216 protein-coding genes, 1 tRNA gene and 1 pseudogene (2 of these 218 only partly in view) are annotated in these 225,725 nt (G+C 62.8%); 103 read left to right on the top strand and 115 right to left on the bottom strand.

The genetic code is table 11. The features are described from left to right. Both NKJ80_RS11960 and NKJ80_RS11955 read left to right on the top strand, forming a co-directional pair. Positions 1-813: the 3' portion of a M16 family metallopeptidase gene (locus NKJ80_RS11960; protein WP_352497616.1), read on the top strand. 2,094 nt of this gene lie to the left of the window's left edge; only the last 813 of its 2,907 coding nucleotides appear in the window; the start codon falls outside the window, past its left edge; the stop codon is at positions 811-813. Between the two features lie 60 nt (positions 814-873). Then, positions 874-2,067: a TMEM43 family protein gene (locus NKJ80_RS11955; RefSeq protein ID WP_023825398.1), complete on the top strand. Its 1,194-nt coding sequence runs from the start codon at positions 874-876 to the stop codon at positions 2,065-2,067. A gap of 87 nt (positions 2,068-2,154) precedes the next feature. Here the strand turns inward: NKJ80_RS11955 and NKJ80_RS11950 are convergent, their stop codons facing one another. Next, the gene (locus tag NKJ80_RS11950) at positions 2,155-3,186 is read right to left on the bottom strand and encodes a histone deacetylase family protein (protein WP_352497615.1); all 1,032 of its coding nucleotides are present in this window, start codon (positions 3,184-3,186) and stop codon (positions 2,155-2,157) included. Between the two features lie 24 nt (positions 3,187-3,210). Continuing rightward, positions 3,211-3,864, bottom strand: a complete 654-nt coding sequence (locus NKJ80_RS11945) for a TetR/AcrR family transcriptional regulator (protein WP_023686329.1) — start codon at positions 3,862-3,864, stop codon at positions 3,211-3,213. 277 nt (positions 3,865-4,141) lie between these two features. On the opposite strand from NKJ80_RS11945, the gene NKJ80_RS11940 reads away from it, so the two are divergent. The 9 genes from NKJ80_RS11940 (at position 4,142) to NKJ80_RS11900 (ending at position 15,009) form a co-directional block, all read left to right on the top strand. After that, positions 4,142-5,821, top strand: coding sequence for an amidohydrolase (locus NKJ80_RS11940; protein ID WP_352497614.1), 1,680 nt, complete (start codon positions 4,142-4,144; stop codon positions 5,819-5,821). 156 nt (positions 5,822-5,977) lie between these two features. Beyond that, positions 5,978-7,078 carry an ABC transporter ATP-binding protein gene (locus tag NKJ80_RS11935; RefSeq protein WP_023820686.1) on the top strand — a complete coding sequence of 367 codons (1,101 nt, stop codon included), beginning with the start codon at positions 5,978-5,980 and terminating at the stop codon, positions 7,076-7,078. Between the two features lie 2 nt (positions 7,079-7,080). Further along, the gene (locus NKJ80_RS11930; protein WP_023714006.1) at positions 7,081-8,001 is read left to right on the top strand and encodes an ABC transporter permease; all 921 of its coding nucleotides are present in this window, start codon (positions 7,081-7,083) and stop codon (positions 7,999-8,001) included. Further along, complete coding sequence (locus NKJ80_RS11925) at positions 7,994-8,794, top strand: ABC transporter permease (RefSeq protein WP_023820688.1); 801 nt, start codon at positions 7,994-7,996, stop codon at positions 8,792-8,794. The genes NKJ80_RS11930 and NKJ80_RS11925 overlap by 8 nt, the downstream gene beginning before the upstream one ends. A 23-nt stretch (positions 8,795-8,817) precedes the next feature. Next, the gene (locus NKJ80_RS11920) at positions 8,818-9,852 is read left to right on the top strand and encodes an ABC transporter substrate-binding protein (protein WP_023683465.1); all 1,035 of its coding nucleotides are present in this window, start codon (positions 8,818-8,820) and stop codon (positions 9,850-9,852) included. Positions 9,853-9,914: 62 nt separating this feature from the next. Then, on the top strand, positions 9,915-11,111 hold the full coding sequence (locus NKJ80_RS11915; RefSeq protein ID WP_023831527.1) for a serine hydrolase domain-containing protein: 1,197 nt from the start codon (positions 9,915-9,917) through the stop codon (positions 11,109-11,111). A 32-nt stretch (positions 11,112-11,143) separates the two neighbouring features. Continuing rightward, positions 11,144-12,325 carry a serine hydrolase domain-containing protein gene (locus tag NKJ80_RS11910; RefSeq protein ID WP_023744237.1) on the top strand — a complete coding sequence of 394 codons (1,182 nt, stop codon included), beginning with the start codon at positions 11,144-11,146 and terminating at the stop codon, positions 12,323-12,325. Between the two features lie 114 nt (positions 12,326-12,439). After that, on the top strand, positions 12,440-14,761 hold the full coding sequence (locus tag NKJ80_RS11905; protein WP_023744238.1) for a Tex family protein: 2,322 nt from the start codon (positions 12,440-12,442) through the stop codon (positions 14,759-14,761). A gap of 65 nt (positions 14,762-14,826) precedes the next feature. Next, on the top strand, positions 14,827-15,009 hold the full coding sequence (locus NKJ80_RS11900; RefSeq protein WP_023820690.1) for a hypothetical protein: 183 nt from the start codon (positions 14,827-14,829) through the stop codon (positions 15,007-15,009). Between the two features lie 11 nt (positions 15,010-15,020). Here NKJ80_RS11900 and NKJ80_RS11895 read toward each other — a convergent pair whose 3' ends face one another. Next, the gene (locus tag NKJ80_RS11895; RefSeq protein WP_023686321.1) at positions 15,021-15,932 is read right to left on the bottom strand and encodes a LysR family transcriptional regulator; all 912 of its coding nucleotides are present in this window, start codon (positions 15,930-15,932) and stop codon (positions 15,021-15,023) included. A 105-nt stretch (positions 15,933-16,037) separates the two neighbouring features. Between NKJ80_RS11895 and NKJ80_RS11890 the strand changes: the two genes are divergently transcribed. The 11 genes from NKJ80_RS11890 (at position 16,038) to amaB (ending at position 31,394) form a co-directional block, all read left to right on the top strand. Further along, entirely contained in the window at positions 16,038-17,234 is a 1,197-nt protein-coding gene (locus NKJ80_RS11890) for an acyl-CoA dehydrogenase (protein WP_023699743.1), read from the top strand. Positions 17,235-17,482: 248 nt separating this feature from the next. Further along, the gene (locus NKJ80_RS11885; protein WP_352497613.1) at positions 17,483-20,842 is read left to right on the top strand and encodes a transglutaminase family protein; all 3,360 of its coding nucleotides are present in this window, start codon (positions 17,483-17,485) and stop codon (positions 20,840-20,842) included. A 6-nt stretch (positions 20,843-20,848) separates the two neighbouring features. Further along, complete coding sequence (locus NKJ80_RS11880) at positions 20,849-23,260, top strand: circularly permuted type 2 ATP-grasp protein (RefSeq protein WP_352497612.1); 2,412 nt, start codon at positions 20,849-20,851, stop codon at positions 23,258-23,260. Position 23,261: 1 nt separating this feature from the next. Beyond that, positions 23,262-24,146 (top strand): transglutaminase family protein, encoded by an 885-nt coding sequence (locus NKJ80_RS11875; protein WP_023683456.1) that lies wholly within the window; start codon positions 23,262-23,264, stop codon positions 24,144-24,146. Between the two features lie 101 nt (positions 24,147-24,247). Next, positions 24,248-25,183, top strand: a complete 936-nt coding sequence (locus NKJ80_RS11870) for a glycosyltransferase family 2 protein (RefSeq protein ID WP_023686317.1) — start codon at positions 24,248-24,250, stop codon at positions 25,181-25,183. Then, on the top strand, positions 25,176-26,054 hold the full coding sequence (locus tag NKJ80_RS11865; RefSeq protein ID WP_352497611.1) for a glycosyltransferase family 2 protein: 879 nt from the start codon (positions 25,176-25,178) through the stop codon (positions 26,052-26,054). The genes NKJ80_RS11870 and NKJ80_RS11865 overlap by 8 nt, the downstream gene beginning before the upstream one ends. After that, a complete protein-coding gene (locus tag NKJ80_RS11860) occupies positions 26,051-26,812 on the top strand; it encodes a hypothetical protein (protein ID WP_023671779.1) in 762 nt (253 codons plus the stop codon). Before NKJ80_RS11865 ends, NKJ80_RS11860 begins: the two co-directional genes overlap by 4 nt. A gap of 63 nt (positions 26,813-26,875) precedes the next feature. Further along, on the top strand, positions 26,876-27,976 hold the full coding sequence (locus tag NKJ80_RS11855) for a DNA topoisomerase IB (protein ID WP_023699740.1): 1,101 nt from the start codon (positions 26,876-26,878) through the stop codon (positions 27,974-27,976). Between the two features lie 82 nt (positions 27,977-28,058). Further along, positions 28,059-28,433 carry a YciI family protein gene (locus NKJ80_RS11850; protein ID WP_023671781.1) on the top strand — a complete coding sequence of 125 codons (375 nt, stop codon included), beginning with the start codon at positions 28,059-28,061 and terminating at the stop codon, positions 28,431-28,433. Further along, a complete protein-coding gene (locus NKJ80_RS11845; protein ID WP_023707663.1) occupies positions 28,430-29,704 on the top strand; it encodes an RNA polymerase sigma factor in 1,275 nt (424 codons plus the stop codon). The genes NKJ80_RS11850 and NKJ80_RS11845 overlap by 4 nt, the downstream gene beginning before the upstream one ends. Positions 29,705-29,879: 175 nt before the next feature. Then, positions 29,880-31,394, top strand: coding sequence for an L-piperidine-6-carboxylate dehydrogenase (amaB, locus tag NKJ80_RS11840; protein ID WP_352497610.1), 1,515 nt, complete (start codon positions 29,880-29,882; stop codon positions 31,392-31,394). A gap of 205 nt (positions 31,395-31,599) precedes the next feature. On the opposite strand, the gene NKJ80_RS11835 is transcribed toward amaB, so the two are convergent. Beyond that, on the bottom strand, positions 31,600-32,469 hold the full coding sequence (locus NKJ80_RS11835) for a hypothetical protein (RefSeq protein WP_023671785.1): 870 nt from the start codon (positions 32,467-32,469) through the stop codon (positions 31,600-31,602). 298 nt (positions 32,470-32,767) lie between these two features. Between NKJ80_RS11835 and asnB (NKJ80_RS11830) the strand changes: the two genes are divergently transcribed. From asnB (NKJ80_RS11830) to nadE, 4 genes are read left to right on the top strand one after another with little or no spacing between them, the layout of a single operon-like run. Beyond that, positions 32,768-34,705 (top strand): asparagine synthase (glutamine-hydrolyzing), encoded by a 1,938-nt coding sequence (gene asnB / locus NKJ80_RS11830; RefSeq protein WP_352497609.1) that lies wholly within the window; start codon positions 32,768-32,770, stop codon positions 34,703-34,705. Positions 34,706-34,730: 25 nt separating this feature from the next. Next, positions 34,731-34,991 carry an acyl carrier protein gene (locus NKJ80_RS11825; RefSeq protein WP_023686311.1) on the top strand — a complete coding sequence of 87 codons (261 nt, stop codon included), beginning with the start codon at positions 34,731-34,733 and terminating at the stop codon, positions 34,989-34,991. A 23-nt stretch (positions 34,992-35,014) separates the two neighbouring features. Continuing rightward, positions 35,015-36,562 carry a class I adenylate-forming enzyme family protein gene (locus NKJ80_RS11820; RefSeq protein WP_023686310.1) on the top strand — a complete coding sequence of 516 codons (1,548 nt, stop codon included), beginning with the start codon at positions 35,015-35,017 and terminating at the stop codon, positions 36,560-36,562. Further along, positions 36,559-37,563: an NAD(+) synthase gene (nadE, locus tag NKJ80_RS11815; protein WP_023696871.1), complete on the top strand. Its 1,005-nt coding sequence runs from the start codon at positions 36,559-36,561 to the stop codon at positions 37,561-37,563. The genes NKJ80_RS11820 and nadE overlap by 4 nt, the downstream gene beginning before the upstream one ends. 134 nt (positions 37,564-37,697) lie before the next feature. On the opposite strand, the gene NKJ80_RS11810 is transcribed toward nadE, so the two are convergent. The 5 genes from NKJ80_RS11810 to NKJ80_RS11790 all read right to left on the bottom strand — a co-directional run bounded on the left by NKJ80_RS11810 (position 37,698) and on the right by NKJ80_RS11790 (position 43,892). Further along, the gene (locus NKJ80_RS11810) at positions 37,698-38,813 is read right to left on the bottom strand and encodes a hypothetical protein (RefSeq protein ID WP_023696870.1); all 1,116 of its coding nucleotides are present in this window, start codon (positions 38,811-38,813) and stop codon (positions 37,698-37,700) included. Continuing rightward, the gene (locus NKJ80_RS11805) at positions 38,810-39,538 is read right to left on the bottom strand and encodes a N5-glutamine methyltransferase family protein (RefSeq protein WP_023671791.1); all 729 of its coding nucleotides are present in this window, start codon (positions 39,536-39,538) and stop codon (positions 38,810-38,812) included. The genes NKJ80_RS11810 and NKJ80_RS11805 overlap by 4 nt, the downstream gene beginning before the upstream one ends. Positions 39,539-39,707: 169 nt before the next feature. Next, entirely contained in the window at positions 39,708-40,814 is a 1,107-nt protein-coding gene (locus NKJ80_RS11800; RefSeq protein WP_023671792.1) for a glycosyltransferase, read from the bottom strand. 1 nt (position 40,815) lies between these two features. Further along, positions 40,816-42,417, bottom strand: coding sequence for a GumC family protein (locus NKJ80_RS11795; RefSeq protein WP_352497608.1), 1,602 nt, complete (start codon positions 42,415-42,417; stop codon positions 40,816-40,818). Between the two features lie 215 nt (positions 42,418-42,632). Further along, positions 42,633-43,892 carry a VpsF family polysaccharide biosynthesis protein gene (locus NKJ80_RS11790; RefSeq protein ID WP_352497607.1) on the bottom strand — a complete coding sequence of 420 codons (1,260 nt, stop codon included), beginning with the start codon at positions 43,890-43,892 and terminating at the stop codon, positions 42,633-42,635. 256 nt (positions 43,893-44,148) lie between these two features. Here NKJ80_RS11790 and NKJ80_RS11785 point away from each other — a divergent pair, with 256 nt between their 5' ends. Further along, complete coding sequence (locus NKJ80_RS11785; RefSeq protein ID WP_352497606.1) at positions 44,149-45,252, top strand: acyltransferase family protein; 1,104 nt, start codon at positions 44,149-44,151, stop codon at positions 45,250-45,252. Positions 45,253-45,294: 42 nt separating this feature from the next. Here NKJ80_RS11785 and NKJ80_RS11780 read toward each other — a convergent pair whose 3' ends face one another. Then, complete coding sequence (locus NKJ80_RS11780) at positions 45,295-46,209, bottom strand: glucosamine inositolphosphorylceramide transferase family protein (protein ID WP_245261280.1); 915 nt, start codon at positions 46,207-46,209, stop codon at positions 45,295-45,297. 735 nt (positions 46,210-46,944) lie between these two features. Here NKJ80_RS11780 and wecB point away from each other — a divergent pair. The 3 genes from wecB to NKJ80_RS11765 are packed head-to-tail and all read left to right on the top strand — an operon-like array spanning position 46,945 to position 50,229. Next, on the top strand, positions 46,945-48,099 hold the full coding sequence (gene wecB / locus NKJ80_RS11775; RefSeq protein WP_352497605.1) for a non-hydrolyzing UDP-N-acetylglucosamine 2-epimerase: 1,155 nt from the start codon (positions 46,945-46,947) through the stop codon (positions 48,097-48,099). Then, positions 48,092-49,429 (top strand): UDP-N-acetyl-D-mannosamine dehydrogenase, encoded by a 1,338-nt coding sequence (wecC, locus tag NKJ80_RS11770; RefSeq protein ID WP_352497604.1) that lies wholly within the window; start codon positions 48,092-48,094, stop codon positions 49,427-49,429. The genes wecB and wecC overlap by 8 nt, the downstream gene beginning before the upstream one ends. Beyond that, positions 49,426-50,229, top strand: a complete 804-nt coding sequence (locus tag NKJ80_RS11765; RefSeq protein WP_023833544.1) for a WecB/TagA/CpsF family glycosyltransferase — start codon at positions 49,426-49,428, stop codon at positions 50,227-50,229. The genes wecC and NKJ80_RS11765 overlap by 4 nt, the downstream gene beginning before the upstream one ends. Positions 50,230-50,269: 40 nt before the next feature. On the opposite strand, the gene NKJ80_RS11760 is transcribed toward NKJ80_RS11765, so the two are convergent. Further along, on the bottom strand, positions 50,270-51,709 hold the full coding sequence (locus NKJ80_RS11760) for a lipopolysaccharide biosynthesis protein (protein WP_352497603.1): 1,440 nt from the start codon (positions 51,707-51,709) through the stop codon (positions 50,270-50,272). A 168-nt stretch (positions 51,710-51,877) separates the two neighbouring features. Here NKJ80_RS11760 and NKJ80_RS11755 point away from each other — a divergent pair, with 168 nt between their 5' ends. After that, on the top strand, positions 51,878-52,996 hold the full coding sequence (locus NKJ80_RS11755; RefSeq protein ID WP_023671802.1) for a glycosyltransferase family 4 protein: 1,119 nt from the start codon (positions 51,878-51,880) through the stop codon (positions 52,994-52,996). A gap of 18 nt (positions 52,997-53,014) precedes the next feature. Here NKJ80_RS11755 and asnB (NKJ80_RS11750) read toward each other — a convergent pair whose 3' ends face one another. Both asnB (NKJ80_RS11750) and NKJ80_RS11745 read right to left on the bottom strand, forming a co-directional pair. Further along, positions 53,015-54,904 carry an asparagine synthase (glutamine-hydrolyzing) gene (gene asnB / locus NKJ80_RS11750; protein ID WP_352497602.1) on the bottom strand — a complete coding sequence of 630 codons (1,890 nt, stop codon included), beginning with the start codon at positions 54,902-54,904 and terminating at the stop codon, positions 53,015-53,017. Between the two features lie 222 nt (positions 54,905-55,126). Next, positions 55,127-56,368, bottom strand: a complete 1,242-nt coding sequence (locus NKJ80_RS11745; RefSeq protein WP_031192949.1) for a glycoside hydrolase family 5 protein — start codon at positions 56,366-56,368, stop codon at positions 55,127-55,129. Positions 56,369-56,384: 16 nt separating this feature from the next. Here NKJ80_RS11745 and NKJ80_RS11740 point away from each other — a divergent pair, with 16 nt between their 5' ends. The 3 genes from NKJ80_RS11740 to NKJ80_RS11730 all read left to right on the top strand — a co-directional run bounded on the left by NKJ80_RS11740 (position 56,385) and on the right by NKJ80_RS11730 (position 60,737). Further along, on the top strand, positions 56,385-58,391 hold the full coding sequence (locus NKJ80_RS11740) for a heparinase II/III family protein (protein WP_352497601.1): 2,007 nt from the start codon (positions 56,385-56,387) through the stop codon (positions 58,389-58,391). Positions 58,392-58,593: 202 nt separating this feature from the next. Further along, positions 58,594-59,586: a sterol desaturase family protein gene (locus NKJ80_RS11735; protein WP_023691685.1), complete on the top strand. Its 993-nt coding sequence runs from the start codon at positions 58,594-58,596 to the stop codon at positions 59,584-59,586. Further along, positions 59,583-60,737 carry a GNAT family N-acetyltransferase gene (locus tag NKJ80_RS11730; protein WP_352497600.1) on the top strand — a complete coding sequence of 385 codons (1,155 nt, stop codon included), beginning with the start codon at positions 59,583-59,585 and terminating at the stop codon, positions 60,735-60,737. The genes NKJ80_RS11735 and NKJ80_RS11730 overlap by 4 nt, the downstream gene beginning before the upstream one ends. 310 nt (positions 60,738-61,047) lie before the next feature. On the opposite strand, the gene NKJ80_RS11725 is transcribed toward NKJ80_RS11730, so the two are convergent. Beyond that, a tRNA-Met gene (locus NKJ80_RS11725) sits at positions 61,048-61,124 on the bottom strand. Positions 61,125-61,360: 236 nt separating this feature from the next. Here NKJ80_RS11725 and NKJ80_RS11720 point away from each other — a divergent pair. Next, entirely contained in the window at positions 61,361-62,320 is a 960-nt protein-coding gene (locus tag NKJ80_RS11720; RefSeq protein ID WP_352497623.1) for a Gfo/Idh/MocA family protein, read from the top strand. 64 nt (positions 62,321-62,384) lie between these two features. Here the strand turns inward: NKJ80_RS11720 and mnmA are convergent, their stop codons facing one another. Beyond that, positions 62,385-63,575 carry a tRNA 2-thiouridine(34) synthase MnmA gene (mnmA, locus tag NKJ80_RS11715; RefSeq protein ID WP_023669942.1) on the bottom strand — a complete coding sequence of 397 codons (1,191 nt, stop codon included), beginning with the start codon at positions 63,573-63,575 and terminating at the stop codon, positions 62,385-62,387. A 257-nt stretch (positions 63,576-63,832) separates the two neighbouring features. On the opposite strand from mnmA, the gene sciP reads away from it, so the two are divergent. Then, the gene (sciP, locus tag NKJ80_RS11710) at positions 63,833-64,108 is read left to right on the top strand and encodes a CtrA inhibitor SciP (protein ID WP_013529904.1); all 276 of its coding nucleotides are present in this window, start codon (positions 63,833-63,835) and stop codon (positions 64,106-64,108) included. Positions 64,109-64,172: 64 nt separating this feature from the next. On the opposite strand, the gene NKJ80_RS11705 is transcribed toward sciP, so the two are convergent. Next, on the bottom strand, positions 64,173-65,102 hold the full coding sequence (locus NKJ80_RS11705) for an NADP-dependent oxidoreductase (protein ID WP_352497599.1): 930 nt from the start codon (positions 65,100-65,102) through the stop codon (positions 64,173-64,175). Between the two features lie 91 nt (positions 65,103-65,193). On the opposite strand from NKJ80_RS11705, the gene NKJ80_RS11700 reads away from it, so the two are divergent. After that, positions 65,194-65,595, top strand: coding sequence for a winged helix-turn-helix transcriptional regulator (locus NKJ80_RS11700; RefSeq protein WP_023669944.1), 402 nt, complete (start codon positions 65,194-65,196; stop codon positions 65,593-65,595). Positions 65,596-65,703: 108 nt separating this feature from the next. Here the strand turns inward: NKJ80_RS11700 and NKJ80_RS11695 are convergent, their stop codons facing one another. After that, positions 65,704-66,081: a flagellar export protein FliJ gene (locus NKJ80_RS11695; protein ID WP_023669945.1), complete on the bottom strand. Its 378-nt coding sequence runs from the start codon at positions 66,079-66,081 to the stop codon at positions 65,704-65,706. 449 nt (positions 66,082-66,530) lie between these two features. Between NKJ80_RS11695 and ctrA the strand changes: the two genes are divergently transcribed. Next, positions 66,531-67,226, top strand: a complete 696-nt coding sequence (ctrA, locus tag NKJ80_RS11690) for a response regulator transcription factor CtrA (RefSeq protein WP_006203583.1) — start codon at positions 66,531-66,533, stop codon at positions 67,224-67,226. Between the two features lie 85 nt (positions 67,227-67,311). On the opposite strand, the gene NKJ80_RS11685 is transcribed toward ctrA, so the two are convergent. Further along, positions 67,312-67,680 carry a response regulator transcription factor gene (locus tag NKJ80_RS11685; protein ID WP_023669946.1) on the bottom strand — a complete coding sequence of 123 codons (369 nt, stop codon included), beginning with the start codon at positions 67,678-67,680 and terminating at the stop codon, positions 67,312-67,314. Positions 67,681-67,924: 244 nt separating this feature from the next. Further along, on the bottom strand, positions 67,925-68,554 hold the full coding sequence (gene chpT / locus NKJ80_RS11680; RefSeq protein ID WP_023669947.1) for a histidine phosphotransferase ChpT: 630 nt from the start codon (positions 68,552-68,554) through the stop codon (positions 67,925-67,927). A 391-nt stretch (positions 68,555-68,945) separates the two neighbouring features. On the opposite strand from chpT, the gene NKJ80_RS11675 reads away from it, so the two are divergent. Next, positions 68,946-69,482: a DUF1134 domain-containing protein gene (locus tag NKJ80_RS11675; protein WP_245259859.1), complete on the top strand. Its 537-nt coding sequence runs from the start codon at positions 68,946-68,948 to the stop codon at positions 69,480-69,482. A 154-nt stretch (positions 69,483-69,636) separates the two neighbouring features. After that, positions 69,637-70,797: a coiled-coil domain-containing protein gene (locus NKJ80_RS11670; protein ID WP_352497598.1), complete on the top strand. Its 1,161-nt coding sequence runs from the start codon at positions 69,637-69,639 to the stop codon at positions 70,795-70,797. A 38-nt stretch (positions 70,798-70,835) separates the two neighbouring features. Here the strand turns inward: NKJ80_RS11670 and NKJ80_RS11665 are convergent, their stop codons facing one another. The 6 genes from NKJ80_RS11665 to NKJ80_RS11640 all read right to left on the bottom strand — a co-directional run bounded on the left by NKJ80_RS11665 (position 70,836) and on the right by NKJ80_RS11640 (position 75,590). After that, entirely contained in the window at positions 70,836-71,630 is a 795-nt protein-coding gene (locus NKJ80_RS11665; RefSeq protein WP_352497597.1) for a TrmH family RNA methyltransferase, read from the bottom strand. Positions 71,631-71,701: 71 nt separating this feature from the next. Further along, positions 71,702-72,040 (bottom strand): ArsR/SmtB family transcription factor, encoded by a 339-nt coding sequence (locus tag NKJ80_RS11660; protein WP_023669951.1) that lies wholly within the window; start codon positions 72,038-72,040, stop codon positions 71,702-71,704. Between the two features lie 153 nt (positions 72,041-72,193). Next, on the bottom strand, positions 72,194-72,964 hold the full coding sequence (locus NKJ80_RS11655) for a HugZ family pyridoxamine 5'-phosphate oxidase (protein ID WP_352443535.1): 771 nt from the start codon (positions 72,962-72,964) through the stop codon (positions 72,194-72,196). 35 nt (positions 72,965-72,999) lie between these two features. After that, positions 73,000-74,166, bottom strand: coding sequence for a CaiB/BaiF CoA transferase family protein (locus tag NKJ80_RS11650; RefSeq protein ID WP_352497596.1), 1,167 nt, complete (start codon positions 74,164-74,166; stop codon positions 73,000-73,002). 6 nt (positions 74,167-74,172) lie between these two features. After that, the gene (locus tag NKJ80_RS11645) at positions 74,173-74,934 is read right to left on the bottom strand and encodes a 3-hydroxyacyl-CoA dehydrogenase (RefSeq protein WP_027049868.1); all 762 of its coding nucleotides are present in this window, start codon (positions 74,932-74,934) and stop codon (positions 74,173-74,175) included. A gap of 119 nt (positions 74,935-75,053) precedes the next feature. Beyond that, positions 75,054-75,590 carry a GNAT family N-acetyltransferase gene (locus NKJ80_RS11640; protein ID WP_352459823.1) on the bottom strand — a complete coding sequence of 179 codons (537 nt, stop codon included), beginning with the start codon at positions 75,588-75,590 and terminating at the stop codon, positions 75,054-75,056. A gap of 271 nt (positions 75,591-75,861) precedes the next feature. Here NKJ80_RS11640 and NKJ80_RS11635 point away from each other — a divergent pair, with 271 nt between their 5' ends. Continuing rightward, positions 75,862-76,848 (top strand): glutathione S-transferase family protein, encoded by a 987-nt coding sequence (locus NKJ80_RS11635; RefSeq protein ID WP_352459824.1) that lies wholly within the window; start codon positions 75,862-75,864, stop codon positions 76,846-76,848. A 16-nt stretch (positions 76,849-76,864) separates the two neighbouring features. Here NKJ80_RS11635 and NKJ80_RS11630 read toward each other — a convergent pair whose 3' ends face one another. Next, entirely contained in the window at positions 76,865-77,365 is a 501-nt protein-coding gene (locus tag NKJ80_RS11630) for an NUDIX domain-containing protein (protein WP_031195394.1), read from the bottom strand. Positions 77,366-77,436: 71 nt separating this feature from the next. Between NKJ80_RS11630 and NKJ80_RS11625 the strand changes: the two genes are divergently transcribed. Next, positions 77,437-78,363: a metallophosphoesterase family protein gene (locus NKJ80_RS11625; protein ID WP_023683636.1), complete on the top strand. Its 927-nt coding sequence runs from the start codon at positions 77,437-77,439 to the stop codon at positions 78,361-78,363. On the opposite strand, the gene NKJ80_RS11620 is transcribed toward NKJ80_RS11625, so the two are convergent. The 4 genes from NKJ80_RS11620 to leuA form a co-directional block, all read right to left on the bottom strand. Next, positions 78,364-78,981: a hypothetical protein gene (locus NKJ80_RS11620; RefSeq protein WP_023683637.1), complete on the bottom strand. Its 618-nt coding sequence runs from the start codon at positions 78,979-78,981 to the stop codon at positions 78,364-78,366. It lies immediately after the preceding gene. A gap of 84 nt (positions 78,982-79,065) precedes the next feature. After that, entirely contained in the window at positions 79,066-79,869 is an 804-nt protein-coding gene (locus NKJ80_RS11615; RefSeq protein ID WP_352497595.1) for an alpha/beta fold hydrolase, read from the bottom strand. Between the two features lie 103 nt (positions 79,870-79,972). Next, positions 79,973-81,742, bottom strand: coding sequence for a tetratricopeptide repeat protein (locus NKJ80_RS11610; RefSeq protein WP_352497594.1), 1,770 nt, complete (start codon positions 81,740-81,742; stop codon positions 79,973-79,975). Positions 81,743-81,934: 192 nt separating this feature from the next. Continuing rightward, positions 81,935-83,611: a 2-isopropylmalate synthase gene (leuA, locus tag NKJ80_RS11605; RefSeq protein ID WP_502902198.1), complete on the bottom strand. Its 1,677-nt coding sequence runs from the start codon at positions 83,609-83,611 to the stop codon at positions 81,935-81,937. Positions 83,612-84,093: 482 nt separating this feature from the next. Here leuA and NKJ80_RS11600 point away from each other — a divergent pair, with 482 nt between their 5' ends. From NKJ80_RS11600 to NKJ80_RS11590, 3 genes are read left to right on the top strand one after another with little or no spacing between them, the layout of a single operon-like run. Then, a complete protein-coding gene (locus tag NKJ80_RS11600) occupies positions 84,094-85,260 on the top strand; it encodes an ATP-grasp domain-containing protein (protein ID WP_023711108.1) in 1,167 nt (388 codons plus the stop codon). Positions 85,261-85,265: 5 nt separating this feature from the next. After that, positions 85,266-86,042: an esterase family protein gene (locus NKJ80_RS11595; protein ID WP_023695838.1), complete on the top strand. Its 777-nt coding sequence runs from the start codon at positions 85,266-85,268 to the stop codon at positions 86,040-86,042. Further along, positions 86,042-86,356, top strand: coding sequence for a nuclear transport factor 2 family protein (locus tag NKJ80_RS11590; RefSeq protein ID WP_031192978.1), 315 nt, complete (start codon positions 86,042-86,044; stop codon positions 86,354-86,356). The genes NKJ80_RS11595 and NKJ80_RS11590 overlap by 1 nt, the downstream gene beginning before the upstream one ends. Positions 86,357-86,366: 10 nt before the next feature. On the opposite strand, the gene NKJ80_RS11585 is transcribed toward NKJ80_RS11590, so the two are convergent. After that, entirely contained in the window at positions 86,367-87,902 is a 1,536-nt protein-coding gene (locus NKJ80_RS11585; protein ID WP_023695837.1) for an MFS transporter, read from the bottom strand. A 146-nt stretch (positions 87,903-88,048) separates the two neighbouring features. Between NKJ80_RS11585 and NKJ80_RS11580 the strand changes: the two genes are divergently transcribed. Beyond that, complete coding sequence (locus NKJ80_RS11580) at positions 88,049-88,945, top strand: LysR family transcriptional regulator (protein WP_023695836.1); 897 nt, start codon at positions 88,049-88,051, stop codon at positions 88,943-88,945. Positions 88,946-89,001: 56 nt separating this feature from the next. Here the strand turns inward: NKJ80_RS11580 and NKJ80_RS11575 are convergent, their stop codons facing one another. From NKJ80_RS11575 to NKJ80_RS11555, 5 genes are all read right to left on the bottom strand, one after another. After that, a complete protein-coding gene (locus tag NKJ80_RS11575) occupies positions 89,002-89,754 on the bottom strand; it encodes an SDR family NAD(P)-dependent oxidoreductase (RefSeq protein ID WP_023669968.1) in 753 nt (250 codons plus the stop codon). Positions 89,755-89,799: 45 nt separating this feature from the next. Next, a complete protein-coding gene (locus NKJ80_RS11570; protein WP_023683645.1) occupies positions 89,800-90,888 on the bottom strand; it encodes an AbrB family transcriptional regulator in 1,089 nt (362 codons plus the stop codon). Between the two features lie 80 nt (positions 90,889-90,968). Beyond that, positions 90,969-91,277 carry a putative quinol monooxygenase gene (locus NKJ80_RS11565; protein WP_023691624.1) on the bottom strand — a complete coding sequence of 103 codons (309 nt, stop codon included), beginning with the start codon at positions 91,275-91,277 and terminating at the stop codon, positions 90,969-90,971. A 73-nt stretch (positions 91,278-91,350) separates the two neighbouring features. Continuing rightward, positions 91,351-92,130, bottom strand: coding sequence for an SDR family NAD(P)-dependent oxidoreductase (locus tag NKJ80_RS11560; RefSeq protein WP_023683647.1), 780 nt, complete (start codon positions 92,128-92,130; stop codon positions 91,351-91,353). A gap of 73 nt (positions 92,131-92,203) precedes the next feature. Beyond that, a complete protein-coding gene (locus tag NKJ80_RS11555) occupies positions 92,204-92,632 on the bottom strand; it encodes a DsrE family protein (protein WP_023683648.1) in 429 nt (142 codons plus the stop codon). Between the two features lie 99 nt (positions 92,633-92,731). On the opposite strand from NKJ80_RS11555, the gene NKJ80_RS11550 reads away from it, so the two are divergent. The 3 genes from NKJ80_RS11550 (at position 92,732) to NKJ80_RS11540 (ending at position 94,514) form a co-directional block, all read left to right on the top strand. After that, positions 92,732-93,820 (top strand): hypothetical protein, encoded by a 1,089-nt coding sequence (locus tag NKJ80_RS11550; RefSeq protein WP_352497592.1) that lies wholly within the window; start codon positions 92,732-92,734, stop codon positions 93,818-93,820. A 65-nt stretch (positions 93,821-93,885) separates the two neighbouring features. Next, complete coding sequence (locus NKJ80_RS11545) at positions 93,886-94,131, top strand: antitoxin (RefSeq protein WP_023711113.1); 246 nt, start codon at positions 93,886-93,888, stop codon at positions 94,129-94,131. Beyond that, the gene (locus NKJ80_RS11540; RefSeq protein WP_023711114.1) at positions 94,128-94,514 is read left to right on the top strand and encodes a type II toxin-antitoxin system VapC family toxin; all 387 of its coding nucleotides are present in this window, start codon (positions 94,128-94,130) and stop codon (positions 94,512-94,514) included. The genes NKJ80_RS11545 and NKJ80_RS11540 overlap by 4 nt, the downstream gene beginning before the upstream one ends. A 6-nt stretch (positions 94,515-94,520) precedes the next feature. Here NKJ80_RS11540 and NKJ80_RS11535 read toward each other — a convergent pair whose 3' ends face one another. Both NKJ80_RS11535 and NKJ80_RS11530 read right to left on the bottom strand, forming a co-directional pair. Beyond that, positions 94,521-95,450, bottom strand: a complete 930-nt coding sequence (locus NKJ80_RS11535; RefSeq protein WP_196813813.1) for a cation diffusion facilitator family transporter — start codon at positions 95,448-95,450, stop codon at positions 94,521-94,523. Positions 95,451-95,473: 23 nt separating this feature from the next. Then, positions 95,474-97,663 (bottom strand): anthranilate synthase, encoded by a 2,190-nt coding sequence (locus NKJ80_RS11530; protein ID WP_352497591.1) that lies wholly within the window; start codon positions 97,661-97,663, stop codon positions 95,474-95,476. 321 nt (positions 97,664-97,984) lie between these two features. Between NKJ80_RS11530 and NKJ80_RS11525 the strand changes: the two genes are divergently transcribed. After that, positions 97,985-98,755 (top strand): isocitrate lyase/PEP mutase family protein, encoded by a 771-nt coding sequence (locus NKJ80_RS11525; protein ID WP_352497590.1) that lies wholly within the window; start codon positions 97,985-97,987, stop codon positions 98,753-98,755. A 1-nt stretch (position 98,756) separates the two neighbouring features. Here the strand turns inward: NKJ80_RS11525 and NKJ80_RS11520 are convergent, their stop codons facing one another. From NKJ80_RS11520 to NKJ80_RS11505, 4 genes are all read right to left on the bottom strand, one after another. Further along, positions 98,757-99,812 (bottom strand): succinylglutamate desuccinylase/aspartoacylase family protein, encoded by a 1,056-nt coding sequence (locus NKJ80_RS11520; RefSeq protein WP_023741044.1) that lies wholly within the window; start codon positions 99,810-99,812, stop codon positions 98,757-98,759. 91 nt (positions 99,813-99,903) lie between these two features. Further along, the gene (locus NKJ80_RS11515; RefSeq protein ID WP_352497589.1) at positions 99,904-101,082 is read right to left on the bottom strand and encodes an MFS transporter; all 1,179 of its coding nucleotides are present in this window, start codon (positions 101,080-101,082) and stop codon (positions 99,904-99,906) included. 115 nt (positions 101,083-101,197) lie between these two features. Beyond that, positions 101,198-102,589, bottom strand: coding sequence for an FAD-containing oxidoreductase (locus tag NKJ80_RS11510; RefSeq protein ID WP_352497588.1), 1,392 nt, complete (start codon positions 102,587-102,589; stop codon positions 101,198-101,200). Continuing rightward, entirely contained in the window at positions 102,586-103,047 is a 462-nt protein-coding gene (locus tag NKJ80_RS11505) for a DUF4126 domain-containing protein (RefSeq protein WP_352497587.1), read from the bottom strand. Before NKJ80_RS11505 ends, NKJ80_RS11510 begins: the two co-directional genes overlap by 4 nt. 154 nt (positions 103,048-103,201) lie before the next feature. Here NKJ80_RS11505 and NKJ80_RS11500 point away from each other — a divergent pair, with 154 nt between their 5' ends. After that, a complete protein-coding gene (locus NKJ80_RS11500; RefSeq protein WP_352497586.1) occupies positions 103,202-103,759 on the top strand; it encodes a sugar O-acetyltransferase in 558 nt (185 codons plus the stop codon). A gap of 15 nt (positions 103,760-103,774) precedes the next feature. On the opposite strand, the gene NKJ80_RS11495 is transcribed toward NKJ80_RS11500, so the two are convergent. Then, positions 103,775-104,770, bottom strand: a complete 996-nt coding sequence (locus NKJ80_RS11495) for a GlxA family transcriptional regulator (protein WP_023669983.1) — start codon at positions 104,768-104,770, stop codon at positions 103,775-103,777. A gap of 127 nt (positions 104,771-104,897) precedes the next feature. On the opposite strand from NKJ80_RS11495, the gene NKJ80_RS11490 reads away from it, so the two are divergent. Together NKJ80_RS11490 and NKJ80_RS11485 are read left to right on the top strand one after the other, a co-directional pair. Further along, positions 104,898-105,536 (top strand): cysteine hydrolase family protein, encoded by a 639-nt coding sequence (locus NKJ80_RS11490; RefSeq protein ID WP_352497585.1) that lies wholly within the window; start codon positions 104,898-104,900, stop codon positions 105,534-105,536. A gap of 521 nt (positions 105,537-106,057) precedes the next feature. Continuing rightward, entirely contained in the window at positions 106,058-107,374 is a 1,317-nt protein-coding gene (locus NKJ80_RS11485) for a hypothetical protein (RefSeq protein WP_352497584.1), read from the top strand. A 61-nt stretch (positions 107,375-107,435) separates the two neighbouring features. Here NKJ80_RS11485 and NKJ80_RS11480 read toward each other — a convergent pair whose 3' ends face one another. The 3 genes from NKJ80_RS11480 to NKJ80_RS11470 all read right to left on the bottom strand — a co-directional run bounded on the left by NKJ80_RS11480 (position 107,436) and on the right by NKJ80_RS11470 (position 111,873). Further along, the gene (locus tag NKJ80_RS11480; protein ID WP_023683662.1) at positions 107,436-109,115 is read right to left on the bottom strand and encodes a formate--tetrahydrofolate ligase; all 1,680 of its coding nucleotides are present in this window, start codon (positions 109,113-109,115) and stop codon (positions 107,436-107,438) included. Positions 109,116-109,427: 312 nt separating this feature from the next. Further along, positions 109,428-110,552: a DUF2333 family protein gene (locus NKJ80_RS11475; RefSeq protein WP_023686165.1), complete on the bottom strand. Its 1,125-nt coding sequence runs from the start codon at positions 110,550-110,552 to the stop codon at positions 109,428-109,430. Between the two features lie 16 nt (positions 110,553-110,568). Continuing rightward, positions 110,569-111,873 carry a DUF6638 family protein gene (locus tag NKJ80_RS11470; RefSeq protein ID WP_023744273.1) on the bottom strand — a complete coding sequence of 435 codons (1,305 nt, stop codon included), beginning with the start codon at positions 111,871-111,873 and terminating at the stop codon, positions 110,569-110,571. A 127-nt stretch (positions 111,874-112,000) separates the two neighbouring features. Between NKJ80_RS11470 and NKJ80_RS11465 the strand changes: the two genes are divergently transcribed. After that, on the top strand, positions 112,001-112,138 hold the full coding sequence (locus NKJ80_RS11465) for a hypothetical protein (RefSeq protein ID WP_023686163.1): 138 nt from the start codon (positions 112,001-112,003) through the stop codon (positions 112,136-112,138). 68 nt (positions 112,139-112,206) lie between these two features. Here the strand turns inward: NKJ80_RS11465 and NKJ80_RS11460 are convergent, their stop codons facing one another. The 7 genes from NKJ80_RS11460 to NKJ80_RS11430 all read right to left on the bottom strand — a co-directional run bounded on the left by NKJ80_RS11460 (position 112,207) and on the right by NKJ80_RS11430 (position 119,920). Then, on the bottom strand, positions 112,207-114,117 hold the full coding sequence (locus NKJ80_RS11460; protein ID WP_352497583.1) for an ATP-binding protein: 1,911 nt from the start codon (positions 114,115-114,117) through the stop codon (positions 112,207-112,209). A 21-nt stretch (positions 114,118-114,138) separates the two neighbouring features. Further along, the gene (locus tag NKJ80_RS11455; RefSeq protein WP_352497582.1) at positions 114,139-115,005 is read right to left on the bottom strand and encodes a hypothetical protein; all 867 of its coding nucleotides are present in this window, start codon (positions 115,003-115,005) and stop codon (positions 114,139-114,141) included. A 59-nt stretch (positions 115,006-115,064) separates the two neighbouring features. Beyond that, entirely contained in the window at positions 115,065-116,210 is a 1,146-nt protein-coding gene (locus NKJ80_RS11450) for a hypothetical protein (RefSeq protein WP_023683666.1), read from the bottom strand. A 27-nt stretch (positions 116,211-116,237) separates the two neighbouring features. Beyond that, the gene (locus NKJ80_RS11445) at positions 116,238-117,326 is read right to left on the bottom strand and encodes a hypothetical protein (protein ID WP_023669990.1); all 1,089 of its coding nucleotides are present in this window, start codon (positions 117,324-117,326) and stop codon (positions 116,238-116,240) included. Between the two features lie 321 nt (positions 117,327-117,647). Then, positions 117,648-118,031 carry a c-type cytochrome gene (locus NKJ80_RS11440; protein ID WP_023669991.1) on the bottom strand — a complete coding sequence of 128 codons (384 nt, stop codon included), beginning with the start codon at positions 118,029-118,031 and terminating at the stop codon, positions 117,648-117,650. An 84-nt stretch (positions 118,032-118,115) separates the two neighbouring features. After that, positions 118,116-119,294: a glycosyltransferase gene (locus NKJ80_RS11435; RefSeq protein WP_023695820.1), complete on the bottom strand. Its 1,179-nt coding sequence runs from the start codon at positions 119,292-119,294 to the stop codon at positions 118,116-118,118. Positions 119,295-119,308: 14 nt separating this feature from the next. Beyond that, on the bottom strand, positions 119,309-119,920 hold the full coding sequence (locus NKJ80_RS11430; protein ID WP_352497581.1) for a thymidine kinase: 612 nt from the start codon (positions 119,918-119,920) through the stop codon (positions 119,309-119,311). A 237-nt stretch (positions 119,921-120,157) separates the two neighbouring features. On the opposite strand from NKJ80_RS11430, the gene NKJ80_RS11425 reads away from it, so the two are divergent. The 3 genes from NKJ80_RS11425 to choV all read left to right on the top strand — a co-directional run bounded on the left by NKJ80_RS11425 (position 120,158) and on the right by choV (position 123,262). Further along, complete coding sequence (locus tag NKJ80_RS11425) at positions 120,158-121,093, top strand: choline ABC transporter substrate-binding protein (protein ID WP_023686157.1); 936 nt, start codon at positions 120,158-120,160, stop codon at positions 121,091-121,093. A 136-nt stretch (positions 121,094-121,229) separates the two neighbouring features. Continuing rightward, a complete protein-coding gene (gene choW / locus NKJ80_RS11420; RefSeq protein WP_023669995.1) occupies positions 121,230-122,084 on the top strand; it encodes a choline ABC transporter permease subunit in 855 nt (284 codons plus the stop codon). Then, positions 122,081-123,262 (top strand): choline ABC transporter ATP-binding protein, encoded by a 1,182-nt coding sequence (gene choV, locus NKJ80_RS11415; RefSeq protein WP_023669996.1) that lies wholly within the window; start codon positions 122,081-122,083, stop codon positions 123,260-123,262. Before choW ends, choV begins: the two co-directional genes overlap by 4 nt. Before the next feature lie 97 nt (positions 123,263-123,359). Here choV and NKJ80_RS11410 read toward each other — a convergent pair. After that, a pseudogene (locus NKJ80_RS11410) lies at positions 123,360-125,385 on the bottom strand (transcriptional regulator). Positions 125,386-125,587: 202 nt separating this feature from the next. Here NKJ80_RS11410 and NKJ80_RS11405 point away from each other — a divergent pair. Both NKJ80_RS11405 and NKJ80_RS11400 read left to right on the top strand, forming a co-directional pair. Then, positions 125,588-126,673, top strand: coding sequence for a PLP-dependent cysteine synthase family protein (locus NKJ80_RS11405; protein ID WP_023686154.1), 1,086 nt, complete (start codon positions 125,588-125,590; stop codon positions 126,671-126,673). A 19-nt stretch (positions 126,674-126,692) separates the two neighbouring features. Continuing rightward, complete coding sequence (locus NKJ80_RS11400; protein ID WP_023686153.1) at positions 126,693-128,168, top strand: pyridoxal phosphate-dependent decarboxylase family protein; 1,476 nt, start codon at positions 126,693-126,695, stop codon at positions 128,166-128,168. A gap of 27 nt (positions 128,169-128,195) precedes the next feature. On the opposite strand, the gene NKJ80_RS11395 is transcribed toward NKJ80_RS11400, so the two are convergent. The 3 genes from NKJ80_RS11395 to NKJ80_RS11385 all read right to left on the bottom strand — a co-directional run bounded on the left by NKJ80_RS11395 (position 128,196) and on the right by NKJ80_RS11385 (position 130,816). After that, a complete protein-coding gene (locus NKJ80_RS11395) occupies positions 128,196-128,600 on the bottom strand; it encodes a YciI family protein (protein ID WP_023686152.1) in 405 nt (134 codons plus the stop codon). Between the two features lie 93 nt (positions 128,601-128,693). Then, on the bottom strand, positions 128,694-130,103 hold the full coding sequence (locus tag NKJ80_RS11390) for an ATP-binding protein (protein ID WP_023686151.1): 1,410 nt from the start codon (positions 130,101-130,103) through the stop codon (positions 128,694-128,696). Continuing rightward, positions 130,100-130,816, bottom strand: coding sequence for a response regulator (locus NKJ80_RS11385; protein WP_023670002.1), 717 nt, complete (start codon positions 130,814-130,816; stop codon positions 130,100-130,102). The genes NKJ80_RS11390 and NKJ80_RS11385 overlap by 4 nt, the downstream gene beginning before the upstream one ends. A 258-nt stretch (positions 130,817-131,074) precedes the next feature. Here NKJ80_RS11385 and NKJ80_RS11380 point away from each other — a divergent pair, with 258 nt between their 5' ends. The 4 genes from NKJ80_RS11380 (at position 131,075) to clpS (ending at position 132,587) form a co-directional block, all read left to right on the top strand. After that, positions 131,075-131,377 (top strand): hypothetical protein, encoded by a 303-nt coding sequence (locus NKJ80_RS11380; RefSeq protein ID WP_023683677.1) that lies wholly within the window; start codon positions 131,075-131,077, stop codon positions 131,375-131,377. A 39-nt stretch (positions 131,378-131,416) separates the two neighbouring features. Further along, a complete protein-coding gene (locus tag NKJ80_RS11375; protein ID WP_023670004.1) occupies positions 131,417-131,647 on the top strand; it encodes a hypothetical protein in 231 nt (76 codons plus the stop codon). A 153-nt stretch (positions 131,648-131,800) separates the two neighbouring features. Next, the gene (locus NKJ80_RS11370) at positions 131,801-132,148 is read left to right on the top strand and encodes a hypothetical protein (protein WP_352497580.1); all 348 of its coding nucleotides are present in this window, start codon (positions 131,801-131,803) and stop codon (positions 132,146-132,148) included. A gap of 133 nt (positions 132,149-132,281) precedes the next feature. After that, the gene (gene clpS, locus NKJ80_RS11365) at positions 132,282-132,587 is read left to right on the top strand and encodes an ATP-dependent Clp protease adapter ClpS (protein ID WP_023670006.1); all 306 of its coding nucleotides are present in this window, start codon (positions 132,282-132,284) and stop codon (positions 132,585-132,587) included. Between the two features lie 44 nt (positions 132,588-132,631). Here the strand turns inward: clpS and NKJ80_RS11360 are convergent, their stop codons facing one another. The 4 genes from NKJ80_RS11360 to NKJ80_RS11345 are packed head-to-tail and all read right to left on the bottom strand — an operon-like array spanning position 132,632 to position 139,461. Next, positions 132,632-134,716, bottom strand: a complete 2,085-nt coding sequence (locus NKJ80_RS11360) for a membrane protein (RefSeq protein ID WP_023741056.1) — start codon at positions 134,714-134,716, stop codon at positions 132,632-132,634. Between the two features lie 4 nt (positions 134,717-134,720). Then, positions 134,721-137,546: a DUF4159 domain-containing protein gene (locus NKJ80_RS11355; protein ID WP_352497579.1), complete on the bottom strand. Its 2,826-nt coding sequence runs from the start codon at positions 137,544-137,546 to the stop codon at positions 134,721-134,723. Next, the gene (locus NKJ80_RS11350) at positions 137,543-138,457 is read right to left on the bottom strand and encodes a DUF58 domain-containing protein (RefSeq protein WP_023683683.1); all 915 of its coding nucleotides are present in this window, start codon (positions 138,455-138,457) and stop codon (positions 137,543-137,545) included. Before NKJ80_RS11350 ends, NKJ80_RS11355 begins: the two co-directional genes overlap by 4 nt. Continuing rightward, on the bottom strand, positions 138,457-139,461 hold the full coding sequence (locus tag NKJ80_RS11345) for an AAA family ATPase (protein WP_023705921.1): 1,005 nt from the start codon (positions 139,459-139,461) through the stop codon (positions 138,457-138,459). The genes NKJ80_RS11350 and NKJ80_RS11345 overlap by 1 nt, the downstream gene beginning before the upstream one ends. 144 nt (positions 139,462-139,605) lie before the next feature. Here NKJ80_RS11345 and NKJ80_RS11340 point away from each other — a divergent pair, with 144 nt between their 5' ends. The 3 genes from NKJ80_RS11340 to NKJ80_RS11330 are packed head-to-tail and all read left to right on the top strand — an operon-like array spanning position 139,606 to position 142,135. Further along, the gene (locus tag NKJ80_RS11340) at positions 139,606-140,235 is read left to right on the top strand and encodes a DUF1285 domain-containing protein (RefSeq protein WP_023686147.1); all 630 of its coding nucleotides are present in this window, start codon (positions 139,606-139,608) and stop codon (positions 140,233-140,235) included. Then, positions 140,235-140,867 (top strand): CoA pyrophosphatase, encoded by a 633-nt coding sequence (locus NKJ80_RS11335; protein WP_023686146.1) that lies wholly within the window; start codon positions 140,235-140,237, stop codon positions 140,865-140,867. The genes NKJ80_RS11340 and NKJ80_RS11335 overlap by 1 nt, the downstream gene beginning before the upstream one ends. Continuing rightward, positions 140,864-142,135: a CCA tRNA nucleotidyltransferase gene (locus tag NKJ80_RS11330; protein WP_023686145.1), complete on the top strand. Its 1,272-nt coding sequence runs from the start codon at positions 140,864-140,866 to the stop codon at positions 142,133-142,135. Before NKJ80_RS11335 ends, NKJ80_RS11330 begins: the two co-directional genes overlap by 4 nt. Before the next feature lie 6 nt (positions 142,136-142,141). On the opposite strand, the gene NKJ80_RS11325 is transcribed toward NKJ80_RS11330, so the two are convergent. The 3 genes from NKJ80_RS11325 to hemF all read right to left on the bottom strand — a co-directional run bounded on the left by NKJ80_RS11325 (position 142,142) and on the right by hemF (position 143,973). Then, positions 142,142-142,327, bottom strand: coding sequence for a DUF1059 domain-containing protein (locus NKJ80_RS11325; RefSeq protein ID WP_023670013.1), 186 nt, complete (start codon positions 142,325-142,327; stop codon positions 142,142-142,144). Between the two features lie 232 nt (positions 142,328-142,559). Further along, on the bottom strand, positions 142,560-142,820 hold the full coding sequence (locus NKJ80_RS11320) for a DUF1344 domain-containing protein (protein WP_023686144.1): 261 nt from the start codon (positions 142,818-142,820) through the stop codon (positions 142,560-142,562). A 238-nt stretch (positions 142,821-143,058) separates the two neighbouring features. Next, entirely contained in the window at positions 143,059-143,973 is a 915-nt protein-coding gene (hemF, locus tag NKJ80_RS11315) for an oxygen-dependent coproporphyrinogen oxidase (RefSeq protein ID WP_352497578.1), read from the bottom strand. A gap of 275 nt (positions 143,974-144,248) precedes the next feature. Between hemF and NKJ80_RS11310 the strand changes: the two genes are divergently transcribed. Beyond that, a complete protein-coding gene (locus NKJ80_RS11310; RefSeq protein WP_023683688.1) occupies positions 144,249-144,506 on the top strand; it encodes a hypothetical protein in 258 nt (85 codons plus the stop codon). On the opposite strand, the gene soxR is transcribed toward NKJ80_RS11310, so the two are convergent. Together soxR and NKJ80_RS11300 are read right to left on the bottom strand one after the other, a co-directional pair. Further along, on the bottom strand, positions 144,503-144,949 hold the full coding sequence (soxR, locus tag NKJ80_RS11305; RefSeq protein WP_023691595.1) for a redox-sensitive transcriptional activator SoxR: 447 nt from the start codon (positions 144,947-144,949) through the stop codon (positions 144,503-144,505). The genes NKJ80_RS11310 and soxR overlap by 4 nt on opposite strands. 146 nt (positions 144,950-145,095) lie before the next feature. After that, positions 145,096-145,554 carry a tRNA (cytidine(34)-2'-O)-methyltransferase gene (locus NKJ80_RS11300; protein ID WP_023670018.1) on the bottom strand — a complete coding sequence of 153 codons (459 nt, stop codon included), beginning with the start codon at positions 145,552-145,554 and terminating at the stop codon, positions 145,096-145,098. A gap of 445 nt (positions 145,555-145,999) precedes the next feature. On the opposite strand from NKJ80_RS11300, the gene NKJ80_RS11295 reads away from it, so the two are divergent. From NKJ80_RS11295 to NKJ80_RS11275, 5 genes are read left to right on the top strand one after another with little or no spacing between them, the layout of a single operon-like run. Continuing rightward, a complete protein-coding gene (locus NKJ80_RS11295; RefSeq protein ID WP_352497577.1) occupies positions 146,000-146,407 on the top strand; it encodes a hypothetical protein in 408 nt (135 codons plus the stop codon). A 27-nt stretch (positions 146,408-146,434) separates the two neighbouring features. Then, positions 146,435-148,330 (top strand): ABC transporter ATP-binding protein, encoded by a 1,896-nt coding sequence (locus NKJ80_RS11290; protein WP_352497576.1) that lies wholly within the window; start codon positions 146,435-146,437, stop codon positions 148,328-148,330. A gap of 10 nt (positions 148,331-148,340) precedes the next feature. Continuing rightward, the gene (locus NKJ80_RS11285; protein ID WP_352497575.1) at positions 148,341-150,224 is read left to right on the top strand and encodes an ABC transporter ATP-binding protein; all 1,884 of its coding nucleotides are present in this window, start codon (positions 148,341-148,343) and stop codon (positions 150,222-150,224) included. Between the two features lie 3 nt (positions 150,225-150,227). Continuing rightward, positions 150,228-150,704 carry a GNAT family N-acetyltransferase gene (locus tag NKJ80_RS11280; protein ID WP_023691590.1) on the top strand — a complete coding sequence of 159 codons (477 nt, stop codon included), beginning with the start codon at positions 150,228-150,230 and terminating at the stop codon, positions 150,702-150,704. A gap of 1 nt (position 150,705) precedes the next feature. Next, a complete protein-coding gene (locus NKJ80_RS11275; protein WP_023683695.1) occupies positions 150,706-151,014 on the top strand; it encodes a DUF6665 family protein in 309 nt (102 codons plus the stop codon). Positions 151,015-151,034: 20 nt separating this feature from the next. Here NKJ80_RS11275 and NKJ80_RS11270 read toward each other — a convergent pair whose 3' ends face one another. Then, a complete protein-coding gene (locus tag NKJ80_RS11270) occupies positions 151,035-151,379 on the bottom strand; it encodes a cupin domain-containing protein (protein ID WP_023683696.1) in 345 nt (114 codons plus the stop codon). A 314-nt stretch (positions 151,380-151,693) separates the two neighbouring features. Between NKJ80_RS11270 and petA the strand changes: the two genes are divergently transcribed. The 5 genes from petA (at position 151,694) to NKJ80_RS11245 (ending at position 156,396) form a co-directional block, all read left to right on the top strand. Beyond that, the gene (petA, locus tag NKJ80_RS11265) at positions 151,694-152,254 is read left to right on the top strand and encodes a ubiquinol-cytochrome c reductase iron-sulfur subunit (RefSeq protein WP_023670027.1); all 561 of its coding nucleotides are present in this window, start codon (positions 151,694-151,696) and stop codon (positions 152,252-152,254) included. A gap of 16 nt (positions 152,255-152,270) precedes the next feature. Then, positions 152,271-153,614: a cytochrome b gene (locus NKJ80_RS11260; protein ID WP_023670028.1), complete on the top strand. Its 1,344-nt coding sequence runs from the start codon at positions 152,271-152,273 to the stop codon at positions 153,612-153,614. Positions 153,615-153,637: 23 nt separating this feature from the next. Then, positions 153,638-154,510: a cytochrome c1 gene (locus NKJ80_RS11255; protein ID WP_352497574.1), complete on the top strand. Its 873-nt coding sequence runs from the start codon at positions 153,638-153,640 to the stop codon at positions 154,508-154,510. Between the two features lie 185 nt (positions 154,511-154,695). Continuing rightward, a complete protein-coding gene (locus tag NKJ80_RS11250) occupies positions 154,696-155,841 on the top strand; it encodes an alpha-hydroxy acid oxidase (RefSeq protein ID WP_023670030.1) in 1,146 nt (381 codons plus the stop codon). Positions 155,842-155,850: 9 nt separating this feature from the next. Next, entirely contained in the window at positions 155,851-156,396 is a 546-nt protein-coding gene (locus tag NKJ80_RS11245) for an adenine phosphoribosyltransferase (RefSeq protein ID WP_013529989.1), read from the top strand. 94 nt (positions 156,397-156,490) lie between these two features. Here NKJ80_RS11245 and NKJ80_RS11240 read toward each other — a convergent pair whose 3' ends face one another. The 7 genes from NKJ80_RS11240 to NKJ80_RS11210 form a co-directional block, all read right to left on the bottom strand. Further along, a complete protein-coding gene (locus tag NKJ80_RS11240; RefSeq protein ID WP_023695809.1) occupies positions 156,491-156,955 on the bottom strand; it encodes a MaoC family dehydratase in 465 nt (154 codons plus the stop codon). Then, on the bottom strand, positions 156,952-157,413 hold the full coding sequence (locus NKJ80_RS11235) for a MaoC family dehydratase (protein WP_023670033.1): 462 nt from the start codon (positions 157,411-157,413) through the stop codon (positions 156,952-156,954). Before NKJ80_RS11235 ends, NKJ80_RS11240 begins: the two co-directional genes overlap by 4 nt. Before the next feature lie 78 nt (positions 157,414-157,491). Next, the gene (gene corA / locus NKJ80_RS11230) at positions 157,492-158,466 is read right to left on the bottom strand and encodes a magnesium/cobalt transporter CorA (RefSeq protein WP_023695808.1); all 975 of its coding nucleotides are present in this window, start codon (positions 158,464-158,466) and stop codon (positions 157,492-157,494) included. 212 nt (positions 158,467-158,678) lie between these two features. Continuing rightward, positions 158,679-159,782: a redox-regulated ATPase YchF gene (gene ychF / locus NKJ80_RS11225; protein ID WP_023695807.1), complete on the bottom strand. Its 1,104-nt coding sequence runs from the start codon at positions 159,780-159,782 to the stop codon at positions 158,679-158,681. A 97-nt stretch (positions 159,783-159,879) separates the two neighbouring features. Then, the gene (pth, locus tag NKJ80_RS11220; protein ID WP_352497573.1) at positions 159,880-160,620 is read right to left on the bottom strand and encodes an aminoacyl-tRNA hydrolase; all 741 of its coding nucleotides are present in this window, start codon (positions 160,618-160,620) and stop codon (positions 159,880-159,882) included. A gap of 21 nt (positions 160,621-160,641) precedes the next feature. After that, complete coding sequence (locus NKJ80_RS11215; RefSeq protein WP_023686131.1) at positions 160,642-161,286, bottom strand: 50S ribosomal protein L25/general stress protein Ctc; 645 nt, start codon at positions 161,284-161,286, stop codon at positions 160,642-160,644. A gap of 265 nt (positions 161,287-161,551) precedes the next feature. Next, a complete protein-coding gene (locus NKJ80_RS11210; protein WP_023701572.1) occupies positions 161,552-162,784 on the bottom strand; it encodes an ROK family transcriptional regulator in 1,233 nt (410 codons plus the stop codon). A 242-nt stretch (positions 162,785-163,026) separates the two neighbouring features. Between NKJ80_RS11210 and NKJ80_RS11205 the strand changes: the two genes are divergently transcribed. The 4 genes from NKJ80_RS11205 to NKJ80_RS11190 all read left to right on the top strand — a co-directional run bounded on the left by NKJ80_RS11205 (position 163,027) and on the right by NKJ80_RS11190 (position 168,563). Next, on the top strand, positions 163,027-165,588 hold the full coding sequence (locus NKJ80_RS11205) for an ATP-binding cassette domain-containing protein (RefSeq protein ID WP_023814994.1): 2,562 nt from the start codon (positions 163,027-163,029) through the stop codon (positions 165,586-165,588). Beyond that, the gene (locus NKJ80_RS11200) at positions 165,585-166,574 is read left to right on the top strand and encodes an ABC transporter permease (protein WP_023814995.1); all 990 of its coding nucleotides are present in this window, start codon (positions 165,585-165,587) and stop codon (positions 166,572-166,574) included. The genes NKJ80_RS11205 and NKJ80_RS11200 overlap by 4 nt, the downstream gene beginning before the upstream one ends. A gap of 46 nt (positions 166,575-166,620) precedes the next feature. After that, the gene (locus NKJ80_RS11195) at positions 166,621-167,622 is read left to right on the top strand and encodes a rhamnose ABC transporter substrate-binding protein (RefSeq protein ID WP_023701576.1); all 1,002 of its coding nucleotides are present in this window, start codon (positions 166,621-166,623) and stop codon (positions 167,620-167,622) included. Between the two features lie 179 nt (positions 167,623-167,801). Further along, positions 167,802-168,563 carry a glutamine amidotransferase gene (locus NKJ80_RS11190; RefSeq protein WP_023670042.1) on the top strand — a complete coding sequence of 254 codons (762 nt, stop codon included), beginning with the start codon at positions 167,802-167,804 and terminating at the stop codon, positions 168,561-168,563. A gap of 22 nt (positions 168,564-168,585) precedes the next feature. On the opposite strand, the gene NKJ80_RS11185 is transcribed toward NKJ80_RS11190, so the two are convergent. Continuing rightward, positions 168,586-169,017, bottom strand: a complete 432-nt coding sequence (locus NKJ80_RS11185; RefSeq protein ID WP_352497572.1) for a MarR family winged helix-turn-helix transcriptional regulator — start codon at positions 169,015-169,017, stop codon at positions 168,586-168,588. 149 nt (positions 169,018-169,166) lie between these two features. On the opposite strand from NKJ80_RS11185, the gene NKJ80_RS11180 reads away from it, so the two are divergent. After that, the gene (locus NKJ80_RS11180; RefSeq protein WP_155923731.1) at positions 169,167-170,009 is read left to right on the top strand and encodes an alpha/beta fold hydrolase; all 843 of its coding nucleotides are present in this window, start codon (positions 169,167-169,169) and stop codon (positions 170,007-170,009) included. A 98-nt stretch (positions 170,010-170,107) separates the two neighbouring features. On the opposite strand, the gene NKJ80_RS11175 is transcribed toward NKJ80_RS11180, so the two are convergent. Continuing rightward, positions 170,108-171,022, bottom strand: coding sequence for an alpha/beta fold hydrolase (locus NKJ80_RS11175; RefSeq protein WP_352497571.1), 915 nt, complete (start codon positions 171,020-171,022; stop codon positions 170,108-170,110). Positions 171,023-171,163: 141 nt separating this feature from the next. Beyond that, positions 171,164-172,408: an MFS transporter gene (locus NKJ80_RS11170; protein ID WP_352497570.1), complete on the bottom strand. Its 1,245-nt coding sequence runs from the start codon at positions 172,406-172,408 to the stop codon at positions 171,164-171,166. A 203-nt stretch (positions 172,409-172,611) separates the two neighbouring features. On the opposite strand from NKJ80_RS11170, the gene NKJ80_RS11165 reads away from it, so the two are divergent. Continuing rightward, complete coding sequence (locus tag NKJ80_RS11165; RefSeq protein ID WP_023711149.1) at positions 172,612-173,484, top strand: AraC family transcriptional regulator; 873 nt, start codon at positions 172,612-172,614, stop codon at positions 173,482-173,484. Between the two features lie 36 nt (positions 173,485-173,520). On the opposite strand, the gene NKJ80_RS11160 is transcribed toward NKJ80_RS11165, so the two are convergent. The 9 genes from NKJ80_RS11160 to NKJ80_RS11120 form a co-directional block, all read right to left on the bottom strand. Beyond that, the gene (locus NKJ80_RS11160) at positions 173,521-174,492 is read right to left on the bottom strand and encodes a Bug family tripartite tricarboxylate transporter substrate binding protein (protein ID WP_023691573.1); all 972 of its coding nucleotides are present in this window, start codon (positions 174,490-174,492) and stop codon (positions 173,521-173,523) included. A gap of 146 nt (positions 174,493-174,638) precedes the next feature. Beyond that, entirely contained in the window at positions 174,639-175,154 is a 516-nt protein-coding gene (locus NKJ80_RS11155) for a hypothetical protein (protein ID WP_352497569.1), read from the bottom strand. 93 nt (positions 175,155-175,247) lie between these two features. Further along, a complete protein-coding gene (locus NKJ80_RS11150) occupies positions 175,248-176,183 on the bottom strand; it encodes a ribose-phosphate pyrophosphokinase (protein WP_023686119.1) in 936 nt (311 codons plus the stop codon). Positions 176,184-176,324: 141 nt separating this feature from the next. Beyond that, positions 176,325-176,912: a hypothetical protein gene (locus NKJ80_RS11145; protein WP_023737819.1), complete on the bottom strand. Its 588-nt coding sequence runs from the start codon at positions 176,910-176,912 to the stop codon at positions 176,325-176,327. Between the two features lie 55 nt (positions 176,913-176,967). Further along, positions 176,968-178,119 carry a M24 family metallopeptidase gene (locus tag NKJ80_RS11140; RefSeq protein WP_023833514.1) on the bottom strand — a complete coding sequence of 384 codons (1,152 nt, stop codon included), beginning with the start codon at positions 178,117-178,119 and terminating at the stop codon, positions 176,968-176,970. After that, a complete protein-coding gene (gene pgeF / locus NKJ80_RS11135) occupies positions 178,119-178,913 on the bottom strand; it encodes a peptidoglycan editing factor PgeF (RefSeq protein ID WP_023711150.1) in 795 nt (264 codons plus the stop codon). Before pgeF ends, NKJ80_RS11140 begins: the two co-directional genes overlap by 1 nt. A gap of 151 nt (positions 178,914-179,064) precedes the next feature. Continuing rightward, positions 179,065-180,129 (bottom strand): class I SAM-dependent methyltransferase, encoded by a 1,065-nt coding sequence (locus NKJ80_RS11130; protein WP_352497568.1) that lies wholly within the window; start codon positions 180,127-180,129, stop codon positions 179,065-179,067. Next, on the bottom strand, positions 180,126-181,010 hold the full coding sequence (gene lgt, locus NKJ80_RS11125; RefSeq protein WP_352497567.1) for a prolipoprotein diacylglyceryl transferase: 885 nt from the start codon (positions 181,008-181,010) through the stop codon (positions 180,126-180,128). The genes NKJ80_RS11130 and lgt overlap by 4 nt, the downstream gene beginning before the upstream one ends. Positions 181,011-181,113: 103 nt before the next feature. Further along, positions 181,114-181,353 (bottom strand): BrnA antitoxin family protein, encoded by a 240-nt coding sequence (locus NKJ80_RS11120; RefSeq protein WP_023683720.1) that lies wholly within the window; start codon positions 181,351-181,353, stop codon positions 181,114-181,116. 400 nt (positions 181,354-181,753) lie between these two features. Here NKJ80_RS11120 and NKJ80_RS11115 point away from each other — a divergent pair, with 400 nt between their 5' ends. The 3 genes from NKJ80_RS11115 (at position 181,754) to NKJ80_RS11105 (ending at position 183,237) form a co-directional block, all read left to right on the top strand. After that, entirely contained in the window at positions 181,754-182,056 is a 303-nt protein-coding gene (locus tag NKJ80_RS11115; RefSeq protein WP_023672029.1) for an accessory factor UbiK family protein, read from the top strand. A gap of 314 nt (positions 182,057-182,370) precedes the next feature. Beyond that, on the top strand, positions 182,371-182,871 hold the full coding sequence (locus NKJ80_RS11110) for a type III secretion system chaperone family protein (RefSeq protein WP_006202532.1): 501 nt from the start codon (positions 182,371-182,373) through the stop codon (positions 182,869-182,871). Between the two features lie 6 nt (positions 182,872-182,877). After that, complete coding sequence (locus NKJ80_RS11105; protein WP_023672028.1) at positions 182,878-183,237, top strand: tRNA-binding protein; 360 nt, start codon at positions 182,878-182,880, stop codon at positions 183,235-183,237. A 10-nt stretch (positions 183,238-183,247) separates the two neighbouring features. Here NKJ80_RS11105 and NKJ80_RS11100 read toward each other — a convergent pair whose 3' ends face one another. From NKJ80_RS11100 to NKJ80_RS11085, 4 genes are all read right to left on the bottom strand, one after another. Further along, positions 183,248-184,270 (bottom strand): glycosyltransferase family 4 protein, encoded by a 1,023-nt coding sequence (locus NKJ80_RS11100; protein ID WP_023737822.1) that lies wholly within the window; start codon positions 184,268-184,270, stop codon positions 183,248-183,250. A gap of 222 nt (positions 184,271-184,492) precedes the next feature. Continuing rightward, a complete protein-coding gene (locus NKJ80_RS11095; RefSeq protein ID WP_023672026.1) occupies positions 184,493-185,908 on the bottom strand; it encodes an ATP-binding protein in 1,416 nt (471 codons plus the stop codon). An 89-nt stretch (positions 185,909-185,997) separates the two neighbouring features. Next, positions 185,998-186,717, bottom strand: a complete 720-nt coding sequence (locus NKJ80_RS11090; RefSeq protein WP_023672025.1) for a response regulator — start codon at positions 186,715-186,717, stop codon at positions 185,998-186,000. Next, positions 186,704-187,237, bottom strand: coding sequence for a MarR family winged helix-turn-helix transcriptional regulator (locus NKJ80_RS11085; RefSeq protein ID WP_023683723.1), 534 nt, complete (start codon positions 187,235-187,237; stop codon positions 186,704-186,706). The genes NKJ80_RS11090 and NKJ80_RS11085 overlap by 14 nt, the downstream gene beginning before the upstream one ends. A 244-nt stretch (positions 187,238-187,481) precedes the next feature. On the opposite strand from NKJ80_RS11085, the gene NKJ80_RS11080 reads away from it, so the two are divergent. The 3 genes from NKJ80_RS11080 (at position 187,482) to NKJ80_RS11070 (ending at position 189,704) form a co-directional block, all read left to right on the top strand. After that, positions 187,482-188,375 carry a branched-chain amino acid aminotransferase gene (locus NKJ80_RS11080; protein WP_023672023.1) on the top strand — a complete coding sequence of 298 codons (894 nt, stop codon included), beginning with the start codon at positions 187,482-187,484 and terminating at the stop codon, positions 188,373-188,375. Positions 188,376-188,520: 145 nt separating this feature from the next. After that, positions 188,521-188,835 carry a hypothetical protein gene (locus tag NKJ80_RS11075; protein WP_023672022.1) on the top strand — a complete coding sequence of 105 codons (315 nt, stop codon included), beginning with the start codon at positions 188,521-188,523 and terminating at the stop codon, positions 188,833-188,835. A 230-nt stretch (positions 188,836-189,065) separates the two neighbouring features. Further along, on the top strand, positions 189,066-189,704 hold the full coding sequence (locus tag NKJ80_RS11070) for an MBL fold metallo-hydrolase (RefSeq protein WP_023695789.1): 639 nt from the start codon (positions 189,066-189,068) through the stop codon (positions 189,702-189,704). Positions 189,705-189,770: 66 nt separating this feature from the next. Here NKJ80_RS11070 and NKJ80_RS11065 read toward each other — a convergent pair whose 3' ends face one another. The 3 genes from NKJ80_RS11065 to NKJ80_RS11055 form a co-directional block, all read right to left on the bottom strand. Beyond that, positions 189,771-190,196, bottom strand: a complete 426-nt coding sequence (locus NKJ80_RS11065; protein WP_023737823.1) for a BA14K family protein — start codon at positions 190,194-190,196, stop codon at positions 189,771-189,773. Between the two features lie 192 nt (positions 190,197-190,388). Next, on the bottom strand, positions 190,389-190,601 hold the full coding sequence (locus tag NKJ80_RS11060) for a cold-shock protein (protein ID WP_023672019.1): 213 nt from the start codon (positions 190,599-190,601) through the stop codon (positions 190,389-190,391). 351 nt (positions 190,602-190,952) lie between these two features. Next, a complete protein-coding gene (locus NKJ80_RS11055; RefSeq protein ID WP_006202520.1) occupies positions 190,953-191,165 on the bottom strand; it encodes a cold-shock protein in 213 nt (70 codons plus the stop codon). Between the two features lie 484 nt (positions 191,166-191,649). Between NKJ80_RS11055 and NKJ80_RS11050 the strand changes: the two genes are divergently transcribed. Then, positions 191,650-192,063: a Kazal-type serine protease inhibitor domain-containing protein gene (locus NKJ80_RS11050; RefSeq protein WP_352497566.1), complete on the top strand. Its 414-nt coding sequence runs from the start codon at positions 191,650-191,652 to the stop codon at positions 192,061-192,063. 555 nt (positions 192,064-192,618) lie between these two features. Here NKJ80_RS11050 and NKJ80_RS11045 read toward each other — a convergent pair. The 3 genes from NKJ80_RS11045 to NKJ80_RS11035 are packed head-to-tail and all read right to left on the bottom strand — an operon-like array spanning position 192,619 to position 193,326. Next, positions 192,619-192,756 (bottom strand): hypothetical protein, encoded by a 138-nt coding sequence (locus NKJ80_RS11045; protein WP_023683725.1) that lies wholly within the window; start codon positions 192,754-192,756, stop codon positions 192,619-192,621. Positions 192,757-192,793: 37 nt separating this feature from the next. After that, positions 192,794-193,060, bottom strand: a complete 267-nt coding sequence (locus NKJ80_RS11040) for a hypothetical protein (RefSeq protein ID WP_023672015.1) — start codon at positions 193,058-193,060, stop codon at positions 192,794-192,796. Continuing rightward, positions 193,057-193,326: a hypothetical protein gene (locus NKJ80_RS11035; protein WP_023672014.1), complete on the bottom strand. Its 270-nt coding sequence runs from the start codon at positions 193,324-193,326 to the stop codon at positions 193,057-193,059. Before NKJ80_RS11035 ends, NKJ80_RS11040 begins: the two co-directional genes overlap by 4 nt. A gap of 322 nt (positions 193,327-193,648) precedes the next feature. Between NKJ80_RS11035 and NKJ80_RS11030 the strand changes: the two genes are divergently transcribed. Together NKJ80_RS11030 and NKJ80_RS11025 are read left to right on the top strand one after the other, a co-directional pair. Next, on the top strand, positions 193,649-193,831 hold the full coding sequence (locus NKJ80_RS11030) for a hypothetical protein (RefSeq protein ID WP_023683727.1): 183 nt from the start codon (positions 193,649-193,651) through the stop codon (positions 193,829-193,831). Between the two features lie 203 nt (positions 193,832-194,034). Beyond that, positions 194,035-195,669, top strand: a complete 1,635-nt coding sequence (locus NKJ80_RS11025) for a tetratricopeptide repeat-containing sulfotransferase family protein (protein ID WP_352497565.1) — start codon at positions 194,035-194,037, stop codon at positions 195,667-195,669. Between the two features lie 7 nt (positions 195,670-195,676). On the opposite strand, the gene NKJ80_RS11020 is transcribed toward NKJ80_RS11025, so the two are convergent. Together NKJ80_RS11020 and NKJ80_RS11015 are read right to left on the bottom strand one after the other, a co-directional pair. After that, positions 195,677-196,030, bottom strand: a complete 354-nt coding sequence (locus NKJ80_RS11020) for a DUF1428 domain-containing protein (RefSeq protein ID WP_023733342.1) — start codon at positions 196,028-196,030, stop codon at positions 195,677-195,679. 71 nt (positions 196,031-196,101) lie between these two features. Further along, a complete protein-coding gene (locus NKJ80_RS11015) occupies positions 196,102-196,530 on the bottom strand; it encodes a VOC family protein (protein WP_023691563.1) in 429 nt (142 codons plus the stop codon). Positions 196,531-196,730: 200 nt separating this feature from the next. Between NKJ80_RS11015 and NKJ80_RS11010 the strand changes: the two genes are divergently transcribed. Next, on the top strand, positions 196,731-197,345 hold the full coding sequence (locus NKJ80_RS11010; protein WP_023672010.1) for a glutathione S-transferase family protein: 615 nt from the start codon (positions 196,731-196,733) through the stop codon (positions 197,343-197,345). A gap of 49 nt (positions 197,346-197,394) precedes the next feature. On the opposite strand, the gene NKJ80_RS11005 is transcribed toward NKJ80_RS11010, so the two are convergent. From NKJ80_RS11005 to NKJ80_RS10990, 4 genes are all read right to left on the bottom strand, one after another. Next, positions 197,395-197,568 (bottom strand): hypothetical protein, encoded by a 174-nt coding sequence (locus NKJ80_RS11005; RefSeq protein WP_023672009.1) that lies wholly within the window; start codon positions 197,566-197,568, stop codon positions 197,395-197,397. A 147-nt stretch (positions 197,569-197,715) separates the two neighbouring features. Further along, positions 197,716-199,242, bottom strand: coding sequence for an ABC-F family ATP-binding cassette domain-containing protein (locus tag NKJ80_RS11000; RefSeq protein WP_352497564.1), 1,527 nt, complete (start codon positions 199,240-199,242; stop codon positions 197,716-197,718). 339 nt (positions 199,243-199,581) lie between these two features. Next, positions 199,582-202,758: an excinuclease ABC subunit UvrB gene (gene uvrB, locus NKJ80_RS10995; RefSeq protein WP_023701598.1), complete on the bottom strand. Its 3,177-nt coding sequence runs from the start codon at positions 202,756-202,758 to the stop codon at positions 199,582-199,584. A gap of 122 nt (positions 202,759-202,880) precedes the next feature. After that, positions 202,881-204,146: a hypothetical protein gene (locus tag NKJ80_RS10990; RefSeq protein WP_023751232.1), complete on the bottom strand. Its 1,266-nt coding sequence runs from the start codon at positions 204,144-204,146 to the stop codon at positions 202,881-202,883. A 146-nt stretch (positions 204,147-204,292) separates the two neighbouring features. On the opposite strand from NKJ80_RS10990, the gene NKJ80_RS10985 reads away from it, so the two are divergent. Together NKJ80_RS10985 and NKJ80_RS10980 are read left to right on the top strand one after the other, a co-directional pair. After that, on the top strand, positions 204,293-205,339 hold the full coding sequence (locus NKJ80_RS10985) for a CapA family protein (RefSeq protein ID WP_352497563.1): 1,047 nt from the start codon (positions 204,293-204,295) through the stop codon (positions 205,337-205,339). Between the two features lie 46 nt (positions 205,340-205,385). Beyond that, complete coding sequence (locus NKJ80_RS10980; RefSeq protein ID WP_023672004.1) at positions 205,386-206,354, top strand: DUF3137 domain-containing protein; 969 nt, start codon at positions 205,386-205,388, stop codon at positions 206,352-206,354. Between the two features lie 116 nt (positions 206,355-206,470). On the opposite strand, the gene NKJ80_RS10975 is transcribed toward NKJ80_RS10980, so the two are convergent. After that, positions 206,471-207,004, bottom strand: coding sequence for a YegJ family protein (locus NKJ80_RS10975; protein ID WP_023672003.1), 534 nt, complete (start codon positions 207,002-207,004; stop codon positions 206,471-206,473). A gap of 62 nt (positions 207,005-207,066) precedes the next feature. Further along, entirely contained in the window at positions 207,067-207,582 is a 516-nt protein-coding gene (locus NKJ80_RS10970) for a hypothetical protein (RefSeq protein WP_023672002.1), read from the bottom strand. Positions 207,583-207,868: 286 nt separating this feature from the next. Here NKJ80_RS10970 and NKJ80_RS10965 point away from each other — a divergent pair, with 286 nt between their 5' ends. Next, positions 207,869-208,501: a hypothetical protein gene (locus tag NKJ80_RS10965; protein WP_352497562.1), complete on the top strand. Its 633-nt coding sequence runs from the start codon at positions 207,869-207,871 to the stop codon at positions 208,499-208,501. A gap of 37 nt (positions 208,502-208,538) precedes the next feature. Here the strand turns inward: NKJ80_RS10965 and NKJ80_RS10960 are convergent, their stop codons facing one another. Beyond that, a complete protein-coding gene (locus tag NKJ80_RS10960) occupies positions 208,539-208,733 on the bottom strand; it encodes a hypothetical protein (RefSeq protein ID WP_352497561.1) in 195 nt (64 codons plus the stop codon). Between the two features lie 780 nt (positions 208,734-209,513). Between NKJ80_RS10960 and NKJ80_RS10955 the strand changes: the two genes are divergently transcribed. Then, entirely contained in the window at positions 209,514-210,452 is a 939-nt protein-coding gene (locus NKJ80_RS10955; RefSeq protein ID WP_023683740.1) for a diacylglycerol/lipid kinase family protein, read from the top strand. Positions 210,453-210,544: 92 nt separating this feature from the next. On the opposite strand, the gene NKJ80_RS10950 is transcribed toward NKJ80_RS10955, so the two are convergent. The 3 genes from NKJ80_RS10950 to NKJ80_RS10940 are packed head-to-tail and all read right to left on the bottom strand — an operon-like array spanning position 210,545 to position 214,286. Beyond that, positions 210,545-211,462, bottom strand: a complete 918-nt coding sequence (locus NKJ80_RS10950) for an NAD(P)-dependent oxidoreductase (RefSeq protein WP_023683741.1) — start codon at positions 211,460-211,462, stop codon at positions 210,545-210,547. Beyond that, positions 211,459-212,673 (bottom strand): mandelate racemase/muconate lactonizing enzyme family protein, encoded by a 1,215-nt coding sequence (locus tag NKJ80_RS10945; RefSeq protein WP_023671997.1) that lies wholly within the window; start codon positions 212,671-212,673, stop codon positions 211,459-211,461. The genes NKJ80_RS10950 and NKJ80_RS10945 overlap by 4 nt, the downstream gene beginning before the upstream one ends. Then, the gene (locus tag NKJ80_RS10940) at positions 212,670-214,286 is read right to left on the bottom strand and encodes a GMC family oxidoreductase (RefSeq protein WP_023701603.1); all 1,617 of its coding nucleotides are present in this window, start codon (positions 214,284-214,286) and stop codon (positions 212,670-212,672) included. The genes NKJ80_RS10945 and NKJ80_RS10940 overlap by 4 nt, the downstream gene beginning before the upstream one ends. Before the next feature lie 223 nt (positions 214,287-214,509). Between NKJ80_RS10940 and NKJ80_RS10935 the strand changes: the two genes are divergently transcribed. Continuing rightward, positions 214,510-214,905 carry an acyl-CoA thioesterase gene (locus NKJ80_RS10935; protein ID WP_023671995.1) on the top strand — a complete coding sequence of 132 codons (396 nt, stop codon included), beginning with the start codon at positions 214,510-214,512 and terminating at the stop codon, positions 214,903-214,905. A gap of 500 nt (positions 214,906-215,405) precedes the next feature. Here NKJ80_RS10935 and NKJ80_RS10930 read toward each other — a convergent pair whose 3' ends face one another. After that, on the bottom strand, positions 215,406-215,774 hold the full coding sequence (locus NKJ80_RS10930; RefSeq protein ID WP_023683744.1) for a winged helix-turn-helix transcriptional regulator: 369 nt from the start codon (positions 215,772-215,774) through the stop codon (positions 215,406-215,408). Between the two features lie 90 nt (positions 215,775-215,864). Between NKJ80_RS10930 and NKJ80_RS10925 the strand changes: the two genes are divergently transcribed. Then, the gene (locus NKJ80_RS10925) at positions 215,865-216,470 is read left to right on the top strand and encodes an NADPH-dependent FMN reductase (RefSeq protein WP_023671992.1); all 606 of its coding nucleotides are present in this window, start codon (positions 215,865-215,867) and stop codon (positions 216,468-216,470) included. Between the two features lie 165 nt (positions 216,471-216,635). On the opposite strand, the gene NKJ80_RS10920 is transcribed toward NKJ80_RS10925, so the two are convergent. After that, positions 216,636-217,931: a glucoamylase family protein gene (locus NKJ80_RS10920; RefSeq protein ID WP_023733329.1), complete on the bottom strand. Its 1,296-nt coding sequence runs from the start codon at positions 217,929-217,931 to the stop codon at positions 216,636-216,638. Between the two features lie 258 nt (positions 217,932-218,189). On the opposite strand from NKJ80_RS10920, the gene NKJ80_RS10915 reads away from it, so the two are divergent. After that, the gene (locus NKJ80_RS10915; protein ID WP_050588054.1) at positions 218,190-219,068 is read left to right on the top strand and encodes a DMT family transporter; all 879 of its coding nucleotides are present in this window, start codon (positions 218,190-218,192) and stop codon (positions 219,066-219,068) included. A 28-nt stretch (positions 219,069-219,096) separates the two neighbouring features. Here the strand turns inward: NKJ80_RS10915 and NKJ80_RS10910 are convergent, their stop codons facing one another. Together NKJ80_RS10910 and NKJ80_RS10905 are read right to left on the bottom strand one after the other, a co-directional pair. Next, on the bottom strand, positions 219,097-220,407 hold the full coding sequence (locus NKJ80_RS10910) for a hemolysin family protein (RefSeq protein ID WP_023683747.1): 1,311 nt from the start codon (positions 220,405-220,407) through the stop codon (positions 219,097-219,099). 70 nt (positions 220,408-220,477) lie between these two features. Next, positions 220,478-221,185, bottom strand: coding sequence for an LssY C-terminal domain-containing protein (locus tag NKJ80_RS10905; RefSeq protein WP_023711169.1), 708 nt, complete (start codon positions 221,183-221,185; stop codon positions 220,478-220,480). Positions 221,186-221,297: 112 nt separating this feature from the next. Between NKJ80_RS10905 and NKJ80_RS10900 the strand changes: the two genes are divergently transcribed. Further along, on the top strand, positions 221,298-222,017 hold the full coding sequence (locus NKJ80_RS10900; protein WP_023705875.1) for a gamma-glutamylcyclotransferase: 720 nt from the start codon (positions 221,298-221,300) through the stop codon (positions 222,015-222,017). Between the two features lie 20 nt (positions 222,018-222,037). On the opposite strand, the gene NKJ80_RS10895 is transcribed toward NKJ80_RS10900, so the two are convergent. The 3 genes from NKJ80_RS10895 to NKJ80_RS10885 form a co-directional block, all read right to left on the bottom strand. Continuing rightward, a complete protein-coding gene (locus NKJ80_RS10895) occupies positions 222,038-222,829 on the bottom strand; it encodes an extensin-like domain-containing protein (protein ID WP_023701608.1) in 792 nt (263 codons plus the stop codon). A gap of 132 nt (positions 222,830-222,961) precedes the next feature. After that, entirely contained in the window at positions 222,962-224,023 is a 1,062-nt protein-coding gene (locus tag NKJ80_RS10890) for an extensin-like domain-containing protein (RefSeq protein WP_023711170.1), read from the bottom strand. Positions 224,024-224,221: 198 nt separating this feature from the next. Next, a complete protein-coding gene (locus tag NKJ80_RS10885) occupies positions 224,222-224,647 on the bottom strand; it encodes a DUF3775 domain-containing protein (RefSeq protein ID WP_023683751.1) in 426 nt (141 codons plus the stop codon). A gap of 229 nt (positions 224,648-224,876) precedes the next feature. On the opposite strand from NKJ80_RS10885, the gene NKJ80_RS10880 reads away from it, so the two are divergent. Next, positions 224,877-225,413, top strand: a complete 537-nt coding sequence (locus NKJ80_RS10880) for a tetratricopeptide repeat protein (protein ID WP_023695764.1) — start codon at positions 224,877-224,879, stop codon at positions 225,411-225,413. 288 nt (positions 225,414-225,701) lie between these two features. Beyond that, positions 225,702-225,725: the beginning of a transcription elongation factor GreA gene (gene greA, locus NKJ80_RS10875; RefSeq protein ID WP_023683753.1), read on the top strand. 450 nt of this gene lie beyond the right edge of the window; 24 of the gene's 474 nt are visible here — the first part of the coding sequence; it begins with the start codon at positions 225,702-225,704; the stop codon falls past the right edge of the window.

Here is a 225,725-nt window from a genome sequence, read left to right as displayed (position 1 = left end):
CCGTCGCCGGCGGCGCATTTCAACGGGGGACAGAAAGTGCTGCTGGTGCCCGAACCCGGCGCCAGCCAGTCGGCGCTGTTCGTGGCGCGGCCGGCGCCCGGCACCGACGAGAGCGAGCGCGCTGAATCGACCGCGGTCTCCAACCTGCTTGGCGCCGATTTCTCCAGCCGGCTGAATTCGGTGATCCGCGAGGAGAAGGGCTACTCCTATGGCGTGTCGAGCTATCTGATGAGCCCGATGAAGGCCGGCTCGGGATTGGTCGTGGCAACCACCGTCGAGCGCGCCAACACCGGGCCGGCGATTACCGAAATCCTGAAAGGATTTGCCGGCCTGACAACCTTGCCGGTAGCGCAGGACGAGGTCGACCGCACGGTGACCGTCTATCGCCGGGCGCTGGCTGGATCGGCCGAGACGTCGGCTGGTCTGTTCTCCTCGCTGATTGGCGCGGTCGGCAGCGGATCGACGCTGGAGGACCAGCAAACCCGCATGGCGGCGCGCACAAAGCTGACGCTCGATGCGGTTCAGAAACAGGCGCTGGCCCTGGCGTCGCTCGATCCGTCGCTGATCGTGGTGGCGGGCGACCCCGATGTGGTGATGCCGCAGCTTGCCGCGATCGGCCTCAAGGACGTCGAGATCGTCAAGCGTGACGAGGCTGGCGAAGACACGGCGATGCGGGCGCTCGATCTTCTCGGGGGCAATCGCCAGGCGCCGCTGTCTGCCTCGCCGTGGCGGGTTGGCGATGGCGGCACGACACGCGCGGTGCACGCCTGCGCCGGCGACAGGGATTGCGGCGCGCAGATCCACGCCGACTGATCGATACGAGGCGGCCGCCGGCCGCGTTTAAATCTTGGGCAACTTTGTTTCGGGGAAACGATGAGCGATTCATTTCGGGAAGTCACATCCGTCTCGTGGTTCGGGCGGATCAAGCGCGCGGTCGGCGGGGTCATCTTCGGCCTTATCCTGATCGTGCTGATGGTGATCGGGCTGTTCTGGAACGAAGGCCGCGCCGTGCAGACGGCGCGCTCGCTGGCCGAAGGTTCTGGAGCGGTGGTTTCGGTCGGCGCCGACAGCGTCGATACCGCCAATGACGGCAAGCTGGTTCATGTCAGCGGACTGGTGACGGCGGACAGCGGCCTGGCGGATCCGGATTTCGGCATTGCGGCGCAAGGGCTGCGGCTGTCGCGCAGCGTCGAGATGTATCAGTGGAAGGAAGAGTCCAAGTCGGAGACGACGAAGAAGCTCGGCGGTGGCGAAGAGACGGTGACCACCTACAGCTATTCCAAGGTGTGGGACGACAGCCAGATCGACTCCTCCGATTTCAAGAAGCCGGACGGCCACCAGACTCCGCCGATGGAAATCCACGGCCGGACCTTCCAGATTCCTGAGGGCAAGCTTGTCGCCTTCGATCTCGATACGCCGGTGCTGGACCGCATCGAGGGTGACAAGGACTATTCCCTGTCAGCCGACCAGTCGGCGGCGATAAAGGCTGCCTATACCGGAACGAAACCGCTCAGCATCGTCGATGGCAAGATTTTTCTCGGCAATGACAACACGACGCCCGCTTTGGGCGACTATCGCATCGGCTACGAACTGGCGCCGCTGGGCGTGATCAGCATCATCGCGCGCCAGGCCGGCAGCCGCTTCGAGCCCTACCAGACGCAAGCCGGCGATGCGCTGCTGATGGTCGATACCGGCAACGTCCCGGCCGAAAAGATGTTCGCCGACGCGGTCAGCGCCAACACGCTGATCACCTGGCTGCTGCGCGGCGCCGGCTTGCTGTTGCTGACCATAGGCTTTGCGCTGTTCCTCAGCCCGATCGGGGTGATCCTCGACGTCATACCCTTCCTCGGCAGCATGGCGCGGATGGGCACCGGCATCATCGCCTTCGTTCTGGCGATCCTGGTCGGCACGGTGACGATTGCGATTGCCTGGTTCTGGTACCGGCCGTTGCTGGCGCTCGCCATCCTGGCGGCAGGCGTGATTGCGGCGGTGATTGTCTACCGCATCGGCCGGTCGCGAAGGCCAGCCGTTCCGGTGGTTGCACCCAACCCGGCTGCGGCCGCCTAGATGGTCGGGGCGGCCGGAGCCGCCCCATATCTCCTTGGCGCAATTCCGGCCGGAAAACCGCCTCACACTTATCCTGGAATTGCTTTCCTACTTGTCCTCGAAGCCGGTCAGCACGCCGACGGCGTTGATGCCGATCTCCTCGACGGCATAGCCACCTTCCATCACGAACAGCGTCGGCAGGCCGAGCTTTGCGATGCGCCGGCCGATCTTCGGATAGTCCGGGCTTTTCAGCTTGAACTGGCTGATCGGATCCTTCTCGAAGGTGTCGACGCCGAGCGAGACGATGACGATATCGGGGGCGTAGGCGGCGAGCTTGACGCAGGCATCCTCCAGCGAGGCGTTCCAGGCGTCCCAATTGGTGCCGAAGGGCATGGGATAATTGACGTTGAAACCTTCGCCGGCGCCAGCGCCGCGTTCGCCGGCATGGCCGAGGAAGAACGGATACTCCACCATGGGATCGCCATGCAGGTTGAGAACCTGCACGTCGGCCCGTTCATAGAAGATCTCCTGCGTGCCATTGCCGTGGTGATAGTCGACGTCAAGGATCGAGACGCGTTTTGCGCCCTGATCGAGGAACCATTGCGCGGCGACCGCAGCATTGTTGATGTAGCAGTAGCCGCCCATGAACCCGGCACCGGCGTGATGGCCGGGCGGGCGGCAAAGCGCGAAGGCCGACCGCTCACCACCCTTGACCAAGGCCGCCGCCGTCAGCGCCACGTCATAGGACGATTTGATCGCGGTCCATGTGCCTTCGACGAAGGTGGCGCCGGCGTCGAAGGAATAGTAGCCGAGCAAGGCGTCGACGCGCTTGGGTGGCACGTCGCCGCGCAGGCCGCGCGTCGGCCAGGTGAAGGGCATCGCCGTGCCATCGAGGCCGGCGGCCTTCCACGCCGGCCAGACGGTTGGCAGGAAGTCGATATAGTCGGCCTTGTGGATGCGCTTGGCGGCTGTGAGATCGTGCTCGACCGGTCCGATGATCGGCCCCAGCTTCTCGCTCTCGACCCGCGCCTTGATGAACTCGGCCCGCGACGGCTTTTCGAAACCCGGCACGATTGCCGACGTGACCAGTTCCATCTGGCCGGCATGGTCGGCATGAAGCGGCGAATAGACAGTCTTCATGAATTTCCTCTCGAAATAGCGAAATCAGTCAAGGTTGAGATAGGGGGTGACCAGAGCGAGCCACATTCTTTCCACATCGTCCTCGATGAGGTCGTATGTCTTGCGATCCCGCTTCAACCCCACAAGCCGGCAGGCGTGCCCGACATCCATCATCAGCACGCCGAGTCGGCTGGCGATCTTGTCCTCAAGGGCCGGGTTCACATGCTGCAGCCACGCGGCGTAAAGCGCGATGATCTGCTCGTCATATTCGTCCTGGATCGGCCTGAGGTCGGCATTGCCGGATATCGCCTCGATCACCGGCATCAGGGTGGCGTTTTCGAGATATATTCTGGAGGTATCGATGAAGAGCTTGCGCACCTCCTGCCGAAACTCGTCGCGGTTGGTGGGTGGGGTGACCTCGATGCGCCTGGCGATCACCTCGGGAAACGACGACAGCCAGCGCCGGGCGAGGTCGAGGAGAATGGCTTCCTTGTTGGGAAAGTACTGGTAGACCGAACCGACCGACAGGCCCGCGCGCCGGGCAATGGCGAGCGTCGTCGGCGTCTTGGTTCCCTGCTCCCGCGTCAGGATCAAAGCCGCGTCGAGTATCCGGTCGACCACCTTGCTCGACCGTTCCTGCCGCGGCTGCTTGCGCGGTTCGAGCGCCATCCTGGTTTCGCGGCTGAGACTGCGCTTCACGGATTGATGCCTTCGTTCCCTGCCGGTTTCAACACAGGTCCCGGTCTCAACATTGGCGTGGTGTGTTGTCCACAATACATTCGAAATTCGGCACGTTGACAAACGCGAATAATTAGTCGCATTCTTTTATCCACGCTGTTTTGAGAGATCACAAGGGGAATTTCGAAAGAGCGCACTGGCATCAGTTTTCGTCCGATAACGCCGCTCCAGCGGAGTGGCAGCTTGTCGGACAAGAGGGTTGTCGGTCTCAGCCAGTCGTCAAAACCGCGGAGTCGCGATGTCTGTCACGGGTGCGGGTCAAAATGCTGATCTGATCGTCATCAATGGTCGCGTGCGGACCATGGACGATGACAATCCCGCCGCCGAGGCGATTGCCGTCAAGGACGGCGCCATCATCGCCATCGGCAACCACGCCGCCATCGAAAAACTCAAGGGAACGACCACAGAGGTGATCGACGCCAAGGGCGGTTCGGTCCTGCCCGGTTTCATCGAAGCCCACATGCATCTGTTCTCGGGAGGGGCCGAACTCGCGCATCTTCAACTCGGCGGTATCCATGGCTTCGAGGCGCTTCAAAGCGCCATCCGCGACTACGCAACGACGCGGCCCGAGGCGAAAATGCTTGTGGGACAGGGCGTCGACTACACCGTGCTCGGCGACGAGCGGGTGACACGCCATCATCTCGACGCCATCCTGCCCGACCGCCCCTTCTGCATGGCGGCGCCCGACCACCATACGATGTGGGCCAACACCAAGGCGTTGGAGATGGCCGGCATCCTGAAGGGACGCACGCTCGGTCCGGGCAACGAGATCGTGATGGGTGACGACGGCCTGGCCGCGGGCGAATTGCGCGAGGGCGAGGCCTTCGGTCCGGTGCTCGACCTTGCCGGCGAAAGCCGGGTGCGGTTGGGGCTGTCGACCGGCGGCGAGCCGGACCCAATGCCGTCGGCCGCCGAGCGGGCCGCTGACCGTGACATAATGCGGCGCGGACTTGCCTGGTGCGCGCGCCACGGCATCACCTCGATCCAGAACATGGACGGCAATCTCTACCAGCTCGAATTGCTTTCCGAGATCGAGGCCGAGGAAGGCCTGCCCTGCCGCGTCAAGATCCCGTTCCACTACAAGAATTTCATGACGCTCGACATGCTCGAGAAGGCGTCCGTCATGGCCGAGCGCTACGACAGCGAGTGGCTGTCATCGGGCATGGTCAAGGTGTTCTATGACGGCGTGCTCGATTCCTGGACCGCTGTTATGGTCGAACCTTATGCCGACCGTCCCGACTGGGTCGGCGAGCCGCTTTTCACGCCGCAGCAATTTATCGATCTCGCCGTGGCTATCGACAAACGCGGGCTGCAGATCGCCGTGCACTCGATCGGCGACGGCGCGGTGCGCGCGGTGCTCGACGGTTACGAGGCGGCGCAGAAGGTCAATGGCAAGCGCGACAGCCGGCACAGGGTTGAGCACATCGAGGTCACCACAGCAGCCGACGTGCCGCGTTTTGCCGAACTCGGCGTCATCGCCTCGATGCAGCCGTCGCATCCGCCCGGCGCCATGGATTTTCCGCTGGAGCCGACGGTGTCACGCATCGGGCCGGCCCGCTGGCCGCTGAGCTATGCCTGGCGCACCCTGAAAAGCGCCGGCGCCCATGTCGTGTTCGCCTCGGACTGGCCGGTGGCGGCGATCGACCCGATCCTGAGCATTCAGGCGGCAGTGCAGCGCAAACCATGGGCAGAAGGCGATCCTGACCAGAGTTTCTCGCTGCAGGAAGCGATTGCCGCCTACACGGTCGAGGGCGCCTATGCCGAATTCGCCGAGCATCGCAAAGGCGTTCTGAAACCCGGCTACATGGCGGACCTGGTGGTTTTGTCGGCCGATATCGAGAAGACGGCGCCGGCCGATCTGCACAAGCTGCGGCCGGTGACGACGGTCTGCGGTGGCAAGGTCACCTACCAGGCCTGACAATGGCATGCGGCTTGCACAGCTTGCCGCTTGCAAGACGAAATGACCGACTGAACTGTGATTCAATGCCGGACTTGCCAACCTACCGGCCGTGTGGTCACATCGAACAGGGGAAAAACTCCGCCAGCAAGAGCGGGGTCAACAGTGAGGCGTATCGTGCCGGAAAAACCGGATCGGAATGCAATTGAAGTCGTAAACGTCAGTAAAATTTTCGGGTCGGGTGAGGGGCAGGTCGCTGCCCTCGATACGGTCTCGGTATCCATCCGCGAGAATGAGTTTTTTACCCTGCTGGGACCATCCGGCTGCGGCAAGACCACGTTGCTGCGGCTGATTGCCGGCTTCGACTTTCCAACCGCCGGCGAAATCCTCCTCTACGGCCAGGACATCGCGCCGTTGCCGCCCTTCAAGCGACCGGTCAACACCGTCTTCCAATCCTACGCCCTGTTCCCGCATATGACGGTCGCCGACAATATCGGCTTTGGCCTGGAAATGCTGGGCAAGCCGAAGGCCGAGATCAAGGCGCGCGTCGCCGAGATGCTGAAACTGGTGAAGATGGAGGTGCTGGCGGGCCGCCGCACCAGCCAGATCTCCGGCGGCCAGCAGCAGCGCGTGGCGCTCGCCCGGGCGCTGGCGCCGCAGCCCAAGGTGCTCCTGCTCGACGAACCGCTCTCGGCCCTGGACTACAAGCTGCGCAAGGAAATGCAGATCGAATTGAAGCGGCTGCAGCACGAGACGGGCATCACCTTCATCTTCGTCACCCACGACCAGGAGGAAGCGCTGACCATGTCGGATCGCATCGCGGTGATGTCGTCGGGCAAGATCCTGCAGGTCGGCTCGCCGCGCGACATCTACGACCGGCCGGCCGAGCGTTTCGTCGCCGACTTCATCGGCGAGTCGAACTTCCTCAAGGCGGATGTGGTTAGCGCCACTGGTGGCCGGGCGACGGTGAAGCTGCCGTCTGGTGTGGAAATCCCAGCCTCGCTGCCGGAAGGCTTCAGCCCCAGCGGCAAGGTCACCATCGTCGTGCGTCCAGAGCATGCGCAGTTGGGCACGGCCAGCCCGAGCGCTTCGCTGTCCGGCACCGTCGAAAACATCGTCTATCTCGGCACCGACACGCACTTCCATCTGCGCCTTGCCGGTGGGGAGCCGTTCATCGTGCGGCGTCAGAACAGCCGCGGCGCCGGTGACGGCTTCGTGCAGGGCGGCCAGATCGGCATCACGATCGGCAACGACGCCGCGCAAGTGCTGAAGGACTGATCATGGCGACCGCGGAACAAGTCGCCAAGGCAGCGGAGCGACGCGATGTGCGCGACCGGTGGCTGCTGTCAGCGCCAGCCTTGCTGGTGATCTTCCTCGCCGCGACCGGCCCCTTGCTGATCGTGCTGATCTACTCGTTCCTGACGCCTGGCCCCTATGGCGATGTGAAGTGGCAGTTTTCGCCCGATGCCTGGCTGTCGGTGTTCATGGAACGCGACATTTTCGACGATACGCTTTCGCTTGCGGCAGCGCATGTCACCATCTTCTGGCGCTCGATCAAGCTGGCGGTGATAACGACGATCGCCACTTTGGCATTGGGGTTTCCAACCGCCTATTTCATGGCGACGCGGAGCGAGAAAACCAGGGATCTCTGGCTGTTCCTGATCACCATTCCGTTCTGGACCAACCTTCTGATCCGCACCTTCGCCGTGCTGCAGATCATCCGCAACGAAGGCATCATCAACACCATCCTTATCAAGCTTGGTATCGTCTCAGCGCCGGTGCAGATCCTCTTCACCGACACGGCGATTCTGATCGGCATGGCCTATGTCTATCTGCCGCTGATGGTGCTGCCGATCTATGCCAGCATGGAGAAGCTTGATTTTCGCCTCGTCGAGGCGGGCTACGACCTCTACGCGACCCGATTCAAGGTATTGCGGAAGATCATTTTCCCGCTGGTCAAACCCGGCGTCATTGCCGGCTCCATCCTGGTCTTCATTCCAGCCCTTGGCGCCTATGTGACGCCGAGCGTGCTTGGCGGCGGCAAGAATATGATGCTGTCCAACCTGATCGAATTGCAGTTCGGCCAAGGCCGCAACTGGCCGCTCGGCTCGGCGCTGTCGATCACGGTGATGATCATCGTCATGGTGGCGCTGCTTGCCTATGTGCGCAATGCCGGCAAGTCGGGGGCGCGGCATGACTAAGAACTTTTCCATCAAGCACCAGACCGGCTTCACGGTGATCGCTGCGACCTGTTTTATCGTGCTCTATCTGCCGATCATCGTGCTGGTCGCCTATGCCTTCAACGCGGCGAACTCGACGTCCGAATGGGGCGGCTTTTCGATGCGCTGGTTCCAGTCGGCTTGGCAGAACGTGCAAGTTATCGACGCGACGCTACGCTCGTTCCAGATCGGCGCCGTCGCTGCGGTGCTGTCGACAATCTTTGCCACCATGGCCGCGCTCGCCACCACGCGCACCGCGTCCTATCCGGGCCTCACCTTCAAATATGCGGCGATCAACCAGCCGCTGATGGTGCCCGAGATCGTCACCGGCGTGGCGCTGCTGATCTTCTTCTCGCGCATCAAGATCTTCACCGGCTATTCCGGCATTGGATATCTGATCGCCGCGCACACGGCGTTCTGCATCCCGTTCGCCTATCTGCCGATCCGGGCGCGGCTGGAAAACATGGACCTGACGCTGGAGCGCGCGGCCGCCGATCTGTACGCGACGCCTTGGAAGACCTTCCGCCGCATCACGCTGCCGCTTTTGTGGCCCGGCATACTGGCCGGACTGATGCTGGCATTCGTCATCTCGCTCGATGACGTCGTCATCACCGAGTTTGTCAAATCGGGCGGCCAGGATACGCTGCCCACCTACATGCTCGGCCAGATCCGCCGCGGCATCACGCCTGAGATCAACGCGATATCGACCGCCTTCCTGCTGCTTTCGGTCGCGATCGTCACGTTGTTTTTCTTCGTCAGCAGGAAAAGAGACTGAACCGACAAATGGGAGCTAAAACCATGAACTGGAAAACAACGACAGCCGCCATGGGGTTGGCGCTGCTCGCAACGACGAGCCTGGCCAGCGCCGATGGCGAGCTGAACATCTACAATTGGGGCAACTATACCAGCCCCGACGTGATCAAAAAGTTCGAAGCCAAATACAACGTCAAGGTGACCATCACCGATTACGATTCCAACGATACGGCGCTCGCCAAGGTACGCCAGGGCGGCACCGGCTTCGACATCGCCGTTCCGTCGCAAACCTACGTGCCGATCTGGATCAAGGAGGGCCTCGTGCAGGAGACCGATCCGGGCAAGATGGAGAACTTCAAGAACGTGGCGCCGGAATGGGCCAATCCAGACTTCGACCCCGGCCGCAAATATTCCGTGCCGTGGGCGCTGGGCACCGTCGGCGTCGTCGTCAACACCGATGCCTACAAGGGACCAGCCGACAGCTGGGGCATCATCTTCAACACGCCGGACGAGCTGAAGGGCAAGACCAATGTCGTTCCCGAGATGAATGACGTTATCTTCGCGGCGATCAAATATGTCGGCGGCCAGCAGTGCACCGACGACAAGACGGTGCTGAAGAAGGTGCGCGACACGCTTGTCGCGGCCAAGCCGAACTGGATCGCCATGGAATACAACACCATCGAAAAGATGGGCGCCGGCGACTTCAAGGCGACCAGCGACTGGAACGGTTCGGCGCTGCGTCAGCGGCTGGCCAATCCGGCCATCCATTACAATTATCCGAAGGAAGGCTACGGCCTGTGGAGCGATAACGTCGTCGTTCTCAAGGAAGCCAAAAATGTCGAGAACGCCAAGCTGTTCCAGAACTTCATCATGGATCCGGAAAACGCGGCCGGCCTCTCGGCCTTCCATCGCTACGCAAACGCCATTACCGGCTCGGACAAGTACATGCCGGCCGATATGAAGGATGCCCCGGAAGTCGTCATTCCGGAGGCTGCGAAGGCACAAGGCGAATTCCAGAAGATGTGCGCGCCTGAGATCCAGGACATCTACACCAAGATCTGGACCGAACTGCAGAAATAACCGCAGTCTGACAGACCCGGCGGCATGCGCCGCCGGGTCTTTTCTTTTCCGGAATGGCTTTCATGGACTCCTATCGCAACAGCGATCCGCGGCCGTCGATCATGCAGGGCTCGCCGCCTCAAATGGTGCTGCCGAAGCTCGACTGGGACCGGCCGCCATGGAATCGCTGGGCCTTCCAACACATCCGCGAATTCCTGCCGACCATCGAGGTCTGGCGCGGCAATGGCCATCGCCATCGTCTTGAGCGCGCAGAGACCGATCTCGACGCGCTGCCGGTGGAAGACAGCAAGGGCCGTCCGACGACGCTCGTTGGCCTGCTCGACGAGACCTACACGGACGGCTTCCTGGTGCTCAAAGACGGCAAGGTCGCCTATGAGCGCTATTTCAACGGCATGGCCGAGCGCACGCTGCATCTGTCGCAGTCGATGGCGAAGTCGGTAACAGGCACCGTGTTCGGTATTCTGGTTGGGCGCGGCTTGATCGACCCGGCCAAACCGGTGACCGCCTATCTGCCGGAGCTCGGCGCGACCGGCTGGGACGGCGCCAGCGTGCAGCATGTGCTGGATATGACCACCGGCGTGCGGTTTTCCGAGGAATACACCGACCGTTACTCCGACATCGGCCAGGTTGATGTCGCCACGGGCTGGAAGCCGGTGCCGCCGGACAGCGATCCGGATTTCCAATGGCCGCCGCATCTGTTCGAGTTGATCCAGCAGCTGAAGGACAAGGTGCGGCCGCATGGCGTCGCGTTCGAGTACCGCTCGATCGAGACCGACGTGCTTGCCTTCATCATGGAGCGGGTCACCGGTAAACGGCTGGCGCAGCTGGTGTCCGAGGAGCTGTGGCAAAAGCTCGGCGCCGACGAAAGCGCTTGCTTCACGGTCGACAGCGCCGGCTATGCGCTGGCCGATGGCGGCTTCAACGCGACGCTGCGCGATTACGCCCGCTTCGGCCAGCTGATCCTCGACAAGGGCCGCGGCATCGTGCCGGCCGACTGGATCGAGGCGACGCGCAACGGCAGGCATGGGCCGGACTTCAATCCGAGCCTGCCCGAAGGCAGCTATCGCAACCAGTTCTGGATCGAAAACCCGCGCTCACGCGCGCTGATGTGCCGGGGCGTGTTCGGGCAGATGATCCATATCGACTGGGACACCGGCATGGTCGTGGTCAAGCTTTCGACCTATCCGGATTTCAGCAATGTCGCCTATTCGGTGGCAACGCTGAAGGCGGTGCACACCATCGCCATGGCGCTTGGTTGACCCACAACAAATCACCCTCTGAGGAAACGTTCATGACCGGCAAGACCGCGTTCGAGACCCGCTACGGCTTCGCCCGCAATGAGGTGCTGCTCTCCAACTGGCGCGAAAGCCCGTTCAACCGCTGGTCGTTCCAGAACCTTGGCGAGCTGGTGCCTACCGCCCCCGTGGCGGCGACGCCGGGAAGCGTCGAGGCACCGGTGCGGGACCTGAGCGGCCTGCTCGGCGAAAACGTCCCCGTCGCCGGCGCGCCGGAGACGGTGGCCGAATTCCTCACACGTTCGAGCAGCGACGCGCTGACGGTGATGAAGGCTGGCAAGGTCATCGGCGACTGGTTCGCGCCCAATATGGATTTCGGTGCCCGTCACATCATCTTTTCGATCAGCAAATCGGTCACCGCGATCATCGCCGGAATACTGGAAGGCGAGGGCGTGTTCGACCCGGAAGCGCCGGTGACCCAGTACATTCCGGAAGCCGCCGGCTCGGCCTATGCCGATGCAAGCTGCCGGCATGTGCTCGATATGAGCGTCAGCCTCGATTTCGAGGAGGCCTATCTCGATCCCGAAAGCGCCTTTGCCCGTTACCGCCGCGCGACGCTGTGGAATCCGGGCGGCGGCACTGAAAGCTTGCGCGAATTCATTCTGACCTTGCAGCGGCTCGAAGAACCGCACGGCAAAACCTTCCGCTACCGTTCGCCCAATTCCGATCTGCTCGGCCTGCTGCTCGAACGAGCTTCCGGCCAGCGCTTCCCGGACCTGATGCGCGAGAAACTGTGGCTACCGCTGGGTGCAGTCAGCGAGGCTTCGATCGGCGTCGACATGGAAGGTACGGCGCGCACCGCCGGCGGCATTTCGGTGACGCCGCGCGACCTGGCGCGTATCGGCGAGATGATGCGGCAGGGCGGCACGGCCAATGGCCGCGGCATCGTGCCGGAAGGCTGGGTGCGCGATACGACCGTTGCCGGCGGCAGCGCGGAGGCCTGGCAGCGCGGCACAATGGTGCATCTGTTCCCGAAGGGCCGTTACCGTAACAAATGGTACCAGACGGGGGCGGCAAACGGCGCCTTCTGCGGCATCGGCATCCACGGCCAATGGCTCTACGTCAACCCGAAGACGGAAGTGGTGATTGCAAAAATGGGGTCGCAGCCGGTGCCTGAAGATTATCCGCTCGAACGCGAGATCGTTGCCTTTTTCGAGGCGCTGAGCGGGATGGTCTGAGGACGAGCCAAAGCAAGGCGCTTTCCTGTGGACCTCTTTGACGCTTGAGAACACTGCGGTTGGCGTGACGGACATCAGCGCCTATGGTCGCCGCTCTTTGCGACAGGGACCAGCATGGCAGCAGACAGCAAACGCATCGCATCCATCATCGCGGCAGAGATCGGGGCGCGGCCGGAGCAGGCATCAGCAGCTATAGGGCTGCTCGATGAGGGCGCGACGGTGCCGTTCGTGGCGCGCTACCGCAAGGAGGTCACCGGCGGGCTCGACGACACCCAATTGCGCGACCTTGCCGAGCGATTGGCCTATCTGCGCGAACTCGATGCGCGCCGCGATACCATTCTCAGTTCGATCCGCGAGCAGGGCAAGCTGACCGAAGAACTTGAGGCCAAAATTGTGGCTGCCGCCACCAAGGCTGAACTGGAAGACATCTACCTGCCCTACAAGCCCAAGCGGCGCACCAAGGCCGAGATCGCCCGGGAGCGCGGGCTGGCGCCATTGGCGGAGGCTATTTTGGCCAACCGGTCGTTGGTGCCCGCCGAGGCGGCGCTGGCTTATGTGACCGAGGATGTGACCGACGCCAAGGCCGCACTGGAAGGCGCACGCGACATCCTGTCGGAACAGTTCGCGGAAAATGCCGATCTGGTCGGCAAGCTTCGCACCTACATGAAGGAGCGCGCTTTCATGCGTGCCCGTGTCGTCGACGGTAAGCAGGAGGCCGGGGCGAAATTCTCCGACTATTTCGAGCATGTCGAGCGTTGGGCAAATGTTCCGAGCCACCGCGCGCTGGCCATGCTGCGCGGCCGCAACGAAGAGGTGTTGTCGCTAGACATCGAGGTCGATGCCGACGATGCCTCGCCGGTGAAGCCGGTCGAGCGGATGATCGCCAATGCCTACGCCATCGGCGGCAGCCTGCCGGGCGACCGCTGGCTGATGGAAGTCGCCGGCTGGACCTGGCGGATCAAGCTTTCGCTGCACCTGACGCTCGATTTGATGCGCGACCTGCGCGAGCGGGCGGAGGAAGAGGCGATCCATGTCTTTGCACGCAACCTCAAGGATTTGCTTCTGGCGGCACCCGCCGGCTCGCGGCCGACCATGGGGCTCGATCCCGGCATCCGCACCGGCGTCAAGGTCGCGGTGGTAGATGGCACCGGCAAGGTGCTGACGACGACGACCGTCTATCCATTTCCGCCGCGGAACGATGTGCGCGGCACACAGGCCCAGCTCGCAGCACTCATCCGCCAGCATAAGGTCGAGCTGATCTCGATCGGCAACGGCACCGGCAGCCGCGAGACTGAAAAGCTGGTCGCCGACATGCTGTCCGACATGCCTTCGGATGGTAGGCCAAAGCCGCTCAAGGTGATCGTCAGCGAGGCCGGCGCCTCGGTCTATTCGGCCTCGGCGACAGCGGCGGCTGAGTTTCCCGGGCTCGACGTGTCGCTGCGCGGTGCGGTGTCCATAGCCAGGCGGCTGCAGGATCCGCTCGCCGAACTGGTCAAGATCGAACCGAAATCGATCGGCGTCGGCCAGTACCAGCATGACGTCGACCAGTATCGGCTCGGCCGTTCGCTGGAAGCGGTGGTGGAGGACGCGGTCAATGCCGTCGGTGTCGATCTCAACACCGCCTCGGCGCCGCTCTTGGCCCGCGTGTCAGGCCTAGGCGCTTCGCTTGCCGACGCCATTGTCGCGCATCGCGATGCGACCGGGCCGTTCGCCAGCCGCAAGGAGCTGCTCAAGGTAGCGCGGCTCGGACCGCGCGCGTTCGAACAGTCCGCAGGCTTCCTGCGCATTGCCAATGGCAGCGAGCCGCTCGACGCCTCGTCGGTCCATCCGGAAGCCTATGGCGTGGCCAAGAAGATCGTCGCCGCCTGCGGTCGCGATGTGCGCTCGCTGATGGGAGACAGTGCCGCGCTCAAGGCGCTCGATCCGCGCGTCTTCGTCGACGAACGGTTCGGCCTGCCGACGGTGCGCGACATCATTGCCGAGCTGGAAAAGCCCGGCCGCGACCCGCGCCCCGGCTTCAAGACCGCAACCTTTGCCGATGGCATCGACGACATCAAGGATCTGAAGCCCGGCATGCTTCTGGAAGGCACCGTCACCAATGTCGCTGCCTTCGGCGCCTTCGTCGATATCGGCGTGCACCAGGACGGGCTGGTGCATGTCTCGCAACTGGCCGATCGTTTCATCAAGGACGCGCATGAGGTGGTGAAGGCCGGCGACGTGGTGAAGGTGCGGGTCGTCGATGTCGACATCAAGCGCAAGCGCATCGCGCTGTCCATGCGCAAGGACGGCGGCGAGGGCGGGACGCCGAAGGGGCCGCGCGACAATGGCGGCGGCAAGCCGGCGCAACCTTCGCCGATGCCGCAGCGTCAGCCGGAACGACCGGCACAGCAAGGCGCGTTTGGCGCAGCACTGGCCGATGCCTTGAAGCGGAAGTAGCCTCGAATGGTTCCTTGCAATCGCTAGAGCGTTATCTACCATCCTTGTGTGGAGATACGCGCGATATGGCAAGTTTCGAGAAAGTGAGTGTCCAAGAGTTGGGGCGTCTTTGGGACGAGGGCATGGCGAGTGGCAGTTCGGTCGATGGAGACCAGGCTTTCGCCCGGATCAAAAGCAAGCTCGATGCGAAAGTTGCCGAACGCAAGTCGCAAAAACGCTGCGCTTCCAGCCGGAAACCGTGCCGATGAAGCGGAAGTAGCTACCAGGCCAGAACGGCCGGTTCCTTCTCAACCTGGCCCAGCAGCCAGTCGCGAAAGCTGACGACGGGCGGGTGGCCGCGCTTGTCGTTCGGGACGACGAGGTAGTAGGCGCTGCGGCTTTGCATCGGCTGTCCCGGCGCCGGCACGAGCTGACCGCGCTGCAATTCGCCGGCGATAAGAACTTGCGGCAGGAGCGCGACGCCAAGCCCCGCCATGCAGGCTTGGGCAACGGTGCCGAATTGCTCGAACTGCATGCCGGGTCCGATCGGTGCGCTCAAGCCCTGTTCCTCGAACCATTCGCCCCAGGCCCCGGGACGCGTCGCCATGTGCAGCAGCGGCAGGCGGCTGATGTCGGCCGCAGTGGTGATATCGCGGCTGGCAAGGAAGTCGGGCGAAACCACCGGCATCACGGTTTCGCGCATCAACAATGTGGAATCGGCGTCCGGCCAGTCGGGCTGGCCATGATGGATGGCGGCGTCGAGCCGCTCGCGGGCGAAGTCGAAGCGGCCGATGCGGGTGACAAAGTTGATGGTGATGTCAGGGTTTTCTGCGACGAAATCCGGGATCAGAGGCATCAGCCAGCGCGTGCCGAAGGTCGGCAGTATGGCGAGGTTCAGCATGCCGCTATGCCGATTGCTCATCAATCCGAGCGCGGCGTCGCGCAATTGCCCGAGTGCCGCCCGCACGGCTTCGGCATAGATTTCGCCCGCCGTGGACAGCCGAACATTGCGGCTGTCGCGCTCGAACAGCCGGCGGCCGAACTGTTCCTCCAGAAGGGCTATCTGGCGGCTGACGGCCCCTTGGGTCAAATCGAGTTCCTGGGCGGCAGCGGTGAAGGAGCCAAGGCGGGCCACGGCCTCGAAGGCGGCAAGGGCGCTGGTGCTGGGTAAAAGCCGGCGTTGGACGTTCATGATCCATTACTAAACCTCATTGATCTGTGATGCAATTTTGTTTGATTTTTCCGAAGCGGAGGTGGATAAGCCCGAGCACTTCAAGATTTGGGAGAGGGCGAAGCCATGGCCGCCGACAAGAACGCGTTCGTCTGGGAAGACCCCTTCCTGATCGAGAACCAGCTTTCCGAGGATGAGCGTATGGTGCGCGATGGCGCGGCCGCCTTTGCCGCCGACAAGCTCGCGCCGCGCATCGAGGAGGCCTATCTCGAGGAAAAGACCGACGCCGGCATTTTTCGCGAGATGGGCGAGGCCGGCCTGCTCGGCATCACCATTCCCGAGGAATATGGCGGGCTCGGCGCCAATTACGTCACCTACGGGTTGGTGGCGCGCGAGGTCGAGCGGGTCGATTCCGGCTACCGGTCGATGATGTCGGTGCAATCGTCGCTGGTGATGTACCCCATCCATGCCTATGGCTCGGAAGAACAGCGCAAGAGGTACCTGCCGAAGCTGGCTTCGGGCGAATGGATCGGCTGTTTCGGCCTGACCGAGCCGGATGCCGGTTCCGATCCGGGCGGCATGAAGACGCGGGCCGAGAAGACGGCGAACGGCTACAAGATTTCCGGCTCGAAAATGTGGATATCCAACGCGCCGATCGCCGACGTGTTCGTGGTCTGGGCGAAGCTGAAGGGCGACAACGGCAAGGACGAAATCCGCGGTTTCGTGCTGGAGAAGGGCATGAAGGGGCTGTCGGCGCCGAAGATCGGCGGCAAGCTCAGCCTTAGGGCCTCGATCACCGGCGAGGTGGTGATGGAAGGCGTCGAAGTCGGCGAAGACGCGCTGCTGCCCAACGCCAGGGGCCTCGGCGGCCCATTCGGCTGCCTCAACCGGGCCCGCTACGGCATTTCCTGGGGCGCGATGGGCGCCGCCGAGGATTGCTGGCACCGGGCCCGGCAGTATGGACTCGACCGCAAGCAGTTCGGCAAGCCGCTCGCCGGCACGCAGCTGTTCCAGAAAAAGCTCGCCGACATGCAGACCGAGATTGCGCTCGGCTTGCAGGGCTCGCTGCGCGTCGGGCGGCTGATGGATGAAGGCAAGATGGCCCCGGAAATGATCTCGATCGTCAAGCGCAACAATTGCGGCAAGGCGCTCGACATCGCGCGCCAGGCCCGCGACATGCATGGCGGCAACGGCATCCAGATCGGCTACCACGTCATGCGCCACGCGCAGAACCTGGAGACGGTCAACACCTATGAAGGCACGCATGACGTGCATGCGCTGATCCTTGGCAGGGCTCAGACGGGGATACAGGCGTTTTTCTAAGCTGTGCCGAATTCAAGTGAGGCCGGCCTGCAAATGGCCGATACCTGCGCTTCCGGTGCTCGCGTACCAAAAGTACGCTCTGCTCCGGTTCTCGGTATCAGCCATTTTCGACTCGGCCTGACCTGAATCTCGACACAGCGTAGCCGACTTCGGCTGCTTAATTTAGGTGCAGCGCAACATCTCTGCTTGGAGAATGGCCAATAGATGTGTCAGGGTTCGGCTGAAGAAACGCCGATCTCCGGGGCCCCATGGCAATACTGGCAGCCGTCTACCACCTGACCCATTACAAATACGACCGGCCGGTGGTTCTCGGGCCCCAGGTCATCAGGCTGCAGCCGGCACCGCATTCCCGCACCAAGGTGCTCAGCCATTCGCTGAAGGTCGGGCCGGCGAACCACTTCGTCAATCTGCAGCAGGACCCCTACGGCAATTTCCTCGCCCGCTTCGTCTTCCCGGAACCGGTGACGGAATTGAAGATCGAGGTCGACCTCGTCGCCGACATGACGGTCTACAATCCGTTCGATTTCTTCGTCGAACCATCGGCCGAGACCTTCCCGTTCGAGTACCCCGAAGACATCAGGGACGATCTCGCCATCTACCGCACGCCGGAGCCGGCGGGGCCGCTGCTGTCTGCTTTCCTCGCAACCATCGACCGTAGCGCCACCAACACCGTCAACTTCGTCGTCGACCTCAATGCGCGGCTGCAGCGGGAGATCGCCTATATCGTGCGGATGGAAACCGGCGTGTTCTCGCCGGAGGAAACGCTGGCCGCGAAAAAGGGATCGTGCCGGGATTCGAGCTGGCTGCTGGTGCAAATCCTCAGGAATCTCGGCCTCGCCGCGCGTTTCGTCTCAGGCTATCTGATCCAGCTGAAGCCCGATCTGGTCGCGCTCGATGGCCCAGCCGGAACCGCCGTCGATTTCACCGACCTGCACGCCTGGTGCGAGGTCTATCTGCCGGGCGCCGGCTGGATCGGCTTCGATCCGACGTCCGGCCTGCTCACCGGCGAAAGCCATGTGCCGCTGGCGGCCACGCCGCATTTCCGCAACGCCGCACCCATTTCCGGCATGGCGAGCTTCGCCAATGTCGAATTCGGCTTCGACATGCGTGTCGACCGCATCGCCGAACATCCGCGCATCACCAAGCCATTCTCGGACGAAAGCTGGCAGGCGCTGGATGGGCTGGGCAACAAGGTCGACGCCGCACTTCAAGCGGGCGACGTCAGGCTGACCATGGGCGGCGAACCGACCTTTGTCTCCATCGACGATTTCGAGTCCGCCGAGTGGAACACCGCCGCCGTCGGCCCGACCAAGCGCGAAAAGGCCGATGCGCTGATCCGTAAATTGCGCGAACGCTTCGCGCCGGGCGGCTTCCTCCACTACGGCCAGGGCAAATGGTATCCGGGCGAGAGCCTGCCGCGTTGGACCTTCTCGCTGTATTGGCGCACCGACGGCCAGCCGGTGTGGAGCGATCCGTCGCTGATCGCACACGAAAAGAGCGATGCGGAGGTCGGGCCGCAGCAAGCCGAAAGCTTGCTGACGGCAATCGCCGGCGAACTCGGCATCGACAAGGCGATGGTCAGCGAGGCCTATGAGGACCCGGCCGAATGGCTGCTGAAGGAAGGCAAGCTGCCCGACAATGTCGATCCGTCCAACTCCAAGCTGGAAGACCCGGAAGAGCGCAGCCGCATGGCGAAAGTGTTCGAGCGCGGGCTGACCAAGCCGTCCGGCTACGTGCTGCCGGTGCAGCGCTGGAACAGCCAGGCTTCGGACCCGCGCTGGCGCTCGGAGAAGTGGAAGACACGGCGCGGGCGGCTGTTCCTGGTGCCGGGCGATTCCCCTGTCGGTTACCGCCTGCCGCTGGGCACGCTGCCCTATGTGCCGCCGGCGCAGTTCCCCTATATCGTGCCGGTCGATCCGTCGCTGCCGCGTGGACCGCTGCCGGCGCGGGAAGCCATACTGCCAGAACCGGCTCCGGCCGAACTGGAAGGCGCCGACGAGATGGCGCGGCGCCAGCAGGCGGTATCGTTCACTGCGACGACCGGTCAGCAAGACCGGGTCGAGCAGGAGATCACCGAGATCGGCGGCGCGGTGCGTACAGCACTTTCGGTCGAGCCGCGCGACGGCAGGCTGTGCGTCTTCATGCCGCCGGTCGAGGCGCTGGAAGACTATCTGGAGCTCGTCGCAGCCGCAGAAAACGCGGCCAAGGCGATCGGCCTTCCCGTGCATATCGAAGGCTATGGACCGCCGCACGATCCGCGCCTCAACGTCATCAGGGTGGCACCCGATCCCGGCGTCATCGAGGTCAACATCCATCCGGCTGCCAACTGGCAGGACTGCGTGGCGACGACGACGGCGATCTACGAGGAAGCACGGCAGACGCGGCTTGGCGCCGACAAGTTCATGATCGACGGCCGCCACACCGGTACCGGCGGGGGCAACCATGTCGTCGTCGGCGGCGCGACGCCCAATGACAGCCCGTTCCTGCGCCGGCCCGATCTGTTGAAGAGCCTGGTGCTGCAATGGCAGCGGCGCCCGTCGCTGTCCTATCTATTCTCCGGCCTGTTCATCGGCCCGACCAGCCAGGCGCCGCGCTTCGACGAGGCGCGGCACGATTCGCTTTACGAACTCGAGATCGCGATGGCGCAGGTGCCGCATCCGGGCCAGGGCAACCCACCGCTGCCTTGGCTGGTCGACCGACTGTTCCGAAATCTGTTGACTGACGTCACCGGTAATACGCACCGCTCGGAAATCTGCATCGACAAGCTGTTTTCGCCCGATGGCCCGACTGGCCGGCTTGGGCTTGTTGAGTTCCGCGGTTTCGAGATGCCGCCCAATGCGCGCATGTCGCTGGCGCAGCAATTGCTGGTACGCGCCATCATCGCCCGTGCGTGGAACAACCCGCTTGATGGCCGCTTCGTGCGCTGGGGCACCTCGCTCCATGACCGTTTCATGCTGCCGCATTATGTCTGGGCGGATTTCCTCGACATGCTCGACGACCTCAAGCTCAACGGTTTCGAATTCCGGCCGGAATGGTTCGATGCCCAGCTGGAGTTCCGCTTTCCGTTCTGCGGCGAAGTCCAGCATGCCGGCATCAAGCTGGAACTGCGGCAGGCGCTGGAGCCGTGGCATGTCATGGGCGAGCAAGGCGCAATCGGCGGCACTGTGCGTTTCGTCGACTCCTCGGTCGAACGGCTGCAGGTCAGGACCGAAGGCCTCAACCCGGAACGTCATGCCATTGTCTGCAATGGCCGAATCGTGCCGATGAAGGTCACCGACAATCGCGAGGTCGCGGTGGCCGGTGTGCGCTTCAAGGCCTGGCAGCCTTCGTCGGGCCTGCATCCGGCGCTGCCGGTCAACACGCCTTTGGTCTTCGACATTTACGACCGTTGGTCGGGGCGGGCGGTGGGCGGCTGCGTCTACCATGTCGCGCATCCAGGTGGGCGCAGCTACGACACTTTCCCGGTCAACGTCAATGAGGCCGAGGCGAGGCGTCTCGCCCGCTTCGAGCCGCGCGGCCATACGCCGTCGGCCTATGTGCTGCGCAATGAAGAAGCCTCTGAAGACTTCCCCATGACCCTTGACCTCAGGCGGCCAGCAAGACTCTGATCAGCGATGGCAAAGGGGAATCAGAAAAAGGTCCGCGGCAAGCCGCTGAGGCACAGTCTGCTGGAGCACTACCAGCCGATTGACGGCGTCGTCGACGAGATGGTCGATGCTTCGGGCCATCCGCGTCCGGCCTGGGCGCCCTTCATCGAGGCGCTGGAGGAGCTGGGTCCCGAAAAGCTGGGCCAGCGCTTTGCCCGCGCCGACCAGTATCTGCGCGACGCCGGCGTTTATTATCGCGTCTACGACAAGGCCGGCGCCAACGAGCGCGAATGGCCACTGGCGCATATCCCGCTGCTGATCGAAGACAAGGAATGGGCCGGGATCAGCGCCGGTCTCGTCCAGCGCGCCGAGCTTTTCGAGGAGATAGTCGCTGATATCTATGGCCCGAACCGGCTGATCGAGAAGGGAATCCTGCCGGCAGGCCTGATTGCGGCGAGCCCCGAATTTTTGCGCCCCGTCGTCGGCACCATGCCGGCCAGCGGTCATTTCCTGCATTTTTGCGCCTTCGAGCTCGGTCGTGGGCCGGATGGAAGCTGGTGGGTGCTGGGCGACCGCACGCAGGCGCCGTCGGGCGCCGGCTTTGCGCTGGAAAACCGCGTCGCCACGACGCGGGCTTTGTCCGACGTCTATGGCGAGATGCATGTGCATCGCCTGGCCGGTTTCTTCCGCCGCTTTCGCGATGCGCTGATCGGCATGGCGAAGGAGAATGACGGCCGCGTCGCCATTCTGACGCCGGGGCCGCTCAACGAGACTTATTATGAGCACGCCTATATCGCCCGCTATCTCGGCATCATGCTGCTCGAGGGCGAGGATCTGACCGTGTCCGGCGGCAAGCTGATGGTGCGCACGGTTTCCGGGCTGATGCCGATCAGCGTGCTGTGGCGGCGGCTCGACGCCGCCTTTGCCGATCCGCTGGAACTGAGGTCGGACTCGCATATCGGCACGCCGGGGCTGGTCGAGGCGATCCGCCGCGGCACCGTGTCTACGGTCAATGCGCTGGGTTCGGGCTTGATGGAAACCCGGGCGCTGCTCGCCTTCCTGCCGAAGATTTCGCGCGCATTGCGCGGCGAAGAACTTCTGTTGCCAAGCGTCGCCACCTGGTGGTGCGGGCAAGCAACCGAACGGGCCCATGTGCTTGCCAATATCGATCGCATGGTGATCGGTCCGGCGCTGTCGACGCGGCTGGCCTTCGAGGATGACGGCCAGACCAGGCTCGGTTCGGCACTGACGCCGGAGGAACGCATCGCGCTGATCGCGCGCATCGAGAGCGATGGCAGCGGTTTCGTCGGCCAGGAAGCGGTGACGCTGTCGACGACGCCGGTCTATGTCGGCGGCTGGCTGGAACCGCGACCGGCAAGCCTGCGCGTTTATCTGGCGCGCACGCCCGATGGCTGGACGGTAATGCCGGGCGGTTTCGCCCGTGTCGGCCTTTCGCTCGACCCGACGGCCATCGCCATGCAGCGCGGCGGCCAGGCGGCCGACGTCTGGGTGGTCAGCGACCGGTCGGTCGAGCGCGAGACGCTGCTGCCGCAGGAGCATGACAGCTTCGTCCGCACCATGCCGGGCAGCCTGCCCAGCCGCGCGGCGGAAAACCTGACCTGGCTCGGCCGCTATATCGAGCGTTCGGAAGATACGGTGCGTATCCTGCGCGCCTATCATGTGCGGCTGGCCGAGACGTCCGATCCTGACATGCTGCTGCTCGCCGATATCAGGGACTATCTCGAACCCTTCGGCATCGATCTCGAAGCGGCCATTCCGCCCGGATTGATCGGCACGCTGGACAGCGCCGTCTACAGCGCCGGACAGATCCGCGACCGCTTTTCGCCCGATGGCTGGCTGGCGCTGAAGGACCTGTCGAAGACCATTCATCAGTTCGCCACCACGGTGGCGCCGGGTGACGACGCGACACGGGCGATGACGGTCATGCTGCGCAAGCTCGCCGGTTTCTCTGGCCTGTTGCACGAGAATATGTACCGTTTCACCGGCTGGCGTTTCCTCGAGATCGGCCGGCGGATCGAGCGCGGCATCCAGATCGCCCGTACGCTAGCCCGACTGACAAGGTCCGGTGCGCCGGACGGCTCGCTCGACATGATGCTGGAGATCGGCGACAGCGTCATGACCCACCGCCGGCAATATCCGGTGCGGGCCGGACGGCGCACGGTGATCGACCTCTTGGCGCTCGACCCACTCAACCCGCGCTCGATCCTGTTCCAGCTCGAACGGCTGAAGGCGGAGATCGGCCTGTTGCCATCGGTTGGGCCGGAGGGGCATATGTCGGTCGCGGCCAAGGAAATCCTGCAGCTCAACACGGCAATTGCCGTCATGGAGCCATCGGAGATGTCGGCGGAGGTGCTGGACGATCTCGCAACTGAGATCGGCAACCTCTATAGCAGCCTGGCTAAAGCGTATTTCGGTTAACATGCTGTACGATATCAGGCTTCATCTCAGCTACGATTATGACGCCGCGGCCGGTGGCAGCCGGCATCAGGTGCGTGTATTGCCGCCGACCATTGCCGGCGTGCAGCGCGTGATCGCGGCCTCGCTTTCGTTTGTGCCGACCCCATCGGAGCGCACGGATTTTGCCGATTTCTTCGGCAACAATGTCACCGCGATCGCCTTTCGCGACGTCCATGACGGGCTCGACATCAGAATGAGCGCGCGCGTGTCGGTGTCACGGCCGGAGCCTGGGCTCGACGTGTCGCCCGATCTGCAGCGCCTGCGGGAAGAACTCGGCGCCGTACGGTCACTGGCGCCGGATGCACCGCATCACTTTCTCGCCGCCAGCGATCATGCCGGCATCGATGCGGCGATCACCGCCTATGCCCGCGACAGCGCCGGCGGCTCGACGGTCGGCATGGCCATCGATCTGTGCAACCGCATCCACCGCGACTTCACCTATGACGGGGAAGCGACCACGGTGCGTACCGGGGCCAGCGATGCCTTCCGTTTGAAGCGGGGCGTGTGCCAGGACTTCTCCCACATCATGATCGCCGGCCTGCGCGGGCTAGGTATTCCTGCGGGTTATGTCAGCGGCTTCCTGCGCACCATTCCCCCGAAAGGGAAGCCGCGGCTCGAAGGCGCCGATGCCATGCATGCCTGGGTCAAGGTGTGGTGTGGGCGCGATGCCGGCTGGCAGGAATTCGACCCGACCAATGGCATGCGGGCCAGCAACGACCACATCACCGTTGGCTATGGCCGCGACTATTCCGACGTGGCTCCGATCGTCGGCGTGCTGAAAACCACCGGCGGCCAGGTCGGCGACCAGGCCGTCGACGTCATCCCGGTCGCGCTCGAGAAGGCCTGACAGCCTCGAAGCACAGCTTCTCAACAACGGCCATGCCCGTTATGCTCGGTCGAAACTTCGGGGAGGATCGGTCGGCAGGCATGCTGATGCGGAGTTCGGTATTGACGGCAATCAGTGTCATCATCCCGGCGCACAATGCGGCGGCAACCATTGCGGCCACGCTGGCCTCGCTTCGTTCCGAAGCCGAGGTTATCGGCGAGGTGCTGCTGGTCGACGATTCCTCCTCGGACGGGACGGCAGAAGCCGCGCTGAATGCCGCCACGCAATTCTCGTTGCCGTTGCGCGTGCTCAAGAGCAGCTGCCGGGACGCGGGCGGCTCCCGCAATGTGGCGCTGGCGCAGGCGCAATGCTCCTGGATCTACCTGATCGACGCCGACGACTTGCATCTGGAGGGCGGGCTGCGGTCGATGCTGGTCCGGGCGGGGGAGCAACCGGCCGCCGACATGGTGATCGGCGCCTACCGTCGGCGCACCGATGGCGAGAACCGGAACCTCAAGCTTCCAGCCGGCTACATAGAAGACGGTATAGCCAATGCCTCGGCCTATCTGGAAGGTCACATTCGCTCGATCGCCGTGGGCAGTGCCCTGGTTTCCCGGCGCGTCGTCGGCGACACGCGCTTCCCGACCGGGCTTGCCTATGACGAGGACACGCTGTTCTGGTCCAGGCTGATGGGCAGGGCGTCGCTTGCCCTGATCGTGCATCCCGTCATGATCTACCACGTTTCGGCAGTGCGTTCCGATGATCGCTTCATCACCAGGCCGGTGCGCCGCTTTCTCGACTGGCGGCTGGCGCTGCGCGAGCTGACTGACTGTGGCATCCCACTGTCGTCGCTAAAGACCAGGGAGGGGCTGGTCGCCCTCAAGATCGCCCGGGTTCACTATGCGCGCGGCGATCTGGAGACGGCGGCGCGGTTCCTGAGGATCGCGGCGGCGGCGCCGAAGGTGCGGTCGAACACCTGGCGTTGCAGGCGCTACCAGCTGAAGCTGGCGCTGCGGCGCTGGTTTTCCTCTCCGCGCGTCCAGTTGCAACGTGCCTGAATCAGCCCCGCCGCAGCTTGCCGTCATTGTCATCGGCTATCGCGCGCCGGCTCAAATAGTCGAGGCTGTGACATCCCTGCTGGATCAGAATGCGCCGCTCGAGATCATGGTGGTCAACTCGGGCGGAGGTGAGGTCCTGGCGCTGCTGACCGGCGCCGGGGTCAAGGTGCCAGTGATGGAGGTCGGTCGAAGGCTGTTTGTCGGCGCAGCCCGCAATCTCGGCATTGCGGCCACCAAAGCGCCTTTCGTTGCCTTTCTTGCCGATGATTGCCTCGCCTGTTCGGGCTGGGCCGAGGCACGGATGCAGCGGCATCTGGCTGGCGACCGCGCCGTGGCGAGCGCGATGGTGAATAGCCATCCGCGCAATCTGATCGCCTGTGCGGCTCATCTGATCATGTTCATGCGACGGCTTCCCGGTCTGCCGTCGGATCGTGCCCTGCGTTACGGCGTGTCGTTCGATCGGCGGCTGTTCGATGAATATGGCTTGTTCGATGAAACCATGCCTGCTGCCGAAGACACCGAATTTCTGGGGCGGCTGCCGCAGGAACTGCAGCCGGTCTGGGAGCCTAAGGTGCAAACCGTTCATCGCAACGAAACCCGGCTGTCCAGATTGCTTGCCGATCAGTACAGGCGCGGCTGTCGCCGCGGCGATTACCTCGCAGCGTCCGCCCTGAACACTCCGTTTCGGTGTTTTCGCGACACGTTTCGCGATCGGCGGAATGCCCGCAAGCTGGCGAAGATCGGGCTTTCCGATCGGGATCGAACTTTCGCGATGATGTCGATGCCAATTGTCTGGCTTGCCCTGCTGGTCAAATCCGTGGGTGTCTATATTGGCGTGCGAAATCGCGTGAAAGCGGCAACAAGAAAATGATAACGAGCCAAATCAAGCCTCGACGCTGGCGACGGAGCCGACTGTTCTGGACGCGCCAGAGAACGGTCGCAGTTTTCAGCTATCGTTATGACGCGCATCTGGTTGCCGATCTGATCACCAATATCGATCCGGTCGTTGACGGCTGGATTGCCTATGACGATCGCGGGGCGACCGGCGTGTTCAGCAGCGAGCCGCAGCGGCGGCGGATCTTGCTCGACGCAGCGCATGAAGCTGCCGCCGACTGGATCCTGGCTATTGATCCCGATGAGCGGCTGGAACGCGGTACCGCGGAGCGGATCGGACAGCTGACGGGGGATTACAGGCGCATGGCCTGGGGGTTCCGGCTCCGCGAATTGTATTCGCCGACCGAGTACCGGGTCGACGGGCTGTGGGCCGAAAAGTTCCAGTATCGTCTGTTCAGAGCCTACGATCCGGCGAAGTACCGACCAGAGGACTTGCACGGGCTCTGGTATCCTCCCGATCTTGGTTTCAAGGCCCGCAACAGCGGGCTCAACCTCTATCATTTAAAGATGATGGAGCCGAAGCGGCGGATCGCCCGCCGCAATCTCTACCACCACCTTGATCCAAAGGGGCTCCTGCAGGATGTGGGCTATGACTACCTTGCCGATGAGGCAGGGGCCGTGTTCGAACAGATTCCGCCCGGGCGCGACTACCATCCGCCTCACGTCGACGATGGCGGCCTCTGGATGGCCGTGCCGGCTGATGCCACCATTGGTGGACCCGACCACATTCCATAGCAACGCGGTGGAACCAGCAGTCGGCCTGGCGCTTATCTACGAGAAAAATCTCGTGGAGCGGGCATGCTTGACAAATCTGGGACGCCATCCGGCCGGTCGGCTGCCGGACAGGGGGACGATGGAGCGCCGAAGAACGGCGCGCAGACCGCTGCCGAACAGGCCTCGCTCACCTATATCAGCGACAGCGAGCCGGGGATCCGGCGCCTGAAGGCGGGCGAAGGCTTTTCCTACAAGGGCGCGAAAGGACAGGCCGTCGGCGCGGCAGCCATTGCCCGCATCAAGGCGCTGGCCATTCCGCCGGCATGGACGGATGTGTGGATCTCGCCCGATCCCGCCGGCCACATCCAGGCGACCGGCCGCGACCAACGCGGGCGCAAACAGTACCGCTACCATCCGCTGTGGGCCGCCGAGCGCGACGGCGCCAAATACTCCAGCCTTGTCGCCTTTGCCGAAAGCCTGCCGGAGCTGCGCCGCCGGATCGATGCCGATCTGCGCCGCCGTGGCCTGCCGGCCGAGCGCGTCGTGGCGGCAATTGTCTGGCTGCTCGACAACACGATGATCCGGGTCGGCAATGCCGCCTATGCCCGCGACAACAAGAGCTTTGGGCTGACGACGCTGCGCGACCGCCACGTCGACATCAAGGGATCCAGCCTGCGCTTTGCCTTCAAGGGCAAGTCCGGCAAGGAATGGAAATTGAAGCTGGTCGACCGCCGCATCGCCCGGGTCGTGCGCGGCGCGCAGGATATTCCGGGGCAGCAACTGTTCCAATATCTCGACGAGGACGGCGAGAGGCATGGGGTGCGTTCCGACGATGTCAACCGCTATATCCGCGACGCGATCGGCGCCAATTTCAGCTCCAAGCATTTCCGCACCTGGGGCGGTACCATCCATGCCGCGTCGCTGTTTGCGCGGACGGATCTTCCCGAAAGCCAGGCGCAGACCAAGCGTGTAATGAACGCCGTCATCGACAAGGTGGCCGAGCGGCTCGGCAACACACGCGCCGTCTGCCGCAAATGCTACATCCATCCACAGGTTTTCGAAGCCTGGGTGGAAGGGCGGCTGCTTAGCGAAATGACCGAGGCCAACAAGCGCAAGCGATCGATAGACGGTCTCGATGATGAAGAGGCTCTTGTGCTGAGATGGTTGAAGGCAAGCGAAGGCTGACAAAAATGGCGTAACTTTTTTGTCGACGCCATGTCGGCATAGGCCCTACTGTTTCGTCCTTTGAGACAGAAAAGGACGTCCCATGCTCTACGCTATCCTCTGCTATGCCTCCGAAGATGTCGTCTCCTCCTGGAGCAAGGCACAGGATGACGAGGTCATGGCAAAGCTCATGCATGTGCAGGAAAAATACGCTCAAGCCGGCCGGCTTGGGCCGGTGGCGCGGCTTTTGCCCACCACCGCCGCGACGACGCTGCGCAAGGTCAAGGGCGAATCGGTCGTCATCGACGGACCGTTTGCCGAGACCAAGGAACAGTTCCTCGGCTTCTACACGCTGGAATGCGCCGATCTCGACGAAGCCGTCGACTTCGCGCGCGAGCTTTCCGAGGTCAATCCCAGCGGCGGATCCTATGAGATCCGACCGGTTTCCGTCTTCAACCCAACCAGAGTAGCCACATGACAGACCTCGCCTGGATAAGCTCGGCGATCAGCGCTGCCCGCCCGCAGGCTATGGGTGCGCTGCTGCGCTATTTCCGCAATCTCGATACGGCGGAGGAAGCTTTCCAGGACGCGTGCCTGAGGGCACTCAAGAACTGGCCGCAGAACGGGCCGCCGCGCGATCCTGCGGCCTGGCTGATCTTTGTCGGCCGCAACACCGGCATCGACGCGGTGCGCAAGCGCGCCAAGCAGGCGCCGATGCCGGAAGAGGACCAGATCTCGGACTTGGAAGATGCCGAGAGCGATATCGCCGAACGGCTGGACGGCGCGCACTACCGCGATGACATATTGCGGCTCTTGTTCATCTGCTGCCATCCGGATCTGCCGCCTACGCAGCAGATCGCGGTGGCGCTGCGCATCGTCTCCGGTCTCACCGTCAAGCAGATCGCGCGTGCGTTCCTGGTCGGCGAAAGCGCCATGGAACAGCGCATCACGCGCGCCAAGGCGCGCATTGCCGATGCCGGCGTGCCGTTCGAGACGCCCGGCGCGGTCGAGCGCTCGGAGCGGCTCGCCGCCGTTGCCGCCATGGTCTATCTGATCTTCAACGAAGGTTATTCCACCAACAGCGGCGAGGCGCCGGCGCGTGCGCCGCTTTGCGAGGAGGCGATCCGGCTGGCGCGCCTGTTGCTGCGGCTGTTCCAGACCGAACCGGAGATCATGGGCCTGACGGCATTGCTTTTGCTGCAGCATGCGCGCGCGCCGGCCCGCTTCGACGAGAATGGCGAGATCGTGCTGCTCGACGACCAGGACCGCTCGCTGTGGAGCCGCAAGATGATCGACGAAGGCCTGGCGCTGGTCGACAAGGCCCTGCGCCACCAGAAGCCCGGACCCTACCAGGTGCAGGCGGCGATCGCCGCCCTTCATGCGCGGGCGGCAACCCCCGAGGAGACCGACTGGACAGAGATCGACCTGCTCTACAGCCTGCTGGAGGCGATGCAACCTTCGCCGGTGGTGACGCTGAACCGTGCCGTTGCGGTCGCCAAGGTGCGCGGGCCGGAAGCTGCCCTTGCCATGATCGAGCCGCTTGGCGAGAGGCTGTCCGGCTATTTCCACTTCTTCGGCCTCAAGGGCGGTCTGTTGATGCAGCTCGGCCGTGGCGAAGAGGCGCGTGTCGCCTTCGATCGCGCCATTGCGTTGGCCAACACGGCAGCGGAAGCCGCCCATATCCGCATGCATATCGACCGGCTGATGCGGGACGGAGCCGTGAAGGCGCCGGCGAAGACAGCGCACTAAGCCTGTTCCTCCTCTGGCTCAATCGTGCAATCCCGGCTTGGACCATGCCGGGGTGGCGATTTTCCCCTGAAACGAGTAATGGCACGCCATGACAGCGCCCGCGGCATGCGGGCGATAATGGCGCCAAGGCTCGACCGCCGCCCTATGATGGCGAGCGGATCTGAAAGGGATGAAAATGACGATAGCGAAGGAAACGGCCGAACTTCTGGCGAAACTGGGTGTGGCCAAGGACGCGCTGACCGGCGGCGACCTCGTCGTGCGCAGCCCGGTGACGGGTGAACAGATCGCGGCGCTGAAGACGATTTCGCCGGCCGATGCGGCCAAGACCATCGATGCCGCGCACACGGCGTTCCAGGCCTGGCGGATGGTGCCGGGTCCCCGGCGCGGCGAACTGGTGCGGCTGCTCGGCGAGGAGTTGCGCGCGCACAAAACCGAGCTTGGCCGGCTGGTGTCGATCGAGGTCGGCAAGATCCCGTCGGAAGGCCTCGGCGAAGTTCAGGAAATGATCGACATCTGCGATTTCGCCGTCGGCCTTTCCCGCCAACTCTACGGTCTAACCATCGCCACCGAGCGTCCGGGACATCGCATGATGGAGACCTGGCATCCGCTCGGCGTCGTCGGCGTCATTTCGGCCTTCAACTTCCCGGTCGCGGTGTGGTCGTGGAACGCGGCGCTCGCGCTGGTCTGCGGCGACGCCGTGGTGTGGAAGCCCTCGGAAAAGACGCCGCTGACGGCGCTCGCCTGCGAGGCGATTTTTGCCGGCGCGGTCAAGCGCTTCGGCTCGGATGCGCCGCAGGGCCTGGCACCGGTGCTGATTGGCGACCGCTCCGTCGGCGAGATCCTGGTCGACCACCCGAAGGTGGCGCTGGTTTCTGCCACCGGCTCGACCCGCATGGGCCGGGATGTCGGCCCGCGGCTGGCCAAGCGCTTTGCCCGCGCCGTGCTCGAGCTCGGCGGCAACAATGCCGGCATCGTCTGCCCGACCGCCGATCTCGACATGGCGCTGCGCGCCATCGCCTTTGGCGCCATGGGCACCGCGGGCCAGCGCTGCACGACGCTGCGGCGCCTGTTCGTGCATGACAGCGTCTATGACACGCTGCTGCCGCGGCTGAAGAAGGCCTATGAGAGCGTCTCGGTCGGCAACCCGCTGGAGACGTCTTCGCTCGTCGGGCCGCTGATCGACAAGGGGGCGTTCGACGCCATGCAGAAGGCGCTCAAGGAAGCCACCGCTCACGGCGGCAAGCTGACCGGCGGTTCGCGGGTCGAGAATGGCCATCCCGATGCCTATTACGTGCATCCGGCGCTGGTCGAAATGCCGAAGCAGGTGGCTCCTGTCACCGAAGAAACCTTCGCGCCGATCCTCTACGTGATGAAATATTCCGATTTCGATGCAGTGCTCGACGAGCACAATGCGGTCGGCGCCGGACTGTCGTCGTCGATCTTCACCCGCGACCTGCAGGAATCCGAGCGCTTCCTCGGCGTCGATGGTTCGGATTGCGGCATCGCCAACGTCAACATCGGCACGTCGGGCGCCGAGATCGGCGGCGCGTTCGGCGGCGAGAAGGAAACCGGCGGCGGCCGCGAGAGCGGCTCCGATGCCTGGAAGGCCTATATGCGCCGCGCCACCAACACGGTGAACTATTCCAAGGCGCTGCCGCTGGCGCAGGGCGTGTCATTCGACATCGATTGAGATGCTGCGCCCGGCTTTTGACCAGTTGATCCACCCGAACCCGTCGGGCGGATCGCTGCCGCTCGCGCGGATCGTTCCGCTTTCAGTTCGCCCCCGCTGTCCAGATGTCCGTATCCCGACGGCGGAAAGGCCACCTCGGCCATGCGCCCGGACGGGTCCTCGCGGTCGGCACGACCGGCTGCGCAACAGCGTCTGCGCCGAACGTTCAGCCAGCGTGCGGCGACGCCGGTCGGCAGGCCTCGAACGCGGCATCGATAACGGCAAGCTTGGCGGCCTGGACGGTCATGTATTCCTGGTAGAAGCTGTTCGAGACCCACATTACGGAATGCCCGCGCCGGCCCAGCCAGCCGACGCTGCCGAGCTTTTCGGCGTCGCGCAATTTGCGCGCAAGATGGGTGCGCGAGAGTTTTAGCCAACTGGCGAATTCGCCGATCGAAACCACGCTGGTCGGGATCCGGTCGAGGGCGGCATTGTCGGGATCGATGCCGGACATCAGCCAATCCATGACGATGCCGCCATTGTTGAGCCAGATGAACAGCGAAAACGTCTGCTTGGGCTCACGCACAGGGTTGGAGGAGAGCAGGCCTTCCGCCACCAGCGGCTGCAGCCTGGAAATCATGCCGTGCTGCTCGAGAAAGGCGGCGAGGCGGCTGCCGCTGTCGAGACCGTCGAGCGTGCGCAGATGCGCAACCACCCAGCCGTCGAATTCCTTCAGCGTCGCTGCCGTCACCTGAAACGGGTGGGCTCGTCCGTCACCGGTGTGCGGCAGGTATTCGATGATGTGATAGTGCAGCATCTCCTTGATGAAGGCTTCGGCCGTGTTGCGGCTAGCGACGGAATAGTGAAGCACGGCATCGATGAAGCGGGCCAGTGTCAGTTCCGTGCGGGGATCGCGCGGGTCGCGGGCGAAATGCAGGGCTAGGCCGGTGTGAGCCAGCAACCAGCGCTGTTGCGTGGCGAACACGGCGGCCAGGCGTGGGCTCGTTTCATAGATATGCAGCAGCGCCTTCGACTGCGCCTCGACATGACGGTGCAGCGCCGGATGGCCGGCAATATATTCGAAATTCAGCGCCATCCTCCTCGTCCTCCGGCCAGCCCCCCGGCAGCGAAGACGTGCAATCACATTTCCAGCCTTAGCCGCCCGTGTCCAGCCATGCCAACCCGGACAAAAGGCCTAGAGCGAGCCTGGGCTATCGTTCCAGCTATTACGGCCGCAACCGCGAGGTGATGGAGAGCCATCGCGTCCTAGCCACGAACACCACATCGTGGCAAACTTCTTGTTAACCACATGCTCGGTGAAAATATCGGATTAACCTCAGATGCCACTATCGAGGTTATGTTCCGTACCTTAGCGTTCAATATGAGTTCAAGGGATGTGTGGATTCGGGGGTTATTTCGGGTCAATCCGGGATGCGGAAGCTTTGCTCACGCACATGGTAGCCGCAATTGCCCATCGTGGGCCGGATGAGCAAGGGAAATTCGTAGCACCCGATGCCGGGCTCGGGCATGCGCGGCTGTCGGTGATCGGCATCGGCGATGGCCAGCAACCGATGTCCGACGAGGCCGGCAATTTGACGATTGCGTTCAACGGCGAGATTTTCAACTACATAGAACTGCGCGAAGGGCTGATCGCCAAGGGCCGGCACTTTCGGACGTCGAGCGACACAGAGGTCATCCTTCAGCTCTATGAGGAGATGGGCGAAGACTGCTTGTCTCTCCTGAACGGTGATTTCGCCTTGGCGATATGGGACAATCGGCAGCGACGAATGGTGCTTGCACGAGACCGGATGGGTGTCCGGCCGCTCTTCTACACAAGTAAGGACGGGGTGCTTTACTTTGCCTCGGAGATCAAAGCCCTGTTGAAGGTCCCGGGGGTCTCCGCTGAAATTGATCCGATTGCGCTGGATCAGATCTTTACGCTGTGGGCGCCGATCGCTCCGCGCACGGCGTTCCGCAATATCCAAGAGTTGGAACCGGCAAGTGTGATGATCGCGACGCAGGGGCAGGTCACGGTCAGACGATACTGGCACCTGGACTATCCGCATCGTGATGAGCCGTCGAAGATCACGAACGAGGACCACGCGGCAGAGGAGTTGCAAGCCCTTCTGACCGATGCGGTGAGGCTTCGCATGCGGGCCGACGTGCCGGTCGGTTCCTATCTTTCCGGAGGGCTCGATTCGTCGCTCGTTTCGGCGCTTGCCGCCGGCATGACTCCTCGGAGACTGGAGACATTTTCCGTAACCTTCGACAGCGCCGAGCATGACGAAAGCGCCTTTCAGACCGAAATGGCCTCGGCGCTCGGCACGCGCCACCACGCCATAGAATGCGGCGCCCGCGATATCGCCAGCGTCTTTCCTGAGGTCATCCGCTTTGCCGAGCGGCCGATCATCCGCACGGCGCCAGCGCCACTCTACAAATTGTCCGCCCTGGTTCGCCAGGCCGGCCTGAAGGTGGTGCTGACGGGTGAAGGCGCCGACGAGGTCTTCGCCGGTTACGACGTCTTCAAGGAGGCGCGTGTCCGCCGGTTCTGCGGGCGGCAGCCCACATCGCGCATGAGGCCGCAGCTGTTCCGCCGGCTTTACCCGTATCTGCCGGGCCTGCAACAGCAATCGGTGGAGTATCTGGCTGCCTTCTTCGGCACCAGCAACGCTGCCCTCGACGATCCGCTGTTCTCGCATCGGCCACGCTTCAAGACCACGGCGGCGGCGAAAATCTTCTTTTCCGGCGACCTGCGCGCGACGTTGAAGGGTTATGACGCAGCTGAAGAGCTGACCAGCCGCCTACCCGAGGCGTTTTCCCTATGGCATCCGCTGCATCAGGCGCAATATCTCGAAACCCGCTTCCTCCTGCCCGGCTACATCCTCTCCAGCCAAGGCGATCGGATGGCCATGGCGCACGGCATCGAAGGGCGGTTTCCTTTCCTGGATCATCGCGTGGTAGAGTTCGCGGCAAGACTTCCGCCGGAGATGAAACTGAAAGGCTTGATGGAGAAGCACATATTGCGCAAGGTGGCCAGGCACCACCTTCCGGCGGCGATCGGTAAACGCACCAAGCAACCTTACCGCGCCCCGGAGGCCCGCTCCTTCGTCGGGGCGGAGGAACTAGACTATGTTCGTGACTGCCTGGGCGAGGCGAGCATTACCGCCGGCGGCCTGTTCAACGCCAAGGCGGTGGCCAAGCTCCACGAGAAATGCCGCATGGAGACCGCGACCGGATTTCGCGACAACGCCGCCTTCGTCGGCATTCTGTCGACGCAGCTGTGGCAGAAGAATTTCGCCGGCCAAGCGGTCGGCGCGGCAAGAGCGGCCTGAGACGGCGAGGAAAAGGAAAGACACGATGACGGCAATCAAGGACAGGGTCAGAAGCTTTATCGTCGACAACTTCCTGTTCGGCGACACCTCCTACAAACTGTCGGATTCAGCCTCGCTGATCGAGAACGACATTATCGACTCGACTGCGGTGCTTGAGCTGGTGGCCTTCATCGAGGACAATTTCGGCATCGCGATGGTGGATGCCGACATCGTTCCGACCAACCTGGACTCGCTTGACCGCATCTCGTCCTTCATCGAGGCGAGAGCACAAACGCTGGCAGCGTAAGCGCCAACGGCGAGGAACGTCCCGTGCGGATCGAGCATTTTCTGGTGGCGAAGGCTGCTGCCCACCCGGCCAAGACGGCATTGGTCACCAGGGGCAAAAGGCTGAGCTACGAAGAACTCGACGACCTTTCGAGCCGGCTGGCCACCGCTCTCTTCATGAATGGGATCAGGCGCGACGACCGCGTTCTGATCTTCATGGACAATTGCTGGGAGGCCGCCGTATCGATCTTTGCCGCACTCAAGGCAGGTGCGACCTTCAGTCCGATCAACCCCTCCACAAAGGCCGACAAGCTCGGTTACGTCATCGCCGATTGCGACGCCAGGGCGGTCCTGACGCAGGCGAAGCTGGTGCCCGTGGTCACCGAAGCCTGCGCATCGCAAGGCAAGACCGGCATCTTCGTGGCTTCCACCCCTGGGGCCGATGGGCAATGCCCGGCAGGGGCCGCGTCCCTGACTGACTGCCTGACGTTCGATGGCGCGGAGGTGAACCATCGCGGCATCGACGTCGACCTTGCGATGCTGATCTACACGTCAGGTTCGACCGGCCGGCCCAAGGGTGTGATGATGACGCATCGCAATTGCGACGCTGCCGCGGGGTCGATCGCCACCTATCTGCGCAACGCGCCGGACGACATCATCCTGAACGTCCTCCCGCTTGCCTTCGACTATGGCCTCTATCAGTTGCTGATGGCAGTCAGGCTCGGGGCCACGCTGGTGCTCGAGAAGTCCTTCGCCTTCCCGCACGAGATCTTCGAACGCATCCGCAAAGAGGGCGTCACCGGCCTTCCGCTGGTGCCTACCATGGCGGCGATGATCCTGCAGATGCGTGATCTGGCGCCGGGTTTCCTGCCCAGCCTCCGGTATATTTCCAACACCGCGGCCGCCTTGCCGCCAGCCCACATAGAACGCCTGCGCTCGCTGCTGCCCGGCGTCCGGATCTATTCGATGTATGGGCTGACCGAATGCAAGCGCTGCACCTATTTGCCACCCGAGGAACTTGACCGCCGGCCAGGGTCGGTCGGCATAGCCATCCCCAACACGGAAGCCTTTGTCGTCGACGACCTTGGACAACGCGTGCCGGCGGGCGTGGCAGGTGAGCTCGTTATCCGCGGTCCGCACGTCATGCAGGGCTATTGGCGCAACCAGGCCGCGACGGAACGAGCGCTCCGGCCGGGGCCTAACCCTTGGGAAAAGGTGCTCTATACGGGCGACCTGTTCCAGACCGACGAGGACGGCTTTCTCTATTTTGTCGGGCGTAAGGACGATATCATCAAGACGCGTGGCGAGAAGGTCGCCCCCAAGGAAGTGGAGGCAGTGCTCCACGCCCATCCAGGTATCGCGGAAGCGGTGGTCGTCGGCGTGCCGGATCCGGTGCTGGGGCATGCGATTGGCGCGCTCGTCGTGCGGTCCGATCCGGCGCTTGGCGGAAAGGACATCATTCGTCACTGCGCGCGGCACCTGGAGGATTTCATGGTCCCCAAAATCATAGAGTTCCGCAGCGAATTACCGAAGACGGAGTCGGGCAAGGTCAGCCGCCGGCTCGCGGCTGAGATGATGGAGGCCGAGCAATGAACATCGGCTCAACCCAGGATGCGCCGGCCTTCACGCAAGCCCTGGTCATCGATCCCGCCGCCGAAACGGACAGGATCGTGGCGGCCCTGCGCGAGCAGTTGCGCGGCATTCGCAAGCGCGGCCTCGTGCTCGGTCTTTCGGGCGGTATAGATTCCAGCGTTTCGGCTGCATTGGCCGCGCGTGCCGTCGGCCACCAGAATGTGCTGTGCGTGCTCATGCCGGAAAGCGATTCCGACCCCGAAAGCCTGCGACTCGGCCATCTGGTCGCCGACACTTTCGGCGTCGAGGCCGTTGTGGAGGATATCGGGCCGACCCTGCGGGCAATGGGCTGCTATGAACGCCGCGACGCCTTCATCCGCGAAATGGTCCCGGACTATGGCAAGGGCTGGGCCTCAAAGATCGTGATCGCGAACGTGCTCGAAGGCGAGGGCTACAACATCTCCTCGCTGGTGGTGCAGGACCCGCAAGGCAAGCAGACGAAACTGCGGATGCCGGTGACGGTCTATCTCGGCATCGTTGCCGCCACCAACATGAAGCAGCGCACCCGCAAGCAGATCGAATATTATCATGCCGACCGGCTGAACTTCGCCGTGCTCGGCACACCGAACCGGCTGGAATACGATCAGGGGTTCTTCGTCAAGAACGGCGACGGCGCCGCCGACGTCAAGCCGATCGCGCATCTCTACAAGACGCAGGTCTATGCGCTAGCCGCCTATCTCGGCATTCCGGAAGAGGTCCGCAACCGGCCGCCGACCACCGACACCTACTCGCTGGCGCAGACGCAGGAAGAATTCTACTTCTCCCTGCCTTACGATCGGATGGATCTGTGTCTCTACGGCCTCAACAACGGCGTGTCCGCCGAGGTGGTAGGGCAAGCGGCGGGATTGACCGCCTCACAGATCGAACGCGTCTGGGCCGACATCGCCGCCAAGCGAAAGGCAACGCGCTATCTGCACCTGCGCCCGCAGCTCGTTGACGGCGTGGACGAAGTCGGCTCCTGACCTATGCATATCGAGCAAAAGTGATCCGGTCTTGCGATACGACATGCATGAAAGAAATACTAAGCTCTTGTCTTTACGCAATTCCGGACGGAAAGCCGCGCACCCTTTCCTGGAATTGCTGTAGGCGGAACGCTTCAGGTGAAGCGGCCGCCGATCAACTGGCTCCACTGCTCGCCCGCAAGCCCGTTCAGAAAGACCTGCGCGTTCTTCATGGCATCGAGAAGCTCGGGATCGCGTGAATGCACGACGGTCGAGGCGACCGGTATGAAGGCTATGCGTCTTACAAGCATGGCGTCCAGAAGCGCGGGCTGGACGCGGCCGCGCAAGCCGGAGACACCGCGCCGGGCGGCATGCTCGACCAGGCAATCGATCACCGGCCCGGCCTGGCCGGGAAGAGCGAGGACCTGCAGCACGCGGCCGATCCCGTCCGGTCGCGCGTAATAGGCGAAAGCGCCGACATTGGCGCCGTTCGGCGATGCCACCGACACGTAGACAAGCTCTCCGAAATCCGGCTTTTGCGCCGCATCGCCCAGAATATGGTTGAGCTGACCTTCCGCCCACTGCGGACGTAGCGGAAATTGGGCGCAAAGCGGCTCCAGCAGCCCCGCAAAGCTGCCGCTGTCGATCTCGGAGGTCCGAAATGCCCCCCGGCTCGATGCGTTGGCGACGACGCCGGTCCAGCGTCGTTGACTGCCCTTCATTTTGCGAAGGTAGAGCCGGTCGACGATCCGGGCGAGCGGGTTGAACATCCAGGCAAGCTTCATGTGATTGGCAAAAAGGCTGAGCATGAAGGTCGCCGGCCGCATCACGCGAACCCAGTCAAGGCTGTATTGCGGCAGCACAACGCCGCGAAGCCGCGTCCACAGTTTCACTGACGTATCATTGGCGGTTTCGCTGAAGGAGATGTCCTGCGGACCATCGAGGAAGGCCTTCAACAGGCGGGCACCGGCCATCGGATCGGTCTCGTGATCCTCGACCATCAGCGAACTGCAGATGGCAGCGTAGAGCTGCCGGCCGTTGAATTTCATCGGCAGCGCATGAACGCCGACGAACCCGGAAACCTGGCCGGCGTCATTGACATGGACAAGCGAACGGAGCCCGCTGCCCCAGTCGGGTGCGTCCAGATAAAACCGCCTCATGTAATCGACGAGGGAGGCCGGCGCTGGCCCCCGCTTCTTGCGCAGCATGCGTTGAAACATGCCCGCGACGGCCGCAAGGTCGGCCTGATCGAGGGCGCGGACGACGCTCACGCCGGGCTCCCGGTTCCGGGAACCCGGCCACCATGTTTGCGCGCCATGGCGACACGGGGCTGGCCGTCGGCCGTCACGGCAAAGGTTGGGGTTTCGTAGGATTTCGTTCTCGATAAAAGGGTTGCTATCTGCCGATCTTGACCTTCGCCGAACTCAAATAGCAGCCATCCGCCTGGCTTGAGGAAAGCTGCGGCATCCCGGACCAGCCTTTGGAGGATCGAAATACCGTAAGGGCCGCCGTCGAAAGCTTCCCGAGGTTCGTTCTCCAACAGATGCGCGCTTTCGCTATCGAGACGGGATGAGGAAATATAGGGCGGGTTGCACACAACCATGTCGGCAGCGCCGCGGAGGCCGTCACCCTCGATCGCGGCAAATAGGTCGCCTTGCCGGACCTTGATCCTGTCCTGCAGGGCGAGGCGCACAACATTGCGGCGGGCAAGCGAAACCGTGCTGTCGGTCAGGTCCGCCGCCCACGCCCGAGCCCGAGGACATTCGCTGACGATGCCCACGGCAAGATTGCCGCTGCCGCAGCACATGTCGATCAGGATCGTTTCGTGCGCCTGTTCGCCAAGAATGGCCGCGGCCGTCCGGCCAAGCAGTTCCGTTTCGGCTCGCGGCACCAGGACGTCAGGCGCGAGTTCCAGCTCAACCCGCATGAAGCGGTGCAATCGCGGCCAATTGCGATCGTTTGCACGGCCGGCAGGAAGGCTGTGATGCTGCGGCAAGGAAAATCCCTATCCTGAGGATAAAACGCGGGTTCCCTGTTGTTACCAACTCCGGGTAAATTGATGTTAAAGATCATGATTGGATTGGGAGTAACCGGCCTATGTTGGCGGCGTCCTGTCCCATCAATGGCGAATTCCTGTGCCGCCGCAAGCCGATCCATGCGCTAATTCAGAGCAACGCCTCGTACCGGTCTCCGATCTTTTCAATTTCGAAATCCGCCGCCCTGCTTTTCAGGATCGCGGCGGTTGTCGGCTGGTCGAGCATTCCGGCCATCGCCACTGCCAGGGCCGCGGCATCGCCGACCGGCACCAGGGCGCCGAAGCGGCCGTCATCAAGTATTTCGCGCGGGCCGTGCGGCGCGTCCGTGGAGACCACCGGAATCCCCGCTGCCATGGCCTCGACCAGAACATTGCCGAAGCCCTCGCTGGTCGATGATAGGACGAACAAGTCAGCTACGGCGTAGCAGGCCGCCGGATCATTGACATAGCCCGCAAACAGAACGTCTGCGCCGATACCGGATTCTTCGGCATAGGCGCGCAGCTCGTCGGCCAGCGGACCCTCGCCGAAGATGACAAGCCGGGCCCGGCGGCCGGCGCGCAGCACAGCGAAGGCCCGCAGCAACGTCCAATGATCCTTAACGGGCACCAGGCGTCCGGCGGTGATGATGATGGGGCCGTCGCCCATCGCCGCGAGCTCTGCCTGCCAGGCGTAGGAGCGTTGCTGGGATGCCGCAGCCGGCGGCAGCGGGTTGTTGATGACCACGACCTTGGATTTCGGGAAGCCTCGGGCCACAAGATCGCCGCCGACACCCTCAGAAACCGCGATGGCCCTGGTGGCGCGGGCCGCAACCAGGGCCGAAAGCCAGACCGCCATTTTCGCGCCAAGGCTGCCGGAAGGCAGTGAGGCGGCGGCGTGGAAACTCGGGAAGAACCGCGCCCTGCTTCGCGCGAGGGAAAGCGCCAGCGCCACGACCAGATTGGCGAATTCCGGGGCGCTGTAGATCGCGTCGGGAGAAAGGCGGCCAAGCAGGCCCGCGCTTCGCACGATGCCTTTCAATGTCGCCCACTTGCCATAACCCTCGCCGCGAATGGGGAGGCCGAAATCGACCAGATGCACGGCAGGCGAAAGCAGGGCGGCATTGGGCCCCTGCGCGTTCCAGGTAAAAAGCGTGACGTTGTGGCCGCGCGATGCCAGCTCGTTCGCTATCAGGACGAACACACGCTCGGCGCCGCCGCCCCTGAGGCTGGCAATGTGAAAGACAATCCGCTTCGCCATTTCAGGCGCGGCTGGCAATGACGTCCGGGCGGTTCGGCGGAAGACGCATGTCGCGCACGATACCCAGGGTAATGGCGAGCAACATGCCAAGGATCATGCCGCCAATGGCCCCCAGGCCGATCATCACGACCGTGCGCGGGGGCCATGAACGGCCCTTTGGCGGCACTGCGGTGGAAATCACCTGCACATTGGTGCTGTCGATCTGTTCGCGCTCGGTTATCTGGCGTGCCCGCGACAGGAAGCTTTCATAGATAGCCGTCTTCGACGCGGCGTCACGTTCAAGTTCACGCAAGGCGACCTCGGAATCGCTATCCGAGAACACGTTGCCCTTCAAGTCATTCATCTTGGCATTGAGGGAGACCGACGAGGTTTTGGCGGCATCGAGATTGACCTTCGCCAGGCGCAGGGTGCGCGCGTATTCGGCGCTGAGTTGCGCGCTGACCGTGTTGTACTCCGTCTTCAGCCTGACGATCGACGGATGACGGGGGCCAAAGGTCATCGACTGCGAATCGATCTGCTGGCGCAGGCCGTTGGCCGTTGCGCGCAGCGCCACAAGCGCCTCCGACGTGGCGGGACCGGAATTGGTGCCGTTTGCGCCGGCGGCAAGCAGGGCGTCGTAACTTGCCTGCGCGGCGATGACGCGCGATTGCGTCTCCACGATCTGGCCGTTGAGCTGGGTCATGGTTTGCGAGGAAACAAGCTGCCCATTGCTGGTGGCCAGATTGTGGCTGCGCCTATAGGCCTCGACCTTCTCTTCGGCCGCCTGCACATCGCTCTTGAGCTGGCCCAGCCGCCCGTCCAGCGCGGCCGCGGCACGGCTGGCGCCGGAAGCCTCGGCGCTGGCCAGCTCTTCCTGGAAAGTCTTGACGATATCCTGCGAAATCAGGATCGCCTTAGCGGGGGTTTCCGCCGATACCATCAAGGTCGTGACAAACGACTTTTCATCCGCGATGCTGCTAACCCGTTCCGCCAGGTTCTTCAGGGCGGTAAGCTTTGGGTCGGGTTTGGCGCCGTCCGTCCCTGTGCGGCTTCGGTCCGCGTCGAAGAACTCCGGGTCACTGGCCAGGTCAAGATCGTCTACAACACGTGAAAGCACGCTGCCCGAGGTCAAGATGCGCTCTTTGCTGCGCGCGCTGAGCAGCTGTCCATCGACCTGGGCCGATTGCGGGTAAAGATCATTCGGAACAACCTGAAGATTGGCGGGATTGATGAGGATGTCCGTGGTCACGGTGTAGCGCTGCTTGCTCAGCAGAGCGTAGGCACCGCCGATGATCCCGCCGGCGATTGCCAGCAGGCATACCAGAGCGAGGCCGGCGCGCAGCCAGACAAACAGACGCCCGAAATCGAGTTCGAGAAAGGTTCCGATCTTGTTGAGCGTCACCGTCGTGACGGGCTCGGCTACAGGCGGCGCCACGGGTGCAGGCGACACAGGGGCCGACGTTACAGGGGCCGACGTTACAGCGGGTGCCGCCGCATGTGCCATGATCGGCGCGGTTTGTTGCGGCTTTGGCCTGCTGGCGCGCCGCGCATTTTCGATCCGTTCATAGGGGCTAATGCCGGCGGCGGCCGCGGCTGGAGGAGGACCGGAAGCGGCGGACATCATGCTAACCCTTTAATATTCAATACGCACAGCCTGCTTTACGGAAACATCGTTAACATTTCATTTTCCAGGCGTGTCAGGCGCGTTCCGGAACAGCGATCTATCCACCCTTGGTCGGTATTCTGCCACGCCCGTCGTAGCCTGGCAAAGCGTGCAGGCGTTTCAAATGGAAATACAAGAGGTCGTCGCGAGGGCACCCGCAAGGAGCGGGCTTGGCGTCATGTCGCTGTTGATGCTGGTTGGCCTTGAAGGGGCGTGCCGAGGCGCCCATCCGGCTTTCGATAAGCGAGCAACAAGATGACGAGCAGCATGATATCCGGCGCCTTCGAAGAAAGGGCATTGTTTGACAATGCCGCGAGAATGGACGCGGCCGCTGCGATATGGGCGGCCCGAGGCGTATTGCGCAGGAGCTTGAAAAGGAACCGGAAGAAAGCAAACGCGAAGAGCAGGGCGATCGGCAGGCCGAACAAAAGCGTAAGAACGACCGGCGTGCTTTCGATGAAGGGGAGGTTGAGCTTTTCGTTGACGATCTTCAACAACTCGTTGGGATTCATGCCAAGCAGGATGTCCCTCCATTCAACGAACTTGAATACATCGTAGATCTTGACGCGCGCGTCGTAATTTTGATCAAAGAGCGTGTTGCTGAAGCGGTTCAGCAGCCCCGCCGAAAAGAGTATCGCAATCAGTATGGCGCCACCGGCCAGCGTCAGCATCAGCACCAGGAGTTTGGCCTGGCGTTGATGTCTGGGTGACAAGTCCGGCCAAGGCAGGAACACGAGCAGGAACAGGATCTCGCCGCAAGCGAGCAGCAGGGCGGTGCGCGCGCCCGAAGCGGCCGTGCCGATGAAGAGAATGAAGATGCAAAGCGCGCACACCCAGATACGCCACCGCGTCAATGCAACGAAACCTATGGCGGTGGTGCAAAGCGCGCCCAGCGCCAGCGGATGGGCCGACAGTCCGATCGGCCGAAAGTCCAGCTCAACGAGGGGATAGGGCAGGAATCGATGCTGGGTGACGGCCTCGATCGTTCCGATGATGGCGCTGAGGACGATCATGCCGACGATGACATTGCCAAGCGCCCTGCGCACATGGTCACCCAGGGCAAGCATGATCATCGCCGCGGCACAAGAGACCAGATAGGAATCGATTATGAAGCCGGCCGAGCCGGCACGGCCTATCACGAAGAGATAAGGCACCAGCCACAACAGCACCAGCGAATATAACAATGTCGCCTTGAACAGCCTGACTTCATCGCCTTCGAGCCGAATTGGCCGGGTCGTGGCGATGACGACAAGCAGCAGAAAGATGGCATAGGTCCCGATATGCAGCTTTTCGGGAAACGACCCCCCCTCCGTCGAATAGGACATCACCATATTCATCAATTGCGGAGAGATGGTCGAGCGGAGCAGGAAAGCGAAGGCCGCGAGGAGAAAGAACAGGAGTGTGAGGGCGTCTTGGCGGCTGGCCTGCGCGGTCACGAACTGTTGCTCTGTGGGGGTGACACTCACGATTATCTGACCAGCGTTGCGGCTTGCGATTGAGATGGCAGGGGACGAACGCACCCCCGGGTACATTTTCCTGCAAGAACGTAAAGGAATATGGATAACCCGATCTTAACAGTGGCGATGCCCGGCATGGGCTATTTCATGAAGTCGGTAACCCACACTTAATTGGCCGGTCGTATTGATGGCGATGCTTTGCACGGCGCCCGACGCGCTGCCTGTGGACGGCACAATGGCATCAGGCGCCGGCAAAGCGCAGGAGATCAAGGTGAAGAAGTTCTATTCGATTCAGTATCTTCGCGCCTGCGCCGCCTTGCTGGTTCTGTTCGCACACGCCTTTTCCTATCAGATTGGCGTGGACAATCTGATTATTGTGACGGCGGGCCGCCTGGGCGTCGTTCTGTTCTTTGTCATCAGCGGTTTCATAATGGTCCATATTACGGGAGATGGTCCGTTTTCCGCTGCCACCTTCCTGAAACGCCGAGCAATCCGGATCATCCCCCTTTACTGGCTTTTCACCAGCCTCGCCGCGGTTCTGGCGGCGCTCGCGCCAAGTCTCTTCCAGAAGACCGTCTTTACGTGGCCCCACTATCTTCAGTCGCTCCTCTTCATTGTTCACGAAGCGCCTGGACGGGATAGCGCCAGTCCAATCCTCTCACTCGGCTGGACGCTCAATTACGAGGTATTTTTCTATATCGCTTTTGCGGTGTTCGCATTCCTGTCCGTGACCTCGCGCGTATTTGTGCTGACGGTCTTTTTCATTGCGATGTGGATAGCCGGGCTGTGGCTGGCTCCCACCAACCCTGTTATCCAGTTCTATCTCAACCCTTCTCCGGTGGCATTCGTCATCGGCATGTGGATAGGGCGGCGCTATTTGGACGGTGATTTCACTTCCCACATACGCCATGCCTGGATATTCGGCGTAATGACCGCTGCAGGCGTGGTGCTTTCATTCGTCGATGACGGTACGCCGCTCTTGGGTCAGATCAGCTTCGCGGGACAAGCAATGTGGGCGGCGGGCCTGCTTCATCTCAGCCTCATTCTGGAGCCGAAACTCAAGCACTGGAGCCTTCTCGAGCAGTTGGGCGACGCTTCCTACGCGCTTTATCTGTCGCATATCTTCGTGATCGGCGCTGTGGCGTACCTGGCCAGACGCACCGTCGGATTCGAGCATCCGGCAACGGTATTGTTGGTGTCGGTGGTCAGCATCGTGGCAGCCTGCCTCGTCAGTCTGGTGATTTACGAGATGATCGAGAAACCGATTCTTCAGACCCTGAACGGCAGAAGGAAGACGAGAAACACACCGCTTCCTCATATTGCCACGGAGAACAAATAAGCAGGCCACGCAACGGGACGGTCACGGCTTTCAGCGCTTCAGTCAGCCCGCGCTGTCCACGACCTCGACATTGCCGGCGCGGTTAAGCGTATGAATGCCCGTGCGTGCCCATGCCGGACCCGCGCCGATCGGCCGGGGCGAGGCAAAACGGACATCGGACGCGTCGAGTCGCTCAAGCCGCATCAGCCCCAGACCACCGCCATAGGCCCTCGATCCGTTCTGCACCGGCAGCACCAGGGCATCGTCGTGGCGGATAAAGGCGCCGCCCGGCCGGGTGGCCGAATGATCGACGGCAATGGGATTGAGCGGATGGGCGACCCATGGCCCGCGCAGCGAGGGTGCGCAATAGACCGCCATCGTGTCCGACGCGCTGCCGTAGCCGAACCGCTCCGTTCCAACCAGCCAGAAGCGACCGTCGGATTCGAGCAGCGTCGCGTCGTTGAAATCCCTGTCCGCCATCAGCACCGTGTCGCGGACCCAGCGGTCGGGAAACTGCGCGGCGCGATAGAGCACAAGTTCGCGAGCCGAACCACTTTCGGGGATCATGAAAATCTCGCCATCGTGTGCGAACACCTGCGGATACGACAGGTGGTGCGCTTCCTCCAATACAACCCTTGGAACACCGAAAGTGCCATCGTCACCGAGCTCGGCGACGGAAATCACGCCGCGACTCGTCGCGTAGGGGAATTCCTCGACAAACAGATGATGGCGGCGGTCGGCCTCGAAGACGAACGGGTCGGCATAGAAGCGTTGGCCATCGTCCGGCAGGACTGTGAACGGTTTGCCGTCGAGTTGCCCGGTTTCGGCGATGCCTGGTCCGTCGATCACCCGATAGGCAACCTGCCAATAGAAGGGGCGTCGTCCCCGCCTGATTTTTTGCACGGCGCGATCGATCAAAGCCCTGCCAAAAAAGGGCACATAGTGTCGAACAAAACTGTCGTTCTTCAGGATCGGCACCGGGTTGTCGCTTACCGGCACAAGCTTGCCCGCAAAGAAGCGGGCGACGGTTTGCATGATCAGCGACATGGCGCCGGCGAGCAGGTCGTTGCAGCTTCGAGATAGCCAGAGCCTGTCTGCCAGCATCGGTCTAGCCTGGGCCACGACAACGCCATCGAGGCGAGCGCCAAGTTCAGGCAATTGTCCGCTCGCCAACATTGCGGCAACGCCGGCTGGAAAGCTGTTGCGACCGCAAAATTCGAGCCTCAGGACTGGCGCGTCTTGCCCCGTTGCGCTGGCAGTGAGATCTATGACGAGGTCCGGAGGGCCGCGATCGATGGGCGGCAACGGCTCGGACCGGCCCGCCAGCGAGGGACCGAAACGCCGGCTCTCGATCGCCAAGACAGTGTCCAGCCCCCGAGCGGTTGGCGCCGGCGCCGGCGCGTGGCAACTCGAGACCACATAACCTGCCGCACCCAACCGCATGAAAAGCTCATTTTCCCAGCGCCGGGATGCGACGGCGTGGCCGATGATTAAAATATTAGTCAACCCAAGTTATTCTCGTTAAAGCAAAAAATGGCTTTGCTCTGGTATCTTTCCCCACAGTTCCTGGCAAGGGTTGCCCAAGGGGGGCTGCGGACTCTAGCGTTAATCATACGTTAATTTTTTTGAATACGAAGGCGGTTCAGGGCGCTATTGTTAGGCTGAAAGCACATGTCAGCCGGGCGCCCACGCTTTCGGTGACCAGGGTCAACCATGAACGCCGTTTCACATCCGAACTTGCCCTCAAGGCGAAAACTGCTGATCGTGTTCGGCACGAGGCCGGAGGCGCTCAAATGTTTTCCGGTGGCGCGCGCCGCGCTCGCCCATCCAGGCTTTACCACGGAAATATGTGTGACGGGCCAGCATCGCGAGATGGTCGATCAGGTCATTGAACTGACGGGCCTGCCGGTGCACTACGATCTTAACATCATGCAACCAGGTCAGACTTTGTTCGACGTGACCTCGCGCGTGCTCCTCGGAATGGCGGGGGTGCTGGAGAAGGCGAAGCCGGACGTCGTCATCGTCCAGGGCGACACAACCACCGCAATGACCGCGGCTCTAGCTGCCTTCTACAAGCGCATTCCGGTTGCCCATATCGAGGCGGGATTGCGCAGCCACAACATCAACTCTCCCTTTCCGGAGGAACTGAACCGCAAGATTGCCGGCAACATCGCCACCTGGCATTTTGCGCCGACCACCGAGGCGCGCGACAATCTCATCGCCGAAGGAAAGGCTGCGAACACCATCTTCGTAACCGGCAATACCGTGATCGACACGCTGCTGCATTTCTCCAGCGAGATCGATGCCGACAAGTTGATGAACGCCAAGCTCGCCGCTCGTTTCCCCTTCATCGATCCGACCAAGAAAATGATACTCGTCACCGGTCATCGCCGTGAGAATTTCGATGGCGGCATCCAGAGAATCTGCACCGCGCTGAAGGCATTGTCGGCGCGCAGGGATGTGCAGATCATCTACCCGGTCCATCCCAACCCGAATGTGCGCTCCGTGGTCGAAGCCGAAATCGGGACGGTGCCGAACATCCACCTGATCGACCCGCAGGACTATTTGCCGTTCCTGTACCTGCAGAAACAGAGCTACCTGGTGTTGACCGACAGCGGCGGCGTGCAGGAAGAGGCGCCTTCACTCGGCAAGCCGGTGCTGGTGATGCGGGAAAACACGGAGCGACCCGAAGGGATCGCCGCTGGTACTGCCCGGCTGGTCGGCACCGATATCGAAAAAATTCTGGCCAATGCCAATAGCCTGCTCGATGATGAGAGCGTCTATCGCGGCATGGCGGAGAGGCACAATCCATACGGCAATGGCCAAGCTGCGACCCGGATCGTTGAGGAATTGCTGAATCATGGCTGAAATCAAAACCGTTTCCGTTATCGGCATGGGCTATATCGGCCTGCCGACCTGTGCCATTTTTGCCAGCCGCGGACTCGATGTCATCGGTGTCGATATCAACGAGGCGGTGGTCGCGAAGGTCAACCGCGGCGAAATTCACATCATCGAACCGGACCTGGATGGTTTGATCCAGAAAGTCGTCGCCAATGGCAAGCTCAAGGCATTCAGCACGCCTCAGCCGGCCGATGCCTATATTATCGCCGTTCCAACTCCGATCACCCCGGAACGCAAGCCGGATGTCAGCTACGTGCTTGCGGCAGCGCGAAGCATCGCTCCGGTGCTAAAACGGGACGACCTGGTGGTGCTGGAATCAACATCGCCGGTCGGCACGACGCGCGTCATGACAGCGCTGCTCGCTGAACTGCGGCCCGATCTCAAATTTCCCGTCGCGCATGGCGAGGAAGCTGACGTCCTGGTCGCCTACTCTCCCGAGCGCGTGCTGCCGGGAAAGGTGCTGACGGAACTGATCAACAATGATCGCTCGATCGGCGGACTGTCCCGAAAGTCTTCGGAGCGGACAGCGGCACTCTATTCAAGCTTCGTCGCCGGCGACCTGTTCATAACCCAGGCCGAAAGCGCGGAACTGGTTAAGCTGACCGAAAATGCGTTCCGCGATGTCAATATCGCCTTCGCCAATGAGCTTGCGGCGGTGTGCCAGGATCTGTCGCTCAACGTCTGGGAGGTAATCGATCTCGCCAACCGGCATCCTCGCGTGAACATCCTGCAGCCGAGCCCGGGCGTGGGCGGCCACTGCATTGCGATCGATCCGTATTTTATCATCGACGCCGCACCGAACAATACGCGGCTGATCAGTTCGGCACGGCGCATCAATTCCGAGCGACCCTTGTCGGTGGTCAGGGACATCGAGGCTTTGCTCGACCCGACCCGCAAGCAGACGATCGCCTGTCTTGGCCTCAGCTTCAAACCCAACATCGACGATATGCGCGAGAGCCCGGCGGTCGAGGTTGTTAAGCTTCTGTCCAAGATTCCCAATATCAAGATCGTCGCTGCCGAGCCCAATGCGCGTCAGTTGCCACACGAGCTCGAGGGCAGCGGCGTCATGTTCACCGATGCACTTTCCGCTATTGACCAATCCGATATCGTCGTCCTGCTGGTCGACCATCGACAATTCAATCTGATCGATCCCGAAGCGCTCAAGGACAAGAAGCTCGTCGACACACGGGGCCTGTGGACCTGGCGCAAGGCGCGCAAGCCCGACGCCCGCATTGAAGGCAAGAAATCCGAAATGGAACGCTCGCAGTCTCTCGCTCGCACCGGAGAAGCGGCATGAACTCGCATGACCCGGCATGGGCGCAACACTCTCTATTGGCATCGCGCCGCCGCGAGTTTCTCGGTGCGACCATCCATGCGCTGACCATGGCCGAGACGCTGGCCATCGCAGACGAGGCGATGGCGACGCGGCGGCCGCTTCATCATGTTGTCGTGAACGTCGCCAAGCTTGTGAACATGCGCAAGAATGCTGAACTGCGCGAGGATGTCGTCGGGGCGGATATGGTCAATGTCGATGGCAAAGGCGTGCTTTGGGGCGCGCGGCTCTGCGGCGTCGAGTTGCCCGAGCGTGTGACCGGCGTCGACGTCATGATCAACCTGCTGGCGCTGTGCGCCAAGCGTGGCTATCGCCCCTACCTTCTGGGCGCTGAACAGCACATTCTCGACGCAGTTGAAAGCCGACTTGCCAGAGATCATCCGAGCCTGGCCATTGCCGGCCGGCGCAATGGGTATTTCAAGGCGGAGGAAGAGGCCGCGATCGTCGAGGCCATCAACGCTTCAGGTGCCGACTGTCTGTTTGTGGCGATGCCGACGCCGAGCAAGGAGCGCTTTCTCAAGCGCTATCGCGACGTACTCGCTCCGAGTTTCGTCATGGGCGTGGGCGGCAGCTTCGACGTCTATGGTGGAAAGGTCGCCCGGGCACCGAGACTGGTTCAGGCGGCGGGCCTGGAGTGGCTGTTTCGCGTGGCGCAGGAGCCGCGACGATTGTGGCGCCGCTACTACGATACCAACACCGCCTATGCACTGCTGCTGTGGCGTGAGTTCTGGTCTCGCCGGGGACGCCGAAACGTCAATCCGTAGGCTCGCGACTTTCAGACAAGCATGCCTCATTGCGCGGGATTTATGCGATCCGGAGCCGTGCCCTTAGCTTGCCGATGAACTGCGTCACGGCCGCGGGGTGAAACAACCAGGTCAGTCCCAGGAAAGCCGCAGCGCCGGCGACACCGCCCGCCGCGAGCGGAAAGATCGCCGGCATATTGCCCAGCGCAGTGCTGGCAAGGCTGGCGGCCAATCCGGTGCAGATAGAAATTATGATTGAGACAGCGATGTCGCGCCAGGGCACCGGCACCGGCGTGAGCCTCTCGGCGATGACGATGCAGGCTGCAAGACCTGCCAGCGATCCGCCCGCCAACGCCAACGCCGCGCCAACCTCCGCCATGGTGGGAATCAACAGAAAAGACAGTGAAATCGTTGCCACCGAGCCGAAGGAATTGGCGATGATCAGCAACCACGGCCGCTTATGTGCGTGCACCACGACGCCATAAACGAAGCTTGTGAGATTGGCACAAAGAACGCTGAAGGCGATGATCGGGAACAGCAGGCCGAAGCGACCATGATATTCCGCGGGCAGCAGGAGTCGCGTGATGTCGCCGCTGAGCGCGATAAGCATTGCTGCGACCGGCAGGCAAAGGCGTATCATCAAGGCCATGAGTTGCGACAACAACCGCCCGGACGCCTCGGATCCCTCTTCGTCGAAGCGGCTGACCACTTCTGGAAATGCGCCCATGTTGATTGCGTTGGCGACCATATCGATCGGCTGCCGAGCCAATGCGTAGGCGGCTGCGAAGACGGCCACCGCGCCGGCATCGTAGTAGAGCTTGAGGAAGACGCGTTCAGCGCTGTTGAGACCGAAACCGACCAGCGCCATGATGACCAGGGGCACGCCGAGGGCAAAAAACTCCTTGTGGGTGAAGCGCGGCGGGCCGCCAATAACGCGCCCGGATGCCACCACGCACGCCACGATGCCGGCAATCAGCACGGCGAGGCTCGAGCCGAGCGATACCGTCAGAAACGAGCGTTGGAAGATAAGGATGGCGGCGATCGGCAAGGCGAGTTGCAGCAGGCCGCGCAGATATTCAAGCATCGAATAGAGGGAATGACGCTGCTGCATTTGCAGCACCGTCAACGCGAACCGGCTGATGGAGCCGGCAATCAGATAGCTGCAGACGGCGATTGCAAATTCGATCCAGCGCTCCGGCACGATCACCGCCGAGGCGATCACGGATATGATCAGGGCCAGCACCGTGGTGACAAGCAATACCTGTCCGGCAAGCATCAGGCTGCCACGGCTGACGTCGCCTTTTCCGCCAAGCCGCAACAAGGCAATGCGCAGCCAGTTGGTAACGGCAACATCCGTCATTTCGCCCACGGTGACCACCAGGGTCAGCAGGCCATACTCCGTCTGGTCGATCAGCCGCGTCATGACGACCAGCAGGAGCAGAGCGGAAACCCGCGTCAGCAGAATAGCTGGGCCATAGATGAGTGTGGAACGGAGCAGCAAAGGGTTGTTCCCGGAAAATTTGCCGTCGATTAATCGTTGACCGACGGGAATTCCAGCATGATGACGGCAAAGGGTGAACGGATACAGTTTGAACCAAAAGATTTGTCGTAAACCTTTTTTGGAACGTTTGCTTTAGGGTCACCCGGCATCCGCAATCCAAATGGTGTCATGTTGCAGCGTCTCGCCCACAATAGAAAAATACATGTCTTGGTCGCAACGCCCTCGGGCGTTTCGGGACAAGGCGGCATCGACCGGATCATGGGGGCGCTGAAGCAGGAGTTCGAACGGCAAGAGATCGCCGACATCGATCTGCGCTTTCTTTCCAGCCGTGGCCCGGGACATGTCGGGCTTTCGATCTTCTACATGCTTGGTTTTTGCGCGCGGATGCTTGCGGCCCGCCTCGACAGACGCGCCGACGTCATTCACATCAATATATCGGTCTCCGGCAGCACCTATCGCAAGATGATGATCGCCGCCTGCGCCAGGCTGTTGTCGATACCATATGTCCTTCATCTGCATGGGGCGCAGTATCAGACATTCTGGAAAGATGATCATAGTTTCATGAGCCGCCGTATCAGGGCTCTGTTCGAGCATGCCGGCCGGGTGATTGTCCTGGGGGGGCTTTGGCGCGATTTCGTCGCCAGCCGGGCACCGGCGAACGGCGGCAATATTGTCATCGTTCCCAACGCCACGGCAGTTCCTTCCCTGGCGCATGTCGGCGGAGGCGATCACGTGCACATCCTGTTCCTCGGCCGCATCGGCGAGCGAAAGGGCGTGCCGCAGTTGGGCGAGGCGCTGGAGCGGATGAAACATCTCAGGGGTTGGCGTGCCACGATCGCCGGTGATGGTGAGGTCGAGCCGGCACGAGCGAGGTCGGTCGCTCTAGGGATTGCCGACCGTATTGCTTTTCCGGGCTGGGTGGGACCTGACGAGGTCGCATCACTGATCGCTTCGGCCGATATTCTGGTGCTCCCCTCGTTCGCCGAAAATCTGCCAATGTCGGTGATCGAAGGCATGGCGGCCGGCCTGGCTGTCGTGGCCACCCCGGTTGGCGCGGTCGAGGACATCATCACCCACGAACAATCCGGTCTGTTGGTGCCGCCCGGCGATGTGGCGGCGTTGACCGAGGCGTTAACTCGGCTGGTCGAGGATACGGCGCTGCGCGCGCGGCTTGGCGCCGCCGCCATGGCGGTGCACCGGGAAAGGCTTGAGCTTGCACCGTTTGTCGACGCGATCTGCGATGTCTGGAGATCGGTCGCGTCCGAGGCGCGATCGGTCAAGCGCTGACGCTGTCCTTCATTGTCGTCACTGCGGCGGGCCAAGCGCGAATTCGCGGTGGAATATCTCCAGGTTCAAAAGCGCCCATATCAGTTTTTCGTGGTCCGCGGCGCGCTCGGCGTGCTCCCTGACAATCTGGTCCAGCTTCTTGGCGCTCAAATAGCTACGGATGACCGAATGGGACGAACACAGATGGTCCCGTACATAATCGCTCATCGGCCCGCGGAACCATTCGGCGACGGGCACCTTGAAGCCGATCTTTGGGCGGTTGAGGACCTCGTCGGGAACCATGCCGGCCATGCAGTCGCGCAGGATCTGTTTGCTGTGCAGGAAGCCCAGCCTGTAACGATCGGGCAGTTGGCTGACGAAGGAAACCAGATCGCGATCAAGGAATGGCATTCGCCCCTCGATTGAACCGGCCATCATCACTCGGTCGCCCCGTTCCAAGAGGTTGTCGGGCAACCACGATGTCTGATCAAAAAACAACACACGGCGCAGATGAGATTCCGTCACACTCGAAGAGAACGGGAAATCGTTGCAGTCATGGCCGCAAGTGGCCAACCCACCGAGGAGCGAATCGCGTTCCCGCGCCGTCATGGCTCCAAACCAGGAGATCATCCGGGTGGCAAAGTCCCGTTCACCCGCGCTTCGGGCAAATGTATCGAACTTGGCCGATGCGCCGGGCAATGCGCGCATCAAAGGGGCGAGGAGATTGTTGTGAAGCGACGCTGGAACAAGTGACCGGTAGACACCCGCCAGAGACTCTGCGCGATGTTTGGGGTAGCCGCCGAGAATCTCGTCCGCACCTTCGCCCGTAAGCACCATCTTGACGTCCTGCGAGGCTCGAACCGACATCAGGTAAATTGGAATGTCCGTACTTTGTGAAACAGGTGCCCCCCGATGGCGGACCATCTTGGGCAGATGATTCATCAGGTCATCCGCCTGGATGACGATTTCGCAATGATCGGTCTTGAAATGATCGGCGACGCGCCGGGCGAATGGAAGCTCGCTGTAAGCCTGTTCGCTGAAACCGACCGAAAACGTACGAATCGGGTTGTCGCTGTGCCTGGTCATCAGGGCAACGATTGCCGACGAGTCGAGCCCCCCGGACAGAAAGGCGCCAAACGGCGCATCACTGCGCATCCTGATCTCGACAGAACGGTCGAGCAATTCCAGAAATCGTCGCTCGGCGGTTCCTGGATCGATATCCGCTGTCAGATCGGTCTGATCCGGGGGCGCATAATAGCGCGTTTCCGTTACTTCCCCTTGCGACCACACAGCGTAGCTTCCCGGGTTGAGCTTGCGGATCTGTTTAAAAAGCGTCCGCGGTCCAGGCACGTAACGCCAGGTCAGATACTCGCGCACTCCATCCAGATCGAGCTGCTGGCCATCTGGCTGCGCAGACAACAACGCGCTGATCTCCGAGGCAAACGACAGCAAATTTCTGCCTTGCATGAGGTAAAGGGGTTTTTTTCCAAAGGGGTCGCGAGCGAGGATCAATTCGCGCCGTTGAGCGTCCCACAGCGCAAAAGCGAACATCCCGCTCAATCGGTCGAACATGGCCAGGCGCCACTGGTCATAAGCCCTGAGCAGCACTTCCGTGTCGGAGCGTGTGCGAAAACGGTGGCCGAGACCGATCAACTCCTCACGCAACTCGATGTAGTTGTATATTTCGCCGTTGAAAATAATCCGGAGCCGTCCGTCCTCGGTCTGCATCGGCTGATTTGAATCGGCGTTTAAGTCAATAATCGCCAGGCGGCGATGCACCAATGCCAACTGGTCCTCGCCTGTATTCAGGTCCAGGAGTTCGATGCCTTCGGCATCGGGACCACGATGCTGCAAGGCATTCGACATCCCGGCGACCCGATCTTGTGGCTTCTCGACCCTGCGCCCAATCCAGCCGGCAATTCCGCACATTCTTTCCCTTGGCCCTCTTTCCCTTGTTTGCGTATGATTGAGGACACCAATCTACAGCGAATATATTAAATAGCTGCTCGGTGGAGTGATTTTAAAACTGAGCCTGATTTGGTTCGATCAGGCTCTCTCGGCTGCAACTGGAGACGACAGTCCTTGGGTTTCACGCGATTGATCGCCAGCAACCAGGCAGACCGCTCGAACCGATCCTGACCCGATGACGAGTTATGGCAGGCCCAGTGCCCGCAACATCTCCCGGTCCGGGATCGCAGGCCCCTTGGGTTGGATAACACTCATTCCGTAAGGATTGGAGAATTCCCAGGCCGACCACGGCATCGCGAAGCGTTCCGCCTCTCTGCGCACTGCCATGAGATAGCGCAGGCGATCAGCATCGAAAGCTCCCATGCGGCCATCCGCAGACATCAGGATAACGCCGAATTCGCCCACGAACAGGCGTCTGCTCGCTATGCCATGGGCTTCAGCCCAGTCGACCGCCTGACGGAAACCCGCTTCGAGCTGGCTCTGCCCCCAATTCTGCTCAAAGTATCGGGCGATCGTTTCACGCGCCGAGGCCATGTTCATCACCTCTTCGATCTGGCTCAAGCCGGCGGCGTCCATCTGCGCCTTGAGGGTTTCGGCGACCACTTCGGGCGTGCTGGCGTCGGCAGGCCAGGGAAGGCCGGAGGAGAAAGCGTTCTTGTCATCGGCCCGCTGGTGCGTGAAGCTGTGCGGATCATACATGTGGAAGCTGTAATAGACGTTGGGGTCGTCGAAGTTGGGGTCCAGGTTGACCAGTCCCGCGATGCTCCCGCCGCAGGCGCCGGTCGCGACGATGGTGAGTTCGCTGCTGACGGCGCGAATATCGCGAACCGTGCCTGCCATGATCCGCTGCCAGTCATCGCTGCCGCTTGAATCGCAAGGGTAGTAGGCGGGCTCGTTATAGGGCTCGAGGGCGACCTTGTCGGCGCCAATTTTGATCAGCATGGCAGCCACCGCCACTACCATTTTGCGATAGCGGGCAACACCCTCGCTGTCGGCCCCGCCATGGATCATTTCCATGCTGTAGGCCGGAACCTGGCTGACGCCATGCAGATCGAAAACCACCTTGAGCCCGCTTGAAACCACCCGCTGCACCGCAGCGGCAAGCATGTCCAGCGCCTGTTGTCGTTTGGCGCCCTCGCTGGCAAGCAGAGGGCCAGGGTCGACACTCAGCCGGACAAAGTCGAAGCCCATGGATCGAATGCGACCAAACTGGTCGCCGTCCGGCCAATCGGTGAGCGGCCTGCCGCCCGCAAGCCATTCCTTCTCGCTGCGATAGGGCGGCCATTTGTAGGAACCATCTTTCTCCACCGGCGACCAGTTGAGCCATTCATGGACGCCAACGCCGCGCTCAAGCGGGATCGGCGCCGCCTCGGCTGACAAAGCCATGCCAAGCGCGCACGCTATGACGTAGACAACTTTTCTCATCGCAAAACTCCGCGTCATGGCCGAAGATATTAACCGCGGGAACGGAAAAGAGGATGCCGCCACACGCTTTTTCGACGGGATGGTGTATGAGGATCAAAATCTTGGCGGAGCGCGGATGAGGGTCGGGTGGTATTTCAACCGATTGCGCAGCATGGAGTTGGCCGAGATATTGCATCGGTTGGACGAGCAGCGCCGGAGGACCGTTTCGCGCCGCCGCGACAACGGCTGGCAGCGCTATGCGTCGCCGCAGTTGCACCCGGTGCTGCACGGATTGCGGAATGCTGTGCCGGCCGCTGCGACACCAGCCCAGCGGCAAGCTATCGAGGCGGCTGCGCAAAACACTCTTCGGGGCCAGTTTTCAGCACTTGGGCAGACCTGGCCACAGCGAGACCCCTATACTCTCTTTCCACCCGAGCTCTGGCGCCTTGATCCGGTGACCGGCCGGCTTTGGCCAGGCCCCAAGACCCATACTTTCGATATCGATTTTCGCCATGCCACCGGCCGTGGCGATGTAAAATATGTCTGGGAAATCAACCGGCTGCAGCAACTGCCGCCACTGGCTGCCCATCTGCTTCTCACCGGCGATGATCAATCCCGTGCGGCCATCGAGGCGGCGATCGAGAGCTGGCATTTCGCCAACCCACCATTTCGGGGCGTTGGCTGGGCCTCGGGCATCGAGGTCGCGCTACGAGCCATCAGCCTGATTGTCACGCTCGACCTCGTCGGCGACCGGCTTGGCGCGGCGACGCGAGAAAAAGTCGGTGAAATACTGGCGGCAAGCGCCTATTGGCTGCCGCGGTTTCCCTCCCGTTTTTCGTCCGCCAACAACCATCTCGTCGCGGAATTGGCTGGCGAATATTTGATCGGTCTGGCTTTCGGGGCCGAGGTGGCTCGCGAGTCGCTCCTGGCTGAGGTGCTCAAACAGATCCTGGCCGATGGCGCCGGGGCCGAGCAGACCCCGACCTACGCCGCCTTCAGTGCCGAGCTTTTCCTGCTGTGCGCTGCGGCGGCGCGCCAGGCCGGACTGCCTTTTCCCCAGCCCGTCGAAGCGCGTTTGGCCGCTTTCGCCAATTTCGCAGGCTGGCTCCCGCCGAAAGCCAGCGGCTTCGGCGACAATGATGAAGGCCGCGTGATCACGCTGGGGGGCGAAACCGATTATGTCGGATCGGTCGCGGCCGCCATCCATGGTTTTCTACGGATGCCGGGCAGGGCACCGGAGCCCGGCGATTTTCGCGCGCTTTTCTTCGGCGCGCCACCGCGGCCGGCGCCGGTGCCGGATGGATTGCATACGTTCACGCAAGGCGGGCTCTCCATCTGGCGCGGCGAGATGAATGGTCGCAACGTCCATCTGACATACGACCACGGCCCGCTGGGCTACCTTTCGATAGCGGCGCACGGTCATGCCGACGCGCTGTCGCTCACCCTGTGCATTGACGGCGATCCGGTGCTGGTCGACCCCGGCACATGGCTCTATGGTTCGGGGGGAGGCTGGCGCGACTGGTTCCGCTCGACGCCGGCGCACAACACGCTGAACCTAGAGGGTAAAAGCCAAAGCATCATCTCCGGGGCGTTCAACTGGTCGCACAAGGCGGTTGCGACATTGGTGGAGAGCGAGCCGGGGCCGCACTGGAGGCTGTGTGCCCGACATGACGGGTACAAAGGCCGCTTCGGCGTTGTGCATCAACGCGCCGTGACACGCGATGGCGACGGCATCCTCGTGACCGACCAACTGCTCGGCGGCAGCCGCGTCGCTGAGATCGTCTTCCAACTCGCCGCCGACCTCCACGCCAACAGGGATGGAAACATTGTCACGGTATTGCGCGGCGCTGAACCTTTGATGACTATCCACTTTCCAGACGCAGCGATCCACATCCGTTCCGGCGGCGACACACCGGGCCAGGGCGGCTGGGTTTCGCCGCGTTTTGGTGCAAGGCAGCCAGCCGAACGCCTCGCATGGCGTGGCCAAGTAGGCGAAAAGGGAGTAGTCATCCGGCTCGCGCCAAGTCCGCCGCAGACCCGATAACGGGCAGGTTGCAGGCGCAGCGTTCGACATTAATTACGTTCAGATATTTAGCGGTTTGACACCGTTGATCTGCTAATTTGGCCATGATTGTTTTGCCAGTCGCATCCCGATACACAGTTGCGGGCAGCATATGATGGGCCTGGCAATATGTGCTTCGCGACGAGCCGGATCGCCATTTCACCACCTAGGAGCCACTGCATCGATGTTTTCGGAATTCGCCAGAGTGATCGTGGAAAAACTCTCACACATCAATCTGCTGACACTCGGTCTCCTGTTGCTCACGGCGCTGGGGAGCGCGGTGGTCGCCTACTGGCGAACGGTCGAACAGAAATCCTTCCGGGACTTTTTCGACTTCGCCTTTCCCGCGGAAGTCATCATGCACCCATCGGCACGAGCGGACGCATTGTTCTGGATCACGAAAAGGCTGGTGATGCCCTTCCTGCTCATTCCCGCCGGTGTCACCTTCGTTGCCGCCACGGGATATGCAACAAACCAGGCAGTCGGCTGGCTCTTCAGCATCTCGCAACCGCTGATACCCGGCCCCGCCGGCCCAGTGACGATCATCCTCTTCACCGCAACCATGCTCGTTGCTTACGATATCTCCTACTACCTATATCACGTTGCCCAGCACCGTTTTCCGTTCCTGTGGGAATTGCACAAGGTGCATCATTCGGCCGAAGTGATGGTTGGGATCACCAAGGACCGGGTTCACCCCCTGGACGATCTGATGAACCGGATCTGGGACGGCGTCATACCGGGGATCAGTTTCGGCTTGTGGAGCCTGATTGCGCTTAATCCGGTCGAGATCGCCATATTTGGCATCAACGTCTATGTCATTCGCAACATTCTCATGATGGACTTTGTTCGCCACACGCATCTGAAGATTTCCTTCGGCCGGTTGAACGGCGTCATCTTGTGTCCGCACTGGCACCAGGTGCATCACAGCGTCGACCCTCGCCACTACGACAAGAATTTCGGGCTGCTTTTTTCATTCTGGGATCGCATATTCGGAACGCAGTTCATCCCGGATCCGGACGAAGACCTCAAGTTTGGACTGATAGATCGCGACGTACGCGACTATCAGTCGCTTTTTGGACTTTACGTGCTGCCGCTCAAGAAAATGGCAAACCATATCGTGCGACTGTTTCAAAAGCGCATCGATGTCGCGCGGCCGCAGGACCGTCTCCAACCATGAACAAAATGGCTTCGATTGACGCTGTTGGTGCGGAGCGACTGGAAATCGTCAGTTCGACGGATCGCCTGGCCGCCATCGAAGCCGAATGGGTAGACCTATGGCATCGTACCGATGCACTGATCTTTCAGAGCCATGCCTGGGTTTCGGCATGGTGGAGCACCGTGCGCGACCGCGCCCGGCGCTCGCTGCGGATCGGCCTGGTATGGAGCGATGACAGGCTGGTCGCTGTCATTCCCCTGGCGATCGGCAGACGAAAAGGACTTCGGCTCCTCGAATGGGCCGCCAATAGCTATACGGACTATGGTGATATTCTTGTCGCGCCGGAATGCTCCCTATCGGCCCTCCAGGACCTCTGGAACCGGATCTGTTCGGCGGGTGGCTTCGATCTTGCTTTTATCAATCGTCTGTCGCCGGATGCGGCAGCCCGCAGGATTTTTACACCGGGCTCTTCCAGCGGCGTCAAGCTTCGCGCCAATCACCGGGAGGAAGTCAGTTATCGCGTCGCTGGACAGTGGGCCAGCGGAGCAGCATGGCTGGCGGACCAGCCGAAAAAGATGCGCCAGAACTATCGGCGCGGCATCAAGATACTGGAAGAAACAGGCGAAGTGAAATTCCGCCTCCTGTCGGCCGACGAGCCGCTGCAGCCATTGCTGGAGCGACTGTCGGCGCTGAAGCGCAGATGGCTGGAAAAGCACACGCGTGAATCCGACCTTTTCGAAGAGGGCGAGCCGGTTCTTGCCGCCCTGGTGGACGCGCTGTCACGCGCCGGTGTGCTGCGCATTTTCGTACTTGAATGCAATGGTGCGATGGTCGCGGTTTCCATCAACATCGTCCAGCACAACGTCATGATGGCATTCGTTACCACCTACGACCCTGATTTTAGCCGAGCGTCGCCGGGTGCGGTCCTGATTACGGAGTATATACAGTGGTCGTTTGATCACGGCTTGGGATTGGTCGATTTCCTCTGTGGCGGAGAGGCCTTCAAACATAGGTTTGCAACACAGGCCGTTACCCTCCAATCCGTTCTTGGGGCACGCACTGTGCAGGGCGCGCTCGCTTCTCTCGCTGATCGTATCTGTCAGACGATCCGCGTACGCTCACGCGGATTGGCGTCGGCGAATCCAGAGCGCCCGCCCGATGAGACTGCTTAATTTAGCTGGATAACTTGGGCATAAGCCGCCGAGCGTTGAGGGCTGGCGTGCGACATGGGCGCGCCATTCGAAAATCCGCGTCGATTGCGCCTCGGAATCGGGACCGAATGGGTCCGCAGGTGCAGACTTCAGCCAATTCCCGCAAATCACGTCTCTCGAGGCGCAGTTTGTCGTCTGCGAAGCGTTGCAACACGTTCGTTGGCGTCACAACGGTAGCAGGCTAGGTCCTGAAAATCATTGAAGATTTTTTCGGACAGGGCGCTACCATAGGTCGGCGTTTTTTCTATAATTTCAGTAGCTTAAGGTAGGCTGGTAGCGGGAGAGGGACTTGAACCCCCGACCCCAGGATTATGATTCCCGTGCTCTAACCAACTGAGCTACCCCGCCAGGGCGGCGAAAGGCCCGAAATCCGCCTTAAATCGAAAGGCATTTCGAGGCGTTCGCCAAGGTCGCGCGGATATAAGGTTGGGAGGGCGAGCCTGTCAAGCATCGATGCGCGAGGGGCGCCGGCATATTGTCGCCGGTAAAAGCTTTGCCGGGCTGGCATCTCCGGTAAGCCACCGGGGTTGAGTTCGACGGGGCACGCCGCTATGTCTCGGCCAAGAAATTAGAGTTTGAAGCTGATGAAGCCGCGCATTGCAGTCCTCGGTTGCGGATACTGGGGCAGCAACCACATCCGCACCCTCAAGGCGCTCGGCGCGCTGCATGCGGTTTCCGATGCCAATCGGGCGCGGGCCGAAGGCTTTGCCAGCGAGCAGGACTGCCTGGCGATCGAGCCCGACCAGCTGTTCGTGCGTGATGATATCGACGCCATCGTCATGGCGCTGCCGCCGCAGTTCCATGCCGATCTTGCCGTGCGCGCCGCTGAGGCCGGCAAGGACGTGCTGGTGGAAAAGCCGATTGCGTTGACCGTGCCCGACGCCGAGCGCGCCGTGCAGGCGGCCAGGGACAATGGCCGCGTGTTCATGGTCGGCCATGTCTTGCGCTTCCATCCCGCCTTCGAGACGCTGAAGGCGCTGATCGACAATGGCGAGCTCGGCGAGGTCCGCTACATCCACTCGCACCGGCTCGGCCTCGGCAAATTCCACACCGAGAACGACGCACTGTGGGATCTGGCGCCGCACGATCTGTCGATGATCCTGGCCATCACCGGCACCGAGCCGATCGACGTCAGGGGCGAGGGGGCGGCACTCCTCGACAATCTCAGCGATTTCGCGCATCTGCACATGCGTTTTCCCAACGGGCTGCGCAGCCATCTCTTCACCTCGCGGCTCAATCCCTATCGCGAGCGGCGGCTGACCGTGGTCGGCACCAAGGCAATGGCGGTGTTCGACGATGTCGAGCCCTGGGAGCGCAAGCTGGCCGTCTACCGCCACGCGGTGTGGCAGGACAGCGGCCAGTGGGCCTTCACCACCAACGAGCCGTCCTATGTCGCGGTCGGCCAGGGGATGCCGCTGACGCGCGAGCTCAAGCACTTTATCCAGTGTATCGAGACGCGGGCCGAGCCGCGCACCAGCGGCGAGGAAGCCATCAGGGTGCTGCGCATCCTGACGGCGGGTACAGTCACGCACACAAAGTCCTGAGACCGTTTCGAAACTCTGCTTTTAAGGCAGATCGAAACTAAAACTGTCTCCGAGAGGGTAGTGTTTACTCTGCGGGAATCTGCGCCGGCCTGGCTGCGAGCCGGCTGAGCATGGCTTCGGCCTCGGCGCCGCGCTCGGAGCGCTCGATGAAGCCGCCGCCGAAGACGCGGGCTTCGTTGCCGTCGTCGGAATAGAGCACGCAGGCCTGTCCGGGCGCGATGCCGGACTCGCCGTCGACCAGTTCGACAAAGGTGCTGCCGGCGCGGTGATGCAGCACGGCCGGGCGCGGCGGCCGCGTCGAGCGGACCTTGGCGAACAGCTCCATGCCGGCGGCCGGAATGTCGGACAGCGCGCGATCGCCCAGCCAGTTCATGTTGCGCAGATAGATCTTGTGGGTCTCCAGCGCCTCGCGCGGGCCGACGATGACACGGGCCCGGTCGGCGTCGAGATGGACGACGTAAAGCGGCTCGCCCGAGGCGATGCCGATGCCGCGGCGCTGGCCGATCGTATAGCGCAGGATGCCGTCATGGCGACCGAGCACGCGGCCGTCGATATGGACGATGTCGCCTGGGTTGGCGGCAGCTGGCTTCAGCTTGGCGATGATGTCGGAATATTTGCCCTGGGGCACGAAGCAGATGTCCTGACTGTCCTGCTTGGCGGCAACGGTCAGCCGCATTTCTTCGGCGATGGCCCGCACCGCAGGCTTGGACAGCCCACCCAGCGGAAAGCGCAGATAGTCGATCTGCGCCTGCGTGGTGGCAAACAGGAAATAGCTCTGGTCGCGGTCGGCATCGACGGGCCGGAATAGCGCGCGGTGGGCGCCATTGGCCCCGGAGCGGATATAGTGGCCGGTGGCGAGCGCATCGGCGCCAAGGTCCTTGGCGGTGGCCAAAAGGTCGGCGAACTTCACCGTCTGATTGCAAGAGACGCACGGAATGGGCGTTTCGCCGGCGACGTAGCTTTCGGCAAACGGGTCGATGACCGCCTTACGGAAGCGCTCCTCATAGTCGAGCACGTAATGCGGAATGCCCAGTGTCTCGGAAACGCGGCGGGCATCGTCAATGTCCTGGCCGGCGCAGCACGACCCGGCCCGGTGCGTTGCGGCGCCATGGTCGTAGAGCTGCAGCGTGACGCCGACGACATCATAGCCTTCGCGCTTCAAAAGGCCGGCAACGACAGACGAATCCACACCGCCCGACATGGCGACGACGATGCGGGTGTTTTGCGGGCTGGCGGGAAGGTCGAGGCTGTTCATGGTTCTTTCGTTCTGCGCGGCGCTTCAATGGCCGTGGCGCGAATATAGGTCAACCACACCAGCGGCGCTAGCTTTGCGGCGGTGCCGATTTTGCGGGAAAATTGCGCGCCTGCCCGCCGTTGCCTCAAATGCCGATAAAAAGACTAACGCGGCGTTCATGATCCTTACCTACTCATTAGGGTTCGCTTAGGCAATTTTTAAAGCTGTGGCGGTAATGTGGTGGGGATTGGGTCTTTGAGTTTTTAGTAGAGAGTACGATGACCGATCTTGTTAGACCGCGAGTCAAATATGTTATTGGGCCTGACGGCAGCCCTCTTACGATTGCCGATCTTCCGCCGACGAATACACGTCGCTGGGTTATCCGGCGCAAGGCGGAAGTGGTTGCTGCGGTGCGCGGCGGGCTTTTGAGCCTCGACGAGGCATGCCAGCGCTACAAGCTGACCACCGAGGAATTCCTGTCCTGGCAAGCGTCGATCGACGAATACGGCCTTGCCGGGCTGCGCACGACGCGCATCCAGCAATACCGGCACTAGAGCTAGGACCACAACAGAAAAGGGCGCGGTAACCGCGCCCTTTTGCCTGTCGGTAATGCCTGCTTCAGACCGTCAGCACCACCTTGCCGATCGGCCTAGTGGCGAGAAAAGCGTGCGCGGCGCCCGCCTGTTCGAGCGGAAACGCCTTTGCCACATGGACCGCAAGCTTTCCCGCATCGACCAGTTTGCCAAGTTCGACGAGGCCTTCACGGTCGGGCACGACGGACATGCGCTCGACGCGGATCCCACGCGCAGCAGCCTTGGCTCGGGTGGTGTCGTGGACATTGAGCAGCGACACCAGGGCGCCACCGTCGTTCAGGACTGTCAGCGATTGGTCGGCATGGTCGCCGCCCATCGGCTCCAGCACCAGGTCGACGTCGCTGACCTCGGCGGTGAAATCTCGCTTGGTGTAGTCGACCACTTCATCGGCGCCGAGCGAGCGGACGAAATCGAGTTTCTTCGGGCTGGCGGTGGCGATGACATAAGCGCCGTGCGCCTTGGCGATCTGCACCGCCAGATGCCCGACGCCGCCGGCCGCGGCATGGATCAGCACGCGCTGGCCGCGCTTCAGGCCGCCATGGCGGACAAGGCCTTGCCAGGCGGTCAGGCCGGCCAGCGGCAGCGCGCCTGCATGAAAGTGATCGATGCCTTGCGGCTTCGGTGCGATTTCATCAGCCGGGGTGACAGCGAGTTCCGCATAGGCTGCGGCCTGCTTGGGAAAATGCGGCATGCCGAACACGGCGTCACCGACCTTGAGGCCTCCATCGACGCCTGGGCCCACCGCCTCGACCGTGCCTGAAATATCCCAGCCCAAAGTGAAGGGCGGTTCGCCCAGCAAAGGATAGTAACCGGCGCGCACCGAGCCATCGACCGGATTGATGCCGGCAGCATGCACGCGCACGAGCACTTCGCCTGACTTGGGCGAGGGCGCGGGGCGATCGGCGATGACGAGGACGTCGGGTCCGCCGACTGAATTCTGGACAACGGCACGCATGGGAGGCTCCTGCTGGGGTTTCTGTGCCACTATCATTTGGATAGTAATATTCCCTTGTCCAGTATGTACCTTTTCCATATATAGGCACCTCATGGATAGTGATAATGATTGCGGCTCCGGCTATGACGCCTTCCAGCGGACGTGTCCTTCGCACGCCGTGCTCGAGATGCTGGCCAGCAAATGGGTCTATCTGACGGTTTGTGCGCTGCGCCGTGGCCGGATGCGCAATGGGGAACTGGCGCGCAAGCTCGAAGGCATCACGCCTAAAATGCTGACGCAGACGCTGCGCGTCCTCGAGCGCGACGGACTGGTGCGGCGCGAAATCTTTCCGGTGATCCCGCCGCGGGTCGAATATGAATTGACCGAACTTGGCCAGAACCTGGCGGGGCTGCTCACCCAGATACGCTCCTGGTCGGAAGAGCATGTGCCTGATATCAAGCAAGCGCGGGCGAGGGCGGCGGCGAACCAGGACGGGGATTTGACACGGGCCTGAAGCTGCGGCCGCCTTGCGGCCAGGTCAGCAGCGCCGGAGCCTTTTGGCGCGCTACACGCAAAGCAAAGCGCGGCGTCAGGCGGCGCCGGTCGGGTTAAAACCCTGCCGTCAGCCGATCATGGCGCTGCGACCGCCGAGTTCCGCGTCGCGGATCTTGGTGTCGCGCGATTCCAGCATCTCGGCCTTGGAAAGCTCCGCTTCAGCTTCGCCGAGTAACGATTCGGCAGCGCTTCGCTGCTGGGCGAGGTCGCTTTGAGAGTTTCTGAGGTTATCACGGCGCAGACGCGCCGCCTTGGCGAAGGTCGGATAGGCAAAATGATTGATGTCGGTGATGCCGGCCTTCTTCTCCTCGGCGGTGATCTGAAGCTCCAGTTCAACGGCCATGCGCTCGAACTCGGCGATCATCATGTCGAGCTGCAGCAGCTGCCGCCGCTTCTCATTCACCTGAAATTGCTTCAGCCGAACGAGGTTTTCACGTGACTTCATGATTCGGTACTCCCGGAAACGCACACCTGCACATATCGTCCAATCCGCCCGCCAGGGCCTGGCGCCGCCCGTATCCACCGGCATTCCCCGAACTATGGGAAACAAATCCCTAAAGTTTTTTGCCGGCGGTAACCATTCGTTTACGCGCATTGTTAATCATAAGGGCGAGGACTTAAGGCCGGGTAAAAATTCCGGCTCCCGATACGGAAGCCGGCCAGCGAGTCCCTTGAGTCACTTAATCCGACTTACTAATGTGTTGCATTAGCGATTTGGTTCTGTGATTCATCATTAGATTCAAGAGGGTGTAGAAAGGGGTTAAAAAATCTGGTACCGTCCTTGGTGCGGAATTAGGTTTTGTTAACCATTCGATGGCAGCCTCTGTTCAGGCAATCACTGCTCCGGTCCCGGATGGGTCGTGACATGGTCCGGCGGCAGAAAAGGGGAATGAAATGCGCGTTCTGCTGATAGAAGACGACAGTGCAACCGCTCAGAGCATCGAGCTGATGCTCAAATCTGAAAGTTTTAATGTTTACACGACCGACCTCGGCGAAGAAGGTGTCGATCTCGGTAAACTTTATGATTACGATATCATTCTTCTCGACCTCAACCTTCCCGATATGTCCGGCTACGAAGTCTTGCGGACACTTCGCCTGTCCAAGGTGAAGACGCCGATCCTGATCCTGTCCGGCATGGCCGGCATAGAGGACAAGGTGCGCGGCCTGGGCTTCGGCGCCGACGACTATATGACCAAGCCGTTCCACAAGGACGAGCTGGTCGCCCGCATTCATGCCATCGTGCGCCGTTCCAAGGGCCATGCCCAGTCGGTCATCACCACCGGCGACCTGGTGGTCAATCTCGACGCCAAGACCGTCGAAGTCGGCGGCCAGCGCGTGCATCTGACCGGCAAGGAATACCAGATGCTGGAGTTGCTCTCGCTGCGCAAGGGCACCACGCTGACCAAGGAAATGTTCCTCAACCACCTTTATGGCGGCATGGACGAGCCGGAACTGAAGATCATCGACGTCTTCATTTGCAAGCTGCGCAAGAAGCTCGACGCAGCATCCGGTGGCCAGAACTACATCGAGACGGTCTGGGGCCGCGGCTATGTGCTGCGCGAGCCGGAAGACATCCGCGTCAGCGCCTGAGCGAACACCATCCGATTGAACCAATGTAAAAAACCCGGCTCAGGCCGGGTTTTTTGCTGTCCTTCTTGGCCGAGGACGTGCCGAGTCAGGCGGCAACCTTCAAGGTACGAAAGCGTTCGAGCAGTTGCGGCCGGTTGAACGGCTTCAACAGATAACCCTGGGCGCCGGCGCGCTTTGCCTTCATGATCGAGGCAACATCGACCTCGACCAGCGAGATCAGAATCTGCGGTTTGATCGTGCTCTCCATGGCGCGAACCTGGCGAATGACGTCGACCGCTTGCATGTCCGGCAGGGCGCCGTCGACGACAATCACATCAGGCATCTCGGCAGCGCACATCTCAACAGCATCAAGTCCAGTTGCCGCTTCGATCACCACCATGTCGGAGCCGCCAAGAATCCGTTTTGCAACCTTTCTGATGACGCTCGAATCGTCGACAAACATGCAGCGCTTCATTTCCGGGTCCTCTTTGCCATGGGGCGAACCGGCGGCATCCGGGTATGGGGATGCACACTAGGCCGATCTGGTAAAGAAGCAGAAAAGCCGTTAGGTAAAGTTTTTACAAACATGTCGTTTGCAGCCCCATTCGGCAGGGGCGTTGCCGGCGCTGAAACTTGCCTGTTCTGAATTTCCGCAAATATCAGCGGGAAAAGATACTTGATTGTTCTTGAATGCTCGGCGTCCTGCCGAACGGCTTCGCTCAAGCCGCGGACAGCACGATCTCTTCGGCGGTCGCGTGAATCGAGATCGTCATGTTGGCCTCACGCGCCAGCAGCAGCGTGTAGTAGGGCTGGACGGTATGGGCGTCGATAGGCTCCTCGGGCTTGTTACCGGAATGGAGCTCGAGGAATTTCGGCGGCACGCGCAGCATCGGGCCGCTTGCGGCAAGCGCAAAGCGCGGCTCGGTGTCGAGGTTTTCCAGCGTGACCACCAATCTGCCACCGCGCGGGATGGCAGCATTGGCGACGAGCAGCAAATTGAGCAGCAGCTTGACCTTGTTCTTGGGCAGCAGGGCGCGAACCCCGTTCCAGATCAATTCCGGCTTCTCGTTCTTCAGGAAGGCGATGGCGACGGACTCGGCATCGCCGGTGTCGATCATCATGCCCGCCGAACCGGCGGCACCGAAGGCGATGCGGGCGAATTGCAGGCGGGCCGAAGCGTTTCTGGCGCTCTGCCGGATCAGTTTCATGGCGTCTTCGTCGGCGCCGCCCTCGTCCAGGAGTTCAAGGCCGTTGTTGATGGCGCCGACCGGCGAAATGATGTCGTGGCAGACTCGGCTGCACAACAAGGCTGCGAGATCGGGTGCGGAGAGAGAGAAAAGCTCAGCCATCGGCGAAAAATCCCTGCTAAAATTCACATCCTGGTGGCCGCGCGGCCGACAGCCACGCTCACCACCCGAATCACGCTCTCTCCCCCCAGGCATTCTGAATACACAGCGCCCGAGCGTGCAGCAACAATCCACAATTCTTGTGAGAAAAACGGCATCTTTGCACAGGATGGGAGCCCGTGCAGACAGTCAGAAACAGCCTTCGAACCGCCATGTTCATGTGGGAGGTTAATGGTTGAAAAAGGATTACGGCATAGTTTGCCCGTAACAGTCATCCTTAACGGCCGCCTAAAGAGCCGGACGGGGTGCGAGGCGTCGGCGAAAGTGCTCCCTGACGGAGATTGGAAGCATGGTTTCCCGATTCTACGACCGGACGTTTGTCCGCGTCTTCTTCATGGCGATTGCCCTCATGGGCGCTCTCGCTTTCTCAACCTCTGCGTCGCGGGCACAGGAATACACCGCTCAGGAGATCGTCGATTCCGGTCACAAGTTCTTCGGCGCGACGTCGGGCGGTCTCGCAACCGTCGTCGAGAAGATTTTTGCCTCCTACGGCCTGCCCAATGGCTATCTGCTCGGCGAAGAGGGATCCGGCGCGCTGATCGGGGGCCTGACCTATGGCGAAGGTACGCTCTACACCAAGAATGCCGGCGACCATAAGGTGTTCTGGCAAGGGCCTTCGCTCGGTTGGGATTTCGGCGGCGAGGGATCGCGGGTGATGATGCTCGTCTATAACCTCGACGACGTCAGCAATCTCTACAATCGGTTCGGCGGCGTTGCCGGTTCGGCCTATGTCGTGGCCGGCGTCGGCTTCAACGTGCTGCAGAACAACAGGGTGCTGCTGGTGCCGATCCGCACCGGCGTCGGCGCGCGGCTTGGCGTCAATCTCGGCTATCTGAAGCTGACGCAGAGGCCGACCTGGAATCCTTTCTGAGCGATTCCGACCACACTTCGACCCGATCAACAGATTCTGACCCGGTGCAGCTGCGGCAAACCCTTGCCGCAGCGCTGGATTTGCGTCATGCGAACATGGCAAAGTCCAGAGTGGCGGTTGCCGGATAGCGGCCCGCCCGTAACGGGTAGTCACCTTGGTTCAGTCGATCCTGTTCTTCGCCCTCGGCTTCCTGTGCGCAGGCTTTCTGGCGCTGCTGGTCGCGCCGGCCATCTGGCGGCGGGCGGTTGTGCTGACACGCAAGCGTGTCGAGGCGTCGGTGCCGCGAACGCTGGCCGAGATCCAGGCCGACAAGGACAGCTTGCGGGCCGAGTTCGCCATGACGACGCGCCGGCTCGAAATCAGCATCAAGACGCTGCGTGAGCAGGCGAATGAGCAACTCGTCGAAATCAATCGCGGCCGCGAGGCGCTGAAGGGCCTGGCGGTCGAGCGCAAGGACAAGAAGCAGGCGCTTTCGGAGCTCGGGGAAAAAAACGAATTGCTGCTGCATCGCGAGCAGCAGATACAACAGCTGTCGGACAGGCTTGCACAAACAGAGCGCATGATGGAAAAGCGCGCGCTCGAGCTGGAAAAGCTCGAGCATATGTACGACGACGCGTCCTTCTCCTCCAGCAATCGTCAGATCGACCTGGTGGCTCGCGAATCCGAGCTGGAAAAACTTGCCAACGACATTTCAGTGCTGCGCGGCCAGCGCAAGGAGGCCGACAGGCGCCATCAGGAAGTCGTCGCCGAGGCCAAGGCTACGCGCGATGCCTTGAAGGCCGAAAAGAAAAGAACCGCCGACCTCGACAGAAAGCTCGAGCGTCTGCTCGCCACGCTTGCCGATCGCGAGGACAAGCTCGATCGCCGCGAAAAGGAACTGGCCCGGCTTCGCGAACGGGTGAAGGGCGAGGCTGCGGGAGGCGCCGCGGCTGCTGGCCTAGTTGGTGCGCAAGACAGTGCCCGCGCCAGGAACGAGGACATCGACAAGACGCTCGCCAAGCTCGGAGGCGACCGAGAGCGGCTCGAAGCCAGGCTGACGACGCTGGCCCGCGAAAACAAGCGGATGAAGGCGGAGCTTGGCGGTTCTGGATCCGCGAAGCCCGGGAATGGCCCCGGCAATGGCAATGATACCGGTTCTGCCTTGCGCGAACAGATGAACAATCTGGCGGCTGAGGTCGTCCATTTGACGGCCAAGCTCGAAGGACCTGATTCACCGATCGCCAAGGCGCTGGCGGCGCCGCAGGAAACGCGGTCGGGAACCACCAGCCTCGCCGATCGCGTGCGGGCGTTGCAGAAGGCAGATTTGCCGAGCTGAGTTTCAAGCCCCGGCTTGGAATTGCCTGACTACGCCTATCAGGGCGAAAAATGGTGCAGCGCAATGGCTGACGCGGCAGCAACATTGAGGCTGTCGAACCCTTCCGACATCGCGATCCGCACCGTCCGCAGGCGGGCAAGCAGGCTCTCCGGGAGGCCCTCGCCTTCGGTGCCGAGATAGAGCGCCAGTCGTTTCGGTCGCGCGGCATCACGAATGTCAGCCTCACCACGCGGCGACAAAGCGACCTGGCCGAAGCCCAACTCGCCGAGCTTCGCGATGAAAGCTTCAGTGTCGCCGAAGGACGCAAAGGGCACCTTCAACGCGGCGCCGACGGAGACGCGGATCGCCTTGCGATACAGTGGGTCGCAACAGGTGGCGTCGACGAAGACGGCATCGGCGCCGAAGGCGGCGGCATTGCGGAAGATCGATCCGATATTGTCATGGTTGGCGATGCCGATGAGAACGACGATCAACGCTTCGGCAGGCAAGGTGTCGAGCAAGGCCTCGGCGGGCTGTGGCGTGCCCTTGCTGCCGATCGCCAATATACCGCGATGCATGTGGAAGCCGGCGATCCTGTCCATGACGGCGCTTGCCGCAACGTAGACCGGCAGGTCGGCAGGGGCCTTGCGCAGGATGTCGTCGAGCCCGGCCAGCCGGTTTTCGAGGACCAGGACCGACTCCGCAGCAAAGCGTCCGGCTGACAGCAGGACGTCCAGCACCACCTTGCCTTCGGCAACGAACCGGCCATGGCGACCGGTGAGATCGCGCTCGCGGATGTCGAGATAGGCGGCGACCCGCGGATCGCGCGTGTCGTCGATCTGGATCGGATCCATCAATACCTCGGCCGGCGAAAAATCGTCAGCGAGGTAAGGAGCGATCGGAGCCGCCAGTCAAGCCCTGCAGGTCAAGTCCCGGCGCGGCGCAGACGCGTTGCCATCTGGGACAAGTCGCCTATCCCGAAAATGCCGTCCAGCATGCGCAACAGTTCGCGCACCGCTTCGGACTTGCAGGAATAGTAGATCATCTGCCGGTCGCGGCGGGTCTCGACAAGATCGAGCGCCCTGAGCTTGGCCAGATGTTGCGACAAAGCGGACTGGCTGAGCATCACCTTTTCGGCGATGGCGCCGACCGACATTTCACCGTCGGCCAGATAGCTCATGATCAAGAGCCGCTTTTCGTTGCCCATAAGGGTCAGAAATGTCGCCGCCGATTCGGCATTGGCGATTAGTTTGGTCGAGACCATCGATGCCCCATGTTTTCCTGCTCATCCAAACGCTATGGGGGCAAATAGCGTTGGCTGCTATAATTCAGCTATGGATCACGCTGCTGATTCAGCGTCGCCTGAATCGTAGATCATTTCGCCCAAATCTCAAGACGTGCTTTTGATTCATGACGATTATCCTTGCGTAGCTGGCGCACGACCGGCTTTGGCCATGTCGACCAGAACCGGCCGCAGGTCGCGCGCGGTCTTCAATGGCTGCGGAAAATAGACCCTGCAAACGGTGTCGCCCGATGCCAGGTCCATGCCATCGGCATCGAAGCCGGTCATGGTCCAACCATCACCTTCAACCCTGGCGAAATGATGGGCATAGACGGCGATGGCGTCGAGATGGTCGGCATTCATGTGGTCGAGAGCGGATTGTTCGCTGGCGGCCAGCTCGTCGACGATCAACCCCTCGGTGATGAGATCGGCACGGTCGAGCAGGTAGGCCTTGCCGAAGCCGCCATTCAGGCTGGCGCGCTCCGGCTCGAGGCGAAAGATCGAGAAATCGCCGAGCTCGGCATAGAGCTTTGCCTTGGGATTGCGGTTGAGATAGCGCCGCTCGGCCCGGGCATGCGCGCTCGACCCGCGTTCCAGCGGCTGCGCCCGGCAGACCAGCGTTATCCTGGGATGCGCCAGCGGATCGCCCTTGCCGGGTTCGCCGACAAGCAGCGAGCAGCGCGGCTCGGCAAGCATGGCGCCGGTATGGGCTGACAGCGCCGAGACAAGGATCAGCGGCGTGCCATCGATGTCGGTGGCGACTCCGACCCTGGAGGCCAGCGGTGCGCCGGTCGACGGCTCGATCACCGCGAGGGCGCCGAAACGGGCGCTGCGGATCAGCGTTGCGGCCAGCCTGATCGCCTCGGCGTCCGTCGCGCGAATGACGTCCTTCTTCGGCTGGTCCAAAATGCTCACCAGGTAAGTTGATTTTCTAAATCCAGTTATTGGCCAATCATGCCGGCTTTGACAAGCGTTTTGATCTCGGCTGTCGAAAAGCCGAAGCGCGCCAGCACAGTCTGGGGCAGCTGATCGTCATCTTCAGACATGCCGGCAAGCGCCGGCTGCGAGGCCGAGAAGCGTGGCGCGGGCGCGGGGCGCTCGAGCGCAGCGGCCTTCACAAATGCGTGACGCGCCCGGTTGTGCGGATGATCCCTGGCTTCGGCCAGCGACAGAACCGGCGCCACGCAGGCATCGCTTGCGGCAAACAGCGCGTCCCAGTCGTCGCGTGTCTTCTGCCGGAACCGGTCGGCAATGGCCGCGCGCATGTCCGGCCACAACGCCTTGTCGTATTGGCCGCGGACAAAATCCTCGCCGAGCGGCAGCAGCCTTGCGAATGCGGCGAAGAAGCGCGGCTCAAGGCAGCCGACCGCAACGTGGCGTGCGTCCGCCGTCTCATAGGTGTCGTAGAAGGGCGCACCGGAATCGAGCAGGTTGGCGCCGCGCCGGTCGCTCCACAGACCTGCCGACATGAAGGCGTGTATGGGGGCCGCCAGCATCGAAGCGCCCTCGACCATCGCCGCGTCGATCACCTGGCCTTTGCCGGAGCGCGAGCGCTCGAACAGCGCTGCAAGCACCCCGGCGATCAGCATCATGGCGCCGCCGCCATTGTCGGCGATCAGATTCAGCGGCGGCACCGGCCGACCTTCCTCCCGGCCGATGGCATGCAACACACCCGAATAGGCGAGGTAGGTGATGTCGTGGCCGGCACGACCTGCGAGCGGCCCGTCCTGGCCGAAGCCGGTTATGCGGCCGTAAATCAGCGCCGGATTGCGCGCCAATGCAGCATCCGGGCCGAGACCAAGCCTCTCCATCACACCGGGGCGAAAGCCTTCGACAAACAGATCGGCCTTTTCGGCAAGGCGCAGCAGCAGTTCCGTTCCTTTGGCCTGCTTGAGGTCGACGTGCAGGATGGAGCGGCCGTGACGGTCGAGATTGTACGCATCGGAGAGCGGCAGCAGGGGTTGGTCCGAACCGGTGCGCTCGATGCGCAGCACCTCGGCGCCCATCTCCGACAACACCAGCCCGGCCAGAGGCACCGGGCCGAGCCCAGCCATCTCGATGACTTTCAGGCCGGCCAGCGGACCGGTCTTCACTGCGCCGGCCGCCATGGCCGTCTATTTCGGCGCCATGCGGATTGCCCCATCGAGGCGGATGGTTTCGCCGTTCAGCATCTGGTTTTCGACGATATGCAGGGCGAGCGCGGCATATTCGGACGGCTCGCCGAGGCGGGACGGGAAGGGCACGGCCGCGCCGAGCGAATCCTGCACCTCCTGCGGCATGCCGGCCATCATCGGCGTCTTGAAGATGCCGGGCGCGATGGTGCAGACGCGAATGCCGGAGCGCGCGAGATCGCGGGCAACCGGCAGCGTCATGCCGACGACGCCGCCCTTGGATGCGGCATAGGCGGCCTGGCCGATCTGGCCGTCATAAGCGGCCACCGACGCGGTATTGACGATGACTCCGCGCTCGCCGCCCTGCAGCGGTTCGAGTTTGGCGGCACGGTCGGCGACGAGGCGGATCATGTTGAAGGTGCCGATCAAATTGATCTCGATCACCTTGCGGTACTGGTCGAGCGGATGTGGACCATCCTTGCCGATCGTCTTCACGCCGATGGCAATGCCCGCGCAATTGACCAGGATGCGCGCTGGCCCAAGTCTCTTTTCCACCTCGGCGAGCGCGGCCGCACCGCTGTCGGCGCTGCTCACATCGCACTGGATGGCGGCGCCGCCAATGTCGCCCGCCACCTTCGATGCCCGGTCGATGCCGACATCGAAAATGGCGACGCGCGCGCCCTTGTCGGCCAGCGCGCGGGCGGTTGCCTCGCCGAGGCCGGAGCCGCCGCCGGTTATGATCGCAATCTGGCCGTTCGGGTTCATGCTGCGTGCTCCGTGCTGTTCCGGTCATGCTACGGAGGTCGCCGCCATGGTGCAACCTGACCAATGCAACCTGACCAATGGGGATCCATCGCGACCGGTGCCGCGACCGATCCTGGAGCTCAGGCCATCATTGGTGCCTGCTCCGCGATCCTGGCAAGGCTGGCATGGCCGACCTCGCCGGAGAGCCGCGCCACGGCACCGGGCACGATCTCGTGCGACAGCAGCCGGTCGAGGTCGACCGGGCGCGGCATGGAGATCTGGCCGCGGGGGATCTTTCTGAAGCCGAGCGGGCCGTAATAAGGCTCGTCGCCGACAAGGATCACCGCCGGCGCGCCGGCCTTGGCGGCCGCCTCCAGCGCGATGGCCACGAGCCGGCGGCCGATACCGAGATTCTTGAAGGCGGGCCGCACGGCGAGCGGCCCGAGCATCAGCGCGCGTCCGGCGCCGGCGGCGATGCGGGTCATGCGCACCGAAGCAACGACGATGTCGCCATTCATGGCGACAAAGGATAGCGAGCGCTCGTGGCCGCCGGTCTCGCGAATCTTGTAGGCGGCCAGCACGAAACGGCCGGGGCCAAAGGCTTCGTCGTTGATGGCTTCGATTTCGGGATCATGCGCCGGAGTTTCCGGCAGGTATTTCACGTCGGCAAGGCTCATGGTCTTCGCGGTCCGATAAAGAGGAAAGGTTGCTGCAAGCGGCAGCGTTCGCCAGTCAGCGCTTTCTAAGCGCGGGCGCCCTTTCGTCGTCGGTCAAACCGGATCAAGCCAAGATCGAACATGCGGAGTGTCCGCTAGCATCAATTTCCGGCGGCTGCAATCGGCTGTTTTCATCCGGCGTTTCATACGAGTGACGCTCTGTTCAGCAGATGACGGCTTCGACATTGCCGCCTTGCGACTAGATTGGCCAAGGCACGCAAGGAGATTTCGTATGGGATTGCTGGTCGAAGGCAAATGGCAGGACCGTCCGGCCAATGTCGATAGCAGCGGCAGGTTCATCCGCGCCGAGACGCAGTGGCGTGACTGGATCACGCGCGACGGCGCGCCAGCGCAAGGTCGTACGCGCGGCTTCAAGGCCGAGCCCGGACGCTACCATCTTTATGTCTCGCTCGCCTGTCCGTGGGCGCACCGCACGCTGATCTTTCGCGCGCTGAAGAAGCTAGAAGACATCATCCCGGTTTCAGTCGTGCATCATTTCCTCGGTGCTGAGGGCTGGACGTTTTTGGCCGAGGATGGCGCCACCGGCGACACGCTCTACGGCCTCGACTTCCTGCATCAGATCTACACCAAGGCCGATCCAGCCTATTCGGGCCGGGTTTCGGTGCCGGTGCTGTGGGACAAGAAGGAAGAGACCATCGTCTCCAACGAATCCGCCGAAATCATCCGCATGCTCAATTCGGCCTTCGACGAGTGGGGCGATGCCGCTCTCGATTTCTATCCGCCAGGCCTGCGCGGCGAGATCGACAAGGTCAATGCGCTGGTCTTTCCAGCCGTCAACAACGGCGTCTACCGCGCCGGCTTTGCCACCACGCAAGCGGCCTATGAAGAGGCGTTCGGCGAGCTGTTCGCGGCGCTCGACACGCTGGAGGGCCGACTGTCAAAACAGCGCTATCTCACTGGCGAGCGTATCACCGAGGCCGACTGGCGGCTGTTCACCACGCTGGTGCGTTTCGACCCGGTCTATGTCGGCCATTTCAAATGCAATCTGCGCCGCATCGCCGACTATCCGAACCTTTCGAACTATCTGCGCGACCTCTACCAGGTGCCCGGTATCGCCGGCACGGTGAACCTGCACCACATCAAAATGCACTATTACGGCAGCCACGAGAGCATCAACCCGACGCGCATCGTGCCGGTCGGGCCTGGGCTCGACTATGGCGCGCCGCACGACCGGGCGCGGTTCAGGCAGGCGGCGTGAGCATCGGATTGACAGCCTACCAGTACGGCGATACCGGCTCGCCTTCAAAAACCTCGGCAAGCCGCCGCAGCGTCGCCGGCGTCGTGCCATGCGGCAAGCGGTCGAGCGGAAAGAAGCCTGCTTCGGCGATCTCGTGGTCCGGCAGTTTCGGCGCGGTCTGGTTGAAGGTTTCGATGAGATAGAGGCCGACATGGTCGCGGCGGCTGGAGCGGCGGTTGAAATGCATCGATTTCAGCACCGGCTGGGCTGTCAGCGCGATGTTGCCTTCCTCGGCCAGTTCGCGCACCAGCGCCTCACCGAGCGTCTCGCCGACTTCGACGCCCCCGCCCGGCAATTGCCAGCCGGGAACGTAGGTGTGGCGGATGAGGAAGACAGTGTTCGAGGCGCGATCGTGGATCAGGCCGCGCACGCCCAGCGTCATCGGCCGCCGCAGCAGGAAATAGAGATGGAACAGCCTTGCCCTGAGGCCTGCCCAGCCGGTCTGGCGAAACGCCTGCTCCGGGTCCGATATAGCCATGACTAGCGAAACCGTGGATGGGCAGGAAACAGTGAGTGGAAAGCGGGGAGCGCGTCGCCTATGAAGGAAGGATGTTCAGGCTCGCGCATATTTCCGATGTCCATCTGGGGCCGCTTCCCGGTGTAACCTATCGCGAACTCGCGTCCAAGCGCGTCGTCGGCTACGTCAACTGGCAGCGCAACCGCCGCCGCCATATGCACGATGCCGTCATCGACACCATCGTCGCCGACATGAAGGCGAGCACACCCGACCACCTCACCGTTACCGGCGATCTGGTCAATCTGGCGCTCGACGGCGAGATCGAGATGGCCAAGCACTGGCTTGAGACGCTGGGTTCGCCGGAGGATGTCTCGGTGGTGCCGGGCAACCACGACGCCTATGTGCCGGGCGCCTTCGACAAGGTCTGCCGCTCCTGGGCGGCGTGGATGAGCGGCGACGGCGTGACTGCGCCGATCGACCGCAACGCTTTTCCCTATCTGCGCGTACGCGGCAATGTCGCGCTGATCGGCGTTTCGACGGCGCGCGCTACGGCGCCGTTCATGGCCAACGGCTTCTTCCTCGAAGGTCAGGCGCAAAGGCTGGCGACAGTGCTCGACGCAACGAACAAACGCGGCCTGTTGCGGGTGATCATGATCCATCATCCGCCGGTGCGCGGCGCCGTCGCCCAGCAAAAGCGCCTGTTCGGCATCTCCCGCTTCCACAAGACCGTTCATAGGCATGGCGCCGAACTCGTGCTGCACGGCCATTCGCATCTGCCGTCGCTGTTCTTCATCGGCGGGCGCGGCGCCAGGATTCCGGTCGTCGGCGTCGCCGCCGCCGGGCAGTCGCCAGGCAGCAAGAACCCGGCGGCACAGTACAATCTGCTCGATATTGACGGGGAGAAGGGCAATTGGCTGATTCGCCTGACGCGGCGCGGCCTGACCGGGCCGGCCTTGCCGCCATCGGACCTGCAGGTCATTGAACTCGGCGCGCAGACACCGAGGCCTCCAGATCGTTGATCAGAAGCTGATCTTCATCGCCATCAGGCGATCCCAAAACAGCGCGGCCGCCACCGCCAGGCCAACAAGCGCGCCGGCGGCGACCAAGCCGAGACCGGAAAGGAACGTCGACCAGCCCTTGCGGGGCACGGCTGCTTGCAAGGGCGGCTCAGCTTCCGGCACGGCGGCGCGTTTCAGGTCGGCGACGGCCGGCTCGACACCGCCCTCCATCATGCGCTGGCGCTCGACGATACGCTCCGCCACATAGCGCGTGACCTGATCGGCGACCGGTTTCATATCGGTCGATTCGGCGAGCACGACGCGGCCGATGCGGGTATCCCTGAGAAAGCGGTAGGTGCGGCGGTCGCGCCCCATGGCGACATGGCTGACGGCGTCGATCCACAGGCGGGGCTGCAGGCCGGAGGAGACGACGAAGTCGAAATTGTCCATGTCGGCGGGCACGTCGGCAAAGACCGGGGCGAGCTCGGCCGCGAGCAGATCAAGCCGCATCCGGTGCGCCTCGCGCATGTCGACCACGACATCGTCGCGATCGGCGAAGGCATTTTTCACATCGCGAACGGCGTCGGACAGTTTGCGGGAGGTGTCGATGGGGGTGATGTTTTCGCCAGTGTCCTTCATCGGCGTCGCCTCGCTGATATGGTTAATTGCGAGTTAACACAGGCGGCGGCAAAATGCACTGGCGAGATGCGGGGCGCAAGTAAGTTAGCTCGCCGCGGCCTCGAATGTCGGACGCAGGCGCCTGCCGCGGCGTGCCATGTTTCGGCGCACGGCCTGGGCGACCACATCAGGCACTTCCTCGACCAGCATATGGCCGGCATCGAGCACGTGATGAATATGAAAATGCGCCGGCAGACAATCAGCCTGGGTAAAGGGCAGCACCGGATCGTCCGTTCCCCAAACCACCATCACCGGCATGTCGAGGGTGTCCAGCTGTTCGCGGGGTATGACCCCCTGCCGCTCGTTCCTGGTCATGACGGCCGATATCTCAATCAGCTTGCGCAACTGGCCGGGGCGACGGCGTAGGTCCGCCAGGACGCCAACGATGCGTTCGGGCGGCGGGCTTCGCGGTCCCGACATGGCGGCAAGGCAGGCGCGGATTTCCCGTCTGTCGGCGGCCGCGGCGTAGCGGCGCAACAGCGGTCCGTTGATCTCGGGGCCAACACCGCCCGGCGCCAGAAGCATCAGCGAGCCTATCCTTTCAGGCTCGGCAAGCGCCATCAGGGAGGCGACCGCGCCGCCCAGCGAATGACCGGCGACATGCACCCTTGCTATCCCGCGTGCGGCGATATCGGCGAGAACCGCTCGCGCCGCTGTTTTGGCCGGGCCGCTGCCAGGAAATTCGAGAGACAGTCCGTGTCCCGGAAGATCGTAGGCCAAGGTCCTGACATCGGGCCCTAGCGACGCGGTCACCTCGCGCCAGATATCATGGCAACCACCGAAGCCATGCAGCAGGACGACCGTCTTCGGCCCGGCGCCCCGCTCGGCAACATAGAGGGATGAGACCATGAAAATGTGCGATTATTGCAAGACTGGAGAGGAAATTCGAATCGAGGCTGGATTGCTCCCAGTCCAGACCGATGGCCAGTAAAGTTTTCGCGATCCGGAAAGACTAGCTGGCGTTGCCGAGGCCCGCGGCGCGCAGCGCCTCAACCAGCCGGTCGGTCAGATCGGCGGGATATTTGCGCTCAGCGAAGGCCGCGCGCGGATCGGCGGCGAATTTCGGGAATTTGGTGGTCAGCTCATCCAGAAGCTTGGCTGCCAGCTGTTCGCGGCCGGCAGCCTTGGCGCCGATCAGCCGCGCCGCCAGATAATGCGATTTCATCGCCGTCGTGCGCAGCGACTCGCTGGCTATCGCGGCCTTGTTCATGTCGCCCAGCATGAATTGCCCGGCGAAGAGCCCAAAATCCCACCATGTCGGATGGCCGCTGAACGTCTCGACGGCATGGGTCAGGATGGGTGTTCCCTCGGCATATTTGCCGGCAAAGATCAGGCCATAGCCGTAAGCGGCAGCCATGCCGAGGTCGTAGGGGTTGAGCTCATAGGCCTTGCGCATCCAGCGGATCGATTCCTCGGTGTTGCCGAGGCGCGAATTGAGGTAGCCATAGGCGCGGTGCGCATAGGGGCTGGTCGGTCCCATCTGGATGGCGCGATGGGCGAAAGACATTGCCTGTTCGACCGTCGCGCCAGGCGGATAGGCGTAATGATCGGTGGCGGCCTCAAGGGTCAGGGAGGCCAGTTCCGAATAGACCAACGACGATTTCGCACCCTGGCCGGCGAGGTTGTCCAGGCAGCGATAGGCGGCCTCGTGCGTCCTGGTGCTCTGGTCGAGATAGTATCTGTCGTTGAGGATCAGGCAGCTCGTCAGCCCGGTCTGGATGCCGTTCTGTTCGATGTAGCTGTAGAGCGGGCCGGAGGCGGGAATGGTCGAGCTGAGGATGGCGGCGATACGATCCTCGACGGTGCCAGGTGCGCTGTCGGCGGCCGTCAGACTGCGGGACAAAAGCACGCGGCCCGTCGCCACGCTCTGCAGTTCGAGCGTCACGTCACCTGCCATCGGTCCCGGCAGGACATCGAAAACGAAGCTGGTCGGGTCGGTGCTCGGATCGCGCTTGCTGTCGGCGTCGCGGCCGATGAAGTCGATGGTGTCGAAACCGGCAAGGCCGGCGCGCAGCGAAGCAGCGACGCGGCCGGCCTCGGGGCCGGTGGCCTTCACGGCGATGTAGACGAGGGGCAGGGCCTCCATCGACGGCGTTGCGATGCTGCTCGTTACGCCCGCGGTCTCGACCGCCGCGGTCGGATCGCTGCTGGCAAGCAATGCGCCGCTGCCCTGGCGCAGGATGAGCACGCCCAGCATGAGGATGACCAGCGTCATGGCGACCCAGAAGAACTGGAGATGGCGCGCCAGCGAAGGCCCAGGTTCTGTAACCCCCGCGGCCGTCGCGCCAGCGGGAACGGCGTCAAGAGCCGTCTGGTCGGGCGATCCGGGCAAGGCGGCTACCGCCGCCGCAAGCGGCTCCTGCCCAACCGGCAGGCGTATGGCGTTGAGCTCATAGGACGGCACGTAGCCGCCGCGCGGAATGGCAATGCGAACCGGTTCGGCTATGCCTTCATTGGCGAAATAATGCTGGAGAAGTTCGCGCAGCCGGCCTGCCTGCACCCGGACAACGGCGTCGGTCGACGAATCGAAATCGCCGTCCTTGCCGAAGACGTCCATGGCGATGGAGAAACCCTTGAGCCTGTCGGCGTCGCCGGCCTGCTCGCGCTCAACAAGATAGCGCAGCAACTTGCGCGCGCGCTCGGAACGTCCGAACGTTTCGCTGGCGAGCAGTCGCTCCAGTGTCTCGCGCACTGCGGGGGCGGCAGGCGTGGCATGCTGCAAGTGTCGATCCTCTCGAAGTCGGCACAGGTTGAGGCGCAATCATATAGAGCCTGCACTTCCATACAAGCATGCTTATGTTATGCGATCGCGTAACACACCGGATAGTTGCTGGTGGATGACACAAAAAACCGGAATTTCTCCCGGCAAATGAGGGATTTCCGGGCACTGCGGAGACACAGTGCCCGGGAAATATCAGCCGGCCTTGCGGCCGATTATCCGGTTGGCGGCCGAAACAACGGCTTCCAGCGAGGCGGCGACGATGTTGGTGTTGATGCCGGCGCCGAACAGCTTGCCGCCGGGATATTCCATCTCGACATAGGAAATCGCCGAGGCGTTCGAGCCGCGCTGGAGCGAATGTTCGGAATAATCAAGCACCGACATGTCGACGCCAACATGACGCGACAGCGCATCGACGAAGCCGTCGATCGGGCCGGTGCCGGAGCCGGCGATTGTCGTCTCCTTGCCGTTGTCGAGGATCACCGCCTCGACCACGCGCCGGCCCTTTTTCTCGGTATCGGGATAGGTGTGATGGTCGAGGAACTTCAGTCGTGCGCCGGGCTGGTCGACATAGGTTTCGATAAAGCGGTCATGGATGCGTTTTGCCGGCACTTCCTTGCCTTCGGCGTCGGTGATCGCCTGGATCTCCTGGCTGAACTCGATCTGCAGGTTGCGCGGCAGATTGAGGCCGTAATCGGCCTGCAGCACATAGGCGATGCCGCCTTTGCCCGACTGCGAGTTGATGCGGATGATCGCCTCGTAGCTGCGTCCGACATCGGCCGGATCGATCGGCAGATAGGGCACTTCCCAAACCGGCGTGTTGGCCTTCTTCAAGGCCTTCATGCCCTTGTTGATGGCGTCCTGGTGCGAGCCGGAAAAGGCGGTGTAGACGAGTTCGCCGACATAGGGATGGCGCTCGGAGATCTTCAGCTGGTTGGAATATTCGTAGACATCCTTCATCCGGTTGATGTCAGAGCAATCCAGATGGGGATCGACCCCTTGCGTGTACATGTTGAGCGCCAGCGTTACGAGGTCGACATTGCCGGTGCGCTCGCCATTGCCGAACAGCGTGCCTTCGACGCGGTCCGCACCCGCCATCAGGCCGAGCTCGGTGGTGGCGATGCCGGTGCCGCGGTCGTTGTGGGGGTGCAGCGAGATCAGCAGGTTCTCGCGGTCGTCCAGGTTGCGGCACATCCATTCGATCCGGTCGGCATAGATGTTGGGCGTTGACATCTCGACCGTCGACGGCAGGTTGATGATCAGCTTGTTGTCGGCTGTCGGCTTCACGATCTCGGTGACGGCGTTGCATATCTCCAGCGCGACTTCGAGCTCGGTGCCGGTAAAGCTTTCGGGCGAATATTCGAAGCGATAACCGCCGCCGGCCTTGGCCGCCATGTCGGTGATCATCTTGGCCGCGTCGGTGGCGATGCGCTTGATACCGCCGACATCCTTCTCGAAGACGACGCGACGCTGCAACTCGCTGGTCGAATTGTAGAAATGCACGATCGGGTTGGCGGCGCCCTTGAGAGATTCGAAGGTGCGGGTGATGAGTTCGGGACGGCACTGCACCAGCACCTGCAGCGAAACATCAGCCGGCACATCGCCTTCCTCGATGCACCAGCGGGCGAAATCGAAATCGGTCTGGGAGGCCGAGGGGAAACCTATCTCGATCTCCTTGAAACCCATGTCGAGCAGCAGGGCGAACATGCGCGCCTTGCGCTCATGACCCATCGGATCGATCAGCGCCTGGTTGCCGTCGCGCAAATCGACCGAGCACCAGATCGGCGCCTTGTCGATGACCTTGTTGGGCCAGGTGCGGTCGGTGAGACCGACCGTCGGATAGGGCTGGTATTTTCGGGCCGCGCCCGGCATGTGGCCGGCCGCGCCTTTTACGCTTTCGGCTTCGCCGGCGCGGATGTCTTCTCGTGCGTTCATCGTCTTGTTCTCCCGGCGGCTCGCGGATCGGTCTTCGGACGGATTCCAGGGCGAGCAGCGCCTTATCAGATTTTCGTTCGCTTGATGTGAATTGCCAATTTCTGAACTGGCCAAGGAGCGTGCGCGTAAGCGGCGGTTCGACCGCCGGGCGCTCCTTCAGCGAACCCGGCGATCGCCGATAAGGCCGAGAAGAAGCAGGGTCGATGCCAGCGCGCGCACGGTCTCGCCGGCAAAGCCGGTCGGACGGGAAGCGACGGAGGAGACGCGCGTGTTCATGGCGGGGTTCATACAGGAGCCGCCATGGACAGGCAAGTGGGCTGCCATTCCACCACTCGCGAGCACTCTTCCCCATGCGCGGCAAATGCGCCAGACTTGCGTGTAGCCGAGCCCGCAATGCTTCGCCGTCGGAGGGGTCATCCGTGAATTTCGTTTTCTTCTCGCCGCATTTTCCCGCCAACGGCGCCGATTTCTGCGACCGGCTGAAGAAGGCCGGCGCCACGGTGCTGGGCATTGGCGATGCGCCTTATGAGGCGCTGGACGGCAAGCTGAAGGTGGCCCTGTCGGAATATTACCGCATCGCCGACATGGAGGACTACGATCCGGTGTTCCGGGCGATGGGTCATTTCATCCACAAATGGGGCCGCATCGAGCGCTTCGAGTCCCTCAACGAGCATTGGCTGGAGCTGGAAGCCAACATCCGCACCGACTTCAACATCTACGGAACCAAGCTCGATTTCGTGAAGAATTTGAAGCGCAAGAGCCGCATGCGTGCATTCTTTCGCAAGAGCGGCGTCGACACCATCGCCCAGCGCAAATGCTCCGACCGGGCCGGTGCCATGACCTTCATCCGCCGCGTCGGCTATCCCGTGGTGGTGAAGCCCGATTCCGGTTCCGGCGCCTCGAACACCTTCAAGATTTCCAACGCCAGGGAACTTGACCAGTTCTTCAGAGACAAGCCCGAGGACGTGACCTTCGTCATGGAGCAGTTCATCGAGGGGCTCGTGGTGACCTTCGATGGGCTGGTCAACCGTGACGGCGAGGTGGTGCTGGCGGCCAGCCACCGCTACGACCAGAGCATCATGGAAGTGGTCAACAAGGACCGCCACATGAGCTACACCTGCTTTCCCAAGGTCCGACCGGCGATCGAAGAAGCCGGCCGCAAGATCCTCAAAGCGTTCGACGTGCGCGAGCGCTTCTTCCACATCGAGCTGTTCGAAACCAAGGACGACCGCGTCATCGCGCTTGAGGTCAACATGCGGCCGCCCGGCGCCTGGATGACCGATGCGATCAACTACACGTTCGACATCGACGTCTACGCGGCCTGGGCGGACATGGTGGTGAAGGATGCCGCCGGTGGTCCTTATGAGGGCAAGTATTTCACCGCTTATGCCAGCCGCAAGCAGCACCTCCACTATTTGCACAGCCATGAGGACGTGCTAGCCGCGCATCGCGACAAGATCGTCCATCATCAGCCGATAGAAAAGGTTTTCAGCCGCGCCATGGGAAATTACGCCTACCAGATGCGCTCGAAGGACGAAGCAGCACTGCGCGCGGCTGTCGCCTACATCCACGCGGAAAAGGCTTAGACGCGATGGACATCTCTTATCACAAGGGTTTCTCCGGCAATCTCGGCCGCGACATGGAATACAAGCGCTACGGCCATGCCGGCCGGCCGGTGGTGGTGTTCCCGACGTCGCAGGGGCGGTTCTACCAGTTCGAGGATTCCGGCGGGGTAGGAGCGCTGGCCGAATTCATCGACACCGGCCGCATCCAGCTGTTTGCGGTCGACGGCGTGGATTCGGAATCGTTCTTCAACAAGCATGCCGGCGCCGCCCACCGCATCGGTCGCCACGAGGCTTACTTCCGATATGTGCGCGAGGAGGCGCTGCCGGAGTTTCTGGCGACCGCCGAGCAAGCCAATGGCGGGCGCAAATTAAAGCCGCTGTTCACCGGCTGTTCGATGGGCGGTTATCATTCCACGAACTTCGTCTTTCGCTTTCCCGAACTCGCCAGCGGCGTCATCGCGCTGTCGGGCGTCTATTCGGCGGGCGACTTCTTCGGCAAGGCGCTGGAAGGTGATATCTTCTACAATTCACCGCTCGACTATCTGCCCGGCATCGTAGACCCAAAACTGCTTGCCCGGCTGAAGGCGCTGAGGATGATCTTCTGCTGCGGGCAGGGCGCCTGGGAAGAGCGGATGCTGGTCGAGACCCGCAGGCTGGAACAGATCCTGCGCGACAAATCCATTCCCGCCTGGGTCGACTATTGGGGCGGCGATGTCAGTCATGACTGGCCATGGTGGCACAAGCAGCTGGTCTATTTCTTCGGCCGCTGGCTGGATGATGATCTGATGCACCGGCTCGATTGATGACCACACCCGAACCTATCCGCCGCTTTATCGAGGCCACCAATGCGGGTGATAGCGAAGCCGTTCTCCACACGTTCACAGCCGACGCGTCCCTGACCGACTGGGGGCGGTCCTTCCAAGGCCGCCAGCAGATCGCGCGCTGGAACCAGTCGGATAATATCGGCGTGAAGTCCAATCTTCGCATTGTCCGCATCGCCGAGGTCGAGGGCAGCTACCGCGTCCGCATTGCCGTGAAAGGCAATGGCTTCAACGGCGAGGGTGACATGACCTTCGTGCTCGACGGCCACCGCATAGCGAGCCTCGTCATCTCCTGACGCGGCTCAGCTACCCTTCCTGGCAAACCGGCAGAGCAATGGTCTCGTGTTCCACCGCCCATCCACGGCGCAAGCCGAGAAAGACGACAAGGGCGGTGACGATGGTGATTGCCGCCAGCACGATCAGCAGCCTGTCGAACGCGATCTCATAGGCCTGGACCAGGACCGTGGCTCCGGCACCCGGCAAGCGGGCTGCCGCTTCGCCGATGTTGCCGGTCACCAGCAGCTGCGCGGCGGCGGTTGCATCCAGGGAAGACGCCGTTCCCTGAGCCGCCAGTTGGGCTGCCGTGAAACCCGACAGGACTGCCATGACGATCGCCAGCGCCACGCCTTCGCAAGCGACGCGGGTGGTGTTGAAGATGCCGACCGCCATGCCGGCACGCTCTTTCGGCACGACGCCGACGGCAAGTCCGTCCATCAGCCCCCAGGGCAAGGCGATGCCGACGCCGATGAGGATCAGCGGCGCCACCAGCGCTGCGACGACAGGCGGTATCAGGCTCAGCCAGACAAGGCCGCCGGCGGCCACAAGCAGGCCGACACCGCAGATCGTTGCCGGAGCGATCCAGCGCGCTACCTGGCCGGCGAGCAGTGGCAGGATCAACAGCGGTCCCGACAGGCAGATCATCAACTGCCCCGCCTTGATCTCGCTCATCCCCTCGATGCCGATGAAGCGGATCGGCAACAGCACCAGCAGGACGACGAAGCCATAGGCGGGAGCGGCCGCCAGGAACTGGACGCCGACGAAGCGGGGAAAGCGGAACAGCGAGAGATCGAGCATCGGCCGGCGCACGCGCCGCTCGACGACGACGAAAGCGGCAAAGCAAAGGGCGGCCGCCACGAGAAGCGCGATCACCAGGGGATCGGTCCAGCCGCTCTGCGGCGCTTGCAGCACGCCGTAGGTCAGCGATGCCAGCGCGATCGTAAAGGTGCCGGCTCCCGCCCAGTCGAGGCCGGTCGCATCCGGATCGCGCGATTCCCTGATGGTGCGCAGGCCGAGCAAAGCGGCTGCAATCGCGAGCACTGCCACCAAGACGAAGATCGATCTCCAGCCGAAAGCATCTATGAGCAGGCCCGACGCGATCGGCCCAAAAGCGAGGCCGATGCCGAAACTGGTGCCGAGGAAGGAGAAGGCGCGCAGCCGCAATGGCCCATCGAATTCCTGGGCAAGAGCGGAGGCGCCGCCGGCAAAGGCGGCGGCACTGCCGAGCCCTTGCGCAGCCCTGAGCACATCGAACCAGACGATATCAGGAGCAAACATCGATCCCAGCGATGCCAGCACATAGGTGGCGAGGCCAACAAGGAAGAGCCGCTTGCGGCCATGATTGTCGGCCAGCGCGCCTGATGCCATCAAGGTGGCGGCGAAGGTCAGCATGAAGGCGTTGGTCACCCAGTTGAGCGCGATCGGGCTGCCGCCGAGGTCGGCCGCAATGCGGGAAAGCGCGACGGCCGGGCCGGTGAAGGTCAAGGGCATTGTCATGGCGGCAAGGCATACCGACAACAGGACAAGCCATGGCGCGACCGCGCCGTTTGTGGTCTTCGGGGTCATAATTTTCCTATCTGAACCAGGATCCGCCGGCCTGCCGCAAGCTTGGTGCGCCGGTCGTAACGGGAAGATAGGCTCGCGACACTTCGAGAAAAATAGTGTTAAATCTCCAGATATACCGGACTGAAACGCTCGAATGGAGAGATGCGATGGAACGCCTCAATGGGCTCCTGGCCTTTGCCCGCACGGCTGAGTTCGGCAGCTTCATCGCTGCGGGCCGCACGCTCGGAATCTCGGCATCGGCCGTCGGCAAGAGCGTCGCCAGGCTCGAGCAGGATCTCGGCGTAAGGTTGCTTCAGCGCAGCACGCGCCGCATCGGCCTGACCGAAGAGGGCAAGCTGTTCAACGAGCGGGTGCGGCGCATCCTCGACGACATCGACGATGCCGAGGCGATGCTGTCGCGGAGCCGCGAAACACCGCATGGGCGGCTGCGCGTTTCGACGCCGATCGTGACCTATCATTTGCTGTTCCCGGTGCTGTCGGAGTTCATGGCGCGCTATCCCGAAATCGAACTCGACATCGACTTTAACGACCGCATCGTCGACCTCATCGACGAAGGCGTCGACATCGCGATCCGCAGCGGCGACCTGCCGGATTCGCGCCTGGTGGCGCGGCCGCTTGCACCCTTCCGGCTGCTGTTGTGTGCGGCACCCTCCTATATCGAGCAGCACGGCAACCCGAGCCGCCCGGACGATCTCGTGAACCATTACGGCATCCGCTTCCGCTTTCCCAACAGCGGCAAGCTGCAAGGCTGGCCGTTCATCGGCGGCAGCGCCGAGCCGCAGGTCCGCTCGATGCTGACCTGCAACAACACGGAGGCGCTGAAGGGCGCCACGATGGCCGGGCTCGGCATCAGCTCGATGCCCGATTTCCTGGTCCGCGAGGCGCTGCGTGACGGCCAGCTGCGCACGGTGCTGGACGACCATGTCGACGGCCGCGGCCAGTTCCGGTTGTTGTGGCCGTCCAATCGTCATTTGTCGCCGAAGGTTCGCGCCTTCGTCGATTTCCTTCCCGACCGGCTTGCCGCGACGCTGAGCGGCTCTTGAATTAGTCCTTCGCGGCCGACGGCGATAACGAAGACAGCGAGGAATAGCTCTGCTTCTCAGTAGGTGGCGCGGCCGCCGGACAGGTCGAAGGTCGCGCCGGTGGTGAAGGAATTTTCGTCCGATAGCATGAAGGCGATCATCGCAGCCGCCTCTTCGACTTCGACGAACCGGCCTCGCGGCACCTTGCCCAGCATGTAGGCGACCTGGGCCTCAGTGAGCTGTTCGAGGATGCGGGTGCGGGCGGGCGATGGGGTCAGCGCGTTGACGGCGATGTCGTGGCCGGCCAGTTCCTTACCGAGCGATTTTGTCAGCGCGAGCACGCCGGCCTTGGCGGCGGAATAGGCGGCGGCATTCGGATTGCCTTCCTTGCCTGCGACCGAGGCGATGTTGACGATGCGGCCGTAGCTGCGCGCGATCATGCCGGGCACCAGGCGCTTGCAGCAGTAGAAGACGCCGTTGAGGTCGATGTCGATTATCTGGCGCCAGGCGGCAGGATCATAATCCGCCACCGTCGCTGCCGGTCCGGCGATGCCGGCATTGTTTACCAGCAGATCGACCGGACCAAGCGAGCGCTCGGTTTCGGTCGCGGCGCTGTCGACGGCCTCCATCAGCGATTGATCGCACAGCAAACCCTCGACCCGGCCGAGCGGGGCGAGTTCGGAAACGGCCTTCGCCATGGCGGTCTCGTCCACATCCCAGATGGCGACGCTGGCGCCCGATGACAGCAGTCGCCGGGCGACAGCAAGGCCGATGCCTTGCGCGCCGCCGGTCACCACGGCGACCCGGCCTGAGAGATCGACGGCATTCACACGACGTTTCATGGGCACTTTTCCTCTTCCCTGGATATTTGAATCTCAGTCCCTGACGGCTCTCGCCACCAGCCGCGCTATGCTCGGCCCGGCGATGAGCACGACCAGGAAGCGGGTCGACTGCAAGGCCATGACGAAGGATATGTCGACGTTCTGCGCGGCGGCGGCAATGATGGCGACGCTGTCCATGCCGCCGGGGCTGGTCGCGAGATAGGCGGTCAGCGGATCGATGCCGAGGACGTGGCTGATCAGCCAGGCAAGCCCGCCGCAAAAGGCGATCAGCACGACGATAGAGCCGACGATCTGCGGCAGCGCCCGTGTCGCATGGCGCAGGATCGCCCGGGTAAAGTTCAGCCCTATCGACCAGCCGACCATCGCATAGGAGAGCGCCAGCAGCCATGGCGGCAATTGCATCGCCGCGCCGAAGCCGAGATGGACGATGGTGCCAAAGACGAAAGTGCCGAGGAAGAAGGGTGAAGGCAGCCGGCACAACCGGCCAAGCAGGCCGCCGACCAGCGCCACGCCGAGCGTGGCGGCAAAGGCTGCCGGTTCGATCAGCGGGAACCAGACGATGGCTGGTACCTCGATCCCCGACGTGTCGACCCACATCTTGGCGACGAGCGCCGCCGTCATTGAGACGAAGATGACGCGCAGATACTGCATGAAGGCGACGAGGCGCTGATCGGCGCCGAAGGCACCGGCCATCAGCACCATGGCGGTGGCAGCACCCGGCGACGAGCCCCAGACCGCGGTGGTGCCGGGCAGGATGCGCCAGCGGCTGATCAGCCAGCCAAGCAGGCTGGACGCCGCAAGGGTCGCCAGCACCACGACAAGGACCAGCGGCCATTCCTTGTAGAACACCGAAAAAATGTCGGTGGAGATCGACGCCGCGACCAGACAGCCGACCAAGGCCTGGGCGGCGGCGAACAGCGGCCGCGGCACGCGCACCGTGGCGCCGTTGGTGCCGGCAAGGATCGCCGCCAGCATCGGGCCGATCAGCAGGGCCGCCGGCAGCGCGGCGTATTCCAGCGCGCCGGCGAACAGCAGCGAGACGATCAGCAGCACCAGCCATTGTCGGACTGGAAGCATGCGCGCCATGCGTTCGACGGCCGGTTGGTCTGGCGAAGAGTCCATGTTTGGGTCTTAGACCTGGAAGAGAAAAATGCGAACGCTGTCTCGGAAGAAATTAACGACCCCGACCCCGCGTTGGGATGTCACTCGTTCTTGATGGCGGGCAGGCCGAAACCGCCGGCCGGATGGGTCTCGACCTGGAATTCGAAGCCGGCGATGATCGGCCGCGCCTTGGCAATCGCCGCCTGGACTTCGGGCAGCTGCAGCGAAGCCTTGTGACTCGCGGCGTCGGTCCACACTTCGGTCACCCAGATCGCGTCGGCATCGGCGGGATCACGAGCGATGACATAACTCAGGCAGCCCGGCATGGCGCCGGTCGAGGCGAGCAGGACATCCATGATCGCGTCACGCTGGCCGCGCGCCGCCCGCATCTTGCCGATCAGTCCATACATTGCCTTCCCCTCCAAACCTCAGAAAACGCTCGCACGACTGCATGGTTGCGAGACGCAGTATGCAATTGCTCGCTCACGGCATCAACTGGCCGCCGTTCACCTCGATAATCTGGCCGGTGATGTAGCCGCTCAGGAGATCTGACGACAGGAAGAGATAGGCACCGACGCAGTCTTCAGCGGTGCCGGCGCGTCCTTGAGGAATGGTGGCGACCATGCCCTTCATCTGATCGTCGGTGGAGTAGCGCTCGTGGAAGGGTGTCGCGATGGTGCCCGGCGCCACTGCGTTGACGCGGATGCCGAAGCCGATCAGTTCCTTGGCCATGCCGCGCGTCACATTGGAGACAAAGGCCTTGGCCGAACCGTACAGCCCGGCGCCGCCGCCAGCGCCATTGCGCGCCGCGATCGACGAGGTGTTGACGATGAAGCCGCCCTGCTTCTTCAGCCATGGCATCGCCTTGCGCGAGGCCGTCAGCACCGAGCGGGCGTTGAGGTCCATCACCGCGTCGTAGTGCGCCTCGGTCTGCTCAGCATAGGGCACGCGGCCGAGCATGCCGCCGGCATTGTTGACCAGCCCGTCGAGCCGGCCGAATGTTTCGGCGCTCTCCTCGACTACCCGCTCGACATCGGCTGCCTGTGAGAAGTCGCCCTGTGTCAGGAACACCTCACCGCCGCTGTCGCGGATGGTTTTGGCCAGCGTTTCTGCGGCCTTCCGGCTCGAATTGTAGTGCAGCGCGACCCGGCATTTCTGGGCGGCGTAGGCCAGTGCAAGGGCGGCACCGATGCCGGTCGAAGCGCCGGTGACCAGCACCGCCTTGCCGGCAAGATCGGGGATGACGAGGGTGGTCGCGGTCATGAGCACTTTCCTTCGGGCTGTTTGGCCACCCTTCGTAGGCTCTCATGGCCTTCACGTTCAAGCCCGTGGCGGCTCAGGGCCGGAGATAGGCGTAGCCCTGGCGCTGCAGTTCGGCGAGCTTGACGACGCCGCCCTTGTCGGCGGCGTGGAAGCCCTCGAGCAGGTCGGCAAGCGTGATCTCCATGCCTTGCATGGTGTTGCCGCAGGCATGCGGCTCAAGGCCCTGTTGGACAAGGCCGGCAAAGCGTCCCGAGATCGCCGCCGATAGGCCTTTCGACTTGAAGCCGGCAAGGGCCGGACCATGCACGACCAACACGATGTCGACATTGCCGCCGGTGCCTTCATAGTGGTTCTTGATGTTGCCGAGCACGAAGTTGACCTTATCGAGGTCGCTGAGGTGATAAGCGACCTTCGGTCTGTCTTCAGCGGCGGCGGCCCGGCTCAGCCCGAACAGGCCGGCGGCACCGGCAAGGCTGGCCCGGAACATGTCGCGTCGACGCATGGCATCCTCTCGGCTTGGCGCTCCCCGCAGATTGCGTGGCTGCGGCCATGATACTAGCATAACTTGACGTTACGTCCTGTCGATGCGAGGAGGCGTCACATGGCGTTCAGGAAGTGGAAGGTTGTTGCCAGCGCTGGATTTGGCTGCGTGCTGCTCGGCGCGCTTGCAAGTTCGGCCCTTGCCGGCGATGCGCTTAAATTACCCGAACTCAGCCCGAATGGCGCCGATGCGTGTTTCGGCCGCGTCTATGATGCGGCGCACCTCAAGGCGCATCCAAAGCAGAAGGTGGCGCGGATTTTCTTCCTCTTTGGCCATGATCCGGTGAGCCATCCGAACGAGGAGCCGACGGCAAACGCCGACACCTCCTACAACGGTTTTCTCACCACCACGGTGCGCGGCGCCAAGGCGCCGCAATGGGCCGGCGGCTGGTGCAATCACGAGTCCGAGGACGGCAAGTCAGGTCCGGTCCGCTGCGGCATGGACTGCGACCGCACCATGGCGTCGCTGAAGCTCGACGACAAAGGCCGCCTGATCCTCACCGACGTCTCGTCCGATCTCTATCTCGACGCCGGATCGGAAGACGAACTGGGCGAAGCCGAATATGACCGGCAGGCTCTGGGCTCGGAGGACAATAATTTCCGCCTCGACCCGATGCCGGCCGCAACCTGCCAGGCTGAATTCGCCAAGATCGACCCGATCGATCCGGCGCTTGGGGCTCCCTTGCGCGAGCGACTGAAGCCGGACCAGCCTTTCTGTTTCGGGCGAGACTACGATGCCGCGCATCTCTCCTCGCATCCCGACCAGGTGACGCAGTCGATCCGGGTCTTCCGCGGGCCGGTCGAACTCGCCTCCTTTGCCTCAGGCGATGTCGCCAACTGGCCCGACGGCTCCGATGTCGCCGTTTCGGTGACCACCAGGAAGAACGGGACGAAGGTCACGCAGACCTATTCCTGCCAGGGTGAAGCGGATCAATGGCGCTGCGCGGCCAGTTCGAAGATGAGCAACTTTTCCTGCGATATCGCGCAAAAGGAAATCTTCCTCAAGCGCGGCGCCAACGGCACCCTTATGCTGGCCAACCCCAATAGCAGCCTGGCGATCGTCGATTTGTGCTCGGCGGATGGCAAGACCAAGTCCGATGACAAGGTCTACCGGTTGGAGGCTATGCCGCAGTCGGCCTGCACTCGTTGAGTTCGATCTTGTCTATGACGCTACCATGGTATATATCTTTGCTATATCTCATTTGAGGATAGCACATGGACAAGGCAAAGGTGTTCTGGTCAGGCCGGTCACAAGCTGTGCGCTTGCCTAAGGAGTTTCGGTTCGAGGCAGACGAGGTTTCGATCCGTCGTCATGGGCAAACTGTCATCTTGGAGCCGCTTGCGCAGGATTGGGCATGGCTCGACCAGGTCATCGGACCGGTTGACGACGATTTCGCCCAGGGAGCGCTGGAGCGTCAGGATGGTCAGGATCGACCTGCTTTGGATGACCTCTTTAAGTGACCTACCTGCTCGACACCAATGCCGTCATAGCGGTCATCGCGGGCGACGAGGGTCTGCTGGCTTTGCTCAAACGGCATGCACCACAAGACTTTGCTCTCTCGGCGGTCGTTTTGCATGAGCTGTACTACGGCGCTGAAAAGAGCCAGCGAAAGGTCCAAAATCTGGCGCGCATCGACGCCTTGCAGTTCCCGGTACTTGAATTCGACCGAGACGACGCGAGACATGCCGGTGAGATTCGTGCTGGGCTTGCGGCACTGGGAACCCCGATTGGTCCCTACGATGCGCTGATTGGCGGGCAGGCACGTGCTCGGGACCTCACGCTGATAACCCGCAATATCCGGGAATTCGAGCGGATCAAAGATCTCACTATCGAAACGTGGTAACTCGTCTCACGCGAACGGCACCGCCGTCGTGCCTTTCGGCAGCTTCGCCTCGTCGTCCGGTTCGACATGGATGGTGACGCGCACCGAGGGGATTTCGGCCTTCAGCGCGTCCTCGATGCGGTCGCAAATGACGTGGCTGGCGCCGACCGTCATGTCGGCGTCGACGACCAGGTGGAACTCGATGAAGGTGGCGCGGCCGGCGATGCGGGTCTTGAGGTCATGAACCTCCAGCGCGCCCTTGCAATTGGCCGAGATGATGTCGCGAATGTGGATGTGTTCGGTCGTGTCCACTGCGCGGTCCATCAGCCCGTTCATCGACGAGCCGATGACGTGCCAGCCCTGCCACAGGATGTTGAGCGCGACGATGACGGCAAGCGCCGGATCAAGGATCTGCCAACCGGTCAGGATAGCGCCGACGAGGCCGCCGAAGACGCCGACCGAGGTCACGACGTCGGTCATGATGTGCCGGCCGTCGGCGACCAGCGCCGGTGATTTTGCGCTGCGCCCGGCGCGGATCAGCGTCCAGGCCCAGAAGGCGTTGATGACGGTGGCGACGCCGTTGATCGCCAAGCCCTCCCAGGGTTGTTCGAGCGGGGTCGGCGTCTGCCAGGAGCGCCAGACCTCGTTGAGGATCAAAAGCGCGGCGAGCACGATCAGCACGCCTTCCAGCACCGCCGAAAAATACTCGGCCTTGTGGTGGCCGAACGGATGGTCCTGGTCGGCCGGCTTGTAGCTGACCAGGACCGCCCAATAGGCGGCGGCCGAGGCTATGACGTTGACGATCGATTCCAATGCGTCCGAATAGAGCGCAACGGAGCCGGTGACGTACCAGGCGGCAAGCTTGAGCGCGAGCACCACGCAGGCGATGACAATCGACCAGAAGGCAAGGCTGGCGATCCTTTGCCTGGCCGCTGCCTTCGCTGCGATCGCCGCCATGTTGTCCGTTGCCGCCATCTTTTCTAAGCGGCCTTTTCCTTGGCCTTGCGCGGCAGATGCGCAACGATGTTTTCGATGATGCGCATGCCGGCATTGTGGCCGAGCGTCATGATCGATTCCGGATGGAACTGGACGGCGGCGATCGGCTCCTTGCGGTGTTCGAAGGCCATGATGATGCCATCCTCGGTCTCGGCGGTGACGATGAAATCGTCGGGCAGCCGCACCGGATCGGCAAAGATCGAGTGGTAGCGGCCGACGGTCACTTCCTTGGGCAGGCCGGAGAAGATGATTCCGGGCTTGGAGACGCGGATGCGCGACGGCTTGCCGTGCATCGGCACGTGCAACTGCCTGAGTTCGCCGCCATAGGCCTCGGCCAGCGCCTGCAGGCCAAGGCAGACGCCGAAGATCGGCAGGTCGCGGGCGCGGGCGTTCTTGATGGTCGCGGCGCAGTCGAAATCCTTCGGCGTGCCCGGTCCGGGCGACAGCACGACGAGATCGGGCTTCAGCCGTTCGAAGACTTCTTCCGGCACCGGCGAACGCACGGTCGAGACATTGGCACCGGTCTGGCGGAAATAGTTGGCCAGTGTGTGGACAAAGGAGTCTTCGTGGTCGACGAGCAGGATGTTGACGCCGTCGCCGACGCGCGCGGTGGTGCGTTCGGCGCCTGCGGCATTGCCCAATTTGGCGTCGCGAATGGCGGAGAGCATGGCGGATGCCTTCAGTTCGGTTTCGGCTTCTTCTTCCTCGGGGATGCTGTCGAAGAGCAATGTGGCGCCTGCTCGCACCTCGGCAATGCCGTCCTTGATGCGGATGGTGCGGAGCGTCAGGCCGGTGTTCATGTCGCCGTCGAAATTGACCATGCCGATGGCGCCGCCATACCAGGCACGCGGGCTCTTTTCGTTCTGCTCGATGAAGCGCATCGCCCACAGTTTCGGCGCACCGGTGACGGTGACCGCCCAGGCATGCGACAGGAAGGCGTCGAAGGCATCCATGCCTTCGCGCAGGCGCCCTTCGATGTGATCGACGGTGTGGATCAGGCGTGAATACATCTCGATCTGGCGGCGGCCGATGACGCGCACCGAGCCCGGATCGCAGACCCTGGACTTGTCGTTGCGGTCGACGTCCGAACACATGGTCAGCTCGGATTCATCCTTCTTGGAATTGAGCAGCTTCAGGATCTGCTCGCTGTCGGAAATGGCGTCGTCGCCGCGCTTGATGGTGCCGGAGATCGGGCAGGTCTCGACGCGGCGGCCGTTGACGCGCACGAACATTTCGGGCGAGGCGCCGATCAGATACTCGTTTTCGCCGAGATTGATGAAGAAGGAATAGGGCGACGGGTTGATCGACTTCAGCTTGCGCGAGATTTCGGAAGGCTGCGTCTCGCAGCGTTCGTAGAACATCTGCCCGGGCACGACCTCGAACAGGTCGCCGCGCTTGAAACTGTCCATCGCCTTGCGCACCAGATTGGCGTATTCGCCAGGCTCATGGTCGCCGCGCGGCGGGATGCGGTCGGCGGTCTTGAACGGTTCGGCGATTTCGTCGCGCGGCAGCCCCCCGGTTGAAAAACCGTCGCCGGAATAGTCGTAGCGGTCGGTCCAGGCCTTGGTCGAATAATGGTCGACGACCAGGATCTCGTCAGGCAGGAACAGCACGAGATCGCGCTGGCTCTGTTTGCGCTCGAGCTTGTAGTCGACCGGATCGAACTGGAAGGCGAGGTCGTAACCGAAGGCGCCGTAAAGGCCGAGATTGGCGTCTTCATCGGTCTTGAACAGAGCGGTGATGGCGCGCAGCACAGTAAACACAGAGGGGACGCGGCTGCGCTCTTCCTCGGTGAAGACGCGGCCGGGCTTGGCGACATCGAGGCGGATCAGCTTTTTCGAGGTTTCAGCAATCGTCACCTCGGCAACGCCGGCCAGCGTCTTGCCGATCACCGGCAGCAGCACTTCGCCACGGCCATTCAGCGCCTCGATGCGCATGGCGCGGCCACGCGCGGAAATCACCAGCGGCGGATCGATGATGGCCGTATCCCAGCGTGTGTAGCGGCCCGGATATTCGTAATTCGAGGAAAACACCGCACCACGGCGCGAGTTCAAGCCATCGACATAGGCATCGATCGCACCGGCGTAAGGCTTGTCGTGGCGTTCGCGGGTGATGGTGACACCACCTGCGGTCACGAAGCTTTCCGCGCCGTTTTCCAGAGCCTTCATCGTCATTGCCGTCTCCATATGGCTTGTTGGGGCAACGGACCCGGGAATGGCTTTGAAAAAACAAATGGCCGCCCGGACATTCCGTTGCGGCCACCCTCTATTTTCACGCGCACGCGTTCGAACAGGCCGCTGTCAGCGAGCCCACCACCAAATGGTCTTGATCGAGCGCATGTTCATGGGCGAAATCCATAGCGGCGAAAAGCCGGATGCGCAACAGGTTTGAAAGGCCTGTTTGTGGCCGCCGCTTCTGCAGCCCATGGCACATCGCCAAGGCTTGGGGTCCTGCCTAGACTGTTCGTCCAACATCGGAAAGACGGGAAGACAGCAATGACCGAGCAGATCGAGCGCGCACGCACGTTCCATGCCCTTCATGTCAAGGGCAACCCGATCGTTCTCTACAATGCCTGGGATCCGGGCTCGGCCAAGATCGTCGAGAGGGCGGGCGCCAAGGCGATCGCCACCGGAAGCTGGCCGGTCGCGGCTGCTTTTGGTTATGCCGATGGCGAGAAAATTCCGCTGGAGCTAGCGCTGGACAACATCAGGCGCATCGTGGCGGCAGTCGACCTGCCGGTGACCATGGACCTCGAAGGCGGCTACGGCGTCGAGCCGGTGACTGTCGCCCAGACGGTGACACGTGCCCTGCAGGCCGGCGCCATCGGTTTCAATTTCGAGGACCAGATCGTCGGCGGCGCCGGTCTGCACGACATCGCGGTACAGGTGAAGCGCATCGAGGCGGCAGCGGCGGCGGTGAAGGCTTCCGGCATTCCCGCCTTTATCAACGCCCGTACCGACATTTTCCTCAAGGCCAAGCCGGATGTGCATGACAGCGTGCTGCTCGACCAGGCCATCGAGCGGGCGCACGCTTATGAAAAGGCAGGAGCGAGCGGCTTCTTTGCGCCGGGGCTCGGCGACGAGGGTCTGATCGAGGCGCTGTGCAAGGCCACCGTGCTGCCGGTCAACATCATCGCGCTGGCGCATGTGCCGCCGCGCCAGCGCCTGGCCGAGCTTGGTGTCGCCCGTGTCAGCCACGGCCCGGTGCCGTACCGGCAGATGGCCGAATGGCTCGAGGCCAAGGCGCGGCTGGCGATTTCGGGTTAGCTCAGTCCTCCAGCGTGCCTGACCTCGCGTCGGCGCTCTTCTTGTCGCCGACCAGCTTCAAGAGATCCTCGCCGGCGCGGATGATGCGGCGCGAGCGGCGGGTCAGGATGACGCCGTCCTGCGGTGCCAGCACCTCGGTGCGGCCGCCGGCCTCGCCCGGTGTGTGGACGATGGTGGCGAGGCGCGCGCCCTTCGCGACGCGGTCACCGGGCTTGACGTCGTAGAGGATGGCGCCGGCCCTGGGCGCCGGCATCATGTCGATGTTTTCGAGCGGCGCGACGAGGCCCTTGAACGGGCTGGGCGGGGGAAGGGCGGTGTCGGCGATGACGCCGCGCGCCACCAGCAGCCGGTAGAGGCCTGCGGCATCGGAATTTGCCAGCGTGCCGTCGACATCCAGCATGCCACGGTATTCTACCGTAGTGGCAACGCGGCGGTCGAGCTTCGCCACGTTGGCGGGGACGTTCTGGTAGGGCATGATCGTGGCGCCCTCGAAGGTGCCGTCCGTGTCCTCGCTCCACAACACCACGGCGTCGATACCCATGGCGGCGGCGCAATCGGCCATTGCCGGCCACAGACTGGCGTGGACGTAGAGATAGGCAAGGCCCTCGTCGTCGCAATGCAGGTCGAGCACGATGTCGTGGCCGAGCGACAGCTGCACCAGACGGGTCTTCAATCGCTGGTCGGGGGTGCCAAGCGTGGTGTCGGGCAAAAGCTTGGCGTCCGGTGCTGCGAGCAACGGAAAGCCGCGGTTGAAATTGTTGCGGGTGCCGAGATGAAAGCGGCCCTGGTGCTCGCCGAAATGATATTGCGCGCGGCCGATCGGATTGGCCCAGGGCACGACCGTGATGCTGCCTTTGATGCGGCCTTCCGCTTCGGCCTTGTTCAGCGCCGGCATCAGCGCGTCGATGGCGACGACACCAGGCAATTCACCGGCGTGGAGTGCTGCCTGCACATAGGCCGAAGGTGCTGCCTTGTCGGCGCCGGCGAAGCGGAACACCGGGAATTCGTAGGAAACGCCTTCGGTATCGCCGACGATGCGTTCGATCGATTTCTGCATGGGATGCCTCCAGGATAAGAGGCAGAACACATGCACTTTTGCCGAAGGGCTGTCGATTGGTCCAGTTCGCGCCGCCATGGGCGCAATGGAATTATTCGGCGGCGGCCGGAACCGGCGTTATCGGCGCCGATCCTTCGAGCGCCTGCGAGACAACGGCTACGCTGACCGCCAGCAGGGCCAGCACCGCGCCGACCAGCGGCAAATGAGCATAGGAAACGCCGGCCGACAGAGCCACGCCGCCGATCCAGGCGCCGCTGGCATTGCCGACATTGAATGCGCCCTGGTTGAGCGTGGCGGCGAGGTTCGGCCCTTCCGAAGCCGCTTCGACGACGCGGATCTGCAGCGGCGGCACGACGACGAAGATCAGCAGTCCCCACAAGAAGACGATGCCGATGGCGACGCTGGCGATCGCGCCGTACTGCATGAAGCCGACAAACAGAACTGCCATCAAAAGCAGCGTGCCGATGACCGTCGGCATCAATTTCCAGTCGGCCAGCCGGCCGCCAATGATGTTGCCTATGGTCATGCCGGCGCCGAACAGCAGCAGGACCCAGGTGACCGCGGAGGTCGACAGGCCGGAGACATCGGTAAGGTAGGGCTTGATGTAGGTGAAGACGGCAAACGGGCTGGCCGAGGCCAGCGAGGCGATCAGCATGGCGAGCCAGACCTGCAGCTTGCCCAGCACGCGCAGTTCGCTGCGCAGGCCGCCGCCGCTCGGTTCGACGACATTGGATGGCACCAGCCAGGCGATGGCGGCAACAGAGATCAGGCCGATGCCGACGACGGCAAGGAAGGTGGAGCGCCAGCCGAAGGCTTCGCCAAGCGCGGTGCCGGCAGGAACGCCGAGAATGTTGGAGAGCGTCAATCCCGCGAACATCATCGCCATGGCGCTGGCGCGCTTGTTGCGCGGCACCAGGCTGGCGGCAACGACGGAACCAATGCCGAAAAAGGCGCCATGACCGAACGCGGTGAAGACGCGCGCGGCCATCAGAAGCCAGTAATTGGGCGCGATGGCGCAGAGCAGATTGCCGACGACGAACATCGCCGTCAGCGCGACCAGCACCGGCTTGCGCGGCAGATGCGCGGTGGCCATGGCGACGATGGGTGCGCCGAAGACGACGCCCAGCGCATAGCCGGTGACCAGCAGGCCGGCCGAGGGGATCGACACGCCGAGATCGGCCGCAACCTCCGGCAACAGGCCCATGATGACGAATTCGGTGGTGCCGATGCAAAAGGACGCAATGGCAAGCGCAAGGATCGGCAAAGGCATGGAAAATCCAGACTGAATCGGTTCAATTCAGACTGAACGAGAAGCCTTGCCGCGCGCAATGCACATTGCTGCAACGCACCAATGCAGAAAGCGCTGAGCTTGACGCGGAGCTATGTCAGGCGAGCGGCTTCAGCTCCTGGGCGATGGTTGGCAACAGCTCCGAGACGTTGGGGTGGATATGCACGGCGCGCGCCAGCGTATCGACCGGCGCCTTGGCGTACATCAGGTCGAGCACGCAGTGCACCGCCTCGTCGCCGCCGGGGCCGAGCACGGAGCAGCCGAGGATTTGCCTGGTGTCGGCATCGACCAGGATCTTCATGAAACCTTGCGTCTCGCCCTTTTCGATGGCGCGGCCGACGCGGGTCATTGGCCGCTGGCCGACCAGCGCCTTGCGCCCGGATTTCTTCACCGCCGCCTCGGTCATGCCGCAGCGGCCGAGCGGCGGATCGATGTAGAGCGCATAGGCCTCGATGCGGTCGCTGACCTTGCGCGGATCGTCGTCGAGCAGATTGGCGGCAACGATCTCATAATCGTTGTAGGAGGTGTGGGTGAAGGCGCCCTTGCCGTTGCAGTCGCCCATTGCCCAAATGCCGGGCACGCTGGTGCGCAGCTGGTCGTCGACGGTGACGAAGCCGCGCAGATCGACCGCGACGCCGGCCTTATCGAGGCCGAGATCGTCGGTGTTGGGGGTGCGGCCGAGTGCCAGAAGCACATGCGAGCCGACCGCCGGCGGCTTGCCGGATGAGAAGGTCACGGCGATCTCCTTGCCCTGTCTGGCAAAGCGGATGTCGTCGGCGCCGACATGGACTTCTATGGCTTCGTTTTCGAGGATCGATAGGACGGCCGCCGACACGTCCTCGTCCTCGCGGCCGGTCAGGCGCGAACTCTTCTCGATGACGGTGATTTCAGAGCCGAAGCGGCGAAACATCTGCGCGAATTCAAGAGAGATGTAGCTGCCGCCGACGACGATAAGATGGCGCGGCAAAACATCGAGATCCATCATCGAGGAGTTGGTGAGGTAGTCGACGTCGTTGACGCCGGGCAGGTCGGGCACCGAGGCGCGGCCGCCGGTGTTGAGGAAGATCTTTTCGGCAGTCAGAAGCTCGTCGCCGACGCGCACCGTGTTGGCGGATTCGAAGCGGGCATGGCCGCGATAGAGCATGCAGCCCTTCATGCCGGCGATCCAGGTCTCCAGATTGGTGCGGGAGTCATTGGTGACCTTGTCCTTGCGCGCCTTGATCCTCTTGTAGTCCACGCCGACAGGGCCTGAGAACGTCACGCCATAGTCCGCGGCACGCCGCGCCAGATGCGCGGCATAGGCGCTGGCGACCATGGTCTTGGTCGGCATGCAGCCGGTGTTGACGCAGGTGCCGCCGACCAGCTTGCGCTCGATCAACGCAACGCTCATGCCGGCTGACGTGAGCCGGCCGGCGAGAGGAGGGCCGGCCTGTCCGGCGCCGATGATGATGGCGTCGTATGTCTTGGCGTCTGAGGCTTGGGCAGTCATACCACCGCCGCCACGATCAGCAGGCCGCCGATGATCGCCACCGCGTCCTCGATGAGGGCGGCAGGCAAATCCCTGCCGAAGACGGCGGCCAACCGGCCGCGCGCTTCGGCGCCGCCATAGGTGCCGATGACGGCGCCGATGGCGCCGGCAATCAGGCCGCCAATGGTGGAACCGGCGGTGGCGCCGATCACCGCGCCGCTGAAGGCGCCAAGCAGGATGCGGGCGCCGAATTGCTGCGGAACCTTGCGGCTCGGCGTCGAGGGCAGCTGGTCGGTGACCAGTTCGACGATGGCGAGGATGGTGAAGATACCGACGGCGGCCCAATGGCCCATGAAACTTGCCCAGGTGCCGGCCACCGGCAGCCAGCCGAGATAGGCGCCCCAGGCGATCGCGCCCGGCGCGGTCATGGCGCGAAGACCGGCAATGACGCCGATCAGAAGTGCAAGCAAATAGAGCATGTCGATCCCCTCGAAAGCAGGCCCGGGACTGGCCCACGAGGGCAAGCTAGCATAGGTCCTACGTTTGACGAGAGTAGGCGATGGTGCTTCTTCCATCAGCGAGCATTGTACTTTGGTAACCAGTCGAACATGACGATGGGACGGAGTCGCTGTGATGGCCGGAAGCGAACGCACAAGGATGATTGCAGGCGAATGGTACACCTGCATCGACGACGAACTGGAGGCGCTGCGGGCGATCGCGCGCGATGCGGTGTTCGAGCATAATACGCTACGGCCCCAGCAACGCGGCAATATCGGCCCGGCGCTATCGGTGCTGCTCGGCAGCACGGGCGAGGGCGGCCGCATCGAGGCGCCGTTCCACTGCGCCTACGGTTTCAACATCCATCTCGGCGACGGCGCCTTCCTCAATGCCGGCTGCACCATCCTCGACACCGCGCCGGTGCGTATCGGAAGCCGGACGCTTCTCGGCCCCAATGTGCAGATCTACTGCGCCGAGCACCACAAGGAGGCCGCGGGCCGTCAGTCGGGACTGGAGATTGCCCGGCCGGTCACCATCGGCAATGACGCCTGGATCGGCGGCAGCGCCATCATCCTCGGCGGCATCAGCATCGGCAATGGCGTCATAGTCGGCGCCGGCGCGGTGGTGACGCGCGACGTCCCTGACAACACCACGGTGGTCGGCAATCCGGCGCGGGCGGTCAAGCGGGGCTGAACTCGTCGTGGGCGGTCAGTATGAAGCCGTGCGTGCCATGCGCTCGTCCGGACCGGCTCGCCGCGAGAATTCACGCCGGTATTGGGCCGGTGACGTCTTGAGCCGTGCGGCGAAATGCTGGCGCAGCGAGGTGGCGCTGCCGAAGCCGGCTTCGAAGGCCACCATGTCCATCGATTTTTCCGTCGCCTCCAGCAGCCGTTGCGCCAGTTCGATGCGTTGGCCGGCCAACCATTCGCCAAAGCTGGTGCCGATCGATTTCTGGAAACGGCGGGTGAAAGTGCGCCGGGTCAGGCCCGCGGCCTCCGCGACGCGGTCGAGGTTGTGCGTTTGTCCGAGCGTTGCCCGCACCGTGTCGAGCGCCAGGGTGAAGCGGTCGGTGGCCGGGGTTTTCGCCAGCGGGCGCTCGATGAACTGCGCTTGCCCACCCTGCCGGTGCGGCGACAGCACGATGTGCCTGGCCAGCCGCAGCGCTACCTCTGCGCCATAGCGGGCGCGCACAATGTGCAGGCAGCAATCGAGCCCGGCGGCGACGCCGGCCGAGGTGACGATGTCGCCGTCGTCGACATAGAGCACGTCGGCGTCGACTTCGATGTCCGGGTATAATGTTTGCAGCCGGTCGGTGGAGGCCCAATGTGTCGTCGCACGCCGGCCCGCAAGCAGCCCGGCGGCGGCAATGGCGAAGGTGCCGAGACAGAGGCCGACGATCACCGCACCGCGCCGGTGCGCGTGGGTGAGCGCTGCCAGGAGCGGCGGCGGAAGTGGGGCCTCGAGATCCTTCCAGCTCGGAATGATGACGATGTCGGCATCGTCGAATGCGGAAAGGCCATACGGCACCGCGATGGTCAGCCCGGCATCGGTGTGGATCGCTCCATCGTCGAGCGCGCAGACGCGAAAGTCGAAACGCGGCAAGCCAAGCTTGGTGCGGTCGGTGCCGAACACCACGCACGGCACGGAGAGGTGGAACGGGCTGATGCCGTCAAAGGCGAGAACGGCAATGATCGGGTCGGCCATGCGTGTTTCCAGCAAGCGAAAAGCGAATTGTCCCAATTCTTTCGAATGATGTCAATCGGGCCACTTTTGGCAGTCGGGCGATCCGTCTATTTTCGACCTGTCCCATTCAAGCCCGAAGGAGAACACCATGTCCGCCAATATCACGCCGCGCCGCGCACTCATCGTTATCGATGTCCAGAATGATTATGATGGCGGCAACCTCGCCATCCAGTATCCACCGTTCCGCGACAGCGTCGTCAATGTCGCGCGCGCTATGGATGCCGCCGCTGCGGCCGGCGTGAAGGTGGTGGTCGTCAAGCAGATGGCGCCCGAGACCTCGCCAGTCTTCGCCAAGGGCAGCCATGGCGGCGACCTGCATCCCGAGATCGCCCGGCGAAGCCGCGACCACTATGTCGAGAAGTCACTGCCTAGCGCCTTTGCCGGCACCGACCTCGAGGCGTGGCTGCGCGCCAATACCATCGATACGATAACGGTGATCGGCTACATGACGCATAATTGCGACCTGTCGACCATCATCCACGCCGCGCATGTCGGCTTTGCGGTCGAGTTCCTGTCCGACGCCACCGGTTCGCTGCCTTACGCCAACAGCGCCGGCTACGCCTCGGCCGAGGAGATCCACCGCGTGGTGTCCATCATCCTGCAGTCGCGCTTTGCGGCCGTGCTCAAGACCGCCGAATGGATCGATTGCCTGAAGACCGGTGCTTTGCCCGAACGCGACACGCCCTATGCGTCCAACCAGCGCGCGCTGGCGCGCAACGCTGCATAGGCAAATTGCCGCGAAGGAACAGGGGCGCCGCAGTCTGCGGCGCCCCTTGGCGTTCCTGATCACGAACACCGGGGCGTGGCCTCGTTTGGAAGTCTTTTCGGCTGGGCCCATTCACTTTCGGGATGATGAGCCGGCCAAACGCAAGAAACTCAGATCCGGCTCTATCTCAGGATGGGGAACTGGAGAACAGAGTGAAGTCTTTCACAGACGAAGGCCTCTCTCCGAGGAACGGTATATCTGGATCAAGGGGTGGGACGGGGTAGACTTCCCCGGGAGAAACAAGTGAAAGCGCGAATTGCACAAACTACAGTCGTTCTCGCCTTGGCTGGTGCCGCGGCACTCTTGCCATGGCCCGCTTTCGCCCAGGTCCCTTCGCACGCGCCGGGGACGATCTGCTTCACTCAATCCTTCTGGTGCTGGGCGCAGCCGCCCGGCCCGCCCGGATATCCGTGCGGGTGCCCGTCGCAATACGGCTATGTGCCGGGCTATCTAGGGTAGTCGTCAGGCGGGGGGATTTCACGATGACGACGACACCGGCCGACCCTCTCGTTTCTGGACTCATCGCGGACGCCAAGCTGGTCGCCAACTACGGCCGCTACGGTGTGTTCAAGGACAGTTCCCTGTTTGCCGCCATCGGCAATGCCGAAAAGCTCGACGATGCGACGGCCAGCCAGCCTGAGGTCGTCAATCTTCAGACGGTTTTCAACGATTGTTCCGGCACCGTGCCATTTGCCACCCTGGCGGCACTGCGATCGGGCTGGTCGCCCGGTGACATGTCGCGCAAGACCGCGCTGGCGACGTACTTTCTCGTGGCTCTTTCCGTGCTTTTCATGGTTGTAACCGGAAGATTGACGTACATTTACAACAAGGGAGTCGCGATAAACTCCGAACTCATAGAAATCGACAACAATGATTTCAGCGCACGGTTCGGACAGGCGATACGCCAGGTTTGGGCGACGAAGAAACAACTGAGCTCGGCATCGTCCGAGCAGGCTTCGACCACGGATCTGACGCTTCTGAAGGACGCCTATTACAATTCGGAAGATAGCCTTCACGCTCTCGACCAGCGCTTTTCCTCCCTGGTGAGAAGAGCGCAAGGGTTCATGACTGAGGACGCGCAATTCCCGATCTGGGGAATGCAATGGATGTACTGCAAACTTTATTCAACCTCCACGGCAGATGGCGTAGCGGCGGGCCAGGCTCAGTATTCCCAGCAAGGTGCCATAGACCAGTTCTGTGACCAGCCGCTGGGGGTGAGTAAATCCACGCCTCCAGACAAGCTCAAGGAGCTCCCCAATCAGCCGGATGCCTATTGCGCGCAGATAAACACCGAAAAGAAAAACCCGAACAATCTTGAAGGTACGTCTTCGGAAAAAGTGACGGACGTGAATGCCGATTTCGACGAGGCAACGCGCAGCCTGCAGTGCGACGGAGTGATCACGATCGCGCCGAACTCGATCTACACGCTGACCGCGCAGATAAAGACGCTGGACGAGGTTCTCAGCCCATATGCCTTGTGGATACTCCCGGCCTTCTACGGCGCGCTCGGAGCCATCATGTTTCACATGCGGATGATCCTCAATCCGCTGCTGCCCAATCCACCGCTGTCGCGGCTGATCCACAGGATCGCACTGGGGGCGCTGGCCGGCATGGTGCTTGCCTGGTTTGTAGCACCGGGCACCAAGCTTGGAGAGGAGGCTTCGGGAATAGGCTTCAGCCTCTTCACCTTCTCCTTCCTGTTTGGGTTCAGTCTGGATATCTTCTTCACCATTCTCGACCAGTTCGTCAGCATGTCGGTCGCCGGGATCAAGAAGTTCGGGTCCTCGACAGTGGCGTGAGAAGCCCGGCAAGCAAAAGGGCGCCGCATGGCTGCGGCGCCCTTGGTTGTCGAGACAAATCTCAGAACAGGCCTTCGATCTGGCCGGCCTCGTTGAGGAAGATTTTTTCCGAGGACGGCGCCTTGGGCAGGCCGGGCATGGTCATGACCTCGCCGCAGATGACGACGACGAAGCCGGCGCCCGCCGAAAGCCTGACCTCGCGCACCGGCACGGTGTGCCCGGTCGGCGCGCCGCGCAGGTTCGGGTCGGTCGAGAAGGAATATTGGGTCTTGGCCATGCAGACCGGCAGGTGCCCGTAGCCGGCCTGCTCCCAGGCATGCAGCTGGTCGCGCACCGACTTGTCGGCGATCGCCTCGTCGCCGCGATAGATGCGCTGGACGATGGTGTTGATCTTCTCGAACAGCGGCATTGCGTCGGGATAGAGCGGCGCGAACTGCGAGGCGCCGGATTCGGCGATCTCGACGACCTTGCGCGCCAACTCCTCAATGCCGGCAGAGCCATTGGCCCAATGCTTGCACAGGATCGCCTCGGCGCCGAGCGAGGCGACGAAATCCTTCATCGCCTGGATTTCCACCTCGGTATCGGTGGTGAAATGATTGATCGCCACGATCGCAGGCACGCCGAACTGTTTCACATTCTCGATGTGGCGGCCCAGATTGAGGCAGCCCTTCTTGACTGCCTCGATGTTTTCCTTGCCGAGGTCTTCCTTCTTGACGCCGCCATTCATCTTCATGGCGCGCACGGTGGCGACGATGACGGCAGCCGCCGGCTTCAAACCCGCCTTGCGGCACTTGATGTCGAAGAATTTTTCGGCTCCGAGGTCGGCGCCGAAGCCGGCTTCGGTGACGACGTAGTCGGCGAGCTTCAGCGCCGTGGTGGTGGCGACCACCGAGTTGCAGCCATGCGCGATGTTGGCGAACGGGCCGCCATGCACGAAGGCAGGGTTGTTCTCCAGCGTCTGCACCAGGTTTGGCTGCATGGCGTCCTTCAGCAGCACCGCCATGGCGCCGTCGGCCTTGAGGTCGCGGGCATAGACCGGCGTCTTGTCGCGGCGGTAGGCGACGATGATGTCGCCGAGGCGCTTTTCCAGATCCTTGAGGTCGGTGGACAGGCACAGGATAGCCATCACTTCAGAGGCGACGGTGATGTCGAAGCCTGCCTCGCGCGGATAACCGTTGGCGACGCCGCCGAGCGAGCAGATGATTTCGCGCAGCGCCCGGTCGTTCATGTCCATGACGCGGCGCCAGGCGACGCGGCGGGTGTCGATGCCGAGCTCATTGCCCCAGTAGATGTGGTTGTCGATCAGCGCCGACAGAAGATTGTGCGCCGTGGTGATGGCGTGGAAGTCGCCGGTGAAGTGGAGGTTCATGTCCTCCATCGGCACGACCTGCGCGTAGCCGCCGCCGGCGGCACCGCCCTTGACGCCGAAATTCGGGCCGAGCGAAGCCTCGCGGATGCAGACGATCGCCTTCTTGCCGATGCGGTTGAGGCCATCACCGAGGCCGACGGTGGTGGTCGTCTTGCCTTCGCCGGCCGGCGTCGGGTTGATGGCGGTGACGAGGATCAGCTTGCCGTCCTTGTTGCCCTTCACCGATTTGATGAATTCGGCCGAAATCTTCGCCTTGTCGTGGCCGTAGGGCAAAAGGTGCTCGGTCGGGATGCCGATCTTGGCGCCGATCTCCTGGATCTGCTTTTTCTTGGCGCCGCGCGCGATCTCGATGTCGGACTTCACTTCGGCCATGACGGCTTTCCTTCGGATTGGACGGTGGAGGGGACGGGTTTGATCTCACTCGCAGGCATGTTGAACCAGGGCGCGGGCATGTTCTAACCCTGTCGCTCCCGCGGCGTCAACTTGCATGCAACTATGTTTCCTATGAAGAAAGTGTCTCCGCGGCCGGCCGACCTGTCGCCGGTTCTTCCTGGCTCCGTTGCCGCGCCGTATAGAAGCCAGAGGACGCGACGTTCCGCCGTCTCAAAACAGCCGCCCAATGCACGGAATGCGACAGAGGCGACGGCGCAAATTCGCCATCGCTCGCCGGGAAAGCTGTGGACGCTACTGAGTCAGGACGTTGCTGATCTCGACCATGTTGGAGCGCACGCGAAGCACGTAGAAACCCATCGTCGTCAGGTGCGTCGGCATGATCCAGCCATCCTCGCGGCCATTGGCGATGATGAAGGGCTGGATGCGCAGGGCCGAGACGAATTGCGCATCCATCGTGTCCCACAGATTGCCGAGATGCTTTTCCTTGATGACGTCCTCGAAGTCGGCCTGGGCGCCCTTCATCAGGCCGTAATAGGCATAGAGCTGGCCATAGGCGAACCAGAAGCGGTCGTCGGCGCGGAAGTCGAACCAGCCATTGTTATGGTTTTCGGCGCGCTCCTTGAGGATCGCGGAGGTGGAACCGATGTCGGAGGAGATGCGGTCGATATACTGCTTCAGATTGTCGGCGCGGGCATCGAACGTCGCCTGGCAGCTGCCGAGGCGGGCGTTGAAGGAGCGTAGCTTGGTGACGGCATCGCGATAATAGCTCGGCGTCGGCGTCTTGGGGCCGAACGGGTTGAGGCCGAAATACCAGGTCTCCTCGTCGAACTGCAGATTGCCGCGCGCATCCTGCAGGTCGCCGTCGATCTGCGATGTGGTGCGAACACGGCCGAGATTGTCGGCAAGCTCGGTGGCGGTACGCCGCACCGCCTGGTTGATGCCGCGCTGGAACGAGGCCTTGTTGTCCATGAACGGCGTGTTGTCCCAGTCGATGCCGAACAGGCCGAGTTTGTAGAGGATCATCGACGAGATCCAGGCATTCTGGTTGACGTTGAAGTCCGTCAGGTCGGCCGCCACCTGGGCGATGCCCGAATTGCCGCAGGTCTTGGCGGTGTCGGTGCCGGCGCCGGCGGCGACCTGTTCGCCGGCGGAAATGTTGCGGTTCTCGAAGGTGTATTTGTCGACGTAGTTGGGATCGAACTTGTTCCACCACTGGGTGGCGTAGAAGAAATTGGCGTAGAGGCCGATCAATACCAGAAGCGCGAGGCCGACCACAGCCTTCAGGATCCAGCCGCGCTGCGTATACCAGCGCCCAGCCCAGAGGAACGGCCACAGGATCGCGCCGATGACGAGGCCGATGCCGCGGCCGATCCATTGGAAGATGCGGGTGAAGAAATTCACGATCGGATCAAGCATGGCTCTCGTTCACCCCTCAGTCAGTCAGGCCGTAAAGGCGCGTGCGAAACGCCACTTTGTCTTTCAAATATGTGGTTTTCAGAACGTCCACAACATGCGACCGCCAGGCGTCGCTGTAGCCGTCATAGTCCTTGTAGAAGCCCGGCTTGTTGAAGACGTAACGCGAGACAAAGTCCTGCGGCACGAAATCCGAGATCAGCTGGTTGGTCAGCCAGGCGTCGGGATGGTCGGGCTTGCCACGCACGACCAGGAAGCGCTGTTGCGGAAACACATCCTCGATCTTGAGATGGCCGAGCTGGGCGATCTCACGCTTGGCGGCGTTGAGAAAGGGGAAATTGCCGTCCTTGGTGATCAGATCGGCATGGCCATGGATCCAGGTCTGCAGCCAGACCTTGTCGACCTCGGTCAAATTGCGGTTCGGCTCTGTGTCGCGGATGAGAGAGCGCACCACCATCTCGGCGCGATGCTCGAGATAGCCCGAGCTTTCGACCCATGACGCGCGCGGCAATTCGATGCGGCCGGTGCTGGCCAGGAACTTGAACACCTTGTCGGCATCGTTGATCGAGAGATAGCTGACCTGCCAGGGCCGCGAACGGCGAAAGCCGGGGGCGGCCGGGTCGCCGATGACGGTGGTCATATCAGGATCGACGAAGACGTAGACGCCGCCGAAATGGCTGGTCCAGTAGGCGTTGTGGCGGAAGATCACCTGGTCGGGCACCAGCGCATTCTCACGGATATCGCCGCAGACCTTCGCCAGCTCCACCATACGGCTCAGCATGGTGTTGTCGCGCCAGGCATCGGGCTCCTGCTTCAGCCGGTCGACCAGCTTGCCGAGTTCGGCGGCCTTGCCCAGCACGTCCTCGGCCGAAAGCACCCTGAACTCGACCTGGCTGATCGACAGCAGATCCTCGATGTCGTTGACCAGGGGAACGGAATCCTCGATCTCCCCGTAGATGACATCCTTGATCGTCAGCGCATCGATGGCGCGCTGGTTCTTGGACATGAACTCGAACATCAGCTGCGAGGTGTTGGAAAAGGCGGTGTGCACCACCGGCAGATCGATCTGCGACGGCGTCAGGATGATGAAGCGGCGGTTGACCTCGTTGGGGTCGAGATAATCGTAATCGCCGCATTCCTCGGCCACTTCGGGCGAGAAGCCGGTGCGGTCGATCTGGAAGCTCTTCAGCTTGGTCGGTTTGAGGCCGAAGGCGACAAGCGCCTTGTTGTAACGCTGGATGAGGTGCGGCTCGTCGACGGTGAGCAAGCGGCCGTAGATCAGCTCATTGTCGCGGAGAAGGTCGGGCTTTTTGGCGTGGCTCATGCAGAACGTTCCGAGTGGCGTTGCCTGTTGTGGCGAAGCGCCAACGCTGACGCCTCCCTCTCCCCGTTCTGCACGGGGAGAGGGCAAGGGTGAGGGGCAGCGCTAGCATTCAAGGACATGTCTCCCCATGGCCTTTGGCGGCAATAAATCGAAGATCATTGGTCCGGATGTGCCGATTGAGGCGCTGTTCGATAGCTGCCAGTATGGTCGTAGCGATCTCTGGTCCACGCATGCGCCGCCCCTCACCCTTGCCCTCGCCCCGTGAAGGACGGGGAGAGGGGGGCGTCAGCGTTAGCGCCAAACCTTTCAGCACCCGCGGGCAGCGAAGGAAGCTCACGCATTCCACAGCCCCTTCTTCTTCATCTCCTCCATCTCGCGCCCCGCCCGTTCGCGCAGGCGTGCGTCGCGCAGCAGCTTCTCCACCGCGGCGTCGTCGGATTTGTCGGAATAGCGGAACTCCGAGTCGGCGTAGCGGTTGATCTCCTGCATGACCATGTCCATCGAGAACGGCCCACGCAGTTCCTCGATCATGGCTTTCTTCTCGTCGTAGCCCTTGTGCATGAAGGCTTCCGGCTTCTCGAACCAGTCGTCGGGCAGCTCGATGTCCATGGCGCGCATCTTGATGGCGTCGGTGACGTTCTTGATGGCTCGGCCGGTGAAGCGCGGCTCGGCATCCTTGATCAGGTGCAGATAGGTGCCGATGTCGGCCATCGATTTCGGCGCGCCATTCTCCTTCATGTAGCGCTCATAGACCTTCATCAGCCCGTCTTCCTGAGGCTTCTCGTGCTTCTCATAGGCTTCGGTCACCGCGCGCTGGATCTCCTGCGCGGCGTAGAGCTTGTGGTCGCCGAGTGGGATCTTGTGGTTCTTGCCGGCAAGCAGGACGAAGATGTCGATATAGTCGTCGCGGCTCTGTGGGCCGTCGACCAGCCAGCGGGCCCCGGCGCGCTGGCGCAGCGCATCGTCGACATTTTCGGGATAGTTGGAAAACATGCCGAACGAGCAATTGCCGCGCACCACCGTGCCGGCGCCGGCAAAGGCGTCCATCAAGACGCCGGTGATTTCCTGTTGGCCGGCCGAGGCGCGGTCGTCGGAGCGGCGGGCCGCCACCTGGTCGATGTCGTCGACGGTGCCGAAACCGATGACACGTGGGTTCAAGACATTGTTGATGAACTGGCGGCAATTCTGGCCGGATTTGCCTTGGTAGGACGAGATCTGGTCGACGCCGAAATTCTCATAGGCGAAGGGATAGCCGGCAACCTGGCAATAATTGTTGACGAGGCCGGCGATCATCTGGATCAGCGTCGTCTTGCCGGTGCCCGGCGCGCCATCGCCGATGAAGGTGAAGAGGAAGCCGCCGAGCTCGACGAACGGGTTCAGCTCGCGCTCGAAATCATAGGCCATCAGCATCTTGGCGAGCTTAACCGACTGGTATTTGGCGATGTGGTTGCCGACGACCTCTTCGGGCTTCTTGAAGGTCATCACCAGCGGTTTCGAACGCTTGCCGGGCGCGACGTCGAAGCCGTCGAGGGTGAAATCGTCGGCGTCGATGCGGATGTGGGCGTTCTCGAACGGACCGATGCCGTCGAAGCGGCCTTTGCGGGCCAGCAGCCCATCAATGGCGACCCGTGCAAAAGCTCGCGCGCGCGTCGTCAGGTCGCCATCGTCCTTGGAGTCCGCAATCGCCTTGTCGAGACCGGCGACGATCGACTTCACCGCGTCCTGCGGCGTGTCGAACAGGAAGTCGGGTTCGGGGATATCGTTGGGCGCCTCGCCATCGCTGTCGATCAGCTGGAACAGATAGGAGGCAAGGCTGAAGGCCGAAACGTAAGCAGAGGCTGACAGAAGCTTCTTGAAGGTCGCCGCCTCATCGCCCTCAAGAGGCGCACGGGTGTTCTTGGCCTGGAGGCTTTCGAGGTCGGAGCCCTCGGCGAAGACGTCGGAGATGGCGAGCGCTATCGCCAGGCCGCGGCGGGCGCGGAACAGCAGCGTGTGCTGCGGGATGCTCATCAACTGGTCGTCGGGATGGATCGCGGCGACGGTCTTGGTAAGCTCGACCTCGCGGGTACGGCGCACCGAGCCGACCGAGACTGTCGAGACAAAGCGGCGATTGGTGCCGGCAAGTGCTGTGCCGGATTCGCGCGCAGGGTCTTCCAGAACCACGACGCGGGTGATGAAGCTCTGCGCCGTGGCGCGGTGCTTTTCGATTGCGGCTTCCGGGATGGTGGTCAGGCCGGTGTCCATCGTATCAATCCTCCTCGCGACTCACTCTTGTGCCTGCCCTCGCGTGAGCAAAATTGAAAACATCCCGTCAAAGGGTTCGTGATCGGGAAAGCGTTCGGCTTGAAAGATGGCCTCTCCCGGCCCTCCAAGCTTGAAACGGCAACGCTCAGTCCGTGCAAGACAATAAGCGACAGCCTGGTACTCAGTTAGGTCCGCTAACATCGCGCTAACGCAAATCTGATTCGGTTTTCCGTTGTTAGATGGCGGTCCGAATTCAACACGGTCTTCTGGCTCAAATGCATATCTTTTCATCAATCTTGGCCAGTGATATTCGACAAGCTTTTGTCTATTGCCGCAAAAGAACTGAATCACGATTTTTACATTGTAGCTATATCTTGGTTGCCGACTCTGTCTTATTCCAATGATCGGACGGGATGAATTACGTGTTCGGACAGGTAATTTTTCGACCAGAACGAGCATGACGCCTCCGGATCGAATGTGACGGTATGCTTCATATTGATCCAATTCGTACCAATAGAAAGTACAGATCGTGTCACCGTCTGTATTTTCATCTTCAGACCGCGAAGTAACCGGTCTGTAGCCGAACCCGGAAAACCATTCGGATAAGCCGGAAATTTGTTGAAGAACAAAAAACGCGGCAAGCGCCGGGTCTGCAACATCGATATAATTGAAAGCTTCAAGCTTCCGCACCCCATCCGGTAATCCTCGATGACGCCACCGACTTTCAACGTGAACCCGGTGTCCGAGAAGGCGCTCAAGGTTACGCAATGGTCGGGCGGTCAGTTTGTGCTTCTTGTAAGCACCGATATGCATATCGACATCCCACCAAGCGAGAACCCGGTAGGGCGATTCATTACTGCGGGAAGCAAGGTTATCCGTTTCGATCACAATCGCCTTCTGCCCCTGACCGCGCCCCGGAGATTGTCAGGCCCACCAAAAATGCCACCTCACACATCGCTGATCACCTGTCCGTTGGACAGAATATGGACCTTGTAGCCGGAAAAGATCTTTTGAGCTTCGCCGGCGGCGTAGAGTGCTTGATAGGCTTCGTGCGGGATCAGGGCGTGGTTCTCGTAGCTCGACACACCCTGGCGCGCGGCTTCGAGATCGTCGGTGTTGATAAAGAATTCCTGCGTGGTCTTCTCGCTCGAAAACAGGCCCTTGCGGCCGGGTTTCTCGCCCTTGGAGTAGACCTCCTGGATGGTCCAGGTGAGCAGCCAGGCATTTTCCGGTTTGCGCACCTTGGCCAGCACCTCGGTCACGGTCGAATTGTTGTCCGTAATGCCTGCGGAATAAAAGGGGCCGAGCACGACGCGGCGCAGCTGCTTAGGGTGCAGCGGCTCGAAATCCTTGTCGAGATTGACCGCAATCGTTGCGGGCGAAAGCGTGTAGGCGGAATTCTTCTCGGTGAAATCGTCGAAGCGATGGGCGAGTTCGGGGTTGAGCAGGCCGTCCACCGGCAGCGGGATGTCGACCCGTTCATTGAGCTTGCCGTTGCTGTCAACGAGCTGCCGGATCATGCTTTCGGAAGAATCCTCCACCGTCACCATGTAGACGAGCGGCAGGTTGGCGCTGCCGTCGAAGCTCGCCCAGTGCACGAGGTAATAGGGACGCCCGGTCTTTGGATTGACCGAGACCTTGGCCGTCTGCGCCAGCGAGAACGGGCCAAAAGTCTGTTCGCTCTTGACGTCCTCGAGATAGAGCCGCTCGGCCATCGACTTCTGCAGCGCTTCGGGGAATTCCTTGTGGCGCAGGATGAAGTCGGCCATTTCCTCGCGCAATTCGCCGGCCAGCGGAATGTTGGCCAGCCGCGCCTCGGCCTGGCGGCGGTCGTTTTCCAGTTCGAGCAGGTTCTGGAAGACGGGATAGCCGCTGTCGGCGCGCGAAATGCGGAACGTGTCCATGAAGCCGAGCCGGTTGCGCCAGCAGGAAAACGATTTGTCCAGCCGGGCAATGTATTCGGCGACAATCTTGGCGACGATGCCGTGCCGGTAAAGCGGCGAGCGGTCGTCGCGCATGAACACTTCAAGGCCGCTGAGTGCCGCCGTGATGGCGGAAAAATAGCGCGCCGCCGCTTCGTTTTCGGGAGTCATGCCGGTGTGCCCGCGTGCAGCCGCTCCTTACGACTGCACGTAGTTGGCCGAATTGTGCTTCTTCATCACGTCGTCGAAACGGCGGGCGAAGGCGTCGTCGGCGAGCTTCTTGCGGCGCTGGATGTCGGAGCTGGCGACCATGTTCTTCTCGTGCATTTCGAGGAGATCGCCGATGTGCTTTTGCGAGGCGGCGCCAATGCCGGCCATGGTCTCTTCGGCGGTGTTGTCGACCTGGCTGCCCAGCGTGTTGATCTTGTGGGCGACATCCTGCTGGGCGGCGGTCTTCAAGGAATCTTCCAGTGCCTTGTAGAGCACGATGCGCTGCTCCGTATCGATGGTCAGCTTGTTGATAAGCGTCGACTGGGCTGCGATCTGATTGTTGAGCGAATCGACGAAGGTCTGGAACATCGAGGTGTAGCGTTCCAGCGTCTGGCTCTCGGCCAGAAGCTCCTGCTCCTTGGCTTGCTTTTCATTGTATTCGGTCGCCAGTTTCGAGCGCTCGCCCTCAAGCTGCGTGCGCTCCTTCTGACTGGTAGAAGCGGCGATCTTGTTTTCGATGTCGAGCAGCAGCGGATTGACCTCCTCGATGCGCTTCTGCACCGCCTCGAGGTTGGTCATGGTGACCTTGCGGCGCTCGATCACCTGCGACAGGCTGTTTTCCGAGGTCTTGTAGCGCTGGTCGAGGACCTCTTTCTGCGCTTTCAGGATGCCGACGATGGTGTCGGACTTGACCAGAAGCTCCTGCAGATTGCCGGCCAGCGACATGTTGCGGACGCGGTCGGTGCGCATGCGCTGCTTGCGTTGCGCCGAGAAGACGCCGACGAAGCTTTCCCAGCCGGTGTAGTTCTTCATGCTCTCGAATTCGGTGCCGAAGACGTTGGTGGCGTCTTCCAGCCCGATGATCAGGTCGGCAATGTTGCCTTCCATCACCTTCTGCTGCTTCAGCACGTCCTCGATGCGGGCATTCTCGATGTCGAAATTGGCGTCGCCGATCTTCTTGTCGGCGGTGGCCAGCGTATCAAGCACCGTGCCCGACTGCTCGATCTTGGAGCGCATGTCCTGCACGACCTGCCTGGTCTTGGCAATTTCGGCATCGAAATTCTGCAATGTCGCCATAGGGGCCTCCCGCTTCGGCTTCCGGTCGCTGGCTGCGAACAGCGGCGAATATATGTGGGGTATCAGGGGATTGAAAGACGCAAGACAAGACCCGCCCCGAAAACAAAAAAATGCCTGGTCGTCTTGAAAGGCAATGAAGGCGGGGTCATGGCGTGATTAACCAGCCGGCCAAGTATTGTTCAATTGTCATTGAACTTTGACGGCTGCGAAGAAGTCGATCTCGGACAGTGTGGGTGTGCTGAATTCGACAGAGGGCTCAATGAGTTGCAAGCGCGAGACAGCTGGCGGAAGCCGTCGCCATCACGCTACGCATCGCGCCGTTCAAGGCTTCGGATCGGCCTTCAGATAGGCGATGACGTTGGCGATGTCCTCGTCGCTGCTCAGGCCGGAGAAGCCCATCCTGTTGCCGGGTACTTTCAGCTTGGGAGCGCCGAGATAGGCTTTGAGGTTGGCTTCGTCCCAAACGAGGCCGGCCGCGCCGGCGTCCTTCATGGCCTGCGAATAGTTGAAGTTCTGGGCGGTGCCGGCGGTCCGGCCGACGATACCGAGGAGATGCGGGCCGACCTTGTCGCGGTCGCTTGCCGCCTCGTGACAGGCCATGCAGCGGTAGAACACTTTCTTGCCAAGTGCTGCATCGCCGTCGGCCAGCGCGGCGAGGATACCGGCCAAGTAAATGACAAGGCCTGATGAAATGGCTCGAAGCATGGCGGTTCCCGGCTGGCTCTGGCTGAGGGCAAAATAGGCTGCAGGCCTTAACAAACGCCGTATGCCGGTGGATAGCAGCCGGGCTCAATCCGTGCGCGGGATCGCCGCGACCGCCTGCTTGACCTGCTTTTCAATCGCCGCCGACGAATGATTGTCGCGCACGAAAGCGCGGCCGATCTCCGCCATCTCGGCGGCCGCTTGCGGGCGTGTCGCGAGATCGATGATTTTCAATGCCAACTTGCCGGCATCGTCGCTGGACAGGAAATGCCTGCCCGCCTGCAGGCCAAGCCCTTCGACGGCCTTTTCGGTAGCGGCGACGACAAGGCCCGCCGCCATCGCCTCCAGCACCTTGATGCGGGTTCCGCCGCCGAAGTGCAGCGGGATCGGCGCATAGCCGGCGCGGCCAAGCAATTCCGGCAGATGCGGCGGGTTCTCGATCAACCGCAGACCATGCCTGGTGCATAGACCGCGCACGACATCGCGCGGGTTTCTGCCGGCGACGGTGATCGACCAGGGCCGGCCGGAGGCGGCGAGGCGCGGCGCCATCGCGCGGCCGATCTGCTTGACGGCATCGATGTTGGGGAAATAGCCGAGATGGCCTATGAAACACAGGCTGAGTTCACTGAAGCGCTCGGCAGCAATCGGCAGGGAAAGCACGCTCTCGTCTGGAATGGGGTTGGCGACGAACCTGACGTCGTTGACGGGGCCGAGAGCGGACAGAAGCGCTTCGTCGGCCCGCGAACAAACCCAGACCTGGTCGGCCAGGGCAGCCGCACACCTGTCGGCTTCGCGCGCCTCTGCCTTCCTTCGCCTGTTTTGGCGCCAGTCTCGAATTTGCTGCCACAGCGTCAGGCCGGCGATCCGGTCGGACACCGTCCGGGAATCAATGTTGTGCTGGTCAAGGACGGTGCGCGCGCGATGCTTCGGCGCCAGCGTCAGCAGCTGCGAAAGCACGATCTCCTCGATTACCACGAGATCGGGCGCGAATTCCCTCCAGATGGCGTCGGCCTCGGCCAGCTCGTCGTCCGGCATCATATGCACGGTCGGGTGCGGGCCGCGCCTGCCCCACGGCGCCCTGCCGCGCGCTGCCTCGATGATCCGGTGACGGATGTTCGGCGGTGTGGAGGGTGCCGGGGCGCCAGTCAGGCTTACCGTCAGGACCTCGCCCATCGATGCCAGGGCGCGTGCATTGGCGGCGTTCCGGATCTCTCCGCCGGAGACCGGCGGAAACGGGCAATCGACTGTGAACTGCAGAATTTTCATGTTGTCCCGGCCGTTCAGCCTCTGGTGAAGCCAATGAAATCGTCAGGCGCGGCGCGGCCCATTTCCTCTTCCCAGTGGCGGCGGCAGAGCGAGATATAGACGTCCTTGCCGATCGCCACCTGTTCGCCTTGTCTGGCCACCTTGCCGTCAGCGCCGAGACGCACGACCATCGTCGCCTTGCGGCCGCAGCTGCAGATGGTGCGCACTTCGCGCAGATCGTCTGCGATGGCGAGAAGCGCTCGCGAACCGGAAAACAGATTGCCCTGGAAATCGGTGCGCAGGCCGTAGCACATCACCGGGATGTTCAGCCGGTCGGCGATACGGGCGAGCTGCCAGACCTGCTCTTCCTCGAGAAATTGCGCCTCGTCGACAAAGATGCAATGCACCGTCGTATGTTCGTGATGCTCGGCGACGCGAGCGTAGAGATCGTCGCCGTCGCGGAACATCTCGGCCTCCGTCTCCAGGCGGATGCGCGACGAGATCAGCCCGGTGTCGCCCTTTCTGTAGTGGCCGGCGACGAACAGCATCGTCGTCATACCGCGTTCGCGATAATTGTAGGACGCCTGCAGCAGCATTGTCGTTTTGCCGGCATTCATCGTCGCATAGTGGAAGTAGAGCTTGGCCATGCCGTCCTTTTAAGCCGAGTTGGCGCGGCGCGGGGAGAGGGCACCGCTGCATTTGATGGGAAAAGCCGTCTGCAATCGAAAAAGCGGCGGGCGTGTCGCTGTTTGGCCAGTCCGCGCCGTTGATCGTGATTGTCTTAGCGCTTGAAACCACACCAGAATGGTGTTTGGCTGACGAAACAAGGCGGGCAGAGAAACCGTAACTACGCTTCGCCAAAGAATCACAATGGGAGACTGCCAATGTCGCGTATGAACACCTTCGTCGCCGGCCTCGGCCTGGCGACTTTTCTGTCCACGAGCGCTGCACTTGCCGGCGATCCGGAGAGCTGCAAGGCGGTGCGCCTTTCCGATGTCGGCTGGACCGACATCCAGGCAACCACCGGCGTCGCTTCGGTGCTGCTCACCGCGCTCGGCTACGAGCCGCAGACGATCCAGCTATCGGTACCGGTGACCATGGCGTCGCTGAAAAACAAGGATCTCGACGTCTTCCTCGGCAACTGGATGCCGTCGATGACCAACGACATCAAGGACTACACCGCCGATGGTTCGGTCGAGACGATCGGCACCAACCTGACCGGCGCCGGCTACGGCATCGTCGTACCGACCTATGTCGCGGAGGCCGGCGTCAAGTCGCTGACCGACATCGGCAAGTTCAAGGACAAGTTCAACGGCAAGATTTACGGCATCGAGGCGGGCAATGACGGCAACCGCATCATCCTCGACATGATCAAGAACCCGAAGGACAATCTCGAAGGCTTCGAGCTGGTCGAGTCCTCGGAAGCCGGCATGCTGACGCAGGCCGAGCAGTCGATCAAGAACAATGAGTGGATCGCGTTCCTCGGCTGGACGCCGCATCCGGTGATGGGCGCCATGAAGCTCACCTATCTCGACGGCATGGGCGACAGCGGCTTCGGCGCCGCCACCGTCTACACCAATGTGCGCAAGGGCTACACCACCGAATGCCCGAATGCCGGCAAGTTCATCGCCAACCTGAAGTTCAACCTGGACATGGAAGGCGAGATGATGGACGCGATCCTGAAGGGCGGCGACGCCAACACGGTCGCAGCCGACTGGCTGAAGAAGCACCCTGACGCGGTTGCGCCGTGGATTGCCGGCGTCACCACCTTCGATGGCGGCGATGCGGCAGCGGCGGTCAAGACTGCGCTCGGAAGCTGAGCCGACTAATTCGGCCAAGCCGAACCAGGAAGGGCAGCCAATCTAGAAAAGGCTGCCCTTTTTCATATCCTGTGAGAAGATGACCTAATGAGAGCGGAGGCCGGAAGCAGGCGGTCTCTCGCATGAGAGGGGCGATATGGATCCGATTTCGAAATTCATGGTCGATCACAAGATACCGATCGGCGCCTGGGGAAAGGCGTTCTTCGGTTTCCTCACCGACAATTTCGACACCGTGTTCAGGGCCTTCTCGAATGGCCTCAATTTCCTGCTCGACGGGCTGGTTGGCATCCTTTTGATGGTGCCGCCGGTGCTGCTGGCGCTGATCATCGCCATCATCGCCTGGCTGCTGCAGCGCTCGCGCCCGCTGGCCATAGGCGTCTTTCTCGGCCTGATCTTCATCATCAACCAGAACCTCTGGAAGCAGACGGTGCAGACGCTGGTGCTGGTCGTGGCCGCCGCCGCCATGGCGATGGCCATCGGCGTGCCGCTCGGCATCTGGGCCGCGCACAAGCCGAAGGTCTACCGCATCATGCTGCCGGTGCTCGACCTGATGCAAACGCTGCCGACCTTCGTCTACCTGATCCCGGTTCTGACCCTGTTCGGTCTCGGCAACGCGCCCGGCCTCATCGTCACCATCATCTTTGTCATCCCGACCGCGGTCCGGCTCACCCATCTCGGCGTCGTCTCGGTGCCGAAGTCGATCATCGAGGCCGGCGAGGCGTTCGGCGCCACCAAGCAGCAGCTGCTGTGGAAGGTCGAGCTGCCCTCGGCCTTGCCGACCATCATGGCCGGGCTGACGCAATCGATCATGCTGTCGCTGTCGATGGTGGTGTTTGCAGCACTGATCGGCGCCGGCGGCCTCGGCACTGAAATCAACCGCGCGCTCGGCTCGCGCCGCATCGATCTCGGGCTCGAGGCGGGCCTGGCGATTGTCGTACTCGCCATCGTGCTCGACCGGATGACGCGTATCGGCGTTGGAGGCAAGAAATGACCGTCGCCGTCGATTTCAAAAATGTCGATATCGTCTTCGGCTCCGACCAGGCCGGTTCGCTGGCTCTGATCGACGGCGGCGCCACGCGCGCCGAAATCCTTGAAAAGACCGGCAATGTGCTGGGTTGCGCCGGCGCCAGCCTGACCGTGCATGAGGGCGAAATCTCGGTGCTGATGGGCCTGTCCGGCTCCGGCAAGTCGACGCTGCTGCGGGCGGTCAACCGGCTCAACGTGGTGTCGCGCGGCCAGGTGCTGGTCAAGGACGGCGACAATATCGTCGATGTCGTGACCTGCGATCAGGCGACGCTGCGGCGGCTGCGGCAGAAGCAGGTGGCGATGGTGTTCCAGCAGTTCGGCCTGCTGCCTTGGCGTACGGTGGAGGAGAATGTCGGCCTCGGCCTCGAACTCGCCGGCGTGCCGGAGCAAGAGCGCAAGGAGCGCGTGCAACGCCAGCTGAAACTGGTCAATCTCGACCAGTGGTCGAAGAAATACGCGCATGAGCTGTCCGGCGGCATGCAGCAGCGCGTCGGCCTGGCCCGTGCCTTCGCCACCGAGGCGCCGATCCTGCTGATGGACGAGCCGTTCTCGGCGCTCGATCCGCTGATCCGCACCAAGCTGCAGGACGAATTGCTGCAGCTGCAGGCGGAGCTGAAGAAGACCATCATCTTCGTCAGCCATGATCTGGAAGAGGCGCTGAAGATCGGCACCCACATCACCATCATGGAGGGCGGTCGCATCGTGCAGACCGGGGCGCCGGAAGACATCGTGCTCAAGCCCGCCAATGACTATGTCCGCGACTTCATCGCCAATGTGAATCCGTTGTCGGTGCTGACCGCCTGGAACGTCATGCGCGACAGCCGCGACCTCGAGCACGGCGATAATGGCTGGGTGTGGCTCGACCGGCGCAAGACGACGCGTTTCAAGATCGACGAGCACGGGCTGGTGGCGGCGGCGGAACGCGACGGCAAACCGGCGGTATGGGTGTCGTGCGCCGATGTCGAGGCGCAGCCGGAGGAGACGGCGCAAGTGTTCTGGGCCAACCCCGGGACCTCGCTGAAGACGGTGATGCTGGCCATGCACCGCTCGCAGACGGCACCCGTGGCGCTGTTCGACGACCAGTCGCGCTTTGTCGGCGCGATCGGGATACGCGATGTGCTGAGCGCGGTGTTGCGGCGCTAGATCATGATGAGATTTGGTTGAAATCTCATCATGATCTAACCCTTTGTTGGAGCATGATCTTTTCCAAAAACCGGTACCCACTTTTTGGGATCATGCTCTAAGCCAGCCCGATGCGCGTGGCGCCGAGCTTGAACAGGGCTGTGGCATCCCGGTCGAAGCGGAAGGTGTCGATGAAGTCGTCGGCTCGGTAATCCGGAAGCGTCTTGCGGATGGCGGCGGCGAAGTTTTTCGCCTCGTCCAGCCGCCCAGCCAACGCCAGGCAGTGGGCGGCGATCGACAGGATGATGACATGTGCGTTGGGGCGGGCGGCCGCCTTCAGCGCCCATTCGGCCGCCTCGTCGAACTGGCCGAGGCGGACATGCGCCATGGCGCGTGCGCCCAGCATGCCGAACAGCATCGGGTCGAACGGCGACAGATGGCGCGAATGATCCGACGATCCGATCGCCGCGTGCGGGTCGCCCGACTGCGAATGCACGAAGGACAGCGCATAGTGGCCAAGCGCGAAGTTCGGGCTGAGGTCGACGGCTCTTTGCAGTTCTAGCACGGACGCATCACCCTCGCCGCGCAGCCACAGCGCCCGGCCCATCGCCCAGTGCGCGGCGGGATTATGATCGTCGACCAAAACGCTCTGGCCGGCCGCCTCAAAGGCAAGCGCGCTGTCCTGGTCGCGGTCGCCCCAGCGCTGGAAGGCGCTCTGCCAATGGGTGAAGGACAGGCCGGCATAGGCGGGTAAAGGTCGGATCCTGCTGCAGTGCGATGCCGAAGAAATGCCTGGCCTGCTCGTTTTCGCTGCGGGTGAAGCGATACATATGCCAGAGTCCTCGATGGTAGGCCTCCCAGGCATTGAGCGAATTGGGCGCCTTCAGCATGGCGCGGTTGCGCTCGACCATCTCTATCTCGGATGAGATGAAGGCCACGATGCTGTTGCCGATATCGTCGAGGACAATGAAGATGTCCTCGGGCTTGCGCTCGAAGGTCTCGGCCCAGACGATCCTGGCCGTGCGCACCTCGACAAGCTCGACGGTGACGATCAGGCGGCCGGTCAGGCTGCGCACCGTGCCGGTGGCGACATAGTCGACATCCAGCCTGCGGCCGGCATCTTCCGGCGCGATGTTCTTTTCTGCCAGCGCAAAGACCGAGCCCCGGGCGATTACAAAGAAGTCCCTGAGCTTGGCGAGGCGGGTAATGATGTCGTGGGTCAAGCCGTCGGCCAGCCCACCACAAACGCCGCCGGCATCTTCGGCAAATGGCATCACGGCAAGCGAAGCTTTGTGGGGCGCCGCGGCTTCGGTGGGGGCACGCGCGATCGGGCTGTGGCCCGCCACCGGCGCTACCGCAGGCTGTGCCGGCAAAGTCGCGCAGTGACGTTCCGCGCGAATGGCAAGCCACGCCTGGCGCACAGGGCCAAAATCCAGCTCTTCCGATTGGAAGAGCGATGCTGCTGCGGCAAGATGGTCCTCGCAGGCACCGAACTGGCCGCGCCGCGCCAGCCTCACCAGGAGTGCGACATGGGCGCTGCTGTCGAACGGGGTCAATTCCAGCCATTTTTCGAGATGGGCGGAGACGTCTTCGGAATCGGCCGGCAGCGTCTTGACCAGATGTTCCAGTATAGCAGCTTGGCAGGAACCGAAACGGCGGCGCTGCGCGGTCAGCCAGCTGTTGAAGAGAGGGCTGCGGTCGATCTCCAGCCCTTCGAGGAAGTCGCCGACGAACAGGTCGGAGAGCAACTGCAGTCGCGTCGGCTCGAGCGTTTCGATGCCTGCGGCAGCCGCCGCCGCGACATCCAGAACGTCGACTGAGATGCCGTCGAGATCGAGCGCGATCGTATCGCCCGATGTTTCGATCCTGCGGCGGCCCGGTTCGTCGAGCGCGGCCCGCAGCTTGCTCAGGCACCAGCGCAGCTCACCCCTGGGATCATTTGGAACATCCCACAGCAACTCGCAGAGCTTGCCACGTCCGACCGGATGGGGCGCCAGCGCCAGATAGGCCAGCAGCGCGCGCAGCTTGCGCGATGCCGGCAAGACCACCGGGACGCCGTCGCGCGCAATTGTCGGCGGCCCAAACAGGCGCACGACAACACCTTGATGGCTGCTCGCCAGGCTCGATTCCACGCCAGATACCACGCCTGCTCCCACGCTGACCTGCCGGCCCCTGCTTTACCACCGAGCACGACAAAGTGCACCCGGCTCGCAAAATTTGTGCGCCGAATGTGGTGTTTACCACACTGCCGCACGTCAAGGACCTGTAGTGCGGCAAGGTGTCGAAATCTCGCCGCCCAAACCGCCGGTGTGTAACCGGCCCGTGAGCAAGAACCAGGAGTCTACCATGTTGCATCAGCAGAAAATCAGAACCACGGCCGGCCGCGGCCGCCTGTTCGACAGCATTCTCGACACCATCGGCGACACGCCGGTCATCCGCGTCAATAATCTCGGACCGGCGCACGCCACCATCTACGTCAAGGCCGAGTTCTTCAATCCGGCGGCGTCGGTGAAGGACCGGCTGGCGCTCAACATCATCGAGGAAGGTGAACGCACCGGCGCGCTCAAGCCTGGACAGACCATTGTCGAGGCGACCAGCGGCAACACCGGCATCGGTCTTGCCATGGTCTGTGCGCAGAAGGGCTACAAGCTGGTGGTGACGATGGCCGACAGTTTCTCGGTCGAGCGCCGCAAGCTGATGCGGATGCTGGGCGCCAAGGTGGTGCTGACGCCGCGCGCCGAGAAAGGCTTCGGCATGTACAAGAAGGCGGTGGAACTGGCCGAAGCCAATGGCTGGTTCCTGGCCCGCCAGTTCGAGACCAAGGCCAACGCCGACATTCATGAAGCTACCACGGGACGCGAGATCGTCAACGATTTCGCCGGCTCGCGGCTCGACTATTTCGTCACCGGCTACGGCACCGGCGGCACCGTCGCCGGCGTGGCGCGGGTGCTGCGCCGCGAGCGGCCTGAGACCCGGATCGTGCTCACCGAACCGGCCAACGCGCAGCTTGTCGGCAGCGGCAAGCGGCAGATGCGTGGCGCCGGCGGAGCGCCGGCCGCCAGCCATCCGGCTTTCGAACCGCACCCGATCCAGGGCTGGACGCCGGATTTCATCCCGCACGTCCTGCAGGAGGCCATCGATGGCAACTTCTATGACGAGGTGATGCCGATCGCCGGGCCGGAGGGCATGAAATGGGCCAAGGCGCTGGCGCAGCAGGAAGGCATCTTCACCGGCATTTCCGGCGGTTCGGCTTTTGCCGTGGCGCGCCAGATCGCCGGCACAGCGCCGGCCGGATCGGTGATCCTGTGCATGCTTCCCGATACCGGTGAACGCTACATGACCACGCCTTTGTTCGACGGCATCGAGGCCGAGATGAATGCGGAAGAGCTTGCTCTCTCGCGCTCGACGCCCGGTTGCCAGTTCCCGGCATGATGACGCGGGAGCAAATTGCATGGACGCGATGCCTGGACACTCGGCTACCAGTACCGAGGAAACGCTTGACCCCTCGGACTGGGCCGATGTGCAAAGCCTGTCGCATCGGATCGTTGACGATGCCGTCGCTTACCTGCGCGATGTCAGGCAACGGCCGGTGTGGCAGGAGATGCCTGGAGATGTGAGGGATTTCTTCACCGCCTCGCTGCCGCAATCGCCGACCGCGCTTGCCGACATCTATGGCGATGTCGTGGACAAGGTGATGCCCTATCCGATGGGCAACATCCATCCGCGCTTCTGGTCCTGGTATATGGGGTCGAGCAATTTTACCGGCGCGATCGGCGATTTCCTGGCGGCAATCCAGGGCTCCAATCTCGGCGGCGGCAACCATGCCGCCGCCCTGATGGACGGCCAGGTGGTCGACTGGTGCAAGCAGATGATGGGCATGCCGGCTTCGGCCAGCGGCACGCTGGTCAGCGGCGGCTCGATGGCCAACATCATCGGGCTCACCGTGGCGCGCAACACCAAGGCCGGCATCGGCGTGCGCGAGCACGGCGTTGGAGCAATCGAAAAGCCTTTGCGTTTCTATGGCTCGGACCAGGTCCATTCCTGTCACCGCAAGGGGATGGAAGCGCTCGGTCTCGGCAACAAGGCGCTGCGCCGCATTGCCAGCGACGCCGGCCTGCGCATCGACATTGAAGGTTTGAGGACTGCGATATCGGAAGATCGCGCGGCCGGGTTCAAGCCGGCCTGCATCATCGGCAACGCCGGCACTGTCAACACCGGCGCCATCGACGATCTGCAGGCGCTGGCCAAGCTGGCGCATGAGGAGGACCTCTGGTTCCATGTCGACGGCTGCATCGGCGCGCTGATCGCGATCGCGCCTGAGAATGCACATCGCGTCGCCGGCATCGAATGGGCCGATTCCATCGCGCTCGATCCGCACAAATGGCTGCATGCGCCTTTCGAGGCAGGCTGCGCGCTGGTGCGGGATGCCTCGGCGCATCGCAAGACCTTCGCGGTGACGCCGGAATATCTGGAGTCGACACCGCGCGGCCTCGCCTCCGGCCAATGGCTGCACGATTACGGCCTGCAGACGTCACGCGGCTTCAAGGCACTCAAAGTGTGGATGGCATTGCGAGAACACGGCGTCGAAAAATTCGGCCGCCTGATCGACCAGAACATTGCGCAGGGGCAGTATCTCTCAGGGCTGATCGCGGCCGAACCAGCGCTCGAACTGACGGCGCCGACCAGCATCAACATCGTCTGCTTCCGCTATCGCGCGGATGGTCTCGATGGCGAGCGCGCGAAAGCGCTCAACACCGAGATCATGCTGAGGCTTCAGGAAGACGGAACCGCCGCCATTTCCGATACCACGGTGCAAGGCCGGCATTGCCTCAGGGTGGCGATCAACAACCACCGGACCCGGCGCGAGGATCTCGACCTTCTCGTCGCCGAAACGGTCCGCCTGGGCAACGAGATCGCTTCTGCCTGACCGGCCATGGGGTAGAGCAAGCGGCTCTCAGCCGCTGGCGGCCTCCTGGAAATCGCCCTTCGTCACGGGGAACGCCAGGCCGGGAAGGTAAAATGTGATCGGCCGGATTTCGTAGACTGCCGAGGGATTCACGCGGCGCAAGTCGCGCGCGGCTGCAATCGCCGCCTCCTGCGTGGCGCAGTCGAGGACATAAAGACCCAGCAATTGTTCCTTGGTCTCGGCAAACGGCCCGTCGATGACGATGCCTTCGCCCGGACCGCGCAGCGTCACGGCGTCGGCGGTCGCGCCCAGTCTTGCCGCCGGCCCGAGCTTGCCTTCGCGGGTCAGCCTGGCGTTGACTTCGAGCAGGTCGTGCATCAGCGCCGCATCCTGCTGCGGCGTCAGGGACTGGATGGTCTGTTCGACGTGATAGGCCAGGATGGCGTAAAACATGCGGCGATCTCCTCCTGTTCGAGCGGCTGCACTATTGCAAGGTTGGGTTGGCTGATCCACCCCCGGTGCCCATCGAGACGCTAGTCTGCTGCCTCATGCCGCCAGCGGCAGGCTGAGCTCCGTCAGCAGGCCGCCGCAGGGACGGTTGGACAGGTTGACATCGCCGCCGGCGGCACGCGCAATGTTGCGGGCAATGGTCAGGCCGAGGCCGAGACCGCCGGTCTGGCGGTTGCGCGATTGCTCCAGCCGCACGAAGGAACCGAACACCTGGTCGAGCTGCGCCTGCGGTATGCCCGGCCCCTCGTCGCGGATGACCAGCGTGACCGTGCCGTCCGACTGCCGCAGGCTGACATGGGCTTTCTTGCCGTAGGTCACGGCATTCTGGACCAGATTGTTGACGCAGCGCTTCAGCGCCACCGGTCGCGCGATGCAGATCATGCCACGCGGCCTGGCGCCGTCATGGTCGAACGTGACGTCCTCGAAACTGTCGGCGATCGATTCCACCAGCGACCAGAAATCGATCCGCTCGCTCTTCTCCTCGGTGACTTCGAAGGTGGCGAAGTCGATGACGGAGCTGGCGATGCTCTCGATGTCGGCGAGGTCGTGGGCCAGCGCCTCGCGCGCGGTCGATCTGCGCAACAGTTCGAGGCGCAGCCGCATGCGGGTCAGCGGCGTGCGCAGATCGTGGGCGAGCGCGGCGGCCAGATGTTCGCGGTCCTCGACATAGTCGCGCAGCCGGACCTGCATGGCGTTGACGGCTTTGGCCGCGGCGCGGATTTCGCGGCTGCCGGTCTCGGCGATCGGCGGGCTCTTCAGATCCGTGCCGATCCGGTTGACCGCGGTTTCCATCATCCGATAGGGCGCCGTCAGCCGGCGCAGCGACCAGATCGACATGATCACCACCAGGGCCGCGATCAGCGAATAGAGCGGCAGGCTGTCGAAGCTCAATATCGGTCCGACCGGCGTGTTGGGCTCGGTGAAATTCAGCCATTGGCCGTCGGCGAAGCGGACAGAGGCCGTCAGCTTGTCGCTTTGGGCGAAGCTGGCCGCCAGCGATAACAGGTCACGCTCCACCGCGCCCACATCCTTGGTCACGGCCACACCGCCAGGCGCGTTGGCTGCCTGGGTTGCCGGATCGCGCCGGACGCGGGCGTCGGTGATGCCGAATTTCGACAGCCGCCCGACCAGGATGTCCTCGAGTTCGGCCAGTTCGTCGTCGCCGGCGATCGACGAGGTGACCGCGGGCGTGTCCGAAACGGTGAGCGCATAGGTGGCGTTGAACAGACCGGAGGCCGTCAGCTTGCGCTGCTCCGGCGTGTCGTCATGCATCAGCTGCACCAGCGAATAGGCGCGGTCGTTAAGCCGGTAGAGATCGACCTCGTCATTGGCGACGGCACGATCGCGCGAGACGATGTAGAGCGTGGCGACCTGGCTGATCAGCAGGCCGGCAATGACGATGAGCAAAACCCAGACCGGCAGGGTTTGCGGCAGGAAACGTCTCATTCGGAGGTGGTCTCGGGCAGGAACTGGTAGCCGCCGCTGCGCACAGTCAGGATCAGTTTCGGCGTCTTGGGGTCGTCTTCCATCTTGCGCCTGAGACGGCTGACCAGGATGTCGATGCTGCGGTCGAAGGAATAGTCGCTGTCACCGCCGGAAAGCTCGATGAGCTGGTCACGGGTGAGGACGCGCTGCGCGCTTTTGACGAAGGTCTGCAACAGGTTGAACTCCGCCATCGTCAGTTCGACCCTGACGTCGCCCGGCGCCATCAGCCGGCGGCGCGAGCAGTCCATCGTCCAGCCGGCAAAATGATAGATCTGCTTGGTGGTGGCCCGCTTCGGCTCGGCAGCACCATTGCGCCTCAAAACGGCGCGGATACGGGCCAGCAGCTCGCGCGGATCGAAGGGTTTGGGCACATAATCGTCGGCGCCCATTTCCAGGCCGACGACGCGGTCGGTGGTCTCGGTGACCGCCGTCAGCATGATGATCGGCGTCGAGTAGCTGGCGCGCAGGTCGCGGCAGAGCTCCAGCCCGCTCTTTCCCGGCAGCATCACATCAAGCACGATCAGGTCTACCTGCGTGCGGCGCAGTATGTCTTCCATCTCGACGCCGTCGGCGGCAACCGTGGTGCGCAGGCCGCGCTTCTGGAAGAATTCCTGAAGCAGGTCGCGAATGCCCTTGTCGTCGTCGACGATCAGTATGTGCGCATCGGATTTCACGGCGATCCTGTCATTGCTGGCGGCCGGTCGGCGGCTGCCTTCTGAGTCTGCTTCTGTGGCGTCACCCACACGATAGAATTCTGGCCACATGTTGGCCAGCGGCGATGATCGCCCGCAAAGCCGATTTGCCAGAAACAATTCAGAAACAAAATTCTATAGTCCGGAAAAACTCCCGAAAAAAATCAAGGGCATAAAGGGTGCCGTGGCGGTCAGGACATCGGCTGCGACGCGAAGTCTCCGGAGTAACGGACATCACCAATGCACAGGTTCACGATCAGCTTGATGGGTGCGCTGCTCAGCATTCCGCTCGTCACAGCCGCGGTCGGAGCCACAACCGCAAAGGTGACGCCGATCACAAGGAGCGAGCGCTGCATCGATCTCAATCGCCAGGTAGACGAAGCCCTTGAAACCCATGCCGCGGCAACGCAGGTCACCGCGGCGAAAGCACTGCAAAGAAAGGGAAACCGGTTCTGCGCCAACAAGAAACAGGCACAGGGTATCCGGATGCTCGCGAACGCTTTGAAGCTGCTTGGAGTGACACCGATCGACCCGGTTCAGTGACACTCGAAACACGACCCGCACAAAGAAGGAAATGAAGCCATGAAAAAGTCCATCCTCTCCGCCACCGGTCTCGCCGTCGCTCTCGCTTTCGCAATGCCGGCTCTGGGCAATGCCGCTGCCACCACGACCGCTGCTCCGGCTGCTTCCACGACCACCGCTCCGGCGACCACGACCGCCAAGCCCCCGGTGAAGAAGGTCGTCGCCAAGAAGCCCGTCAAGAAGCACAAGAAGGCGAAGAAGGTCGTCAAGACGGACGCCCCGAAGGCCTGATCCAGACAGCCAACAGGCTTGTCTGTAACAAGGCCGCTCCAGCACCCCCCCGGCTGGAGCGGCCTTGTCGTGTGAGCATGATTACCCGTTGATGGGTGCCGGCCACCCAGGACTTTAACCCGTTTGCAATGCCGGTCCGGTAGGATAGCCCGCATGAAGAAGCGGCTTTCATCCATTCTGCGCTCGATGGCCATCGGCGGCCTTGTGGCCTCGGCAATGGTCAGGGTGCTGATCCAGTTCACCGCCAGCCCGGTGCCCGATCCGGTGAGCGGGCGCACAGAGCCGTCGCTGTTTGCACCGGCAATCTCCAGCAGCTGGCAATACATCACACCATGGCAAAGCCTGCTGCTTACCGTGATCACCGGCGCGGCGCTGGCCTGCTTCTTCGGCTGGCTCGCGGTCGCCTGGGTCGAATACAAGGCGGCCGGATCAAGGCCGGATGCGGCATCCAGCGCACGGGAATTCCAGGCTCGTCGCGTCGCCAATCGCCAGGGCCGTTGAACCGCAGCATACACTTCCTAAATTTGTGAACGGCAGCACTTCCGGGAAGCCGGTTTGGCGCGCCGATCAAAATGGACGACGGCTTTCCCCCATGACAAAGTGAGAGCGACCCCTCGCGCGATACCGGTTCCCGATGCCTGAAATCAGTTCCAAACCCCGCACCAAGACCAAGCCGCGGACCGAGCGGCCGAAGCTCTACAAGGTCATCCTCATCAATGACGATTTTACGCCGCGCGAATTCGTGGTGACGGTGCTGAAGGGCGAGTTCAAGCTCAGCGAAGACCAGGCTAACCGGGTGATGATCACCGCGCACCGGCTCGGCGTTTGCGTCGTTGCCGTCTTCACCAGGGATGTCGCCGAGACCAAGGCGACACGGGCCGTCGACGCGGCCAAGGCCAAGGGGTACCCGCTGCTGTTTACGACGGAGCCGGAGGAGTAGGTTGAGCGTCTTTCTCCCCGTATAGTGACGGGGAGAAGGGATCCTTACCTTCCCTCTCTGTACCACATCGCGCCCATGGCCAGCAGCAGCAGGCAAAGGCCGAGGAAGCCGCCGAACAGGGGTACGCGCGAGACGGCTTTGAGCACGCTGTCGTCGGTGCTGCGCAGGCCGATCCAGTCTGCGCCCGAGGCCGCACCGGAGGCGCGGACCGGGACGATGGAGGGCAGGGTGACGCTGCCGGTGAGCTGGCCAAGGGTGGAGGAGGCCGCCAGCCGGCGCACGCTGCCGCCGGTGGCCTCAGTCGGAGCCTTCAACCGGTCCTCGGTAGAGACGACGTCGGAGAATTCCGGCGCGTTGACCGGGCCGACATGGGCGAGTGCGGTCAGGTCACCATTGCCGATCTGGTAGAGGCCGATCTCCTTGGTCTCGATGCTGCCCAGGAAAACGCCGGGTTCGGACTTCTCCAGCTTGATGATCAGCGCCTTGCCCGAAGGGGTGATCACCTGCGCCGGGCCGGGATCGTCGCTCATCGTCTGGCGGCGGATTTCCAGCATCATGCCGCGGCCGTCGGCGGTCAGCCGCTCTTCCTCGAGTTCAGGTTCCTTCATCAGCCAGTGGGCGATGCGGCGGTAAAGCTGGACATGCGGCCCGCCACCCTCGAAGCCGCGCGCCCATAGCCAGCCCTGATCGGACAGAAGCATGCCGACGCGGCCTTCGCCCTTATGATCGAGCAGAAGCAGCGGGCGGTTGTCGGCGCCCTTCATCACCACTTCGCCTTCGGGGTTCTGCACGCCGATGGTGCGGAACCAGCGGCTCCAGCGCGGCGGCTCGGTCGCCGAGCCGTCGAGGCCGCGCGTCACCGGATGGCGCTGGCCGAGATCGGTGAGGCGCGGATAGAAGGCCTTGTCGATGACTTCGCCGGTCGGCATTGCCGGCAGCGACGACATTAGCGGGGTGCGGGCGATCGAGGAGTCGCCGGCATATTCCGGCCCGGCGGCGATCAGCAGCGCGCCGCCCTTTTCGACGTATTCGGAGATGTAGTCGTAATAGAGGATCGGCAGCACGTCGCGGTGCTGGTAGCGGTCGAAGATGATGAGATCGAAATCCTTGATCTTCTCGACGAACAACTCGCGGGTCGGGAAGGCGATCAGCGACAGTTCGTTGATCGGCGTGCCGTCCTGCTTTTCCGGCGGCCGCAGAATGGTGAAATGGACGAGATCGACCGAGGCGTCGGATTTCAGCAGATTGCGCCACGTGCGCTCGCCGGCATGCGGTTCGCCGGAAACCAAAAGCACGCGCAAGTTCTCGCGGATGCCGTCGATCAGCGCGATGGCGCGGTTGTTGGCGTCGGTCAGTTCGCCCGGCTCGCGGTCAATAGAGAGTTCGACGATGTTGCGGCCGGCGCCGGGGATGGTCACCTGCAGCGGCATCGCCTGGCCGATGGTCGCTTCTTCGACCGCGACCTGCTCTCCATTGACCGAGACGCGGACATCGACCGGGCCGGTTTCGCCGTCGGTGGCGATGACGCGGTAGGTCATGTCGAGCGGCTTGCCGACGAGGCCGAAGCGTGGCGCGTTCTCGAAGCGGATGCGGCGGTCCTTCTCGTGCTCGTTGCCGGTGATCAGCGCGTGCAGCGGCGCATTGAAGTCGGGGGCGGCCGGTGCGTCATGCACCTCGCCATCAGTGATCATGATGGCGCCACCGATGCGCGAGGGCGGCACGTCGCGGAAAGCGCCTTCAAGCGCTGCAAAAAGCTTGGTCTCGGTGCGCTCGTCGGCGGCTTCCGACTTGCCGGCCTCGACGACGCGGACGTCGAACTGCTTGAAGCGGCCAAGGCGCTGCTGCAAACCGGCAAGCGCTTCGTCGGTCTGTTTGGTCCGGTCGCCGATATCCTGGCTCTGGCTGCGGTCGACGATGACGGCAACGACGCTCTTCAGCGCCTCGCGCTCCTCATCGAGGAAGACCGGATTGAGGAGTGCTGCGCCCAGCGCAATCAGCGCCGCGAAGCGGAAGATCGCGCCGCGCTGGCGAAACCACAAGCCGACAGCCGCCAGCACCAGCAGCGGTGCGAGCACCAAAGCCAGCAAGGGCCAGGACAGCAGCGGTTCGAAGGAAATCGACCAGTTCATAGGCTTACTGCCCCAGCCGTTCGAGCAGGATCGGCACGTGCACCTGGTCGGATTTGTAGTTGCCGGTCAGCATGTACATCATGATGTTGACGCCGGCGCGCAGCGCATAGATGCGCTGCATCGGATCCGATGGCACGGTCGGCAAAAGCGGGTCACCATTCTCGTCGACGGCCCAGGCGCCGGCAAAATCATTGGCGGTGATCAGGATCGGCGAGACGCCGTCGCCGACGCGTACCGGCCGATTCTCGGCATTGCTGGCCTCGAGCGAGGCTTCCACCCAGAGCGGGCTGCCGGAGAAGCGGCCGGGAAATTCGGGCAGGATGAAGAAGGATTTGGTCAGCACATGGTCGGCGGGCACCGGCTCCAGCGGCGGCACGTTGAGATTGCCGAGAATGTCGCGCAACCGTTCCGTCGCCGGGCTCGCCGAATCCGCACCGATGCCGTTGGCGAACTGGTCGCGCGTGTCGAACAGCACCGTGCCGCCCTGCTGCATATAGGCGTCGATGCGGGCGATCGCGGCTTGACTCGGCATCGGCGCGGAGGGATCGATCGGCCAGTAGATCAGCGGATAGAAGGAAAGCTCGTCCTTCGAGATATCGACGCCCGCCGGCGCGCCCGGCTCGAGCGCGGTCTTCTCGATCAGGAAGCGGGTCAAGCCTTCGAGCCCTGCGCGGCTGATCGAATCGTCACCGGGCACACCGGTCAGCACATAGGCGATGCGGGTCTTGGCAATGTCCTCGATAGCGGCGGCATCGCCGGGCTTGGCGTCGTCGGCGCGGGCGAGGTCGGCATGGCCAAACAGCATGCCGAGGCCAAGCAGCAGCGCAGCCGTCGTTGCCGCGGCCGATCGGGCGCGGCGCGGTCGGCGCGACATCAGCCCGCCCATCCAGAACACCGCCAGCGTGTCGAGCAGCATAAGCACAAGTGCCGCTGTGACCAGCGATCCCTTGAGGTCGCGCGATTCATCGAAAGCGTACTGGATATTGGTCACCGGCACTGTGAATTGCGGGCGCACCAGCGGCGCGAAGGCGGTGGCCGGGTCGAGCAGATTGTGGGCGAAAACGCCGGTTTCCGAGCCATAGAGGCCGGGCGGGTTCTCGAACGTCACCGGCAGCGAGCCGGCGCCAGGGACCAGCGGTCGTGCGTCCGGCGTCGGCGGCACCAAAGTGCCGTCGGCGGCTATCATGCGATAAGGCGCCAGCGACGTAGCAGCGGCTTCGGCGTTGGCAACCGCCGCACCCTGGTTGCGCGACAGCTGCACGATGCGCCGCAGCATCTCGACGAAGCTGCCGGAGATCGGCAGCGTCGACCATGTCGCTTCCGGGGTGATATGGAACAGCACCAGCGTGCCCTTGCCCTTCTTCAACCCGGTCACCAGCGGGGTGCCATCGGCAAGGGTTGCCCAGGTGCGCTCGACGATGTCCGGCGTCGGTTCGGCCAACACCTGCCGGCTCACCGTGACCTCGGCCGGCGGTGCGAGGTCGGCGAACGGGCCGTTCTTCGGGAATTCGGTCACCGCTTGTGGCGTCGTCCATGACAGCGCGCCGCCAAGCGAGCGCTCGCCGGTGCGCAGCCTGACCGGCAACAGATCATCGTCATTGCCGGCGGCGGCCAGCCGCGAACCGGCAAAGCGCACCAGCGTGCCGCCATTGTCGACCCAGTCGATCAGCCGCTGATGGACCTGTGGCGGAATGGTACCGATATCGGCCATGACGATCATCGCCGGCTTCTGGTCGAGAAGCTGCGGGATGGCGTCGGCGAGATCGACGCTCGACGGTTCGACCAGATCGGCGAAAGGCTGCAGCGCGCGCCTGATGTAATAGAGCGGCGACAGAAGCGGCTGCGCCTGGTCGGCCTCGGCCTGCGATAAAAGTCCGACGCGGCGGCGCTTGGAGCTTTCGTCGAGCACGCGCACAGCACCTGCCTGGCGTTCGCCGTCGAGCGCGATCGAGGCGAAGTCGTTGCGCAGTTCGAACGGCACCGCCATCGTGCCGGTGGCGGTAGTCTCACCCGGCGCGAAGGTCAGCGTCGCGTCGGCGATGCGGCGGCCCTTGTCGTCGAAGGCGCCGGCGATGACTTGTGCCGGCGCCGGATCGCCGGGCGCGCGGATGGCGGTCAGGGCGAAGCCGTCGACCTGATTTTCGGCGCCAGTGAGCCCAGTCAGCGCCAGCCGGTCGGAATAGGCCCAGACGACACGGGCGGCGTTTTTCGACAGCAGTGTGTTGAAGGCGGCCTCGTCGCCCTTTGCCGCAAGGCCGTCGGCGAGAACGGCAACGCTGGCGCCGGGCAAGGTTTCCAGCACGCCGGCGACGCGGGCATAGACAGCGGGTCGGTCGGTCGGGATCGGCCTCGGCTTGGCGGCGCGCAGCCGGTCGAGGGCAGCCGCCGCATCGAAGGGGCCGATCTCGGCGTTCGGCTTTTCGGCGGTGAAGGCGATGACGACCGGTACGCCGTTCGAACCGGCATCGGCGATCAGCCGCTGGGCGGTGGCGACGCGCTTGCCCCAGTCGGCAGCACTCGCCCAGTCATTGTCGATGACGAGCGCCAGGGCGGCGCCCTCGGCCGGCAATTTTTCGCGCGGATTGAAAACGGGTTCGGCTAATGCCGCGACGACAAGGGCTGCCATCAACAGCCGCAGCAGCGTCAGCCACCACGGGCTCTGCTGCGGCGTTTCCTCGCGCTTCAGCACGCGAGCGAGGATCTTCAGCGGCGGAAACATTTCGGACTGCGGCTTGGGCGGTGTGAGCCTGAGCAGCCACCAGATCACCGGCAGCGCGAGCAGGCCCCACAACACCATGGGAGCGCCAAAGGAGAGCGGCAGCCAGCTCATGCGCCGGCCCTTCCCACGAATGCGCCATCGGCGGTCATCGCCATGTGGATGCGCACCAGCGCCTCGGAAGCGAGGCGATCGGTGTGGTTGACGGTGTAGCTCCAGCCGAGGCGCTTGCACCAGCTGGCCATCTCCTGGCGGCGGGCGGTGTAGAGCAGGCGGTATTCGTCGCCGAGCATTTCGGCGCGGCCGGCGGTCAACTTGTCGCCGGTCTCGGGATCGGTGAATTCGGTGCGGCCGGCATAAGGAAAGGTCTCCTCCGCCGGATCGGCAACCTCGATCAGATGCGCACGCACGCCATGCCGCGCCAGCACATCGAGCCATTCCATGGTCTCCTCGACCGGGTCGAGGAAATCGCTCACGACGACGATGTCGCAGAAGCGGCGGATGGCGGACAGGTCAGGCTTTGCTGGCAGGTCCGCGGCGTGCATCAACTGCGCTGCGATGCGCTCGGCGCCGTTGCGGGCGGTGAACGGATCTGTCAGGCCGGGCCATGCGATGCGCTCGCCGCTGCGCGACAAAAGTTCGGCCATGGCCAGTGCCAGCACCAGCGCGCGCGATTCCTTGGAAACGCTGGCGCCAGTCGATTTGTAGAGCATGGAGGGCGATGGGTCGGCCCAAAGCCACACCGTGTGGGCTGCTTCCCATTCGCGGTCGCGCACATAGGTGTGGTCGTCGCGGGCCGAACGGCGCCAGTCGATGCGCGAGGAATCGCCTTCGACATAGGGGCGGAACTGCCAGAAATTCTCGCCGATGCCGCGCTTGCGGCGGCCATGCCAGCCGGCAATTACCGTATTGACGATACGGCGTGCCTCGACCAGCAGGTCCGGCACCAGCGAAGCCCGCAACCGGCCCCTGGCGAGCGCGTCGCGCGTCGCTGCCGGTGCCTGGACTTCGCCGATACGCGCCATCAGATTCCTTTGGCCAGTTTCGCTACCACGTCGCGCACGGTCGTGCCCTCGGCGCGGGCGGCAAAGGTCAGCGCCATGCGGTGCTGCAGCACCGGTTCGGCCAGCGCGCGGATATCGTCCACCGACGGCGCCAGCCGCCCGTCATAAAGCGCGCGCGCACGGGCGCACAGCGTCAGCGCCTGGCTGGCGCGCGGGCCGGGACCCCAGGCGACATGCTTGTCGGTCTCGGCATTGCCCTGGCCGGGACGCGCCGAACGCACCAGTTTGAGGATGGCGTCGACGACGCTTTCGGGCACCGGCATACGGCGGATCAGCGTCTGGATTTCCCTCAGCCGCGCCGGCTGCAGGACGTTTTGCGCCTTGGCGTCCTCGATGCCGGTGGTTTCGAGCAGGATGCGCCGCTCGGCCTCGATTTCAGGATAAAGGATATCGACCTGCATCAGGAAGCGGTCGAGTTGCGCTTCGGGCAGGGGGTAGGTGCCTTCCTGCTCCAGCGGGTTTTGCGTCGCCAGCACATGGAAGGGCGCGGGCAGGTCGTGGCGAATGCCGGCGATGGTGACGTGATATTCCTGCATCGCCTGCAGCAGCGCCGACTGGGTGCGCGGCGAGGCGCGGTTGATCTCGTCGGCCATCAGCAATTGCGCGAAGATCGGGCCGGAGATGAAGCGGAAGGAGCGCCTGCCGGCCTCGTCCTGCTCCATCACCTCTGAGCCGAGAATGTCCGACGGCATCAGGTCGGGTGTGAACTGGATGCGGCGCGAATCGAGGCCGAGCACGACACCGAGCGTTTCGACCAGCTTGGTCTTGGCAAGGCCGGGCACGCCGACCAGCAGCGCATGGCCGCCGGCAAGCAGCGCCACCAGCGTGCGCTCGACCACCACTTCCTGGCCGAAAATGACGCGGCCGACGCCGTCGCGCACCCTGGAAATATCGGCCAGCGCCGTCTCGGCCTGGGCGATCATGTCCTTTTCGCTGATTGGGCTTTCCTTGACCATTACGCTCATGCCGCATCGATCCTTGTGCTGGAAGTACCGGCTTGCACTGTAGTGCCTTAGAATGCCGCGATTCGGCTTCGCCTGGCGCCTACGAATGAATTTAAATCACAGCCTTAGGCTGACAAGCGGAACAACAGTGACTATTTCGTGACCATGACGGAACGCTCCGAACATCGCGAGCACAGCCTTACTGCCGCAACCGAGGCGCGCGGTCTCGAAGCGTTGATCTCGCGTGCGGCTCGCGCCGGCAAGGGCGCGGCGCCGGTGGAGCGCTGGAATCCCGACTTTTGCGGCGATCTAGACATGGAGATCAAACAAGACGGAACGTGGTTCTATCTCGGCACGCCGATCGGCCGCATGCCGCTGGTGCAGCTGTTTTCCAGCGTGCTGCGCAAGGACGAGGATGGCAGGACCTATCTGGTGACGCCGGTCGAACGGGTCGGCATCCGCGTCGTGGACGCGCCTTTCATCGCGGTTGAAATGGATGTTTCCGGCGCCGGCGCCGAGCAGACCATCACTTTCCGCACCAATGTCGGCGATGTCGTCGAGGCCGGACCTGGCCATCCGCTGCGCTTCGTCGACGAGAACGAGACCGGCGGGCTAAAACCCTATGTGCTTGTGCGCGGGCGGCTGGAAGCGCTGGTGGCGCGGCCGGTGATGTACGAACTGGTCGAGCATGGCGAGGAGATCGATATCGGCGGCAAGACGATGTTTGCCGTGCGCTCGAAAGGCGAAATCTATCCGATCATGCCGGCGGAAAAACTGAAGCGGCTGAGCGCATGATGGATCAGGTGAGGCCGCCGCCGTTTTCCACAGCGGATTTTCGCGCGCGGGTCGCGGCGCAAGCTGAAGTCCATGCCGGCGACGATTATGGCGATCATCGCTTCAACCCCGGCCATCCACGGTTGACGCAGCTCAAAGCGCTGCGCGACGCCGCGGTGCTGATCCCGGTCGTCGATCATGGACGCGATGCGACCGTGCTTTTGACCAAGCGGGCGGAAAAACTGCGCAGCCATTCCGGGCAGGTGGCTTTTCCTGGCGGCACCATTGATCCCACCGATGCGACCCCGGAAGCAGCGGCCTTGCGCGAGACCTTCGAGGAGATCGGCCTCGGCCATGACCGCATCGAGATCATCGGCCGCATGCCCGATTATGTCGCCGGCAGCGGCTATCGCATCGCGCCGGTGCTGGCGATCGTCGAGCCCGGTTTTACGCTGTCGCTCAATTCCGACGAGGTCGACGCCGCCTTCGAAGTACCGCTTTCGTTCCTGATGGATCCGGCCAACCACACCAGGGACAGCCGCATGTGGAACGACCTGGAATGGTTCTTCTACGATATGCCCTATGGCGGCCAGCGCATCTGGGGCGTCACCGCCGGCATCATCCGCACGCTCTATGAAAGGCTCTATGCTTGAGTGATCCGGTATCGCTGGCGGGCAGAGCCGACTGGCTGGGTGAAAAGCATCTGCAGCGGCTGCTTGCCGTGCTGGCGCAAGGCGGCGAGGAAGCCCGCATCGCGGGCGGTGCGGTGCGCAATGCACTGATTGGGCAGCCGGTCGCCGATATCGACGTTGCTACCACTTGCCTGCCCGAGGAAACCGTTCGCCGCGCCGAGGCGGCGGGCTTCAAGGCGGTGCCGACCGGCATCGAGCACGGCACGATCACGGTGATTGCCGGCGGCGCGCCCTATGAGGTCACCACGCTGCGCGCCGACATCGAGACCGATGGCCGCCGCGCCAAAGTGTCGTTCGGCCGCGACTGGAAGGCCGACGCCGAACGGCGCGATTTCACCATCAACGCGCTCTATGCGGAGGCTGACGGGACGGTCGTCGACCTGGTCGGCGGCGTCGGCGATATCGAGGCACGAAGGCTGCGCTTCATTGGCGATGCCGAGCAGCGGATCCGCGAAGACTATCTGCGCATCCTGCGTTTCTTCCGCTTTTTCGCCTGGTACGGCGAGGGTCGGCCCGATGCCGAGGGATTGAAGGCCTGCGCCCGGCTCAAGGACGGTCTCGCCCATCTCTCGGCCGAACGCATCTGGTCCGAGCTGAAGAAGTTGTTATCGGCCCCAGATCCGTCGCGCGCCTTGCTGTGGATGCGCCAGGCCGGCGGGCTCACCAGCGCCCTGCCGGAAAGCGAGAAATGGGGCATCGATGCCATTCATGGGCTGATCAAGACAGAAAAGGATCTGGGCTGGGCGCCGGACCCGCTGCTCAGGCTGGAGGCGATCGTGCCGCCCGATGCGGCGAGGATGAAGACACTGGCCGAGCGGCTGAAACTTTCGACCACTGAGGCGGAGCGCCTGCGCCACTGGGCGCTGACGGCTGCCGTCGAGCCCAAGACAAGCGAAGCGGAACTGGCCAAGAAACTCTATTCCGGCGAGCGCCAGGGTTTTCTCGATCGCCTGCGGCTGTCGCTGGCGTCGGCGCGAGCGCGGGCTCTCGAGGACAATGACGCGCTGGTTCAGGCCGGCGGGTTTTCGCGCCTGCTCGCTTTTGCGCTGAAATGGGAAAAACCGGTGTTCCCAGTCAAGGGCGGCGATCTGACGGCGCTTGGCGCGTCGCCGGGGCCAATGCTCGGTGCGATTCTGAAAAACCTGGAAAAGGAATGGATCGGGTCCGGCTTTGCGCTCGATCGCGACGCGCTGCTGGAGCGCGCCGCGGAAGCCTTGAAGGCCAGATAGGACTGCTCAGGCCGCGTCGCGAACTTTCTCGATGCGCGAGCGGATCGCCTCGATCATCGTCTCGCGAATGACCGTTTCGCCATGTGTCTCGCGCATATGGTCGACGGCGCGGCGCATGACCTCGGCTTCCTCACCGGCACGCGTGTGCCACTCACAGCCGGGAACCAGCGAGCCGCAATGGAATTCCTTCATGGGATTTTCTCCTTTTCCTCCTTGGAGCCTGTGCCTCTCATGGGCACACGAAGCTCCGCCATCTCTGTTCCGCGCCCTGTCACAGCAGTCGGTTTCGGGGGCGCGCACGGGGGAGTTAGCATAACACGGTTCCACGAGTTTGGTTGCCGTGGGGGCGAAAAAGGCGGAGCAGCGCTGCTCCGCCCCCTCTTGCCAGGCTAAGCCAAGGCGAGAACGTTCGGTCTTGTCCCGATCACTTCTCGATCTTGACGGACTCGGCAACCTTGTTCTTGCCGCTCATGTCCCAGGAAACGCGGACCTTTTCGCCTGCCTTCAGGCCAGGATCCTTGAAGGTCTTGGGCAGCGTAAAGGTCGATCCATCGTCCAGAACGAGGCTCATGGCCGTGCCATCATAGGTCTTGACCGTGCCCGTGGTGTGCTTGACCGCGGCAAAGGCAATCGAGCCGGAAGCGAGAAGGGCAGCGGCGGCTGCCGAAACAATGAGCTTTCGCATGTAATACTCCTGGAAATGCGGGCATCCGTTTGGAAAATGCTCCGCCTTGTTCAGGGCCGTCCGGTAGCGTCGTGTCGCGGTTCGGGACTGAACCGCCGGCGCTTCCCGGCCCGAAACGACAAATAGTCGTTTTATTTCAATTGCCTATTAGACGAAAAAGATAATGGCGATGCCACATTGGCTGCCCAGATTCGGCGAATGGGACGTCAATGCGGCTCACGTTTCGCTCACCGATTTTTTACGGCCACCTGACCTCCGGCGGCAGGCTGGACAGGATCGAAGCGACATTGCCGCCGGTCTTCAGGCCGAAGATGGTGCCGCGATCGTGAAGAAGGTTGAATTCGACGTAACGGCCGCGGCGAATGAGCTGCTCGTCGCGGTCGTCGTCGGTCCAGTTCTCGTTGAAATGGGCGCGAACCAGGTGTCCGTAGACGACAAGGAAAGAACGCCCGACATCCTGGACGAAGTTCAAATCGGCATTCCAACCGCCTTTCTCCTCCCCCGAATGCAGCCAGTCGAAAAAGATGCCGCCGACGCCGCGCGGCTCGTTGCGGTGCGGCAGATAGAAATACTCGTCGCACCAGGCCTTGAACTTCGGGTGGTCGGCGACCGCGGCATTCTTCTCGCAGGCGAACTGCATGGCTCGATGGAAGGCGACCGTGTCGGGGTGATCTTCCGTGCGGTTGCGGTCGAGCACCGGCGTCAGATCGGCGCCGCCGCCAAACCAGTGGCGCGACGTCACGACCATGCGGGTGTTCATGTGCACGGCCGGCACGTTGGGGTTCCAGGGATGCGCGATCAACGAAATGCCTGATGCCCAGAAGCTCGGGTCTTCCTCGGCGCCGGGCATCTGCTTCCTGAATTCGGGCGAGAATTCGCCATAGACGGTCGAAGTATGGACGCCGACCTTCTCGAAGACGCGGCCGCGCATCATCGCCATGGCGCCGCCGCCGCCCTTTCCATTGTCGCGTTCCCACGGCGTCTTCTCGAAGCTGCCGGGCGACCATTCGGCCAGTGGTCCCTGCAGTTCCTGTTCGATCTGCTCGAAGGTTGTGCAAATGCGCTCGCGCAGCGTCTCGAACCAGAGCCTAGCCTTCATTTTCTTCTGTTCGATGTCGGGTGGCAGGCCTGCCGGTATTTCTGGTCGTTCCAAAATGCTGTCTCCGGTCGCGGCCGACAAAGGACCTAGTGGAGTGAATTTGACATTTGCACACAGCGTGGCGCAGGGCACGATGCAAATGTCAAATTCGAAAACTCCACCAGAAACATGAACTTGCTAGTGGTCCTTGTGATTCCAACATTCGCAACGGCGCCTGGGGATTAGGGAGGCGAATGTTGGAATCGGACCACTAGCCTTTTCCGGGCGCGATCCCTAATCTCTTAGGGGCAAGGGTCAAGTGTCATCTGGTTCGGCCCAGGAGTTCTTTCATGCGCACGCCGGCAAGACCGCCGCTGCATGGCCTGAAGAAAAGGCTCGATCGTTCACGCGCCGAGCGCGAGCGCATGCCGCGTGACGGGTTTTTGCGCGAGACCTTCGTCCTGCCGCGCCCGGATGCGCGGCTCAAGGCCAAGGAATGGTTCGAGCGTTTTCCCAAGCAGGCCTACTGGACCGAGATCGAAAGCTGGTTCGAGCGGCCGGGCGACGTAATCGAATTCACCATACGGCGGCTGCCCGCGGCGGATTAGGATTCCACAAGCAGTCGCCTTGCGCCCGGCCCTTGCGCACTCAAGCGATCTTCCCTGTTTCGCAGCGGGCATTTGTCGATCGACATGCAGCCGCAGCCGATGCAGTCGGTAAGGCCGTCGCGCAGCTTCTTTAGCTGAGTGATCTTGCGATCGAGGTCGTCGCGCCAGCCGGTCGACAACAGGTTCCAGTCCTCGCGCGTCGGGGTACGGCCTTCTGGCAGCGATTCAAGTGCGGCGCCGATCTCGGCCAGCGAGATGCCGACCTCCTGGGCGATCCGGATGATCGCCACCCGCCGCAGCACGTCGCGGCCATAGCGCCGCTGGTTGCCCGACGTGCGGTGGCTGCGGATCAGCCCGCGCGCCTCGTAGAAATGCAGCGCCGACACCGCCACGCCGCTGCGCATGGCCAACTGGCCGACCGTCAATTCCTTTACCGGAGCCATCTCGATTTTCCGCTTGACCTCAACTTAAGTTGAGCTTGTAGCCAGGAAATGTCGATAGGGCAATTGAGGAGAAGGCGATGTGCGCCTGGGTGAGAATGATGCAAGACGCAAGGGCCGTTGGCGATGACGACAACGCGTTGAAGGTTCTAGCCGAGTTGCCGGATGGCTTCACCGGCGACCATGGCGACGGACAGCGCGACGTTGATGCTGCGCGTGCCCGGCTGCATCGGGATCGTCAGCCGCGCATCCGCCGCCTGATGGACAGGATCCGGCACGCCGGCGGATTCGCGGCCGAACAGCAGGATGTCGCCTTGGGCGAAGCTGAAGCCCGTATAGGGGGTCGCGGCTTTGGTGGTGAGCAGCACCAGCCGGCAGGCTTGGCCCTTGCGCCAATCCTCGAAGGCGTTCCAGTCGACATGCCGGGTCAGGGCAGCCATTTCGAGGTAGTCCATCCCGGCGCGCTTGAGCGCTTTGTCGGAGAGCGGAAAGCCGGCTGGTTCGATGATGTCGACGCCAAGGCCGAGGCAGGCGGCGAAGCGCAGGATTGTTCCGGTGTTGCCGGCGATGTCAGGCTGGTAGAGGGCGATGCGGAGACGGTGGTTCATTTCCGCGTCTTTCTAATAAGTGGCAGATCGGCCACAGCGGGTGGCTGGTTTTGGAAATTGCTGGACCTGCGGGTGGCCATTTTCTGCGAAGTCGATTATACCGCAGGCATTGTCAACCCGAACCGATGGAGGGGTATTTCATGCTGACCATGCACATCCTGCGCCCCTCCCGTGGGCTTACCTGCCTGCCGGCGGTTTCGGTACGACGATTTACCTGATTTCTTAGATCTGATCGCACCGATTCCCGCCGAACCCAATTTTCGGCTCTCGAAGGAATCCTGCGATGTTTTTCAACCGGTTAAAGGGGCCAAGCGCCCCAGCTGAGCATGTCGCGACCGAGGCCTATCCTCGCGTCTCGACGGATGCAATCCGTGCCTCCGGCCGAATGCCGGCGCATGACATTGCTTCGCCTTTCTATGTCTATTTTCACACGGAGGACGGACCGATGTTCGATCCCTATAAGATACCTGGTTCAAGAAGCCTGCACGAACGCAAGACGGCGACCTGGGCGTTGCTGGTCGGCGAGACCTATTCGTCGGCGGTTCATGCCGAGACGCGCCGGCGTCCGCATCGCGGCATGTTGCCGGATGTCGATTTCTCGCGTGCGGTTCCCGACCACAGCCGGCCGTCGCTGGTGCGCCGGATCATCCGGCTGATCCGGCCGGGCGCGAAAAACCGGACTGCTGGCGGCGTGCCGTCAGCTCAGTCGAAGGCTTCTGTCGGTGAAAAGCCCGCAAGTCCCTATATTGCGCGAAGCAGGACCGATGGCCCGGGTGATTCCGGGCCGTCGGTCCCCGCCGACGTACGGTATAGGGACGCGGAGCGCCCCGGGGATTTTTCCCGCGCCGCATGAGCGGACAAAAGTTTTGTGAGCATCACTATGTTTAGCTGGTTTGAAAGAAGGCTCGATCCGTTCCCCGCAGCGGAACCGGTCGAGCCGCCGAAGACGCTGGTTGCCTTCTGCGTGCATTATACGCGCGGCGCCTGGCCATACATCATCGTCGACGCGGTGCTGGTGACGGCGATTGCCATCGCGGAGGTGTGGATGTTCGGCTTCATGGGCCACATCGTCGACTGGCTGTCCGAGCAGAACCGCGAAACCTTCCTGCAGACCGAGAGCTGGAAGCTCGCCGGCATGGCCTTCGTCGTGCTGTTCGCGCTGCCGGGTACGGTATGGCTGCATTCTTTGCTCAACCAGCAGACGCTGATGGGCAACTACCCCATGCGCATCCGATGGCAGGTGCATCGTTATCTCTTGAAGCAGTCGATGAGCTTCTACCAGGACGAATTTGCCGGCCGCATCGCCACCAAGCTGATGCAGACGGCACTCGCCGTGCGCGAATGCGTCATCAAGGTGATCGAGGTGCTCAATTACGTCATCGTCTATTTCCTCGGCATGCTGTTCATCGTCGGCTCGGCCGACTTGCGGCTGGCGGCACCTCTCGGCGTCTGGCTGCTCGGCTATATCGGGTTGTTGCGCTATATCATCCCGAAGCTGGGCAAGGTCGGCGAGGCGCAGGCCAATGCGCGCTCGACTATGACCGGCCGCGTCGTCGACAGCTACACCAACATCCAGACGGTCAAGTTGTTTTCCCATGCACGGCGCGAAGCAACGTTCGCGAGAGAAGGCATGGCAGGCTTCCTCGACACGGTCTACCGGTCGATGCGGCTGGTGACGGTGCTTTACGGGCTGCTCTATATCCTCAACGCGCTGCTCCTGTTTTCGGTGACGGCGCTGGCGCTGTGGCTGTGGCTCGGCCAGGCGGTGACGATCGGCGCCGTCGCCGTGGTCATCGGCCTCGTGCTCCGTATGTGGGGCATGTCGCAGTGGATCATGTGGGAAATGTCGAGCCTATTCGAGAACATCGGCACGGTGCAAGACGGTATCGCCTCGATCTCGCTGCCGCGCCTGGTCGAAGACCGGCCGGGGGCGAAGGACATTGCCGTCACCAAGGGCGAGATCCGCTTCGACGACATTCGTTTCCACTATGGCAAGCAGAAGGGCGTCATCGAGAACCTGTCGCTGACGGTGAAGCCCGGCGAGAAAGTCGGCATTGTCGGGCGCTCGGGCGCGGGCAAGTCGACGCTGGTCAATCTCCTGTTGCGGTTCTACGACCTCGAGAACGGCCGGATCCTGATCGACGGCCAGGAGATCGCTTCGGTGACGCAGGATTCGCTGCGCGCGCAGATCGGCATGGTGACGCAGGACACTTCGCTGCTGCATCGTTCCGTGCGCGACAACATTCTTTACGGGCGGCCCGATGCGACGGAGGAAATGCTTGTCGAGGCAGCCGGGCGGGCCGAGGCGCTGGAGTTTATCGGCAGGCTTTCGGATCACACCGGACGTAAAGGGCTCGACGCTCATGTCGGCGACCGCGGCGTCAAATTGTCCGGCGGCCAGCGGCAACGCATCGCCATTGCTCGCGTTATGTTGAAGGACGCACCGATACTTATCCTTGACGAAGCGACGTCGGCGCTGGATTCCGAAGCCGAGGCCGCCATCCAGGAGAATCTCTACAAGCTCATGCAAGGCAAGACCGTCATCGCCATTGCGCACCGGCTGTCGACCATCGCGGCGATGGACAGGCTCGTCGTCCTCGACAAGGGCCGTGTCATCGAGGAGGGGTCGCACGAGGAACTCGTCGCCAGCGGCGGGCTCTACGCGCAGCTCTGGCAGCGCCAGTCGGGCGGGTTCCTGCTCGATGACGGTCCGGTCGATGCCGCCAATGACGCTGTTGCCAACGACATCGGCGTGAAGGGTGAAGCCGCAGAGTGATGACGTCAGCATGATGACAGCCGTCTATCGCTGGTTCGAGGACTGGGTCTATCCGTTCAGGGAGCCGGCGGACCTTCGGCCACCGTCAAGCGTCGGCGGCTTCCTCTGGCACTATGTCGGCCAGGCGAAGTTCGCCTTCTTCGCCATGCTGGTCATCGGCGGCATCGCGCCGCTGATCGAGGCCGGGCTGTTCTACTTCGTCGGGCGGCTGGTCGATATTCTCGACCAGCTTCCTGGCGAGCGCAGCTGGAATGCGCTGTGGACCGCCGCCGGTCCTGAACTGGTGTTCATGATCGTCGTGGTGGCGGTCATCCGCACAGTCGTCGTCGGCCTGTCGGCGCTGGTCAACGAACAGACGATCACGCCGGGCTTCTACAATCTGGTGCGCTGGCAGGCGCACCGGCATGTGTCGCGGCAGTCCTACACCTTCTTCCAGAACGATTTCGCCGGCCGTATCGCGACAAAAGTCTGGCAGGCCGGGCAGGCGACCGGCGACCTGATGGAGAGCTTCATCGAGGTCATCTGGTTCATGCTCATCTATACGGTGACGACCTTGGCGCTGGTCGCCGGGCTGGATCTGCGCCTGGCCGTGCTGGTGGTGATCTGGATCCTCGCGTTCGCCTGGCTGGCCAAGCTCTATCTGCCCTCGATCCGCAGGCATGCCGAGGCCACGGCTGAAGCTGGCTCGATGATCAATGGGCGCATCATCGATTCCTATTCCAACGTGCAGACGCTGAAGCTATTCTCGGCCGACGGCGACGACCGCTACATCAAGAACGGCTTCGACATCTATCTCGATGCACTACGGCCCTTCACCCGCCGGCTGACCGGCGTGCGCATGGCGCTGACGACGCTGTCGGGCATCATGATCACCGCGATTGGCTGCTTTGCCGTCTATCTCTGGGTCGAAGGGTCGATCACCGTCGGCGCCGTCGCGTTCACGCTGTCGCTGGTCTTGCGGCTCAACATGCTGCTCGGGCGCGTGATGATGCAGCTCAACGGCATATTGCGAAATCTCGGCGTCCTGGAAAACTCCAAGGCGCTGATCTCGCAGCCGCTTGGCCTTGTCGATGCGCCGGATGCGAAAGAGCTTGTCGTCGCCGGCGGCCGCATCGAGGTGAAGAATGTCGAGTTCCACTACGGCAAGGGTTTTGGCGTGCTGAATGGCATCGACCTTGTGGTCAAGCCTGGCGAGAAGGTCGGGCTGGTCGGGCCGTCCGGTGCGGGCAAGACGACCTTTGCCAATCTCATCCTGCGCCTCTACGACCTCGAGAGCGGGAAAATCCTGATCGACGGGCAAGACGTCGCCGAGGTGACGCAGAACTCGCTGCGCGCCAATATCGGCGTGGTCAGCCAGGACACGGCGCTGTTCCACCGCTCGCTACGCGACAACATCAAGCTCGGCATGCCGGATGCAACTGACGCCGAGGTGATCGCGGCGGCGAAGAAGGCCGAGGCGCACGAGTTCATATTGGGCCTGCGCGACAACCGGGACCGTACCGGCTACGAGGCTTTTGTCGGCGAGCGCGGCGTGAAACTGTCGGGCGGCCAGCGCCAGCGCGTCGCGATCGCCCGCGTCTTCCTCAAGGATGCGCCGATCCTGATCCTCGACGAGGCGACCTCGGCGCTCGATTCCGACATCGAGGCGGCGATCCAGGAGAATCTGGCCAGGCTGATGGAGAACAAGACGGTCATCGCCATAGCGCACCGGCTGTCGACCATCGCCGCGCTCGACCGTCTTGTGGTGCTGGACGGAGGCCGCATCGTCGAACAGGGCACGCATGACGAGCTGGTGGCGCTCGACGGGCTCTATGCGCGGCTGTGGAAGCGGCAGTCCGGCGGCTTCCTCTACCACGAGGAAAGCGTGCTGGAAGAGACACGGCCGGCGGAGTAGGGCATGGCAGCGTCGCCTGATATCGGCTACGTCCTCAAGCGGCTGCGGCCAACCGCGCCGGCCTTCGATGCGCTGAAGGAGGAGAGCCGGCTGGAAGGCTACTGGATGCTGGTGCGGCTGGCGGATGGCTGGGCGGGCGGCCGCAACAAGTTCCTGAAACGAGGCGAGGCGCTGTTTGGTGCATGGCATGGCCGAGAACTCGCTGGTGTGTGCGGGTTGAACATCGATCCTTATTTCGAAGGCAGGGACCACGGCCGGGTCAGGCACCTGTTCGTCAGCGCGCGTCATCGCCGCAGCGGCATTGGCCGCATGCTGGTCGAGACCGTCATTGACAGGGCACGTCAGCATTTTGCCGTGCTGAACACCCGCGCGCCACAAGAAGCCTTTGGGTTCTATGAACGGCTTGGCTTCCAGCCGGTGGTGGGCGAAGAATTCGTCACGCACCGCATGATGCTCTCTCAAGACAGAAAAGGAGGCTGAGATGTCACTGCGTCCGCCATCCCTAGGCGCCTCGGCTGCCGAAGCCGCGTTCGACGCCCTCGGCCATGAGATACTGGCTGAAAAGGCCGCAGCGCTCGGCCGTGCCGGCCAACGGGTCGAGGAAACGCTGGCCAAGCTCCGTCAGAACAACGACGACGAGGAGCAGCGACCGCGGCTGCTCAAGGAGGCTGCCGCAGCGGTGCACGCCTATTTCATCCAGCGTGAACTCTGCGGCCTGCGCCGGCATGAGTCGGTCATCCGCGAATACGATATCCCAAGGGCCGTGCTGGTCAGGCTCGGTGCAAGCTAGAGGTCACCAGCCGGCAACATTCATTCCAGCCATTCGGTGATGAAGCTGCCGTTTTCGTGGATGTCGGTCGTTTCGAGCGGGCCTGGGCCAAGATTGGTGAATTTGTGCGGCGTATCGGGCGGCACGATCAGGATCTGGCCGGCCGTGGCCTCGATCTGCTGGTCGCCGATCGTGAAGAGGCCGGTGCCTTGCCGGATGATGAAGATTTCACAATAGGGATGCGTGTGCAGGCGCGGGCCGCCGCCAATCTCTTCCTGATAGTTGAAAATCAGGCAGGAGTTGGAGTCGTAGGCGCCGCATTGCAGTTCGCCCTGCCAGCGGCCGGGCGTCCTGGTCCAGGTCTCGCGGTCGATAATATGTGCCATGCCGGCGAGACTAGATCACGGCAACCTGTCCTGTCGAGACAGGCGGGGAGCCTCGGATTTGCTTATATTTCCCTGTTGTTTAGCCGCCTTTGCCGACCTTTGGGCATCTGGCCAACTGACGCGCTGTTCTGTCCCCGCGACAATCTGCCCTTGTGGCCTCAGCCCGCTGGACAAAAACGGGCTTCACGCATAAACCGAAATCCAAATGCCGGAGGAATTCGCTAGCTTGTTCGCCATGCGCTGTCGGGCCGGCGCGATGGAGCGGGGACAAAGCTCGGCCGCCGGCTCGGAAGAGGCGAAAGGATCAGGCACCCGTGAGCGCAACCGACACCCAGGATCCCAACCGTCGTGATTTTCTCTACGTCGCCACCGGCATGGCCGCAGTCGTTGGCGCAGGCGCCGTTGCCTGGCCGTTCATCGACCAGATGCGCCCCGATGCCTCGACGCTGGCGCTCGCCTCGGTCGAGGTTGATGTCGCCTCGCTGACGCCTGGCATGTCGCTGATTGTCAAATGGCGCGGCAAGCCGGTCGTGGTGCGCAACCGCACCGAGCAGGAGATGAAGGACGGCGAAGCCGTGAACCTTGCCGACCTCAAGGATCCTATCGCCCGCAACGCCAATCTGCCAGCCGATGCGCCGGCGACCGACGCCAACCGCACCACGCCCGGCAAGGAAGCCTGGATGGTGATGGTGCAGGTTTGCACGCATCTGGGCTGCATTCCGCTTGGCCAGGAAGGCGATTTCGGCGGCTGGTTCTGCCCGTGCCACGGTTCGGTGTACGATACCGCCGGCCGCATCCGCAAAGGCCCGGCGCCGGAAAATATGGCCGTGCCGGTATTCAAGTTCATTTCCGATACCAAAATCCTTATCGGTTGAGGCAGGGGATAATTCGATGAGCGAGGGACACTCGACCTATACGCCCAAGACCGGTATCGAACGCTGGTTCGACGCCCGCATGCCGCTGCCGCGCATGGTCTATGACAGCTTCATCGCCTATCCGGTGCCGCGCAACCTTAACTATGCGTGGACCTTCGGCGGCATTCTCACGATCATGCTGGTGGCGCAGATCCTGACCGGTATCGTGCTCGCCATGCACTATACCGCCGACACCAATCTCGCCTTCAATTCGGTCGAGAAGATCATGCGCGACGTCAATTCGGGCTGGCTGTTGCGCTACATGCATTCCAACGGCGCCTCGTTCTTCTTCGTCGCCGTCTACATCCACATCTTCCGCGGGCTTTATTACGGCTCCTACAAGGCGCCGCGCGAGTTGCTGTGGATTCTCGGCTGCATCATCTACCTGCTGATGATGGCGACCGGCTTCATGGGCTATGTGCTGCCCTGGGGCCAGATGAGCTTCTGGGGCGCCACCGTCATCACCGGCTTCTTCAGCGCCATTCCGCTGGTCGGCAACTGGATCCAGGAACTGCTGCTTGGCGGTTTCGCCGTCGACAATCCGACGCTCAACCGCTTCTTTGCGCTGCACTATTTGCTGCCGTTCATGATTGCCGGCGTCGTCGTGCTGCACGTCTGGGCGCTGCACGTGGTCGGCCAGTCGAACCCGACCGGCATCGAGGTGAAATCGAAGACCGACACCGTTGCCTTTACGCCCTATGCGACCATCAAGGATGCATTCGGCATGATCGTGTTCCTGTTCTTCTTCGCCTATTTCGTCTTCTACCTGCCGAACTTTCTCGGCCATCCGGACAATTACACGATCGCCAACCCGCTGAAGACGCCGGCCCACATCGTGCCGGAATGGTACTTCCTGCCGTTCTACGCGATCCTGCGCGCCATCACCTTCAACATCGGGCCGATCAACTCCAAGCTCGGCGGCGTGCTGTGCATGTTCGGCGCCATCGTCATGCTGTTCCTGGTGCCGTGGCTCGACACCTCCAAGGTGCGCTCGGCGGTCTATCGGCCCTGGTACAAGCTGTTCTTCTGGCTGTTCGTCGCCGACGCTGTCCTGCTTGGCTGGCTTGGCTCGCAGCCGGCGGAAGGCGGCGGTCTGTTGACCCTCCTGATAGGTGAGGTCTCGGGCAACTACGTTGGCTACGCTCAAGCGGCGACACTGTTCTACTTCGCGTTCTTCCTCGTCATCCTGCCGGTGCTTGGCCTGATCGAGACGCCACGCAGACTGCCGAATTCGATCACCGAGGCGGTGCTGGAGAAGAACAAGGGTGCCGGAGGAGGACATCCGGCCGGTGCGACCGCCGCGCCGGAAACCAAAGGCTGAGTGAGAATCTAAGGGGATTTGGCATGAAAAAGATTCTCACCTCGCTCGCCCTGCTAGGCGTGTTTGCCGCTGGCGTCGGAGCCGTCGGCAGTGTGGCGATCGCCGCTGAAGAGGCGCACAACGCGGCGGCACCGACGCATTTCCCGATCCATGAGCCGAAGGAGATGGACTGGACTTTTGCCGGTCCGTTCGGCACCTACGACAAGGCGCAGCTGCAGCGTGGCTTGAAGGTTTACAAGGAAGTCTGCTCGGCCTGCCACTCGATGAATCTGGTGGCGTTCCGCACGCTGGAGGACCTCGGCTATTCGGAAGCGCAGATCAAGTCCCTGTCGGCCGAGTACACCATCCATGATGGACCCAACGATGCCGGCGACATGTTCGACCGCCCGGGCAAGCCGTCCGACCATTTCCCGGCGCCGTTCGCCAATGAGGAGGCGGCTGCCGCTTCCAACGGCGGCGCTGCCCCACCGGATATGTCGCTGCTGGCCAAGGCGCGCGGCGTCGAGCGCGGCTTCCCGCGCTTCGTCTTCGACATCTTCACGCAATATGCGCAGGGCGGCCCGGACTACATCCATTCGCTGCTGACCGGCTACGACGAGACGCCACCTGCCGGCATGGTGATCCCCGAAGGCACCCACTACAATCCATACTTCATGTCCGGCGTGTCGCTGAAGATGCCCAAGCCGCTCTCCGACGGCCAGGTCACCTATGATGACGGTTCGCCGCAGACGATCGACCAGTATTCGCGCGACGTCTCGGCGTTCCTGATGTGGGCGGCCGAGCCGCATATGGAAGACCGCAAGAAGACCGGCTTCCGCGTGCTGGTGTTTCTGCTTCTGTTCGGGGCGCTGATGTATCTGACCAAGCGCAAGGTATGGGAAGGCGTGGCGCACTAAGCCGCATCTTATTCCTCGGAAATGGAAAGGGCGTCTTCGGACGCCCTTTTTGCTTGCCAAACCGGACATGGTTCGCATCTTGGCGCAGCAGCCGTCCAGTAAGAAGTCCGTTGGCACGGCGCCATGCGATTGGTATTGCACGCGCGCCCGGCGGATAGCCGGCTAGAGGGGCATTTGGATCGATGATGCGGCTACGCGACTGTCACAACTTTTCCGATTTCCGGCGCATGGCCCAGCAGCGGTTGCCGGGCCCAATCTTCAACTACATCGATGGCGCGGCCGACGACGAGGTCACCTATCGCCGCAACACCGAGAGTTTCGAGCGCTGCGACCTCGTTCCCAACGTGCTGCGCGGGGTAAGCGAGATCGACATGTCGGTGACGGTGATGGGCCAGAAGCTGGCCATGCCCGTCTATTGCTCGCCGACCGCCTTGCAGCGGCTGTTCCATCATCAAGGCGAGCGCGCGGTGGCCAAGGCTTCGGCCAAATTCGGCACTATGTTTGGCGTGTCCTCGCTCGGCACCGTCAGTCTTGAGGAAGCGCGCAAGATCAGCAGCAGCCCGCAGGTCTACCAGTTCTATTTCCACCGGGATCGCGGCCTCAACCGGGCGATGATGCAGCGGGCGAAAGCGGTTGGAGTCGAAGTGATGATGCTGACCGTCGACAGCATCACCGGAGGCAACCGCGAGCGCGACAAGCGCACCGGCTTTGCCATCCCCTTCAAGCTCAACCTTGCCGGCATGCTGCAGTTCGCGCTGAAGCCGGGATGGGCGATCAACTATTTCACCCATGAGGGATTCAAGCTGCCGCAGCTCGACGAGCATGTCGACATGGGCGGCGGCACGATGTCGATCAGCCGCTACTTCACCGAGATGCTCGATCCGTCGATGACCTGGGACGATGTTGCCGAGATGGTCAGACTGTGGGGAGGTCCGTTCTGTCTCAAGGGCGTCATGTCGGTGGAGGATGCCAAGCGCGCCGTCGAGATCGGCTGCAGCGGCATTGTGCTGTCCAACCATGGCGGCCGGCAGCTGGACGGCTCGCGGGCGGCGTTCGACCAACTGGCCGAGATCGTCGATGCCGTCGGCGACAGAATAGACGTCATCATGGATGGCGGCGTGCAGCGCGGCACCCATGTGCTGAAGGCGCTGTCGCTCGGCGCCAAGGCTGTTGGCGTCGGCCGCTACTATCTGTTCCCCTTGGCGGCGGCCGGACAGCCGGGCGTCGAGCGGGCGCTGGAGCAGATGCGGATCGAGATCGAGCGCGGCATGAAGCTGATGGGCTGCAGTTCGATCGAACAATTGTCGCGCAACAACCTCCGTTTCAGGTAATCTCGACCCATGAAATCCTCGCTCGAAGACACGCTGCTCGCCGCGATCCGCACCATTCCGGACTACCCCAAGCCCGGTATCCTGTTTCGCGACATCACCACTTTGCTCGGCAATGCGCGCGCCTTCCGCCGCGCCATCGACGAGCTGGTGCATCCCTATGCCGGCCAGAAGATCGACAAGATCGCCGGCATCGAGGCGCGTGGCTTCATCCTCGGCGGTGCGGTCGCGCACCAGCTTTCGGCCGGCTTCGTGCCGATCCGCAAGAAGGGCAAGTTGCCTTACGAGACGGTACGCGTCGCCTACAGCCTGGAATACGGGCTGGACGAGATGGAGATGCACAAGGACGGCGTTGCGCCGGGCGAGAAGGTGATCCTGGTTGACGACCTGATCGCGACCGGCGGCACGGCGGAGGCGGCGGTCAAGCTGCTGAGGCAGATCGGCGCCGATATTCTTGCCGCGTGCTTCGTCATCGACCTGCCGGATCTCGGCGGACGGGCGAAGCTCGAAGCGCTGGGCGTGCCGGTGCGGACGTTGATCGGGTTTGAGGGGCATTAGGGAGTAGGGAGTAGGGAGTAGGGAGTGAAGCTCCGCATTCCGTGCAAGGAGCAGCACCCACTGCTGCCTAATCCCTACTGCCTAAACCCTAGCCCTACCCAGCCTTCACCAGCACCGCGCTGTCGAACTCCAGCACCTTGTCGCCCGTAGAATCGAATCCTTCCGAGCGCAGCGCGAGCAGCCGCCAGCCGGGGCGGGTGGCGAGCGGGCGGTGGGACAGGGCCGTGCGCATGAAGGTGACGGTTTCTCCGGCATAGACCGGCTTTGGCCATTTCAGGTTCCTGAAGCCGGGGGAGGGGCCGAATTCTGGTACCGGGCCGGGTCCGGTCCATTGAGAAGCGTCCATAGGATTTTTGAGATTGAGCTTCATCCAGGTGGCCGCGGTGTGCCAGCCTGAGGCGCAGAGGCGGCCGAACACGCTTTTCTTCGCCGCCTCCTCGTCGACATGAAAGACCTGTGGATCGTACTTGCGGGCGAACGCCTTGATCGCCTCGGCTTCGAATGTGTGCGAACCGAGGTTGATGGTATCGCCGATGCGGAAGAACGCGTCGAGACTCATGCGCCGGCCTCGCGGGTCAAGAACATGACGGTGTTTTCGAGTTCGAAGACGCTTTCACCGCGCTGGTTGAACAGTTCGCTGCGCAAGGTGACGAGGCCGAGCTGAGGCCTGGATTTCGACAGGCGCCTGGCAAGCACGCTGGTGCTGCCGGCCAGCGTGTCGCCGGCCAGCACCGGCTTCTTCCATTTGACCTGGTCTATGCCGGGCGCGCCTTGCGCGGTCGAGTCGAGCAGGAAGGCGTCGCACAGCATGCGCATGAAGATCGCGCAGGTGTGCCAGCCGGAGGCGGCCAAGCCGCCAAGGATGCTGGCCTTGCCGGCGGCTTCGTCGAGATGCATCGGCTGCGGGTCGAATTCGGTGGCGAATTCGATGATTTCGGCCGCACTCACCTGCTTGGCGCCGAGGTCGATCGATGCGCCCTCGGTGAAATCCTCGTAGGCCCAGCTTTTTGCGGTCATGATCCCAATCCGGTTGTACGATCACCGGGCATCCGGATGCCGTCCGGGCGGCGTTTGGTCAAGCGAATTCTATTGGGCCTACAACCAGCCGCGGCGGCGGAAATACCAGAACGGCAGGATCGCCGACAGGATCATCAGGCCGATGGCGAAGGGATAGCCGAGCTCCCATTTCAGCTCCGGGATGACGTCGAAATTCATGCCGTAGATCGAAGCTACCAGTGTCGGCGGCAGGAAGATGACGGCGGCGACCGAGAAGATCTTGATTATGGCGTTCTGCTCGATCGAGATCATGCCGAGCGTCGCGTCGAGCAGGAACGAGATCTTCTGCGACAGGAAGGTGGCGTGGTCGGCGAGCGACAGCACGTCGCGCGATACTGTCTTGATGCGGGCGCGGACGTCCTTGCTCATCTTGATCTGGGTCGCGACATGGGCAAGGAAGCCGGTGAGGCGCTGCAGCGAGATAAGGCTGTCGCGGATCGAGGAGGCAATGTCCTCCTTGCGGCCGATGGCCTTGAGCAGTTCCTGGAAGTCGCGATTGCGCTTGTTCACCTTGGTCGACCGCGCTTCGAAGATATCGCGCGAGATCGTCTCGATGTCACGGCCAGCGCGTTCGAGAATATCGGCTAGGCGATCGACGATCGCCTCCAGCAGGCCGATCAGGATGGTGTTGCCGGTGGTGCAGCCTGTCGCCACCTTCTCGGCGCGCAGGGGAAAGGTCTTGAACGCCTTCGGCTCATGATAGCGGATGGTGACCAGTCTCGGGCCGGCAAGCACAAAGGTAACCGGTGACATCAAGGGATCATCGATCTCGGTCTGCGCCGGCAAGGTGGCCGTCATGAAGTAGGCGCCGTCCTCGATGTAGAGGCGGCTCGAAATCTCGATCTCCTCCATCTCCTCGCGCGTCGGGATGGCGACGCCGAGCCAGGTCTCGATCGCTGTTTCTTCTTCCTTGGTCGGGTTGAGAAGGTCGGCCCAGACGACGTGATCGCCATTGGCCACGAGATCGTCGGCGGGGCGCAGGCGGTCATTGTCGACGACGAAGGCCTTGATCATCGCCGCTCTCCATTGGTTGAGCCCAAGAGGTTCCGTTCGATAGCGATGGGTCTTGCACGCGCGGCAGTTCCCACGGCCACGGCCAGTCGGATGCAGAGGGCCTTTAGACCCGGTGCCAAAGGCAGTCAAGCGAAGCGGCAGGCTGGCTCCTCCACTTGACGCAGCTGTGATCGGCCGCCGTCAGCGCGCGAGCCGCGAGATGCCTCGGCGTCTCAGGTGTTGAACTTGAACAGCAGCACGTCGCCGTCCTGGACGACATATTCCTTGCCTTCGTCGCGCGCCTTGCCGGCCTCCTTGGCCGCCACTTCGCCGCCCAGCGTGACGTAGTCGTTATAGGCGATGGTCTGGGCGCGGATGAAGCCGCGCTCGAAGTCGGTGTGGATGACGCCGGCGGCCTGCGGGGCCTTGTCGCCCTTGTGGATGGTCCAGGCGCGCGTCTCTTTCGGCCCGGCGGTGAAATAGGTGATGAGATGCAACAGATCATAGCCGGCGCGGATGACCTTGTTGAGGCCGGGTTCGTCGAGACCGAGCGACGACAGGAACTCCATCTCTTCTTCGTCCGAGAGCTGGGCGACTTCGGCCTCGATCGCGGCCGAGATTACGACGGTGCCGGCGCCCTGCGCTGTCGCCATCTTTTCCACGGCCTTGGTGTGCTCGTTGCCGGTGGCGGCGTCGGCTTCGGCGACGTTGCAGACATAGAGCACGGGGTGCGAGGTCAACAGGTTCAGCCCCTGCAGGATGCGCAAATCCTCGGCTGAAATGCCCTTGAGCAGGATGCGGGTCGGCTTGCCGGCCTGCAGCAGCTCGAGCGCTGCCTCCATCATCGGCAGCACGGTGGTTGCTTCCTTGTCCTTGCTGCCGGCGCGCTTGCGGAACTGCACGATGCGGCGCTCGAGGCTGTCGAGGTCGGCGAGCATCAACTCGGTCTCGACTGTATCGGCGTCGGCGACAGGGTCGATCTTGCCCTCGACATGGGTGATGTCGTCATCCTCGAAGCAGCGCAGCACGTGGACGATGGCGTCGACCTCGCGGATGTTGGCGAGGAACTGGTTGCCCAGCCCTTCGCCCTTGGAGGCGCCGCGCACCAGGCCGGCAATGTCGACGAAGGAGATGCGGGTCGGGATGATCTCTTTCGACTTGGCGATCGCGGCGATCTTCTGCAGCCGCGGGTCAGGCACTGCCACCTCGCCGGTGTTCGGTTCGATGGTGCAGAACGGATAGTTGGCGGCCTGCGCCGCCGCCGTCCTGGTCAACGCGTTGAAAAGCGTCGACTTGCCGACGTTGGGCAAGCCAACGATACCGCATTTGAAACCCATGTTCGTCCGGTCCTATCGGGAAACTAGAAATTTGATGAGGGCTATGGGCGATAGGGGTAAGGAACGTCAAGCCCTGCGGTCCCGATCCTATCGAAGCTCAGTCCTTCTTGCCGAACAGCTTCTTCAACATCGCCGCCATCGGGCCGCTTTCCGGCAGCTTGGTTGGCGCCTGCTGCGGTCGGGCCTGGCGGATGTGGCTCTGGGCTTTCGGGCTCTGCGTGTTCGGCGCCTTGGGCGGCGGGCGGTCGTCGTCGCTGGTCGGCACGAGCTTGTCGCGAAGCGCCAGCGTGATGCGGTTCATGAAGGAACTGTCTTCGCCCTTGGCCAGCAGTCCGGCATCGTCGGCGATGGTGTCGAGCAGCACGTCCAGCCACCCGCGGTCGGCCTTGGCGAAGTCGCCTAGGACATGGCCGTGCACCATTTCCGGGACACCGGGGTGGCCGACGCCGATGCGCACGCGGCGAAAGTTCTTACCGACATGCTGGTCGAGCGAGCGGATGCCGTTGTGTCCGCCGGCGCCACCGCCGACCTTGACCCGCAATTTGCCGGCCGGCAGGTCGATCTCGTCGTAAAAGACGGTCAGCGCCTCGGGGCCGAGCTTGTAGAAGCGCAGGGCTTCGCCGACCGGCTGTCCCGACAGGTTCATGAAGGTCTGCGGCTTGATCAGAAGAATCTTTTCGCCGGCAATCGTGCCTTCGGCGATCAGGCCCTGGAACTTCTTCGACCAGGGCGAAAACGAATGGCGGCGGGCAATTGCGTCCGCCGCCATGAAGCCGACATTGTGCCGGTTATCAGCGTATTTCGCGCCCGGATTGCCGAGGCCTGCAAAGACAAGCATCGTGAACTCCGGGCCCGAAAATTACTTCTCTTCGGCAGCAGGAGCCGCCGCTTCGGGGGCTGCCGCTTCCGCCGTCTCTTCCGTCTCCGGCTTCATCGCCGAGGAGCCGGCAATGGTCGCGATGGTGAAATCGCGATCGGAGATCACCGGCTTGACGCCGGCCGGCAAGGTAACCGCCGAGATGTGGATCGAATCGCCAATGTCGGCGCCGGTGAGATCGACGGTGATGAATTCCGGGATCGCATTGGCCGGGCAGTGGAACTCGACTTCGTGACGCACGATGTTGAGCACGCCGCCGCGTTTGATGCCGGGCGACTTGTCTTCATTGATGAAGTGGACGGGCACGTCGACGTTGACCTCGGTGTCCTTGCCGATGCGCAGGAAGTCGACATGGACCGGGAAATCCTTGACCGGGTCGAGCTGGAAATCCTTGGGCAGAACCTGGATTTTCTTGCCGTCGACATCGATCGTGGCGATCGTGGTCAAAAACCCGCCGCCATGGATTTTGTAGAAGACGTCCTTGTAGTTCAGCGCAATCGCCAGGGGAGGCTGTCTGTCGCCGTAGATAACTGCAGGCACTTTACCGTTGCGGCGAACTGCACGGGCGGACCCCTTACCGACCTGTTCGCGCGCTTCGGCCTTGAGCTCGTAAGTATCGTGGCTCATGGCATTTCCTTTCGCGTTTTATGGAGCGTTTGCGGTGGCAGTGTGCCTGGACCGTAAACGTCGAAAGCCGCCAGGCCTGGATGTCCGAATGCCAGAAACCGCATACGCGGAGCTTTGTTCGGGATCACAAGGGAAGGCAGCCTTCCGCCGCGTTGCCTCCAAGGGTGTCTACGCGGGTGGCGGCTCTATAGCGGAAGGCGGGCAGGCGTGCAAGCCATGGCGGGCAAGGGCGGCCGATGCCTGCGTTGGGCGCGCCGCATTGCGCTCAGGCCGGCAGGTCGGTGGGCGGATTTGATCCGTTTCCCTTGGCGCCACCCAGCGTGGACAGAGCGCTCAGCAGTTTCGTCCGGTCCTTGCCGATCATGAGCACGCCGCTGTCGGGCGCCAGCAGCGCCGAGAACGGAAGCATGGCAGCGCCGATCGAGGAGGCCTCAGGGCCGAATTGCCCCGACACGATCTCCGGCGCCACGATGCCGATTGCGCTGGCCTGGTTGAACTGGGTCTGCACCCTTGCCAGCAGTTCGAGATGGATCGGCCTGGGCAGGATCGAGTCGAGAACGATGGCCTCGATGTCGATGATGGAGGTGATGGCGATGATCGCCTCGACCAGCGCGCTCGCACAATCGTCGATCCATTCGAACAGCGGCACGCGCGCTTCGGCTGGCAACGGATCGAGTTCCCGCACACGATTGATCACCACGCCGCGCGACCTCAGGTGATTGACCAGCACATAGATCGAGGCGCGATGCAGCAGGCTCTGGTAGCGCGCAGGCTTCGCCGCCACCGAATCGAGGCTTGAGGGCGAGACCGGCAAGGGTCCGAGGGCAGCGCTGTTGCCATGCGGCCCGGTATGGACCCTGCCGCCTTGCACCAGGCCGCCGCCGACAAAAGTGTCGATCGAGATGTGCATGAAATCGCGAAAGCGGGCGCCGGCGCCCTGGACAAGTTCGGCCAGCGCCGCCGACGTGGCGTCGTTTTCCACGAACACCGGCGTCTTCGCCGGAGTGGCAAAGCATGTCGTCAGGTCGATCGCCTCCCAGCGGCTGCCGAGATCGTCGGGAAAGCCGAGTTCCTCGCTCCAGCCGCCGAGGAAATAGGGTGAGGCAATGCCGACGCCGACGATGCTGGCATCGCCAAGCCCATCCACCAGCTTTTCGAAGGTGGCCAGCGCCATGTTGCCGGCCTTCAGCACCAAATCAGGATCGGGGAAGCGGTATTCGTGCGACTCTCTTGCGCGGATTTCACCGGCGAAGTCGACCAGAACGGCTTCAAGCGCACGCCGGCCGATCTTGATGCCGACGCTGTAGATGCGCTCCGGCGTCAGCCGGTACAGCGTGGAGGGCGAACCGCGCTGCCCGAACCTTTTTCCCACTTGCTTTACGAATCCGGAAGATTCCAGGCCGTCGACGATGGCAGCGACGGCCGCCGGCGTCAGGCTTGCCGCGCGCGCCAGATCGGACTTGGAGGCTTCCTTGAGGCGACGGATGGCGTCGAGCACGAAACGCTCATTATAGTGCCGAACTTTGACAGAATTGCTGCCTTTTCCTGACAAAACCCGCACACTCCCCAAATGTCCCGTTCCCGGCGCGAAGCCCGCAAACCACCTGCGGCCGAGCGCACCCTGCGGTGCCTATGTAGGCGGCGACAGTGCGCGTCGGAACCATGGAAGTCAATTTTGCCGTTGCGCCTTTGCGCTATTTAATATAGCAAATTGAAAAAATAACTAGTCAAGGAGGAGACGTGCTGCACTCGGGCACACAAAGCGAAGCCGACGCTGCGGTGGTGCGGGCTGTTCCTGTTGCCCTGGTTCAGGCGACGAAGGCTTTCGGCGGCACGATTGCGCTCAAGGACGCCTCCTTCGAATTGCGCTCCGGCGAGGTGCTGGCGCTGCTTGGCGAAAACGGCGCCGGCAAGAGCACCTGCGTGAAGCTTCTGGCCGGTGTGCATTCTCCCACCAGCGGTCATGTCGAGGTTGACGGCAAATCAGCCGTCTTCCATTCGCCGCATGACGCGCAGGCGGCCGGCATTGCGGTCATGCACCAGCATCCTGGCCTGTTTCCCGATCTGTCGGTGGCGGAGAACATCTATCTCGGCCACATGCCGCGCGACCGCTTTGGCGGCATCGACAATGCCGCCATGCTGGCCGGCGCCCGCAAGGTGCTGGCTACCGTCGGGCTCGACGTGCCGGCGGCAACGCGGCTGGGAACACTGCGTACCTCTGAACAACAACTGGTCGAGATCGCCCGCGCGCTGTCGCTGGATGCCCGCGTGCTGATCATGGACGAGCCCACGGCGGCGCTGTCACAGCGCGAGGTCGAGCGGCTGTTTTCCGTCGTTGCCGATCTCAGGCTGCATGGCGTGGCGATGATGTTCGTCGGCCACCGCATGGATGAAATCTTCCGCATCGCCGACCGCATCGCCGTGCTGCGTGACGGGCGCCTGATCGGCGTCAAGCCGAAGGCCGAGCTTGGCCGCGCTGCCGCCATCAGCATGATGGTCGGGCGTGAAGTCACCGACCTCTATCCCGAACGGCGCCATGCCTCAGGCGCGCTGGTGCTGGAGGGGAAGGGACTTTCGCGCGCCGGCGGCTTTACCGGCATCGACCTCAAGCTTCACGCAGGTGAGGTGCTCGGCCTTGGCGGTCTGGTCGGCAGCGGACGCACCGAGATTGCGCGCGTGCTGTTCGGTATCGACCGGCCCGACGCCGGCGAAATCCTGATCGACGGCAAGCCCGTGCAGTTCGCCTCGGCGCGCGACGCCATGGATGCGCGCATCGCCTATGTGTCGGAAGATCGCATGGGCCAGAGCCTGGTGATGGATTTCTCCATCCTCGACAATGCGGTGCTACCTGTTCTCGACAAGGCCGCACAACGCGGTCTCTACGGCACCGACCGCGCCATCGGTCTGGTGGCGGACTGGCTGAAGCGCATGAAGCTGCGCTTTTCCGGCTATGGGCAGCCGGTGAAAGAGTTATCCGGCGGCAACCAGCAGAAGGTGGTGCTGGCCAAATGGCTGCGCACCGAGCCGCGCGTGCTCATCCTCGACGAGCCGACGCAAGGCATCGATGTCGGTACCAAGGCGGAAGTGCATGCAATGATCGTTGACCTTGCCGCGCAAGGCATGGCGATCCTGCTGATCTCGTCAGAGATGCCCGAGCTGATCGGCATGTGCGACCGCATTATCGTGCTGCGCGAAGGCCGCCAGACTGCTGAGTTTTCGCGCGGACAAGCCACGCAGGAAAAGGTACTGGAAGCGGCGACCAGGACCGATGAACGTGCCGGCCAGGCAGCGCAGATAGAACGCGCCGCCGAGGAGGAAAAGGCAAAAGGACCGTTCGATTTTCTGAAGCGGCGGGAATTCGGCCTGCTTGCGGCGATGCTCGCCGTCGCCATTCCGGTCACCATCATCAACCCGCGCATGGTGAGCGCGGCGAACCTCACCGCTGTGTCGATGGACGCGGCCTTGCTGATTGTCGCCGCACTGGCGCAGATGCTGGTGCTGATCACCCGCAACATCGACCTGTCGATCGCAGCTGTGATCGGCCTCTCCGCCTATATGGCGGCCAGCATGGTTCAGGCCTATCCCGGATTGGACATCGGCATCGGCCTGATCACCGCCTGCGCGGTCGGCGGCTTTGCCGGACTGCTCAACGGCCTTGTCGTTACCAGGGGAAAGATCCCGGCCATCGTCGTTACGCTGGCTTCGATGTCGATCTTCCGCGGCTTCAACTCGATCTGGGCGGCGGGCGACCAGGTCAGCGCCGACGAAGTCACGCAAGCCTGGCTCGACATGACCGGGCTGAAGATCGCCGGCGTGCCGCTGATCGTCGTCATCGCCATTCTCATCCTGTGCGCCGGCTATGTGCTGCTCTATCGCACCGCAACCGGACGCGAGCTGTTTGCCACCGGCTCCAACCCGGACGGCGCACGGCTGATCGGCATTCCGGTCGACCGGCGCATCCTGCTGGCCTTCGGCATGGCCGGCTTGCTCGGCGGCCTGTGCGGGGCGCTGTGGGCATCGCGCTATGCCACCATCGATGCCCGCGTCGCGCTCGGCTTCGAGCTCACCGTGATCGCCTCCGCCGTGGTCGGCGGCGTCGCCATCCGTGGCGGTTCGGGCACGCTGCTCGGCATCATTCTCGGCGCGCTCACGCTCTTGGTCATCAAGAACGGGCTGACGCTGGTGCGTGTCGACCCGCTCTGGTTGCAGGGCGTCTATGGCCTGGTGATCCTGGTTGCCATCGGCATCGACACCTTCATCGTGCGGCGTGCCGAACAGGCAAGACAGGCGAGGGCGAGATGAGAAAGTTTATCCGCTCGATCGACTTCTGGGATCTGCTGCTGGCGACCGCCTGCCTCGCCGTCTTTATCTATGCGGCGGTCTTCGTGCCGAATTTCGTTTCCGGCTTTAACCTTTCTCAACTGGCGGCGAGCGCCTCGGAAAAGGCGTTGCTGATCCTGCCGATGACGCTGCTCATCATCACCCGCGAGATCGATCTGTCGATCGCCTCTGTGCTGGCGCTGACATCCGTGGTGTTTGGCCTGCTCGTCCAGGGCGGCGTGCCGACGCTGGCGGCCATTCCGCTGACGCTGGTCTTCGGCGGCCTGCTCGGCGCCTTCAATGGCTATCTGGTTTCAGGGCTGGGGCTGCAGTCGCTGGTGGTGACGCTCGGCACCATGGCGCTCTATCGGGGCATTGGCTACATCCTGCTCGGCACCGGTTCGGTCAACATATTGCCGCCGGCGGTCGTCGATTTCGGCATCAACAATCTGCCGGGCACACAAATCCCGTGGACCATCGTGCCGTTCCTGCTGCTGGCGCCGATCTTCGCGGTGGTGCTGCAGAAGACGCCGACCGGCAAGCGCATCTATGCGCTCGGCGGCAGCCCCGAAGTGGCGCGTTATTCCGGCATCGATACGCGCAAAATGGTGCTGAAGCTGTTCGTCGTTTCGGGCATGGTCGCGGCCATCGCCGGCATCGTCTATACCGCGCGCCTCTCCAACGCCCGCGCCAACAATGCGCTCGGCATGGAGCTCGATGTCATCACCATCGTGCTGCTCGGCGGCGTCAGCGTCTTCGGTGGTAAGGGGCGGCTCACGGGGGTCATGCTGGCGCTGCTGTTGATCGCCATCATCCGAAATGTGCTGGCGCTCAACCAGATCGGCGGCGACGCTCAAGGCATGATCATCGGCCTGCTTCTGATCGGCTCGCTGCTGGTCGGCAATTACTGGCGCTCCCTGGAGGAGCGGCTGTCAAGATCGCGCGTCCTGCGCGAAACCAAGGGGTGATCTCGGGCCCCTTTCTTCAAGCCCGAATTCTGACGGAGGAGACACAATGAAAGCGTTTAGAATAGCCCTGCTCGCATCCGCGGTTCTGCTTGCGCCGGCCTCGCTGGCATACAGCCAGGAATGCGCCAAGGAACCTGTAACGGTCGGCTTCCTGCCCAAGCTCGACACCGATCCCTACTTCAAGGTGGCTTTCGGCGGCGCCGAGGAGGCTGCGAAGGAAATTGGCGGCACCGCCACCCAGGTCGCCCCGTCGCAGGCGACGGCCGAGGCACAGATCGAATTCATCAACAGCCTTGTGTCGCAGAAGGTCGGGGTCATCGCTATCGCCGGCAACGACGCCAATGCGGTTGCGCCTGCGCTGAAGCGCGCCGTTCAGCAAGGCGTCCGGGTGATATCGTACGATTCCGACGTCGCGGCCGATGCGCGCGCGGTGTTCGTGAACCAGGTGAAGGGCGACAGTCTGGCCGAAATGATGCTGGAAAGCGCATTCAACCTCAGCGGCGGCGAAGGCGAGTTCGCCATCCTGTCGTCGACGCCGACGGCGACCAACCAGAACGCCTGGATCGACTTCATGAAGGCGAAGATGGCGGCAGAGCCGAAATACGCCAAGATGAAACTGGTGCAGGTCGCCTATGGCGAGGAGAGCGAGCAGGTCAACCAGCAGCAGGCCTTGGCGCTGGTGCAGGCGTTTCCGGATCTCAAGGTGATCATCGTGCCGGCAGGCATAGGCCTTCCGGCGGCCGCGCGCGCACTCGAGGAAGCCGGTATGATCGGCAAGGTCAAGCTGACCGGCCTTGCGCCGGCCACTTTGATTTCGAAATACATCAAGGATGGCGCTGCCCAGGATATCTGGTGGAATGTCACCGATCTCGGCTACCTGACCTATCAGGCGGCCCAGGCGCTGGCGCAGTGCAAGATCACCGGCAAGGAAGGTGAGAAGTTCACGGCAGGCAGGCTCGGCGAGTACACGATCGGCGCCAGCGGTGAACTGATCCTCGGCCCGGCCAAGATCGTGACGCCGGAAAACCTGGCCGAGTTTAAGTTCTAGAGCGTTTCACCGTTTCACGGAAACGGCGAACCGCTCTATCCCTTTGTTTTACGCAATTCCGGACGGAAAACCGGTCACACTTTTCCTGGAATTGCTCTAAGCCTCCCAAGGCTTTGCGGGCGCCGGTTCAAGCCGGCGCCCGCTCGTTCAATTGTCAGTCGAAAAGCGTGAGGGCGACGATGAAACTCTTGCTGGCAGGCGAGACCTTCGCGGCGACGACCTCGGTCGCCGCCGGCGGCGATGTGCTGACGAGTGCGACGTGGGTAAACGGCGCGACGGCCTTCAATGCCGCACTTGCCGCAGAGGGCATAGCTGTGACGCAGATCGGTGGCGATCGCTGCGCGGCCGAATTTCCGTATGACCTCGACGCGCTGGCCGAATACCAGGCGGTGGTGATCTCCGATGTCGGCGCGCTGACCTTGCTGGTCACGCCGGAGGCCCGCGCCGGGCGCATCGGCGTCAACCGCCTCGACGTCCTCAAGGCCTATGTCGAAGGCGGTGGCGGGCTGATGCTGGCCGGCGGCTATATGGGGTTCCAGGGCATGTTCGGCACGGCGCGTTTCCACGACACCCCGGTCGAGGACATCCTGCCCGTGCGCTGCCTGCCATTCTCGGACGGGCTGGAAGTGCCGCAAGGCCTGCAGCCGTCGATCCTTCAGGCGTCGCATCCAATCCTTGCCGGTGTCGCGGGCCCGTTGCCGCCGATCCTCGGCATGAACAAACTCGATTTCAGGCGCGATGGCTCGTCCCAGCTGCTGGCGACCTGCCATTATCGTGGCACGGACTGGCCGCTGCTTGCTGCTCGCAGCGTTGGCCACGGCCGCACTGTCGCCTGGGCGACGGATATCGGCCCGCACTGGCTGTCGCAGGACTTTCTCGGCTGGCCGCTCTACGGCAAGCTGATGGGCAACGTCGTGCGCTGGCTGGCCGGCAAGGATTAAGCCTGGCGTGTTTGTAGGGCAGCTAGTCCGGCTTGCTGCTCAACGCTTCGCGCAGCGCCTGGATCCGCCGATTCAAGGCATCGAGATCAGCCATCGTCATGCCCGAGCGTTCGATTAGGGTTTCGTTGAGGCAGTTGCACTGGACGAGCAGCGCGCGGCCGGCAGGCGTCAGGTCGACCTGCACTTGGCGCTCGTCCGTCTGGCTGCGCTGGCGGGTGACGAGACCGGCCTGTTCCATGCGCTTCACCAGCGGCGTGATGGTGCTCGATTCCAAAGCGAGCCTGTGCGCAATCGAGCCGACCGACATCCCGCCGGCTTCGGCAAGTGAGTTCAGCACGAGATATTGCGGATAGGTGATGCCCATCTCGTCCAGCATGGGCTTGTAGGTGCGATTGATTGCCATGCTGGTGGCGTAAAGCGTGAAGCAGAGCTGGTTGTCCAACGGGAGAGGCACGAGGCATTCCTTTGCCGACTGAGCACATCAATATGTACCACGAAAAATGATATCGCGATATATTTTTCTGTAGACAAGGATTTGGACCTGCGCTAGTCTTATGGTTATCGCGATATTGATTATCGCGGAAGCAATCAATGGAGAGCGAGATGACCAAGCCCGGCAGCAGCACGATCACCACCAAGGACGGCACCGAAATTTTCTACAAGGATTGGGGAACGGGACAACCCATCGTCTTCCATCACGGCTGGCCGCTGAGCAGCGACGACTGGGACGCCCAGATGCTGTTCTTCCTGTCCAAGGGCTACCGCGTCATTGCCCATGACCGGCGCGGCCATGGCCGCTCGACCCAGACCGATACCGGCAACGAGATGGATACGTATGCCGCCGATGTCGCGGAACTTGCGGCGCATCTCGACCTCAGAGACGCCATCCATGTCGGCCATTCCACCGGTGGCGGCGAAGTGGCCCGTTATGTCGCGAAGTACGGCTCCGGTGGCCGTGTCGCCAAGGCCGCATTGCTCGGCGCGGTGCCGCCGATCATGCTGAAGACGGCGGCCAATCCGGGTGGCCTGCCGATCGAGGTGTTCGATGGTTTCCGCTCCGCCCAGGCAGCCAACCGCGCCCAGTTTTTCCACGATGTTGCGGCCGGCCCGTTCTACGGCTTCAACCGCCCCGGCGCCCAGGTGTCGCAGGCTGTCGTCGAGAATTGGTGGCGCCAGGGCATGATGGGCGGCACCAAGGCGCATTACGATTGCATCAAGGCGTTCTCGGAAACCGACTTCACCGACGATCTGAAGGCCATCGAGGTGCCGGTGCTGGTGATGCATGGCGACGACGACCAGATCGTTCCGATCGCCGACTCCGCGCTGCTGGCTGTCAAGCTGCTCAAAAAGGGCGAGCTCAAGGTCTACAAGGGCTTCCCGCACGGCATGGCGACGACCCATGCCGATGTCATCAATGCCGACCTGCTGGCGTTCTTCAAGGCGTAGAATCGTTCAGTTGAATAGACATCGTCCAGTTGGATAGGCAAGGCACCCGCCGCCGGGCGGGTGCATTTGCTTTCGTCGAAATGTCAGCGGGACAGTGCCTATTTATCGAGAAAACCAGTGATCAGTTTGACGGTGTCGTCGGGGTTTTCCTCCATGATCCAGTGTCCGGAAGCGGGCACGATGCCGCCCGTGACATCGGTCGCAACAAGCCGCAGGAGATCGGCCTGCGTGGTGCCGGCGGATTTTTCACCGCCGACAGCCAGCACCGGCATGGTCAGTTTGCCGCCGGCGGCAAGCATCGCCTGGTTGTCGATCGCGTCCTGGTCAAACGCCTTGAACTGCTCGAAAGCGTCATGCATCGCATGCGGGCGGGCATAGAGTCTGGCGTAGTGCTTGCGCGTGGCCTCGTCGATCTTCTTGGGGTCTGCCGACAGTTCGTTGTAGAAGCGATCGAGATAGATGCGCTCGCGCCCTGCGACCAGCCGCTCCATATCCGGGCCGCGGAAGTTGAAGTGCCAAAGCAGCGGGCTTTGCTTGATCTTTTCCCAATCGCCGATGCCGGGCAGCGGCGCATCGATGATGACCCATTTGGTGATGCGCTTGGGATACTGAGCGGCGAGCGCATAGCCGACCATGTTGCCGATGTCGTGGGTGACGAGATCTGCCTTGTCGATCTTCAGGGCATCCAACACGCCGGCGATGTCGACGGCCTGGTTCTTCTTGGCGTAGCCCGCTTCCGGGTGGGCCGACAGACCCATGCCGCGCAGGTCCGGCACGATGACGGTGTGGTCCTTTGCGAGGGCGATGGCCGCGGCGCCCCACATGTCTCCGGTATCGGCAAAGCCGTGCAGCAGCACGACGGCGGGACCCTTGCCGCCAACGCGCACATAGAGTTTGGTGCCGTTGGTTCCGACGGACTGCGTCTTGAAACCCGGCGGAAAGGGAACGATGCGTGCCGTCGCCGGCAAGGTAACAAGAAGCACACCCAATACGGCCAATACGATCTTGCGCATGTCATCCCCCAGAGACGTCGAAGGCCCCAAGCCTTCGTTGATGACTATCTCTAGCAGGCTTTTCAACCAGCGCATGGTGAAAGAATCACAGAGGGCGCAGCAATGCCGCGCCCTGCGTCAAATCCGCAAAATCGACCGGTTTTATCTGGCCGCCGCTTGCGCCTTCCTGGCTTCCTTCATGTTGGGCAGGAACACCGTCAGCAGGCCGAGCAGCGGCAGATACGAGCAGATCTGGAAGACGAAATCGATGCCCTTCATGTCGGCGACGACGCCGAGCACGGCGGCTGCAATGCCGCCCATGCCGAAGGCGAAGCCGAAGAAGATCCCGGCGATGGTGCCGACACGTCCCGGCACCAACTCCTGCGCAAACACGACGATGTTGGAGAAGGCCGAGGACAGGATCAGGCCGATCAGCACCGTCAGCACCATCGTCCATTCGAAATTGGCGTAGGGCAGCGCCAGCGTGAACGGCAGCACGCCGACGATCGAGAACCAGATCATCGCCTTCTGGCCGTAGCGGTCGCCGAACGGTCCGCCGAGCAGGATGCCCAGCGCCGAGGCGCCGAGGAACAGGAACAGCATGACCTGGCTCATCTGCACCGACACGCCGAACTTATGGATGGAATAAAAGGTGTAGTAGCTGGAGAGCGAGGCGATGTAGGCGTTCTTGGTCAGCACCATCAGCGTCAGCACCGCCAGCGCTCCCATCACCTTCTTGCGCGGGAAGGGGGAGACGAAGCTTGCCGCCTTGCGATTGCCCTGCGCGGCGCGCATCCGGCTGTACCAGCCGCCGACCCGCGACAAAACGATGATGCCGATCAGAGACCCGACGGCGAACCATGAAATGCTGGTCTGGCCGAAGGGCACAACGATGAAGGCAGCGAGCAGCGGCCCCATCGACTGGCCGAAATTGCCGCCGACCTGGAACAAAGATTGCGCCAGGCCAAAGCGGCCGCCGGAGGCAAAGCGGGCAATGCGCGAGGATTCCGGATGGAAGATCGCCGAGCCGATTCCGATCAGCGAGGCGCCGACCAGAAGCAGCGCATAGTGGCCGGCATAGGCCAGAACGATCAGGCCAATCAGCGAGGACGCCATGCCGTAGGGCAGCGAATAGGGCATTGGCCGCTTGTCGGTGATCATGCCGATGACCGGCTGCAGCAGCGACGCCGTGACCTGGAAGGTGAAGGTCAGAAGACCGATCTGCCAGAAATCGAGACCGTAATTCTCTTTCAGCAGCGGATAGATCGCCGGCAGCAGCGATTGCATGATGTCGTTGATGCCGTGGCAAAAGCTCACCGCCAGAATGACGGTGAAGGCGGTCGCCTGGGCTGAAGGGAGGCTGGCGCTTGGCTGCGGTGCAATGCTGGTGGCTGTCGTATCGGTCAAGGCAGGCTCCGAGGTCTTTTTGGCGGGTGTTTGCCCGCGGGCAGGCTTGGCGGCCGCTCCCGCGGACCGCCTTAAGGACGCTCGTCTGAAGCGCTTGGGCGACGCCCCTGCGGAGCGCCTTGGGGATGGCTGCCTTATAAGCCGCTTGCGAGGCGACTTCTTTCGTGGTTTGGTCCAATAGTTTCGCAAGTGGGCCATAGCCGATGCCACATGGCAGGGACATCTTCCGCGCCGGCAATGCCGATCTCGGCCGATTGCACGAAAGCCGCTGGCAGTGGCTGGAGGAGGTTTCCGGGCCGGCGGTGGCTTTGCCGACCGAATATCCGGACGGTTACCTCGTGCCGCAACACCGCCACAGCCGCAGCCAACTGCTGCATGCGCTGGTCGGTGTCGTGCTGGTGACGACCAGGTACGGGCGCTGGATGGTGCCGCCCGACCACGCAATGTGGATACCGGCCGGCACCGAGCATTCTGTCGAAATGCTGGGCGACGTCTCGATGCGCTCGGTCTATGTCATGCCGGGCGCTATCCCCGGCCTGCCGGAAGGCTTGCGTGTCGTCGGCGTCACCGAGCTGATGCACAGCCTGATCGTAGAATCGGAAAAGCTGCCGCAAGGTGGCGAACTGGAAGGCCGCGGCGGGTTGATCATGAACCTCTTGCTGCACGAGATCCCGACCTTGCCGGAACGGCCGCTCGGCCTGCCGTTCCCGTCTGATCCCAGGCTGGCGGCGCTCTGCCGACGCTTCGTGGCGGCACCGTCGCCGCATGCCACGATCGACGAGTGGGCCGATGCCGCGGGGATGAGCCGGCGCTCCTTCACCCGCGCCTTCCAGCGCCAGACCGGACTGTCCTTGTCGACTTGGCGCCAGCAGGCCTGCCTGTTTGCGGCACTTCCCAGGCTCGCCGATGGCGAGCCGATCACCAGGGTGGCGCTCGACCTCGGTTATGACAGCGTGCCGGCATTCATAACCATGTTCAAGCGCATGCTCGGGGCCTCGCCGCGCGGCTATATGCGCGGCGCCCGCGACGAAGGCATGCGGCGGGCTCAGCCTCGACTTGAGGCCCCGGCGCCGTAGCGCCAGGAAAAAGCCCGCAGCACTTTGTCGTAGGCCCTAGTCCAGCTGAACGCCGCTGGCCTTGACGATCGGTTCCCATTTGGCGAGTTCGGCCTTCACATGCGCTCCAAGCTCTTCCGGGGTGGAGGCCACTATCGAGGCGCTGAACTGGGCCATGCGGGCGATCACATCAGGGTCTTTCAGGGCTTCAACTGCCGCCTTCTGAAGAACGGCGACGACCTCCGGCGGCGTGCCTGCGGGCGCGAACAGAGCGTTCCAGCTGTAGGTTTCATAGCCGGGAATGGTTTCGGCAATGGCCGGTATGTCGGGGAAGGAGGGAACGCGCTCCTTGGTGGTGACGCCAAGCGCTCTCAGCGTCCCGCTCTTGATATGGCCCGATGAAGAGGGGAGGTTGTCGAACATCATCGGCACCTGATTGCCGATAACGTCGTTCAAGGCCGGTCCGGCGCCCTTGTAGGGAATGTGCTGCATACTGACGCCGGCCATCGTCTTGAAAAGCTCGCCGGAGAGATGCAGCGGGGTGCCATTGCCTGATGAGGCGTAGGCATATTTGTCCGGGTCCTTCTTCAGCATCTCGATCAGTTCCTTGACGTCCTTGGCGGGGAATTCAGGGTTTACGACCAGGACGTTTGGCACCAGCACGAGCAACGATATCGGCGCAAAATCCTTCTCCGCGTCGTAGGGCTTTGTCTTCAGGATCAGCGGGTTGAGCGCGTGGGTTGCGACCGTGCCCATCAGGATCGTGTAGCCGTCCGGTTCGGCTCGGGCGACCTGGGCAGCGCCGATGCTGCCCCCGGCGCCGCCGACATTTTCGACGACAATCTGCTGGCCCAGCTTTTCGGACATCTTGTTGGCGACCAGGCGCGCGACCAGATCCGTCGAGCCACCGGCGGAAAAGGGGACAACCATGGTGATGGTCCGGTCCGGAAAATCGGCGGCCCAAGCCGCCGGTGCTGAAAGGGTGGCTGCGATGGAAACCGCGAGCCCGAGCAAAGTCCTACGCCGCATCTGCTACTCCTCCGTTGATTGGAGGGGCAGTATGGCCATGGTGAACTCCTCGCACAATGCAACCATGGACTGACTGCCCGCCTCAGGAGATCGGGCTTGACACCGATGCTTCGGTTGGCGTGCGCGAGAACGCCTCACCCCTCAGTTCAATCAGCCTTGGTCCAGCTGAAAACAAGCCATTTGTATCGTGACGTCTCTTCAGGCTCGGCCGTGTAGGTCATCTGCATGTCGCCGCCCTCGGCGTAGATGTCGAGCCTGGGCGCCGTGTCCAGTTCGAGCCACAGGGAATCGTTCTTGAACGACCATGTCCCGCACCAGACGCAAGGCCCCGATGCCGGGTCACCCGGTTGGTGAAAATTGTAGCGGCCGTCCGCCGTGATCTCCAGATAGTCGAAGGCGCCATAAAAGGCGGTCACAGTCTGCTGAAATTCGGTCGCAGACGCTTCCTGGTCGGGCTTCGCCGCCTCTTTCAGATCACGCGGTGGCCGGATTGCGGACCCTGCGATGCTCCATTTGCCGATGAAATCCTTTTCGGTGGGAAGATATTCCGTTTGCGCCTGCGCGGTCGAAACCGGAGCGATTGTCGGCGCATAGGCCGCGCTGGCGATGCCGATTGCGAGAAGCATTCCTGCGATGCCTGCAGCCTTGATTCGATTGCGCATCAGATGCGCTCCTTTCACGACGGTTTGGGGCAGATTCCAAAAACGAGATTACCCCCGAGCTAGGCCCGTGGGCACGCTTTTGGGCAACATGGATTAATCGAACAGGCTCGACACGGACTCTTCGGTCGCTGTGCGCGAAATCGCCTCGCCCATCAGGTCGGCGATGGAGATGACGCGGATATTCGGGGCGTCGAGCACGCCTTGCGTCGGCTGGATGGAATCGGTGATCACCAGTTCCTGCAGCTTCGAGCCGCTGATCCGGGCGACCGCACCGCCCGACAGCACGCCGTGGGTGATATAGGCGGTGACGCTGGTAGCCCCGTTGGCGAGCAGCGCATCGGCGGCGTTGCACAGCGTGCCGCCGGAATCGACGATGTCGTCGATCAGCAGGCAATCCTTGCCGGCGACCGCGCCGATGATGTTCATCACTTCGGATTCACCGGGACGTTCGCGGCGCTTGTCGACGATGGCCAGTTGTGCGTCGAAGCGTTTGGCGAGCGCGCGGGCGCGCACCACGCCGCCAATATCGGGCGAGACGACGACGACATTGGCAAGCTGTTTGTATTTTGCCTTCACGTCGCGGGCCATCACCGGCACCGAGAACAGATTGTCGGTCGGAATGTCGAAAAAACCCTGGATCTGGCCGGCATGGAGGTCGAGCGTCAAAACGCGGTCGACGCCAGCGCGGGTGATCATGTTGGCGACCAGCTTGGCCGAGATCGGTGTGCGGCCCGAGGCCCGGCGATCCTGCCTGGCGTAACCGAAATAGGGGATGACCGCGGTGATGCGCTTGGCCGAGGAGCGCATGAAGGCATCGATCATGATGAGCAGTTCCATCAGATGATCGTTGGTCGGGAACGAGGTCGACTGCAGGATGAAGACATCCTCGCCGCGCACGTTTTCCTGGATTTCGACGAAGATTTCCTGATCGGCGAAGCGTCTGACGCTGGCCTTGCCCAGCGGGACATTGAGATAGCGGGCGACCGCTTCGGCCAGCACCCGGTTGGAATTGCCCGCGAAAAGCTTCATGCACCGTTCCTGGCGAAGGATGGGGAGGTCCTCTTAATCGGGCTTGTAGCGAGCCGTGCCGGTATTGCAAGCCTCGTTGACGGGAATCCGCCGGCTAATCTCAAAAACGTCAACAGTGAACGGAAGCCGGTAACAGGGGGATCAGCCGGCGCTGCCGCCGAGCCAGGCCGCGAACTGGTCGATCGTCTGGTCGGCGATCGCCTGCATGGTAGCGGGTGCAACCGCGGGCCAGCCTTCGGCGGCATTGACCGAGGGCGCCTTCTGCTGGCCATTGATGCGGTGTAGCCGGTTGCCGGCGGGGTCATAGACGTCCCAGACATAGATAACGGTGGTGTCCTTGCCTTCCGTCATCGTCGAGAAGTAGCCCTTCAGCACATGGGTGGCGGCCTGGTCGGCGCTGCCGGCAAGGGTGATGCCGCGCTGCTTGGCGCGTGTCTGCAGTTCGGCCGTCAGCGGCGTTGCCGCTTCCACCGAGGCGCCGACGATCGGCGCGATCTGCAGCCGGGTCTTCGACAAAGCGGCGGCGCTCTGCGCGGGGTTGGCGGGTGTCGTGGCGCCGACGGCCGGCGCTGGTGTGGCGGCGGGCGCAATGCCCGGGGCAGCCAAGGGCTGAGCCGAGGCTGCCGGCGGCGTGATGGCGGACGGCTCAAGGACGTCCTTGGCGTTGGTGCAAGCGGCCAGCACAAGCGCTGCGAGCAATGACACGGTCGTCACATGCGATCGTCTCATCTGCCCGAAAACTCCTTAGTCGCGAACGCCCCCGCGTGGACCAACCATTATGGATTCACTGTACGATCAAGTCGAGATCATGGCGTGAAAGCGGCTTCGGCTGGGATTCGGTGGTCAGGTAGGTGCGGCCAAGCGTCATCGCCGTCTCGGTTTCGGAGTCCATGATGATCATGTGCGCGAACAATGTCATGTTGGGCGCGATCGGCTCGGGATTGCCCTGGTAGAACATCGGCATATCCATCCAGGACGGGGTGAAGCGGGCGCCGACGGAATAGCCGCAGGCGTTCAACCGATGCTTGGTCAGGCTGTGCGCCTCCAGCGTGCGGGCATGCGCGTCGAAGACGTCGCCGAAGGTGTTGCCGGGCGTCATCGCCTTCTCGACCGCCAGAAGAGCCGCGCGGGCGGCGTCGAACAGCTCCTGATGGCGCTTCGACGCCTTGCCGGTCAGCACGGTGCGCATCATCGGCGCGTGATAGTGATGGAACACGCCGGCCCATTCGAGCGTCAGCTGATCGTTCTTGGTCAGCTTGCGGCGCCCGGCCTTGTAGCGGCAGAGCAGCGCGTCGATGCCCGAGCCGATGATGAATTCATTGGCCGGATAGTCGCCGCCGCCGGCAAACACCGCGCCTTGCATGGCGGCAAGGATCAGCGCTTCGTCGCCGCCCTGCTTGATCAGCGGCAGGGCCGCGTCGAGCGCGTCGTCGGAAAGGTTGGCCGCCTTTTCGGCCTTGGCGATTTCAGCCGGGCTCTTGAACAGGCGCAGACGGCCGACAATACCGGAGGCGTCGGCGATCTGGCCGAAGGTCTGCAGCTGCTCGTCGACGCGGCGGCCATTGAAGGCGGTCAGGCCATGGGTGTCGTATTCGACGCCGATGCGGGCGCCAAGGAGATTGAGGTCGTTGAGCAGGTTGCGCAGGTCGATCGCCGGGTTGGCGCCGTCGCGGTCGGTCCACAGCACGATGTTGCCGATGATCGAGGTGTGGCGCGCCTGGCGCAAATCGGCCGAGCGGGTGAGCAGCACCATCGAGCCGTCAGCCTTCACAACCAGGCACTGGAAGAAACAGAAGCCGAACGTGTCGTAGCCGGTTAGCCAGTACATGCTCTCCTGGGCGAAAAGCAGTACAGCATCGAGCTTCTTTTCCGTCATCTCGATCATCAACCGGTCACGCCGGGCGTCAAATTCCGACCGTTCGAAATGCAGCGCCATTATCCGTTCTCCAAAACAATTGCCGAAACCTGCCGACCGTAGTCCGGTTCCTTGCGATGCGTCGCGCGCCGGTAGGAAAAGAAGAGATCCTCCTCGGCATAGGTGCAGCGGCCAAGCCCCTCGGCGGTCACGCCAGCCTTCTTCAGCCGGTCGACCGTATAGAGGTTGAGATCGAACATTGCATGCGCCGGATTGGCCGAAGGCGCGAAATAGCCGATGTTTTCGGCATCGGCTTCGACGAAACGGGAGACGAATTCCGGCCCGACCTCGTAATTGTCGGGGCCGATCGAAGGACCGAGAACCGCAATGATGCGCTCACGGCGGGCGCCGAGGCTTTCCATCGCGGCAATGGTGTTTTCAAGCACACCGGTGAAAGCGCCCTTCCAGCCGGCGTGTGCAGCGCCAATGATGCGCGCTTGAGCATCGGCGAACAGCACCGGGCCGCAATCGGCCGTCGAGGCGCCGATGGCGATGCCCGGCCGTTCGGTGACGATGGCGTCGGCCTTGGGCCGCGGGCCGGGAAAGGGTTCCCTGGCAATAACGACATCGGGCGAGTGGACCTGATGCGCGGTCAGGAGATGGCTGGCCGGCACACCCATCCAGGCAGCGACGCGGCGGCGGTTCTCGGCGACCAGCATCTGATCGTCATCCGAGCCGGTGCCGATGTTAAGTCCCTGATAGATGCCGCCGGAGACGCCGCCGATACGGGTGAAATAGCCATGGCGGATACCTCGCGGCTTGGCCGCTTCCAGCAGCGGCGAGCGAACAGGATCCGGTTTGGTCTGATTCAGCATGGATGGGTTTGTTGTCCGTGCCAGCGTTTTCGTCAAGGCGAAGTTCGGCCGAGTGATTGCGACAGTGCTGCCGCGTCGACTTTGCATTGGCCAAAAGCAAGCATGCGACCACAAGCGACATGGCGGGACGGCTTGTAACGATCTCTGAGGGTCAGACTGGCTGATGCGGCAGGATTTTCAGGACTTTGAACAGCGTGCCCATGCCGTCGGGGCCGGCCAGGCGCTCGACAGCATCGGCAATGGTTTGTCGTGCCTCTTGGCTTGCCTGGCTGCCCAACTGGCCAGCTCGCTCAAGCAATCCCATGCCAAGCAGAAAGTCGCCCTGCGTCGCCAATTCCACATCGAGGCCATGTGCCCGCACGACGGCGGCCAGTGCCGCGAAGTCGACATGGGCGGTGAGATCGGCTTCGCCGGGATTGGCCAGCACATCTTCTGGGGCGTGTCTGCGCACGGCCTGCAATGTGTCGCCGAAACCGGGCTGGAGATGGCCGTAATCAGGGAACAGCCCGGCGCCGCCGTGGTCGGCTATGCGTTCGACAATGGTCGCCATCAGTGCCGCGCGGGCCGGTGCTATTTCGAAAATAGAGCCTTGTGGCGCCTCGGCGGCGTCGTCCGGCAGCAGCGTCGCCTCGACCGAGCCGGCGCCGGCGAAGAAGCTCAACTCATCTGCGTCGTCGAGGCCGATCATCCGTTCGCGCCAGCCGGCGCCGGCGCGGATGAACTGGCGGATCGGCACGGCGTCGAACAGTTCGTTGCCGACGATCAGCAACGGCGCCTGCGGTAGCGTGGCGATGGTTTCGTGCCAGCCGAGCTCAACCGAACTTTCGGCAAGCGTCTGCTTCTGGATTTCGGTCAGCCGCGGACTGGTCTCGACCAGGGCGAAGGAGGCTCCGGCGGCGATAGCCGGATCGAGCCGCGTCAGGGTGCGAAGCATGTCCTTCATCAGCGTGCCGCGGCCAGGCCCGATCTCCGCGATGGCGACCGGCAGGGGTCGGCCGATCGCCAGCCAGGCCTGATAGAGCCAGACGGCGACGAGTTCGCCGAACATCTGGCTGATCTCGGGTGCGGTGACGAAGTCGCCGGCGGCGCCGAACGGCTCGCGCGTGGTGTAGTAGCCGTCGCTGGGATCGAACAGGCAGAGCGCCATGTACTCGTTGACGGGGAGGGGGCCGAGCGCGCCGATCAAGTCGACGATGCGGGTCTTCAGCCGTGTCATGCCGGCTGTGGTTGCGGCGCCGGTTTGGCTGTGGCCATCGCCCAGATGCCGGCCAGCACCATCGGCAGCGACAGCACCATGCCCATGGTGAGCCAGCCGCCGAGGAGGTAGCCGAGCTGCTGGTCGGGCTCGCGGAAGAACTCGACGAAGATGCGTGACAGGCCGTAGCCGCAAATGAAGGCGCCGCCGACAAAGCGCGACGTCTTCAGCTTCAGCCGCGAATGGGTGAGGAAGCGCAGGACCAGGAACAGCACCGCGCCCTCGAGCAGCGCTTCGTAGAGCTGGCTCGGATGGCGAGGCTCCAGGCCCGCGACACAACCCGCCACGGTCTGCTGGAGACGCTCGTTGCAGAAGACGACGCCCCACGGCACGTCGGTCACGCGACCCCAGAGTTCGGCATTGACGAAGTTCGCGATGCGGACGAGGCCGAGCCCGACCGGCACGCCGGCTGCCACCACGTCGAACAGCGTCCAGGTGCGGATGCCGCGCTTGAGTGAAAACAGCGTGATGGCGAGGATGACCCCAAGCAGGCCGCCATGGAACGACATGCCGCCCTGCCAGACGGCGAAGATGTCGAGCGGGTGGTCGATATAGCGCTTTAAATCGTAGAACAGCACATAGCCGGTGCGGCCGCCAAGCACGACGCCGACGGCAGCCCAGACGATGAAATCGTCGAGGTCGATCGGCTTCATCGGCAGGACGCCATCAGGCCACAGCCTTGTGTTGGTGACGAGCCGCTTGGCGTACCACCAGGCGAACAGGATGCCGACGATATAGCCGATGCCGTACCAGTGCACCGCCAGCGGGCCGATCTGAACCAGGATCGGGTCGATGTTGGGGAAGGACAGCGACGCCATCGGCAGCGGGAAATAGTCGTTCAACAGGATCTCCTGGGAGGGCTCGCGTTAGGGCGCGGACCATGCGGCAGGGTTTTGGCGGGGTCAAGGCAAGGTGACGACAGCCTGATCGTCAGAGATAATGGGCTCAACCCTGCGGCTTGCCGGCGACCAATTGCCTGAGCGCATCGTTGATCCTGTCTTGCCAGCCGGGGCCATCTTCCTGGAAATGGTCGAGCACGGCGCGATCGATCCTGATCGAGACAAGCTCGCGAACGTTTGGTGCGGCGGAGGGTTCGCGAATGGGAGGCGCGGGTTTCTTGACTGGCTTGAAGGCCGCTTCAGCGGCTTCCATCGGATTGGTCGGTCGGCGCGGGGGCGTTGCCATTGGTTGATCCTGAATGCGAGTGACTTCTTGCCTGGAGCAAGTCGTGAGGAAAACACTAGGCCGCTGGTCTGTGAAGACCAGTAACTTCACTTGGTTCTCTCTGCCATTGCCCTGTGTTTGGCTTCAAGCCTGTCCAGCACCTCGTCGCCAGGCTAGACCCGGCCCGCACTGGCATCCGAAATGCCTTTTGCGAGTGCTGCATCGAGTGCTGCAAAGCGCTTCTCCAAGTCCGCACTGTCCGTCACGGCAACCGTCGTTCCAAGAATCCATTTGCGATAATAGCAATCTGTCGGCCGGACCGTGAGCCAAATCGCGTCCGACATGAAGCCGCACCAGCTTCAACGTTCTTGCATTCCGCAGGCAGTGCCACTACGTCAATTCGAGCAAGCGAGGATTTGCCATGTCAACCGGACCGAACCGCATTCTCGATGAATTCGCCAAGCTGATGACCGATGCCGCGGGTGCCGCACAAGGCGTGCGCCGCGAGGTGGAGACTGCCTTCAAGGGGCAGGCCGAGCGCATCCTCAACACCATGGATGTGGTGCAGCGCGAGGAGTTCGAGGCTGCCCGCGACATGGCTGCAAAGGCCCGCGAAGAAAACACCAGGCTGGCCGCCCGCATCGATGCGCTCGAGGCCAGGCTTGCCGAATTGACCGGACAGGCCGCACCTGTGGCTGCGGCAAAGCCCAAAGCAAAAAAATAAAATTTGAACTTTTCCACAAAGCACAATCCGAAAAAATGCTTTGCCGTGAATCGTTTACCGGCAATGCATGAATCTTTGTGACAGCGCCTTTCCACATGCTGATGACGCAGTGCGAAAAATTAGGCTGTTCACGCGACTCCCGATCAATAGACTGAATTTGTTGCATGATTCGGAGCAGGGTCATGCGGCCGGGCGGTGGGGTCCGGTCCGGGTCTTTGTGTCGTGAAGTCCTGGCCGTCCGAGTTCAAGACAAGATTGTTCGTCGTGTGTGCCCCGCGGAGCGTGTGGCGCTCCCCTGAACACAGGAAGCATCCATGGAACTTCTCGAACTCGAATTCTCCCGCGAAATCCATCCGGTGGATGTCATCGAGCAGGTCGCCCATAACAATGACTGGTCCTTCGAACGGGCCGGCGATGACGAAATCTCGATCTCGGTTGCCGGCAGCTGGACCGATTATCACGTCTCCTTCTCGTGGATGGAGGACTTCGAGGCGCTGCATCTGGCCTGTGCTTTCGACATCAAGGTGCCGGAAGCCCGCGCGCTGGAAGTGATGCGGCTTTTGTCGCTGATCAACGAGCAGATGCTGTTTGGCCATTTCGATCTCTGGGAGCAGGAGGGCGCGATCATGTTTCGCCAGTCACTGCTGCTCGCCGGCGGGGTCGAACCGTCGAGCCAGCAGGTCGAGGTGCTTTTGTCGTCGGCGCTTGAAGCCTGCGAGTGCTATTTCCAGGCCTTCCAGTTCGTTGTCTGGTCGGGAACCTCGGCCAAGGATGCGCTGGCCGGCGTCCTGTTCGAGACCTATGGCAACGCTTGAGCTTCCATGAGTTCGAGCAGCGCGCGCAAGCCCGAGATCAGCTTTGCCGATTTTGATCGTGTTGACATCCGTGCCGGCACGATCGTCGAGGCCGAGCCTTTCCCCGAGGCGCGCAAACCCGCGTTCAAGCTGAAGATCGATTTCGGCCCTGAGATCGGCGTGAAGAAATCCTCGGCACAGATCACGAAATACTATGCGCCGGAAACGCTGGTGGGACGGCAGGTGTTTGCGGTGGTGAATTTCCCGCCGCGCCAGATCGGTCCGTTCATGTCGGAAGTGCTCACGCTCGGCTTCCCTGATGAGGAAGGCGCCGTGGTCCTTGGCGCCATCGAGCGCAAGGTGCCGGACGGCGGCAGGTTGTTTTAGGAAGATTGCGTCAGGCGGCCAGCTTGCGCCTTGTGCTCAGCGCCTCTTCGACCGTGTCCATGAACATTTCGGCGCAGGCTTTCCAACTGTAGCGCATGGCGCGTTCGCGCGCCTCGGCGCGGTCGACATTGAGCGCGGCGAGCGAGGCCTCGCGCAGATCGGTCGACACCGAGCCGCCGATGCCGTCGCCGACAATGTCGATCGGTCCGGTGACCGGATAGGCGGCCACCGGCGTGCCGCTGGCCAGCGCCTCGATGATGACGTTGCCGAACGTGTCGGTGCGGCTGGGGAAGACGAAAACATCAGCCGAGGCGTAGATCTCGGCCAGCTCATCGTTCGGGCGATGGCCGAGGAAATGCGCCTGCGGGTACTTCGCCCTGAGCCTGGCCAGTTCCGGTCCTTCGCCGACGATCACCTTGCTGCCGGGCAGGTCGAGATCGAGGAAGGCGCTCAGGTTCTTCTCGATGGCGACGCGGCCGACGCACAGGAATACCGGGCCAGGGAAGCCGAGGTCCTTCTTCTTGTCGGGGCGGAAGTGATCGGTGTCGACGCCCCGCGTCCACGGCCTGAGCTTGGTGAAGCCTCGCGACGCAAGGTCCTCCGCCAGCGACTGGGTGGCGACCAGCGTGCCTTGTCCCGAATTGTGGAAATCACGCAGCCAGCGATAGGCCCAGCTCTCCGGCACCGGCAGGCGGGCGCTGAGATATTCGGGAAAGCGGGTGTGATAGCTGGTGGTAAAGGGACGGCCAGCATTGCGGCAATAGCGCCGCGCCATGATGCCGAGCGGGCCTTCGGTGACGATATGGATATGGTCGGCCTTGCGAGCCTCGATCAGCCGCGCGACATGACCGGGCGTGGTCAGCGCCAGCCTGATGTCGGGGTAGGTCGGCAACGGCAAGGTGCGAAAGATATTCGGGGTCAGGAAGTCGACCGCAACGTCGAAGGTTTTCAGCGTTTCGGTGAGCCGCTCCAGCGTGTGGACGACGCCGTTGACTTGCGGCCGCCAGGCGTCGGTGACCATCAGGATGCGCATGGCGGTCCTTTGCTCGGGTCGACGGTTGCCTTGATGCGATAGCGGTACGGGCCGGCTGCCCTCGCTTCGCTCCACCGCACCCGGGCATGCACGAGGTCGAAGTAAGGCGGCTGAGCCGAATCAACTGAGGTCGCGCGCTTCATGCGCGCTCTTGACCATGGTTTCATGACGGGCGGATGAAGGTGGTTTTTGGCCGAGCCCGCCTTCCAGATCATGCTTTGGTCAGGCGGGCACCTTGATCACCGCCCGCAGGCCGCCGAGCGGGCTGTCTTCCAGCATGATGTCGCCGCCATGGCTGCGGGCAATATCGCGGGCGATAGAGAGACCAAGGCCGGTGCCGCTGGCGTCGAGGTTGCGCGCCTCGTCGAGCCGCACGAACGGTTTGAACACGTCCTCGCGCTTTTCCGGCGGGATGCCCGGACCGTCATCGTCGATGGTGACGACGAGTGAGCCGCGGCCGTGATCGGCGCTGATCTCCACCGTCTTGGCATAGCGCAAGGCATTGCCGGCGACATTGGACAACAGCCGGGCGAAAGCGTGCGGGCGCACATGCACGTCCGGATCACCGGCAAGCACGGTCGATAGCTTGCGCTTGTGCAGCGACGCCTCCTCGCCGAGCTTTTGGAAATAGGCCTCGAGATCGAAATGGCCGGCATCTTCCGACGCTTCGCCGCGGGCAAAGGCGATATAGCCTTCCAGCATCGACTGCATGTCGTCGATGTCCTGGTTGAGCGCGGCCTTGGTCTCGGGCTTGCCGCCAGCCAGCGCCAGCTGCAGCTTGAAGCGGGTGAGGATGGTTCTGAGATCGTGGCTGACGCCGGTCAGCATGGCGGTGCGCTGTTCCAGCTGGCGTTCGATGCGCTCGCGCATCTGGATGAAGGCAAAGCCGGCCCGTCGAACCTCCTCGGCGCCGCGTGGGCGGAAATCGCGCGGCATCGGCCGGCCCTTGCCGAAGCTTTCGGCGGCCTCGGCCAGAGACAGGATCGGCCGGATCTGGTTGCGAAGGAAGGGGATGGCAATCGTCAGCAGCACCAGTGACGTCCCGACCATCCAGATCAGGAAGATGTGGGTGTTGGAGGCATAGGCCTGGCTGCGGCGCACGAAGACGCGCAGCACCTTGCCCTCGAGCTGGATGCGGACCTCGACGATGTTGGAATTGCCGACCGTGTCGATCCAGAACGGGCGGTTGATCTGGCGGGTGATCTCGGTGGAAAGGACGTCGTCAAGGATCGAGAAGAAGGGCTTGGGTCCAGGCGCCGGCAACGGGTCGGGCGGCAAGAGGTCGACCTTCAACTGCATGCGGTCTTGGGCGATGCGGATGATGTTGGCGTAGTCGCCATCATGCGGATAGGTCTCGATCATGTCGATGATCGCGGCGATGTCGCGCACGGTGGCCTGCGACAGGCGCTGCGTCACGGTTGCCCAGTGGCGTTCCATGAAGTCGAAGGCGACGACCGACTGCAGAAGGATCATCGGCGCGATGACGATGATCAGCGAGCGGGCATAAAGCCGCTTGGGCATATAGAACGCAACCAGCCGCCAGAACCGCTTCCAGGCACGCGGCATTGCTTTCAGCGCGCGTGATACGCGCGCGCCAAAGCCGCCCTGTTCCGGCCGTTCCAGTTGCGTGGTCGCCATTTGTCCTTTCGCTGGGTCAATGGCCGCTGGTCGATGGCCGCTGGTCGATGGCCACACATCTATGGCCAAGGGCGGCCGTCAGCGGCATTCTATTCCACGCTGAGCCGATACCCAATACCGCGCACCGTCTGCAGCCAGACCGGATTGGACGGATCGCGCTCGATCTTGCGGCGCAGGCGGTTGATCTGGACGTCGATGGTGCGCTCGCCGACTTCCGAATCGTCGCCGACAAGCTCGTGACGCGGGATCGTTTCGCCGGCCCGCGCGGCAAAGATCGCCAGGATCTCCTGCTCGCGGTCGGTCAGCTTCAGCGCCTCGCCGCCCCGCTTCAGCTCGCGCCTGGCGATCTGGAAGGTGTAGGGGCCGAAGACCAGCTGCTCGACCTTGGGCGTCGTCGCCGGGCCGCCGCGGCGCAGAATGTTATTGATGCGCAGGATCAGTTCGCGCGGGTCGAAGGGCTTGGGCAGATAGTCGTCGGCGCCGGCCTCGAGCCCGGTGATGCGGCTGTCGGTTTCCGATAGCGCGGTGAGCATCAGGATCGGTACGTTCTTCTCCGCCCGCAGCGCCTTGGTGAGGTCGACGCCGGTCTCTCCGGGCATCATGACGTCGAGGACAAGGAGGTCGAAGTCGAGTCCTGCAAGCTTTCGCCTGGCCTCGCCGGCATTTCCGGCGACTGTGACGCGAAAACCATTTTCGGTCAGATACTGCTTGAGCAAATTGCGAATGCGGGTGTCGTCGTCGACCACAAGCAGATGCGGCGCGTCATCGTCCGGCGCCGTCGGCTGGTCCACCCTCTCAATGGTCTCCATGGCTTTTCCCTGACATGTTTGCAGGCACAATGTCGATCTGCGCCCTTAGTTCCGGATTGACCATGGCTTCCAGGAATCGTTCGATCAAGGGACGCTCGCTGGCTCCGGAATCTTCCAATGCAGCACGGATGCGGCGTGACTGTGGCCGCGCCAGGGCCAGCGCCAGGGCGCGCCCCTTGGCTGTCGGATAGAGCTCCCGCTGGCGGCGGTCGCGCGGACCCTGCAATTGCACGATATGGTCGGTGTCGATCAACTGCTTGAGCACCCGCGCCAGGCTCTGCTTGGTGATCTTGAGCACGTCGAGCAGTTCAGCGACCGTCAGTCCCGGCCGGCGGTTGACGAAATGCAGCACCCGGTGATGGGCGCGGCCAAAGCCGTAATCGGCCAGGATCTGGTCCGGATCGGAAGTGAAATCGCGATACGCAAAGAAGAACAGTTCGATGATGGCGAAGTCGATGCCGTCCTCGTCTGTGATCGGCGTCTTGATCGGTTTTCCGGCAGCTGGGCTTCGATCCGTCATCATTTCTCCGTCCATAGAGGGAAATTATGTCAGTACTATTGACGTAATTTCCCCGCAATGGTGGTTTTTGACAAGCTTTTCGGCTGAATGCGAACGAAAAGGCAAGGGAGTGCGGTTTTTCCGGAACTTCCTGAGTTTGCCAGAGTTCGATTCTCCGCTTACGCTTCAAGGGCCGCCCGACGCGGCTGTCGCGCAACAAGAACAACACTAATGATGTGCGGGTCGCCGCCCGCGGGAGGTTTCCATGGCATCCGTTCCCTTCGACCAACTGGACGGCTTCATCTGGATCAACGGCGAGTTCGTCAAATGGGCCGATGCCAAGATCCACGTGCTGACCCACGGCCTGCACTATGCCAGCGCCGTCTTCGAGGGCGAGCGCGCCTATGGCGGCGCCATCTTCAAGCTCAACGAGCACACCGAGCGTCTGCATGAATCGGCGCGCCTGCTCGGCTTCAATATTCCCTATTCCGTGGCCGAGCTCAATGACGCCTCGACCACGCTTCTGAAGAAGCAGGGTTTCCAGGACGCCTATGTCAGGCCGATCGCCTGGCGCGGCAGCGAACAGATGGGGGTGTCGGCGCAGAACAGCCGCATCAACTGCGCCATCGCCATCTGGCAATGGCCGAGCTATTTCGACCCGGCGCAGAAGCTCAAGGGCATCCGTCTCGATCTGGCGGAATGGCGCCGGCCCGATCCGCGCACCGCGCCGTCGAAGTCGAAAGCCGCCGGCCTCTACATGATCTGCACCATGTCCAAGCATGCCGCCGAGGCCAAGGGCTATGCCGATGCCATGATGCTCGACTGGCGCGGCCAGGTCGCCGAAGCAACGGGCGCCAACATCTTCTTCGTCAAGGATGGCAAGATCCACACGCCGAAGCCCGATTGCTTCCTCGACGGCATCACCCGCCGCACCGTCATCGGCCTCGCCAAGGACCGCGGCCTTGAAGTCGTCGAGCGCGCCATCATGCCTGAGGAACTCGAAGGCTTCGAACAGTGCTTCCTCACCGGAACGGCAGCGGAAGTGACGCCGGTCTCCGAGATCGGTCCGTACCGATTCGAGGTCGGCGAGATCGCCAAGACTTTGATGAACGACTATTCTGCTGCGGTGCAACCTAAGCATGCGATAGCCGCAGAATAACGAAAGTCACAGCTTTTTTCGCAAGCAGGGGCGGTTTTGAGGCCGGCCCCTTTATTTCAGCATCTGTGCATTTGACTTTCGTACAATTCAGCGTCTCATGATGGTGTCGGCCCGGGAGGCTGGCAGCTATGGAGGGACTAGGTACATGGATACGAATACGCTCATTGCGCTCGTTGTACAGGTAATTGCAGGTGTTGTCGGTGGTCAGGCGGTCGGCGTTGCGCTGAAGAATGCGGCGATGGGCCAGTTGACCAAAATCCTCGGCGGCGCGGTTGGCGGCGTTGGCGGGGCGGCGATCCTCGGCAGCCTGCTCGGCGGCACGGCCGACCCGGCAGCGGCTGCAACGGCAGCGGGCGGATTGGGCGATACGCTGAACCTCAAAAACCTGCTCGGCGGCGCCGGCGGCGGCGCCATCCTGACCGGCATCATCGGTGCGGTCATGGGCGCGATGAAGAAGTAAGCCTCTAGATCATTCACCGTTTCACGGCGAATGATCTAGTTTGTTGTTTTACCCAATTCCGGACGGAAAACCGCTTTACACTTTTCCTGGAATTGCTCGAGACTCAGGCTTCGTCAAATGGGCGGCCGTTGGGCCGCCCATTTCTGTTTTGGGACGGACTGTTTGCCTTTCAGCAGTGGACGGCCTTCGCCCGCGCCTCTACATCACGCTGGAACAGCGAAAGGACAATCATGGGTCAGCTCAATGCCGGCATCGTGCCGGTCACGCCTTTCCAGCAGAACTGCACCATCCTGTTCGACATGGATGACAAGCATGGCGTCGTCGTCGATCCGGGCGGCGACATCGACAAGGTGCTGGCGGTGCTGAAGGACAATGCGATCACCGCCGCTGCGATCTGGATCACCCATGGCCACATCGATCACGCCGGCGGCGCCATGGAGCTGAAGGAAGCACTCGGCATCGAGATCATCGGCCCGCACGAAGCCGACAAGCTATTGCTCGACAATCTCGAGAACCAGGGCCAGCGCTACGGCATTGCCGGGGCGCGCAACTGCGTGCCCGACCGGTTTCTCGCAGAGGGCGAGACGGTTTCGTTCGGCTCACATATGTTCGAGGTGCTGCACTGCCCCGGCCATGCGCCCGGCCATGTCGTATACTACAATCGCGCGGCGAAGTTCGCTCATGTCGGCGACGTGCTGTTTCGCGGCTCGGTCGGGCGCACCGACCTGCCGGGCGGCGACCATGCGGCGCTGATCGCCTCGATTAAGAACAAGCTTTTGCCGCTCGGTGACGAGATCGGCTTCATCTGCGGCCACGGCCCGGGTGGCCGCTTTGGCGAGGAGAGGCGGACCAATCCCTTCCTGACTTAGCGATGTCTTTCTGCCAAAAAAAAAGCGCTGGCCTTGCGGTCAGCGCTTTTTGTGGGACAGGGAAGCTCAATTCGCGACGCAGAAATGCTGCTCACCGTCATTGCCGGTGAACGTGCCGCTGCGGGCATTGAAGCTCCGGTAGCGGTCCGAGCAGTATTCGTACCAGTCGCGGGTCCACGGCTCGGCATAGCGGTCGGCATAGACGACCCGCGGTTCGGCATAGTAACGGCGCACCGGCGCCGGCCGCACTTCGCGGTAGTCGTAATCGTCATCATAGCTGCTGTAGCGCGGCTGCGGGTTGCTCAGCGCACCGGCGATCAGAGCGCCGGCCGCAAGGCCGACGACACCGGCCGCAAGCGCGTCGCCATTATGATGACGACCATGGCCATGATGCCAGTGGTTCCAGTCCTTGGCATTGGCGGCAGGCAAGGTGGCGAGGGTGGTCGCGGCGAGAGCGGCGCCCAGGATGGCGGTCTTGAAAATGCGATTCATTTTGGTCTCCTTCGTGCCGGCCCGGATAGTTTTCGGGGATGAGGTCCAGCCTAGGGGACGATTAATAGAAGACCGTGGCTGAACGGGGGCTGAACGGAATTGGCTGATACGATCCAGTTCTTGCGGCAAAACCAAGCGCGTACGCAAGGCGCTCCGCCTCGTCAATCTCCGTCCGGACTGTCTTGAGCCGGCTTAGCCGACCGACAGGTTGACGGCCTTTGGACCCTTGCCGCGCTTGTCCGGCTCGGTGTCGAATGTCACTTTTTGTCCATCCTCCAGACCGGAAAGACCCGAAGCCTGCACGGCCGAAATATGAACGAAGACATCCTTCTGCCCGTCGTCGGGCGTAATGAAGCCGAAGCCTTTGGCATGATTGAAGAATTTGACGGTGCCGGTCTGCGGCATGGGAAGCTCCCTTTGATCCCATAAAGTCCAGTTTCGGGCCGGCAAATGCCCGAAGGGAAATTTGTCCTTTATTTTAGCGCTATCGGCAAGAGAAAGTTTTGGCGACGGCGGCAACGCTGAAGGCTGCTCAAATAGATCGTGGCACCGAAGGCAATTCGCGCCAGACGATTGCTCCGGCGATCAGCCACGGCATTGACCGATAAAGCGTCCTTTGCCTCCGGCGACGGCGTCATGAAAAAGGCGCAACGGGAAACGTCGCGCCTTCGAAACTCTGGACGGCTGACAAAGCCGGTTCAAACACGCTTTAGGTGCTTTTTCGAGCGCCCTGACGGGCGCGCGGGCACCGCCGGTTCAGGCCGCGCGGAGGTTGACCGCCTTCGGACCCTTGCCCATGCGGTCGGGTTCAACGTCGAAGGTGACCTTCTGGCCGTCGACGAGGGTACGCAGGCCCGAGGCCTCGATCGCGGAAATGTGGACGAACACATCCTTGGCGCCGCCGTCGGGCGTGATGAAGCCGAAGCCTTTGGTCGCGTTGAAGAATTTAACGGTGCCGGTCTGGGCCATTGGGGAAACTCCTTCACCCGTGTCAGTCTTATGGTTTGCCCGCCGCCTGGCATCGTGGGCAAGTCCCGGTGGTTGCTTCGGCAGTCCTGCATTTGCGCATGGTAAAACCCCCCGCCGAAAATGGGGCCGTCAGAGATTCACAGTATCGGGGAAAGGTCGTCCAAAACGTTCCGCTCTCCGGGTCGCAAATGCCCGAACACAAAATTTATCGCACGGAAACGTGATCGTTGCAAGATAGCGCCGCGGGCCGCGTCCATCGACGCATCCCAACGAAGGCGCTTCGATAAACCTGGGTTCTTAAGAGTTCATCAGCCAGAGCCCGGCCACGCATGGTCCAGCGGTTTGGTCCAGGGCCAAAGCAATGCGCGGGCCGGGCATCGCATGGCTCCCGCGCCGCAAACGGGGGTTGCATTTGGCAAGGGAATGGCGAGGATCGACAGGCGCGTTTTGCGCCGGGGACGGGGGTCTCGAGGGAGGCATATTCATGAGATTTCTTGCGACGATCTTCTCGCGCCAGGGTTTTACTATTCTCTTCCTGTCGGGTCTTCTTGCGGCCTGCACCGTCGTCGTTGATGACGGGCCGGGACCACGTCCGCGCCCGCCACGGCCGGAACCGGAATTCTGCACCAGGCAATACGAGCCGGTCTGCGCGCGGCGCGGCGGTGACCGCCAGACCTTCGGCAATGCCTGCCTTGCCGAACGGGAAGGCTACCGCATCGTTCGCGACGGCCCTTGCCGCGACGGCGGCGGTGGTGGCGGTGGTGGCGAAGAGCCGACATTCTGCACGCGCGAATACGCCCCGGTCTGCGCCCGCCGCCATGGCGAGCTGCGCACCTTTCCCAACGCCTGCGAGGCCCGTGCCGCCGACTACCGCGTCGTCGAGGACGGCCCCTGCTGATTTTTCCTTCTCCCCTGTCGGGTGAGTCCGCCGGAGGCGAATTCACCGTCCCACTGACACGATAAAAAAGGCGGCGAATGCCGGGACCCTGCGAAGCAGCGGGGACCGGGCGGGTGGACCGGACCACCCTTGGTCCTTCGCAGGCTCAGGGCGTTCGAAACTCGAAAAGCCAACAATTGGCTTTTCGTCTGCTGCGCGGACCGCTTCTCACCCCCAAGGGAGAAGGCAAGGTCGCGGATCGGAGTGGTTGCCTACGCCGAATACGCCCCGTCGGCCGGGCCGGCATAAAGCTCTGCGCCGTCCTCGTCGCAAATGCGCAGACGGTCGGGGATCTGCGGCATGGCGAGGCTGTGGAACAGCGCGGTGGCGCCCTGCAGGGCGGCGCGCAGGTTCGGCGCGTCCAGCGATACCTTGTCGAGCGTGGCTTCGTCGACGTCGCGCGAGCGGCTCGACGAAGAACGTCAAGCAAGCCTCCGTTGCAGAGTTTTGGGCGAGATCGTCAGTCCGAGATCGTCAGTCCATTGCCGGCAGGTGCGCCAGGCGCGCCCTGCCTGGTCAGCCCTTCGACTTCGGCTTCAGGCTGCTCTCTGCCTGCTTGACCGAGGAACCGAACGGGGAGGCGGCCTTGGCCACCACCTTGTCTTTCTTGGGCTTGCGCGTTTCGCGATTGCTGCGCTGCTGACCCTTGGCCATCTGTCTGCTCCTTCGTACGTGCTGGGTGGGTGCGGTGTCAGACTGCCTGGCTGTCGGGGACAGCCGGGGCGTCCGCTACTTCGAGGTTGTCTTCCGTGGTGACCCGCTCATAGGTCTCCTCCTCGCTGCGGATGCGATATTGCGGCGAGCCATCCTTGACCGGCAATCTGCTCTTGATCTGAAACAGCTCGGCGGTCTTCTGGGCGAGCCCGCTGCGGCTCTTCATGCGCACGGTCTGGCCGATGGCGAAGAGGTGCGAGGGCGTGTCGGTGCGCGGACGCGCATTCTGCTGGAAGCGGATCATGCTGCGTTCTCCTGGTCGCGCCTCAGCGCTGTTTCGAGTTCGAGGTAGTCGATGGCGACAAGCTGGCTGGTGGCCGGGTTCTTCACCGCCCTTGCCGGCAAATGGATGAAGGTGGCGACGCGACGCCAGGCAAGCCGCGACATGCCCTCGATCAGCTCTTCGTCGTGATCGATGTCATAGTCGCCGGCCGGCAGTTGCCCTTCCAGCCCGCCAAGCACGAAGGGTGCCGCGAAATGGGCGATGGAACGGGTGGTGCGATCCGGCATTGGCTTGGCTCTGGTTCGTCGATGCTTTCCGGCATCAACCGGGAACTCAACCATCGGCGATTGGAATGAGTTTGGCGGGTCGAGTATCTCCGACGCCGCTATATGCCAAGCTTGACCCAAAAAACGATCTCAGATCAATAATCCGAAATTGTTGGCTATTCAAGCTGATTTCCGCCACGGCTCGACCGGTATAAAAAATTTCTCGTATAAACCCCTAATAAATCTGCTATCGTGGAACAATATCAGCCAATTTCTTATTTAGAGCGCATCGGAATAATTATTCCGGTGCCCCTAAGATTATTTTTTACGAAAGGCAAAATATATGAGATTCATGAAAACGCCGGATCGTCCGACCGCAACAATCGAGCCAATCGTCCTCTTCCCCAAGGCAATATCAGTGCGCCTGACGATAAGAAGCGACGAAGCGGCACGGCGCAAGATTGCCGACACCGACGGCACGCAACGGCGGGAGCGCCGGCTCGCCGAGAGCAACCGGCTGATTTGAACGCTACATTTTCCTGGAATTCCTCTAGAGTTTCGAAGAGGTCCGCGCCCTTGGCGAGCCCACTCTTCCCTTGAACCTGCAGCGCCGATGGCCTAGATCGCGGCAAGCGGACAAAACACGGCAGGTTTCCCATCAACAGAGATCAGAGAAGAGCGGCGGGTGCTGGAGCTGGCGGACAGCCGCCGCTGGGCCTCGACCAATATGTGCAGCAGGCGCTGCAGCTGCATCAGGCCGGGCGCCGGCAGGAGGCCGAGACGCTGTACCGGCAGGTGCTGGCGCGCAAGGCCAATCACCCGGCAGCGGCGCATTTCCTGGGCCTGTTGCTGCACCAGACCGGGCGCAACCCCGAAGGCCTGGAGCTGATCGAGCAGTCTGTGCGTCTGCAGCCGAAGAATCCCGATTTCCTCAACAATCTCGGCACGGTGATGCGCGATCTCGGCCGCATCGCAGCGGCCGCCGATTTCTTCCGCGGCGCGGTAGATCTCAAGCCCGACCAGCTCGCGGCACGCGACAATCTGGGTTCGGCGTTGAAACAGCTCGGCCAGTTCGAGGCTGCGGAGGACATCTATCGCGGCACAATCGGGCGCAATCCCTTCCATGTCCGCGCCCGCATCGGGCTTGCCGAAACGTTGCAGGAAGCCGGTCGTCTGGACGAGGCGCTGGCGACCTTTCGCGAGGCGCTGACGATCCGGCCCAGGGATGCCGACCTGTTGCACGGGCTCGGCGTCGGGCTGATGGAAAAAGGCAAGCTCGATGAGGCGGCCGACCTGTTCCGGCAGGCGCTGGCGATCACGCCAGGCATGGCAAAAGCCTGGCTGATGCTGACGCAGGTCAAGCGCCAGAAGGAGCGCGACGCCGAACTCGCCGGCATGGAGGCCCAGCATGCCAAGGCGCCGGCCGACAGCCTGGCGCGCATGCAGCTGTCCTTCGGTCTCGGCAAGGCCAATGACGATTTGAAGGACTACAACAGGGCCTTCGACTATTTCGCTGAAGGCAATGCGATCCGCCGCAAGGGCATCGATTATGATCCGGTCAGGACGCGGGCCGAATTCGAGGCGATGAAGACGGTGTTCAACGCCGGCTTTTTCGAAAAGCACAAGCCAAGTGCAATCTCCGACGACACGCCGATTTTCGTCGTCGGCATGCCGCGCTCCGGCACCACGCTGGTCGAACAGATCATCGCCAGCCATCCACAAGTCTATGGCGCGGGCGAGCTCAGCATGTTGAAAACCGCGGTCGGCAAGCAATTTCCGCTGACCATGCCGGGAGGTTTCCCCTGGGGACTGGTCGATGTATCCGACGCGGAGTTTGCGGAGGCGGGCCAAGCCTATCTCGACATGCTGCATGAGCGCTATCCCAACTTCAGGCATGTCACCGACAAGATGCCCGGCAACTTCCTGCTCATCGGCTTCATCCATATGATGCTGCCGAAAGCCAAGATCATCCATTGCGCGCGCGATGCGGCGGCGACCTGCCTTTCGATCTACAAGGTGCATTTCCGCGGCGACAACCACCGCTACGGCTATGATCTGGGCGAGCTCGCCGATTTCCACAACATCTACACCGACATCATGGCGCATTGGCACGATGTTCTGCCGGGCGTCGTCCATGACGTGCGTTACGAGGATTTCGTGGCCGACCAGGAGGGACAGACGCGGGCGCTGATCGGGCATCTCGGCCTGTTCTGGGACGACAAGGCGCTGTCGTTCCACGAGACCGACCGCCCGGTGCGCACGGCCTCGGCCGCGCAGGTGCGCCAGCCGATGTATCAGGGCTCGGTCGATCTCTGGAAGCGCTATGGCGACAGGTTGAAGCCGCTGCTGGACAAGCTGGCCTGAGCAGCGGCTAAAGCTCGATGAAGGGCTGGAAGCCGCCGAAGATCATGCGCTTCATATCGAAGGGCATGGGCCCCGAATCGGGCGTCAAACGCGGATCGGCCATAACCTTGGCCATTACCGCGTCGCGGCTTTGCCTGGACGAATAGACGGCCCAGGCGAAGACGACGATCTCGTCGTCTTTTGCCTGAACGGCACGCGGAAACGAGGTCAACTCGCCATAGGGCACGTCGTCGGCGGTACATTCGACGTAGGCGAGCGCTCCGTGTTCCTTCCATATCGGGCCTGCGAGGTTGGCCAGCTTCTTGTAGTCATCGATATTTGCCTTCGGCACGGCGAGCACGAAACCATCGACATAGGACATGAGGTTCTCCTTGGAGTATCTCACAAAGCTCCTTACCGGCGTCAGCCGGTGAGGAGCTTTGTCAGCGGTGGTCAGTCTTTCTTCGCCGGCGCGTTCATCGCCCATTCGACCCCGAAGGGGTCGCGCATGTTGCCCCACTGGTCGCCCCAGAACATCAGCTGCAGCGGCACTGCGACTTCGCAGCCGGCACCGACCGCGCGCTTCCACCAGCCATCGATCTCGTCGGCGCCGAGATGGAGCTGCATGGTATAGCCCTGCGGCTTGACGGCAGGCATGCCGTTTTCGGGGTAGAAATCGGAAATCATCAGCGTCGAGCCGTTGATGTGGAGATGGATGTGCATCGTGCGGCCCTGCTCATCGGGCGGATAGAAGAACACCTGTTCGGCGCCGAAAGCCTTCTTGTAGAATTCGGCGGCCTTGAAGGCGCCGTCCAGCTGCAGATAGGGGGTCAATCCACCGAGAACTTTCGCGGCCGGCTGAATGGGGGTCTGGTCGGTCATGTCTTGTTCCTCTTTGGGTTTGGTCTGGGCATTTGGTTTGGCCTTGCGAACCCTAGGACGAACGAGCCGGCCGCGATCCTACATGTCTGATGCGATTTTCTGGCGAAACGAACTTGCGTCGGCGGCGCCCAATCAGAGCGCAATGCTCGCTGTCAGCAGGCTAGAAAGGGGACTGCTCCTTTAACCCCGCTAAGACGACAATGATCCTCTATTACCAGACCCATTCGCCCTTTGCGCGCAAAGCGCTCGTCTTCGCCCATGAGGTCGGGCTTGCCGACCGGCTCGAGGTCATTCATCACGAGACCAGCCCGACCTTGCGCAATGCCAGTGTCTACGCCGAAAACCCGCTCGGCAAGGTGCCGGTGCTGCTGCGGCCGGATGCGCCGCCGCTCTTCGATTCCGATGTCATCTGCGCCTATCTCGATACGCTGCATGACGGCCGCAAATTGCTGCCGCAGGACGGCGAAGCGCGCTGGCAGGCGTTGCGGTTGCAGGCGGTCGCCCAAGGCCTGGCGCAGACGGGCATAGGCCTGCGCTGGGAGACGGAAAGGCGGCCCGAACAGTTGCGCTATGCAGCGCTTGCCGAAGGCTACCGGGAAAAAATCGAGGCCAGCTATGACTGGATCGAAAGCGCGCTGGACGACGAGACACCGCTCCATGTCGGCCATATAGCGCTTGCCACCACGCTGTCCTGGATGGCGTTCCGCCAGCTGCCGTCCTTTCGCGCGCGGGCGCGGCTGACGCGCTGGTTCGAGGCGTTCGAAAAGCGTCGATCGATGCAGGCGACGCCGCTGTCGGGCGATACGCATGACTGAGCAACGGTCGCCCCGCGGCGGCCTGCATCGATCTTTCCCGACCGCATGGTCAGGGCGCCCTGCAGATCCGCGGGCCGTTTTGCGCGTCGATGAGGATTTCCGGCCAGCCGATATCCTTGCGCAGTTCGATCGGCAGGGCCAGAAGCTCGCGCTCGCTGCGATAGCGGGCGCGGTTCTGTGCGTAACGGGCGGCGACGCGGCCTATGGATGACAGGATGGACATGATGCGTTCTCCTCAGATGAAGCCGGCATCATCGTGTCGGCATCCCAAGGACGCAGCAGGTTCAGGCGATCCGACAGAGCGCTGAAAATATTCTGGGAGATGTGAAACCATGGGCCGCAACACAGTGCGGCCCATGGTGGTAGTTCCTCAGCCCGCCGTTTCAGCCACTGAGCGGAAGAAATCCTCGGGGTCTTCGACTTCGGTCAGCTTCCGCTTGTCGATCAGCCAGAAGCGGTTGCCGATGGCGCGGATGAAGGAACGGTCGTGCGAGGCGAGCACACAGCTCGCCTGGTGCTTGAGCAGTTCCTCCTCCAGCGCTTCCTGGCCGTCGATGTCGAGATGGTTGGTCGGCTCGTCGAGCAGGTAGAAGTTGGGGTTGGCGAGTCTCAGCGCCAGCATCATCAGCCGCGCCTTCTGGCCGCCGGACAGCACGCCGATCTTCTTCTCCTGCATCTCAATGACAACGCCGGCGCCGGCAAGCAGCGAACGGGCGCGCTGCTCGCCGACATCGTAGCGGCGCGAGACCATGGCCAGCGGCGTGTCGTCGCCACTGATGCCGGCCAGCGCCTGGTCGCTGTAACCGAGCGCCGTCGACGGCGTCACCTTGACGTTCGGCACCGTGTCAGGCTCGGAGATGGCATTGCGGATCAGGTTGACGAAACGCGACTTGCCGACGCCGTTGCGGCCGAGCAGCACGATGCGATCGCCCTGGCAGATGTGGCGCTTGCCGGTCTTGAACAGCAGCATGCCGTCCGGCGTTTCCACCGTGGCGTCGTCCAGCGTAATCAGCACCTTGGCATGGGTGCCGCGGTTGGCCAGCCGGATCGCGCCGGCTGATTTCTCGCGATGCGCCGATACCGCGGCGTCTTCCAGCTTCTCCGCCCGTTCCCTGAGTTGCTTGGTCTTCACCGTCAAAAGGTCGCTGCCGGAATTGATGCCGATGTTGTTGAGCTTGGCGGCCTGCTTGCGCAGTTGCTGCGCCACCTTCATGTCGCGCTCGAACCGGCGCGCCGTCGAAGCGTCCAGGTCGTCGAGCGCTTGCCTCGCCCTGGAATAGGGCAGTGCAAACACCGGCGAGTCCTCCGGGCGCAAGAACAGCGTGCGGTTGGTGACGGCGTCGAGAAAGGCGCGGTCGTGACTGGCGATGACCACCGGCACCTCGCGAGGCAGGGCGTTCAGCCAGCTTTCCAGCTGGCTGATCTTGGCGAGGTCGAGATGGTTGGTGGGCTCGTCGAGCAAAAGCACATCGGGGTCGGTGACCCAGACGCGGGCAATCAGCGCCAGCCGCTGCCATCCGCCGCTCAGCGCCTGCATCGGCCGTTCGCGCATCGGCTCGGGCACGTCGAGCGAATCCAGCGCCACGTCGACCCGCCACATCTCGCTGTCGGCCTGCCCCGCCGGCAAGGCGTCGGCCACCACCTGGTGGAAGCTGCGGCCGAGAAGGGCTGGCGGAACCGACTGCTCGACATGGCCGACACGCAGGCCGCGCGTGCGAGAAATGTCGCCCGAGGTCGGCTCCAGCGCGCCGGTCAGGCATTTAAGCAAGGTCGACTTGCCGCGGCCATTGGCGGCGACGATGCCGAGCCGGTCGCCGGCGCCGATGGTGAGGTCGAGATTGGAAAACAGCGGCGCACTCATGGTGACGCCGAGGGATTTGAGGCTGATCAGGGCCATTGCGATTTCTCTGGTCTTGCCGGAGACAACTCCGGATGCACTTTGACGGTGTGCTTGCCGGCCGTCAGGCTCAGCTTTGCGCACCACGAAGGGCAGACCAAAAAATCGAAACGGGAAAAAACCCGTGATGTCCCTGGTCAGCCCTGCAAGCGAACTCGCAGGGCCGAAATCGGGCCACGCTGACGATGGTGATCGATAGACACGCAGCCCTCCTTTCAAGACAAAACTTTGAGTGTGTGGAGCGATTACACCAAAGGCGGGGGTGGAGGCAAGTGGCGACGGATGCGGCGGTGGTGGAGCGCTCTTCCCTTCTCCCACAAGGGGAGAAGGAAAGAGGTGCTATTTCCCCGGCCGCCCCGTCTTGCCCGGCCGGCGCTTTTCGCGGCGGGCGTCGCCTGGGTCTTCGTAGGAGCCGATGCCGGCGCGCTGGCGAACGAATGGTTTTGGGGAATCGTCGCGTTCCTTCGCGCCCCCCTCTGCCCTGCCGGGCATCTCCCCCACTCGGGGGGAGATTGGCTGGGGCTTGGCCGGCACTTTCCCTTCGACCGGCTTTTCCGTGCGCCGCACGGTCATCTCGTCGAGCGAATTCTTCTTGAACAGTGGCTTGGTGGCGCCGCCCGGAATGCCGAAGTCGGAGCCGTGCGCTTCCTGCGCCGACTGTTTCTTGAACAGCGAGCGCGACACCGCGCCTGACGGTGTCGGCATGTCGGTACCAGGCCCCATATCGTCGATCGACGGCTTGGCAAACAGCGGTTTCTTCACCGGCACGGCGCCGTCGGCGCCCATTTCGTCGAGCGCCGGCTTGCGGAAGAGGTTGGACCGGGCAGCCCTGGCCGCCTCTTCGGCGGCACGTGCCTCATCGAACTTGCGGAACCGCTCCTGTTCCTCAGCCGTACGGTGCTTGGCCACGCCCTTGTTGTGCTTTCCCTTCTCGCGGCCCGAAACCGGGCTTTCCATGTCGGCATATTTGGCCAGCGGGTCTTCCGCGATCGACAGTTCCATTTCGCGCAGCCGCTTGATCTCGTCACGGATGCGGGCGGCCTTCTCGAAGTCGAGATTGGCGGCGGCGTCGCGCATCTGCTTTTCCATGGCGTCGAGATGAGCCTTGAGATTGTTGCCCATCATCGCACCGGCGCCGTCGGTGAACTGCGAGATATCGGCGCGGACATGGTCCTTCTCGTAGACCGAGTCCAGAATGTCGGAGATGCGCGACTTCACCGATTCCGGGGTGATGCCGTTGGCCGCGTTCCATTCCATCTGCTTTTCGCGGCGGCGGTTGGTCTCGGCCATCGCCCGCTCCATCGAGCCGGTGACCTGGTCGGCATAGAGGATGACCTTGCCGTCGACGTTGCGGGCGGCGCGACCGATGGTCTGGATCAGCGACGTCTCGGAGCGCAGGAAGCCCTCCTTGTCGGCGTCGAGGATGGCGACGAAACCGCATTCAGGAATGTCGAGGCCTTCGCGCAGCAGGTTGATGCCGACCAGCACGTCGAAAGCGCCGAGGCGGAGATCGCGCAGAATTTCGATGCGCTCCAGCGTGTCGATGTCGGAGTGCATGTAGCGAACGCGCACGCCTTGCTCATGCAAATATTCGGTCAGGTCTTCGGCCATGCGCTTGGTCAAAACGGTGACCAGCGTGCGGTAGCCGGCGGCCGTGGTGTCGCGGATTTCGCCGACGACATCGTCGACCTGGCTTTTCGCCGGGCGGACTTCGACCGGCGGATCGATCAGGCCGGTCGGGCGGATGACCTGCTCGGCGAACACGCCGCCGGCCTGTTCCATCTCCCAGGCGCCGGGTGTCGCAGAAACCGCGACGGAGAGCGGTCGCATGGCGTCCCATTCCTCGAAGCGCAGCGGACGGTTGTCCATGCAGGAGGGCAGGCGAAAACCATACTCCGCCAGCGTCGCCTTGCGCCGAAAGTCGCCACGATACATGCCGCCGATCTGCGGCACGGTGACGTGGCTTTCGTCGATGAAAACCAGCGCATTGTCCGGGATATATTCGAACAATGTCGGCGGCGGATCGCCCGGCTGGCGTCCCGTGAGATAGCGCGAATAGTTCTCGATGCCGGCGCAGGAGCCGGTGGCTTCCAGCATCTCAAGATCGAAGCGGCAGCGCTGTTCGAGCCGCTGTGCCTCCAGCAGGCGGCCGGCGCGCTCGAGCTCGACCAGCCGGTGCTTGAGCTCCTCCTTGATCGACTTGATCGCCTGGTTGAGCGTTGGACGCGGCGTCACATAGTGCGAGTTGGCGTAGATCTTGACGCTCTTCAGCTCGCCGGTCTTCTGGCCGGTGAGCGGATCGAATTCGGTGATCGCCTCGATCTCGTCGCCGAACATCGAGATGCGCCAGGCGCGGTCCTCAAGGTGGGCCGGGAAGATTTCGATCGTGTCGCCGCGCACGCGGAACGAGCCGCGCACGAAATTGATGTCCTGGCGCTTGTACTGCTGGGCGACGAGGTCGGCGAGCAGCGCCCGTTGGTCGAGCCGATCGCCGATCTGCATCTGGAAGGTCATCGCCGTATAGGTCTCGACCGAGCCGATACCGTAAATGCAGGACACCGAAGCGACGATGATGACGTCGTCGCGCTCGAGCAGCGAGCGGGTCGCCGAATGCCGCATGCGGTCGATCTGCTCGTTGATCGAGGATTCCTTCTCGATGAAGGTGTCGGTACGCGGGACGTAGGCTTCGGGCTGGTAGTAGTCGTAATAGGAGACGAAATACTCGACCGCATTGTCGGGGAAGAATTTCTTGAACTCGGAATAGAGCTGCGCGGCCAGCGTTTTGTTGGGCGCCAGGATCAAAGCAGGGCGCTGCGTCTGCTCGATCACCTTGGCCATGGTGAAGGTTTTGCCGGAGCCGGTGACGCCGAGCAGCACCTGCGTGCGGTCATTGTTATCGACGCCCTCGACAAGATCCTTGATGGCGGTCGGCTGGTCGCCGGCCGGCTCGAAATCCGACACCATCTTGATGGCGATGCCGCCTTCGGATTTTTCCGGGCGGGCAGGGCGGTGCGGCGTCCACAGCACGCCGTCCTTGTGCAAGGGGTTGCCGGATTCGATCAGCGCCGACAGCGCCGCGACCGTGGCGGTGACGCTGCCCGAGGCCATGGTCTCGGCGTCTTCCAGCGAGATGTCGAGGCCGGCGACCGGATTGAGGCCGGCTGCGGTGCGTTCGCGGGCCGTGGCCGCGCCGCCCATCGAGGTGCCGCGCGAACTGCGGCCGGGCGCAGCGGACCGCTCCGGGATCTTTTTCGCGGACTTTGGCGATCTACCATCGCTCTTACCGGTGAGACGGCCTTCCTTCTCGGCCTCCTGCTCGATCTGCTCGGCCCAGTCGGCAATCGAGCCGCTCAGCGGCGCGCCGGTGAAGTCGGCCTGCGGCGCCTCGGCGAAGCCGCCTCTGTGCAGAGGCTCCGAGGCATCGAGGAAATCGGTCAGCGGGCTGCGCCGCTTCGGCGGCGAAGCGCCGTTGTCACCCGCCGGAGACGGTGTCTTTTTGTCAGGGAGTTTGGCCATGCCCCAAATATGGGCAGAGTCCGCCAAAATGGAAAGAGTGCAGTGGCGAAGGGCGCTAAGCGGGTCGAAGCTCCTGACACAAGGGTGTCAGGAGCTGTGTTACGCGAAGCCAGGCCGCCTGCTCAATTGAACCACAGCGCGAAGGTCAAAAACCCACCGCCACCGAACTGGCGCTGGATCTGGTCGAACTCGCCGCTGGTCACGATCTCACCGCTCTCGAGGTAGGGCGCGATGGCCGGGCCGGTAATCGACAGCACGAGGTCGAAAGGCTTCGGTTCTTCGAAGAAACGCTTCATGTTGATGCCCTGGCCGGTGCTGGCCGTGATGCGGAAATGCGGCAGCAGCTTGCGGCCTTCCAAAAGGTCTTCGGCCATGGTCAGAGTGGCGAGCCAGGCCTCGACCTGCTCCTCGCCGACTTCGAGCCCGGTGAGCGGGTTCTCGCCCTTCTGCTGCGGTCCCGGCAGCCATTCGCGGTCATTGTCGGTCTCGGCGCGGATCGCCTTCCAGTCCTCGCGCGACAGCCGGATGATTTCGAGCAGATGGCGGCGCGCCGCTTGACGGCGCTCGGGCTCGACCACCGACCAGTTGACGAGGTGAACCATGGAGATGAAATCCGCGATGCGCCATTCCGATGAGAAGATGCTGCTGCCCATGTCGCCGGCGGGAGGCACGAGAATGTCCTGCAGCGGCAGTTTGGCGCGCGGAAACAGCATGTGGAACGAGCCGTCGAACATGGTCCTGAAATCATGCGCCAGCCAGAAATCGGCCTGCGCCATCAGGAATTCGGCATAGCCCTGCAGCCAGAAACCGTCGGCGCGGTCGAAGCGGAATGTGAGCGAGGAAGCGGCGCCGTCCGACGAGATACCGCCGCGCGACAGCGAGGCCATGATGGCGGCCATGCTTTCATCCGGCGCGATGGCGCCGTCTTCGTTGAGATCGATGCCGGCATGGGTGAGGTCGACGACCATGCCGATATCGGCATCGGCGGGTACCGAGCCCAGAGTGGCCGCGGATGTCTCCAGCCGGTCGCGGAAGGCGACCAGAATGGCGCGGAACTGCTCATAGGTCAGCGGTTCGGGATCGGGATTGTCCGGAATCGGCAGCCGCATCAGCGGCAGCATGAAGGATTGCGGGCTTTCGAACCCGTGGCGGTGCAGACCGCCGGCGAGGATTTCCAGCGCGGTGAAGAATTCGCCGGCGCCGGCGGCATAGGCTGACGCCGGATCGCCTTTCGCTGCAGACTCAAGCGTTGTGAGCGCACGGTTGCGCTCGGTCACCGTTTTGGCCTCGAACAAAGCGGTTGCCGCTTCGGGCGCGGCGGCGCGGGCCGAAGATAGCGGCAGCAACAGGAGGAAGGCGGACGCCAGCAGGCCTGCAAAACGTGTCATCTCATCCCTCCACTATGCGATGCGCAGACATTACACGCATTTGGCGCCGTGTCTGCCGGCGGCAGTGTTTCAAGGACTGACGGTCGACACTTCCCGAGCAGACCGTCTACACAAGCTAACCGATTGGGCAAACGATTGGGCGTCGCGTGTCGAATTATCCGCTTTCCTACAAACTGTCATGGCTGCCGCGCTTCCTGAAACCGTCTCTCGGCGGCGATGTCAGGGATTTTGCACCGAGGGCGGCGACGACGATCATCGATCCGCCGCCGGGGCGGAAGGTGCGGCTGGCCTTTGTCGGCGATATTTCGGCGGTGGCCAACCGTAGTGCGCCGGAGTGCGATCCGGAGATCGCAAAGCTCTTGGGCTCCGCCGATCTGGTGATCGGCAATTGCGAAAGTCCGGTCGTCGAGCGGCCGAGCGTGGCGTTTGGCACGCGGCTTGGCACTCACCATGCGATGAGCGAGCGGTTTCTTGCCGCGGCGCTTGCCGCCGTAGGCATCGCGCGCGAAAGGCTCGTGCTGTCGCTGGCCAACAACCATGTGCTCGACCAGGGCGTCGCCGGTTTCGACGAGACGGCTGCGGCGCTGAAGCGGCTTGGCATCCGCACCATCGGCACCGCGAAAAAAGGACCGGTCGAGCAGGTCAAGGCCGGGCCGCTGACGATCGGCTTTGCCGCCTTCACACTGTGGCGCAATGCCGACGCCGCAGTTTTCAATGAGCGTGTGTCGATGCAAAGCGATCCGGCGGCATGGCCGAGAGGCGCGGCCGACAAGAACATCGACCTCACCTGTGCGGTGCCGCACTGGGACTGGGAGTTCCGGCATTTTCCGCAGCCGCAAACGCAAACGCTGGCGAGGTTGCTGGCCGGTCACGGCGTGGGGCTGATTGCCGGGCACCACGCCCATGTCGTGCAGCCGGTGCAATGGGTCGGCAAGACGCTCGTGGCTTACGGGCTTGGCGACTTCCTCGGCACGGCGCTGGCGCGGCAGCCCTGGCCCGGCCGCATCGCCGGCATTTTCGTCGTCGATGTCAGCGCAGATCTCGGCAAGCGCGGCGCGATCGGCGGCTACCGGATGCATGCCTTCATGCGGTTGCGCGCAGGCGGGCATGAGCGGCTGGTTCCGGTCGAGGCGCTGACTGGCCGGATGAAGGGCAAGGTCGAAGCCAGGCTGAAGGCGATCTTTGGCGACTGACCACTTTCCCGCTATTATAGGCATAAACGGACTTTGCGAGGGGGCGATGGAAGCAGCTGAGTTCATGCCTGATGAAGCGGTGGTCGCCGGCATCAGGAAGAATATCGAGATCTATGAGGCTGGACGGGCTTCGGCCTACCGCCAGGTGCGCTGGCGGGTGCCGGTGTTTCTGGGGCTGCTGCTGGTTTTTGTCGTGCTGGTGGCCTGGCTGTTCAACAAGGTCGCCGACTTGAACGAGCAATGGTTCTCGACGCCGCATGTGTTCCTCTATGTCGGCGGTTTCTTCGCGGCGCTGCTGCTGTACTTCCTGGCGATCAGGCCGGCGACGCGGCTGCAGCAATCGTTCCGTGACACGCTGCTGCCGATCATCTTCGGCTTCATCAGGGATGTGCGCTATCAGCACAGCGTGACGCCGAATTCCTTCGACCGGCTGCCGCGCGCCGTGGTCGGCGCCTTCAACCGGCAGAGCTTCGACGACATCGTATCAGGCCGCTACGAGGATTTTCCGTTCGAGCTCTACGAGGCGGAGTTGCGCCAAGGGTCGGGCAAAGGCTCGTCGACGGTCTTCAAGGGCGTCGTCGTCGCCTTCGAGACCATTGCGCCGTTCCCCGGCATATTGGTCGCGACGCGCCGCAGCAACGCGGTGGTCGGTTTCTTCCGCGGCATCTTCGCCGGCAAGATGGAGGAACTGTCCAGCGGCGATCCGCTGCTCGACGGCGACTACGAATTTCGCACCGACAATGTCGCCGCCGCGCAGCCGCTGGTGAGCGGCCGGCTGGCGCAGGCGCTGAAATGGCTGCACGAGACATGGCGCGATGATCCGGCGCGGGTGGCACTTAATGGCAGCGATGGTTTCCTGCTCTTGCCGCAGCCGAAGAATTTCTTCGAACTGCCCGCCATTTCCGTGCCGCTCGATTACACCAAGCACATCGCGCCGATGATCGCCGATATGGGCGCGATCTTGGCGACCGCGGCGCTGGTGCGCAAGATCGGCGCGACGGATGGCGAGGCCTAAAGCGCCGCGCGTCGAAACGAATTCATGCGACGCGCTTCAGGTCTTGTTTTCATGCATATCGTTGCCCCAAAACGGCGGTCCTGTTTGGGCGCATGCATTAGCCAGGCTGCCGCGCCTCAGCAGTCGAAGCCGTAGTTCTGGCGGTAATATTCGACGTCTTCTTGCGCCATCGTCTTGAACATCACGCAGACGGTGAAGCTGCCTACCTGGCGACCGTTTCTGGTGTAGCCCCAGTCGGAAATATCGTCCCGGTTGAATTCGAGTTCCTGGCCGGCCACGACATTGTGCACCGCTTGCGGCTCATTGGCCAATGTTCCTGCAAAGCCGGTCGCGGTCTTGTGGAAGGGGATGATCCAGAAATGCTCCGAGGCGTCTCCGTCCCTGACCTCGACTTTCAATTTGTAGCTGGTTGTCCCGGCTGGCGGCGCATCCGACAAGGACAGGAATTCATCGAGGCTGGCGCGCGCCTGCGCAATGGCCGCCGCCATGTCCGGATCGTCCCTGGCGACGCCTACAACCTTGTCGCCGCCCTGGCCGGAATCCTGCGCACCGGCCGGAATCGGCGCCAAGGCCAGCACCAGGGACAGCACGGTTCGAACTGCATGCTTCATGAAATGGCGCTCCTGCGTGTCGATGCCTGACACCATCATGCATCTATCTGGAGTTTTCAACGGCAGTGCGACAGCGTGGTATGGTCCGAACGGCAGGCCGCTCACAACCCGCTCGGCACCAGCCCCGCCAGCCAGTTCGCGGACCGCTTGGCAATGCCGACCGTTGCCGACGCGACGCGGCCGAGATCTGTCTTGACCACGGCGTAGCCGTTCCTGGTGCGGTAGAGCACGCCTGTTCCGCCATCGACCACTTGCTCGTAGGCGACGGGCCGTACCGCTGCTGCCTCCATGGCCGTCGTCGGGGAGCCGACGGGAACGCTCGGCCGATGGCTCAGTTCCGGCGGCAACGGGGTTTGGACATTCCGGCTGGCCGGCTTCAGTTCCGGGCGGGATGCGGCCGCCGCCAGTTGCGAAGAAGACGCCGACCCCTTGCTGCGGCAGATGCCAGAGACCAGCGGATAGTCGAAGTTCTTCTGGTGCAGCATCTGGCTTTTCATCGCCGCTTCGCAGTCGGCGATAGTCGCCCACTTCGCCGGCGTCTCGCCGATATATTCGCAAAGCTTGGCGTCGCAGTCGCAGCCGACAATGGTCATGGCGACAAGGGCGGTCTTGATCACGGTCTTGTCCTTCGGATTGCCCCCCGGCAGCCAGTCCTTCCATCGCGCGCGAACAAGGCGGGATTTTGGCCGCGATCACGCGATGAGCCGGGGGATGCGTTTTTCGGGTACGGCTCACTATAGGTGGATTTCGAGACACCCGGTAGCAGATAGGGCGGGAGCGTGATGCATTTGCAGGAAGAAGCCTGAATAAATCTTGTCGGCTATGGCCGCGACAACTGTTTCTTGGCCCGGTTTTCTACTACGATACTCACGGGGCGATACAACAATATAGGAGGGGTTTGTCATGGGAAGAATTGTCCGGTCCGCCGAGCCTGTGCCGAAAAGGGATTCAACGCTCGAGGGCATTCCAGGCGATGCTCCGCTCGGCGTCGACGATGACAAGCAAGAAGATCAAGGATCGAAAGGCGGCGACGGCTATCTCGACCGGGTTGCGAAGTACGTGCCTGCCGAAGTCGTGGCATTTTTCATCTTCGTCAACTCCATCCTGGTCAATGCCACTGAGCAGCCGGTTGCCAAGGCGTTGACCGATGCGGTGGCGGAAGAGACCAAAGGCGATCCGGGGGACATTCCGGGTAAGGTGCAGGCAGCCATCTATAAGATTGAAATGGCCGGTATCAGCGTCTGGACCATTTCATGGATCATGTTGATCGTCGCGCTGGCGATGACGCCGGTGTATCTGAAATCGGTCAGCGATTCAGCCGACAATGCGGAGGATCCGGGAGCCAACATCGTCATGTCGATGCTCGCCTTCCCATTCTGGGCCTATGCCGTCAACGCGCTGGCCCTCAGGCCATGGCATGACGGTGCGCTGGCCAGCATCATGCTCGCCACCTTCACGCTCATCAGCGGCGCCATACGGCCGGAATATATAAACGCTGGCCTCAATTTGATCCCGGGCATCGGCCCGAAGAAGTAGCTCGGCCCGCCGGGCAGGCCGCGTGCAGGGCGCGTCTTCAGTCGGAGAGGTGTTCCAGCCTGGCGCCTGCTTCGAACAGCGCCGGCAGCACGATGTGCAGCTTGCGCACGGCGACGATCAGCCGGTGCGACGGGTGGCCGGATCGATCGGAACCGGTTGGCTGAACGGCGTGCGGGAGCCTTTGGGCGGAGCGAAGTCCGCCGCCGAAACACGGTGAGGATGATCGCGTCATTGCCACCGATCTCGACGAAGGACACGCCTCTGTCGATCAGGCGCGGGATCATGTCGGTGAATTGCTGACCGCGCCTGGTGATGAAGTGGTGCCGTCAGCGCCGAAATCGCGTTCCAGCAAAGTATCGGCTTCTTACGCGTCGCTTCGCCGACCGGACCCTTGGCCCAAAAGACAGTCGGCGCCGGGATTTCTCCCAGCGCCTCCCTGTCAGATCAGGACACGGTCGCGGCAGCAACTTCCGTAAAGTCGTCGCGCCATGCCGGCCTTGATTTTGACGGTCCTGCCAGTCACCGCCCGAGGGCAGTGCCCGTTCCAGACCACGCCGTTCTCCACCCTTGCGAGCTTCGTTCGGCGCGCCATCGAAGGTTTTCGCCGTCCTTCATGGCAGCATCGGTCCGCCGTTGGCGTTCGCACGCTTTCCGCGGCCCCGTAGGTCTCGGCATCCGTCCCTCGAACAAGCAAGCCTGCTCTCGCTTCGGGCCGTACGGGCCTCAGGAAATCCGCCTTTTCGCTTTGCCTTTCGGCGTGGCGATCGGTAGCCGCCTGAGATGAGTTAAACTTACGCCGGGTAAGGGTTTTGGGGAATGGGCGTGAGCCTGTGGATAACGGGATTATCGGGGACGGTTTGCCACAAAGCTCGGAATTTCGACTCCAGCTGCATTAGACAGCCCGCCCGCTTTTTGGCGCCTGATCGGCTGTGCCCCTTGCTCCGCCGGCTGGCGCGGGCTTCAATGCAGGCAAAGCATCGAGCCTATCGGCTCGGTGCGGGGAGGGTGCGCATTGAAAGTCGGGGTGGTGCTCAATCCGATTGCCGGCGGCGGCCGGCTGAAACGGCATTGGCCGGAGGTGGCTGCTTCGCTGAAAAAGCATTTCGGCGAATTCGAGCTGCGCGAGACGCAGGCCGAGGGCGACGCCGAAAGGCTGGCGCTCGACCTCGCGGCAAGCGGCTTCGAGCTGGTGATCGCGGCCGGCGGCGACGGCACCGCCAGCGAAGTGGCCGACGGATTGCTGCAGGCTTTCGATGAGAGCGGCCGGACAACCGAACTTGCCTTGCTGCCTTGCGGCACCGGCATCGATTTCGCGCGCGGGCTCGGGCTGCCGAAAGAGGTGGATGCGGTGCTGAAGCGGATCGCCGAAGCCAAGGCGCGCAAGGTCGATGCAGGGCGCATCTGCTACATCGACGACCATGGCGCGCTGGCCAGCCGGCACTTCATCAATATCGCCAGCCTCGGCCTATCCGGCGCCACGGACCGTGCGGTCAATGCCGACAAGCGCAAGGGCAGGATGTCGGCCAAGGCGCTGTTTTTCTGGCGCACCGTGGTCGAGTTCATCCGCTACCGCTTCCAGGACGTCAGGATCACCGTCGACGATGGCACCCCGGTCGAGGCGCGCATGGCGCTGGTGGCGGTCGCCAACGGAAAGTTCTTCGGCGGCGGCATGATGATCGCCCCGGACGCCGAACTCGCCGACGGCCAGTTCGACATCGTCATCCTGCGCGCGGCCGGCAAGCTGAAGCTGATCTGGGATATTCGGCTGCTCTATGGCGGCCGGCACCGCAACCATCCGGCCATCACCATATTGCGTGGCCGGAAAGTGGTGGTCGAACCTATCGGCGATGTCGAGAAGAACGGCGCGCTGGTCGACATAGATGGCGAGTCGCCGGGGCGTATACCCGCGACGTTTGAGATCCTGCCCGGAGCGCTGACGCTGAGATATTGAATCAAGGCGTTGAGGGATTGATTCAGGTGGTTTGAGCGGCGATTCCGGCGAACCGGCCAAAGGCCTGAAATCGCAGGACATATTTACCCGGCTTAGCTTTCCAGCTTGGCTGGGAAACCGGGCGCGCGCAGATCCATGTCGACGGCATCCTCGAGCAGTTTGACGATCTGGGTCGACCAGGCGCCGCCGCCATATTCCTGTTTGCCCATCAGGAAAATCTCACTCACAAGCGGCGCCAGTTGGAGTGGCAGTCTGAACTCTCTGCCCATCGCAAGCGCAAAGCCGAGGTCCTTCAGTGCCAGGTCCATGGTGAAGCCAATGTCGTAGGAGCCGTTGAGGATGAGCTGGCTTTCGGTCTCATGGACGAAGCTGTTGCCGGAGGAGGCGACGATGGCGTGGTAGGATTGCGCGAGGTCGAGGCCGCCTTGCTTGGCCAACATCAGCGCCTCGCCGGCGGCGACGAGATGGATGAAGGCCAGCATGTTGGTGATCACCTTGATCACCGCCGCGGAGCCGACCGGACCCATCAGGAACGACTTTGCGCACATCGCTTCGATGGCCGGACGATGGCGCTCGTAAAGCGCAGCATCGCCGCCGACAAGCGCGGTGATCTTTCCGACCGCGGCCAGATGCACGCCGCCGGTGACCGGGCACTCCAGCGTCTCGATGCCTTTGGCCGCGGCGAGGGCGGCGAGGCGCAGGATCTCGTCGCGGCCGTTGGTCGACATCTCGATCCAGGAGCCGCCCCTGGGCAGACCCTCGAGCAGGCCGCCGGCATTAGCCAGCACCGCTTCGCTGACCTTGGGCGAGGGCAGGCAAGTAATGGCATTGCCGGCCTGTGCCGCCGCTTCGGCCGGGCTGGTCGCGGCCGTGGCGCCGAGCGCCACGAGGCGCTCGACGGCGGCGGGGTCGCGGTCGAAGACGATGACGACAAAACCGTTGCGCAACAGGCTGGCGGCAAGGTTGCCGCCGAGATGGCCAAGGCCGATGAAGGCGTAGCGTTCGCTCACGGCATCAGCGGCGTTTGCATCATCTGCAAATGCAGGTCCTTGCCGGTGTAGGGATGCGCGTCGCAGACCGCTTCGTCCAGCTCGACGCCGAGGCCCGGCTCCTTCGATGGAATGACATTGCCGTCCTGCCATTCGATCTTCTTCTTGAGCAGTGTCGCGTGGAAGCCGTCCCACTGCTTCAGCGATTCCAGGATGAGGAAATTGGGCAGCGTCACCGCCAGCTGGATGTTGGCGGCCCCAACGATCGGCCCACAATAGCAGTGCGGCGCGATCTGGATGTGGTATGCCTCGGCCATGGCGGCGATCTTCTTGGTTTCGAGAATGCCGCCGGAACGGCCAAGGTCCGGTTGCAGGATGGTGGCGGCGCGGTTCTCGATGATTCGGGCGAATTCGAACTTGGTCGTCAACCGCTCGCCGGTGGCGATCGGGATCGACGTGCCTCGCGCCACCTGAGCCATCACTTCGGGCATGTCGGGCGGCACCGGCTCTTCGAACCACAAGGGATCGTAGGGCTCGATGGCGCGTGCCATGCGCAGCGCACCCGATGCGGTGAACTGGCCATGCGTGCCGAACAGAATATCGGCGCGGGTGCCGACGGCTTCGCGGATCGCCTTGACCATGCGGGTGGAGACATCGATGTCGATCAGGCGCGGCTGGTGGCCGTCGAAGGCGGTGTAGGGGCCTGCCGGGTCGAGCTTGACGGCGTTGAACCCCTGCTCGACATATTCGAGCGCGCAGGCGGCCGCCAATTCGGGGTCATTGTAGACGTTCCGGCCGTCCGGCGCGTCCTCCGAATGGACGCTGCCGGTGTGCGGATAGAGATAGGTGTAGGAGCGCAGCGTCTCGTGCACCTGGCCGCCGAGCAGTTTGTAGACCGGCTTGTCGGCTTCCTTGCCGACAATGTCCCAGCAGGCCATTTCCAGCGCCGAGAAACAGCCCATGCCGGTAACGTCGGGGCGCTGGGTAAATCCTGAGGAATAGGCGCGGCGGAAGAAGGTCTCGATGTCATGCGGATCGTGGCCGATCAGGTAACGCTCGGCCATGTCCTCGACCAGCTTCGCTGTTATGTGAGCCGAGAAGGTGGCGTTGTAGGCCTCGCCGTAACCGACGACGCCGCCATCGGTGGTCAGCTTGACGAAGATGAAATACTTGCCGCCGATGCCGGGCGGCGGGTTGCCGACTACCCAGGTCTTGACGTCGGTGATCTTCATTTTTGGTCCTCCAGAACCAGTTCGGCGCCCTTCCATCCGGTCATGACCGAGGCGGCGTTGGTGTTGCCGGTGATGTTGGCGGGAAAGATCGAGGCGTCGATGACACGCAGACCTGCGAGCCCGTGCACTTTCAGGCGCGGGTCGACGACGGCGGCCCCGGCGCCCGGCCCCATGCGGCACGTCGAGACCGGGTGATAGACGGTGCCTGAGCGCTTCCTGAAATCCTGGATCAGATCGGCATCCGATTGGATCGATGGGCCCGGCAAAACCTCCTCAGTGATGATCTCGGCCATGGCGGGCATCGAGGCTATCTTGCGCACGAATTTCACCGCCGCCAGCATCTCGTCGACATCGGCGTTGGTGGAATAGGCGTTGGCGACGATCCTGGGATAGTCCAGCGGATTGCTGGAGCGGATCATGATCTCGCCGCGGCTGGACGGGCGGCAGTTGGAGAGGCCGATGGAAAAGCCCGGCCACGGATCCGGCGTCAGGATCGGCCGCTCGCCGCTCTTCGGAATGACGGTCGAGAAAGCCTGGAAATAAAGCTGCATGTTGGGGCGCGAAAACGCCAGGTCGGTTCGGAAGAAGCCGCCGCCATGGTTCATCGACAGCGACAGCGGGCCGGAGCGGGTGAGGATGTACCGCATGCCGACCAGCAGCTTGCCCCACCAGGGCCGCAGGATTTGGTTGAGCGTCGGCACGTTTCCCTTGAAGGTATAGTTGATGCCGACATGGTCCTGCAGATGCGCGCCGACATTTTCGTTGCCGTGGACGACCGGGATGCCAAGCCCCTTGAGCAGTGACGAGGGGCCGACGCCGGACAGTTGCAGCAGCTGCGGCGAGTTGATCGAACCGGCGGACAGGATCACCTCGCGGCCGGCCCGCGCCGTCTTGGTCTCGCCGTTCTGCAGATATTCGATGCCGACGGCTCGCTTGCCCTCGAACAGGATTCTGGTCGCCAGCGCATTGGCTTCGACGCGCACATTCGCGCGCTTCATCGCCGGGCGCAGGAAGGCGCGCGCGGCCGACATGCGGCGGCCATTCCTGGTCGAGATCTGGTAGACGCCGACGCCTTCCTGGGCGGCGCCGTTGAAGTCAGGGTTGAGCGGCAGCCCAGCCTGCTGGCCGGCTGCGAGGTAGCGCCTGGTCAGCGGATGGACGGCGTTCGTCGTGTCGGTGATATGCAGCGGCCCGCCGGTGCCGCGCCATCTGTCGGCGCCGGCCTCATTGTCCTCAAGCGCCTTGAAGCCCGGCAACAGATCGTCATAGCCCCAACCGGGATTTCCGGCATCGCGCCAGTCGTCAAAGTCCTCGCGCGCGCCACGGATCCAGACCATGGCGTTGATCGAGCTGGAGCCGCCAAGCAGCTTGCCGCGCGGCCAATGGTCGACATTGCCGGCAAGGCCGGGGTCCGGCTCGGGCTTGTAGTTCCAGTTGACCGCCGGATCGAAGAAGGTCTTGCCGTAGCCGAGCGGCATCTGGACATAAAAGCGGCGGTCGCTGCCGCCGGCCTCCAGCACCAGCACGGAGAAGCGGCCCGAAATCGACAGCCTGTCGGCCAGAACCGAGCCGGCCGAGCCGGAGCCGACGATGATGAAGTCATAAGTCTGCATGATTGGTGTTGGCGGCTCCGCAAAACTGAGCGCAGCCTATCCGCGACGGCTTGGCCGCGCCCCTGCGGCTTCCGGCATGGCTTGTGAAAAAAGCGACCGTGAGACGCCTGGTCGGAAAAGCCACCATGGAACCGACATTGCGCCGGGAGCCTCGCCCGTCGCGTTGACCTCTTGGGCCCGTGACGCTACGGGATCAAGGGCTATCGCTTTAGGGGAATCTCGGATGGTGCATTACGCGGACGGACGGCCGATCGGCGATCTGACCTTGCGTACGCTCGCCATGCCGGCCGATGCAAATGCGGCCGGCGACATCTTTGGCGGCTGGGTGATGGCGCAGATGGATCTTGCCTGCGGCATCCGTGCGGCCGAGCGGGCCAAGGGCCGCGTGGTGACGGCGGCGGTCAAGGAAATGTCCTTCGCCAAGGCGATGAAGATCGGCGACACGCTGTGCATCTACACCCATGTCGAGCGCGTCGGCCGCACCTCCATGACGCTCAAGGTCGAGGCCTGGGCGCAACGCTACCTCTCCGACCTGATGGAGAAGGTCACCCACGCCGATTTCGTCATGGTGGCGCTGGATAGCGACGGCAAGCCGAAGCCGATTCCAACCGAAAGTTGACATCGTCGATTCTGCCAAGCTTGCGCTTATGTAACATCCCCCGCGCGGGCGATGCGCTGCGCGACATCCAATGGTTGCCTTCACATCCGATTCTGCGGGCGGCGGAGGGAAGACAATGCGTCAACACATGCTGAACGGCTGGCTCGTGGCGGCCCTCGTCGCGGTGATCTGCCTGCTTGGCACGACCGCTTATACCGAGATCAGGAAAGAGCTTCCAAGCGTTGCCTGCACGCACGACCGGACCGTTGGCAACGAGCGGACTGCCCAGCGGTCTGCAAGGGTAGAGACGTGCGGCGCAGTGTGTTGCAGCAACCCTGCGTCAAAGGCCTGAGGGCCCGTCAGCGGAAGACCTCGTCAGCCTCAAAATGATCATGCGCCGGCGAACGAAACGCTGCAGCTATGTCGCGATGGCGCGACCAACGATGCCAGGGCGGATCCAGTTAAACCCGGGTACGCGTCGTCGACGGCAAAATCCGTAAACTATTGCTGGGCAACGGTTTTCAGGCGTGCACGCCATCGAATCTTTCACGCGCCGCCTGGACCCGCGAGGTGTTCTTCCGCGCCCATTCGCCGAGCGCGCCGACCGGCACCAGCAGCTCATGGCCGAGCTCCGTCAGCTCATAGTCGACGCGTGGCGGGATGGTCGGGAACACGGTTCGGGTGACGAAGCCGTCGCGCTCAAGACCGCGCAAGGTGGTGGTCAGCATCTTCTGCGAAATGCCGCCGACAGCGGCGCGCAACTCATTGAAACGCAGCGGTCCGCCGCCCAGCTTGCCGACGACCAGAACGGTCCATTTGTCGCCGACGCGCTGCAGGATTTCCGAGACGGCGCGGCAGTCTTCGGTGTTGTGCGGGTGCCTCAGTAACATAACGGTGCCTCCTTGCGCTGCCATTTGTCAGTATCTCATATAGCGCCGGTATCCAAACGATACCAGCTTTTTGCATATATGGAGAGCCCCATGTCCAAGCCCAAAATCGCCATCGTCGTCGGTTCGACACGCGCCGCGCGTTTCGCCGATGTGCCCGCCCAGTGGATCGCCAAGATCGCGAAATCTCATGCCGACATCGACGTCGAGACCGTCGACCTGCGCGACTGGCCGCTGCCCTTCTTCGACGAGGTCGCCTCGTCCGCCTGGGCGCCGTCGCAGAACGAAGTTGCCCAGCGCTGGCAAAAGAAGGTCGCCGAATTCGACGGCTTCATCTTCACCGCCGCCGAATACAATCATGGCCCGACGGCCGTGCTGAAGAACGCCATCGATTACGCCGCCAATGAATGGAACAAGAAGCCGGCCGGTTTCGTCGGCTATGGCAGCGTCGGCGGCTCGCGCGCTGTCGAACATTTGCGTCTTGCCGCGGTCGAATTGCAGATGGCGCCGGTCAAATCCGCCGTTCACATTGCCTGGAGCGATTTCCTGGCGGTGCGCCAGGGCGAGAAGAAGCTCGAGGAGATCGAGCATCTGAACCAGGCTGCCACGGCGCTGGTCAACGACGTTGCCTGGTGGGCCCGCGTGCTCAAGGCAGCGCGTCAGGCCGACGCGATTGCCGGCGAAGCCCAGGCGGCCTGAGCCTTATCCTCCCAAGGACCGATGATTTTTCCAAAGGGCGGCGTTTGCGCCGCCCTTTTTCATTCACGTGAAGAGGCGCTCTCGGCTCCCTTGGCCGGATGGTGGAGTCGGACCGGCAAGGTCGCGCTGATGCCTTGACGATCCCGCGCGAAGGATCGCCGCCTGTCACAGCCAACCGCCGGAAAACCCGGCCCGGCGCAGTCCTGTGGTGATGGCCGGCACGCGGCGCATCAATCGCCACAGGAAGTCGGACCGGTAGTTCTCGATCATCAGGGCGATCGGCCCCTGGTTGATGCCGACATGGTCCGGCGATACCCAACCGCAGGCGCGGCCGTCGTCGGCAGCGATCGTCGGGTTGAAGCTCGCGGTGAAGCCGTAAGGGTTGCCGTCGCGCAGGTCCATCTCGTGGAAATGGCGCAGCGCCGGCAGCACGATTTCCGGCGCAAAAGGCAAGGAGGCGATTGCCGCCCATGGCGACAGCGTGCCGTCATCGGGGCCAAACGGTGCGCCGCGGGCGAGATAACCGAAGAAGCGGCGTCCATCGGCTCGCCGCGCGATCGGACCTGGGCCGTCGCTGGCGGTGACGCCCCAGCAATTCTCGCCATAGCCCGCGAACCCCCTCGGATTGCGGATTGCGTAATCGCGCTGCAGATACGTCGCCTGGCGGCTGTTTTCGAAATAGTCCCGGTCGTGATCGCGCATGAAGGCATCGCGGATGTCGCGAAAATCGATCCAGATATGCGAGAACTGGTGGATGAAAAGCGGGCCGGCATAGACCACCTCGCGGCCGTAGATGGTCTTCCATTTGTAAGTGGACAGCCAGGCCGCGTAGCTCTCGGGAGTTAGCGAGTGGGTCGGCGAACCGAGACCCAGGACGTACAGGATCAGCGCCTCGTCAAATCCTTCCCAGCGGTAGCGGAGAAAGCCTTTTCCAGGCCGCCAGCCATGGGTGACGGTGGCGCCGCCGTTCTGCGCCCAGCGCCAGTCGGCACGGCGGTAGAGCGCATCGGCAAGCTGGCGGATTTCCAGTTCGAGCTCATCGTCCTCGTCGAAATAAGCGCCGGCGGCCAGAACACCGGCAAGCAAAAGGGCGGTATCGATCGTGGACAGTTCGCAATTCCAGACGCGGCGGCCGGTCTTCATGTCGAGGAAATGATAGTAGAAACCTTTGTAGCCGGTGGCATCGGGCTCCGGCCCGTGCGGGGCGTTCCAGAAGAAGCGAAGCGTGGCGAGCGTCCGCTCGATTGCGGCATCGCGCGTCATGAAACCGCGCTCGACACCGACGGGATAGGACGACAAAGCGAGCCCGACGGCGGCTATGCTGGCAGGCGACGCCTGCGTGTTGCGGTCGGCGACTAGGCCGTTGGCAGGGTTGGCCTCGTTGAGAAAATACTCGAAGGACAGGCGCTGGATATCTTGGAGAAGCTCGTCGTTTAGCGCGTGTTCGTTCGATGCATCCATGACAATCGATATAGAGGCTTTGGCTGCTTTTGCCATTCGTCCAGCGGATCAATCATGGGTGAGGGCAGGCTGGGGCCGATAGCGAAAGGCGCTGCCGACGCACCGAATTCAAATCGAGGGGCTGCGAAGATCGGTTGGACCGCCATATGCACGGCCCTGCCATCTGGCCTGGCCGTCCTCCCCTGATATATCCGGCTGCGATCCATCACATGAGCATGCCCCGTGAAGTTACCCAGCCCGTCAGGCGTCGTTTCCCCCATGACCCCGGTGCTGGTCTGTGCACTTGCGATCTTCCTTCTGTCCGCCATGGATGCGGCGATGAAAATCCTGGTGATCGCCGTCGGTGTCTACAACACGGTGCTGTGGCGAAGCATGCTTGCGAGCGTGGTCGCGGGCACGGCCTGGGCGGCGGGGCCGCGTTCCCTTCCCACGCCTTCCGTGCTGCGGCTACACGCGCTGCGCGCCGTGGTCGTGGGCATCGTTCTGCTGTCGTTCTTCTGGGGCCTTGCCAGATTGCCGCTGGCGGATGGGATCGGGCTTAGTTTCGTCGCGCCGCTGTTCGCTCTCCTGCTGGCGGCGCTGCTTTTGGGCGAACGCATACAGCGCCAGGCGATCTGGGCGTCGCTGGCGGGCATCGCCGGCGTCGTCATCATCATGGCCGGACAGTTCGGGCAAGGGAATTATACCGGGGATGCCCTGCTTGGCACGGTGGCGGTGCTCGCATCGACGGTGTTCTACGCCTACAATCTGATCCTCTCGCGGCGGCAGGCGCTGGTGGCCAAGCCAGTCGAGATCATGCTGTTCCAGAACCTGTGCGTTGCCGCCGTCCTTCTCCCCGCCGCTCCCTGGCTCGCGGTTGCCCTGCCGGGCAATCTCTGGCTTCCGCTGGCCGGGGTGACGGCGCTGTCGCTCTCCGGCCAGTTCCTGATGAGCTGGTCCTACGCGCGGGCCGAAGCGCAATATCTGATCCCGACGGAGTATTCTGCCTTCATCTGGGCGATCGTGTTTGGCTGGCTGTTCTTCGACGAGGCGGCGACCTGGACCACGCTGGCTGGAGCGGCCCTGATCGTGGCCAGTTGCCTGATCGCCTCGCGCTCCAATCCGAAGCTTGCCGAACCGATCGAAGCCGCGGTCTGAGCGCGCTATTCGCTTTGACGGCAGAGCGTCAACGCACCACTTCGCGATGGCCGCTGGGCAGCCGGGTGGCGATCAGCTTGTCGATGCGGCGGCCGTCGAGGTCGACGACCTCGAAACGCCAGCCTTGCGCGTCGACGCATTCGCCGGTCGCCGGCAGATGGTGCATGTGCGACAGCACATAACCGGCGACGGTCTCGTAATCCCGATTTTCCGGCAGGTCGATACCGAGAACGTCAGCCATCTCGTCGGCTTGCATGTATCCCGCGAGCAGCCATGAGCCGTCCTCGCGCTTGACGGCGTTTTCCTCGTCGCCGGCGTCGGTATCGGCCCGGAAGACGCCGGTGATGGCCTCGAGAATGTCGGCAGGTGTGACGATCCCTTCGAAATGGCCGTATTCGTCATGCACCAGCGCCATCGGCACGTCGGATTCCTTCAGCTTCTGCAGCACATCCAGCGCGTCGGCCTGGTCGTAGACGATGGGGGCGGCGCGCACATGCTTGCGCGGATCGAGTGCGCGGCCGGCGAGCAGGGCGGCCAGCACGTCGCGCGTCTGAACAACGCCAACCATGACGTCGACCCCGCCATCGCCGGCCGGGAGGCGCGAATGCTGGGTCTCCATCAAGAGCTTGCGGATGGCGCCCTCATCGGACTGCAAATTGATCCAGTCGACCTCGGTGCGCGGCGTCATCACGGCGCGCACGGCGCGATCGCCGAGCCGCATGACGCCGGCGATCATGCGCCGCTCGTCGGATTCGATGGTGCCGTGATGCTCGGCCTCGGCGACCAGCATCTTGATCTCTTCGTCGGTGACCTTCTCCTCGCTCTCGCCGCGCTGGCCAAGCAGCCACAATATGGCGCGGCCGGAAATGTCGAGCAGGAACACCAGCGGCGCGGAGACGGTGGCTAGGATGGTCATTGCAGGCGCCGCGCGGGCGGCAACGCGCTCGGGATCGCGCAGCGCGATCTGCTTGGGCACCAGCTCGCCGACGATCAGCGAGAAATAGGTGATGATGGCGACGACGATCCCGACGCCGAGCGGGTCGGCGATGTTTTCGCGCATGCCGGTCGAGGCCAGGTACACCGAAAGCCTGTCGCCCAGCGTGGCGCCGGAGAAGGCGCCCGACAGCACGCCGACCAGAGTGATGCCGATCTGCACCGACGACAGGAATTTGCCGGGATTGGAGCCGAGCGTCAGCGCACGCCCGGCGCCATTGACGCCGCGGTCGATCATCGCCTTGAGCCGCGCCGGGCGCGACGACACGATGGCGAGCTCGGACATCGACAGAAGGCCGTTCACACAGATGAGGACGACCACGGTGGCGATTTCGACGTATAGCATCAGGGCTCAATAGCATTGCGGCGGGCCGCAGGAAAATAGTCCGCGATGATTTTTGGAAAATGACAGTGGTTCAGGGGAATTGCCTGAGCACCCCGACAACAGCCTTGCCGTCGGTGAAATAGGGATCGCCGCCGCCGTTGCGTCCGGTCCTGGTGGCGCCGATGCCCGGGATGTCGCTCGCCGAGGTCACCATGCCGGCCGCCGACAGGTCGTGGATCACGAGATCGCGCTCGGCGTCGATGTCAGGGGCGATATGGTGGGTGATGGCGCCGGTATCGCGGCTGAGACCAACGCCGCGGTCGAAGCTGGCCGAGCCCATCCAGAGCGTTCGGCCGTCGTCGCCGGTCGCATCGCTGCGCCAGAAGCGGACATGATGGCGCCGGTCGGCGCTCCCGCCGACCGGCTTTTCGAAGGCGAGATCCTGGGCGCGGCCTTCGAACAGCAGCCGGCTGACCGGGGCGTCAGGATAGGGATGGTCGAACAGCACGCTCTCACCGATTTCGATCGCGGTCTTTAGCGTCACGCCATCGGCCGTATCCCATCCGGTCATGGCGAAGGCATGGACCATCTCTTTTTCGGTACCGACAAGGCCGATATTGATCGGGTCGCCCGGAATGCCTTGCGGCGTGTGTGTCACCATCTCGAAAGTCTGCGTACGAAAGCCGCGGTCGCGAACCGTCCAGAATTCCGGCGCAGCGACATAGGCGAGGGCCAGCCAGACCGCCAGAAGAGCGGCGAGCCAGGTCAATGCGCGTCGTTGCAGGCTTCGTCGGCTCATGAAAGCGGCTCGATCCGTGCGGTATCTGTGCCTGACGGACCCTGGAAATCAATGGCCAGCGGCGAGCAGCCGTTCTATCGTCGGCCATCGTTTTTGCGGGGGGTGAGCAGGAATGGATAAGAAGCCGGTGGGTCGCAGCTCGATGGCATTGACCGCGGACCTTGTCGCAAGGGTCGAGCGTGTCGAACCGGATCCGGGTCCCGAGCCCGGAACAACCGAGCATACAGACGCGGAGTTCGATAGTCTTGTCGAGCAACTTCTGTCGGAGCATCGGCCTGAAGCGCTATGGGTCTTTGCCTACGGGTCGCTGATCTGGAACCCCGAATTTGCCCATGTCGAGCAGCGCCCGGCCACGGCGCCAGGATGGCACCGCTCGTTCTGCCTGACGCTGACCCGTTGGCGCGGAACCCGTGATTTGCCGGCGCTGATGCTGGCGCTCGATCGAGGCGGCAGCTGCAACGGCATCGTCTATCGGCTGCCCGCGGAAGACCATGTCGGGCAACTTGGACAGTTGATGCGCCGCGAGATCGATGCCAATCCGCCGACTAACGTGCCATGCTGGATCAAGGTCAAGACCAAGGATGGGCCGTTGCGGGCCTTGGCTTTCGTCGCCGCGCCAGACGGCAGGGCCTATGCCGGCCGGCTGCCATTGGAGCAGGTTGCCGACACGCTGGCGCGGGCTGCCGGGCATTGGGGCTCGTCGGCTCAATACCTGTTCCGAACCGTCAGCAAGTTGGAAGAGAGCGGTATCCGCGACAGGAACCTTTGGCGCATCCAGGATCTGGTGGCCCAGCAAATCATCGCTTCCACCAGGAACGCCAATCCCGACTGATTTCTGAACGGTGAAACGCCTTAGCGGCAGGCGCGGTAGCCGCTTTTGCGGTTCTTGATGTCGAAATGGAAATGGTTGCGGTGATCGTAATTGTAGCCGGGACCGAGCACGGTGGTGAAATACTGGCAGCCGTCGGCACGCACATTGTTGAGGAAGCCGCGGGTGCGGAAGGCAAACAGGCCGGGCTTGCGCACGTCGATGTCGTCGCCGTTGTTGAGCTCGATGCTCATGACGTCGAGGGCGTTGCCCTTGCCGTGCTCGGACAGGACACCTTCGCCGGCGATGTTGCGGCAGGAATAGCTTGAGCCCTGGTGGATGGTCTTGACGCCCGAGAAATAGCGCCAGCGGGCGGAGGGAACCAGTTCGTTGCTGGTCCAGGCGGCGAAACTTGCGGCCATGTCGCAGGTCAATGTCGCGGCGGGCTTCATCTGGATGCCGCCGATGGCGGAGACCTTGACCGGCCAGTCTATGCCGCACTGTCCCTCATGGATCGGCTGCACATCGGTGTAGACGACGCGAAGGCGCTTCAGTTCGCCACGGCAATCGGTTTCGCTGGCCGGCATCTGCTGCGGCTCCGACTCCGACATCGGCTCGTCCATGTGCGGATAGGCGGCAGTCATATAGGGATTGGACGGGACGAGCTTCTGCATGCCTTCATATTGCGGCACGGCCGCGGTCTGCGAGCCGACATCGACGGCCGGCTGCAGCGACAGCACGCTGCCAGTGTTGCAAGCCGAAACGGCGGCCAGCGCAAGACCGGTGGCCAGTATCGCTGCGCTTTTTGCCTTCGCGGCGCGAAATATTGCGGCCATGGGCGGGATCCTGTCCTTGATCGGTGGGATTTTAACGATCAAGGGTAAAGGAAAACTCAGCGTTCCCGTTCATGCCTGCGGCCGAAATGCGGCAGCCATACCATCACCGGCATGACGATCACTGGAGGGCCATTACTGGCAGAAAGTGCCACCATTCCGGCGCGGTTCGAGATCGAGATGGAAATGCAGGGAATGGTCCGGGTCCGCGCCCGGTCCAAGCACGGTCTTGAACGGTCCGCAGGCGGCCTTGCGCACCGCATTGAGGAATTTGCCGTCCTTCTCGGGCGGCGTTGGACCGACTTCGATCTTTCTGCCATCCGACAACGTGAAGCTGGCAATATCGAGCGCGTTGCCGAAGGCATGTTCCGACAGATGGCGCGTGCCGTTGCGCGGCCGGCAAACAAAGGCCGATGCCTGGTTGATCGATTTCAGGTCGGCTCCGAACTCGGCTTTCGCCGCCGGCTGTATGATTTCGGCGGCAAAGCGGGCTGCCGCCTCGGCCATCGGGCAGTTGAGTTCGGTCGTGGGTCCGATGGCGATGGATTTTCCGAGCGACTTCAGCACCAGGGGATAGGGGATCGAGCAGCCGATGTCGGGATTGCTTTCCGCCTTATGCTCCTCGAATTCGACACCAAGGGCCGTCAGCCGCTCGCGACAGGCGACTTCCGCCGCCGGCATTTTTGCATCGGGCAAATCGGCCGAGCGCGCATCGGGCAGCATCTTCTTGTCGCCGGCATCGGGTTTTTCAGGTGGTTGCGGGGCAACGGCCGGCGGCTGAGCTTCAGGTTCCGAAGTGTCTGGCTTTTGTGTCGGAATCGGCACCGCGGCCGGCGGCTCGGGCTCGCTTTGCCTATCGGTCGACGGCTTCGGGGCTGACGGTCCGGGCCGCGCCTGCTTTTTAAAACGGGACTTTTCTTCGTTGAATCGATCGGACGCGCCAAGGGTGTTCGGACCTTCGGCCTTTTGCTTTTCGATCGGTGCCGCGCCGGTCTTCGGCGCCTCTGAAGGACGCGCCTCGGGCAGCGGGACAACGCGCGAGGGCTGCACCGGAACATCGGCGGGCGAGGGCTTTTTATCCGGGGTCTTTTGTTCCACCTGCTTTGGCGTGATGTGCCGCTTTGGACTGGGCTTCTGGCGGTGCTTGCTGCGCGGCTTAGGATGCGAGTCGACCCGCGGTGAAAACAGCTGCTCCAACCGCTGTGACAGCGGCGTGTAATGCTTCTTGCGCTGTTTGGCGTCGGCTTGCGTCAGCAGGGGCGTCAGCAGCAGAGCCGTGACGACCATGACCAGTGCAACCCTGCATGTTCGGGAAAGTACAGGCGACCCCATCGTCCTCAACGGCGCGAGCGCCCGGAGGTTGCCTGCGGCCCATCACGAACGGTAACCACGCCGTTACGCGCCAATCGCTTCCAGCCCTTCTTCCAGCCAGTCGGCCAAAAGCGGCATGCCGAGCAGGTATTTCGCCGTGCGCTTGTTGGCGCGGTCGCGCGCGGCGGCAACCGCATCGGACCATTCCGCAGCGTCATAGTCGCCGCGGCCGACCCAGGCCAGCGCGATCAACTCGGCCGCTTCGTCAACGTTGAGGTCGTTGATCAACTCGCGCAGCTCTTCCTCGGTGAGGTCTTCCGCGCTTTCCTCCGCCAGACCGTCATGGTGGTGATTGGCATGTGATTCACCATCGAGCTCGACCTCATGCTCGGCACCGTCGGCATAGTCTTCGTTGACGGCAGCACTCAGTCCCTTTGCCTTGAGAATGAACAGGCGCACGGTGTCCGGGCCGATCGATAGCTCCCATTCCCGCTCACGGCGCTGTTGCACTCTCGGGCACCCCCGCTGATCATTTCCCGAATGATAGCGGATTTGCAGCGCGCGTCACGTCATGTTCTGATCCCTGGCTCCCGCCTTTGACCGAATTCAGGTTAGGCACGGCCGCACAAATAGTTTCGGCGGCTGCGGGTTTCCGGGATGAAAAGTCTGCATCCCGGCGTTAGCTTTTCATTATCGTCATTTTCCCTCAAGATCGTCATTATCCCTCAAGGAGGCTTCGATGCATAAAAGAGTGTTGATCCAGGCGGCTGCGGCGCTTGTGGCGCTGCAGTTCTTTGCGGTTCCGGTGTTTGCGGCCGGCGGCGGTGGCGGTGGTACCGAGACCACCACCCAGTGCAAGAAGGGGCAGGTCTGGGACAAGAAAAAGCAGAAATGCGTCGCGCCGAAGTACGGCATGCTGGACGACGACAACATCTACGATGCTGGTCACGACCTGGCCATGGCCGGGCGTTATGATGAGGCGATTGCCGTGCTCAGCCTTGCCGCCAACAAGCAGGATCCGCGCATCCTCAACTATCTCGGCTATTCGCATCGCCATTCCGGCCGTGTCACCGTCGGCCTCGGCTATTACGAGGAAGCGCTGCGCATCAACCCGGATTACACGCTGGTGCGCGAATATCTCGGCGAGGCCCATCTGCAGATCGGCGACCTGGCCGGCGCCCAGGAGCAGCTGGCCGAGATCGAGAAGCGGACCGGCAAAGGTTCCCGCGAATACGGCATGCTGGCCGAACAGATCTACCATTTCATGAGAAGCTGACCCCACCCCAACGGCTTCTCTGGGCCGGCTGCGAGCAATCGCAGTCGGTTTTTTGTTGTCGCCACTGCAACACGCTGCACGTGCCGTAACGACAATTGGACAATCGGCTCATGATTTTTCAAAAAGCCTGCTTTTTCAGCGTGAAAAACGCGCGAGGATCGCTATATTGGGGAAAATTGCGGTGAAACGGTTCCGTTAGCCCGAGGCTGCCGGACCCGTTTTCTTTTTATACCCATCGACAAGGCTTTCCCCGAAATGCGGGGGTGGCGGCAGGAAAGGTCAGGCATCATGAACAAGGTCCCGATGACAGGC

The sequence above is a fragment of the Mesorhizobium sp. M0030 genome (genome assembly GCF_040323695.1).
Taxonomy (GTDB): Bacteria; Pseudomonadota; Alphaproteobacteria; order Rhizobiales; family Rhizobiaceae; genus Mesorhizobium.
This window is presented reverse-complemented; position numbering and strand designations above follow the sequence as displayed.

Coding starts and splice junctions, on each gene's coding strand:
- NKJ80_RS11955 (WP_023825398.1), top strand. CDS start 874: ATGAGCGATTCATTTCGGGAAGTCACATCCGTCTCGTGGTTCGGGCGG.
- NKJ80_RS11950 (WP_352497615.1), bottom strand. CDS start 3,186: ATGAAGACTGTCTATTCGCCGCTTCATGCCGACCATGCCGGCCAGATG.
- NKJ80_RS11940 (WP_352497614.1), top strand. CDS start 4,142: ATGTCTGTCACGGGTGCGGGTCAAAATGCTGATCTGATCGTCATCAAT.
- NKJ80_RS11930 (WP_023714006.1), top strand. CDS start 7,081: ATGGCGACCGCGGAACAAGTCGCCAAGGCAGCGGAGCGACGCGATGTG.
- NKJ80_RS11925 (WP_023820688.1), top strand. CDS start 7,994: ATGACTAAGAACTTTTCCATCAAGCACCAGACCGGCTTCACGGTGATC.
- NKJ80_RS11920 (WP_023683465.1), top strand. CDS start 8,818: ATGAACTGGAAAACAACGACAGCCGCCATGGGGTTGGCGCTGCTCGCA.
- NKJ80_RS11915 (WP_023831527.1), top strand. CDS start 9,915: ATGGACTCCTATCGCAACAGCGATCCGCGGCCGTCGATCATGCAGGGC.
- NKJ80_RS11910 (WP_023744237.1), top strand. CDS start 11,144: ATGACCGGCAAGACCGCGTTCGAGACCCGCTACGGCTTCGCCCGCAAT.
- NKJ80_RS11905 (WP_023744238.1), top strand. CDS start 12,440: ATGGCAGCAGACAGCAAACGCATCGCATCCATCATCGCGGCAGAGATC.
- NKJ80_RS11900 (WP_023820690.1), top strand. CDS start 14,827: ATGGCAAGTTTCGAGAAAGTGAGTGTCCAAGAGTTGGGGCGTCTTTGG.
- NKJ80_RS11895 (WP_023686321.1), bottom strand. CDS start 15,932: ATGAACGTCCAACGCCGGCTTTTACCCAGCACCAGCGCCCTTGCCGCC.
- NKJ80_RS11890 (WP_023699743.1), top strand. CDS start 16,038: ATGGCCGCCGACAAGAACGCGTTCGTCTGGGAAGACCCCTTCCTGATC.
- NKJ80_RS11885 (WP_352497613.1), top strand. CDS start 17,483: ATGGCAATACTGGCAGCCGTCTACCACCTGACCCATTACAAATACGAC.
- NKJ80_RS11880 (WP_352497612.1), top strand. CDS start 20,849: ATGGCAAAGGGGAATCAGAAAAAGGTCCGCGGCAAGCCGCTGAGGCAC.
- NKJ80_RS11875 (WP_023683456.1), top strand. CDS start 23,262: ATGCTGTACGATATCAGGCTTCATCTCAGCTACGATTATGACGCCGCG.
- NKJ80_RS11860 (WP_023671779.1), top strand. CDS start 26,051: ATGATAACGAGCCAAATCAAGCCTCGACGCTGGCGACGGAGCCGACTG.
- NKJ80_RS11855 (WP_023699740.1), top strand. CDS start 26,876: ATGCTTGACAAATCTGGGACGCCATCCGGCCGGTCGGCTGCCGGACAG.
- NKJ80_RS11850 (WP_023671781.1), top strand. CDS start 28,059: ATGCTCTACGCTATCCTCTGCTATGCCTCCGAAGATGTCGTCTCCTCC.
- NKJ80_RS11845 (WP_023707663.1), top strand. CDS start 28,430: ATGACAGACCTCGCCTGGATAAGCTCGGCGATCAGCGCTGCCCGCCCG.
- amaB (WP_352497610.1), top strand. CDS start 29,880: ATGACGATAGCGAAGGAAACGGCCGAACTTCTGGCGAAACTGGGTGTG.
- NKJ80_RS11835 (WP_023671785.1), bottom strand. CDS start 32,469: ATGGCGCTGAATTTCGAATATATTGCCGGCCATCCGGCGCTGCACCGT.
- asnB (WP_352497609.1), top strand. CDS start 32,768: ATGTGTGGATTCGGGGGTTATTTCGGGTCAATCCGGGATGCGGAAGCT.
- NKJ80_RS11825 (WP_023686311.1), top strand. CDS start 34,731: ATGACGGCAATCAAGGACAGGGTCAGAAGCTTTATCGTCGACAACTTC.
- nadE (WP_023696871.1), top strand. CDS start 36,559: ATGAACATCGGCTCAACCCAGGATGCGCCGGCCTTCACGCAAGCCCTG.
- NKJ80_RS11800 (WP_023671792.1), bottom strand. CDS start 40,814: ATGGCGAAGCGGATTGTCTTTCACATTGCCAGCCTCAGGGGCGGCGGC.
- NKJ80_RS11795 (WP_352497608.1), bottom strand. CDS start 42,417: ATGATGTCCGCCGCTTCCGGTCCTCCTCCAGCCGCGGCCGCCGCCGGC.
- NKJ80_RS11785 (WP_352497606.1), top strand. CDS start 44,149: ATGGCATCAGGCGCCGGCAAAGCGCAGGAGATCAAGGTGAAGAAGTTC.
- wecB (WP_352497605.1), top strand. CDS start 46,945: ATGAACGCCGTTTCACATCCGAACTTGCCCTCAAGGCGAAAACTGCTG.
- wecC (WP_352497604.1), top strand. CDS start 48,092: ATGGCTGAAATCAAAACCGTTTCCGTTATCGGCATGGGCTATATCGGC.
- NKJ80_RS11765 (WP_023833544.1), top strand. CDS start 49,426: ATGAACTCGCATGACCCGGCATGGGCGCAACACTCTCTATTGGCATCG.
- NKJ80_RS11755 (WP_023671802.1), top strand. CDS start 51,878: ATGTTGCAGCGTCTCGCCCACAATAGAAAAATACATGTCTTGGTCGCA.
- asnB (WP_352497602.1), bottom strand. CDS start 54,904: ATGTGCGGAATTGCCGGCTGGATTGGGCGCAGGGTCGAGAAGCCACAA.
- NKJ80_RS11745 (WP_031192949.1), bottom strand. CDS start 56,368: ATGAGAAAAGTTGTCTACGTCATAGCGTGCGCGCTTGGCATGGCTTTG.
- NKJ80_RS11740 (WP_352497601.1), top strand. CDS start 56,385: ATGGCCGAAGATATTAACCGCGGGAACGGAAAAGAGGATGCCGCCACA.
- NKJ80_RS11735 (WP_023691685.1), top strand. CDS start 58,594: ATGTTTTCGGAATTCGCCAGAGTGATCGTGGAAAAACTCTCACACATC.
- NKJ80_RS11730 (WP_352497600.1), top strand. CDS start 59,583: ATGAACAAAATGGCTTCGATTGACGCTGTTGGTGCGGAGCGACTGGAA.
- NKJ80_RS11720 (WP_352497623.1), top strand. CDS start 61,361: ATGAAGCCGCGCATTGCAGTCCTCGGTTGCGGATACTGGGGCAGCAAC.
- mnmA (WP_023669942.1), bottom strand. CDS start 63,575: ATGAACAGCCTCGACCTTCCCGCCAGCCCGCAAAACACCCGCATCGTC.
- sciP (WP_013529904.1), top strand. CDS start 63,833: ATGACCGATCTTGTTAGACCGCGAGTCAAATATGTTATTGGGCCTGAC.
- NKJ80_RS11705 (WP_352497599.1), bottom strand. CDS start 65,102: ATGCGTGCCGTTGTCCAGAATTCAGTCGGCGGACCCGACGTCCTCGTC.
- NKJ80_RS11700 (WP_023669944.1), top strand. CDS start 65,194: ATGGATAGTGATAATGATTGCGGCTCCGGCTATGACGCCTTCCAGCGG.
- NKJ80_RS11695 (WP_023669945.1), bottom strand. CDS start 66,081: ATGAAGTCACGTGAAAACCTCGTTCGGCTGAAGCAATTTCAGGTGAAT.
- ctrA (WP_006203583.1), top strand. CDS start 66,531: ATGCGCGTTCTGCTGATAGAAGACGACAGTGCAACCGCTCAGAGCATC.
- NKJ80_RS11685 (WP_023669946.1), bottom strand. CDS start 67,680: ATGAAGCGCTGCATGTTTGTCGACGATTCGAGCGTCATCAGAAAGGTT.
- chpT (WP_023669947.1), bottom strand. CDS start 68,554: ATGGCTGAGCTTTTCTCTCTCTCCGCACCCGATCTCGCAGCCTTGTTG.
- NKJ80_RS11675 (WP_245259859.1), top strand. CDS start 68,946: ATGGCGATTGCCCTCATGGGCGCTCTCGCTTTCTCAACCTCTGCGTCG.
- NKJ80_RS11665 (WP_352497597.1), bottom strand. CDS start 71,630: ATGGATCCGATCCAGATCGACGACACGCGCGATCCGCGGGTCGCCGCC.
- NKJ80_RS11660 (WP_023669951.1), bottom strand. CDS start 72,040: ATGGTCTCGACCAAACTAATCGCCAATGCCGAATCGGCGGCGACATTT.
- NKJ80_RS11650 (WP_352497596.1), bottom strand. CDS start 74,166: ATGGCGGCCGGCGCAGTGAAGACCGGTCCGCTGGCCGGCCTGAAAGTC.
- NKJ80_RS11645 (WP_027049868.1), bottom strand. CDS start 74,934: ATGAACCCGAACGGCCAGATTGCGATCATAACCGGCGGCGGCTCCGGC.
- NKJ80_RS11640 (WP_352459823.1), bottom strand. CDS start 75,590: ATGAGCCTTGCCGACGTGAAATACCTGCCGGAAACTCCGGCGCATGAT.
- NKJ80_RS11635 (WP_352459824.1), top strand. CDS start 75,862: ATGGGATTGCTGGTCGAAGGCAAATGGCAGGACCGTCCGGCCAATGTC.
- NKJ80_RS11630 (WP_031195394.1), bottom strand. CDS start 77,365: ATGGCTATATCGGACCCGGAGCAGGCGTTTCGCCAGACCGGCTGGGCA.
- NKJ80_RS11625 (WP_023683636.1), top strand. CDS start 77,437: ATGTTCAGGCTCGCGCATATTTCCGATGTCCATCTGGGGCCGCTTCCC.
- NKJ80_RS11620 (WP_023683637.1), bottom strand. CDS start 78,981: ATGAAGGACACTGGCGAAAACATCACCCCCATCGACACCTCCCGCAAA.
- NKJ80_RS11615 (WP_352497595.1), bottom strand. CDS start 79,869: ATGGTCTCATCCCTCTATGTTGCCGAGCGGGGCGCCGGGCCGAAGACG.
- leuA (WP_502902198.1), bottom strand. CDS start 83,611: ATGCCGGGCGCGGCCCGAAAATACCAGCCCTATCCGACGGTCGGTCTC.
- NKJ80_RS11595 (WP_023695838.1), top strand. CDS start 85,266: ATGGACATCTCTTATCACAAGGGTTTCTCCGGCAATCTCGGCCGCGAC.
- NKJ80_RS11590 (WP_031192978.1), top strand. CDS start 86,042: ATGACCACACCCGAACCTATCCGCCGCTTTATCGAGGCCACCAATGCG.
- NKJ80_RS11585 (WP_023695837.1), bottom strand. CDS start 87,902: ATGACCCCGAAGACCACAAACGGCGCGGTCGCGCCATGGCTTGTCCTG.
- NKJ80_RS11580 (WP_023695836.1), top strand. CDS start 88,049: ATGGAACGCCTCAATGGGCTCCTGGCCTTTGCCCGCACGGCTGAGTTC.
- NKJ80_RS11570 (WP_023683645.1), bottom strand. CDS start 90,888: ATGGACTCTTCGCCAGACCAACCGGCCGTCGAACGCATGGCGCGCATG.
- NKJ80_RS11565 (WP_023691624.1), bottom strand. CDS start 91,277: ATGTATGGACTGATCGGCAAGATGCGGGCGGCGCGCGGCCAGCGTGAC.
- NKJ80_RS11560 (WP_023683647.1), bottom strand. CDS start 92,130: ATGACCGCGACCACCCTCGTCATCCCCGATCTTGCCGGCAAGGCGGTG.
- NKJ80_RS11555 (WP_023683648.1), bottom strand. CDS start 92,632: ATGCGTCGACGCGACATGTTCCGGGCCAGCCTTGCCGGTGCCGCCGGC.
- NKJ80_RS11550 (WP_352497592.1), top strand. CDS start 92,732: ATGGCGTTCAGGAAGTGGAAGGTTGTTGCCAGCGCTGGATTTGGCTGC.
- NKJ80_RS11545 (WP_023711113.1), top strand. CDS start 93,886: ATGGACAAGGCAAAGGTGTTCTGGTCAGGCCGGTCACAAGCTGTGCGC.
- NKJ80_RS11535 (WP_196813813.1), bottom strand. CDS start 95,450: ATGGCGGCGATCGCAGCGAAGGCAGCGGCCAGGCAAAGGATCGCCAGC.
- NKJ80_RS11530 (WP_352497591.1), bottom strand. CDS start 97,663: ATGACGATGAAGGCTCTGGAAAACGGCGCGGAAAGCTTCGTGACCGCA.
- NKJ80_RS11525 (WP_352497590.1), top strand. CDS start 97,985: ATGACCGAGCAGATCGAGCGCGCACGCACGTTCCATGCCCTTCATGTC.
- NKJ80_RS11520 (WP_023741044.1), bottom strand. CDS start 99,812: ATGCAGAAATCGATCGAACGCATCGTCGGCGATACCGAAGGCGTTTCC.
- NKJ80_RS11515 (WP_352497589.1), bottom strand. CDS start 101,082: ATGCCTTTGCCGATCCTTGCGCTTGCCATTGCGTCCTTTTGCATCGGC.
- NKJ80_RS11510 (WP_352497588.1), bottom strand. CDS start 102,589: ATGACTGCCCAAGCCTCAGACGCCAAGACATACGACGCCATCATCATC.
- NKJ80_RS11505 (WP_352497587.1), bottom strand. CDS start 103,047: ATGCTCTATTTGCTTGCACTTCTGATCGGCGTCATTGCCGGTCTTCGC.
- NKJ80_RS11500 (WP_352497586.1), top strand. CDS start 103,202: ATGGCCGGAAGCGAACGCACAAGGATGATTGCAGGCGAATGGTACACC.
- NKJ80_RS11495 (WP_023669983.1), bottom strand. CDS start 104,770: ATGGCCGACCCGATCATTGCCGTTCTCGCCTTTGACGGCATCAGCCCG.
- NKJ80_RS11490 (WP_352497585.1), top strand. CDS start 104,898: ATGTCCGCCAATATCACGCCGCGCCGCGCACTCATCGTTATCGATGTC.
- NKJ80_RS11485 (WP_352497584.1), top strand. CDS start 106,058: ATGACGACGACACCGGCCGACCCTCTCGTTTCTGGACTCATCGCGGAC.
- NKJ80_RS11480 (WP_023683662.1), bottom strand. CDS start 109,115: ATGGCCGAAGTGAAGTCCGACATCGAGATCGCGCGCGGCGCCAAGAAA.
- NKJ80_RS11475 (WP_023686165.1), bottom strand. CDS start 110,552: ATGCTTGATCCGATCGTGAATTTCTTCACCCGCATCTTCCAATGGATC.
- NKJ80_RS11470 (WP_023744273.1), bottom strand. CDS start 111,873: ATGAGCCACGCCAAAAAGCCCGACCTTCTCCGCGACAATGAGCTGATC.
- NKJ80_RS11465 (WP_023686163.1), top strand. CDS start 112,001: ATGGCCTTTGGCGGCAATAAATCGAAGATCATTGGTCCGGATGTGCCG.
- NKJ80_RS11460 (WP_352497583.1), bottom strand. CDS start 114,117: ATGGACACCGGCCTGACCACCATCCCGGAAGCCGCAATCGAAAAGCAC.
- NKJ80_RS11450 (WP_023683666.1), bottom strand. CDS start 116,210: ATGACTCCCGAAAACGAAGCGGCGGCGCGCTATTTTTCCGCCATCACG.
- NKJ80_RS11445 (WP_023669990.1), bottom strand. CDS start 117,326: ATGGCGACATTGCAGAATTTCGATGCCGAAATTGCCAAGACCAGGCAG.
- NKJ80_RS11440 (WP_023669991.1), bottom strand. CDS start 118,031: ATGCTTCGAGCCATTTCATCAGGCCTTGTCATTTACTTGGCCGGTATC.
- NKJ80_RS11435 (WP_023695820.1), bottom strand. CDS start 119,294: ATGAAAATTCTGCAGTTCACAGTCGATTGCCCGTTTCCGCCGGTCTCC.
- NKJ80_RS11430 (WP_352497581.1), bottom strand. CDS start 119,920: ATGGCCAAGCTCTACTTCCACTATGCGACGATGAATGCCGGCAAAACG.
- NKJ80_RS11425 (WP_023686157.1), top strand. CDS start 120,158: ATGTCGCGTATGAACACCTTCGTCGCCGGCCTCGGCCTGGCGACTTTT.
- choW (WP_023669995.1), top strand. CDS start 121,230: ATGGATCCGATTTCGAAATTCATGGTCGATCACAAGATACCGATCGGC.
- choV (WP_023669996.1), top strand. CDS start 122,081: ATGACCGTCGCCGTCGATTTCAAAAATGTCGATATCGTCTTCGGCTCC.
- NKJ80_RS11405 (WP_023686154.1), top strand. CDS start 125,588: ATGTTGCATCAGCAGAAAATCAGAACCACGGCCGGCCGCGGCCGCCTG.
- NKJ80_RS11400 (WP_023686153.1), top strand. CDS start 126,693: ATGGACGCGATGCCTGGACACTCGGCTACCAGTACCGAGGAAACGCTT.
- NKJ80_RS11395 (WP_023686152.1), bottom strand. CDS start 128,600: ATGTTTTACGCCATCCTGGCCTATCACGTCGAACAGACCATCCAGTCC.
- NKJ80_RS11390 (WP_023686151.1), bottom strand. CDS start 130,103: ATGAGACGTTTCCTGCCGCAAACCCTGCCGGTCTGGGTTTTGCTCATC.
- NKJ80_RS11380 (WP_023683677.1), top strand. CDS start 131,075: ATGCACAGGTTCACGATCAGCTTGATGGGTGCGCTGCTCAGCATTCCG.
- NKJ80_RS11375 (WP_023670004.1), top strand. CDS start 131,417: ATGAAAAAGTCCATCCTCTCCGCCACCGGTCTCGCCGTCGCTCTCGCT.
- NKJ80_RS11370 (WP_352497580.1), top strand. CDS start 131,801: ATGAAGAAGCGGCTTTCATCCATTCTGCGCTCGATGGCCATCGGCGGC.
- clpS (WP_023670006.1), top strand. CDS start 132,282: ATGCCTGAAATCAGTTCCAAACCCCGCACCAAGACCAAGCCGCGGACC.
- NKJ80_RS11360 (WP_023741056.1), bottom strand. CDS start 134,716: ATGAACTGGTCGATTTCCTTCGAACCGCTGCTGTCCTGGCCCTTGCTG.
- NKJ80_RS11355 (WP_352497579.1), bottom strand. CDS start 137,546: ATGAGCTGGCTGCCGCTCTCCTTTGGCGCTCCCATGGTGTTGTGGGGC.
- NKJ80_RS11350 (WP_023683683.1), bottom strand. CDS start 138,457: ATGGCGCGTATCGGCGAAGTCCAGGCACCGGCAGCGACGCGCGACGCG.
- NKJ80_RS11345 (WP_023705921.1), bottom strand. CDS start 139,461: ATGAGCGTAATGGTCAAGGAAAGCCCAATCAGCGAAAAGGACATGATC.
- NKJ80_RS11340 (WP_023686147.1), top strand. CDS start 139,606: ATGACGGAACGCTCCGAACATCGCGAGCACAGCCTTACTGCCGCAACC.
- NKJ80_RS11335 (WP_023686146.1), top strand. CDS start 140,235: ATGGATCAGGTGAGGCCGCCGCCGTTTTCCACAGCGGATTTTCGCGCG.
- NKJ80_RS11325 (WP_023670013.1), bottom strand. CDS start 142,327: ATGAAGGAATTCCATTGCGGCTCGCTGGTTCCCGGCTGTGAGTGGCAC.
- NKJ80_RS11320 (WP_023686144.1), bottom strand. CDS start 142,820: ATGCGAAAGCTCATTGTTTCGGCAGCCGCCGCTGCCCTTCTCGCTTCC.
- NKJ80_RS11310 (WP_023683688.1), top strand. CDS start 144,249: ATGCGCACGCCGGCAAGACCGCCGCTGCATGGCCTGAAGAAAAGGCTC.
- soxR (WP_023691595.1), bottom strand. CDS start 144,949: ATGGCTCCGGTAAAGGAATTGACGGTCGGCCAGTTGGCCATGCGCAGC.
- NKJ80_RS11300 (WP_023670018.1), bottom strand. CDS start 145,554: ATGAACCACCGTCTCCGCATCGCCCTCTACCAGCCTGACATCGCCGGC.
- NKJ80_RS11295 (WP_352497577.1), top strand. CDS start 146,000: ATGTTCGATCCCTATAAGATACCTGGTTCAAGAAGCCTGCACGAACGC.
- NKJ80_RS11290 (WP_352497576.1), top strand. CDS start 146,435: ATGTTTAGCTGGTTTGAAAGAAGGCTCGATCCGTTCCCCGCAGCGGAA.
- NKJ80_RS11285 (WP_352497575.1), top strand. CDS start 148,341: ATGATGACAGCCGTCTATCGCTGGTTCGAGGACTGGGTCTATCCGTTC.
- NKJ80_RS11280 (WP_023691590.1), top strand. CDS start 150,228: ATGGCAGCGTCGCCTGATATCGGCTACGTCCTCAAGCGGCTGCGGCCA.
- NKJ80_RS11275 (WP_023683695.1), top strand. CDS start 150,706: ATGTCACTGCGTCCGCCATCCCTAGGCGCCTCGGCTGCCGAAGCCGCG.
- NKJ80_RS11270 (WP_023683696.1), bottom strand. CDS start 151,379: ATGGCACATATTATCGACCGCGAGACCTGGACCAGGACGCCCGGCCGC.
- NKJ80_RS11260 (WP_023670028.1), top strand. CDS start 152,271: ATGAGCGAGGGACACTCGACCTATACGCCCAAGACCGGTATCGAACGC.
- NKJ80_RS11255 (WP_352497574.1), top strand. CDS start 153,638: ATGAAAAAGATTCTCACCTCGCTCGCCCTGCTAGGCGTGTTTGCCGCT.
- NKJ80_RS11250 (WP_023670030.1), top strand. CDS start 154,696: ATGCGGCTACGCGACTGTCACAACTTTTCCGATTTCCGGCGCATGGCC.
- NKJ80_RS11245 (WP_013529989.1), top strand. CDS start 155,851: ATGAAATCCTCGCTCGAAGACACGCTGCTCGCCGCGATCCGCACCATT.
- NKJ80_RS11240 (WP_023695809.1), bottom strand. CDS start 156,955: ATGAGTCTCGACGCGTTCTTCCGCATCGGCGATACCATCAACCTCGGT.
- NKJ80_RS11235 (WP_023670033.1), bottom strand. CDS start 157,413: ATGACCGCAAAAAGCTGGGCCTACGAGGATTTCACCGAGGGCGCATCG.
- corA (WP_023695808.1), bottom strand. CDS start 158,466: ATGATCAAGGCCTTCGTCGTCGACAATGACCGCCTGCGCCCCGCCGAC.
- ychF (WP_023695807.1), bottom strand. CDS start 159,782: ATGGGTTTCAAATGCGGTATCGTTGGCTTGCCCAACGTCGGCAAGTCG.
- pth (WP_352497573.1), bottom strand. CDS start 160,620: ATGCTTGTCTTTGCAGGCCTCGGCAATCCGGGCGCGAAATACGCTGAT.
- NKJ80_RS11215 (WP_023686131.1), bottom strand. CDS start 161,286: ATGAGCCACGATACTTACGAGCTCAAGGCCGAAGCGCGCGAACAGGTC.
- NKJ80_RS11200 (WP_023814995.1), top strand. CDS start 165,585: ATGAGAAAGTTTATCCGCTCGATCGACTTCTGGGATCTGCTGCTGGCG.
- NKJ80_RS11195 (WP_023701576.1), top strand. CDS start 166,621: ATGAAAGCGTTTAGAATAGCCCTGCTCGCATCCGCGGTTCTGCTTGCG.
- NKJ80_RS11190 (WP_023670042.1), top strand. CDS start 167,802: ATGAAACTCTTGCTGGCAGGCGAGACCTTCGCGGCGACGACCTCGGTC.
- NKJ80_RS11180 (WP_155923731.1), top strand. CDS start 169,167: ATGACCAAGCCCGGCAGCAGCACGATCACCACCAAGGACGGCACCGAA.
- NKJ80_RS11175 (WP_352497571.1), bottom strand. CDS start 171,022: ATGCGCAAGATCGTATTGGCCGTATTGGGTGTGCTTCTTGTTACCTTG.
- NKJ80_RS11165 (WP_023711149.1), top strand. CDS start 172,612: ATGCCACATGGCAGGGACATCTTCCGCGCCGGCAATGCCGATCTCGGC.
- NKJ80_RS11160 (WP_023691573.1), bottom strand. CDS start 174,492: ATGCGGCGTAGGACTTTGCTCGGGCTCGCGGTTTCCATCGCAGCCACC.
- NKJ80_RS11155 (WP_352497569.1), bottom strand. CDS start 175,154: ATGCGCAATCGAATCAAGGCTGCAGGCATCGCAGGAATGCTTCTCGCA.
- NKJ80_RS11150 (WP_023686119.1), bottom strand. CDS start 176,183: ATGAAGCTTTTCGCGGGCAATTCCAACCGGGTGCTGGCCGAAGCGGTC.
- NKJ80_RS11145 (WP_023737819.1), bottom strand. CDS start 176,912: ATGAGACGATCGCATGTGACGACCGTGTCATTGCTCGCAGCGCTTGTG.
- NKJ80_RS11140 (WP_023833514.1), bottom strand. CDS start 178,119: ATGGCGCTGCATTTCGAACGGTCGGAATTTGACGCCCGGCGTGACCGG.
- pgeF (WP_023711150.1), bottom strand. CDS start 178,913: ATGCTGAATCAGACCAAACCGGATCCTGTTCGCTCGCCGCTGCTGGAA.
- NKJ80_RS11130 (WP_352497568.1), bottom strand. CDS start 180,129: ATGACACGGCTGAAGACCCGCATCGTCGACTTGATCGGCGCGCTCGGC.
- NKJ80_RS11120 (WP_023683720.1), bottom strand. CDS start 181,353: ATGGCAACGCCCCCGCGCCGACCGACCAATCCGATGGAAGCCGCTGAA.
- NKJ80_RS11115 (WP_023672029.1), top strand. CDS start 181,754: ATGTCAACCGGACCGAACCGCATTCTCGATGAATTCGCCAAGCTGATG.
- NKJ80_RS11110 (WP_006202532.1), top strand. CDS start 182,371: ATGGAACTTCTCGAACTCGAATTCTCCCGCGAAATCCATCCGGTGGAT.
- NKJ80_RS11105 (WP_023672028.1), top strand. CDS start 182,878: ATGAGTTCGAGCAGCGCGCGCAAGCCCGAGATCAGCTTTGCCGATTTT.
- NKJ80_RS11100 (WP_023737822.1), bottom strand. CDS start 184,270: ATGCGCATCCTGATGGTCACCGACGCCTGGCGGCCGCAAGTCAACGGC.
- NKJ80_RS11095 (WP_023672026.1), bottom strand. CDS start 185,908: ATGGCGACCACGCAACTGGAACGGCCGGAACAGGGCGGCTTTGGCGCG.
- NKJ80_RS11090 (WP_023672025.1), bottom strand. CDS start 186,717: ATGGAGACCATTGAGAGGGTGGACCAGCCGACGGCGCCGGACGATGAC.
- NKJ80_RS11085 (WP_023683723.1), bottom strand. CDS start 187,237: ATGACGGATCGAAGCCCAGCTGCCGGAAAACCGATCAAGACGCCGATC.
- NKJ80_RS11080 (WP_023672023.1), top strand. CDS start 187,482: ATGGCATCCGTTCCCTTCGACCAACTGGACGGCTTCATCTGGATCAAC.
- NKJ80_RS11075 (WP_023672022.1), top strand. CDS start 188,521: ATGGATACGAATACGCTCATTGCGCTCGTTGTACAGGTAATTGCAGGT.
- NKJ80_RS11070 (WP_023695789.1), top strand. CDS start 189,066: ATGGGTCAGCTCAATGCCGGCATCGTGCCGGTCACGCCTTTCCAGCAG.
- NKJ80_RS11065 (WP_023737823.1), bottom strand. CDS start 190,196: ATGAATCGCATTTTCAAGACCGCCATCCTGGGCGCCGCTCTCGCCGCG.
- NKJ80_RS11060 (WP_023672019.1), bottom strand. CDS start 190,601: ATGCCGCAGACCGGCACCGTCAAATTCTTCAATCATGCCAAAGGCTTC.
- NKJ80_RS11055 (WP_006202520.1), bottom strand. CDS start 191,165: ATGGCCCAGACCGGCACCGTTAAATTCTTCAACGCGACCAAAGGCTTC.
- NKJ80_RS11050 (WP_352497566.1), top strand. CDS start 191,650: ATGAGATTTCTTGCGACGATCTTCTCGCGCCAGGGTTTTACTATTCTC.
- NKJ80_RS11045 (WP_023683725.1), bottom strand. CDS start 192,756: ATGGCCAAGGGTCAGCAGCGCAGCAATCGCGAAACGCGCAAGCCCAAG.
- NKJ80_RS11040 (WP_023672015.1), bottom strand. CDS start 193,060: ATGATCCGCTTCCAGCAGAATGCGCGTCCGCGCACCGACACGCCCTCG.
- NKJ80_RS11035 (WP_023672014.1), bottom strand. CDS start 193,326: ATGCCGGATCGCACCACCCGTTCCATCGCCCATTTCGCGGCACCCTTC.
- NKJ80_RS11030 (WP_023683727.1), top strand. CDS start 193,649: ATGAGATTCATGAAAACGCCGGATCGTCCGACCGCAACAATCGAGCCA.
- NKJ80_RS11020 (WP_023733342.1), bottom strand. CDS start 196,030: ATGTCCTATGTCGATGGTTTCGTGCTCGCCGTGCCGAAGGCAAATATC.
- NKJ80_RS11015 (WP_023691563.1), bottom strand. CDS start 196,530: ATGACCGACCAGACCCCCATTCAGCCGGCCGCGAAAGTTCTCGGTGGA.
- NKJ80_RS11010 (WP_023672010.1), top strand. CDS start 196,731: ATGATCCTCTATTACCAGACCCATTCGCCCTTTGCGCGCAAAGCGCTC.
- NKJ80_RS11005 (WP_023672009.1), bottom strand. CDS start 197,568: ATGTCCATCCTGTCATCCATAGGCCGCGTCGCCGCCCGTTACGCACAG.
- NKJ80_RS11000 (WP_352497564.1), bottom strand. CDS start 199,242: ATGGCCCTGATCAGCCTCAAATCCCTCGGCGTCACCATGAGTGCGCCG.
- uvrB (WP_023701598.1), bottom strand. CDS start 202,758: ATGGCCAAACTCCCTGACAAAAAGACACCGTCTCCGGCGGGTGACAAC.
- NKJ80_RS10990 (WP_023751232.1), bottom strand. CDS start 204,146: ATGACACGTTTTGCAGGCCTGCTGGCGTCCGCCTTCCTCCTGTTGCTG.
- NKJ80_RS10980 (WP_023672004.1), top strand. CDS start 205,386: ATGGAAGCAGCTGAGTTCATGCCTGATGAAGCGGTGGTCGCCGGCATC.
- NKJ80_RS10975 (WP_023672003.1), bottom strand. CDS start 207,004: ATGATGGTGTCAGGCATCGACACGCAGGAGCGCCATTTCATGAAGCAT.
- NKJ80_RS10965 (WP_352497562.1), top strand. CDS start 207,869: ATGGGAAGAATTGTCCGGTCCGCCGAGCCTGTGCCGAAAAGGGATTCA.
- NKJ80_RS10960 (WP_352497561.1), bottom strand. CDS start 208,733: ATGACGCGATCATCCTCACCGTGTTTCGGCGGCGGACTTCGCTCCGCC.
- NKJ80_RS10945 (WP_023671997.1), bottom strand. CDS start 212,673: ATGAAGATCACCGACGTCAAGACCTGGGTAGTCGGCAACCCGCCGCCC.
- NKJ80_RS10940 (WP_023701603.1), bottom strand. CDS start 214,286: ATGCAGACTTATGACTTCATCATCGTCGGCTCCGGCTCGGCCGGCTCG.
- NKJ80_RS10935 (WP_023671995.1), top strand. CDS start 214,510: ATGGTGCATTACGCGGACGGACGGCCGATCGGCGATCTGACCTTGCGT.
- NKJ80_RS10930 (WP_023683744.1), bottom strand. CDS start 215,774: ATGTTACTGAGGCACCCGCACAACACCGAAGACTGCCGCGCCGTCTCG.
- NKJ80_RS10925 (WP_023671992.1), top strand. CDS start 215,865: ATGTCCAAGCCCAAAATCGCCATCGTCGTCGGTTCGACACGCGCCGCG.
- NKJ80_RS10920 (WP_023733329.1), bottom strand. CDS start 217,931: ATGGATGCATCGAACGAACACGCGCTAAACGACGAGCTTCTCCAAGAT.
- NKJ80_RS10915 (WP_050588054.1), top strand. CDS start 218,190: ATGACCCCGGTGCTGGTCTGTGCACTTGCGATCTTCCTTCTGTCCGCC.
- NKJ80_RS10910 (WP_023683747.1), bottom strand. CDS start 220,407: ATGCTATACGTCGAAATCGCCACCGTGGTCGTCCTCATCTGTGTGAAC.
- NKJ80_RS10905 (WP_023711169.1), bottom strand. CDS start 221,185: ATGAGCCGACGAAGCCTGCAACGACGCGCATTGACCTGGCTCGCCGCT.
- NKJ80_RS10900 (WP_023705875.1), top strand. CDS start 221,298: ATGGATAAGAAGCCGGTGGGTCGCAGCTCGATGGCATTGACCGCGGAC.
- NKJ80_RS10895 (WP_023701608.1), bottom strand. CDS start 222,829: ATGGCCGCAATATTTCGCGCCGCGAAGGCAAAAAGCGCAGCGATACTG.
- NKJ80_RS10880 (WP_023695764.1), top strand. CDS start 224,877: ATGCATAAAAGAGTGTTGATCCAGGCGGCTGCGGCGCTTGTGGCGCTG.